This window comes from Nannocystis pusilla, from assembly GCF_026626665.1.
Classification (GTDB): Bacteria; Myxococcota_A; Polyangia; order Nannocystales; family Nannocystaceae; genus Nannocystis; species Nannocystis pusilla.
Genome location: NZ_JAPNKE010000002.1, coordinates 1,417,023 through 1,647,708, shown reverse-complemented (window position 1 = coordinate 1,647,708; position 230,686 = coordinate 1,417,023). Strand labels below are relative to the sequence as shown.

The 230,686-nt window shown below is 71.9% G+C and carries 200 protein-coding genes and 12 pseudogenes (1 of these 212 running past the window's edge); 132 read left to right on the top strand and 80 right to left on the bottom strand.

Annotation, left to right across the window (positions count from 1 at the left end):
• Positions 1-757: 757 nt before the first annotated feature.
• The gene (locus tag OV079_RS07335; RefSeq protein WP_267767057.1) at positions 758-1,864 is read left to right on the top strand and encodes a phosphatidylserine decarboxylase; all 1,107 of its coding nucleotides are present in this window, start codon (positions 758-760) and stop codon (positions 1,862-1,864) included.
• 103 nt (positions 1,865-1,967) lie between these two features.
• Here the strand turns inward: OV079_RS07335 and OV079_RS07330 are convergent, their stop codons facing one another.
• From OV079_RS07330 to OV079_RS07320, 3 genes are all read right to left on the bottom strand, one after another.
• Positions 1,968-2,750, bottom strand: coding sequence for a hypothetical protein (locus OV079_RS07330; protein ID WP_267767056.1), 783 nt, complete (start codon positions 2,748-2,750; stop codon positions 1,968-1,970).
• A gap of 735 nt (positions 2,751-3,485) precedes the next feature.
• On the bottom strand, positions 3,486-3,959 hold the full coding sequence (locus tag OV079_RS07325) for a nuclear transport factor 2 family protein (protein WP_267767055.1): 474 nt from the start codon (positions 3,957-3,959) through the stop codon (positions 3,486-3,488).
• A 97-nt stretch (positions 3,960-4,056) separates the two neighbouring features.
• Complete coding sequence (locus OV079_RS07320; protein WP_267767054.1) at positions 4,057-4,389, bottom strand: hypothetical protein; 333 nt, start codon at positions 4,387-4,389, stop codon at positions 4,057-4,059.
• 33 nt (positions 4,390-4,422) lie between these two features.
• Here OV079_RS07320 and OV079_RS07315 point away from each other — a divergent pair, with 33 nt between their 5' ends.
• The 7 genes from OV079_RS07315 (at position 4,423) to OV079_RS07285 (ending at position 14,703) form a co-directional block, all read left to right on the top strand.
• The gene (locus OV079_RS07315) at positions 4,423-5,814 is read left to right on the top strand and encodes a glycoside hydrolase family 71 protein (protein ID WP_267767053.1); all 1,392 of its coding nucleotides are present in this window, start codon (positions 4,423-4,425) and stop codon (positions 5,812-5,814) included.
• A gap of 142 nt (positions 5,815-5,956) precedes the next feature.
• Complete coding sequence (locus OV079_RS07310) at positions 5,957-6,655, top strand: hypothetical protein (protein ID WP_267767052.1); 699 nt, start codon at positions 5,957-5,959, stop codon at positions 6,653-6,655.
• Between the two features lie 543 nt (positions 6,656-7,198).
• Positions 7,199-8,920, top strand: coding sequence for a DUF1592 domain-containing protein (locus OV079_RS07305; protein WP_267767050.1), 1,722 nt, complete (start codon positions 7,199-7,201; stop codon positions 8,918-8,920).
• A complete protein-coding gene (locus tag OV079_RS07300) occupies positions 8,917-10,260 on the top strand; it encodes a DUF1552 domain-containing protein (protein WP_267767049.1) in 1,344 nt (447 codons plus the stop codon). The genes OV079_RS07305 and OV079_RS07300 overlap by 4 nt, the downstream gene beginning before the upstream one ends.
• 268 nt (positions 10,261-10,528) lie before the next feature.
• Complete coding sequence (locus OV079_RS07295) at positions 10,529-11,128, top strand: MerR family transcriptional regulator (RefSeq protein ID WP_267767047.1); 600 nt, start codon at positions 10,529-10,531, stop codon at positions 11,126-11,128.
• Entirely contained in the window at positions 11,125-13,509 is a 2,385-nt protein-coding gene (locus OV079_RS07290) for a VIT domain-containing protein (RefSeq protein ID WP_267767046.1), read from the top strand. Before OV079_RS07295 ends, OV079_RS07290 begins: the two co-directional genes overlap by 4 nt.
• Positions 13,510-14,046: 537 nt before the next feature.
• On the top strand, positions 14,047-14,703 hold the full coding sequence (locus OV079_RS07285) for a hypothetical protein (protein WP_267767045.1): 657 nt from the start codon (positions 14,047-14,049) through the stop codon (positions 14,701-14,703).
• Between the two features lie 73 nt (positions 14,704-14,776).
• Here OV079_RS07285 and OV079_RS07280 read toward each other — a convergent pair whose 3' ends face one another.
• The 4 genes from OV079_RS07280 to OV079_RS07265 all read right to left on the bottom strand — a co-directional run bounded on the left by OV079_RS07280 (position 14,777) and on the right by OV079_RS07265 (position 18,557).
• Entirely contained in the window at positions 14,777-15,319 is a 543-nt protein-coding gene (locus OV079_RS07280; RefSeq protein WP_267767044.1) for a hypothetical protein, read from the bottom strand.
• Positions 15,316-15,780, bottom strand: coding sequence for a hypothetical protein (locus tag OV079_RS07275; protein WP_267767043.1), 465 nt, complete (start codon positions 15,778-15,780; stop codon positions 15,316-15,318). The genes OV079_RS07280 and OV079_RS07275 overlap by 4 nt, the downstream gene beginning before the upstream one ends.
• A gap of 78 nt (positions 15,781-15,858) precedes the next feature.
• A complete protein-coding gene (locus OV079_RS07270) occupies positions 15,859-16,911 on the bottom strand; it encodes a hypothetical protein (protein ID WP_267767042.1) in 1,053 nt (350 codons plus the stop codon).
• 281 nt (positions 16,912-17,192) lie between these two features.
• Positions 17,193-18,557, bottom strand: coding sequence for a DUF4215 domain-containing protein (locus OV079_RS07265; RefSeq protein WP_267767041.1), 1,365 nt, complete (start codon positions 18,555-18,557; stop codon positions 17,193-17,195).
• Positions 18,558-18,673: 116 nt separating this feature from the next.
• On the opposite strand from OV079_RS07265, the gene OV079_RS07260 reads away from it, so the two are divergent.
• The 4 genes from OV079_RS07260 to OV079_RS07245 all read left to right on the top strand — a co-directional run bounded on the left by OV079_RS07260 (position 18,674) and on the right by OV079_RS07245 (position 24,210).
• Positions 18,674-19,168, top strand: coding sequence for a DUF6265 family protein (locus OV079_RS07260; protein ID WP_267767040.1), 495 nt, complete (start codon positions 18,674-18,676; stop codon positions 19,166-19,168).
• 101 nt (positions 19,169-19,269) lie between these two features.
• A complete protein-coding gene (locus OV079_RS07255; RefSeq protein ID WP_267767039.1) occupies positions 19,270-19,839 on the top strand; it encodes a superoxide dismutase family protein in 570 nt (189 codons plus the stop codon).
• Positions 19,840-20,236: 397 nt separating this feature from the next.
• Positions 20,237-21,934 (top strand): hypothetical protein, encoded by a 1,698-nt coding sequence (locus OV079_RS07250; RefSeq protein WP_267767037.1) that lies wholly within the window; start codon positions 20,237-20,239, stop codon positions 21,932-21,934.
• Between the two features lie 335 nt (positions 21,935-22,269).
• Entirely contained in the window at positions 22,270-24,210 is a 1,941-nt protein-coding gene (locus OV079_RS07245) for a membrane dipeptidase (protein WP_267767035.1), read from the top strand.
• A gap of 114 nt (positions 24,211-24,324) precedes the next feature.
• Here the strand turns inward: OV079_RS07245 and OV079_RS07240 are convergent, their stop codons facing one another.
• Together OV079_RS07240 and OV079_RS07235 are read right to left on the bottom strand one after the other, a co-directional pair.
• Positions 24,325-24,534, bottom strand: a complete 210-nt coding sequence (locus tag OV079_RS07240; protein WP_267767034.1) for a hypothetical protein — start codon at positions 24,532-24,534, stop codon at positions 24,325-24,327.
• 17 nt (positions 24,535-24,551) lie between these two features.
• Positions 24,552-24,920, bottom strand: a complete 369-nt coding sequence (locus OV079_RS07235; RefSeq protein WP_267767033.1) for a DUF3592 domain-containing protein — start codon at positions 24,918-24,920, stop codon at positions 24,552-24,554.
• A 194-nt stretch (positions 24,921-25,114) separates the two neighbouring features.
• On the opposite strand from OV079_RS07235, the gene zigA reads away from it, so the two are divergent.
• The 5 genes from zigA (at position 25,115) to OV079_RS07210 (ending at position 32,346) form a co-directional block, all read left to right on the top strand.
• Positions 25,115-26,335 carry a zinc metallochaperone GTPase ZigA gene (zigA, locus tag OV079_RS07230; protein WP_267767032.1) on the top strand — a complete coding sequence of 407 codons (1,221 nt, stop codon included), beginning with the start codon at positions 25,115-25,117 and terminating at the stop codon, positions 26,333-26,335.
• A 263-nt stretch (positions 26,336-26,598) separates the two neighbouring features.
• The gene (locus tag OV079_RS07225) at positions 26,599-27,378 is read left to right on the top strand and encodes a TetR/AcrR family transcriptional regulator (RefSeq protein ID WP_267767031.1); all 780 of its coding nucleotides are present in this window, start codon (positions 26,599-26,601) and stop codon (positions 27,376-27,378) included.
• 8 nt (positions 27,379-27,386) lie between these two features.
• The gene (locus OV079_RS07220; RefSeq protein ID WP_267767030.1) at positions 27,387-30,041 is read left to right on the top strand and encodes a phosphoenolpyruvate synthase; all 2,655 of its coding nucleotides are present in this window, start codon (positions 27,387-27,389) and stop codon (positions 30,039-30,041) included.
• The gene (locus OV079_RS07215; RefSeq protein ID WP_267767029.1) at positions 30,038-30,529 is read left to right on the top strand and encodes a hypothetical protein; all 492 of its coding nucleotides are present in this window, start codon (positions 30,038-30,040) and stop codon (positions 30,527-30,529) included. The genes OV079_RS07220 and OV079_RS07215 overlap by 4 nt, the downstream gene beginning before the upstream one ends.
• A 224-nt stretch (positions 30,530-30,753) precedes the next feature.
• Positions 30,754-32,346, top strand: coding sequence for a S8 family serine peptidase (locus OV079_RS07210; protein WP_267767028.1), 1,593 nt, complete (start codon positions 30,754-30,756; stop codon positions 32,344-32,346).
• 154 nt (positions 32,347-32,500) lie between these two features.
• On the opposite strand, the gene OV079_RS07205 is transcribed toward OV079_RS07210, so the two are convergent.
• Positions 32,501-32,632, bottom strand: coding sequence for a hypothetical protein (locus OV079_RS07205; protein ID WP_267767027.1), 132 nt, complete (start codon positions 32,630-32,632; stop codon positions 32,501-32,503).
• A 1,467-nt stretch (positions 32,633-34,099) separates the two neighbouring features.
• On the opposite strand from OV079_RS07205, the gene OV079_RS07200 reads away from it, so the two are divergent.
• From OV079_RS07200 to OV079_RS07180, 5 genes are all read left to right on the top strand, one after another.
• The gene (locus tag OV079_RS07200; RefSeq protein WP_267767025.1) at positions 34,100-34,291 is read left to right on the top strand and encodes a hypothetical protein; all 192 of its coding nucleotides are present in this window, start codon (positions 34,100-34,102) and stop codon (positions 34,289-34,291) included.
• A gap of 45 nt (positions 34,292-34,336) precedes the next feature.
• A complete protein-coding gene (locus OV079_RS07195) occupies positions 34,337-36,001 on the top strand; it encodes an RNA polymerase sigma factor (protein WP_267767023.1) in 1,665 nt (554 codons plus the stop codon).
• Positions 36,002-36,297: 296 nt separating this feature from the next.
• The gene (locus tag OV079_RS07190; RefSeq protein ID WP_267767021.1) at positions 36,298-36,981 is read left to right on the top strand and encodes a hypothetical protein; all 684 of its coding nucleotides are present in this window, start codon (positions 36,298-36,300) and stop codon (positions 36,979-36,981) included.
• Positions 36,982-37,106: 125 nt separating this feature from the next.
• Entirely contained in the window at positions 37,107-37,538 is a 432-nt protein-coding gene (locus tag OV079_RS07185) for a hypothetical protein (protein ID WP_267767019.1), read from the top strand.
• 196 nt (positions 37,539-37,734) lie between these two features.
• Positions 37,735-38,994, top strand: a complete 1,260-nt coding sequence (locus tag OV079_RS07180; protein WP_267767016.1) for a hypothetical protein — start codon at positions 37,735-37,737, stop codon at positions 38,992-38,994.
• Positions 38,995-39,073: 79 nt separating this feature from the next.
• Here OV079_RS07180 and OV079_RS07175 read toward each other — a convergent pair whose 3' ends face one another.
• A complete protein-coding gene (locus OV079_RS07175; protein WP_267767014.1) occupies positions 39,074-40,075 on the bottom strand; it encodes an MBL fold metallo-hydrolase in 1,002 nt (333 codons plus the stop codon).
• Positions 40,076-40,381: 306 nt separating this feature from the next.
• Between OV079_RS07175 and OV079_RS07170 the strand changes: the two genes are divergently transcribed.
• The 9 genes and pseudogenes from OV079_RS07170 to OV079_RS07125 all read left to right on the top strand — a co-directional run bounded on the left by OV079_RS07170 (position 40,382) and on the right by OV079_RS07125 (position 55,829).
• Entirely contained in the window at positions 40,382-41,344 is a 963-nt protein-coding gene (locus OV079_RS07170) for a fibro-slime domain-containing protein (protein WP_267767012.1), read from the top strand.
• Positions 41,345-41,573: 229 nt separating this feature from the next.
• Positions 41,574-42,272 (top strand): HAD family hydrolase, encoded by a 699-nt coding sequence (locus OV079_RS07165; protein ID WP_267767009.1) that lies wholly within the window; start codon positions 41,574-41,576, stop codon positions 42,270-42,272.
• A 362-nt stretch (positions 42,273-42,634) separates the two neighbouring features.
• A complete protein-coding gene (locus OV079_RS07160; RefSeq protein WP_267767007.1) occupies positions 42,635-44,299 on the top strand; it encodes a DUF4215 domain-containing protein in 1,665 nt (554 codons plus the stop codon).
• 1,005 nt (positions 44,300-45,304) lie between these two features.
• Positions 45,305-46,701: pseudogene (locus OV079_RS07155) on the top strand (family 2B encapsulin nanocompartment shell protein).
• Between the two features lie 80 nt (positions 46,702-46,781).
• Positions 46,782-48,185, top strand: coding sequence for a family 2B encapsulin nanocompartment shell protein (locus OV079_RS07150; RefSeq protein WP_267767006.1), 1,404 nt, complete (start codon positions 46,782-46,784; stop codon positions 48,183-48,185).
• A 68-nt stretch (positions 48,186-48,253) separates the two neighbouring features.
• Entirely contained in the window at positions 48,254-49,120 is an 867-nt protein-coding gene (locus OV079_RS07145) for a geranyl diphosphate 2-C-methyltransferase (RefSeq protein WP_267767005.1), read from the top strand.
• Positions 49,121-49,211: 91 nt separating this feature from the next.
• The gene (locus OV079_RS07140) at positions 49,212-50,360 is read left to right on the top strand and encodes a family 2 encapsulin nanocompartment cargo protein terpene cyclase (RefSeq protein ID WP_267767003.1); all 1,149 of its coding nucleotides are present in this window, start codon (positions 49,212-49,214) and stop codon (positions 50,358-50,360) included.
• A gap of 153 nt (positions 50,361-50,513) precedes the next feature.
• Positions 50,514-54,986: pseudogene (locus tag OV079_RS60590) on the top strand (Lhr family helicase).
• A gap of 3 nt (positions 54,987-54,989) precedes the next feature.
• The gene (locus OV079_RS07125; protein WP_267766999.1) at positions 54,990-55,829 is read left to right on the top strand and encodes an Fpg/Nei family DNA glycosylase; all 840 of its coding nucleotides are present in this window, start codon (positions 54,990-54,992) and stop codon (positions 55,827-55,829) included.
• 197 nt (positions 55,830-56,026) lie between these two features.
• Here OV079_RS07125 and OV079_RS07120 read toward each other — a convergent pair whose 3' ends face one another.
• The 3 genes and pseudogenes from OV079_RS07120 to OV079_RS07115 all read right to left on the bottom strand — a co-directional run bounded on the left by OV079_RS07120 (position 56,027) and on the right by OV079_RS07115 (position 57,107).
• Positions 56,027-56,212 carry a hypothetical protein gene (locus tag OV079_RS07120; protein WP_267766997.1) on the bottom strand — a complete coding sequence of 62 codons (186 nt, stop codon included), beginning with the start codon at positions 56,210-56,212 and terminating at the stop codon, positions 56,027-56,029.
• 437 nt (positions 56,213-56,649) lie between these two features.
• Positions 56,650-56,817: pseudogene (locus tag OV079_RS57375) on the bottom strand (alpha/beta fold hydrolase); the annotation flags it as partial.
• Positions 56,748-57,107: a hypothetical protein gene (locus OV079_RS07115; RefSeq protein WP_267766996.1), complete on the bottom strand. Its 360-nt coding sequence runs from the start codon at positions 57,105-57,107 to the stop codon at positions 56,748-56,750. The gene OV079_RS07115 and the pseudogene OV079_RS57375, both read right to left, overlap by 70 nt.
• A 300-nt stretch (positions 57,108-57,407) precedes the next feature.
• Here OV079_RS07115 and OV079_RS07110 point away from each other — a divergent pair, with 300 nt between their 5' ends.
• Positions 57,408-57,941, top strand: coding sequence for a TetR/AcrR family transcriptional regulator C-terminal domain-containing protein (locus OV079_RS07110; RefSeq protein ID WP_267766994.1), 534 nt, complete (start codon positions 57,408-57,410; stop codon positions 57,939-57,941).
• A 191-nt stretch (positions 57,942-58,132) separates the two neighbouring features.
• On the opposite strand, the gene OV079_RS53645 is transcribed toward OV079_RS07110, so the two are convergent.
• Entirely contained in the window at positions 58,133-58,351 is a 219-nt protein-coding gene (locus tag OV079_RS53645) for a glutathione S-transferase family protein (protein ID WP_276602623.1), read from the bottom strand.
• A 94-nt stretch (positions 58,352-58,445) separates the two neighbouring features.
• Positions 58,446-58,631 (bottom strand): annotated as a pseudogene (locus OV079_RS57370) (glutathione S-transferase N-terminal domain-containing protein); the annotation flags it as partial.
• Positions 58,632-58,915: 284 nt separating this feature from the next.
• Here OV079_RS57370 and OV079_RS07100 point away from each other — a divergent pair.
• A complete protein-coding gene (locus tag OV079_RS07100) occupies positions 58,916-59,413 on the top strand; it encodes a hypothetical protein (protein WP_267766993.1) in 498 nt (165 codons plus the stop codon).
• 120 nt (positions 59,414-59,533) lie between these two features.
• The gene (locus OV079_RS07095) at positions 59,534-61,210 is read left to right on the top strand and encodes a hypothetical protein (protein ID WP_267766992.1); all 1,677 of its coding nucleotides are present in this window, start codon (positions 59,534-59,536) and stop codon (positions 61,208-61,210) included.
• 271 nt (positions 61,211-61,481) lie between these two features.
• Here OV079_RS07095 and OV079_RS07090 read toward each other — a convergent pair whose 3' ends face one another.
• Positions 61,482-61,832, bottom strand: a complete 351-nt coding sequence (locus OV079_RS07090; RefSeq protein ID WP_267766991.1) for a hypothetical protein — start codon at positions 61,830-61,832, stop codon at positions 61,482-61,484.
• Between the two features lie 101 nt (positions 61,833-61,933).
• Between OV079_RS07090 and OV079_RS07085 the strand changes: the two genes are divergently transcribed.
• The 4 genes from OV079_RS07085 to OV079_RS07070 all read left to right on the top strand — a co-directional run bounded on the left by OV079_RS07085 (position 61,934) and on the right by OV079_RS07070 (position 65,040).
• Positions 61,934-62,317 (top strand): hypothetical protein, encoded by a 384-nt coding sequence (locus tag OV079_RS07085; protein WP_267766990.1) that lies wholly within the window; start codon positions 61,934-61,936, stop codon positions 62,315-62,317.
• Between the two features lie 95 nt (positions 62,318-62,412).
• Entirely contained in the window at positions 62,413-63,522 is a 1,110-nt protein-coding gene (locus tag OV079_RS07080) for an NHL repeat-containing protein (RefSeq protein WP_267766989.1), read from the top strand.
• A gap of 158 nt (positions 63,523-63,680) precedes the next feature.
• Positions 63,681-63,824, top strand: coding sequence for a hypothetical protein (locus tag OV079_RS07075; RefSeq protein WP_267766988.1), 144 nt, complete (start codon positions 63,681-63,683; stop codon positions 63,822-63,824).
• A gap of 412 nt (positions 63,825-64,236) precedes the next feature.
• Positions 64,237-65,040, top strand: coding sequence for an SDR family NAD(P)-dependent oxidoreductase (locus OV079_RS07070; protein WP_267766987.1), 804 nt, complete (start codon positions 64,237-64,239; stop codon positions 65,038-65,040).
• A 6-nt stretch (positions 65,041-65,046) separates the two neighbouring features.
• Here OV079_RS07070 and OV079_RS55620 read toward each other — a convergent pair whose 3' ends face one another.
• Positions 65,047-66,567: an alpha/beta hydrolase family protein gene (locus OV079_RS55620; protein WP_267766986.1), complete on the bottom strand. Its 1,521-nt coding sequence runs from the start codon at positions 66,565-66,567 to the stop codon at positions 65,047-65,049.
• A gap of 823 nt (positions 66,568-67,390) precedes the next feature.
• Positions 67,391-67,516, bottom strand: coding sequence for a hypothetical protein (locus tag OV079_RS07060; RefSeq protein WP_267766985.1), 126 nt, complete (start codon positions 67,514-67,516; stop codon positions 67,391-67,393).
• Between the two features lie 209 nt (positions 67,517-67,725).
• On the opposite strand from OV079_RS07060, the gene OV079_RS07055 reads away from it, so the two are divergent.
• Positions 67,726-68,181 (top strand): hypothetical protein, encoded by a 456-nt coding sequence (locus OV079_RS07055; protein ID WP_267766983.1) that lies wholly within the window; start codon positions 67,726-67,728, stop codon positions 68,179-68,181.
• A 44-nt stretch (positions 68,182-68,225) separates the two neighbouring features.
• On the opposite strand, the gene OV079_RS07050 is transcribed toward OV079_RS07055, so the two are convergent.
• Entirely contained in the window at positions 68,226-69,296 is a 1,071-nt protein-coding gene (locus OV079_RS07050; RefSeq protein WP_267766982.1) for a phosphatidylethanolamine N-methyltransferase family domain-containing protein, read from the bottom strand.
• Positions 69,297-69,377: 81 nt separating this feature from the next.
• Between OV079_RS07050 and OV079_RS07045 the strand changes: the two genes are divergently transcribed.
• The 8 genes and pseudogenes from OV079_RS07045 to OV079_RS07010 all read left to right on the top strand — a co-directional run bounded on the left by OV079_RS07045 (position 69,378) and on the right by OV079_RS07010 (position 75,597).
• A complete protein-coding gene (locus OV079_RS07045) occupies positions 69,378-69,890 on the top strand; it encodes a hypothetical protein (RefSeq protein ID WP_267766981.1) in 513 nt (170 codons plus the stop codon).
• A 53-nt stretch (positions 69,891-69,943) separates the two neighbouring features.
• Positions 69,944-70,360: pseudogene (locus OV079_RS07040) on the top strand (DNA methyltransferase); the annotation flags it as partial.
• A 166-nt stretch (positions 70,361-70,526) separates the two neighbouring features.
• Positions 70,527-71,216, top strand: a complete 690-nt coding sequence (locus OV079_RS07035) for a DNA methyltransferase (protein ID WP_267766980.1) — start codon at positions 70,527-70,529, stop codon at positions 71,214-71,216.
• A gap of 274 nt (positions 71,217-71,490) precedes the next feature.
• A complete protein-coding gene (locus OV079_RS07030) occupies positions 71,491-71,892 on the top strand; it encodes a hypothetical protein (RefSeq protein WP_267766979.1) in 402 nt (133 codons plus the stop codon).
• Positions 71,893-72,117: 225 nt separating this feature from the next.
• Entirely contained in the window at positions 72,118-73,992 is a 1,875-nt protein-coding gene (locus OV079_RS07025) for a PQQ-dependent sugar dehydrogenase (protein WP_267766977.1), read from the top strand.
• A complete protein-coding gene (locus tag OV079_RS07020) occupies positions 73,989-74,204 on the top strand; it encodes a hypothetical protein (RefSeq protein ID WP_267766975.1) in 216 nt (71 codons plus the stop codon). The genes OV079_RS07025 and OV079_RS07020 overlap by 4 nt, the downstream gene beginning before the upstream one ends.
• A 32-nt stretch (positions 74,205-74,236) precedes the next feature.
• On the top strand, positions 74,237-74,617 hold the full coding sequence (locus tag OV079_RS07015) for a GFA family protein (RefSeq protein WP_276602621.1): 381 nt from the start codon (positions 74,237-74,239) through the stop codon (positions 74,615-74,617).
• Between the two features lie 275 nt (positions 74,618-74,892).
• Positions 74,893-75,597: a hypothetical protein gene (locus OV079_RS07010; protein ID WP_267766972.1), complete on the top strand. Its 705-nt coding sequence runs from the start codon at positions 74,893-74,895 to the stop codon at positions 75,595-75,597.
• 58 nt (positions 75,598-75,655) lie between these two features.
• Here the strand turns inward: OV079_RS07010 and rpiA are convergent.
• The 4 genes and pseudogenes from rpiA to OV079_RS06990 form a co-directional block, all read right to left on the bottom strand.
• A pseudogene (gene rpiA / locus OV079_RS07005) lies at positions 75,656-76,299 on the bottom strand (ribose-5-phosphate isomerase RpiA).
• 4 nt (positions 76,300-76,303) lie between these two features.
• Entirely contained in the window at positions 76,304-76,543 is a 240-nt protein-coding gene (locus OV079_RS07000) for a hypothetical protein (protein WP_267766971.1), read from the bottom strand.
• Between the two features lie 175 nt (positions 76,544-76,718).
• The gene (locus OV079_RS06995) at positions 76,719-76,988 is read right to left on the bottom strand and encodes a hypothetical protein (protein ID WP_267766970.1); all 270 of its coding nucleotides are present in this window, start codon (positions 76,986-76,988) and stop codon (positions 76,719-76,721) included.
• Positions 76,961-77,506 carry a hypothetical protein gene (locus OV079_RS06990; RefSeq protein ID WP_267766969.1) on the bottom strand — a complete coding sequence of 182 codons (546 nt, stop codon included), beginning with the start codon at positions 77,504-77,506 and terminating at the stop codon, positions 76,961-76,963. Before OV079_RS06990 ends, OV079_RS06995 begins: the two co-directional genes overlap by 28 nt.
• Positions 77,507-77,694: 188 nt before the next feature.
• On the opposite strand from OV079_RS06990, the gene OV079_RS06985 reads away from it, so the two are divergent.
• Positions 77,695-78,567: an acyl-CoA desaturase gene (locus tag OV079_RS06985; protein WP_267766968.1), complete on the top strand. Its 873-nt coding sequence runs from the start codon at positions 77,695-77,697 to the stop codon at positions 78,565-78,567.
• 112 nt (positions 78,568-78,679) lie between these two features.
• Positions 78,680-80,779: a hypothetical protein gene (locus OV079_RS06980; RefSeq protein WP_267766967.1), complete on the top strand. Its 2,100-nt coding sequence runs from the start codon at positions 78,680-78,682 to the stop codon at positions 80,777-80,779.
• Between the two features lie 157 nt (positions 80,780-80,936).
• On the opposite strand, the gene OV079_RS06975 is transcribed toward OV079_RS06980, so the two are convergent.
• The 3 genes and pseudogenes from OV079_RS06975 to OV079_RS06970 form a co-directional block, all read right to left on the bottom strand.
• Entirely contained in the window at positions 80,937-81,650 is a 714-nt protein-coding gene (locus OV079_RS06975; RefSeq protein ID WP_267778476.1) for a tetratricopeptide repeat protein, read from the bottom strand.
• A gap of 57 nt (positions 81,651-81,707) precedes the next feature.
• Positions 81,708-81,764, bottom strand: a pseudogene (locus OV079_RS57365) (hypothetical protein); the annotation flags it as partial.
• Positions 81,765-82,006: 242 nt separating this feature from the next.
• Positions 82,007-84,031, bottom strand: a pseudogene (locus OV079_RS06970) (serine/threonine-protein kinase); the annotation flags it as partial.
• A gap of 330 nt (positions 84,032-84,361) precedes the next feature.
• Here OV079_RS06970 and OV079_RS06965 point away from each other — a divergent pair.
• The 3 genes from OV079_RS06965 to OV079_RS06955 all read left to right on the top strand — a co-directional run bounded on the left by OV079_RS06965 (position 84,362) and on the right by OV079_RS06955 (position 88,177).
• Positions 84,362-85,369, top strand: coding sequence for an ADYC domain-containing protein (locus OV079_RS06965; protein ID WP_267766965.1), 1,008 nt, complete (start codon positions 84,362-84,364; stop codon positions 85,367-85,369).
• A gap of 383 nt (positions 85,370-85,752) precedes the next feature.
• Positions 85,753-86,988: an MFS family transporter gene (locus OV079_RS06960; protein WP_420829394.1), complete on the top strand. Its 1,236-nt coding sequence runs from the start codon at positions 85,753-85,755 to the stop codon at positions 86,986-86,988.
• A 226-nt stretch (positions 86,989-87,214) separates the two neighbouring features.
• Positions 87,215-88,177 (top strand): hypothetical protein, encoded by a 963-nt coding sequence (locus OV079_RS06955; protein WP_267766964.1) that lies wholly within the window; start codon positions 87,215-87,217, stop codon positions 88,175-88,177.
• A 9-nt stretch (positions 88,178-88,186) separates the two neighbouring features.
• On the opposite strand, the gene OV079_RS06950 is transcribed toward OV079_RS06955, so the two are convergent.
• Positions 88,187-89,305, bottom strand: coding sequence for a M28 family metallopeptidase (locus OV079_RS06950; protein WP_267766962.1), 1,119 nt, complete (start codon positions 89,303-89,305; stop codon positions 88,187-88,189).
• Between the two features lie 65 nt (positions 89,306-89,370).
• Here OV079_RS06950 and OV079_RS06945 point away from each other — a divergent pair, with 65 nt between their 5' ends.
• A complete protein-coding gene (locus tag OV079_RS06945; protein ID WP_267766961.1) occupies positions 89,371-89,904 on the top strand; it encodes a DUF1579 family protein in 534 nt (177 codons plus the stop codon).
• Here the strand turns inward: OV079_RS06945 and OV079_RS06940 are convergent.
• The 5 genes from OV079_RS06940 to OV079_RS06920 form a co-directional block, all read right to left on the bottom strand.
• Positions 89,874-90,638, bottom strand: coding sequence for a CAP domain-containing protein (locus OV079_RS06940; protein ID WP_267766960.1), 765 nt, complete (start codon positions 90,636-90,638; stop codon positions 89,874-89,876). The genes OV079_RS06945 and OV079_RS06940 overlap by 31 nt on opposite strands.
• Complete coding sequence (locus OV079_RS06935) at positions 90,631-91,029, bottom strand: hypothetical protein (protein WP_267766959.1); 399 nt, start codon at positions 91,027-91,029, stop codon at positions 90,631-90,633. Before OV079_RS06935 ends, OV079_RS06940 begins: the two co-directional genes overlap by 8 nt.
• Before the next feature lie 257 nt (positions 91,030-91,286).
• Complete coding sequence (locus tag OV079_RS06930) at positions 91,287-92,069, bottom strand: hypothetical protein (RefSeq protein ID WP_267766957.1); 783 nt, start codon at positions 92,067-92,069, stop codon at positions 91,287-91,289.
• Positions 92,012-93,568: a TAXI family TRAP transporter solute-binding subunit gene (locus OV079_RS06925; RefSeq protein WP_267766956.1), complete on the bottom strand. Its 1,557-nt coding sequence runs from the start codon at positions 93,566-93,568 to the stop codon at positions 92,012-92,014. Before OV079_RS06925 ends, OV079_RS06930 begins: the two co-directional genes overlap by 58 nt.
• Before the next feature lie 149 nt (positions 93,569-93,717).
• Positions 93,718-94,506, bottom strand: a complete 789-nt coding sequence (locus OV079_RS06920) for a potassium channel family protein (RefSeq protein ID WP_267766955.1) — start codon at positions 94,504-94,506, stop codon at positions 93,718-93,720.
• Positions 94,507-94,711: 205 nt separating this feature from the next.
• On the opposite strand from OV079_RS06920, the gene OV079_RS06915 reads away from it, so the two are divergent.
• The 11 genes and pseudogenes from OV079_RS06915 to OV079_RS06870 all read left to right on the top strand — a co-directional run bounded on the left by OV079_RS06915 (position 94,712) and on the right by OV079_RS06870 (position 106,057).
• Entirely contained in the window at positions 94,712-95,503 is a 792-nt protein-coding gene (locus OV079_RS06915) for a sulfite exporter TauE/SafE family protein (protein ID WP_338089055.1), read from the top strand.
• 53 nt (positions 95,504-95,556) lie between these two features.
• On the top strand, positions 95,557-96,429 hold the full coding sequence (locus OV079_RS06910) for an AAA family ATPase (RefSeq protein ID WP_267766954.1): 873 nt from the start codon (positions 95,557-95,559) through the stop codon (positions 96,427-96,429).
• 284 nt (positions 96,430-96,713) lie between these two features.
• Positions 96,714-97,256: a hypothetical protein gene (locus tag OV079_RS06905; RefSeq protein ID WP_267766953.1), complete on the top strand. Its 543-nt coding sequence runs from the start codon at positions 96,714-96,716 to the stop codon at positions 97,254-97,256.
• Positions 97,253-97,882, top strand: a complete 630-nt coding sequence (locus OV079_RS06900) for a hypothetical protein (protein ID WP_267766952.1) — start codon at positions 97,253-97,255, stop codon at positions 97,880-97,882. The genes OV079_RS06905 and OV079_RS06900 overlap by 4 nt, the downstream gene beginning before the upstream one ends.
• On the top strand, positions 97,879-99,786 hold the full coding sequence (locus OV079_RS06895) for an IucA/IucC family protein (protein ID WP_267766951.1): 1,908 nt from the start codon (positions 97,879-97,881) through the stop codon (positions 99,784-99,786). Before OV079_RS06900 ends, OV079_RS06895 begins: the two co-directional genes overlap by 4 nt.
• A complete protein-coding gene (locus OV079_RS06890; protein WP_267766950.1) occupies positions 99,783-100,460 on the top strand; it encodes a ribose-phosphate pyrophosphokinase-like domain-containing protein in 678 nt (225 codons plus the stop codon). The genes OV079_RS06895 and OV079_RS06890 overlap by 4 nt, the downstream gene beginning before the upstream one ends.
• On the top strand, positions 100,367-100,726 hold the full coding sequence (locus tag OV079_RS06885; protein ID WP_267766949.1) for a ribose-phosphate diphosphokinase: 360 nt from the start codon (positions 100,367-100,369) through the stop codon (positions 100,724-100,726). Before OV079_RS06890 ends, OV079_RS06885 begins: the two co-directional genes overlap by 94 nt.
• A 22-nt stretch (positions 100,727-100,748) precedes the next feature.
• A pseudogene (locus OV079_RS57360) lies at positions 100,749-100,871 on the top strand (hypothetical protein); the annotation flags it as partial.
• Between the two features lie 71 nt (positions 100,872-100,942).
• Positions 100,943-102,727, top strand: a complete 1,785-nt coding sequence (gene nadE / locus OV079_RS06880) for an NAD(+) synthase (protein WP_267766948.1) — start codon at positions 100,943-100,945, stop codon at positions 102,725-102,727.
• Between the two features lie 202 nt (positions 102,728-102,929).
• On the top strand, positions 102,930-103,631 hold the full coding sequence (locus OV079_RS06875) for a protein-L-isoaspartate(D-aspartate) O-methyltransferase (RefSeq protein ID WP_267766946.1): 702 nt from the start codon (positions 102,930-102,932) through the stop codon (positions 103,629-103,631).
• A 482-nt stretch (positions 103,632-104,113) separates the two neighbouring features.
• A complete protein-coding gene (locus OV079_RS06870) occupies positions 104,114-106,057 on the top strand; it encodes an FG-GAP-like repeat-containing protein (protein WP_267766945.1) in 1,944 nt (647 codons plus the stop codon).
• On the opposite strand, the gene OV079_RS06865 is transcribed toward OV079_RS06870, so the two are convergent.
• From OV079_RS06865 to OV079_RS06855, 3 genes are all read right to left on the bottom strand, one after another.
• The gene (locus tag OV079_RS06865; protein ID WP_267766944.1) at positions 105,991-106,557 is read right to left on the bottom strand and encodes an SRPBCC family protein; all 567 of its coding nucleotides are present in this window, start codon (positions 106,555-106,557) and stop codon (positions 105,991-105,993) included. The two genes, OV079_RS06870 and OV079_RS06865, sit on opposite strands and share 67 nt — an antisense overlap.
• A gap of 10 nt (positions 106,558-106,567) precedes the next feature.
• A complete protein-coding gene (locus OV079_RS06860; protein ID WP_267766943.1) occupies positions 106,568-106,903 on the bottom strand; it encodes an ArsR/SmtB family transcription factor in 336 nt (111 codons plus the stop codon).
• A gap of 233 nt (positions 106,904-107,136) precedes the next feature.
• A complete protein-coding gene (locus OV079_RS06855; RefSeq protein WP_267766942.1) occupies positions 107,137-108,219 on the bottom strand; it encodes a hypothetical protein in 1,083 nt (360 codons plus the stop codon).
• A 131-nt stretch (positions 108,220-108,350) separates the two neighbouring features.
• Between OV079_RS06855 and gcvT the strand changes: the two genes are divergently transcribed.
• The 7 genes from gcvT (at position 108,351) to OV079_RS53635 (ending at position 115,485) form a co-directional block, all read left to right on the top strand.
• The gene (gene gcvT / locus OV079_RS06850) at positions 108,351-109,472 is read left to right on the top strand and encodes a glycine cleavage system aminomethyltransferase GcvT (protein WP_267766941.1); all 1,122 of its coding nucleotides are present in this window, start codon (positions 108,351-108,353) and stop codon (positions 109,470-109,472) included.
• A gap of 79 nt (positions 109,473-109,551) precedes the next feature.
• The gene (gene gcvH, locus OV079_RS06845) at positions 109,552-109,944 is read left to right on the top strand and encodes a glycine cleavage system protein GcvH (protein WP_267766940.1); all 393 of its coding nucleotides are present in this window, start codon (positions 109,552-109,554) and stop codon (positions 109,942-109,944) included.
• A 232-nt stretch (positions 109,945-110,176) separates the two neighbouring features.
• Positions 110,177-110,941 carry a hypothetical protein gene (locus OV079_RS06840; protein ID WP_267766939.1) on the top strand — a complete coding sequence of 255 codons (765 nt, stop codon included), beginning with the start codon at positions 110,177-110,179 and terminating at the stop codon, positions 110,939-110,941.
• Entirely contained in the window at positions 110,938-112,107 is a 1,170-nt protein-coding gene (locus tag OV079_RS06835; protein ID WP_267766938.1) for an aminotransferase class V-fold PLP-dependent enzyme, read from the top strand. The genes OV079_RS06840 and OV079_RS06835 overlap by 4 nt, the downstream gene beginning before the upstream one ends.
• Before the next feature lies 1 nt (position 112,108).
• Positions 112,109-112,429, top strand: a complete 321-nt coding sequence (locus OV079_RS06830; RefSeq protein WP_267766937.1) for an MGMT family protein — start codon at positions 112,109-112,111, stop codon at positions 112,427-112,429.
• A gap of 498 nt (positions 112,430-112,927) precedes the next feature.
• Positions 112,928-113,362 carry a cytochrome c peroxidase gene (locus OV079_RS06825; protein WP_267766936.1) on the top strand — a complete coding sequence of 145 codons (435 nt, stop codon included), beginning with the start codon at positions 112,928-112,930 and terminating at the stop codon, positions 113,360-113,362.
• Positions 113,359-115,485, top strand: a complete 2,127-nt coding sequence (locus tag OV079_RS53635; RefSeq protein ID WP_276602617.1) for a cytochrome c peroxidase — start codon at positions 113,359-113,361, stop codon at positions 115,483-115,485. Before OV079_RS06825 ends, OV079_RS53635 begins: the two co-directional genes overlap by 4 nt.
• 148 nt (positions 115,486-115,633) lie before the next feature.
• On the opposite strand, the gene OV079_RS06815 is transcribed toward OV079_RS53635, so the two are convergent.
• Positions 115,634-115,891, bottom strand: a complete 258-nt coding sequence (locus tag OV079_RS06815) for a hypothetical protein (protein ID WP_267766935.1) — start codon at positions 115,889-115,891, stop codon at positions 115,634-115,636.
• Positions 115,892-116,531: 640 nt separating this feature from the next.
• On the opposite strand from OV079_RS06815, the gene OV079_RS06810 reads away from it, so the two are divergent.
• The 3 genes from OV079_RS06810 to OV079_RS06800 all read left to right on the top strand — a co-directional run bounded on the left by OV079_RS06810 (position 116,532) and on the right by OV079_RS06800 (position 118,838).
• Positions 116,532-116,729 (top strand): hypothetical protein, encoded by a 198-nt coding sequence (locus OV079_RS06810; protein ID WP_267766934.1) that lies wholly within the window; start codon positions 116,532-116,534, stop codon positions 116,727-116,729.
• The gene (locus tag OV079_RS06805) at positions 116,726-118,132 is read left to right on the top strand and encodes an RNA polymerase sigma factor (protein ID WP_267766933.1); all 1,407 of its coding nucleotides are present in this window, start codon (positions 116,726-116,728) and stop codon (positions 118,130-118,132) included. Before OV079_RS06810 ends, OV079_RS06805 begins: the two co-directional genes overlap by 4 nt.
• 301 nt (positions 118,133-118,433) lie before the next feature.
• Positions 118,434-118,838, top strand: a complete 405-nt coding sequence (locus OV079_RS06800) for a hypothetical protein (RefSeq protein ID WP_267766932.1) — start codon at positions 118,434-118,436, stop codon at positions 118,836-118,838.
• A gap of 31 nt (positions 118,839-118,869) precedes the next feature.
• Here OV079_RS06800 and OV079_RS06795 read toward each other — a convergent pair whose 3' ends face one another.
• From OV079_RS06795 to OV079_RS06775, 5 genes are all read right to left on the bottom strand, one after another.
• Positions 118,870-119,358: a hypothetical protein gene (locus tag OV079_RS06795; protein ID WP_267766931.1), complete on the bottom strand. Its 489-nt coding sequence runs from the start codon at positions 119,356-119,358 to the stop codon at positions 118,870-118,872.
• Between the two features lie 59 nt (positions 119,359-119,417).
• Positions 119,418-119,612: a hypothetical protein gene (locus tag OV079_RS06790; protein ID WP_267766929.1), complete on the bottom strand. Its 195-nt coding sequence runs from the start codon at positions 119,610-119,612 to the stop codon at positions 119,418-119,420.
• 114 nt (positions 119,613-119,726) lie between these two features.
• Positions 119,727-121,076, bottom strand: a complete 1,350-nt coding sequence (locus OV079_RS06785; RefSeq protein WP_267766928.1) for a TldD/PmbA family protein — start codon at positions 121,074-121,076, stop codon at positions 119,727-119,729.
• Positions 121,073-121,216, bottom strand: a complete 144-nt coding sequence (locus tag OV079_RS06780) for a hypothetical protein (RefSeq protein ID WP_267766927.1) — start codon at positions 121,214-121,216, stop codon at positions 121,073-121,075. The genes OV079_RS06785 and OV079_RS06780 overlap by 4 nt, the downstream gene beginning before the upstream one ends.
• Positions 121,174-122,703 (bottom strand): TldD/PmbA family protein, encoded by a 1,530-nt coding sequence (locus OV079_RS06775; RefSeq protein WP_267766925.1) that lies wholly within the window; start codon positions 122,701-122,703, stop codon positions 121,174-121,176. Before OV079_RS06775 ends, OV079_RS06780 begins: the two co-directional genes overlap by 43 nt.
• 638 nt (positions 122,704-123,341) lie before the next feature.
• Between OV079_RS06775 and OV079_RS06770 the strand changes: the two genes are divergently transcribed.
• A complete protein-coding gene (locus OV079_RS06770) occupies positions 123,342-124,835 on the top strand; it encodes an NHL repeat-containing protein (protein ID WP_267766924.1) in 1,494 nt (497 codons plus the stop codon).
• Positions 124,836-126,328: 1,493 nt separating this feature from the next.
• Here OV079_RS06770 and OV079_RS06765 read toward each other — a convergent pair.
• Both OV079_RS06765 and OV079_RS06760 read right to left on the bottom strand, forming a co-directional pair.
• Positions 126,329-127,111: a serine/threonine-protein kinase gene (locus OV079_RS06765; RefSeq protein WP_267766923.1), complete on the bottom strand. Its 783-nt coding sequence runs from the start codon at positions 127,109-127,111 to the stop codon at positions 126,329-126,331.
• The gene (locus tag OV079_RS06760) at positions 127,054-127,461 is read right to left on the bottom strand and encodes a hypothetical protein (RefSeq protein ID WP_267766922.1); all 408 of its coding nucleotides are present in this window, start codon (positions 127,459-127,461) and stop codon (positions 127,054-127,056) included. Before OV079_RS06760 ends, OV079_RS06765 begins: the two co-directional genes overlap by 58 nt.
• A 421-nt stretch (positions 127,462-127,882) precedes the next feature.
• Between OV079_RS06760 and OV079_RS06755 the strand changes: the two genes are divergently transcribed.
• Positions 127,883-128,578, top strand: a complete 696-nt coding sequence (locus tag OV079_RS06755; RefSeq protein ID WP_267766921.1) for a hypothetical protein — start codon at positions 127,883-127,885, stop codon at positions 128,576-128,578.
• Here OV079_RS06755 and OV079_RS06750 read toward each other — a convergent pair.
• Together OV079_RS06750 and OV079_RS06745 are read right to left on the bottom strand one after the other, a co-directional pair.
• Positions 128,547-129,569: a hypothetical protein gene (locus tag OV079_RS06750; RefSeq protein WP_267766920.1), complete on the bottom strand. Its 1,023-nt coding sequence runs from the start codon at positions 129,567-129,569 to the stop codon at positions 128,547-128,549. The two genes, OV079_RS06755 and OV079_RS06750, sit on opposite strands and share 32 nt — an antisense overlap.
• 70 nt (positions 129,570-129,639) lie before the next feature.
• Positions 129,640-130,014 carry a hypothetical protein gene (locus OV079_RS06745; RefSeq protein WP_267766918.1) on the bottom strand — a complete coding sequence of 125 codons (375 nt, stop codon included), beginning with the start codon at positions 130,012-130,014 and terminating at the stop codon, positions 129,640-129,642.
• A 582-nt stretch (positions 130,015-130,596) separates the two neighbouring features.
• Between OV079_RS06745 and OV079_RS06740 the strand changes: the two genes are divergently transcribed.
• The gene (locus tag OV079_RS06740; RefSeq protein ID WP_267766917.1) at positions 130,597-133,659 is read left to right on the top strand and encodes an ATP-binding protein; all 3,063 of its coding nucleotides are present in this window, start codon (positions 130,597-130,599) and stop codon (positions 133,657-133,659) included.
• Positions 133,660-133,726: 67 nt separating this feature from the next.
• Complete coding sequence (locus OV079_RS06735) at positions 133,727-134,341, top strand: hypothetical protein (protein ID WP_267766916.1); 615 nt, start codon at positions 133,727-133,729, stop codon at positions 134,339-134,341.
• Positions 134,342-134,420: 79 nt separating this feature from the next.
• On the opposite strand, the gene OV079_RS06730 is transcribed toward OV079_RS06735, so the two are convergent.
• Positions 134,421-135,101: a hypothetical protein gene (locus tag OV079_RS06730; protein ID WP_267766915.1), complete on the bottom strand. Its 681-nt coding sequence runs from the start codon at positions 135,099-135,101 to the stop codon at positions 134,421-134,423.
• Here OV079_RS06730 and OV079_RS06725 point away from each other — a divergent pair.
• Entirely contained in the window at positions 135,100-136,302 is a 1,203-nt protein-coding gene (locus OV079_RS06725) for an OmpA family protein (protein WP_267766913.1), read from the top strand. The two genes, OV079_RS06730 and OV079_RS06725, sit on opposite strands and share 2 nt — an antisense overlap.
• Positions 136,303-136,519: 217 nt before the next feature.
• Positions 136,520-137,221: a hypothetical protein gene (locus OV079_RS06720; RefSeq protein ID WP_267766912.1), complete on the top strand. Its 702-nt coding sequence runs from the start codon at positions 136,520-136,522 to the stop codon at positions 137,219-137,221.
• A gap of 463 nt (positions 137,222-137,684) precedes the next feature.
• Here OV079_RS06720 and OV079_RS06715 read toward each other — a convergent pair whose 3' ends face one another.
• Complete coding sequence (locus OV079_RS06715; protein ID WP_267766911.1) at positions 137,685-138,488, bottom strand: YIP1 family protein; 804 nt, start codon at positions 138,486-138,488, stop codon at positions 137,685-137,687.
• Positions 138,489-138,576: 88 nt separating this feature from the next.
• Here OV079_RS06715 and OV079_RS06710 point away from each other — a divergent pair, with 88 nt between their 5' ends.
• The 4 genes from OV079_RS06710 (at position 138,577) to OV079_RS06695 (ending at position 141,612) form a co-directional block, all read left to right on the top strand.
• Positions 138,577-139,239, top strand: a complete 663-nt coding sequence (locus OV079_RS06710; RefSeq protein WP_267766910.1) for a class I SAM-dependent methyltransferase — start codon at positions 138,577-138,579, stop codon at positions 139,237-139,239.
• A 2-nt stretch (positions 139,240-139,241) separates the two neighbouring features.
• Positions 139,242-140,054 carry a TatD family hydrolase gene (locus tag OV079_RS06705; RefSeq protein ID WP_267766909.1) on the top strand — a complete coding sequence of 271 codons (813 nt, stop codon included), beginning with the start codon at positions 139,242-139,244 and terminating at the stop codon, positions 140,052-140,054.
• Positions 140,055-140,223: 169 nt separating this feature from the next.
• Positions 140,224-140,895, top strand: a complete 672-nt coding sequence (gene rplC, locus OV079_RS06700) for a 50S ribosomal protein L3 (RefSeq protein WP_267766908.1) — start codon at positions 140,224-140,226, stop codon at positions 140,893-140,895.
• 96 nt (positions 140,896-140,991) lie between these two features.
• The gene (locus OV079_RS06695; RefSeq protein WP_267766907.1) at positions 140,992-141,612 is read left to right on the top strand and encodes an RlmE family RNA methyltransferase; all 621 of its coding nucleotides are present in this window, start codon (positions 140,992-140,994) and stop codon (positions 141,610-141,612) included.
• 90 nt (positions 141,613-141,702) lie between these two features.
• On the opposite strand, the gene OV079_RS06690 is transcribed toward OV079_RS06695, so the two are convergent.
• A complete protein-coding gene (locus OV079_RS06690; RefSeq protein WP_267766905.1) occupies positions 141,703-143,205 on the bottom strand; it encodes an SMP-30/gluconolactonase/LRE family protein in 1,503 nt (500 codons plus the stop codon).
• A 377-nt stretch (positions 143,206-143,582) separates the two neighbouring features.
• On the opposite strand from OV079_RS06690, the gene OV079_RS06685 reads away from it, so the two are divergent.
• From OV079_RS06685 to OV079_RS06655, 7 genes are all read left to right on the top strand, one after another.
• The gene (locus tag OV079_RS06685; protein ID WP_267766904.1) at positions 143,583-143,900 is read left to right on the top strand and encodes a hypothetical protein; all 318 of its coding nucleotides are present in this window, start codon (positions 143,583-143,585) and stop codon (positions 143,898-143,900) included.
• A 102-nt stretch (positions 143,901-144,002) separates the two neighbouring features.
• On the top strand, positions 144,003-145,868 hold the full coding sequence (gene typA / locus OV079_RS06680; RefSeq protein ID WP_267766903.1) for a translational GTPase TypA: 1,866 nt from the start codon (positions 144,003-144,005) through the stop codon (positions 145,866-145,868).
• 194 nt (positions 145,869-146,062) lie between these two features.
• Entirely contained in the window at positions 146,063-147,613 is a 1,551-nt protein-coding gene (locus OV079_RS06675; protein ID WP_267766902.1) for a hypothetical protein, read from the top strand.
• A 142-nt stretch (positions 147,614-147,755) separates the two neighbouring features.
• Positions 147,756-148,559 carry a TetR/AcrR family transcriptional regulator gene (locus OV079_RS06670; protein WP_267766901.1) on the top strand — a complete coding sequence of 268 codons (804 nt, stop codon included), beginning with the start codon at positions 147,756-147,758 and terminating at the stop codon, positions 148,557-148,559.
• Positions 148,560-148,565: 6 nt separating this feature from the next.
• Positions 148,566-149,654: an aldo/keto reductase gene (locus tag OV079_RS06665; protein WP_267766900.1), complete on the top strand. Its 1,089-nt coding sequence runs from the start codon at positions 148,566-148,568 to the stop codon at positions 149,652-149,654.
• Positions 149,655-149,831: 177 nt separating this feature from the next.
• The gene (locus tag OV079_RS06660; RefSeq protein ID WP_267766899.1) at positions 149,832-150,332 is read left to right on the top strand and encodes a hypothetical protein; all 501 of its coding nucleotides are present in this window, start codon (positions 149,832-149,834) and stop codon (positions 150,330-150,332) included.
• Positions 150,333-150,440: 108 nt separating this feature from the next.
• Positions 150,441-151,016 carry a hypothetical protein gene (locus OV079_RS06655; protein ID WP_267766898.1) on the top strand — a complete coding sequence of 192 codons (576 nt, stop codon included), beginning with the start codon at positions 150,441-150,443 and terminating at the stop codon, positions 151,014-151,016.
• Positions 151,017-151,201: 185 nt separating this feature from the next.
• Here the strand turns inward: OV079_RS06655 and OV079_RS06650 are convergent, their stop codons facing one another.
• Complete coding sequence (locus OV079_RS06650) at positions 151,202-151,816, bottom strand: RNA polymerase sigma factor (RefSeq protein WP_267766897.1); 615 nt, start codon at positions 151,814-151,816, stop codon at positions 151,202-151,204.
• An 81-nt stretch (positions 151,817-151,897) separates the two neighbouring features.
• Entirely contained in the window at positions 151,898-152,611 is a 714-nt protein-coding gene (locus OV079_RS06645) for a hypothetical protein (protein WP_267766896.1), read from the bottom strand.
• 210 nt (positions 152,612-152,821) lie between these two features.
• On the opposite strand from OV079_RS06645, the gene OV079_RS06640 reads away from it, so the two are divergent.
• Together OV079_RS06640 and OV079_RS06635 are read left to right on the top strand one after the other, a co-directional pair.
• On the top strand, positions 152,822-154,120 hold the full coding sequence (locus OV079_RS06640; RefSeq protein WP_267766895.1) for a serine/threonine-protein kinase: 1,299 nt from the start codon (positions 152,822-152,824) through the stop codon (positions 154,118-154,120).
• On the top strand, positions 154,074-155,498 hold the full coding sequence (locus OV079_RS06635; protein ID WP_267766894.1) for a tetratricopeptide repeat protein: 1,425 nt from the start codon (positions 154,074-154,076) through the stop codon (positions 155,496-155,498). Before OV079_RS06640 ends, OV079_RS06635 begins: the two co-directional genes overlap by 47 nt.
• Positions 155,499-155,588: 90 nt before the next feature.
• Here the strand turns inward: OV079_RS06635 and OV079_RS06630 are convergent, their stop codons facing one another.
• From OV079_RS06630 to OV079_RS53630, 9 genes are all read right to left on the bottom strand, one after another.
• A complete protein-coding gene (locus OV079_RS06630) occupies positions 155,589-156,833 on the bottom strand; it encodes a Mur ligase family protein (protein ID WP_267766892.1) in 1,245 nt (414 codons plus the stop codon).
• Between the two features lie 330 nt (positions 156,834-157,163).
• Positions 157,164-157,796: a phosphoribosylanthranilate isomerase gene (locus OV079_RS06625; protein WP_267766891.1), complete on the bottom strand. Its 633-nt coding sequence runs from the start codon at positions 157,794-157,796 to the stop codon at positions 157,164-157,166.
• A gap of 103 nt (positions 157,797-157,899) precedes the next feature.
• Entirely contained in the window at positions 157,900-158,706 is an 807-nt protein-coding gene (locus tag OV079_RS06620) for an indole-3-glycerol phosphate synthase TrpC (protein ID WP_267701901.1), read from the bottom strand.
• A 9-nt stretch (positions 158,707-158,715) separates the two neighbouring features.
• The gene (gene trpD, locus OV079_RS06615) at positions 158,716-159,783 is read right to left on the bottom strand and encodes an anthranilate phosphoribosyltransferase (RefSeq protein ID WP_267766890.1); all 1,068 of its coding nucleotides are present in this window, start codon (positions 159,781-159,783) and stop codon (positions 158,716-158,718) included.
• Positions 159,780-160,382 carry an anthranilate synthase component II gene (locus OV079_RS06610; protein ID WP_420829507.1) on the bottom strand — a complete coding sequence of 201 codons (603 nt, stop codon included), beginning with the start codon at positions 160,380-160,382 and terminating at the stop codon, positions 159,780-159,782. Before OV079_RS06610 ends, trpD begins: the two co-directional genes overlap by 4 nt.
• 104 nt (positions 160,383-160,486) lie before the next feature.
• Positions 160,487-162,100, bottom strand: a complete 1,614-nt coding sequence (locus OV079_RS06605) for an anthranilate synthase component I family protein (RefSeq protein ID WP_267766889.1) — start codon at positions 162,098-162,100, stop codon at positions 160,487-160,489.
• 153 nt (positions 162,101-162,253) lie between these two features.
• Positions 162,254-162,874 carry a hypothetical protein gene (locus tag OV079_RS06600; RefSeq protein WP_267766888.1) on the bottom strand — a complete coding sequence of 207 codons (621 nt, stop codon included), beginning with the start codon at positions 162,872-162,874 and terminating at the stop codon, positions 162,254-162,256.
• 255 nt (positions 162,875-163,129) lie between these two features.
• Positions 163,130-165,082 carry a tetratricopeptide repeat protein gene (locus OV079_RS06595; protein ID WP_267766887.1) on the bottom strand — a complete coding sequence of 651 codons (1,953 nt, stop codon included), beginning with the start codon at positions 165,080-165,082 and terminating at the stop codon, positions 163,130-163,132.
• The gene (locus OV079_RS53630; protein ID WP_338088873.1) at positions 165,073-166,101 is read right to left on the bottom strand and encodes a serine/threonine-protein kinase; all 1,029 of its coding nucleotides are present in this window, start codon (positions 166,099-166,101) and stop codon (positions 165,073-165,075) included. Before OV079_RS53630 ends, OV079_RS06595 begins: the two co-directional genes overlap by 10 nt.
• 211 nt (positions 166,102-166,312) lie before the next feature.
• On the opposite strand from OV079_RS53630, the pseudogene OV079_RS06585 reads away from it, so the two are divergent.
• The 8 genes and pseudogenes from OV079_RS06585 (at position 166,313) to OV079_RS06550 (ending at position 173,458) form a co-directional block, all read left to right on the top strand.
• Positions 166,313-167,570, top strand: a pseudogene (locus tag OV079_RS06585) (serine hydroxymethyltransferase).
• Positions 167,571-167,594: 24 nt separating this feature from the next.
• Entirely contained in the window at positions 167,595-168,776 is a 1,182-nt protein-coding gene (locus OV079_RS06580; RefSeq protein WP_267766885.1) for a beta-ketoacyl-ACP synthase, read from the top strand.
• 145 nt (positions 168,777-168,921) lie between these two features.
• Entirely contained in the window at positions 168,922-169,725 is an 804-nt protein-coding gene (locus OV079_RS06575; RefSeq protein WP_267766884.1) for a beta-ketoacyl synthase chain length factor, read from the top strand.
• On the top strand, positions 169,722-170,171 hold the full coding sequence (locus OV079_RS06570) for a hotdog family protein (protein ID WP_267766883.1): 450 nt from the start codon (positions 169,722-169,724) through the stop codon (positions 170,169-170,171). The genes OV079_RS06575 and OV079_RS06570 overlap by 4 nt, the downstream gene beginning before the upstream one ends.
• Positions 170,168-170,890 carry a 3-oxoacyl-ACP reductase FabG gene (gene fabG / locus OV079_RS06565; protein WP_267701910.1) on the top strand — a complete coding sequence of 241 codons (723 nt, stop codon included), beginning with the start codon at positions 170,168-170,170 and terminating at the stop codon, positions 170,888-170,890. Before OV079_RS06570 ends, fabG begins: the two co-directional genes overlap by 4 nt.
• A 7-nt stretch (positions 170,891-170,897) precedes the next feature.
• Entirely contained in the window at positions 170,898-172,097 is a 1,200-nt protein-coding gene (locus OV079_RS06560; RefSeq protein ID WP_267766882.1) for an NAD(P)/FAD-dependent oxidoreductase, read from the top strand.
• 192 nt (positions 172,098-172,289) lie between these two features.
• Positions 172,290-172,892, top strand: coding sequence for a hypothetical protein (locus OV079_RS06555; protein ID WP_267766881.1), 603 nt, complete (start codon positions 172,290-172,292; stop codon positions 172,890-172,892).
• Positions 172,889-173,458 (top strand): hypothetical protein, encoded by a 570-nt coding sequence (locus tag OV079_RS06550; RefSeq protein ID WP_267766880.1) that lies wholly within the window; start codon positions 172,889-172,891, stop codon positions 173,456-173,458. Before OV079_RS06555 ends, OV079_RS06550 begins: the two co-directional genes overlap by 4 nt.
• 119 nt (positions 173,459-173,577) lie before the next feature.
• Here OV079_RS06550 and OV079_RS06545 read toward each other — a convergent pair whose 3' ends face one another.
• Positions 173,578-174,177: a Maf family protein gene (locus tag OV079_RS06545; protein WP_267766879.1), complete on the bottom strand. Its 600-nt coding sequence runs from the start codon at positions 174,175-174,177 to the stop codon at positions 173,578-173,580.
• Between the two features lie 311 nt (positions 174,178-174,488).
• Between OV079_RS06545 and OV079_RS06540 the strand changes: the two genes are divergently transcribed.
• The 7 genes from OV079_RS06540 to OV079_RS06510 all read left to right on the top strand — a co-directional run bounded on the left by OV079_RS06540 (position 174,489) and on the right by OV079_RS06510 (position 181,524).
• Entirely contained in the window at positions 174,489-175,496 is a 1,008-nt protein-coding gene (locus OV079_RS06540) for a hypothetical protein (RefSeq protein ID WP_267766878.1), read from the top strand.
• Between the two features lie 43 nt (positions 175,497-175,539).
• Positions 175,540-176,271, top strand: a complete 732-nt coding sequence (locus OV079_RS06535) for a YggS family pyridoxal phosphate-dependent enzyme (RefSeq protein WP_267766877.1) — start codon at positions 175,540-175,542, stop codon at positions 176,269-176,271.
• Positions 176,272-176,613: 342 nt separating this feature from the next.
• Positions 176,614-177,915, top strand: a complete 1,302-nt coding sequence (locus OV079_RS06530) for a 2Fe-2S iron-sulfur cluster-binding protein (protein WP_267766876.1) — start codon at positions 176,614-176,616, stop codon at positions 177,913-177,915.
• Between the two features lie 51 nt (positions 177,916-177,966).
• The gene (locus tag OV079_RS06525) at positions 177,967-178,260 is read left to right on the top strand and encodes a (2Fe-2S)-binding protein (RefSeq protein WP_267766875.1); all 294 of its coding nucleotides are present in this window, start codon (positions 177,967-177,969) and stop codon (positions 178,258-178,260) included.
• Entirely contained in the window at positions 178,257-179,468 is a 1,212-nt protein-coding gene (locus tag OV079_RS06520; protein WP_267766874.1) for an NAD(P)/FAD-dependent oxidoreductase, read from the top strand. Before OV079_RS06525 ends, OV079_RS06520 begins: the two co-directional genes overlap by 4 nt.
• Positions 179,469-179,855: 387 nt before the next feature.
• Complete coding sequence (locus OV079_RS06515) at positions 179,856-180,671, top strand: MBL fold metallo-hydrolase (protein WP_267701919.1); 816 nt, start codon at positions 179,856-179,858, stop codon at positions 180,669-180,671.
• A 67-nt stretch (positions 180,672-180,738) separates the two neighbouring features.
• Positions 180,739-181,524, top strand: a complete 786-nt coding sequence (locus OV079_RS06510) for a hypothetical protein (RefSeq protein ID WP_267766873.1) — start codon at positions 180,739-180,741, stop codon at positions 181,522-181,524.
• Between the two features lie 269 nt (positions 181,525-181,793).
• On the opposite strand, the gene mtaB is transcribed toward OV079_RS06510, so the two are convergent.
• The 3 genes from mtaB to OV079_RS06495 all read right to left on the bottom strand — a co-directional run bounded on the left by mtaB (position 181,794) and on the right by OV079_RS06495 (position 185,935).
• Positions 181,794-183,101 (bottom strand): tRNA (N(6)-L-threonylcarbamoyladenosine(37)-C(2))-methylthiotransferase MtaB, encoded by a 1,308-nt coding sequence (gene mtaB, locus OV079_RS06505; RefSeq protein WP_267766872.1) that lies wholly within the window; start codon positions 183,099-183,101, stop codon positions 181,794-181,796.
• Positions 183,101-185,104: a serine/threonine protein kinase gene (locus OV079_RS06500; RefSeq protein WP_267766871.1), complete on the bottom strand. Its 2,004-nt coding sequence runs from the start codon at positions 185,102-185,104 to the stop codon at positions 183,101-183,103. Before OV079_RS06500 ends, mtaB begins: the two co-directional genes overlap by 1 nt.
• A 69-nt stretch (positions 185,105-185,173) precedes the next feature.
• Entirely contained in the window at positions 185,174-185,935 is a 762-nt protein-coding gene (locus OV079_RS06495; RefSeq protein ID WP_420829506.1) for a pseudouridine synthase, read from the bottom strand.
• A 40-nt stretch (positions 185,936-185,975) separates the two neighbouring features.
• Between OV079_RS06495 and OV079_RS06490 the strand changes: the two genes are divergently transcribed.
• The gene (locus tag OV079_RS06490) at positions 185,976-187,784 is read left to right on the top strand and encodes an acyl-CoA dehydrogenase (protein ID WP_267766869.1); all 1,809 of its coding nucleotides are present in this window, start codon (positions 185,976-185,978) and stop codon (positions 187,782-187,784) included.
• Between the two features lie 326 nt (positions 187,785-188,110).
• Here OV079_RS06490 and OV079_RS06485 read toward each other — a convergent pair whose 3' ends face one another.
• The 4 genes from OV079_RS06485 to OV079_RS06470 all read right to left on the bottom strand — a co-directional run bounded on the left by OV079_RS06485 (position 188,111) and on the right by OV079_RS06470 (position 192,716).
• Positions 188,111-189,652 carry an ABC transporter substrate-binding protein gene (locus tag OV079_RS06485; RefSeq protein WP_267766868.1) on the bottom strand — a complete coding sequence of 514 codons (1,542 nt, stop codon included), beginning with the start codon at positions 189,650-189,652 and terminating at the stop codon, positions 188,111-188,113.
• 65 nt (positions 189,653-189,717) lie between these two features.
• Positions 189,718-190,584 carry a tetratricopeptide repeat protein gene (locus tag OV079_RS06480; RefSeq protein ID WP_267766867.1) on the bottom strand — a complete coding sequence of 289 codons (867 nt, stop codon included), beginning with the start codon at positions 190,582-190,584 and terminating at the stop codon, positions 189,718-189,720.
• A 51-nt stretch (positions 190,585-190,635) separates the two neighbouring features.
• Positions 190,636-191,544: a PEGA domain-containing protein gene (locus OV079_RS55615; protein WP_267766866.1), complete on the bottom strand. Its 909-nt coding sequence runs from the start codon at positions 191,542-191,544 to the stop codon at positions 190,636-190,638.
• Positions 191,466-192,716 carry a serine/threonine-protein kinase gene (locus OV079_RS06470; RefSeq protein ID WP_267766865.1) on the bottom strand — a complete coding sequence of 417 codons (1,251 nt, stop codon included), beginning with the start codon at positions 192,714-192,716 and terminating at the stop codon, positions 191,466-191,468. The genes OV079_RS55615 and OV079_RS06470 overlap by 79 nt, the downstream gene beginning before the upstream one ends.
• Positions 192,717-192,859: 143 nt before the next feature.
• Here OV079_RS06470 and OV079_RS06465 point away from each other — a divergent pair, with 143 nt between their 5' ends.
• Together OV079_RS06465 and ung are read left to right on the top strand one after the other, a co-directional pair.
• Positions 192,860-194,320, top strand: coding sequence for a leucyl aminopeptidase family protein (locus tag OV079_RS06465; protein WP_267766864.1), 1,461 nt, complete (start codon positions 192,860-192,862; stop codon positions 194,318-194,320).
• Positions 194,321-194,331: 11 nt separating this feature from the next.
• The gene (gene ung / locus OV079_RS06460; RefSeq protein WP_267766863.1) at positions 194,332-195,018 is read left to right on the top strand and encodes a uracil-DNA glycosylase; all 687 of its coding nucleotides are present in this window, start codon (positions 194,332-194,334) and stop codon (positions 195,016-195,018) included.
• Here the strand turns inward: ung and OV079_RS06455 are convergent.
• Complete coding sequence (locus OV079_RS06455) at positions 194,988-195,296, bottom strand: hypothetical protein (protein WP_267766861.1); 309 nt, start codon at positions 195,294-195,296, stop codon at positions 194,988-194,990. The two genes, ung and OV079_RS06455, sit on opposite strands and share 31 nt — an antisense overlap.
• Before the next feature lie 44 nt (positions 195,297-195,340).
• Here OV079_RS06455 and OV079_RS06450 point away from each other — a divergent pair, with 44 nt between their 5' ends.
• Positions 195,341-195,535, top strand: a complete 195-nt coding sequence (locus OV079_RS06450) for a hypothetical protein (protein WP_267766860.1) — start codon at positions 195,341-195,343, stop codon at positions 195,533-195,535.
• Between the two features lie 80 nt (positions 195,536-195,615).
• Complete coding sequence (locus OV079_RS06445; protein WP_267766859.1) at positions 195,616-195,999, top strand: hypothetical protein; 384 nt, start codon at positions 195,616-195,618, stop codon at positions 195,997-195,999.
• 290 nt (positions 196,000-196,289) lie between these two features.
• On the opposite strand, the gene OV079_RS06440 is transcribed toward OV079_RS06445, so the two are convergent.
• Entirely contained in the window at positions 196,290-196,949 is a 660-nt protein-coding gene (locus OV079_RS06440) for a ribulose phosphate epimerase (RefSeq protein WP_267766858.1), read from the bottom strand.
• 69 nt (positions 196,950-197,018) lie between these two features.
• Here OV079_RS06440 and OV079_RS06435 point away from each other — a divergent pair, with 69 nt between their 5' ends.
• From OV079_RS06435 to OV079_RS06415, 5 genes are all read left to right on the top strand, one after another.
• Positions 197,019-197,315: a hypothetical protein gene (locus tag OV079_RS06435; protein ID WP_267766857.1), complete on the top strand. Its 297-nt coding sequence runs from the start codon at positions 197,019-197,021 to the stop codon at positions 197,313-197,315.
• Between the two features lie 30 nt (positions 197,316-197,345).
• A complete protein-coding gene (locus tag OV079_RS06430) occupies positions 197,346-198,896 on the top strand; it encodes a sigma-54-dependent Fis family transcriptional regulator (RefSeq protein ID WP_267766856.1) in 1,551 nt (516 codons plus the stop codon).
• 184 nt (positions 198,897-199,080) lie between these two features.
• Positions 199,081-200,649 (top strand): SPFH domain-containing protein, encoded by a 1,569-nt coding sequence (locus OV079_RS06425; protein ID WP_267766854.1) that lies wholly within the window; start codon positions 199,081-199,083, stop codon positions 200,647-200,649.
• A gap of 618 nt (positions 200,650-201,267) precedes the next feature.
• Positions 201,268-201,897: a hypothetical protein gene (locus tag OV079_RS06420; RefSeq protein WP_267766853.1), complete on the top strand. Its 630-nt coding sequence runs from the start codon at positions 201,268-201,270 to the stop codon at positions 201,895-201,897.
• Between the two features lie 378 nt (positions 201,898-202,275).
• Positions 202,276-202,914 carry an amidohydrolase family protein gene (locus OV079_RS06415; protein WP_267766851.1) on the top strand — a complete coding sequence of 213 codons (639 nt, stop codon included), beginning with the start codon at positions 202,276-202,278 and terminating at the stop codon, positions 202,912-202,914.
• A gap of 78 nt (positions 202,915-202,992) precedes the next feature.
• On the opposite strand, the gene OV079_RS06410 is transcribed toward OV079_RS06415, so the two are convergent.
• Positions 202,993-204,267, bottom strand: a complete 1,275-nt coding sequence (locus OV079_RS06410; RefSeq protein WP_267766850.1) for an endonuclease/exonuclease/phosphatase family protein — start codon at positions 204,265-204,267, stop codon at positions 202,993-202,995.
• A gap of 157 nt (positions 204,268-204,424) precedes the next feature.
• Here OV079_RS06410 and OV079_RS06405 point away from each other — a divergent pair, with 157 nt between their 5' ends.
• Positions 204,425-205,342 carry a S1 family peptidase gene (locus tag OV079_RS06405; RefSeq protein WP_267766849.1) on the top strand — a complete coding sequence of 306 codons (918 nt, stop codon included), beginning with the start codon at positions 204,425-204,427 and terminating at the stop codon, positions 205,340-205,342.
• On the opposite strand, the gene OV079_RS57355 is transcribed toward OV079_RS06405, so the two are convergent.
• Positions 205,299-205,817, bottom strand: a complete 519-nt coding sequence (locus OV079_RS57355) for a hypothetical protein (RefSeq protein ID WP_267766848.1) — start codon at positions 205,815-205,817, stop codon at positions 205,299-205,301. The genes OV079_RS06405 and OV079_RS57355 overlap by 44 nt on opposite strands.
• A 374-nt stretch (positions 205,818-206,191) precedes the next feature.
• Positions 206,192-208,165, bottom strand: a pseudogene (locus tag OV079_RS06395) (YgiQ family radical SAM protein); the annotation flags it as partial.
• A gap of 107 nt (positions 208,166-208,272) precedes the next feature.
• Here OV079_RS06395 and OV079_RS06390 point away from each other — a divergent pair.
• Positions 208,273-209,046, top strand: a complete 774-nt coding sequence (locus OV079_RS06390) for an ABC transporter ATP-binding protein (RefSeq protein WP_267766847.1) — start codon at positions 208,273-208,275, stop codon at positions 209,044-209,046.
• 164 nt (positions 209,047-209,210) lie between these two features.
• Here the strand turns inward: OV079_RS06390 and OV079_RS06385 are convergent, their stop codons facing one another.
• The gene (locus OV079_RS06385; RefSeq protein WP_267766846.1) at positions 209,211-210,029 is read right to left on the bottom strand and encodes a 1,4-dihydroxy-6-naphtoate synthase; all 819 of its coding nucleotides are present in this window, start codon (positions 210,027-210,029) and stop codon (positions 209,211-209,213) included.
• Positions 210,026-210,655, bottom strand: a complete 630-nt coding sequence (gene mqnB / locus OV079_RS06380) for a futalosine hydrolase (protein ID WP_267766844.1) — start codon at positions 210,653-210,655, stop codon at positions 210,026-210,028. The genes OV079_RS06385 and mqnB overlap by 4 nt, the downstream gene beginning before the upstream one ends.
• A gap of 316 nt (positions 210,656-210,971) precedes the next feature.
• Here mqnB and OV079_RS06375 point away from each other — a divergent pair, with 316 nt between their 5' ends.
• From OV079_RS06375 to OV079_RS06320, 12 genes and pseudogenes are all read left to right on the top strand, one after another.
• Positions 210,972-211,649, top strand: coding sequence for an HAD family hydrolase (locus tag OV079_RS06375; RefSeq protein ID WP_267766843.1), 678 nt, complete (start codon positions 210,972-210,974; stop codon positions 211,647-211,649).
• 42 nt (positions 211,650-211,691) lie between these two features.
• On the top strand, positions 211,692-213,377 hold the full coding sequence (locus OV079_RS06370) for an SDR family oxidoreductase (RefSeq protein WP_267766841.1): 1,686 nt from the start codon (positions 211,692-211,694) through the stop codon (positions 213,375-213,377).
• Between the two features lie 4 nt (positions 213,378-213,381).
• Positions 213,382-214,525: pseudogene (locus OV079_RS06365) on the top strand (SDR family oxidoreductase).
• Positions 214,526-214,535: 10 nt separating this feature from the next.
• Positions 214,536-216,017: a polysaccharide pyruvyl transferase family protein gene (locus OV079_RS06360; RefSeq protein WP_267766840.1), complete on the top strand. Its 1,482-nt coding sequence runs from the start codon at positions 214,536-214,538 to the stop codon at positions 216,015-216,017.
• Entirely contained in the window at positions 216,014-217,648 is a 1,635-nt protein-coding gene (locus OV079_RS06355) for an AMP-dependent synthetase/ligase (RefSeq protein ID WP_267766838.1), read from the top strand. Before OV079_RS06360 ends, OV079_RS06355 begins: the two co-directional genes overlap by 4 nt.
• On the top strand, positions 217,645-218,646 hold the full coding sequence (locus OV079_RS06350; protein WP_267766837.1) for an enoyl-CoA hydratase-related protein: 1,002 nt from the start codon (positions 217,645-217,647) through the stop codon (positions 218,644-218,646). The genes OV079_RS06355 and OV079_RS06350 overlap by 4 nt, the downstream gene beginning before the upstream one ends.
• Complete coding sequence (locus OV079_RS06345; RefSeq protein ID WP_267766835.1) at positions 218,647-220,362, top strand: AMP-binding protein; 1,716 nt, start codon at positions 218,647-218,649, stop codon at positions 220,360-220,362. It abuts the gene before it with no gap.
• Positions 220,363-220,438: 76 nt separating this feature from the next.
• Complete coding sequence (locus OV079_RS06340; RefSeq protein ID WP_267766834.1) at positions 220,439-221,347, top strand: diacylglycerol/lipid kinase family protein; 909 nt, start codon at positions 220,439-220,441, stop codon at positions 221,345-221,347.
• Between the two features lie 4 nt (positions 221,348-221,351).
• Positions 221,352-222,146 (top strand): lysophospholipid acyltransferase family protein, encoded by a 795-nt coding sequence (locus OV079_RS06335; RefSeq protein ID WP_267766833.1) that lies wholly within the window; start codon positions 221,352-221,354, stop codon positions 222,144-222,146.
• A gap of 443 nt (positions 222,147-222,589) precedes the next feature.
• The gene (locus OV079_RS06330) at positions 222,590-223,495 is read left to right on the top strand and encodes an ADYC domain-containing protein (RefSeq protein ID WP_267766832.1); all 906 of its coding nucleotides are present in this window, start codon (positions 222,590-222,592) and stop codon (positions 223,493-223,495) included.
• A gap of 72 nt (positions 223,496-223,567) precedes the next feature.
• A complete protein-coding gene (locus OV079_RS06325) occupies positions 223,568-223,738 on the top strand; it encodes a hypothetical protein (RefSeq protein WP_267766831.1) in 171 nt (56 codons plus the stop codon).
• A gap of 11 nt (positions 223,739-223,749) precedes the next feature.
• Positions 223,750-224,007, top strand: a complete 258-nt coding sequence (locus tag OV079_RS06320) for a hypothetical protein (RefSeq protein WP_267766830.1) — start codon at positions 223,750-223,752, stop codon at positions 224,005-224,007.
• Between the two features lie 201 nt (positions 224,008-224,208).
• Here OV079_RS06320 and OV079_RS06315 read toward each other — a convergent pair whose 3' ends face one another.
• From OV079_RS06315 to OV079_RS06295, 5 genes are all read right to left on the bottom strand, one after another.
• Entirely contained in the window at positions 224,209-225,498 is a 1,290-nt protein-coding gene (locus OV079_RS06315; protein ID WP_267766829.1) for a DUF4388 domain-containing protein, read from the bottom strand.
• A 200-nt stretch (positions 225,499-225,698) separates the two neighbouring features.
• A complete protein-coding gene (locus OV079_RS06310) occupies positions 225,699-227,153 on the bottom strand; it encodes an SGNH/GDSL hydrolase family protein (RefSeq protein ID WP_267766828.1) in 1,455 nt (484 codons plus the stop codon).
• Between the two features lie 529 nt (positions 227,154-227,682).
• Positions 227,683-229,053, bottom strand: a complete 1,371-nt coding sequence (locus tag OV079_RS06305; protein WP_267766827.1) for a hypothetical protein — start codon at positions 229,051-229,053, stop codon at positions 227,683-227,685.
• 6 nt (positions 229,054-229,059) lie between these two features.
• The gene (locus tag OV079_RS06300) at positions 229,060-230,046 is read right to left on the bottom strand and encodes an NHL repeat-containing protein (RefSeq protein WP_267766826.1); all 987 of its coding nucleotides are present in this window, start codon (positions 230,044-230,046) and stop codon (positions 229,060-229,062) included.
• Positions 230,047-230,060: 14 nt separating this feature from the next.
• Positions 230,061-230,686: the 3' portion of a substrate-binding domain-containing protein gene (locus OV079_RS06295; RefSeq protein WP_267766825.1), read on the bottom strand. 484 nt of this gene lie beyond the right edge of the window; only the last 626 of its 1,110 coding nucleotides appear in the window; its start codon lies off the right edge, out of view; its stop codon occupies positions 230,061-230,063.

Genomic DNA, 230,686 nt, shown 5'->3' with positions numbered 1-230,686 from the left:
AGGAGGTCACCGGCTTCGTGCAGCCCGACGGCCCGCCTGCATTGCGCTGGGTTATCCGCGGGCTCGCACGGCGAGCGGGCACCGCAAGTGGGCGTACAATGAGCTCGCATACGCGCCCAGCGAGCTGCGCGAGGTCCGCTCTGCGACGGCCCTGCGCGTTCGTGACCGCGTGGGGTTGGGGCTTCACACGGCGGAACACGACTCCGATCCCTCCGTGCATTGTTCTCGGATTGCGGGGACCTCGTGACGGTGTGACCGTGTCATCGTGAAACGCGAGGCATGAACCTCGCTGTCCATGGCGCCGACGTGTGGCGCCAGGAATTCCACTGTCACGAGATCTCGAGGAGGGCCCCATGAGCAGTCGATCCCGCAGTGCGTCCGTACCCGGGTATACCCGCGTCGCTTCCCCCGTGGACCTTCTCCGCGCCCTCAAGCGATCTCGCCATGCGGCAGAGCCCCGCGCAGGCAGTCCGGGCGCCACCGGGGCGGCGCGGTCCCTGCCGCAGGGACCGCCCTTCCTGGGTAACCTGCCGCCCGAGGGGACGAAGTACGAGCCGCTGGAGCCCGTGACCAAGAGGCTCAAAGCGCTCATCGAGGAGCATTATTACGGTGCTGTCTTCGAGGAGGCGATCCGGAGCGTCAGCAAGGACAAGGTCCCGAGCTCGACCGGATCCGGACGCTCGACCAGTTCTACTATTACGTCGACGCGCTCGCTACCTGGATCCCGGAGATCCGCGTCTGGGATTGGAACGGCGAGGTGCTCCACGAACGCACCGTGTACCTGCGGCTCGCGCAGTTCTACTACTACTTCAACCATCCCACGCTCGCGGCGTTGCAGAGCCCGATCGCTCCGATGAAGGACGCCGAGCTCTCCCCGATCTCCCGCTGGTTGCGCGACTTCGCGGTAGAGTGGGGCTCGTTCCTCGACACGCCGGGGTCGACGGCCTACCTCGAGAGCTTCAAGTACGCCCCCGAATACGACTGGCAGGACTACGAGAAGCCGCCCGAGGCGTACGCGACCTTCAACGAGTTCTTCGCCCGCAAGTTCAAGGACATCGACGTCCTGCGGCCCGTCGCCGCGGCCGACGACGAGCGGGTGATCGTGTTCCCCGCCGAGTCGACGTTCGTGGGGCAATGGGCGATCAGCACCCCGGTCGGCGAGCCCCTCCCGGCGTCGCCCTCGATCGTCGTCAAGCACATCGAGTGGCCCATCCACGAGCTCCTGCAGGATTCCGAGCACGCGGATGCGTTCCAGGGCGGCATCCTGTGCCACAGTTTCCTGAACACCTACGATTACCACCGCCAGCACGCCCCCGTGGCGGGCAAGGTGCTCGCGGCCAAGTTCATCCCGGGTCAGGTCTACCTCGACGTGAAGCTTGAGGAGACGGGCGAGGCCGACGCCGACGGCGATCTCACCCGCGCCGTGGTCCCGCGGCGCCACCTCGACGCCAAGGACCCGACCGGCTACCAATTTGTACAGTGCCGCGGGCTCCTCGTCCTCGAGTCGGCGATCGGCAAGGTGGCGATCTTGCCGATGGGCATGGCGCAGGTCTCGTCCGTCGTCTTCGTGACTCCGAAAGCCGACGGCCACAAGCCGATCACCCTGACCGCCGGGGAGAAGCAAGGACGCGACTACCAGCAGCAGGTGAACCTCCTGAACAAAAAGATCCGCGCGGCCCTGGTCGGCAAGCACCTGGCGAAGGGCGAGATGTTCTCGTACTTCCAGTTCGGCGGCTCCGACTGCGTGATGGTGTTCGAGCGCAAGGCCAACGTCGACGTGACGGCGAAGGTCGGCCTCCACTACCCGATCCGCAGCCAGTACGCGGTCTCGAACATCAACCGCGATCGCCGCGGAGGCACCTGAATCGGGAGCGGCCAAACTTCTGGCGTTTTCAGCCCGGCAGCACTAGCACGAATCCCCCGCGCCTCGCCCCGCGCATTCCGGGCGCCCTGCCGCGATTCGCCGCTCACAGCGGGCAGCGCGGCGCCTCGAACGTACCGTCGAGCAGGATCTGCTCCTCCAGCACGAACGCGCGGACGTGGCAGAGCCGCCCGATGACGGACCCATCCTCCACCGCGTCGATCTCGAGCGTCCCCGACACCGCGCCCCCGCCCTTTTCGCACACGTCGCCGTCGCCGGTCGAGTTTGCGCTCGCGTCGATCGGGCCGTCCGCCAGGGCGTAGACGCCGGGCACCAGGAACTCCGCCGGGATCTGCAGCGACACCTCCCAATGCTGGCCGCACGCGAGGTCGTCGTGGGGGTCGGCGCAGGTGAAGCTCTGGCTGGAGAATCGCAGGTAGAGCCGCCCCGGCTCGCCGTCGGTCTCGCCATCGCCGATCTGCGACTCGAGATACGCGATGACCTCCGCCTTGACCGGCCCCGCCGCGCCCACGCACGGCTGCGGGTCGCTGCCCCCCGTCGTCTCCTCCGCGGGCTCCTCGGTGTCGCTCGCGGGCTCCGTCGCGCTCGCGGGATCGTCGGTGTCGCTCGCGACCGTCGTCGTGCTCGAACCCGCCGTATCGTCGGTGTCCTCGGCTTCGGCCTCGCCGGTCGTCGAAGTCTCCGCGCTGTTCGGCTCCACGCCCCCGCTGGTCGTGGGGCTCGTCGTGCTCGTCGTCTCGGCCGAGTCCGTCGTATTCGCCGGCGCCTCGCTCGCCGTCTCTTCGGACGTGTCCGTCTGCTGATGTGAGGATTCCTCCCCACATCCGACGGCCAACACGAGCAACAGATAGGAATAAATCAAACGCATTCCTCGCATGTAGCACGCGCCGAGCTCGCCTCCAATCGGACCTGCCACGGACATCCGCCAATCGCCCGTGACGGACCTGCCGGACAGCGGCGACGCGGCCGCGAAACCCCTCGCTTCGCCTCCGGGTCCCGCACAATCGCCGACGGATCGCGGTCGCGACGAAACGGCCGAGCGGGCGGCATTTCGCCGGGCGCAGCGCCCGCTCGTGTGGGTGTAAATGCGAGGATCGGGCTACCCACATTCTTTCACGGCATCCGCGAGCCGCCGAGGACCTGACCCGAGAGTCAGATCCTCGACCGACCGCCGCTTCCTCCGCGCGACCAAGCCAAGGGTCAAGCCAAGCCAATCGAAGATGGTCAGGACGCCGGTGTTCGCCTCCGCGCCGGCGCCGAGCGGACCCGTGAGGCCCCGCTCGTGCTCCTTCGTGACGCTGCGCCGGACATCTCTACCTGTCCCTTCTCCGGGCCCTCGGGCTTCCGTCACGCCCGCCAAGATTTTTCGCGACGCCCCACGACCCGGCCCGTACGCTGCCCGCGCATTGCGAGCACTGCGCCCGACCCATCGGAATACAGCGAGGCACCGCTCCACACTCGCAGGCAAGCGGTGAAGCTGGCGCGATCGAGAAAGTCCTGGCGCCTCCTCGCAATCGGGGGTCGCGGCCACCCGTCGGATCGCCACGACGCCCCGGGGCGCCATTCTGACTGTGAGCACCCCGAACCGCTGCGCCGATCGACCTCAGGTCGGCGGGACGAAGAAGCTGCTGAGCGACTCGCGGATCTTCCACCCCGTCGCTGTCTTCACGTACTTGTCGGTGTAGCCGCCCAGGATCTCGCTCACCCCGGCCCCGGGCGGGCTCTGCGGCACCGACTTGATGAGGAAGTACCACGAGCCGGTCGCCGCATGATCGCCGACCTCGAGGATCGGGCTGACGATGTAGTGCGTGGTCCACTTCGTCGCCTGCGGCAGGATGTTCTCGCAGGCGTTCAACAGCGCAGCGCGGCCCTCGTAGCGCCCGAACGGCCCGAGGTCGAGCACCCCGTCGTCGGTGAACAGGTCGGCCAGCGCCGTCGCGCTGGCCGCCCCCGGACTGTTGAACACGGCGTCGGCCTTGCGGGCGTACTCCGCCTTCAGCGTCTCGATCGCCGCGCGGCTCGCCAGTCGTCGCAGCCCTTGTTTCTGCTCGTCGTCATGCTCCTCGAACCCAGGCATCTCCCGCTCCCTCCACGTCGTCGAACGACCGCGGCACGATAGCACCGCGGCCTCGCCCCGTCGCAGACCTCGTCATGCTCACCCGCGAGAATGTCTCTTAGGACATATCGCTACACCCGCCGCCTCGCGCATCCGCGCCGCGCCTGCGCGCGCGTGGGGGCCGCCGCCCCTTGACACCTCGCGCCCTGTTCGCTTGGCTGGCGGCCAGCATGCCGACGCTCCGCGGACGCCACACCTTGCTCACCGCCCTGCTCGTCGCCGCCTGCGGCGACAGCACCGCCGACAGCACCTCGCTCACCGCCGGCACCGCCGACGCCACGACCGCCCAGACCACCGAGCCGGCCTCGACCTCCACCACGACCACGACCGCCGCGGACCCGACCACCGGCACCACCACCGACCCGACGCCGACCTCGACCGCGAGCGACACCGACGACACCGGCGCCGAGGGCGAGACCACCCCGTGCTGGCCTTCGACCAGCCGCCGCTCGCCGAGCTGCGCGCCTCCGACAAGAAGGTCTTCGCCCACTACTTCTCGCCCTACCCGCTCTCGCTCGACAACAAGGATCCCGCCGAGGACTACTACGCCAAGCACTACTTGCAGCCCTCCGGCGAGAACGGCAAGTTCGCCTACTGCGGCGGCTTCATCAAGGAGCGCCCGTTGCCGCAGCCGCCGCGGGAGGGCGGCCTCGACTACGAGCTGCTGAACTTCGAGCAGGAGGTGCGGCGGGCCGCGGCGCTCGGCCTCGACGGCTTCACCTACGACATCCTCAACACCGAGGGCACCCACTGGAATCGCCTGCTCAAGCTGCTCGACGCCGCCAGCAACGCCGACCCCGAGTTCCGGATCGTCCTCATGCCGGACATGACCTCGACCTATCAGGGCAGCGACCCCGAGGCTCAGACCCTCTTCGTCGACTCGATCGTCGCCGTCGCCGCGCACCCTGCGGTCCATCGCCTCGGCACCGGCGAGCTCGTGCTCGCGCCGTTCGCCGCCGACAAGCGCAGCCCCGCGTGGTGGGCCGGCGCCCTGCAGGCCCTCGCCGCCGAGGGCGTCGACGCCGTCCTGTGGCCCGTGTTCGTCTCGCCGTGGAGCGCCGCCACCATGAGCTTCCAGGCCGAGGTCCCGCTGATCGGCACCTCCTCGTGGGGCCCCGCCACGGTCCCGGGCGCCACCGGTTACGCCGACAACGCCGCGCAGGCCCACGCGCTCGGCGTGCAGTGGATGTCGCCGGTGCGCCCGCAGGACTCGCGGCCGAAGGACCTCATCTACAGCGAGGCCGGCAACACGCAGCTCCTGCGATTGCTGTGGGACGCCGCCGTCGCCGGCGACGCGGAGTGGGTTCAGCTCGTCACCTGGAACGATTACTCCGAGGCCTCCGAGGTCTCGCCGTCGAGCGGCATTCAGTGGGCGCTGTTCGACCTGACCGCCTACTACGTCGCGTGGTTCAAGACCGGCCAGCAGCCGCCGATCGTGCGCGACGCGATCTATTATTCGCACCGTCTGCACGCCACCACGGCCGAGCCCGACCTGACGCTGCAGGAGTCGCTCTACGAGCCCGTCAACGGCAGCAAGCCGGCCGACGAGATCGAGCTGCTCGCCTTCCTCACCGCCCCGGCGACGCTCGAGATCGAGGTCGGCGGGATCACCGAGTCCACCGACGCGCCCGCCGGGATCCAGTCGCTGCGCGTCCCGCTGCTCGCGGGCACGCCGAAGTTCCGCATCGTGCGCGACGGCGGCGCCGTCGCCGAGGTCGACAGCGCCTTCCCGATCAGCAACACCATCGTCTATCAGGACATGCTCTACCGCTCCGGCGGCAGCCTGCCCTGCGACCGCGGCCCGCTGCTGCAGTAGCGCTCGCCGCCGCGCCGCGCCGCGGGCGCCACGGCTCGCGCGCCCGCCGCTATCGACATAGATGTCCCGAGAGACATGTCGGTTCCGCGCGCGACGCACGGCTCCGGTTGCCCGCCCGGGGGCGGCCCGCTATCGTCCGCCCGTGCCTCTCGACCCCCCCACCCCGGCCCGCGCGCCCTCGCCCGAGCTGCTCCGCCTGGCCGCAGAAGGCGCCCGCAACATCGAGCGCGCCGATCAGCGGCAGCAAGAGCTGGGTGAGCAACACATGCGCGTCGCGCTCGGCGCCCACTACGGCAGCGCCCGCCAGCGCGGGCTCTACGTCCCCCTCGTCGTCGGCGCCGTCCTCGTCGCCGCCATGGCCTCCGGCTTCATCTCGGTCGACTACATGACCGCAGGCATGGCCGTCCTCCTGCTCGGCGCGCTCGGCGTCGCCTTCCTCGATCCGGTCGCCGGCGACGCCCGCGTCGCCAGCGAGCGCGCCTGGCTGGCCGCGCGCCCGTTCCCTGTCCGCGGCTACTTCGAGGCGCTGCAGCAGCGGCCCGTCGCCGGCGCCGTGCTGCTCGTCCACATCCGGTTCGCTGGCGAGACCCCGCCGCTCGACCTCGTGCAGGGCGTGCTCGGCCGCATCGACGCGAACCCCAGCGTCCGCTCCGCGGGCGGCCGCGGCCTCGTGCTGCAGAGCGGCCTCATCTCCGGCGCCACCGGCATCCGCGTCAACAAGGTCCCCGTCTACCGCAACCACCGGATCGTCCCGTACGTCCACCGCCTGGTCGACGAGGTGCTCGCGCCGCTGCACGCCACCTATCCCATCGACCAGGTCGAGCTGACGCGCCCGGTGTGATCCGCCTCGGCGACGAGCCGCGCGATCGGCACGTCCCTGGTCGACGAGGTGGACGCCGCGCGCCACCTGTCCCATCGACCAGGCCGATCCGACCCGTCCGGTAGACCCGCCTCAGCGACGGATCCGCGCGATCACCAGGTCCGACTCGCGCGAGGGCAGCAAAAACCCGCGGCCGCGGCGGTCGCGATCGCGCCCGACATTCCATGACATGTCTCTTCATACATGTCGTAAGAGACACCACGAGCGCCGCCCCGCGCGACCTCCCGGGGACGTCCTGGCCGCGCCGTCCGGCCCCGCGGCCGCAGCCTCGCGCCGGGCCGCGCCTGCGGGCCGCGGGCCCCCGCCTCGCGCACGTCCGGCCCTATCCCCGACCTCCTTTTGCGCGCCGCGTGATCGGAACCGTGCCCCGCGTCGCCCCGCTCGCGACCCGCATTGACGGCCGCGTTCGCCGGGGGCTACGGTACGACGGCGTCCGTCTTCGTCTGCGCGGAGCGGGGCGCCTGGAGGTCCATGAGACGCGGTGACTCGCAACCCCTCGGCGTCGTGCTCGCGGCGCTGCTCGGCGCCTCGGCCTGTTATTCGGGCGACAGCGCCAACGCCGACGGCAGCGCCGGCACCACCACCGCCGCCGCCACCGGTGACGAGCCCGGCACCACCGCGCCGACCACCACCAGTGACAGCGACGGCGACGAACCCGAAGCCCCGCAGATCGTCCCGGGCCCGACCCTGCGGCGGCTCACCGCCTCCGAGTTCGCCCACGCCATGCAGGACCTACTCGGCCCCGTCGATCTCGGCGCCGTCGAGGCCGACTCCTTGCAGGAAGGCTTCTTCGCCGTCGGTGCCGCCCGCGTCGCCCTCTCGCCCGCGGGCGTCGCCAAGTACGAGCAGGCGATCGGCGACGCCACCGCGCAGGCCTTCGCCGACCCCGCGCGCGTGGCTCAGATCCTCCGCTGCGTGCCGACCCAGCTCGCCGACACCGCTTGCATGCGCGACGCCCTCGCCACCTTCGGCCGCCGCGCCTGGCGTCGCCCGCTCACCGGCGTCGAGCTCGAGCGCTACCTCGGCGTCGCCACGGCCGTCGGCACGGAGACCGGCGACGTCGTCGTCGGCCTGCGCCACGCCGTGTGGGCGCTGCTGCAGGCCCCGCACTTCCTCTACCGCGTCGAGCTCGGCCAGCCCTCGCCCGACGACGGCGGCCGCCTCAGGTTCACCTCCTACGAGATGGCCTCGCGCCTCGCCTTCACCCTGTGGAACACCTTGCCCGACGAGGCCCTGCTCGACGCCGCCGAGGCCGACCTCCTGGTCGACGGCCCCGGCGTCGGCGAGCAGGCCGCGCGCATGCTCGCCGACCCGCGCGCGCGCCAGGGCGTCCACAACTTCATCGCCGAGCTCTACGGCCTGTGGGCGCTCGGCGAGAAGGTCAAGGACGACACCCTCTTCCCGCAGTGGACCCCGACCCTCAAGGCCGTCATGCGCGACGAGCTGCTGGCCCGCGTCGAGGACGTCGTGTTCGACCAGCCCGCCGACTTCTTCAGCCTCTACGACGGCCAGAAAGTGTTCGTCAACAACGAGCTCGCCGCGATCTACGGCCTCGATCCCGTCGAGCCCGACGTCTTCCGCGCCGCCACGCTGCCCGAGGACAGCCCGCGCCGCGGCCTCATCGGCAGCGCCCTCGTCCTGGCCATGAACTCGCTCCCGGCCCGCACCTCCGCCACCGAGCGCGGCCAGTTCATCGCCGAGTCGCTGCTGTGCCGCACCGTCCCGCCGCCGCCGCCGAACGTCGACACCAACCTCGACGACCCCGACGTCGAGGACCCCGGCCCGCAGACCCTGCGCGAGAAGTTGGAGCCGCACCGCGCCGACCCGTCCTGCTCCGGCTGTCACAACATCACCGATCCCCTCGGCCTCGCGCTCGAGCACTTCGACACCGTCGGCCGCTGGCGCGCCACCGATCAGGGCCTGACCATCGACGCCAGCGGCGAGCTCGACGGCGAGTACTTCGCCGACGGCGGCGAGCTGGCCCAGCTCCTGCGCGAGCACCCCGTGGTCGCCAACTGCCTCGTGCGCAAGCTCTACACCTACGCCGGCGGGCGCCTGCCGCTGTGGCCCGAGAACGACACGATCGCCGAGGTCGAGGACGAGCTCGCGCTCGCCGGCAACCGCTTCGACAAGCTGCTGCTCGCCCTCGTCACCCACGACGACTTCCGCTTCGCCCACCCCGCGGGCACCGTCGTCGGCGAAGACCCCGAAGGAGACAAGCCATGAGCCGCCCCCTCCCGCGTCGCACCGTCCTCCGGGGCATGCTCTGCGGCGTCGCCGTGGCCGTGCCGCTGCCGCGCCTCGCCGCCATGCTCGACGGCAACGGCACCGCCTGGGCCGACCAGACCCCGCTCCTGCCGCGCTACCTGACGTGGTTCTTCGGCAACGGCGCCGACCCGACGCAATGGGTCCCGCAGGCCGTCGGTCACGGCCCCGAGTGGAGCCTCAGCCCTTCGCTCATGCCGCTCGCCGAGTTCAAGCCGTGGCTGTCGGTGCTGTCCGGCTACGAGGTCAAGATCCCCGCGCTCTACGCCCACAAGTCGGCGCCCGCCGCCGTGCTCACCGGCGCCCAGGCGGCCATGAACGGCGACGTCACCGCGCCCTCGATCGACCAGAAGATCGCCGCCCTGATCAACAAGGACACCGCCTTCCCGAGCGGCGTCCACGTCGGCATCAGCAACGTCACCGGCGCCGGCGCGCTCGACTTCAACATCTCCTTCAACGGCCCCAACGCCCCCAACCCGCCCAACTACAGCCCCGCCGACCTGTTCGCCACCCTGCTCACCCTCTCGGGCGCGCAGGAGCCCGACCCCTCGCTGTTCCGCCGCAAGAACATCCTCGACGTCGTCGCCGAGGAGGCCAAGGCGCTGCAGCACCAGCTCGGCGCCGAGGATCGCGTCCGCCTCGATCGCCACCTCGAGGGCATCGCCGAGCTGCAGACCCAGATCGACGCCACCATCACCGCCGCCGACTGCGGCACCCCGATCGACCCCGACGTCGCCTACCCGAACCGCGGCGAGGACGGCTCGATCAGCCTCGACCGCTGCCGCGCCTTCGCCGACCTGCTCGCCTTCGCGTGCGCGTGCGAGCTCACCCGCGTGGCCTCGTTCGTGTTCTCGTGCGCCGCCTGCCACGCCCCCTACACCGAGGCCGGCCTCGGCAACGTCACCTTCCATGAGGACTTCGGCCACCGCCTCAGCCCGATGGGCATCGACTACGCGACCGGCGGCTTCCACACCGGCGTCGCCTACGCCATGTCCGGCCTCGCCGAGCTGCTGAAGCGCTTCCGCGACACCCCCGACGTCACCGGCAACCTGCTCGACAACGCCGTCATCTACACCACCTCGTGCGTCGGCCAGCCGTGGGACCACCGCATGGACGACTTCCCGCTGCTCGTCGCCGGCAAGGCCGGCGGCCTCTTGCGCGGCGACCTCCACCACCGCGCCCTCGGCGACAACGCCAGCAAGGTCCCCTTCAGCCTGCTCAAGCTGTTCGGCAGCCCCGAGACGTCGTTCGGCGCCGCCGAGGGCCTCGTCAGCGACACGATCCCCGAGCTGCTAGCCTGAGGTTTTAAAGAACATGTCCCGAGAGACATAAGAGCCTGCCTCTCGGGACATTATCCGCGATGACACAACCTGTCTCTCGAGCCATCTCGGTCGCCCGAATCGCGCCCGCGTTCTGAGCTGCCTCGAGAGACATCTCCGAGCGACCGAGCGGCCTCGACTGCGCGTTATCGCGCCACTCTCCTCGCCCATCTCTGAAATTTCCTTATTCTTTTCAAATACTTTCAAAAACATTCTCGACACTGTCATATAACAGTGTCATCCTGTCGTCGTGATCGCCGCCTGGACGATCCGCGAGCTCAGCCACGAGGTCGAGCAGCGCCTCGCCGCCGAGGAAGCGCCGGCCAACGGTCAGGTGCGGGCCGTGCCCGACGAGCGCAGCATCCGCTACTACACCACCCTCGGCCTCCTCGATCGCCCGCAGCTCCACGGCCGCACCGCCCTCTACGGCCCGCGGCACCTCGCCCAGCTGATCGCCATCAAGCGCCTGCAGGCTGACGGCAAGTCGCTCGCCGAGATCCAGCAGCTCCTGCCCACCTTCGACGACGCCGCCCTCGCGCGCACCTCGGGCGTCGCGCTGCGCCCTCCGCCGCGCGCCGCAGGCCGCCGCGACTTCTGGCGTTCCGAGACCACGCCCGAGCCAGCCCCCGAAGCCTCGCCCCCCGCACCGGCCCTCACGCCCACGCTCGAGCTCCTGCTCGCCCCCGGCGTCCGCCTCGCCTTCACCGCCGCGCGCTCCGCCAGCGACGCCGACGCGGCAGCCCTCCTCGCGGCAGCCGCCCCGCTGCTCGCCGAGCTCGCCCGCCGCTGCCTCGTCGAGCTCCCCGACCCTCTATCCGCTCACCCCGAACCGCAGGAGGACTCCCCATGATACCCACGGCGCTCACCATCGATCCCACGCTCGCGCCCCCGTCCGGCAGCGAGCACGCCTTCGGACGCCTCGAGACCTCCCGCGGCGCGCTGCCCCTCGCCGCGCTGGCGGTCACGGCCCACGTCCACGGCCTCGAGGTCGCCACCGAGATCCAGCAGACCTTCGTCAATCACACCGCCGCGCCGATCGAGGCCACGTACATCTTCCCGCTGCCCGATCGCGCCGCCGTCTTCGCTTTCCGCATGACGCTCCGCGATCGCGTCGTCGACGGCGTCATCGACGAGCGCGGCCGGGCCCGCGACGTCTACGAGCACGCGATCGCGGCTGGCCAGCGCGCCGCGATCGCCGAGGAGGACAGGCCCGGCGTCTTCACCCTGCGGGTCGGCAACCTCCTCCCCGGCGAGCACGCGATCATCACCCTGCGTTCCGTCGGCCCGCTGCCGATCGAGGACGGCGAGGTCACCTGGTCCTTCCCGCTGGTCGTCGCCCCGCGCTACAGCCCCGGCGCCCTGCTGCCCGGCGAGCAGGCCGGCACCGGCACCGCGAGCGACACCGATCGCGTCCCCGACGCCTCGCGGATCTCGCCGCCCGTCCTCCTGCCCGGCTTCGCCAGCCCCGTCCGCCTCTCGCTCGCGGTCAGCATCGACGGCGCCGGCCTCCCCGTGTCGGGCCTGCGCTCGAGCCTTCACGACGTCTGCGCCGCGTCCGAAGGCCACGGCTGGCGCGTCGAGCTGCGCCCCGGCGAGCGCCTCGACCGCGACTTCATCCTCCGCTGGACCCTCGGCGGCGCCGCCCTTTCCAGCGCCGCAGTGTGGGCCCTCGACGCCGACGGCGAGGGCGCCACCGCCATGATCACCCTCGTCCCCCCGGTCGGCGCCGCCACCGAGGCACGCCCGCGCGACGTCGTCCTCGTCCTCGATCGCTCCGGCTCGATGGGCGGATGGAAGATGATCGCCGCGCGGCGGGCCGCGGCCCGCATCGTCGACACTCTCGGCGAGCGCGACCGCTTCGCCGTGCTCGCCTTCGACGACCGCGTCGAGTCGCCGCCGAGCCTCGGCGCGCAGCTCGTCCCCGCCGGCGATCGCAACCGCTTCCGCGCCGTCGAGTACCTCGCCCAGGTCCAGGAGCGCGGCGGCACCGAGCTCACCCGCCCGCTCGAGCTGGCCACCCGCATGCTCGCCGGCGCCGACGAGCGCGACCGCGTCCTCGTGCTCGTCACCGACGGCCAGGTCGGCAACGAGGACGAGCTCCTGCGCCGCCACGGCGCCCACCTGCAGCACGTCCGCGTCTTCACTCTCGGCATCGATCAGGCCGTCAACGCCGGCTTCCTGCGCCGCCTCGCGGCCGTCGGCGGCGGCGCCTGCGAGCTCGTCGAGAGCGAGGAGCGCCTCGACGAAGTCATGGCCAAGATCCACCGCCGGATCGCCACCCCCGTCCTCGTCGACATCAACCTCGTCGCCGACGGCCTCGATCTCGCCACCCAGGCCCCGCGCCGCCTGCCCGCCGTGTTCGCCGGCGCCCCGCTGGTCATCCACGCCCGCTGGCACGGCCGCCCGCGCCCCGGCGCCGCCATCGAGCTGCGCGGCCGCCTGCCCGCCGGCACCGAATACACCCAGCGTCTCCACCTCGACGCCGCCCGCCCCGGCGCCGCCCTGGCCCAGTCGTGGGCCCGCGCGCACATCCGCGATCTCGAGGATCGCTACGCCGCCAGCCCGGCCGATCGCGCGTCGCTCGAGTCGTCGATCCTCGCAGTGTCTTTGCGTCATCAAGTCCTGTCGCGCTTCACCGCCTTTGTCGCGGTCGACCGCGAGGTCGCCAACCCCGGCGGCGCCCCGCGGACGATCACCCAGCCTGTCGAGCGCCCGGCCGGTTGGTCCGGGGGCACCTTCGACTTCATGCCTGCGGACCCCGGGTTCCGCGGCGCCCCGAAGGCCGTCGGCGCCATCAACCTCAAGCGAGCGAGCGCACCTACCCCGCCACAATCGCCGGCCCGGGCCCCGTCCGCGCCCGCTGCCCCTGCCCGCCCGTCCGTGCGCGCGAGCAAGCAGGAGTCGTCCGACAGCGCGAGCGTCGACGCCGGCCCGTACCTCGCGCGCTTGCTGGACGTCGCCGAGGACCTCCTGCGGGCCGCGAGCGGCTCGGCCCCGGCGAAGCAGCTGGCAGTGTCGCGCCTGCTCGAGCTGCTCGAGGACCTGCGCACCGTCGGCCTCGACGCCCTCGCCAGCCGCCTCGCCCCGATCGCCGAACGCCTGCGCGCGGCCCTGACGGCCACCGACCTGCTGCAGATCCTTCACGACGCCGTGGCCGCGCTGCGCGAGCTCGCCAGGGACAAGAGCACCCCGCCTCCCCCGCCCGCGAAGCGCAAGGGCTTCTGGCGCTGATGCGCGCTCCGAATAAAGCTGTCCCCAGGGACATCTCGCCCGATCCCACCATCACCTGTCCCCAGGGTCATCTCACCCGTTCCATCGTCACATGTCCCCAGGGGCATCTCGCCCGCTCTCACCATTACATGTCCCAAGGGACATCTCGCCCGCTCCCATCGTCACCTGCCCCCAGGGGCATTTCACGCGTTCCCACCATCACATGTCCCCAGGGACATCTCGCCCGCTCCGCCATCACCTGTCCCCCGGGACATCTCACGGTGCTCCCGCCATGACCGGCTCCGGCTCATCTCCCCCTCGGCCATCACCTGTCCCCACGGACATCTCACAGGCCTTCCCAGTCATCCGTCCTCGGGCCACATCCCTGCCGGCGCCTGTCCCGACGGTCATCTCACGACCCCTCCGCCATCCCGGCGTCCCATGCCGCTTGGGACATCGCATCCGTCCTTCTCGCCCCTCGGGACACCTCGGAGCGCCCGTCCTCTGCTTCGCTTGCAGCGGCCTGGCGCACCCGCCATCCTCTGACCTCGGGACACCATGACCACCCTCCTCGTCCGCCACCGCATCACCGACCTCGACGCCTGGCGCTCGCTCCCCCACGGCCTCGCCGCCCTGCGAAGCGCCCACGGATGCACCGGCGCGCGTTCCTTTCATCAGGCCGACGAGCCCGGCGCCGGCGCCATCGCCTTTGAATTCCCCACCTTGGCCCAGGCGCGAGCCTTCCTCGCCGACCCTGCCCTGCGCGCCGCCATCAGCGTGCCCGGGCTCGCCCCGACCGAGCTCGTGCTCCTCGATCCGGTCGACCCGCCGACCCCCGCCCGCAAGGCCGTCTTGCTGCTCGGCTTCGAGCCACGCGTCGTCGACTTCAGCAACTACCCCGGCCTCGACGAGGCCAAGCTCCGCGCCGGCCTCGCCGCCTCGCTCGCGGCCACCGAGGCGGCCGGCTTCGACGCCGAGTGGTGCCTCGTCACCACCGACTGGTCCGAGGTCGACGCGGCCGTGCGCGCCCGCCTCGTCGCCCGCGACTACGCCGCGGTCATGATCGGCGCCGGCATCCGCACCGCCCCTGCCCACCTCGTGCTGTTCGAGCGCCTCATCGACCTGATCCACACCCTCGCCCCGGGCGCCCGCCTGTGCTTCAGCACCTCGCCGGACTCCGCCGCCGCGGCCGTCCTGCGGTGGGTCCAGCCGTGATGCCTTTAAGGGCATGCCCCTGAAGACATGCCCCTAGAATCTTGCCGAAAGTGCATGTCCTGATGGACAGGCATCACCCGTCGCAGTCGAGCTCGTCCGCCTCGTTCTCGCAGTCCTCGCTCCCGTCGCAGACCCAGTCGCGCGGGATCACCTGATCGCCGCAGTCGAACCCGAGCCCGCACACCCCCACATCTTCGCGGCCCGGCTGCGCGTCGTCCTCGAAGTAATACGGGTGGCACAGCAGCGCCGCGTCCACGCCCGCGCACTCCGCCTTCGCGTCCGTCGCCGACCCGTCGCAGTAGTGCGTGCAGCAGCCGGGCGTCGTGCAGCCGGGCACCCAGTCCGGTCCCACGCACAGGAGCCCCGGCGCGCACGACTCGAAGTCGCACGGGTCGCCGTACTGGCCCGCCGCCACCGACGGCGTGCACACGAAGCGGCGGCCGTAGGGCGCGCACAGCTCCTCGGCCGCACAGGACCCCGCGTCGAGCGGATCGCAGTCGGCCTTGTCGCGGCGGATCCGCAGCACCTCGAGCTGCGCGCACGGCTGCTGCTTCGCCGCCGCCTGCACCTCCTCGGTGACGAAGCAGGAGCCCCGCTCGTCGATCGGGAAGCTCACCGCCGCGGCCATACGGCTGCGCAGCACCAGCCCCCGCTCTCGGCCGTCACGCTGACGTCGCGCAGCACCGCCTCGCAGTGATCGCCGACCTGTTCCGGCTCCTGCCACGACTTGCCGCGCCAGCCCTCCTCGTCGTCGCCTGCCAGCCAGTTCCACCCGTCCGGATAAATCGCGAAGATGTTCGCGTCGCACGCCTCCTGCTCGCACGCCTGCACGTCGTCGCACGGCTCGACGTGGAGCCCGTCGCCGGGGGTCATGCACGCCTGGACGAGCGCCAGCCGCTCGCTCCGCCCCTCCAGCACCGACGGCCCCTCGCCCGCGCAGCTGCCCTCGTTCACCGTCCACGCCTCGATCGTGTACAGCCCCAGCAGCGAGCTGTCGTACGGGCTGCTGTCCGGCTCCGACCGGCAACCCACGAACACGAGCACCAGGGCCAGCAACCTCTCGCCAGGTCCGCGCATCACGTCCTCCGCGGACGAAGTAACCTCGACCGCCGGAACAATTGCGACGCGACGATCTTTTTCTGCCGCGCTCCCGACCTACAGCGGCCCGAGCGGCCGCAGCCCCAGGTGCATCGCCGCCACCTGGTCGGGGCGGAAGGGCGTCCGGCGCAGCGACGCGTCGCGCTGGCGCGAGCGGAACAGGTCGACGATGAAGTTCATGCGGTCCGCCAGCGCCGCCCAGTCCGCCGCCGCGCTGCCCTGCGTCGTATCGGGCGTGCGGTCGACCTCGTCCAGCACCGCGCGCAGCTCCGGGTCCTCGATCTGCGTCAACGCGGCCGGGAACATCCGCCCGTCGCGCGTCGCCGGCACGTCGCGGCCCAGCGCCAGCGCCCCCTCCGGCAGCTCGATCGTCATCATCCAGCGCGTCAGCAGCGAGCGCGCGACGTCGCCGAGGCGCTCCCCCAGCATCCGCCGCAGCGGCGCCGCGTCGGCCGCCACCAGCACCGCCAGCGGGGCCGACAGCGCCGCCGCGATCGTCGGCTGCAGCCGGATCTGCTCGTGGTAGCCGACCAGCGTGTTCGCCAGCAGGATCTGCTCCGCCCGCGCCTTCGCCTCGCGCGTCGCCGCGGCCGTCACGTAGGCCGCGAACGCCCGCCGCAGCAGCGCCTGTCCCCCCGCCACCGTCGCCCCGTCGCCGAGCCCCGCGAACGCCGCCGCCGCCGCCGCGCCGCGCTGCGCCGGCGCCACCTCGAGGACATCGACCAGCGCGCGGAACAGCGGCGCCAGCTCGGCGAACACCATCAAGTTGCCGCCCGCGATCCGCTCGCGCACCTCGCCGTCGATGCGCCCCACCACCCGACCGACCGCCGCGGTGCGGGCCATCCACGGCCGCAGCGCCTCCAGCACCATCTCGCCGCGGATGAACCGCCCCGCGCTCTTCGACGCCCACGTCCCGTACGCGCACCAGCTGACGTCCTCGCCGCCGAGCCGACTCGCCAGCGCGACCTCGAGGCGGTGATACACGTACGTGATCCACAGGTTGCGCTGCACCGGATCCGTCATCGCGCAGGTCTCGGCGATCCGGCCCGCGTCGGGCAGCGGATCGTGCGAGGGCGCGAGCAGCGAGGGCGAACAGATCGACGACGACATGACGAGCCTCTCTCGCGGACAGTGCCCCCCGGCTTCCGATCAATTGCCGCCCGATTCCCACGAATTCCAGTGATCCGCCGCGCCTCGACGAACCCCACGCCCTCGCTCGCACACGTAGCGAATCGGCCGCGCACATCGGGCTCCCCGCATCACCAGCGCGGTTCTCCGTGATCCGTCACCCCGTCATCCGACCCCACGCCGGTGACGGTTCATGCACAGTCCTCGATCGGTCCCGCGCGGCGACGGTGACTCCGTTCACCGCGCCTCGATCGTAGCCCGCCTCACTCCGCGCGGAAGCGACGCACCCACACGTTCGCGCCCTCGCCCGGCACCTGCTCGTCGCCCGCCAGCACCACGAAGCCCGGGCCGAACGCCGCCGCCGCCCCGTGGTCCTCCAGGCCGACCCCGCGGTTCGCGTTCACATGCGTCCAGCGCAGCTCGCCGACGCCCGACAGCAGCGCCCCGAAGATCTCGAGGTCGCCGCTCACGCTCGTCACCGCTCCGGCCACGAACACCGCCTCGTTCGCGCCCACCGCCACCCCGCGACCGGCGTCGAAGCCTGCCACGTGATCGATCGTCTGCGCCCAGCGCGGCTCGTCGCGCCCCGAGATCCGGCGCACCGCCACGTCGAACCCCGCGCCCGGCACCGGCTCGATCCGCCCCGTCACCAGCACCTCGCCCTCGCCGCCGATCGGCGTCACGTCCGACCACGCTCCCGCGTGGGCCTCGTCGATCTGCGTCGTCACCAGCGAACCGTCGTGCTCGACCCGCACCAGCAGCGGGTGGAGCACGCCGTCGAGCTCCGCCGCCCCCGCCGCGAGCATCTGCGCCCCCGACTCCGCGATCCCGCCCGCGTACGCGTGGCTCGCCGACGCCGCGGTCGTCGTCTTCCACGCCGTCTCGCCGCTCGCGGGATCGTGGCGACGGATCGCCAGGCGCACCGGGTCCCCCGCCTCCGACCCCGTCGAATAGAGCGCCCCGTCGGCCAGCGCCAGCCCGTCGATGCCGCTCGCTCCGGCGGCGGCCATCGCCTCGCTGAACTTCCACAGGTCCGCGCCCTCGCCTGTGAACGCGCGGATCACCGGCGAGCGCACCCCGGGCGCCAGCTCCTCGTGCCCGGCCGCGAACACTCGACCTGCCGCGTCCACTGTCACATCGGCGAACGCGTCGTCGAGCCCCGCCGAGTCGATCGTCTTGCGCCACAGCTCGTGCCCCTCGGGCGCCAGCGCCACGATCCACGCGTCGCGCGACTGCACCACCTCCGCCCCGACCACGAACACCCGGCCCTCGCCGTCGATCGCCACCCCGCAGGCGACGTCGTCCTGCCCGGCCCCGCCGTTGTGCGTGTACGTCCAGTCGACCGCCGCGATCGGCGAGCAGCTCGCGTCGCAGCCGTCCTCGGCGTCGAGGTTGCCGTCGTCGCAGCCCTCGCCCGGATCGATCACCCCGTCGCCGCACACCGCGGCCGCGGTCGTCGACTCGGTGGCGTACGGCGGCACCAGCCCGTCCTGCGCGGCCCCGCTGCTGCTCGTCGCGTCCGCCCCCGTCTCGGCCGCGAACGTGTGCCCCGGCGGCGACGACTCGTTGCACGCGACCAGCGCCGAGAGACATGTCCCGAGAGTCATGCGAGCGAGGGCGCGCGCCACGACCCGAATGGTCGCACAGAGCGGCCCGTCGCCGGCCGCGCCGCGCCGTGAGCGGTCGCGGGGCGGTCCGCGGGCGCCCGGTGACGGAACGCCGCATGTCCGGCTATCGTCCGGCCATGCGCGTCGCTCGGCCCCTCCTCGTCCTCGTCCTCGCGGCCGGCAGCGGCTGCGGTCACACCGCGGTCGACGAGGCGCTGGCGCCGCTGTGCGGCACCTGGCGGCACGACGACGGTTACTCCGTCACCGAGCACTGGTGGCCGATGCCCGGCGGTCTCCAGGGCCGCAGCGCCCTCGCCGATCCGAACGGCAAGATCGTCGAGCTCGAGGACATGACCCTCACCGCGCTGCGCGGCGGCCTGACCCGCTATCACGCCGAGCCTTCCGGCCAGGCTCCCACCGACTTCACCGAGGTCCGCGATCCCGCCGTCGTCGCCGCGCCTGACGAGCGCGTGTGGATCTGGCAGAACCCCACCCACGACTTCCCGCGCCGGATCGTCTACCGGCTCGCCGGCGATCGCCTCACCGCCACCATTTCGAACCCCGACGGCGACCCGGCGCAGCGCACCGGCAAGACCTGGGAGTACCGCCGCACCGCCGCCTGCGCGCTCTGATCGGCCCCCGAGTTCGCCCGCACCCCGGGCCTGCGACCTCCGGACTCAGGCGTGCAACGTGCGCGTTTGCACCGGGCGCCGACCTCGATCAGTCTCCCGCCATGACCCGGCTCGCTCTCACCCTCGCCGCGCTCCCGCTCTTGCTGGGGGCGCCCGGCTGCACACCGGACGAAGATCCCTCGCCCGACGCCACGGCCACCCTCACCGCGCTGATGAGCAGCGGCGTCAACGGCACCGTGAACTTCACCCAGCTCACCGAGGGCAAGATCCGGGTCGAGGCCGAGATCACCGGCCTCTCGCCCGGCAAGCACGGCATGCACGTCCACGAGTGGGGCGACTGCACCTCGCCTGACGGCGAGTCGGCCGGCAGTCACTTCAACCCCGACATGACCGACCACGGCATGCCCGGGACCGGCACCCACCACCCGGGCGACTTCGGCAACCTCGACGCCGACGCCTCCGGCACCGCCAAGCTGTCGCTCACCATGGACCCGGCCCACTTCTCGATCGCCGGCGGCGACTACAGCGTCCTCGGCCGCGCGATCATCGTCCACGAGAAACCCGACGACTTCGGCCAGCCGACCGGCAACGCCGGCGCGCGCCTGGCCTGCGGCATCATCCTGTCGACCACCGGCGACACCGCGCCGATCAAGAACCCCGCGGGCGCGTGAGCCCGCGCGCGGCCGTCGGTGCACCACCGGCGCCGGCCCGCGCTCTCGCGCCTATCTCTTCGGACATGTCCTGAAGGCCCGCTCGTCACGAGCGCGGCCGCTCGCACGACATCGCCCCTCGCGTCGGCGTCTACGGCGGTCATCCGCCGCGGACGCCGACGTCTTCGCGTCCGGGCGGCGTCGCTCCTCGCGTTCCTCGAGCCGAACGCCGTCTCCGGCCGCATCGCCGGCGCGCTCGCTCCCCGCATGGCGATTCGGACATGTCCTGAAGCTCAGGTTTCGTACACCACGACGGCCAGCACGTACCGGGCCTCTCCAGGGCCCGCCCGAGGCCTCGACAATCGCGGACCGCGCTGGAGACCGTCCTTCCGGGGCGATATCCTCCGCCTCCCCCGCCATGGCCGTCCGGATCCAGTTCACCACCCTCCTGATTCGCATCGATCGACTCCTCGCCGTCGCCCCTGACGGAGTCGCCGCCATCACCGCCCGCTGGTCGCCCTCGTGGCGCGACGAGCACCTGCTCGCCGTCGCCTTCATGGACATGGGCGCCCGCGATCTGGCCGCCGAGCTCGAGGCCATGGGCCTCGTCCTGCGCGACACCTCGACCGGCCAGCGCGTCTGGCAGGACATCGCCGTCGTCGACTACTACGACGGTCCGACCTTGCCGTGCGCCTGGCTCGAATGCGACGTCGCCAGCCACGTCGCCTGGCTCGCGGGCACCGTCCCCGGCCCGGTCGCCGGCCCCGAGCACGAGCACGAGGAGGCGCCCGTGCGGATCTCCCCGGACAAGTTCCAGCAGCTCCTGCAGAGCCAGCACCCGCACCTGTTCGCCCCGCCGGCTGCCCCCGCCGAGCCCTCGCGTTCGGGCCGGACCCGGCCTGGCGAGCACGAGGCCGTCCTGCTCCCGCTGACCCAGCAGATCGCCGCCGAGCTGCTGAACATCATCCCGCTCAGCGCCAAGATCGACACCATCGTCTTCATCGCCCACTTTCCGCGCCCCGGCGAGGTCGTCAAGGCCGGCGTCGTCCTGCACGACATCGACGGCGAGCTGCGGTCCATGACCTTGCCGCCGCTCACCTCCGAGACGCGCCGCCTGCTCGAGCAGCTCTCGCGCTACGACAGCGGCAACCGCCTCACCTCGATCGAGATCAAGATCGCCGGCGACGGCCGCGTCACCACCGACTTCGGCATCGCCCCGCCGAAGTCCCCCGAGGAGCTCGAGGACCTCCTGCGTCGCCGCTTCGGCAGCATCCCCACGGCCCGGGCCCCGCGCCCGCCGGCGCCGACCGGCTTCTTCGGCAAGCTCAAGGCCATGTTCGGCGCCGGCCCCCGGGTCACCCTGCATCCCCAGCCGAGCCTCCGGCACATCCCGCCGCAGGAGCCCCTCTCGCTGTTCCTCGACCCGCTGAACGGCATCCAGGAGGGCTGGGACCACGAGCCGCCGCCCGCTGGCGCCGCCGCCAACGCCGCGAGCGCAGCCGGTGGCGCCCCTGCCTTCGACCTCGCCGCGCTCCACGGCCTCGAGGCCCAGCGCGTCGCCGGCACCCCCGCGCCGAGGCCTGCTGCCTTCACCCCGACCGGCCCGCAGCTCGTCGTCCCCGCGCAGGACGGCCTGCTGGCTGCCGAGGCCCGCGGCTTCCACCGCACCGCCCTCGCCGAGTTCCACCGCGAGCGGCCCGACCTGCGCTTCGACGCCGGCGAAGAGCGCCTCGTCCGCGACCTCGGCCCGCTCGGCGAGCTCCACTTCACCGCCTGGAACGGCCACCTCAACCGCGCCGACCTTTACGTCAAGGGCCTCCCCAGCCTCGACGACCTGCTCGCGCGCCTCCAGCCGGTCCTCGCGGCCCTCGGCGGCCTCGGCCCCGTCACCTGCGCCCTCGGCAGCCGCAGCCCCGCCGGCATCACCGACCCCCAGCCCGTCACCTACGACGAGCTGCGCCGCTACCTCGTCCCCGACTCCCCGTTCGGCACCAAGGTGTACCCGTGCTGGCTGCTCGGCGCCCCGCCCCACACCAAGGTCAGCCTCGACCTCGGCTGCGGCCTCCCCGACAACCGCCCCGCCTTCAGCTACCTCGTCACCATCGCGCACATCTGAACGATTGGACATGTCCTCGAGCGCATGCCCGATCGTACATGCGCTCGAGGACATGCCCGAGCCAGCCTGTCCTCTCCGACATCCCGACGAACCCGGCGTCGCCCGCTCCGCTCGCCTGGGGGCGACCTGCCGTCGATCGCGGCCCCGATGCCCGTCCGACTGCGAGCAACGGCCCGCCCGCGACTGCGCGCCCCGGCGCCGCCTCGAGCAGCCCCCGCGAGTTCCCGTCTTCGCCGCCTCGCTGCAGCGTCGTGAGCATCGCGCCCCGCTCGCCTCGCCGCGCCCTTCCACGCGCCTTGACCCGGACCGCCGCGCTCGCTAGCGTGCCTGGAACGATGATCCGGGGTCTTGCCTTCACCTTCACGAGCCTCGCCCTCCTGACCGCCTGCAAGGGCGACACCCCGGCCGCCACCGACGGCGCCTCGACGACCACCGGCACGACGAGCGCCACCGACACCCCCACCACCACCGACGCCCCGACCACCACCGGCGGGCCCGACCTCCCGCCGCTGCACGGCGTCGCCGACCTCCACCTTCACATGTTCGCCGAGGAGGCCTTCGGCGGCGGCTGGTTCCACGGCAGCCACGCCGGCCCCGGCGAGGACGCACTCGCTCCCTGCGACGGCGGCGAGCCCGGCGATCATGCCCGGCTCAAGGCCGACCTCGCCCCGCTGCTCGGCCAGTGCGAGGGCATGAGCCTCGAAGAGCTCGCCAAGCTCGTCTCTCTCGTCTCCGTCATCGCCGCGCCCGGCGGCGGCGAGGTCGTCAGCGAGTTCGTCAGCCAGATCCCCGGCTCCACCGGCGACACCGGCGAGCACAAGGCCCGCGTCGACGGCTGGCCCGGCTTCGCCGGCTGGCCGCGCTGGGACGCCATCGCTCACCAGCAGGTCTGGGAGGAGCACCTGCACGCCGCCTACATGGCCGGCTTGCGGCTCGAGGTCGTCTCTGCCGTCTCCAACGACTGGCTGTGCCGCGCGATCGCCGAGGAGAACCTCGCGCGTCCGCAGTGCGACGAGATGGAGGACGTGAAGATCCAGCTCGAGCTGGCCCACGACTTCGTCGCCACCCACGACTGGGCCGAGATCGCCCTGACCGCCGCCGACGCCCGGCGGATCGTCGGCGAGGATCGGCTCGCGCTCGTGCTCAGCGTCGAGGCCTCGCACCTCATGCAGCAGGGCGACTGGAAGCCGCAGCTCGACGAGCTCCACGCGCTCGGCGTGCGCACCCTCCAGCCCGTCCACCAGCTCGACAACCGCTTCGGCGGCGCCGCCCCGCACAACAACATCTTCCACATCGCCCAGTACGCCGAGAACTGTCACATCGACATGGACTGCGGCATCACCCAGGGCGCCGTCACCCTCGGCTTCGACGTCGACGCCGATTGCCGCAACACCCTCGGCCTCACCGCCGAGGGCAAGGAGCTCGCCCAGGCGATGATGGACCGCGGCATGCTCGTCGACGCCGCCCACCTCTCGGAGGCCGGCGTCCGCGACCTCCACGAGCTCTCCGTCGCCCGCGACTACTACCCCTATTACATCTCGCACGGCCACTTCCGCGAGATGTTGCCCGCCGAGAAGGCGCGCGAGGAGAAGACCACGCCCGCGTGGATCGTCGAGCAGCTGCGCCAGGTCGGCGGGGTCTTCGGGATCCGCACCGGCCACGAGGAGGTCAACACCTACGAGCCGTCCGAGGTCGCCAACACCTGCCACGGCTCCTCTCGCTCGTTCGCGCAGTCCTATGATTTCGGCCGGCTCGGCCTCAAGGTCGCCGTCGCCCTCGGCTCCGACCTCAACGGCTTCATCCAGCAGGTCCGCCCGCGCTTCGGCCCCGACGCCTGCTCCGCCTCCTTCCCGACCGAGGGCCGCTGCCAGGCCCGCGACGAGCTGGCCGGCGGCCCCGCCCCGCTCGGCACCGGCTTCGACGAGGCCGGCCTCGGCCACATCGGCCTCCTGCCCGACCTCCTCGCCGACCTCGACCAGCTCGGCACCGACACCACCCCGCTGCGCGACTCGGCCGACGCCTTCGTGCGCATGTGGGAGCGCGCCGAGGCCGAGCGCAGCGGCCCCGCCGATCCGGCCGACGACCTCGACGCGAGTGGCGTCGTCGTCCTGCCGCCGCACGGCCAGCGCGAGGCCGAGTTCCCCGCCGAATGCGGCGACTCCTACTGCGAGGCCTCGCTGCAGACCGGCGAGCCGTGCCGCTTCGACGGCGAGTGCGTCAGCGGCACCTGCGCCGACGCCGGCGAGTGCGGCACGCCCAAGGGCACCTGCGCCTGAGCGACGTACCCCGAGGCCGTCGCTACCGTCATCGCTGCGGCCGACGCGACCCGATCGCCTCGCGGCCTCAGCGGCCCACGAGCAGCGCCTGCCACGACGCCGTCAGGACCGACTTCACTTCCGCACGCGGGACAGCGACGTGCGCGTCGAAGTGAAGGCCCGCCACGCGGCATCGGAGCTCGCCCCGTACAAGCGCGCCGCGCCGCACGCCGAGCCCGCGAGGTCCCGCACCTCTCGCAGCGCGCTCAGCGTCGCGTCGTGGCCCAGCTCGACGCGGTCGTAGCCGCGCCCGCGTTCACCGTCGCACGGGACCTCTTCTTCCACGCGCCTCGTCGGCGGAGTCAGTCCAGCAAACGGAACACCTCCGGGTCGCGTGGCAGGTAGCGCACCTTGCGGAGCGAGCCGACCTGCAGCCGCGGCGCTTCCATGGCGGTCACCACCAGCGTCTTCTCGACCTGGACCGGCGCGCCCCCGTCCTCGGGCTGGATCTCGAAGCGGAACCGAAGCCGCGGCTTCCCGTTCTGCGCCGAGCCCGTCTCCTCGTACGAGATCACGCGCGCCGTGCCGATCGCCCCCTCCTGCTGCAGGAGCGCGACCTCCTGCCGATCGAGCTGGTCGACCACGCACCAGCCCACGCCGACCGCCAGGAACGCCGCGCCGACGATGGAGAACGCGAGCACGGGATTGTTGCGAGCCATGCCGGCGAGCATGCCACGCCGCGGCGGTGCGCGGGCCCCGAAACCTCCCCGCAGCGCCCCGGACTGCGCCCCGCGGGAGCGCGCCCGCGAGCACACGCGACCGCGAAGCCCCGAGCGACGCGGCCCGCGCGCGATCGTGGCCCGCCCCAGTTATCGCCTAACGATTGCTCTTGCAATCAACTTGCATCTGTAAAACAGTCTCGGCCATGGACACCCCGATCGATCCGCGCCTCCCCGTCACGGTGCTGTCCGGCTTCCTCGGCGCCGGCAAGACCACCCTCCTCAACGCCGTGCTGCGCAACCGCGCCGGCCTCCGCGTCGCCGTCATCGTCAACGACATGAGCGAGGTCAACATCGACGCCCGGCTCGTGCGCGACGGCGGCGCCGGGCTCAGCCGGGTCGACGAGCGCCTGGTCGAGATGAGCAACGGCTGCATCTGCTGCACCCTGCGCGAGGACCTGCTCGTCGAGGTCACCCGGCTCGCCCGCGAGGGCCGCTTCGACTACCTCCTCATCGAGTCGAGCGGCATCTCCGAGCCGCTCCCGATCGCCGAGACCTTCACCTTCCCCGACGAGCACGGCACGCGCCTCGCCGACGTCGCGCGCCTCGACACCATGGTCAGCGTCGTCGACGCCGTCAGCTTCCTCGCCGACTACGACGCCTCCGCCAGCCTGCGCGAGCGCGGCGCGGCCCTCGACGACGACGACGAGCGCACGATCACCGACCTCCTCGTCGACCAGGTCGAGTTCGCCGACGTGCTCGTCATCAGCAAGACCGACCTCGCCGCGCCGGCCGAAGTCGACCGCCTCGAGGCCGTCCTGCGCTCGCTCAACCCCGCGGCCCGGATCGTCCGCGCCGCCCACGGCGAGGTGCCGCTGACGGAGGTCCTGAACACCCGCCGCTTCGACTTCGACCGCGCCTCCCAGGCCGCCGGCTGGCTCGAAGAGGTCCGCGGCGAGCACCGCCCCGAGACCCTCGAGTACGGGATCTCGAGCTTCGTCTACCGCGCGGCGGTGCCGTTCCACCCGCGCCGCTTCTGGGCCCAGATCCAGCGCAAGTGGCCCGGCGTGCTGCGCTCGAAGGGCATCTTCTGGCTGGCCACGCGGATGGACGCGGCCCTGAGCTGGTCGCACGCGGGCCGCACCCTGCGGGTCGGTCAAGCCGGCCTGTGGTGGGCGACGCAGCCGCGCAGCGAGTGGCCGACCGAGCCGGACACGCGCGCGGAGATCGAGCGCCACTACCGTCCGCGCTGGGGCGACCGCCGCCAGGAGATCGTGGTCATCGGCAGCGGCATGGACCGCGAAGCCCTGACCGCCGCCTTCGACGCCTGCCTGCTGACCCCCGCCGAGATGCGCGGCGGCCCGAAGGCCTGGCGCTCGCTCGACGATCCGTTCCCGGCGATGCCCGCCGGACCGGCCCCGGCCTGACGCCGATGCCGCGATCGCGGCATCCCCGAATCACCGCAGGCGAAATCATCACGTGTCTCCGCGGACCTCTCGTCCTCGGAGACACGTGATTTCGCGACCCCACCCGCGGCTCCCTCGAATCCCTGCCATCGCGCAATCACCTGTCCCCTGGGACATCTCGCTGGCACATTCGTCGCGCGCGCTTCCGCCCTGCGCGAACAAAATTCGTCGCCCTCCCGTGACGCGCCCTTGACGGGACGGAACGATTGATTCACATATCTCTCGTGCCATCCCAAGGACCGGTCACCCTCCCCGAGCTGCTCGAAGTCGCGCGGCGGCTGCTCGACGAGGCTGGGCCTGAAGCGCTCACCATGGACCGTCTGGCCGAGGCTGCGGGCATCTCCCGCAGTTCGGCCTACCGCCTCGTCGGCAGCCGCGAGGCCCTCGTCCAGCAGCTCGCGGCGGCGGGGGTCGACGCCCCCATGCGCGGAGACGCGCGCGAGAAAGTGCTCGCCGCCGCGCGCGACGTCTTCTCGCGCCAGGGCCTCGAGGGCGCCACCGTCGAGGCCATCGCCGAGGCCGCCGGCGTCGGCACGGCCACCGTCTACCGCCAATTCGGCGACAAGAAGGGCCTCCTCCGCGCCTTCGCCCAGAGTATGAACATTCGTAAGGCCGTCTGGGGCACCGCGCGCGAGCCCTCCGGCGACCTCGCCCTCGATCTCGAGCGGCTCGCCGTCGCCGCGCTCACGCAGATGCGCGACGACGCCGACCTCATGCGCATCATCCTCGTCGAGCGCCTGCGCGGCAGCAGCGTCCTCGGCGAGCTGTCCGACGCCGCCGACCGATCGATCCACGGCCTCGCCGCGGTGATGCGCCGCTACGTCGAATCCGGCGAGCTCGTCGACGACGACCCCTACCGGCTCGCGCGCGCCTTCCAGGGCATGCTGCTCAGCTTCGGCGTGCTCGGCGGCCTGTGGGGATTGCCCGCCGACCCCGACCCCGAGCGCGACGCCAAGACAATCGTCCGCTTCTTCCTCCGCGGCGTGAAACGAGGTGCTCCGTGACCATGATCGTGCCATTCTCCGCAATCGCCCCCGACGACCTCGCGCGCGTCGGCGGCAAGGGACAGAACCTCGGCGCCTTGACCCGCGCCGGCTTCCCCGTCCCACCCGGCTTTTGCGTCACCACGGCCGCCTATCGCCATTTCGTCGCCGGCTGTCCCACCTTCTCGGCCTGGCTCGACAAGCTCGACGCCCTCGACCCCGACGACGTCGCCGGCGCGCGCGAGCTCGGGGCCGCGGTGCGCGACGCCCTGCTCGCCGTCCCGCCGCCGCCGGGGCTCATCGCCGAAGTCACCGCCGCGCACCACGAGCTCGGCCGCGAGCACGCCTACGCCGTGCGCTCCTCCGCCACCGCCGAGGACCTCCCCGGCGCCTCGTTCGCCGGCCAGCAGGACACCTATCTCAATATCCGCGGCGACGACGAATTGCTGGCCGCGGTCCGCCGCTGCTTCGCCAGCCTGTTCACCGACCGCGCGATCCTCTACCGCGCCCGCAACGGCTTCGGCCACCGCCACGTCGCCCTCGCCGTGGTCGTCCAGCGCATGGTGGTACCCGAGGCCAGCGGGATCCTCTTCACCGCCGACCCGGTGACCGGCCACCGCGGCACCCTCACCATCGACGCCGGCTACGGCCTCGGCGAGGCGCTCGTCAGCGGCCTCGTCACCGCCGACCTCTACCGCGTCGATCGCCGCACCGGCGCGCTCAAGGAGCTGCGCGTCGGCGACAAACAGGTCGCCATCCGCCCGGTGCCCGGCGGCGGCACCGTCACCGAAGATGTCCCCGAGGACAGGCGGCGCGCCCGCGTCCTCGACGACGCCGCCGTCGCCGCCCTGGCCGACCTCGGCGCCCGCGTCGAGGCCCACTACGGCGGCGTCCCCCAGGACCTCGAGTGGTGCCTCGCGGGCCAGCAGTTGTGGCTCGTGCAGGCGCGCCCGATCACCTCGCTCTATCCATTGCCCGCGCCCGGCCCCGACGACGGCAGCGTCCACCTCTACCTCAGCTTCGGCCACGCCCAGAACATGATCGACCCGATCACGCCGATGGGCCGCGACCTGTGGCGCGCGGTGTTCCCGTTCGGCAAGACCCGCCTCGAGGAGATCCCACGCGGCACGACGACGATGGTCGACGCCGGCAGCCGGCTCTACCTCGACATCACGCCGGTGCTTCGCCTCGCGCCGACGCGCCGGCTGATGTTCCGGATCTTGCGCGCGGTCTACCCCGACGTGGCGGCACGCCTGGCGACTCTGGTGGACCGCCCCGCGATCCAGGCCGCCGCCAAGCCCCGCCCCGCGGCCCTGCGCCTGGCCCTCGGGATGATGTGGAGCGTCCCGTTCGAGCTCGCCTGGCTGCTCCTCGGCGCCCGCCTCGACACCCAGACCGCCTGGGCCGACCGCATGGTCGCCGAGCGCGTCGCCGAATTCCGCGCCGCCGTCGAATCACAACACTCCGGCGTCGCCCGCCTGCGCGCCGCCCGGCACCAGCTCACCGGCGTCTTCCAGGTCATGCCGAAGATCGCCCCGCGCCTCGTGTCCGGCATGCTGAGCCTCGGCCGCCTGCGCCGTCGCTTCGCCGACACCCCGCACGCCGCCGACGTCGAGGCCCTCCAGCGCGGCCTCGTCGGCAACGTCACCACCGAGATGGACCTGCGCGTCGGCGACCTCGCCGACCTCGCGCGGCCTTACCCCGAGCTGCGCGCCGCCCTCGAGCACGTCCGCCCCGGCGAGCTCCAAAGCCTGCGCGAGCTCCCCGGCGGCCCCGCCTTCGTCGACGCCCTCGCCGCCTTCCTCGCCCGCTTCGGCATGCGCGGCCAGGCCGAGATCGACATCGGCCGCCCGCGCTGGGCCGACGACCCCGGCCTGCTGCTCACCAGCATCCGCGGCATGGCGGCCCACGGCGACGCCCCCGGCCAGCACCGCAGGCACTTCGCCAACCTGCAGGCCGAGGCCGAGGCCGCCGCTTCGCGCCTCGTCGCCGCCGCGCCCGCCCTCGCGCGCTGGATCGTCCGCCGTCAGGTCCAGTGCGTGCGCCACTGCCTCGGCGTCCGCGAGCACCCCAAGTTCCTCTTCATCCAGTGCTTCGAGCTCGTGCGCAGCAACGTCCTCGCCGCCGCCGACGCGCTCGTGCACGCCGGTCGCCTGGATGCGCGCGGCGACGTGTGGTTCCTGACCTACGACGAATTGCTCGAGCTCGCCGCCGACCCGGGCGCCTTCGATCCGCGCCCGCGGATCCTCGCACGCCGCGCCGACTATGATCATAGCCGCCACCTGAGCCCCCCGCTGGTCGTCACCAGCGAGGGCGAGGTCCCCGCGCGACCTGTCCCGAAGGACCTGCCCGAAGGTGCCATCGCCGGCCTCGGCGCCAGCGCCGGCGTCGTCGAGGGCATCGCCCACGTCGTCCTCGATCCCGCCGCCCAGGTCCTGCGCGCCGGCGAGATCCTCGTCGCCCCGTACACCGATCCCGGCTGGACCCCGCTGTTCGTCCACGCCGCCGGCCTCGTGTGCGACGTCGGTGGCATGATGACCCACGGCTCCGTCATCGCCCGCGAGTACGGCATCCCCGCGGTCGTCGGCGTCGGCGACGGCACCAAGCGGCTCAAGTCGGGCCAGCGCCTGCGCGTCGACGGCAGCCGCGGCATCGTCGAGGTCCTCGCGGAGGCCGCCCCGTGAAGCTCGCCCTCCTCCTGCTCGGCGCCGCCCTCGTCGTCCTCGGCGCCCTCGCGGCCGTCCAGGGCGTGTTCGTCGACGGCCTCCAGCGGTCCGGCCGGACCTTCCTGGCGATGATGCCGATCCTCGCCGTCGCCTTCCTGCTCGCCGGCATGGCCGAGGCCCTCCTCCCGACCGGCTTCGTCGAGCGCTGGCTCTCCGACGGCGCCGGCGTCCGCGGCCACCTCCTCGCGTGGGTGGCCGGCGCCCTCACCCCCGGCGGCGGCCTGCTCGGCATGCCCCTCGCGGCCGGCCTCCTCAAGGCCGGCGCCGGCGTCGGCGTCCTCGTCACCTACCTCACCAGCATGGCCCTCCTCCCGCTCCTGCGCCTGCCCATGGAGCTCGGCATCTACGGCGGCCGCCTCGCGCTCCTGCGGATCGCCGCCTCCTGCCTCCTCCCGTTCGCCGCCGGCGCCACCGCCCAGCTCATCGTCCGCCTGACGCGCCTGTGAATGTCCCACGGGACATGCTCCATGAAACATGTCTGACAGGACATCGCGCGCCTCGGCCCCGAACCCCGCTTCGCCCTGGCACGTGTCCTTCAGGGCGAGCATTACCCGAGCAGCCCCAGGAGGAACGAACCCGGCGAGTCCCGCAGGGTGGCCCCGCAACGCGACGCCTCCGCGCTTTCGATCGACGTCTGTCAGCCTTGCGCCGCTCCGGGCAACTCCCGGACATGCCCCTTCGCCCGCCTTCGCTTCGCGCCCTGCTCGGTTTCGCTTACGCGCCCGGCACTCCTGACCTTCCCGACATCCGGCTCTCCGCCGCGAGACCCCACGCGTCCTTCGCTTCGCCCCTGCGCGCGCGGTCGTTCCTGCTCCCGCTCCTGCTCGCCGGCGGCGCCGCCTGCGACGTCGAGCCCGAGGCCGACGTCGACGAGCTCGCAGATCCGTCCGACGACGAAATCGAGCCCCGCTCGCTGACCCTCGAGCCCAACGATCCGCTCTACCACTCGGGACAGAAGTGGCACTACGGCGCCATCTCCTTGCCCGAGGCCTGGTGGCTGACCACCGGCTCGCCCGCGGTCACCATCGCCATCGCCGACAGCGGCACGCTCCCTCACTCCGAGCTCACCTGGTCGAGCGGCTACGACTTCTTCGTCGGCGACGCCGACCCGACCGACCCGGGGACCTTCCACCATGGCATCCACGTCGCGGGCACCCTTGCTGCGGCCGCGAACAACGGCAGCGGCGGCGCGGGCATCTGCTGGAATTGCAAGCTCCGTCCGCTCCGCGTCGCGCAGTCCGGCGGCGGCGCCCAGGTCGGCGACCCCGGCATGAACGAGCCGACCACCACCCTGCTCGCGCGCGCGATCCGCTACGCCGCCGGCCTGCCGACCGACAACGGCCGGGGAGAGACGGTGCAGGCCAGCTCGCGCGCCGATGTCATCAACATCAGCATCGGCAACCTCGCACAGCCGTGCCCGGCCGACCTCAAGGACGCCATCGACAAGGCCTCGGAGGCCGGCACCGTGGTGGTGGTCGCCGCGGGCAACGGCGACTCCGGGACCACCTGGCCGCCGAGCCCCGACTTCAACGCCTCCAACTATCTGTGGCCGAGGTGTCACGCTCAGAACCCCGACCTGATCGTGGTCACCGCCGTCGACGAGTTCGGCAACGCCGAGCCCTACGCCCTGCAGTCCAACCCCCTCGCCAAGTACCCCGGCATCACGCTCGCCGCACCCGGCGGCTCGGCGGTGAACGGCCAGGCCGGCAACGGCGCCCTCATCGGCTGCCCGAGCGATCCGACCCAGACCGGCACCCACGGCGTCGTGTCGACCTGGATCCCCTACGAGCAGACCGGCCCGCAGTGCCACCGCCACTGGGCCGGCACCTCGATGGCGGCGCCGCACGTGAGCGGCGTGGTCGGCCTGATGCGCGCCCGCAACTCCGCGCTGACGGCGTCGCAGATCAAGCAGATCCTCGTGAAGACCGCCAAGCCCATCCCGTGCACCAACTGCGGCGCCGGTATGGTCAATGCCTTCGGCGCCGTGCAGGCCTCGACCTTCACCCTGTCGATCACGTGCGAGTCGACCGGCGGCGGCGGCTACACCTGCACCTCCTCGCCGACCGGCCTCGGGCCGTGGACCGCCACCTGGCAGGGCGTACTGAACGCCGCGGTCAACCCGGCCCACGCCAACAACCCCGCGACCACCCACGGCACCTGCACCGTGAACACCCAGGCGCGGGTGCGCGCGACCCTCACCGACGCCCTCGGTCGCACGATGATCGCCGAAGACGCCTTCCTCTGCAGCCAGCTCCCGCCGTGACCAGTCGCCAAAGACATGTCTATATCGACATGTCCTTGAAGCCATATCACGAGACTGCGCCCAAGCGGCAGGCGGTGTCATCCGTCTTCAAGAACAGCTCACGCCCGTTCCCCGTCCTCGACACCGTGGCTCACCGGCACGGGCCGGGCCGCTCTCACAGCTTGCTCCACTCCTCGGCGGGCGTCGGCGCGGGGGCCGTGGGCCCGATCGGGTAGCCGCCACGGGCCAGGCTCACCAGCGCCGCGACGCTCACGCTCAGCCACACCGCCACGGCGAACGGATGCACCGCTCGACGCCGCGGCGAGGCGTGCGCTGCGGCAGGATCACCGAGAGCGAGCCCGGGACGAGCCATGGTCCCCGGACCATACGCCGCCGCTCTGGCAATGTCGATACGTCCCTGCGTCGCGCCCCCGACATGCCTCATTCGGGGGCATGGGCGCCGCGCTCTCCGATGACATGTCCCGAGAGACAGCATGACGCAGCATGCGACCGCACGCTTCCGGCGCGACCGGGGAACACGGCAAGACCGCGCTCTCATTCAGCGCCGACCTCTCGCCCGCGAGCGCATCTCGCTGCAGTCGCCGGCGCGCCTCACCGCGGCCGCCGAGTGCATACACCTCGCCTACCGGGAGCAAGGCGGTCGGCGCGAGAGAATCCGCGTCCGGCCGCGCGCTCGCCGGGCGCACAATCGCCGGCGGACATGGTAGCGAGGGCCTCGCCATGCACCACCACGCTCTGACGCGTACGCCCGCGAACTCGGGCGCTCGGGGCGTGGACGCAGTCGCGGCGGGAGCGGAGTGAGCGTGAGCGGGCCGAGCGTGCTGCTCCTCCTCGGCGCGCTCGCGCAGGTCCCCGGGCCGCCCGCCGACGACGTGCTCTGGAGCGCTCCGCCAGGCTGTCCCGGGCGAGATGCCCTGCTCGCCGAGGTCGTCGCCCGTCGAGGCCGCGCGCTCGAGCCCGGACAGGCGCGCGTCGTCGGGCGCGCGACCGTCGTCGGACCGCGCCGCTACCGGCTCGACCTCGACCTCGAAGTCCGCGGACGGCGCGACCGCCGGACCCTCTTCGCGCACAGCTGCGAGGCGCTGGTCGACGCGGCCGTCCTGGTCATCACCCTCGCCCTCGACGCCGACCGCCGGCCCGCCCCGGGCTCACCCGAGTCACCGTCCCCGGGGCCGACCCCGGACGCGACCGTGCCGGAGCCCACCGCCCCGGTCGAACCCGCGCCGGCGCCTGGAGCTTCGCTGGAGCCCACGCCGCCCGTCGCCGGCCCTCCACAAAGCACCAGCACCCTCGCGCCCCTCGCTGGCCCTCCACAAAGCACCGGCCCCCCCGCGCCCGTCGCCAGCGCTCCACGAAGCACCGCCACCCCCGCGCCTCCCGAGCCCCTCGCACCCGAGCTCGCGCCGCCGGCCCCGCGGCGCCGTCCCGGCGGCTTCCTCCGCCTCCACGGGCTCGGGGAGCTCGGCGCCTTGCCCGGCCCGACCGGCGGCGTCGGGCTCGCCGGCGGCCTCCTCTGGCCGAGATTCCGCCTCGAGCTGCACGCCACCTACCTGGCCCCGAGGACCGCCGACCGCTCGGGGACCGACGTCCGCGCCTCGTTCCTCGCCGGCGCCGCGCTCGGCTGCGTCCGCCTGGGTGACCGGCGCGTCTTCGAGCTCCCGCTGTGTCTCGGGCTCGAGGCCGGCGGCATTCCGCTGGCCGCCGACGGCCCGTCGGGCACAAGACCGCGATCGGGCGCTGGCTCGCCGGCACCGTGGGCGTCGGCGCGGCCGTGCGCGTGCACCCGCGGGTCGCCCTGTTCGCCATGCTGCAGGGCCTCGCGGCGCTCCAGCGCGGGACCTTCGTCGTCCGCCGAGCCGGGACCGACGTCGTCCTCTTCGACCCCGGCGTCGCCTCGGCCCGGCTCGCCCTCGGCGTCGAGGTGCGCCTCGGCGAGCCGCGGTGAGACTATCGAGGGCATCCGGAGACAACATCGAGGCCGGCGACCGCCATGCACTCCGAACCCGAGGACGACGCGCGCAAACGCGCCTTTCGTGAGCTCTACCGCAGCGAATTCACGTTCGTCTGGACCGTCGCGCGCCGCCTCGGCGTCCCGCCGCCGCTGGTCGAGGACGCGGTCCAGGACGTGTTCCTCACCGCCTACCGCCGCCTCGACCAGGTCCGTTTCGAGGTCTCCGCGCGCGCCTGGCTCTACGGCGTGACCCGCAGGATCGCCTCGCGTTACCACCGCTCGGCCGAGCGCCGGTCGCGGCGGCTCGCCGCGGTCGCTGCCGTCTCGCACGGCCCCGCCGACCCGCCGCAGGAGCGCGTCGACTCCGCGGAGCAGCTCGAGCGGCTCCTCGCCCAGCTCGGCGCGAACACCCGCGCCGCCTTCGAGATGTCCGAGCTGTTCGGCATGAGCGGCCCCGAGATCGCCAGCGAGCTGGGGATCCCCGTCAAGACCGTCTACTCGCGGGTTCGCCTGGCGCGCGAGCAGCTCATCCGCGAGTTCGGCGAGGCGAGGCTCGAGCGCGAGTTCGCCGGCGCGCGCGAGCGCGACGCCCCGCCGCCCGCCGCCGCCCAGCGCTCGTGGGCCGCCCTGGCCCCGGGCCTGATGTCGACCCACGCCGGCACCGGCCTCGCCACCCTCGTCACCGCCCGCGCGGCGGTCATGACCACCCTCGTGCTCGCCGCGGGCGCCGTCGCCGTCGCCGGGTCGCGCCCGCCGGGGGCCGTTCGGCCCGGCGCTCCCCCGTCCGACGCCGCACCGGTCGCGATGAACATCGCCGAGCGACCTGCCGCGGCCGTCGTCGTCGAGGCGGTCTCGCCCTCGCCGACGCCGCCCGTCACTTCTCCGCCCGTCGCCTCGCCGCGGCTGGAGGATGCCGACCGCCTGGCCGCCGAGGTCGCGGTGCTGGAGCGCGCCCAGGCCGAGCTCGCGCGCGGCGACCTCGAGGCCGTGCGGGCCCGCCTCGCCGAGCACGCGCGCCGCTTCCCCGTCGGCGCCCTCGGCGACCTGCGCGGCGTCCTTGCGATCGAGCTCCTGTGCCGCGACGGCCGGCGGGACGAGGCCGCCGCGCGGGCAGCCGCGCTGGTCGTCGCGTACCCGCGCTCCGCCGCCGCGCAGCGGTTCGAAATTATTCGTGCCCCGAGTGAGACGAATCGTTCGAGGCGGAGACTGGCAGCAGTAGAGCCCCAGCCTGTTCATGCATTCCGGCATCCGCGTCGCATCTCCCTGCATTCGCGCTGCGCTCGCAGCTGCGCTCGCCGTGTCCGCCTGCACGTATCCGAAGTTCCTCGGCGAGGAGCCGACCGACGGCGGATCCACCACCGAAGACATCGTCACCGCGAGCGCGTCGAGCCAGGGCTCCGCCGCGAGCACCGGCGTGGTGACCGGCGAGCCGACCACGAGCACCGGCGTGGTGACCGGCGAGCCGACCACGAGCGATCCGACCACGTGCGCGGACGGCTGCCCCGGCGGCGCTCCGGGCGGCCCCGTCGAGAAGTGCCTCTCGGAGTTCAACGAGGCGTACTGGTGCGAGTGCACCGAGGGCGACGTCCAACCGTGCGGCGACGGCCGCGTCAGCGTCTGCCTCGCCCAGGACGCCGTCGTCTTCACCCACACCCGGTGGACGACCTGCGGCACCTGCGAGCCCGGGCAGCAGCGGGCCTGTGACGCCCCCGGCGGGCCGGGCCGGCAATCTGCAACCTCCACGACAAGTGGATCGACGACATCGAGGACCTGCCGACGCTCGAGTGGGGCGCCTGCCTCCGCGAGCAGGACATCGCCTGCGAGCCGGGTGAATCGAGGCAGTGCGAGGGCGGCATCGCCGTCGAGTCGTGCGACGTCGATCTGCAGGGCATCCCTCACTGGACCGGCTGCTAGCTCGCGCTGGCGGCCCCTACGTGCTTCTTCTTTTTTCGACCGATCGAGGTCCCATGCGATATCTGGAGCATCTCAGGAGCGCCCGCGTGAAGACAATCTGCCTCGGGTTCGCCGTCGCCCTGGCGTCGGCGGCCTGCGGCGACAGCGGCGGCGACGCCAGCACCGCGAGCCCGGGCACCGGCGGGGCCACGAACCCGGGCCCGGGCAGCGGCACTGGCGACGAGCCGATCCCGCAGGCCGACTGCACGTCGCGCTGCGAGGCGCACGCGACCGCGTGCGCCGTGCCCGAGGCCATGGTCTCGCAGCTCTGCGCCAACATCTGCGCCGATTCGCTCACCGAGGCCGCTATTCGATGCATCGAGGCGCTGCCCTGCACCGCCGGCGAGAACGAGCTCGACGCGTGCGTGAGCGAGAACCCGCCGGGCGGGTCCAGCGAATCGGACGGCCCCACCGACACCGGAGGCCCCGCCGCCGGCGGATTCGGCGACCCCTGCACCTGCGGCATGACGAGCGGCGAGTGGGAGTGCTCCGGCTCCGACATCTGCGCCGCGGGCCTCGTCTGCGTCGGCTCCGGCGACGACGCCGGCACCTGCCGGGGCCCGGTCTGCTGCGACAGCGAGGGCGACTGCGCCGACAAGCTCGGCAAGCAGGCGAACTGCGACGCCGGCCAGAAGTGCGCCTGCCAGGGCGGCGACCTCGAATGCGTCGGCGAGGCGTGCACCTGCGAAGGCGGCGCCCCGACGAGCCGCGGCCTCTGCTACCCCGATTGACCGGAGCGGCGGCCCGGCGCCGTGTGTGGACATTTCGACCTCCACCCGCGATCTGCCTCCTGCAGACTCGCATGTCTTGAAAGCGACGTATGAACCACGCAGCTTCACGCGGGCTCGGCCTTGTCTTGCCATTCGCTCTGACGATCGCGTCCGGGCCTGGTTGCTTCCTCCCGCCGCCGATCGTACGAGGGCCGGACGGTCGGCCGATCTTTCGCGGTGAGTACCTGATTCACCCGCAAGCGGGCCCGTACTTCTGTTTCGGCGGCGTCACGCCGCTCGGGACCGAGACCTCCCGCTGCCAGGGGACCCCGGACACCTGCGCCGGCCTGCTCGACACCTGGCAAGAGGCCGGTCAGGGCCTGCTTAGCGCTTGCCACCCGACCTCGAACATCTACTGCACCCAGGGCTTCAGTAACAACTGGATGTGCGCGGAGACCGTGGAGGCGTGCGAGGTCGAACGCGCGCGTCGCGTCCAGGAGTACGCGAGCGGGCAGGACCTCGGGTACGCGACATGCACCGAGGTCGACGCGTCCAAAGTGTTCCCGCCGCCGGCTTAGAGGCGGGCTCCCACGCAGCACCGCTCGTCGAAGCGAGGGGCATCGTCGCCGACATCAGGGCACCGCGCATCCTCGCCGCGCCCTTCACCTGTCCCATCGGCCATCTCATCAGGAACCTGACCATCCGCGATCGCCGGCCGTGGCGCGCAGCCTCGCGCGCGCTGCCGCGGTCCCTGTCATGCAGTACCATCGCGCGATGTCTCGCCTCGAAGCGCTCCTCCTGTGTGCCCCCTTGCTGGCAGCCTGCGGCGACAGCGGGCGGCCCCAGGACACCGCGAACGCCACCCTGACCACCAGCGGTCCCGGCCCGACCTCGACCGTCGACCCCACCGACGGCGCCGTCACCGACGGCACCACCACCGGCGAGCCGACCACCTCCACCACCTCCACCTCGGGCCTACCCAAGCTCGACCTCGGCGCTCAGCCGGATCAGGGCGAGATGGCCACCACCGGCGAGTGCGCCGCCCAGATGTTGGAGCCGCAGGTCCAGTCGATCGGCGTCGACATCGTCGTCGTCGTCGACACCTCCAATTCCATGCAGGCGGCGATCGCCGCCGTCGAGACCAGCATCAACAACGACTTTGCCGCCATCCTCGGCGCCAGCAACGTCGACTACCGCGTCATCGTCATGGGCGACTACCCGCCCGGCGAGCAGCTCGACATCTGCATCAGCGCCCCGCTGTCCGGCACCGACTGCAACCCGCCGCCCGCCGTCCCCGCGGTCACCGAGCGCTACAAGCACTACGACGGCATCACCGGCTCGGGCGGCTTCCTCGCCAGCATCCTCGCCTGGTACACCGCCCCCGATCCGCACGGCCTCGCCCCCAACGGCTACCGCGACTTCCTGCGCGACGGCACGCGCAAGGTCATCCTCGCCATGACCGACGGCACCAGCGCCTCGAACACCGACGCCGACGGCGACGCCTTCGACGCCGCCCTGCTCGCCCTCGACCCGCCGCACTTCGGCACCCCCGGCGCGCGCGACTACGTCTTCCACACCATCATCACCATGGGCGCCAACAACCCGCCCGACGCCCCGTGGTTGCCGGGCGACCCGCTGCAGGGCGAGGGCGACTCGATCCAGCGCGTCAGCGTCATCAGCGGTGGTTGGCGCTTCCCGCTGTCGCAGACCGACGCCTTCGACGTCCTCTTCCAGGAGATCGCCAAGGACGTCGTCATGACCACCCCGATCGCCTGCTCCTTCCCGATCCCCGAGCCGCCGATGGGCACCATCGATCCGAACACCATCGAGATCGACTACCAGGTCGGCGGCGTCCCGCCGGTCAAGGCATTCCATCAGGTCGTCGATCTCGCCGCCTGCGAAGCCGACGCCTTCTACATCGAGAACGCCACGGTCATCCTCTGCCCCGACGCCTGCGCCCAGGTGCAGGCCGACCCTGCCGCCAAGCTCGACGTCCGCTACGGCTGCGACGTCGGCTTCGACCCCGCCGGCTGAGCTGCCCGTGCTCGCCGTCCGCCACGGCTGCGACGTCGGCTTCGACCCGGCCGGTTGGACCTCCGAGCTTCGCCGTCCGCTACGGCTGCGACGTCGGGCCGGGCCCTGCCGATTGCTCCTCGCCCGGCACCTCCGGCGGCCCCTCCGGCGCGGCCTCCGTCGCGCTCCCCGACGCCATGCGGCGCCACACCGCCGGCAGCCCGATCTCGAGGAACACCGGGAAGCGATAGCCCTCGTAGCGGCGCTCGAGCGCCGCGCGGACCCGCAGCACCGCGGCCGGATCGGGCGGCAGCGTCGGCTTCTCGGCCGCCACCAGCGACAGCACCGTCTGCAGGTACTCGCGCTGATCCGCCACCAGCTCCGGCCCGCCCGAGCGGCCGCGGCCGGGGTGCACGTGCTTCGGCTGCATCGCCTCGATCTCCGCCAGCCGCTGCAGCCACGCCTCGGGCTCCCCGATCTCGAGCCACGCGTGGGCCTTGTTGGCCACCAGGTCGCCGACGAACACGTGGTCTTCCCACTGGATCACCACGTGGGCCGGGCTGCAGCCGGGCCCGAGCACGTGCGCCTTCAGCTCGAGGCCGGCCAGCTTCAGCGTCGTCGTCGCCGCGCCGAAGCTGCGCGGCTGCGGCACCGTCGTCGGCCAGTCGGGCGCGTAGCGCTCGACGAACGCCTCCGTGCGCTTCGCGAACACCTCGGGGATCCGCGCCAGCACCTGCTCCGCGGTCCACACCTCGATCCCGCGGGCCTGGAACGTCGCGGTGCCGTTGAACTTGTCCGGGTTCGCGTGCAGCACGATCGCCGCCACCACCTTCTTGCGGGTCACGCGCTCGGCCGCCGCGATGACCTCCGCCGCGACCGACGGCAGGAACTGCACATCGATCACCACCACTCCCTCGGGCCCTTCGATCCAGAAGCTCGACGTGTCGAACGACCACCCTGACGAGATGTACTGCCCGATCCGCCGCTCCGACAGCGGCACTTCCACCCGGCCCGTCATCGGCGTCGACGAGTGGCTCACGCAGGCGAGCCCCGAGGTGACGAGCGACGCGAGGGTGACGAGCTGAAGCGCGCGAGCGAACATCGGCTGCGAAGGCTAGTGCCCCTGCTGCGCCGTGTCCACCGGCGGCGCGCATGTCTCGAAGGACATCCGCACGCCCCGAAGCCTCCCACGGCCGCGCCCGGGCCCTTTTTCGGGCCGGCGCGCGCAGCACCGGGCGCAGCCCCCCCGATTTCCGGCTCACCGGTCGGCCCGACACCGCGCGCGTCGCGAGGGCGGCGCGTGGCTCTCGGGCCGACCGGGGCGAGCCCCGCCCGGGCATCCCCGGGCGCCGCGCGGGCCCTCGCGTGGTATGAGAACGTAGACCGGCCCAGCCCGCGCGGGAGTCCCATGCGACATGTCTTCAAGTACAGCTTCACCCTCTCCGCCCTCGTCCTCACCGCCTCCGCCTGCGGCGACTCCGGGGCCGTGCAAGGCAGCACTGCCACCGACGCGACCACCATCACCAGCCTGAGCGCCGGCACCACCGACCCGGGCACCACCGACCCCGGCACCACCGACCCCGGCACCACCGATCCGGGCACCGCGGCCACCACCGCCGAGCCCACCACCGCCGAGCCCACCACCGGCCCCGTCGATCCCTCGACCACCACCACCACCACCGAGCCCGGCACCACCACCACGACCACCACCACGGAGACCAGCACCACCACCACGACCGGCGAGCGGCCGCCGGAGTGCGTCTCCGTGCTCAAGGCCACCGTGCGCGACTTCAAGGAGAGCCACCCCGACTTCGAGAGCTACGGCGGCACCGTCGACGGCATCGTCCAGGTCGACCTCGGGCCCGACCACAAGCCCGTCTACGCCCACGCCGGCGGCACCTCGGTCACCACCGGCCCCGCGGAGTTCGCCCAGTGGTACAACGACGTCGCCGACGTCAATCAATCGTTCGAGATCGAGATCACGCTGACCGAGGTGTCGCCCGGGCAATACACCTACCAGAACAACGACTTCTTCCCGATCGACGATCAGGGCTGGGGCAACCAGGGCAACAACCACAACTTCCACTTTACCACCGAGATCCACACCGAGTTCACCTATTCGGGCGGCGAGGTCTTCACCTTCACCGGCGACGACGATCTGTGGCTGTTCATCAACGGCAAGCTCGCCATCGACCTCGGCGGCGTCCACGGCGCCCTCAGCGAGTCCATCGACCTCGACGGCAACGCCGGCTTCTTCGGCATCCAGCTGAACGGCACCTACTCGATGGACATCTTCCACGCCGAGCGCCACACCAGCCAGTCGAACTTCCGCATCGACACCAGCATCAATTGCTTCATCGTCCCCGGCTGAGCCGACGCCGCGGGGACCGCCGGGGCCGCCGCGCCGGCCCCGAGCGGAGCGCTTCTCGTGCCGCTCGGCAGCCCGCGACCACCCCCTCCTCGATGATGCGGCTGGAGACGCTGCCGAGCCGTGCAGAGCACGACGGCCGCGGATCGGAGCCGCGAAGGTGGACGCGCAGGAGCGCGGCGCCGGCGCGGGGCTTGTGCGATGGCGTCTGCGGGCGTACACCGCCATCGCCATGGCCGACGTGATCGCCTTCGACGCCGACGACACCCTCTGGCACAACGAGCCGCTGTTCGCCCAGGCACAGCTCAAGTACCGCCGGCTGCTGGCGAGTTATCACGACGAGGCATTCGTCGAGCGCCGGCTCCACGAGACGCATATCCGCAACCTCGAGCACTTCGGCTACGGCATCAAGGGTTTCGGTCTGTCGATGGTCGAGACCGCGGTCGAGCTCACCGAGGGCCGCATCACCGGCGCCGAGATCCGTCACGTCCTCGAGCTCGCCCGCGAGATGCTGCGCGCCCCGGTCGAGCTGCTCCCGCACGTCGACACCACCATCCCCCGCCTCGCGCAGTCGAACCGACTGATGTTGATCACCAAGGGCGATCTGTTCGATCAGGAGTCCAAGATCGCCCGCTCCGGCCTCGGCGACTACTTCTCTCGCATCGAGGTGGTCTCCGAGAAAGACCGCAGGACCTACGACCGCCTCCTCGCCCGCCATGGCGTCGAGCCGGCGCGGTTCGTGATGGTCGGCAATTCGCTCCGGTCCGACGTCCTGCCGGTGCTCGAGCTCGGCGGTCGGGCCGTGCACATCCCGTACGCGACCACCTGGTCGCATGAACATGTCCCCGAGGACCTCCTCCGCCAGCACGAGTTCACCCGGCTCGAGCACATCGGCCTCCTGCCCGAGTACCTGGCCGGCGTCGGCGAGTAGCGAGCGCGTCGGCCATCGCCCCACCATCCGGTCGAGAATCCGCAGCGACACCCGCATTCGGTGCTTCGCCATCCCGGCTGACGTGACGCGCGCCAGAGCGCGCGAGTCCGGACCCGCGCGCGAGCCCGCCGGCCGCGTCGCCGCCGTGGTGAACGACAGGACATGTCTCGTAGGACATGTCGCTATTCCGCGCCGCTGCTTCCCTGTGCGCCGCGTCCGGGTGGTCGTGCGGCCCACACCGCCGCGACGTCACCGTGCAGCCGCATGCACCACGTGGATCGACTCGCCGCCGCGTCGGGGCCGCCGGCCTCTGCGATCCCCGACGCTCGCCCGCCGGCGATCCGCTCGCGTACCATGCCGCCATGAAACTGTGTGTATGGGCGAGCAGGGGTGCATTCGCGGCGGCGATCGCCGCGGCGGGTTGTGGCGACAGCGGCGTCGCGGCCAGCGAGACGGACGCGACCGGCACGACGACGCAGGCGACGAGCAGCGGTGACAGCACGAGCGAACCGGCGCCGACGACCGGCGCGCCGACCACGAGCGGCACCTCGACGGTCGGCACCGACAGCGCGACCGCGGCGACCGACGACACCACCACCACCACCACCACGACCACGACCGACGGCGACACCACCACCACCACCGACGGCGACACCACCACCACCGCTACCGACGCCACCAGCACCGGCCCCGCCCCCTTCTGCGGCGACGGCGAGGTCGACGACGGCGAGGCCTGCGACGACGGCCCGGGCAACGCCGACGACGGCAACTGCACCCTCGCCTGCGCCGAGGCCGTGTGCGGCGACGGCCTCGTCCACGCCGGAGTCGAGGCCTGCGACGACGCCAACGACGTCGACGACGACGCTTGCAGCAACACCTGCGCCCTCGCCACCTGCGGCGACGGAGCGGTCGAGAACGGCGAGGCCTGCGACGACGCCAACGCCGACGACACCGACGCCTGCCTCTCCACCTGTCTCGCGGCCACCTGCGGCGACGGCCACGTCCAGGCCGGCGTCGAACCGTGCGACGACGGCAACCCCGACGACGGCGACGCTTGCCTCTCCACCTGCCAGGTCGCCAGCTGCGGCGACGGCCACGTCCAGGACGGCGTCGAGCAGTGCGACGACGGCAACGCCGACGACAGCGATGCCTGCCTCGCCACCTGCCAATCCGCCATTTGCGGCGACGGCGAGGTGCAGGCCGGCGTCGAGGAATGCGACGACGCCGACGCCGACGACAGTGACGCCTGCCTCGCCGATTGCAAGGCGGCCACCTGCGGCGACGGCGTCGTCCACACAGGCGTCGAGCAGTGCGACGACGGCAACGACATCGACGGCGACGGCTGCACCAGCGCCTGCACCGTCCCCACGACCTGCGAGGACTTGCAAGCGGCCGTGCCGATGCTCCCGAGCGGCGTCTACGTCATCGATCCCGACGGCGTCGGCGGTCAGGCCGGCTACCCCGTCTTCTGCGACATGGTCACCGCCGGCGGCGGCTGGACCCTGCTCGAGCGCAGCCCGCTCGGCGCCCAGACCATCGGCAAGGCGCTCTACAACGACCTCCCCGTCAACGCCGCCGACCCCGCCAACGCCCGCCATCGCCTGTCCAAGACGCAGATGACCGCCCTGCGCGACCTCTCGACCGACATGCGCATCGACTGCCGCGGCGAGGATTACCTGCTGACCGCTGCCGGCAACCTGTTCAATGGTCAAGGCGGACCGAACAGCTGCTTCAATTGGTCGCAGGTGCTCTACAAGGAGGCGCGCCTCAAGGGCAACTTCGTGCAGAACAAGACCATCTGCACCTGGCACGTCGGCACCTCCGAGGGCTGCGCCGGCGCCTGGCACATCGACGAGGTCGCCCAGAACCAGTACGGCTGCGGCCTCGTCAACTACCCGTGGAAGGGCGCCGCGGTCGTCAGCCCCTCCGCCGACACCTTCGCCACCGACCCCAACACCCTCGACGCGGTAGGCCCCGTCCACGACTGTCACAAGCCCGGCGCCGCCCGCTGGCTGATGGTCCGCTGATCGCCGGTCTTCCCGCCGAACGCCGTATCGTGCGGCGTTCGGCCGCTCCGCGCAAACGGCCTCGCGCCGCGCCCCATCGCAGCGATGACGCATTCCTCGCCGGCCGCGATCCGCCCATTGCCAATGGGGCATCGCGGTCGAGCTCGGCGGTCCTTGCCCGATTGCAATGATAGCCTGTCGACCTCGCCCTCCGGGTCCCTGCGCCCGCACTCGCCGCGCCGCAGCGGCCCTCGACCGCGCGCCGGCCCGCGGGCCCATCGGCGGGGCGCCCGTCGCGTCGGCCTCGCAAATGCGCACCCGGCCCTCCGGCCGACTCGCGGCGCCGCGCCCGGCTCGCCCGCGCCCGCGTCTCGTCGGACCTGGCCGCGACCTCATCAAGGAGATCGCGACCGCCGCGGGAACAGCGTACTGACCGCGCCTACGCGCCCTGGCGCGGCACCGCGCGTCGATACGAAAGGGCGGACCCGCGCCGTCGCATGCCACGCGCAGGGCATCGCCGCGCGACGACAATAGCCATTGCCTGCCCGCGGGCCGCGGGCGGGTCTGCGCGGCGCGGGAATCGGCATAGACCGCCGTCACGCCTTCGAACTCTCCCGCGGCGCCGCCGACCATGTGCATTTCGCCGGCGCCGCGAATCAGTCGCCGATCGGAATCGCCACTTTCCGCCGCTCGTCGGGCCCTCCGCGCACTCCGGGTTACATCGCAGCACCGGGCCGCGAATAGAACACGCATCATTTCCCGCATGGCAGTGCGGGACTCGCTCGAATCGCGCGACCCGGCGCAGCGCGGTTTTCCTGGCCCTGCACGCGCTGGGTCGCGCATTCCACAGCCACCAATGCATCGTTTAATTAATCTTCGTTCCCCGAAATTGTCTTGACGCCTCGCGATCACGGAGCGTAACCTCCGCCCGCGAGCTCGAACCGCGAAGGGCCGATTTTCGCCGACACGGCCCTCCGTCGAGCAGAGTCGGAAACGGCAGCAGAGCTGCCCGTGAAAAGGATAGTCATGTCGATCGCAGGAAAGCCGGGAAATGATCAGCAGACCAGCCTCTCGACGGCTGCAGCGCGCCAGCTCGCCACCACGACGAAGTCCCCGCCGCAGATGCAGGGAATCTCGTCCCGCTGGCTGCTCAAATTGTTGCCCTGGTGCACGTCAACGGCGTCTTCCGCCTCAATCGTCGCCTGAGCTACGCCGTCGGCGACGGCCGCGTCACCTTCTACAACACCGGCGCCAAGATCCAGGTCGTGCCGCTGGAGCTGACCGAGCTGCCGCTGTTCCGCGGCTACGAGGACCTCGAGGTGCTCAATGTGCTCGCCGGCCGCTTCGTGCAGAAGGAGTTCAAGGCGGGCGACATCCTGACCCAGAAGGGCAACGAGGCCAACGAGATGGTCCTCATCGCCCACGGCAAGGTCAACAAGATCGGCACCGGCAAGTACGGCGACGAGAGCGTCCTCGAGACCCTGGCCGACGGTGACCATTACTCGTACCAGGCGATCCTCGAGTCGCAGGACTACTGGGACTTCACCGCCAAGGCGGTGACCGCCGGCACCGTCCTGACGCTGTCGCAGGCGTCCTTCGAGGAGCTGGTCGCCCAGCACCCGTCGCTGCGCAAGCACGTCGACGAGTTCAAGGCGCGCTCGCAGAAGAAGCAGGACAACAGCGGCCAGGCCGCGATCGAGGTCGCCTCCGGCCACACGGGCGAGCCCGTGCTGCCCGGCACCTTCGTCGACTACGAGACCTCGCCGCGGGAGTTCGAGCTCAGCGTCGCCCAGACCGTCCTGCAGGTCCACACCCGCGTGGCCGACCTGTTCAACGACCCGATGAACCAGACGCAGGAGCAGCTGCGCCTGACCGTCGAGGCGCTGAAGGAGCGCCAGGAGCACGAGCTCATCAACAACCACGAGTTCGGCCTGCTTCACAACGCCGACCTCAAGCAGCGGATCCACACCCGCAGCGGCCCGCCGACGCCGGACGACATGGACAACCTGCTGGCGCTGGTGTGGAAGGAGCCGGCCTTCTTCCTCGCCCACCCGCGGACCATCGCGGCGTTCGGCCACGAGTGCAACCGCGCGGGCATCTACCCGACGCCGATCGACCTGGGCGGCCATCACGTGCCGTCGTGGCGCGGCGTCCCGATCTTCCCCTGCAACAAGATCCCGATCTCCGACACGCGCACCACCTCGATCCTGCTGATGCGCGTCGGCGCGAAGAACCAGGGCGTCATCGGCCTGCACCACAAGGGCATCCCGGACGAGATCGAGCCGAGCCTGTCGGTGCGCTTCATGGGCATCAACGAGAAGGCGGTCATCTCGTACCTGGTCAGCCTCTACTACTCTGCCGCCGTCCAGATCCCGGACGCGCTCGGCATCCTCGAGAGCGTCGAGATCGGCCGCGCCGACTGACGTCTCGTCGCACCCATCGGCGCTCCGGTCCTCGCGGCCCGGGGCGCCTCCGTCCGTGATGCCAGCCTGGAGACGATGACATGTCGATTTTCGAGAAGTCCGGCCGTGATGGCGACGGGCAGCAGCCGATGAGCCTCGGGACCCGGGCCGCGCGGCAGCTGGCGACCACCACCAAGACGCCGCCGCAGAACCAGGGGCGCACGCCTCGCTGGCTGCTCCGCTCGCTGCCCTGGGTCGACGTCACCGGTGGCACGTTCCGCGTCAATCGCCGCATGAACGTCGCGGTCGGGGACGGCCGGATCGAATCTACCAACATCGGCGCCAAGGCTCAGGTGATCCCGGCCGAGCTCGGCGAGCTGCCGCTCCTGCGCGGATTTGCCGACGACGAGGTGCTCTCGCACCTGGCCAGCCGGTTCGTGCAGAGCGAGTTCAAGCCGGGCCAGCTCATCGCCGAGCGCGGCAAGCCGGCCGACCACGTGTACCTGCTGGTCCACGGCAAGGCCGACAAGCTGGGCCAGGGCCCCTACGGCGAGGAGGCCAGGCTCGAGGTGCTCGCCGACGGCGCGCACTTCGGCGATCAGGCCCTCGTGCAGGACGACGACGCCTGGGACTACAGCGTCAAGGCGATCACCCCGTGCATCGTCCTCGCCCTGCCGCAGGCCGTGTTCGAGGAGCTGATCGGCCGCTCGGCCGCGCTGCGCGCCCACGTCGAGCGCTACAAGGAGCTGCTGAAGACCCCGCAGGACAAGCACGGCCAGGCCGCCATCCGCTTGACCGCGGGCCACCACGGCGAGGTCACCTTGCCGGGCACCTTCGTCGATTACGAGGCCTCGCCGCGCGAGTACGAATTGAGCCTCGCGCAGACCATCCTGCAGCTGCATTCACGGGTGTCGGACCTGTTCAACGATCCGATGGACCAGCTCGAGGAGCAGCTGCGCCTGACCATCGACGCCCTGCGCGAGCGGCAGGAGCACGAGCTCGTCAACAACCGCGACTTCGGCCTCCTCCACAACGCCGACTACAAGCAGCGGATCAGCACCCGCAGCGGCCCGCCGACGCCCGACGACATGGACGAGCTGCTGTGCCGGCGCCGCAAGACCCGGTTCTTCCTGGCCCACCCGCGGACCATCGCCGCCTTCCGCCGCGAGTGCACCCGCCGCCGGCTCGATCCGCCGAACGTCGAATACGAGGGGTCCATCGTCGCGGGCTGGCGCGGCGTGCCGATCCTGCCGTGCGACAAGATTCCGATCTCCGACACCCAGACCAGCTCGATCCTCGCCATGCGCGTCGGCCAGGAGGCCCAGGGCGTCATCGGCCTGTATCGCAGCGGCCTCCCGGACGAGCGCGAGCCCGGCCTGTCCGTCCGCAGGATGGGCACCAACGAGCGGGCCGTCGCCTCGTACCTCGTCAGCACGTACTACTCCGCAGCGGTCCTGATCCCGGACGCGCTCGGGATCCTGGAAAACATCGAGATCGGGCGCTGAGCGCCCCGCCGAGGCAGGCGCCACCTTGGGGCGCCTCGTCACAGTGCAACGAAAGAGAACAGACGATCATGAACACGCCCACCACGGCCAATAGCGTCCTGCGCAGCGAGTACCAGAAGTCGGTCGCCAACTACTGGAACACCAACCAGAACGACCCCGTCAATCTGCTGCTCGGGCACGTCGACGGCTACTACCACCACCACTACGGGATCGGCGCCGTCAATTGGTCGGTGCTGGAGCAGCCCGAGGCCGCGCGCGACGACGCGATCATCCGCGAGCTGCACCGCCTCGAGCACGCGCAGGCGGAGCACCTGCTGAAGAAGCTCGGGCCGATCAAGCCCGAGAGCCGCCTGCTCGACGCCGGCTCCGGCCGCGGCGGCACCAGCCTCATGGCCCACGAGCGCTTCAAGTGCCAGGTCGACGGCGTGTCGATCTCGGAGTACCAGGTCGGCTTCGCCAACGAGCAGGCCGCCAAGCGCGGGTACGGCGACAAGCTGAAGTACCACTTCCGCAACATGCTCGACACCGGCTTCGAGACCGGCTCGATCGACGCCATCTGGACCAACGAGACCACGATGTACGTCGACCTGTTCAAGCTGTACGGCGAGTTCTCGCGGCTGCTGAAGGACGGCGGGCGCTACGTCTGCATCACCGGCTGCTACAACGACATCACCGGCGGCCGCTCGCGCGCCGTCAGCGAGATCGACGCCAAGTACATCTGCAACATCCACCCGCGCAGCGAGTACTTCAAGGCGATGGCGGCCAACAACCTCGTGCCGATCGAGGTCACCGACCTGACCCCCGACACGATCCCGTACTGGGAGCTGCGGACCCGCTGCTCGGTCGCCACCGGCGTCGAGGATCCGTTCCTGCGGGCCTACAAGGAGGGCAGCTTCCACTACCTCCTCATCGTCGCGGACCGCATCGTCCGCTGAGCATGACGGCACCGGCGGGGGGTATGATCATACCTCCCGCCCTGCGCAATTTTCCGCCGGTTCTCGGCGGCCGCTGCAACAGAGGCGAGCGATGACTGAGGCCAAGCGCAAGACGGACCCGAACGATGTATCCGCCCTCCTCGCCGGACCGACCGGCCTGGGGACGCACGCCGCTCGCCTCGCGCAGCTGCTCAATCGGGCCCGCGCCGGCGACCTCGACCCGCCGCAGCCGGCGATCGATCCCGCCTACGCCTGGCGGTCGTGGGGCGACGGCAGCGGGTCGCCGCTGTACTGCCCGATCACCGAGCGCATCAACGAGCCGCTGGCCGACGAGGTCGACGATCGGCTCGCCGCCTGGGCGGGCGAGTGCGGCTTCGACGACGACGAGATCGTCAAGATCCGCAAGACCCGGTTCGGCCGGCTGGTGATGCTCACCCACGCCGATTGCGACGACCCCGATCGGCTGCTCATCGGCGCCAAGATGAACGCCGCGTGGTGGGCCGCCGACGACTACTACGCCGACGACAGCGCGCTCGGGGCGGTCCCGGAGCAGCTGCCGCCGCGCCTCGTCCTGGCGATGGCGGCCATGGATCCGCTGCCGCGCGCCGGCGAGTTCAGCGCCCCGCTCGAGCAGGCGATCGACGCCGAGCGCGTGCTCGTCGCCCTGCGCTCGGGCCTCGAGCACATGGGCCGCTACGCCACGCACGAGCAGGTCCAGCGCACCTGCTACGCGACCTTCGCCATGTTCGTGTCGTGGAGCGCCTACGCGGCGTGGCGGCACACCGGCGAGTACCCGCCCGCGTGGAAGTACCTGGCCGCGCGCCAGCACGACAGCTTTTACACCTCGATGACGCTGTGCGACGTCATCGGCGGCTATCGCCTGCCCGCCGAGCTCTTCTACGACGCGCGGATCCGCCGCGCCGCGTTCCTGGCCGGCACCGCGGTCGTCCTCGTCAACGACCTCTATTCGGTGGCCAAGGACCTCGAGGACGCGAAGCCGCCGTGCAACATGGTCCTGCAGGTCAAGGCCGATCGCGGCTGCTCGATCGACGAGGCGACCGAGGTCACCGTCCAGCTGCACAACGACCTCGTCCGCGACTTCGAAGCCAGCCACCGCGAGCTGCAGGCCGCCCCCAGCGTCGAGCTGCAGCGGTTCCTGCGCGCCCTGCGGGCGTGGATGGGCGGCGCGTTCGAGTGGCACGACAGCAACCCGCGCTACAAGACCGGCCGCAAGACTTAAGGTCGTCGCGCGTGCGTTGAATCGCCGCGCCGCGCGAGTGAGGAACACGGCGCCCCGCCCGCGGCTTCGCGCCGCGCCGTCGCTCGTGACATTCACGGCTGGGCTCGCTGGTGGCGCTGCTTGCATGTGCAGCCATCTCGGCCATCTTCAGACGTGACCGGCGATCCGCTCGCATTCCTCCACCCGGCCGCCCGCGCGTGGTTCGAGGCCTGCTTCGACGCGCCGACCTCGGCGCAGGTAGCAGGCTGGCCGGCGATCGAGGCCGGCGAATCGACGCTGCTGCTGGCGCCCACCGGCTCGGGCAAGACGCTGGCGGCGTTCCTCGGCGCCATCAACCGCGTCATGTTCGCGCCGGTGCCGCCGCCGGCGGAGCGCTGCCGCGTGGTCTACGTCTCGCCGATCAAGGCCCTCGGGGTCGACGTCGAGCAGAACCTGCGCTCGCCGCTGGCCGGCATCGCCGCCACCGCGGACCGGCTCGGCATGACCGTCCACACCCCGACCGTGGCGATCCGCAGCGGCGACACCCCGCAAAAGGCGCGCGCGCACATGCAGCGCCACCCGCCCGACATTCTCATCACCACGCCCGAATCGCTGTACATGCTGCTCACCAGCGAATCGCGGGCGATGCTGCGATTCGTCGACACCGTGATCGTCGACGAGATCCACAGCCTCGTCGCCAGCAAGCGCGGCAGCCACCTCGCGCTCTCGCTCGAGCGCCTCGAGTGGCTCCGCGCCGGCGCGCGCCCGCTGCAGCGGATCGGCCTGTCCGCGACCCAGCGCCCGCTCACCGAAGTGGCGCGCTTCCTCGGCGGTTCGGTCGTCGAAGGCGACGCGGTCGCGGCGCGGCCGGTGACGATCGTCGACGCCGGCCAGGTCAAGCAGCTCGACCTGCGCATCGAGCTGCCCGTCGAGGAGCCCGGCGCGAGCATCGAGGACGTCCCGCCGGCCGCGAACGAAGGGCCCACCGCGATCTCGGGGCTCCCGCGCTCCAACCTCACCGCCCTGCACCCGCGCCTCGTCGAGCTGATCCGCGCCCACCGCTCGACCATGCTGTTCGTCAACAGCCGCCGCCTCGCCGAGCGGCTCGCAGCGGCGCTCAACGAGGCCGCCGGCGAGCCGCTGGCGCTCGCGCATCACGGCTCGATGGCCAAGGACGTGCGCGCCGGCGTCGAGGAGCAGCTCAAGCGCGGCACCTTGCCGGCGATCGTCGCCACCTCCTCGCTCGAGCTCGGCATCGACATGGGCGCGGTCGACCTCGTGATCCAGCTGGCCTCGCCGCCGTCGATCGCCGCCGGCATGCAGCGCGTCGGCCGGGCCAATCACCACGTCGGCGGGCGCTCGCGCGGCGTCATCATCCCCAAGTTCCGCGGCGACCTGCTGCCGTGCGCCGCCGCGGCGCGGGCCATGCTCGCCGGCGAGGTCGAGTCGTCGCGTTACCCTCGCAACCCGCTCGACATCCTCGCCCAGCAGGTCGTCGCCGCGGTGGCGATGGACGACTGGGCCGCCGAGGCGCTGTACGACAAGCTGCGCGCCGCCGCCCCGTACGCCGAGCTGCCGCGCGACGCCTTCGAGGGCGTGCTCGACATGCTCAGCGGCCGCTACCCGAGCGAGGACTTCGCCGACCTGCGCCCGCGCGTCAACTACGACCGCGTCACCGGCCAGCTGTCGGCGCGTCACGGCGCGCGGCGGGTGGCGATCGGCAACGCCGGCAGCATCCCCGACCGCGGCCTGTTCGGCGTCTTCCTCGCCGGCAGCGGCGAGGGCGGCCGCCGCGTCGGCGAGCTCGACGAGGAGATGGTGTTCGAGTCGCGGATCGGCGACGTGTTCGTGCTCGGCGCCTCGTCGTGGCGCATCGAAGAGATCACCCACGACCGCGTGCTCGTCTCGCCGGCCCCGGGCGAGCCCGGCAAGCTGCCGTTCTGGCGCGGCGACGGCCCCGGGCGCCCGCTCGAGTTCGGCCAGGCGATCGGCGCCCTGATCCGCGAGCTCGGAGCGCTGTCCGACGCCGACGCCGAGGCCCGCCTCGTCCAGCAGCACTGCCTCGATCCGGCCGCGGCCCGCAGCCTCCTGCAGTACGTGCGCGAGGAGCAGGAGGCGGCCAAGACCTTGCCCACCGATCGCACCATCGTCGTCGAGCGCTTCCGCGACGAGATCGGCGACTGGCGCGTCTGCATCCTCTCGCCGTTCGGCGCCGCCGTGCACGCCCCGTGGGCCATGGCGGTGCGCAGCGCCCTGCTCGAGCGCTACGCCGCCGAGCTCGACGTCGTCTGGTCCGACGACGGCATCGTGTTCCGCCTGCCCGAGGCCGAGCGCGCGCCCGACCCCACGCAATTCTTCCCGCGCGCCGACGAGCTCGAGGATCGCGTGGTCGCGCGCCTCGCCGAGACCTCGCTGTTCGCCACCCGCTTTCGCGAGAACGCCGGGCGGGCGCTGCTGCTGGTCAAGCGAAGGCCCGGCCAGCGCACCCCGCTGTGGGCGATGCGGCGCAAGTCGGCCGACCTGCTGGCCGCCGCCTCGCGCTTCCGCGACTTCCCGGTCGTGCTCGAGACCTACCGCGAGTGCCTGAAGGACGTCTTCGACCTGCCCGGCTGCGTCGACCTGCTGCGCCGCGTCGAGCAGCGCGCGATCAAGGTCGTCGACGTCGAGACGCGCAGCCCGAGCCCGTTCGCCGCCGCCCTGCTGTTCTCCTACGTCGGCAACTTCATGTACGAGGGCGACGCTCCGCTGGCCGAGCGGCGCGCCCAGGCCCTGACGATCGACCACGCGCGCCTCAAGGCGCTGCTCGGCGAGGCCGCCCTGCGCGACCTGCTCGACGCCGACGCGATCGCCGAGCTCGAGGCGACCCTGCAGCGGCGCGCGCAAGCTGAACCATCCCGACGAGATCCACGACCTCCTGCTCGCGCTCGGCGATCAGGATCGCGACGACCTCGTCGCCCGCGCCGGCGTCGCCGAGGACGACATCGATCGCTGGCTGGCCGAGCTCACGCACACCCGCCGGATCGTCAAGGTCAAGCTCGGCGGTCGCTGGCGCTACATCGCCGCCGAGGACGCCGGCCGTTACCGCGACGCCCTCGGCGTCGTCTCGCCGCCGGGCCTCCCGGCGGTGTTCCTCGAGTCGGTGGAAGATCCGCTGGCCGACCTCGTCGCCCGTCACGCGCGCACCCACGGCCCGTTCCGCGCCGAGTGGTTGGCCCAGCGCTTCGCCGTCGGCACCGCGCTCGTCATCGGCGCCCTGCGTCGGCTCGCCGCCCGCGGCAAGGTCGTCGAGGGTGAGTTCATCCCCCGCGGCGCCGGCCTCGAATGGTGCGACGACGAGGTGCTGCGCCGGCTCAAGCGCATGTCGCTGGCGCGCCTGCGCGAGGAGGTCGAGCCGGTCGAGCAGGCGGTGCTCGGCCGCTTCTCGCTCGCGTGGCAGGGCATCGGCGGCGAGCGCGAGGGCCCCGAGGCGGTGCTGCAGGCGATCGAGCAATTGCACGAGTCGCGATCCCCGCCTCCGTGCTCGAGGGCGAGGTCTTGCCGGCGCGGGTCGCCAACTATCGCGCCACCGATCTCGACGTCCTGTGCGGCGCCGGCGACGTCGTCTGGCGCGGCGTCCGGCCGCTCGGCCAGGCCGACGGCTACGTCGCGCTCTACCTCGCCGACGACGCCGCCTGGCTCGCGCCCGATCCCACCCCGGCCGCCGGCGAGCTCGCCGCGCGCGTGCGCGAGGCCTTACAAGCCCGCGGCGCCTCCTTCTTCGCCGAGCTCGTCACCCAGGTGCGCGCTTCGGTCGACGAGCTGCTCGAGGCCCTGTGGGACCTCGTGTGGGCCGGCGAGGTCACCAACGACACCCTCACCTGTCTGCGCAGTCGGCTCGCCGGCGGCGATCGAGGCCCGCGTCCGCAGCTGCGCTTCGGCGTCGACGGCCGCGGCCGGCGCAGCGGCCCCCCGGGCAGCGAGGGTCGCTGGTCGCTCGTCACTCCGCGCCCCGTCGACGAGACCGAGCGCCGGGCCGCGCGCGCCCGCCAGCTGCTCGCGCGCCACGGCGTCCTCACCCGCGAGGCCGTCGCCGCCGAGGATCACGAGGGCGGCTTCGCGGCCGTCTATCCTGTCCTCAAGGCCATGGAGGAGGCCGGCCGGGTGCGCCGCGGCTACTTCGTCGCCGGCCTCGGCGCGACCCAGTTCGCCCTGCCCGGCGCCGAGGATCGCCTGCGCGACGTCCGGGACATCGACGAGGACGCGCCCTTCACGGTCCTGCTCGCCGCCACCGATCCCGCCAACCCGTACGGCGCCGCGCTGCCGTGGCCGGATGTCCCCGAGGCCAGGTTCGAACGGGCCGCCGGCGCGCGCGTGGTCCTGCGCGACGGCCGGCTGATCGGCTTCCTGAGCCGCGGCGCCCGCTCCCTCGTCACCCACCTCCCCGACGCCGAGCCCGAGCGCGGGCGCGCCACCGCGGCCCTCGCCGAGGCCCTCGCGCTGCTGCCCGAGGTCACCGGCCAGCGCTACGTCCTGCTCGAGCAGATCGACAATCAACCGGCCCCCGCCTGGCCGCAGGTCGCGGCTTTGACCGCCGCCGGCTTCCGCCCCACCCACGACGGCCTGATCCTGCGCCGCGACGAGCCGCGCCTGGGCGCGAGGAGGCGCTGAGCCATGCCCGAGGGCGACACCCTCCACAAAGTCGCCGCCCGCCTGCAGGTGATGGTCGGCCAGGCCGTCACCCGGTTCGAATCGGTGATCCCCGAGCTCGCCCTCGTCGGTCGCACGATCACCGCCGTCGAGGCCCGCGGCAAGAACCTCCTGATCTGGTTCGACGGCACCCACGCGCTCTACACCCATTTGCGCATGGAGGGCAGCTGGCACCTGTATCAGCCGAACAGCCCGTGGCGCAAACCCGCCACCGCCGCCCGCGCGGTGATCGCCACCGAATCGTGGCTCGCGGTCTGCTTCTACGCCCCCACCGTCGAGTGGCTCAGCGCCTGGGAGATCGAGCATCACCCGGTCCTCTCCGCCCTAGGCCCCGACCTGCTCGGCTCCGACGAATCGGACCAGCCCATCGCCGAGGCCCTGAAGCGCCTGCGCGTCGACCCGCGGCGGCCGCTCGGCGAGGCCATCCTCGATCAGCGCCTCGTCGCCGGCCTCGGCAACGTCTACAAGAGCGAGCTGTTATTCATGGAGCGCCTCGACCCGTTCAAGCCGGTCGGCGACTACGACGATTCGACCCTCCTGCGATTGCTGGAGGCCGGCCGCAAGTGGCTGCGCCGCAACCTCGTCGGCGCCGGGCCGCGCAAGACCCGGTGGGATGTCGGCCGCGCCAACACCTGGGTCTACAACCGCTCCGGCGAGCTGTGCCCGCGCTGCAACACCCCGATCGCCATGCGCCGCCAGGGCACCCTCGGCCGCACCACCTATTATTGTCCGCGCTGCCAGCAAGTGGGAGCCGGCGCCGAGCCCCCGCGCGGCCGCGTCCTCGTGCGCGGCCCGGCCCGCTGACGCCATTCGTCCCGCGTCGCCGGCAGCCCGCCGTCCAGCAGCAGCGCGGCCGGATCCGCGTACCCCTGACGCCATTCAGGCGCACCGCTGATTCGCCGCCGGCACCACCCGCGCCCGCTGACGCCATTCGTCCCGCGTCGCCGGCAGCCCGCCGTCCAGCAGCAGCGCGGCCGGATCCGCGTACCCCCTGACGCCATTCAGGCGCACCGCTGATTCGCCGCCGGCACCACCCGCGGCAGCACCCGCGCCCGCAGCTCCTTCGAAAATTCCTGCGGCCGGGTGAACGCCGCGAAGTGCCCCGCGTCGCCGATGGTCGCGAGCTCCTTGTGCGGCGCCTCCACCTCGGCGAAGAAAGCCTGCGCCGGCTCGAGCTGCGTGAACACGTCGTCCTCGCCCTGCAGCAGGAAGAACGGCAGTTCGAGCGCGTCCCCTCGCGTCGCACGTCGTAGCGGATGAACTCGGCGTACAGCTGCGCCGCCGAGAATGTCATCCCGCGCTGCAGGTCGATCACGTCGCGCAGCGTGTAGCCCGGCGCCGTCGAGATCGACGGCATCAGCAGCGTCCGCCCGACCTCGCGCATGCGCGGGTCCGTCTTCAGCAGCCATCGCTGCTTGCGCTGCCACGCTCGCAGGTCCCAGCGCCACGGCTCGGCCCCGATCGCCTCCAGCTCCGCCACCCCGCGACGGTTCCCCGCCTCGCGCAGGCGCGCCAGCGTCTGCGCGTACGAGGCGACCTCGTTGTCCCGCCCGACCCCGAAGTCGGTCGCCACGTAGGCCGCGAACAGGTCCGGCCGGCGCCGGGCCAGCGGCGCCCCGATCATGTTGCCCATCGAGCCTGCCAACAGCACCAGCGGCACCTGTAGACGGGCGCGCACGTGCTCCGCCACCCGGGCCGCGTCCTCGATCAGCCGCGCGAAGCTCAGCGGAGCGCAGCCTCCCGCCCCGTTGCGCCCGAACGTCTTGCCGGCCCCCGGCTGGTCCCACTGCACGATCGTGAAGTCGCGCTCCACGCCCGCATCACCGGCGTGAACATCGAGAACGGCGCCCCCGGCCCGCCGTGCAGCACCAGCAGCGCGGGGTTCGTGCGGTCCTCGCCGCGGATCCCGATCCACTGGTCGATGGACCCGATCCGCACGAACCCCTCCTCGACGATCCCCCCGGACCCGGCGATCGCCAGCCCCTCCGCCGCCCGCCGCTGCGCCCGTCGCCGCCAGCCCAGCCCTGCGACCAGCGACGCCGCGGTTACCCCCGCCGCGCCCGCCAAGATGCTCCCGATCATCGCGCCTCTCCTTCATTGTGTATCACGTACACAATTTTGTGTATGCTATACACAGTCCGCTCGTGTCCGTCAACAAGCCCGCCCGCAAGCCCGCCTCCGCCCCCGCCGCCCGCCCGAACCGTTCGGCGAGCAGGCGCGCAGCGTCGACCTCCTGTGGGGCGAGCGGCTGCGCCCGACCCGGGGCCCGCGGCCGGGCCTCAGCGCCGAGAGCATCGCCCGCGCCGCCATCGCCGTCGCCGACGCCGAGGGCCTCGACGCGGTCTCGATGCAGCGCGTCGCCTCGAGCTCGGCTTCACCACCATGGCGCTGTACCGCCACGTCCCGGGCAAGGACGAGCTCGTCGACCTCATGGTCGACACCGGCATCGGCCCCCCGCCCGACCTCGCCGCCCTGCCCGGCTGGCGCGAGCGCCTGGCCGCCTGGGCCCGCGCGCTGTGGGCCGTGTTTCACCGCCACCCCTGGTCGCTCGCCGCCACCAACCGCCTGCGCGTCATGGGCCCGCTCGAGCTCGCGTGGGCCGACGCCGCCCTCGCCGCCCTCGCCGACACCGGCCTGCCCCCCGCCGAACGCCACCGCGCCTTCCTCGTCGTCCTCGGCCACGTCCGCAGCGCCGCCCAGTTCAGCGTCCGCAGCAACCGCGCCCGCAGCCTGTCCGGCCCGCAGTGGGCGGCCGCCACCGCGACCCTCATCGCCCGCGACCCGGCCCGCTTCCCCGCGCTGCAGGCGGTCCTGAGCACGGGCACGGGCACGGGCGACGGCGACGGCCTCGAGTTCGGCCTCGGCGTCGTCCTCGACGGCATCGCCGCCCTCGTCGCCCGCCGCGCCCAGGCATGACCCTCGCGCCATGCCCGAATAAGCATGTCCCCGAGGACATGCCCCGTGGAACATGTCCATGATTACCGCGGCGCGTCCGGCTGCACGTCCGCGTGGCTCACTCTAGAATCGAGCTCGACGCAGTTGGCCTCGACGCGCAGCAGCGTCGGCAACCCCGTCACGTCGACGCCGAACCGGCGGGCGAACGCCAGCTAGGGCACCAGCGCCAAGTCGGCGAACGACAACGCGTCGCCCACGCTGAACCGCCCGGCCAGGGGCCGCGTCATCGCCTCGAGCGCCGCCAGCCCCGGGCCGACGAACCGGTGGATCCACGCCCTCGAATCGGCCCCGAGCGACTCCACGTGCCGCTGCACCCCCGTGTTCTGCAGCGGCTGGATCCCCGCGTTGATCACCTCCGTCAATTGCCGCACCCGCGCGCGCCAGCGGATCGCGCGGCAGCAGCGGCGGCGTCGGCCAGCGCTCCTCGAGGTATTCCAAAATGGCGACCGACTGCGTCAGATACAGCCCCTCCTCGATCTCCAGCACGGGCACCTGCGCCATCGGGTTGAGCCGGCGGTGCTCGGGCGAGTGCTGCGCCCCCGCCCCGGTCAGCAGGTCGACCGCCAGGTATTCGTAGGTCAGGCCTTTGTACGCCAGAGCGATCCGCACCCGCCAGGTGGCCGTGCTGCGCCAGAATCCGTGGAGCTTCATACGCGGCAAGATAGACCGAGTCCGCGGACGCGACCACTCGCCGCGCTTGCACGTGCTGTGGAGCTGAACGAGGCCGGTCGGCGCGAACGTCGAGGCAGGGGCCCTGAGCGCCAGCACGGTCGCCGCAGCCCCGCTCGACCGGCGGCGCAACGGCGGAAATACGCTTCACCGGCAATTGTTTGGCGCCTGCCGAGCACCTACCCAACAACGGCGCTCGTCATCATGGGGTCGGCGCGTGTCGCCGGTCCAGGCGCCCTGCACTCATCGATTTCAGGAGTTTACCCATGCAGCGACATCTACTTCTCATCGGATCTGCTCGGCGTGCCCGGGCTTCGACGCTCGCCGGGCTGTTCGCCGTGGCGATCGCCGGCTGTGACGACCCCGCGCTGGAGGCCGAGCTCGCGGCCGAGGACGCCGAGCTCGCCGAAGACGCTGAAGACGCCGACGACGCGCCCGCGGGGCCGGCCCACGAGGAGCTCGCCCTCGCCGCGGCCGACCAACCGTCGCTCGATCCGCCGGAATCGGTGTGCTGCTCGATCGACTGGCAGATCCTGTTCCAGCCGCGCGTCCGCCTGTCGACGATGAGCGCGGAGGGCTGCAGCGTGTACAACTGGCCCCCGTCGGTCACGGCGCGCGTGGCGTGGACGGTGTATCACACGGGAGGGTACGCGCCGCGCAATGGCCTGTCGGCGTGGATGGCGCCGAATACGGTCACCTTCGTGCCGCTGTCGGGCGAGAGCGCGCTGTACTCCTCGTATTGCACCGCCTATACGATCGATTAGCGCGCGCTCACGCGCACCTCCGCGCCGGGGGCCCATGGCCCCGCGCGCCCCGCCGCGTGATCGGCTACGGTGCCGCGCGGAGATTTTCGTTCAATGATGCCAGCGAATCGACTGCCCTCAATGGGGCCCCTCGCCGTCGCCGCGTGCCTCTGTGCCGCCTGTCCCGGCGATTCCGGCGACACCACCGACACGGCCGCCGGCACCGACCCGACCACCGATTCGGGCCCGACCACCGGCGCGCCCACCGGGGTCGCCACCGACGATCCAGCGCCGACCTCCTCGACCACGAGCGAGCCTCCGGACACCACCGACGGCCCGGTCCCGGATCCCACTGACGGCCCCGTCACCACCACGACCAACACCACCGACGAGACCGAGACCGGCGACACCACCACCGGCGGCCAGACCGTCAACGTCGTCGTCCACCTGATCCCGCAAGAAGGCGTCACCGGCGAGCAGCGGATCAACTTCGCGGTCCCCCTGGCGCCCGGCGTCCTCGCCGACGACACCCAGGTCCAGGTCCACCACGCCGGCACCGAGCTGGCCACCGCGCTCCGCGGCCTCGCGCGCCACCCCGACGGCAGCTGGCGCAGCGTCCAGATCCAGCTCGACCTGGCGATCGACGGCGAGACCGACCTCGACGTCGCCCTCAATGCCGCCCCTGCCGCCGGCTCGGTCAACCTCGTCCCGGTCGCCGACACCCTCGTCGACACCGGCCCGAACGTGTGGGCCCTGCTGCCGGCCGAGTGGCTCACGACCAGTAGGTTCGCCGGTCCCCTCGGCACCGCCGCCGCGGCCGAGGGCACGCCCGGGCAGGCCTGGTCCGACAAGTGCGACTACGATGAATGGAACGTCGAGGCCTTCCTCGGCGCCAACGACTCCGCCGACGTCTGGCTGTACGATCGCGGCACCACCCACTGGCGCGGCCACGCCCGCCGCGGCGACCTCTCGACCCTGCGCTCCGCCTACCTCGAGACCACCATCTACCGCGACGGCCTCAGCGGCCAGGGCCCCGACACCGCCATCGGCGTGCCCGGCAAGACCGGCGACGCCAAGTACTATTATACGCAGAACATGGCCCTGCATTACCTCATGACGGGCGACGACCGCTTCCGCGAGAGCGCCGAGGACGTCGCCGAGGCCTTCGCCGACCTGTGGGACCCCGTCTACGAGGGCGGCGCCAGCTTCTGGACCGAGCGCCACGCCGGCTTCGGCCTGCTCGCCTACGTGTGGGCGATGAACGTCTCCGACGATCAGGCCCAGCAATTCCGCGACCTCGCCGACGCGGCGGTCACCGCCTACCTCGACGTGCAGGCCAGCTACCCGCCCGGCTACGACGATCCCGACGCCCGCTGCTTCGCCCACACCGACGTCGCCGCCGACGAGGAGTTCGGCTTCTGGGGCTGCTCGCCGTGGCTCAGCGCCATCCTGGCCGACGGCCTCGACCAGTACGCCACCGAGTCGCCCGGCGCCCAGGCCGACGCCGCGCGCGCCTCGATCGTCAAGCTCGGCCGTGTCATCGCCCGCGACGGCCTCGACCCCGACGGCAAGCCCTTCTACTGGATGGGCGTCGGCGACGGCAACGGCGCCGTCGACGACTACGACGAGCACTGGGGCGAGAGCGCCTACGTCGTCGCCATGGCCTACTACCACGACGGCGCCGCCGACCCCGAGCTGCGCCAGACCGCCGAGGACCTGGTCGCCGGCTTCGGCGACCTCGGCGAGGTCCCGCACATGCGCAGCTTCAACTGGCAGTGCCGCTCGGCCGTCGCCACCCCGTGGTTCCTCGCGCAATGACATTCCATGTCCGAACGGACACTGTCCCTTCGGACATGCCACGAACGACCTCGAGCCGTGCGTCGCGCGGCGCTCGGTTACTAATGTCCATCAAGACATGTCCATTAAAACATGTCTCGTGGTTGCAATCACCGTGCTGACCGCCCCCCCGCGCGACGCCCGTGGCCTGACGCCGGCGCTTCATGGAATTCACACCGGAATAGCGACGGCGACCCGATGGACCGCTTGAGTGAACCCAGTCCTTGGACCGGTGACCATCGACTCCCTCGCCTCAGCCGAGGTACACCCCGCCGCCCTCGGCGCGCGCCAGGCGGACCGCCTCGAGGATGTTGAGCAGGCGGAAGCGCAGCTGGTCGAGCCCGATCTCCGGCCAGCGGACCGTGTTGCCCAGCAGCACCTGCACCTCGCGCTCGAGCACGTCGAGGTCCTCGTCCTCGGCGTGGATGTCGTACGTCGCCAGCGTCGGCAGCAGCGTCAGCCCCAGCGCCCGCGCGGCGGCCGAGCCGTACACCTTCACCCGCCAGCTCTCCGGCCCCGCGAGGTCGTTGCGCGGCGGCGCCGCGTCCAGCGTCCGCAGCTCGCCGTCGGCCGTGCGCGCATAGGCGTGCGTGATGAGCGTCATCGGACCTCCGACGCAGTGTCGCGCATTCGCCCGCCGCGCACCCCCGCGCCGACCGGCGGCGCGGCTCGAATTGCCGCGCCCTTATGCCCTACTCTCGGCGCATGCACGTCCTCGACCTCGTCGGCCCCGACTGGCAGCTCGTCCCCCTGCGGATCCCCGGCGGATGGGCCGTGCGACAGAACGGCCTGGACGCCCGTCGCCTGCCCGACGGCAGCCTCGACTTCAACGACAGCGAGGACCTGCTGTGGCTCGTCAAGCTGCCCCCGCCCGGCGGCGAGTACCGCCCGGGGCCGGACAGCCCGTGGCGCGAGCTCCACCTCGACGCCGGCTTTTACCGCACCGCCTTCCGCGTCGACCTTCTCGACCCCGACTGGGATCACGTGCTCGCCAGCTTCACCACCGAGAGCTTCGTCGAGCTGCTCGCCTGCATCGAAAAATGGCTCGTGAACGCCCCGCTCGGCGACCTCTCGCCGCCCGCGTCCTAGGCGCTTCCCAGGCGTCGCCTGCAGACGCGCAAGCCGCTGCGCAGACGCTGCCCGCCGCGATGCGGTACCCTGCGCGACCGCGGAGGAGGATGGCGATGGTGACGCGAAAGATCGGCATGTTCGTGTGGTTCGGCGTGGTGCTCGGCGGCTGCGGCGACGACGGCGGGCGCACCAGCGACGGCGGCTCGGCGACGCTGGCGACCACCACGACCACCAGCCCGACGACGACCACCACTGGCAGCACCACCGACGAGCCGACCACCACCGCCCCGACCGGCACCGCCGGCGAGACGATGACCGGCACCAGCGACGCGACGTCCACCACCGACGTCGCCACCGACACCAGCACCACCACCGGCCCGGGCGTCAATCAACCGCCGACGTGGAGTCCGAGCCCGGCACCGAGATCGTCATCGAGGAGCTGTTCAAGCAACTTCGCCCCCGGCCAGATCTTCCTCGCCTCCTCGCGCACCGACGAGATCCGCGTCTACGACGGCAACAGCCTCGCGTTCATCCAGGCCTTCACGCACCCGGTGTTCAGCGAGGTCGACTCGCCGCTCTACACCTACGGCCCCAACGGCGCCTCCTTCAATCTGCGCGGCAACCTCGTCGTCGCCGGTTACAGCAGCTTCGTCGAGTTCAGCGACTACGGCGTCGAATACGCGGTGTACCCCAAGATCGCCAGCGAGGCGACCGAGAACGTCATCTTCGACCCGCGCGGCAATCTCTACACCACGACCGCCACCGGCGGCACCGACAAGCTCAATCAGTACGACGCGATGGACTACGCGTTCGCGCAGCAGATCCCGCTGCCGGTCGGCGCGGGCCAGCTGACCGGCATCACCTTCGACGGCAAGGGTCGGCTCTACCTCGCCAGCCAGACCGACAACACCATCCACGTCGCCGACTTCGACGACTTCGCCCAGTTCCCGTGGATCGCCACCCTCAGCGGCGCCGGCAACCCGGGCAACTTCGAGGGCCTGCAGTTCAACGCCAACGGCGAGCTCGTCGCCGCCGCCGGCGACCTCGTGCGCTACGACGTCGGCACCGGCATGAAGCTCGGCACCTTCGATCAGCCGAACGACGCCTTCCCCGTGCCGCTGCGCGTCGACAACGAGGGCAACATCTACACCGCCGACTACGAGAACGGCCAGGGCACCGCGCCCGCCGACATCTTCAAGTTCGCGCCCGACGGCCAGCCCTGACCTCGGCCAACGACCCCGGCCTGTTCGGCCCGTTCGGCCTCGCCATCTCCGGCACCGTCCTTGCCGGCGACCCGCCCGTCGCGTGGTTCTACCAGCTCGTCGCCACCGACCCCGACGGCGACGCCCTCACCTACGCGATCGTCTCCGGCCCGCCCGACATGCTCCTCGACCCGGTCAGCAACGTCCTGTCGTGGTCGGTCACCAGCGAGGACATCGGCGAGCACCCCGTGGTCCTCAGCGTCGACGACGGCCACGGCGGCGTCACCGAGCAGATGTTCACCCTGGTCGTCATCTCCGGGTGAGGGCGGCGCGCACGCTCGAGCGCGCTTCAGGACATGCCTCTCAAGCATGTCCTGAGAGCCAGGCTGTCCGATCGGCCGCTCGACCGCCCCCGCTCCCCCGCGCTCGCGGCAGCGACCTGTCCCCCAGGACATCCGACTGCGACCTCTGCCCCGCCGTCGCCGATCCCGAGCAGACCCTCACTTCAGCTCGCGCGAGGTCGCTGAGCGCCGCGGGCGGTCGTGTCGGCGCTCGACTCCGTTCGCAACCCTTGGAGGTCGCCTGACGGTGACGCCCCCGGCCGTCTCCAGCCAATGACATGTCTCTCAAGACATGCCCTGAAAGACATCCTCTGCCGTCACCCCTGCGAGCCGTGCCGACCGCTTGCTCCGGCCCCCTTGCCCGCGGCGGCCCCGCGTGGTCTCCTCGGCGCGCGTGACCAGCACCTCCGATCGCACCGCCTTCGTCCACAAGTACGGCCCCTGGGCGGTCGTCGCCGGCGCCTCCGAGGGTCTCGGCGCCGCCTTCGCGCGCGGCCTCGCCGACCGCGGCCTCAACCTCCTTTTGCTCGCGCGCCGGGCCGACGCCCTCGAGGCCGTCGCCGCCCCGCTGCGCGCCCGCGTCGACGTCCGCACCGCCGCCCTCGACCTCGCCGCCCCCGACCTCGCCGAGCAGCTCGCGCGCGTCAGCGACGGCCTCGACGTCGGCCTCTGCGTCTACAACGCCGCGCTCTCGCGGATCGGCCCGTTCCTCGACGTCCCGCTGGCCGACAAGCTCAAGATCGTCGACGTCAATTGCCGCGGCCCGCTGATCGCCGCCCACGTGTTCGGCGAGCGCCTCGTGCGGCGCGGCCGCGGCGGCCTGCTTCTCATGTCCTCGCTCACCGCCTTCTGGGGCTCGCCGCTGGTCGCCACCTACGGCGCCACCAAGGCCTTCAACCTCTCGCTGGGCGAGGCGCTGTGGTACGAGCTCGGCCCGCGCGGCGTCGACGTCCTGGTCTGCTGCGCCGGCGCCACCAAGACACCCGGCTTCGAGCGCTCGAGCGGCCCCGACGGCCCGCGCGCCATGACGCCCGACGCCGTCGTCGCCGAGGCCCTGCAGGCGCTGGGCGGCCCGCCGAGCGCCGTCCCCGGCGGCCTCAACAAGCTGGCCGCGTTCGTCCTCGGGCGCCTGTTCCCGCGCCGGCGGGCGGTCGCCCTCATGGGCTCGCAGACCGCCCGCCTCCACGCCCGGGACTGACGCGAATCAGTACACCACGCCCCAGCCGAGCGCGTTGACGAAGTTGTTGTAGTCGGCCACGAACGCGTTCACCACCGCGACCGGCGTACCGTCGCCGGGCACCACCGCGTGGGGCAACGCGTCGTAGACGAACACGTAATGGTTGCCCGGCCAGCTCGTCGTCGGCTTGGCGGCGCTCTGCCACGACAGGCTCGCGTCGGTGGCCGTGCAGCCGACCGGCGCCGTCGCGGTGACCCCGGCGGCGTTGTTGAAGTGCCAGCTCTGGCTGCCGTAGGCGCCGAACGCCGCCTTCATGAGCTTGCACGCGTGGCCCGGCGGCACGATCGTGTCGGCCACGCCTTGCATGCGCAGGTACTTGACGTCGGTGCGCACCGCCAGGTCCTCGGCGACGAACTTGCTCGAGCGCCACTCGTACGCGTGCGGCACCGACGCCGGGTCGCCGACCCAATCCTCCATCAAGTCGGGGAACGGCGTGGTCGCCGGATCGGTCGGCAGCTCGCCGACCAGCCAGCCGCCGAGCAGCGCGTGCAGCGACGCCCACTCGCTCGGCCCGGCGACGTCGATCGCCGCCTGCACCGGCGCCCCGCGCTGCACCGCCCGCGTCGTGATGCAGCCGCCGTGCGACAGCCCGTGCATCAGCACCTTCGACGAGTCGGCGTACGACTTGGCCAGCACCAGATCGGTCAGTCGCAGCACGTCGGTCACCTCGCCGTTGCACAGCTCGACGCTGCCGCCCGAGACCCACTCATAACCTGGCCCGAGGTACAGCCGCTCGCCGCGGTAGGTCGACATCGCCACGACCCATCCCTTCGCCGCCGACGCCATGCACCCCTGCGGCTCGTTGCCCCAGCCGAGGCCGAACCACCCGCCGTGGTTGAAGATCTGCACCGGATGCGCCCCGGCCGCGCTCGGGCGACAGATGAGCCCGTAGATCGTGTTGCCCTGCACCGGATAGCTGACGACCTCCCACGTCACCGACGCGCCGTTGTAAGGGCCCGTGATCGGCCCCAGGACCGTCGTCAGCCCGCCCGTCTCGGCCGTCCCGCAGGTGCCGTTGTTGTCGAACAGGATCACCTCGTCGCCGTCCGAGCACGCGTTGCCGGCCGAGACCGGGTGCTCGCCGCCGAGGACGCGATCGAACGCGCACTGCCCGGCCGGCGTCGTGAACGTCTTGAGCGGATCGTCATCGATGGTCACGCGCAGCTCGGCGCGCCCCGCCGAGCAACCGGCCTGCGTCGGCCGCCAGTACTTCGCCAGCGGCGTCAGCGACTTGGCCCACGAGTAGAGCTCCGGGTCGGTGAACGACGCGGTGGTGCTCGCCGTCGTCGTCGTCAGCTCGTCGAACGCCCCGCTGTCCCAGTTCCTCGCCAGGATCCGCACCGTCGAGCCCGACCCGCCCGAATAGCCCTGCATCGAGATCGCGGCGCTGGATTCGTGCGACGTGCGGCTGTTCGGCGTCCACACGCAACCGCTCACCGACAAGAGCAGACAGAGCCGCGCGAAGCGGCCAAATGCAAAGTTCGTCACGATAGCTACCATCCCGTCGGCCACGCTATCCAGGCCCGATCGCGGGCGTCAAGCCGACGTGTTCGCGCCGCGCTGCCGCGATCGTTCGCTCCGCATGACGACCTGCCCGCGCCCGACGGCGAGCTGCGCATCGCCCCGTGACGAGGCCGCCGAACCTCGTCCCGACCCACGCTCTCCATGCGAGCACACGCCCCTCCGCGCGGGGTTCTCCGACCCGAGCCCCGCACAAAGGCCTTCAAGGCTCGGCCCCGCTCCACAGCAAACAGTCGATGTGTTCACGAAGTCGACCGGCCTTCTCCTCGAAAAATTGCCATGACACGCGCGAGACAGGGAGCCTCGCCGATTCCACCCTCATGCCAATCGTCCCTGCGAACATTGGGGCACCACCGCGACCTCGCGCGTCACACGGCGAAGCCCGAGGTGGAACATCCGTGGCCCCCTGACGAGCCTGCGATCGAGTGCCGCACCGACGCGGGTGTAAGCCCGGGCGCATCGCCGGCGTGCGGTCGGCGATGCGCCTGTTCGCTCTTTGCTTGTCCCTCTTCGCTTGCCACCCCGATACAGCAGGGCCGACGCCCGCCACGCCCGCCGCGCCCGCGCCCGCACCCGCGTCCGCGCCGGCTCCCGCACCCACGTCCGCCCCCGAGCCCGCCACGCAGCCCCCCGAATCGGCCGGATCGATCCCCGCTTTGCCGGAGCTTCGCGAGCCCAGCAACGCCTTCATGGAAGCCCTGCTCTCGGGCACCTTGATCGACCAGTCCGGTTGCCTGCGCGTCAGCCCCGACGGCAAGCAGCCGGGCCACCTGCTGATCTGGCAGCCGGGTTACGGCGCGCGCCGCACGGGCGACCGCCTCGAGATCGTCGACAGCACCGGCAAGGTGGTCGCCCGCGTCGGCGAGCCGCTGCGCACCGGCGGCGGCCAGGTCCAGCTGACCGACGCGCTGCGCAAGCAGTTGAAGGCGCCGCTCGACGCCGCCTGCGTCGGCCCTTACTGGCTCATGGGCCAGCTGCAGGCCCCTGAGCGCGCACGAGAGATTGCGGCTCCGAGGAGCCGTCGACTTCGGCGCACGACGAGCGCGCGCCGAGCGGTCGATCGCGGACGACCGTGCTCCCGCGACGCGGATGTAGGCCGGGCGCGTCGCAGGCGTTTGGTCGGCGATGCGCCCCGCCTTCATCGCCCTGCTGCTCCTCGCGTGCCGCCCCGACACCACCGAGCCGCCCGCGACCGCGAGCTCTCCACCGGCCGCCTCCCCGCCGAACGCCGCCCCCGAGCGTCCTGCGTCGCCGCTCCCGCCGAACACGATCCAGCCCGATCGCGTGTGCGTGGTCGCCACGTCGGAGCATCACCAGCTGAGGGCAGAGTTCGACTGCACCTGCGGCGAACCGTATGCCTGCCAGATCGCCCGCCGCGGTGACGCGCTCGAGCTCGCCTTCGAGCGAATACCCAGCCCGGCGATCTGCGACGATTGCGTCCCGAGCCGGACCACCTGCGCCCTCGATCGACTGGCGCCCGGCGAGCGCGTGCGCGTGACCCTCGGCGGCCGCGAGCTCGGCGACCTGACGGCGAACGCCGACGGCTGGCTACCGGCCGGCACCTGTCTGCCCATCCGCTGATGGCCGCGGCGCTCGGGCCGACGCCGCGCCGCGCCGCGGTCGATTCAATAGACCCCGGGCACGATCCGCCAGCGCACCCGTCGCTCGTATTGCTGCCACAGCGCCCCGTACTTCGCGCGGCAGCGGCGGTCGTCGTCGATCTGCCGCGGCACCAGCAGCACCAGGTAATACAGCGGGTACAGCCACGGCCCCAGCTCGCCCGGGTGGCCGAGCGACAGCGCCAGCGCCGTCGCCATCGCTATCTCGCCGAGATAGTTGATGTGCCGCGACAGCCCCCAGAAGCCGTTCACCAGGATCTGCTTCTCGCCGTCGCTCAGCACCTCCGGCTTGATGGTGCCGAACGCCAATTTCTCCGGCTGCGTCTTGAACCAGAACTTCTGCATGTTGGCCCCGCGGGCCAGCGTCCAGCCGGTGAAGAACAGCAGCGCGCACATTCCCAGCAGCGGCCCCGGCGTGTGCGGGTTCGGCAGCGCGGCCGTCGTCCACAGCCCGACCGCGTAGAAGAACGGGTAGAACGTCAGGCAGCCCCACCCGAGCTTGAAGCCGACGCGCTCGGCCACGAAGTCGTAGGTGTAGAGGTGGACCTCTTCGAAGTTGAGGTACTCCCACAGGAAGAACGAGAACAGCGCCACGTGCAGCAGCACCCCCGGCGACGGATCGTTCGGGTACAGCAGCAGGTGATGGGCCGCGAACGACAGCAGGTTCAGCTGCAGCATCACCGCCCCGATCAGATACAGGAACATCTTGGCGTCGATGTGGCCCTCCAACCATTGCGGATTGGCCAGCCGGCCGAGGTACAGATCGGCCAGGACCCCGCGCCGCGGCGCCGCCGGCAGCACGATCGCCAGGGTGAACAGGAGCCCCAGCCCACACGCAGTCGCCAGCGTCTCCGCGCGGTGGACGTACAACCAGTCCCACGGCACGAGGCCGGTCGCCCCCGCCACGAAGTACAGCGCCACCGTCAACGCCATCACCCGCACCCCGTTGAGGCGGTAGCGGAGCGGCGCACCGGTGGCCTCGTCGCGCACGTAGCCGGTCACGCGGCGGGCCGGCACGATCAGGTGGAGCACGAACACCAGCCCGTACAGGGCGATCAGCGCGAACACGGGCGACACGCCCGCAGGCTACGGGCCGGGCCGGCGGCTGTAAAGCCTCGGCCGGCGTGCGTGTCGCCGCGACTCGTGCCAAGCTCCGGCATGCTCTGGCTCCGCGCTCCTGTCCCCGTCCTCGTCGGCCTGCTCCTCAGCGCATGTTCCAAAGGCCAGGTGGAGCCCACCGGCCCCGGCGGCGGCGGTAAGGTGTGCACCGAGATGGGCTGCATCGGCGGCCTGCGGATCGAGCTGCAGCCGAACGCCGGCTGGCCGGCGGGCGACTACACGTTCGCCTTCGCGCTCGACGGCGTCCCCGTCACCTGCAAGGGCGCCCTGCCGCTCAAGGCCTGCGAGGCCGGCCCCTCGCTCACCTGCGACGTCCCCGACCGCGTGCAGATCGGCGAGTCCGGCTGCGCTCTTCCGCCCGAGCAGCACGGCTTCGCGGACATCCAGATCCCGAGCAGCCCCGCCGCGGTCGACCTGAAGATCCTGCGCGGCGAGGAGACCCTCTATTCCGGCAACATCAGCCCCACCTACGTCGAGTCGCGGCCCAACGGCCCCGGCTGCGAGCCGGTCTGCCGCGGCGCCTCCGCCCAGGTGGCGCTGACGTTCCCATGACCTGGCCCGAAGGCCAGCTTGTCGTCGCCGCCGGCCTGCGCTAGCGTCGGGCAGTGGACCCGCGCCCCCTCGTCGAGGCACCCGCGCTGTCCCACCGCGCGGCCGGCCCCGAGGTGGCGGGCGACCATTACGACAACCGCCTGATCCGCGGCGACAACCTCGCGGCCCTGCGCGCGCTCGGGCCCGAGTTCGCCGGCAAGATCCGCTGCGTCTACATCGACCCGCCGTACAACACCGGCCGCGCCTTCGCCCACTACGACGACGGCATCGAGCACGCGCGCTGGCTGGAAGACATGCGCGCGCGGCTGACGGTCCTGCGCGACCTGTTGGCCGCCGACGGCACCCTGTTCGTCCACATCGACGACAACGAGCTCGGCTACCTGATCGTATTGCTCGACGACATCTTCGGCCGGGCCAACCGCGCCTCGGTCGTCACCTTCAAGCAGGGCGCGCCGACCGGCCACAAGGCGATAAACCCCGGCTGCGTCACGACCTCCAACTTCGTCCTCGTGTACTGCAAGGACCGCGCGCTGGGCCCCGCAGCGGCTGTACACCGCCCGCGAGCGCGACCCGCGGTACGCCCAGTTCATCGTCGACCGCGCCGCGCCGCACGCCGAGTGGCGGCTCGTCACCCTGATGCGCGCCTTCGCCGACGCCTGCGGCCTGGGCGAGCGCGCGGCCCAGCGGCTCGCGCGGGCCGAGCCGGAGCGCCTCGACGCGTTCGTGCTCGCCCACGCCGACGCCGTCGTCCGCCTCGCGCGGCCCGACTACAACGCCGTCAGCGCGGCCGCGCGGGCCATGATCGACCGCTCGAAGGCGGAGCCCGACGTCGTGCTCCGCCTGGAGCGCGACGACCACGACGACTTCTACTTCGTCCGCGGCGAGCGGATCCTCTTCTACGCCGCCAAGCTCAAGCTCATCGACGGTCAGCGCGTCGCCGGCGAGCCGCTCACCACCATCTGGGACGACCTGCTGTCCAACAACCTGCACAACGAGGGCGGCGTCGCCTTCCCCAAGGGCAAGAAGCCCGAGGCGCTGCTGCGCCGCGTGCTCGAGCTGTCGACGCGCCCGGGCGACTGGGTCCTCGACGTCTACGCCGGCTCGGGCACCACCGGCGCCGTCGCCCACAAGCTGCGGCGGCGCTGGATCCTCGTCGAGCGCGGCGAGCACTGCGACACCCTGGTCGCCCCGCGCCTGCGCGCGGTCGTCGACGGCCGCGATCCCAGCGGCGTCACCGCGGCGGCCGGCTGGACCGGCGGCGGCGGCTTCCGCTACTTCCGGATCGAGGCTGACGCATCGGACATGTCCCCGGAGCCATGCCCTTGAGCACCGGTCTCGGGGGACATGTCCCTTCGGTCCGTCAGCAGGGCTCGGCCGACTGGACCCCGCTCCACTGCTCGGCGCACGGCGTGCTGCCCGGGTTGTAGGCGTCAGGTTCCACTCGCCGCAGTCGAGCTCCGACATGCAGGCGCCGAACTCGTCGAGCGCCGCCTTGCGCGACGGGCAGTCGCCCCAGTAGTCGTAGGTCGCGTCGAGGCACTCCTGCTGGTCGCCGTAGTAGGTCCCGCCGCACTCCTTGTAGCGGCGGCAGAACGCCTGCATGCCGTCCTCGCCGGGCAGCACGCCGGGACCGTCGGTCGGCGGCGGCTCGCTCGTGCTCGTCGTCTCGGCCGCGGTCGTCTCGGCCACCGTCGTGCCGGCCGTCGGCTCGCCCGTGGTCGGCCCGGTCGTCTCGTCGACGCCGGTGTCGGTCGCCGCGGTCGCGGCCGTGCCGTCGGTGCCGTCAGTGCCGTCAGAGTCGTCGGTGGCGTTGCTGGGGTTGGACGCGTTGGACGCGTTGCTCGCGTTCGAACCGTTGCTCGGGTCCGTCGTCGTCGCCGCCGTCGGGCTGGTCGCCGAGTCGAGCGGGTCCTTGTCGTCGGAGCAGGCCAGGCTCAGGCAAGCGGCCAGAGCGATGCATGGGGGGATGAGATCGCGGAGGGTCACGGGTCGCGGAACATAGAAAAACGAGGCCCGCATGACCAGCCGCGCAATCGACGCGACGAACGTCGCCCCATCTCCATCGGCATCATCGATGTCCGCGGCGTGGACAATGGTCCGCCGATACGACCGGCGATGCATCGACGCCCCTGCGACATGGACCCAGGACCGTCCTCACGCTGACTCACCGCCCTCGGCCCCTCACGGCCACCCCTGGGCCGCGCGCGAGCCCGGCGTATTCTGGGCCATGCTCCTTATTTTTGCCCATCGGTCCCGGCTGCCGCTGGGCCTCGCCGTCGCGCTGCTCGGTGGTTGCAGCGCGAGCGACGACCGCGGTCCCGAGTGCCTGAACCTCCCGCGTCCGCCCGCGCGGGACGTCGTCGAATACGTGCGGGTCTTCCCCTCCGTGGCGATCGAGGGGGGCGTCGATCTCCTGCTCGACCCGACCGGCGATCGCTGGTACCTCGCCACCCAGAGCGGACAAATCTACACCTTCCCCAACGTCGCCGAGCCGCCCGCGCCGACCCTGTTCGCCGACCTCGCGCCGCAGATCGTCGAGGGCGGCGAGGCCGGCCTGCTCGGCATGGCTTTCCACCCCGACTACGCCGACAACGGCGAGGTCTTCCTGTCGTACACCGGCCCGGGCGGCCCCGTGTTCGAGTCGCGCCTGTCTCGCTTCCACACGAGCGACGGCCTCACCCTCGACCTCGCCAGCGAGGAGCCGATCCTCGTCGTCGACCAGCCCTACACCAATCACAACGGCGGCGACCTCGGCTTCGGCCGCGACGGCTTCCTCTACTTCGGCCTCGGCGACGGCGGGTCCGGGGGCGACCCGCAGAACCGGGCCCAGGACCCGGACAGCCTGCTCGGCAAGCTGCTCCGCATCGACGTCGACGGCGGCGACCCCTACGCCATCCCGGCCGACAACCCCTACGCGGCCGGCGGCGGTCGCCCGGAGATCTTCGCCCTCGGCCTGCGCAACCCGTGGCGCTTCAACTTCGATCGCATGACCGGTGAGCTGTGGGCCGGCGACGTCGGCCAGAACGTGTGGGAGGAGATCGACAAGATCGTCCTCGGCGGCAACTACGGCTGGAACATCAAGGAGGGCCTCGACTGCTTCGGCCAGGACGCCTGCGCCGGCGCCGGCCTCGTCGATCCCGTGGCCCAGTACCGCAACACCGGCGGCGCCTCGGTGATCGCCGGCTTCGTCTACCGCGGCGCCGCCCTGCCCGACCTCGCCGGCCTGTTCCTCTACACCGACTTCTACGGCGAGACCCTGTGGGGCGTCGCCGAGGGCGCGGCCCCGGTCGTGCTCAGCGAGGCCGGCGTGCGCGGCACCGTCGCCTTCGCCGAGGATCAGGACGGTGAGCTGTACGCCCTCGCCTACGGCGGCGGGATCTACCGCCTGCGCGCCGCGGCCCCGCGAGCGGCCCTGTCCTCCCGGACATGCTCTCCGAGACAGGCTGCCTCGACGTCGCCGACCCGCGGCGCCCGCCCGCCGGCGCGGTCCCTTATGCGCTCAACGTCCCGTTCTGGTCCGACGGCGCCGACAAGACCCGCTGGATGTTCCTGCCGCCCAGCCGCCCCGCCGAGGTCGCGGCGGACGGTGACCTCGCGCTGCCTGTCGGCAGCGTCGTCGTCAAGACCTTCGAGCTGGCCGGCGCGCCGGTCGAGACCCGCCTCTTCGTCCACCACGGCGACGGCGACTGGGCCGGCTACAGCTACGCCTGGGACGCGGACGGCGGCGACGCGCGCCTGCTCGCCGGCGGCGAGACGCGCGTCGTCGGCGAGCAGACGTGGATCTTCCCCGACCGCGCCGATTGCATGTACTGCCATTCGCGCGCCGCCGGCCGCACCCTCGGCCTCGAGCTGGCCCAGCTCGCGCGCGAGGTCCCCGGCGACGCGGGCGAGCCGGTCGATCAGCTGCTCCTGCTCGCCTCGAAGGGCGTCCTCGCCGATCCGCCCGCCGCCATACCGCTGCCTCCGATCGCCGGCGACGCCCCGCTGGCCGAGCGCGCCCGCGCCTATCTGCACGCCAACTGCTCGCAGTGCCACCGCCCCGACGCCCCCAGCGGCCGCGCCCGCATCGACCTGCGCCGCGACGTCCCGGCCGCGGCGATGAACCTGTGCGAGGCCACGCCGCGCTCCGGCGACCTCGACCTCGCGGACGCCACCCTGCTCACCCCCGGCGACCCGGCGCGATCGATCCTCTCCGCGCGCATGCACACCCTCGGCAGCACGCGCATGCCCGCGGTCGGCTCCGCGGTGATCGACAGCGAGGGCGCCGCCCTCGTCGACGCCTGGATCGCGGCCCTGCCCGCCTGCCCCGATTGATCGCTGCTATCGTCGCCGCCAACAGGAGCGCCATGCCCCAGGGATCTTGCCTCTGCGGCGCCGTGACCTTCGAGGTCACCGGCCCGCTGCCCCCGCCGAACGCGTGCCATTGCTCGCAGTGCCGCAAACAGTCGGGCCATTACTGGGCCTCGACCGACGTCCCGCGCGAAGCGCTGACGATCCGCGGCGAGGACCGCCTGACCTGGTTCCGCTCCTCGGACAAGGTGCGCCGCGGCTTCTGCTCGACCTGCGGCTCGTGGCTGTTCTGGGACCCGATCTTCGCCCCGAAGATCGCCGTCGCCATGGGCGCCTTCGATCCGCCGACGCACGCTCGCCTGGCCATGCACATCCACGTGGCCGACAAGGGCGACTACTACGACATCGCCGACGACCTGCCGCAGCACCCGCATTGACGGCGCCACGAGCGTGGGCGGCGAGCCCCGTGCTACGTTGACTCGCGCATGCGCCGTCCGCTCCTGCTCCTCGCCCTCGCTTGCCTGCCCGCCTGCAAGACCGCCACGTCGGGCCGGGCCAAGGCCCCCGCGGCGACCGAGTCCGGCGCCTTCGGCACCCCGATCGCCGGGGCGGACGCCTCGCCGCTCGATCCGGCCACCACCTCGTCGGGCGCCTTCGCCAACCCGGGGGCCCGCGGCCCGGTCGAACCGGCGAGCGCGAGCGGATCGGCGACGTGCGCGCCCCCGAGAGCGGCGCGCCGCTCGGGCCGCCCGGCTCCGCCAAGGACCGCCCGCTCCTGGCCTGCGGCACCACCGGCTCCTACGTCGCCGTCGCCGACGCCGAGTGCGAGGACGGCACCCGCCCGTTCGACGGCGACATCCCCAGCGGCATGAAGGCCCGCCGCGGCAACGTCGGCGCCAACAAGGACGGCCACGTCATCGACCTGTACGAAGTGCCATGTCCCGAAGGCCCGCAGAAGATCTTCGTCGACATGTACGCCTGCGACCGCGCCCAGCCGTCGCGCTCCGAGTTCGAGCGCGACACCTACGTGCGCGACGCCTTCCTCGTCGGCGATCACGCCCGCTTCAGCGAGCGCTGCTTCGCCGAGCAGGCCCGCGGCCCCGACCGCGTGTCGCTGATGCTGCAGAGCTGCCTGCCGGCCATGCCCACGGCCCTGCGCGAGCAGGGCAAGGTCGAGGAGGCCCACGGCTGGCTGGCCCGCTACTGCGGCGGCACCCCGACGCCGACGGCCGAGCAGCCCAAGCGGTGGGTCTACTTCCGCAACGTGCTCGAGGCCCTCGACGCCCTGCGCGAGCAGCAGAACCGCGCCGCCAGCGACCGCGCCTACGAGCGCAAGACGGTCGCCGCCGAGTACGCCAAGGTCTGCGAGATCGACCTCAAGGCCTACGAGCGCTGGCTCAAGGACAACCCCGAGTGACGTGGCTCGCGGGACATGCCGCATGGAGCATGTCCGCGAGAGCATGTCCGATCGGGCATCACCACGACCACGGCGGATCGTCGCCGACGATCACGAGGTCGGCCGGGCGGCGGGCGAACAGGCCGACGCTGACGACCCCGGCGATCTGGTTCAGCGCCGCCTCGAGCGCCTCGGGCTCGTCGATCACGAGGCCGTGGACGTCGACGATCCAGCCGCCGTTGTCCGTCACCACGCCCTCGCGCCACACGGGGGCGCCGCCGGTCATCGCCGCGATCGTGCGGGTCACCAGCGCGCGCGCCATCGGGATGACCTCGACCGGCAGCGGGACCCCGCCGAGCCGCGGCACTCGCTTGCTCGCGTCGATGATGCACACGAACCGCTCCGCCGCCGCCGCCACGATCTTCTCGCGCGTCAGCGCCGCGCCGCCCCCTTGACCAGGCGGCGCTGCGGGTCGCAGGCGTCGGCGCCGTCGACGTAGAGCGGCAGCGGCCCGGTGGTGTTGAGGTCGAGCACCGCGATCCCGCGGGCCCGCAGGCGCGCGGCAGTCTGCTCCGAGCTGGCCACCGCCCCGGCGACGCGCCCCGGGTCGAGCGCGTCGATGAAGTGGGCCACGGTCGAGCCGGTGCCCACGCCGATGACCGTCCCCGCGGACACCAGCTCCAGCGCCGCCCGGGCCGCCCGCTGCTTCGAATCGTCGGTCATCGGCTCACATCGGCAGCACCGGCGCGCAGGTCGACACCCCGGCGCCGACCACCAGCAGCGGCGCGTCCTGGGTCAGCACGGTGAGGTCCTGCACCCCGTTCATGTCGCTGTCGTCGTAGTCGAGGTGCGTGACCTCGGAGTTGAACAGGTCGTTGTCGCTGTCCGTGAAGAAGTAAAAGTCGCCGGCGAAGAAGGCGAACGCGAACGCCCCGTTGTTGATCTCGAGCCCGTTGAGCGGCAGCACGTCCAGCGCCGCGCCGGTGGCCTTGTCGGCCTCGACCAGCTTCGACGGAACTGCCCGCCGAAGATGAACGCCCGCCCGTCGCCGGTGCCGGTCAGCTCGGCGCCGTCGAAGTTGGTCTTGCCGAGCTTCGACAGCGCGAAGTTGTTCGGATCGATGGTGAGGAAGTCGCCGACGTTCACGCCCTCGGAGTAGCCGCCGAAGCCGCTGTATGTGTTGCCGTAGATCCGGTCGCACTTGTCGCTGTCGCTGTTCGACACGAACGCCATGCCGAAGTCTTGACCCCGTTCTGGTTGGGCAGAAAGCCCGGGTCGCTGCAGTCGGCGACGTTGGTGACGTCGACCTTGCGCAGCTCGCCGGTGCCGTTGAACTGGACCCACGCGTAGCCGAGGCGGTCGACCGCCATCGAGAAGGTGTTGGTCATGCCGCAGCCGATCGCGCCCAGCATCGTGAAGCTGTTGCTCTCGGGAAGTACTTCCACAGCTCGGCGTCGTCGGACAGGACGAAGATGCCGTCGTCGAGCGGCACCTCGATGTCGTCGGGGCAGGCGCACGCCTCGGGCTCGCCGGTGGTCGAGTCGGTGGTCGTCTCGCCCGTCTCGCTCGTCGTGGTCGTCGAGGTCGACGTCGTCTCGGTGGTGGTCGTGTCGATCGGGTCCGTCGTGCCCGTGCTCGTGCTCGTCGTCGTGTCGGGCTCCGTGGTGGAGCTCGTGCTCGTGCTCGTGCTCGTGCTCGTGCTCGTGCTCGTCGGCGCGGTGGTCGTCGGCGTGCCCGACTCCGACTCGCCCGCCGTCCCGGTGTCCTCCGAGGTCGCACTCGTCGGACCGACGCTCGTGGAGGTGGACGTCGCGTCCGTCATAATTGTGTCACTGGCCGACACCGAGACCGTATCGGTCTGGGCCGCGCCGTCGTCGCCGCAAGCGAGCAGGCAGGAGAGGGCGATAGCGGGCAAGGGCGAAGTTCGCATGGACGGCAGAATAACCCGCCGGCGCGGCCCACCTGGCCCGATCGGCGGCGGGCCCGGCGGAGGTCCCTCATCGCCGGCGAGCCCGGGCCCGGGTGCCCGGGCGGCGGACCCGACGTGCGTCGGCGCGCACTGTCGCTCCCAGGCCGGCCGCTGTGACCTGCGCTCGCCGCTGGTAGCTTGCGGAGGCTTTGTCCACGGCAGTCGAAGTCGAAGATATCGTCCCTCCGCCGGCCACCAGCTCGCCCGCAGTCGGCGGACTCATGTGGAGTCACGTGATCGGCGCCGGGCTGATGCACCTGGTCTGCATCGCGGCCCCGTTCACCTTCTCGTGGAGCGGCCTCGGCGTCGCCGCCGCGCTCTGGTGGCTCGCCGGCGGCGTCGGCATCTGCCTCGGGTATCACCGCCTGCTGTGTCACCGCAGCTTCGCGGTCCCGCGGCTGCTGACGTACGTCATCGTCCTGCTCGGCACCTTGAGCTGGCAGGGCAGCCCGGTGCTGTGGGTCGGCAAGCATCGCCTGCACCACCGCTGGTCCGACCAGGAGCACGACCCGCACTCGCCGCGGCGCGGCCTGTTGTGGGCCCACATGTTGTGGGTCTTCATGCGCGCCGACGAGGACGCCGAGCGCGCGTTCGCCCGCGACCTCCTGCGCGACCCGGTGATGCGGTGGTTCGACCGCTGGCACTACGTCCCGCAGTTCGTCCTGGCCGTCCTGCTCTACGTCGTCGGCGAGGCGTGGCTCGGCCAGGGCTGGAGCTGGGTGGTGTGGGGCATCCCGGTGCGCCTGGTTTTCACGTATCACGCGACCTGGCTCGTCAACTCCGCCGCGCACCGCTGGGGCTACCGCAACTACGAGACCCGCGACGACTCGCGCAACAACTGGTGGGTGGCCCTTCTGACCTTCGGCGAGGGCTGGCACAACAACCACCACGCCCACCAGCGCGCCGCGGCCCACGGCCGGCGGTGGTTCGAGCTCGACGTCACCTACCTCATGATCCGCGGCCTCGCGCTCGTCGGCCTCGCGCGCGACATCGTCGCCCCGCGCGAGCCGCTGAAGTCCTGAGCAGCCGTCTGCGCGCCTGCAGACGGCGCCGGCCCCGGGCCTTGCGTGGGCTCGCGTCGCACCGGGGATCTACGGTGTAGCCGCGGCCGGCGATCTTCGCTGTAATCGCGGCATGCGTTGGAACTTTGTGGCGCTCCTCTCGGCCGCCGGCCTGCTCGCCTGCGGCAACCCCGATCGTCCGGCCGAAAGCGACAGCTTCGTCATCTCCGCCTCCACCTCGCTGAGCACCGGCAACACCGGCAACGGCAGCGACACCACCGACACCGCGACGCCGACAAGCACCGATCCGAGCGGCAGCGGCACCATGGGCGACCCGACCGAAGGGCCGGTCACGGGCACCACGAACGGCACCACGGTCGATCCGGCGACCACCGCGACCACGGGCGAGGACCCCGGCATGGTCGTGTCGATCGAGATCGATCCGCTCGACGCGATCATCACCGTCGTCGACGGCGTGATCCCGCCGAGCACCCAGTACAGCGCCGTCGGCATCACCGACAAGGGCATCAAGATCCCCGTCACCGGCACCTGGTCGTACGACAAGCTCGACCTCGCCGGCATCGGCGATCTCTCGGGCACCTTCACCGCGACTGGTTTCGCCGGCGGCGTCGGCACCGTCACCTTCGAGGGCGCCGGCGAGCTGCCCGCGGCCACCACCACCGCCACCGTCAAGCTGCTGTTCAACGCCGAGCCGAACCCGGTCCCGCCGGAGACCAAGGACCTGTTCCCGATGGCGGTCGACCCCGACCCGTCGATGGTCCTGCTCTACCCGTACGACAAGACCGTGTTCCCGCGCGGCCTCATCGGTCCCACCATTCAGTGGGACGGCGGCGGCGCCAACGACCTCTATTACATCCACGCGTACAGCGAGTTCTTCGAGTACAAGGGCTGGCATGGCGTGCCGCCGCCGTCGCGCTTCGACTTCCCGAAGCTGCCGACCGACATCTGGCTCAAGCTGACCGCCTCGACCGAGGGCGACGTCAAGGTCGACATCGCCCGCTTCGACGGTCAGAAGGCCTACCTCGCCAAGACCCAGACGTGGACGATCGCCCCGGCCAACCTGACCGGCACCGTCTATTACTGGGAGGTCAACAACGGCAACGTCGTGCGCCTCAACATCGGCGCCACCGCGCCCGAGCAGTTCATCCAGAAGCCGCCGGGCGTCACGTGCGTCGCCTGTCACAGCGTGTCGAAGGACGGCTCGCGGATCGCCGCCAGCTTCCACGGCGGCTACAGCCCGTGGAGCACCATCGACGCCGCGTCGGGCAACGTCCTGTACTTCCCCGACATCGCCTCCGGCTTCCAGGCGATCGCGCCCAACGGCTCGCACGTGGTGTGGGGCCAGTCCGACGAGACCGGCGCGCTCAAGCTGACCACCTTCGACAGCTCCACCGTGCTCGCGCAGCTCACGGTGCCCGGCGGCAAGCCGCAGCACCCGGTGTGGTCGAGCGACGGGACGAAGGTGGCGTTCGCGCGCAAGACCGACGGCAACTGGCTCGACTTCAACAACAGCGAGCTGTGGCTGGTCGACATCGACCTGATGACCAACTCGTTCGCCAATGCCCACCAGATCGTCGACAAGATCCCCGGGCTCACGACCACGACGTTCCCGACCTTCTCGCCCGACTCGCAGTGGATCGCGTTCAACCGCCTCAACCAGGCCCGCACCCGCGCCGCGGTCACCGAGGTCTGGCTGACCTCCCTCGACGGCTCCGCGGTGGTGCGCCTCGACAAGGCCAACGGCTTCGGCATCGTCGAGCCCGGCCAGGACCAGACCACCTACGAGCCGACCTTCCTGCCCGTCTCGGTCGGCGGCTACTCGTGGCTCATCATCGGCTCCGAGCGCAAGTACGGCAACACGCTCACCGACACGAACCCCAACACCCGGCGCAAGCAGCTGTGGGTGACCGCCATCGACGGCAACATCACCCCCGGCACCGACCCGAGCCACCCGGCCTTCTGGCTGCCCGGCCAGGAGCTGAACAACTCGAACATGCGCGGCGAGTGGGCGCTGTCGCCGTGCAAGCAGCTCGGCGAGGGCTGTAACGCCGGCTTCGACTGCTGCGACGGCTTCTGCTACGGCGACCCGGCCGTGTGCTCCGACAAGCCCGACACCTGCTCGCACATCGGCGACTCGTGCGAGGTCGACGCGGCCTGCTGCGAGGGCGAAGGCACCTGCATCGCCGGCTACTGCTCGATCCAGCCGGGTTGAGCCAGCGGCTCGTGCGCGCGACCGTCCCCGGCGGCGCCTCGACGAGGCTCGCCGGGGACGCATCCACGATCTACATGCGCTTCGGGACATGCCCTTGCGGGCATGTCCCTTCGAGCATGCGAAAAAGGGCATGTCCGCAGCGACATGCCCCAGATCGCTACTTCGCGTGGCCGGCCAGCCAGACGCGCACCGTCGCCTGCTCGGGCAGGTAGGCGGGGCCGAGGCTCTCCAGAGTGAGCAGGGCCTGGTCGACGAGGGCGCGGCCCTCCGGGGCGAGCGCGCCGGTCACCGCGGCGCGGGCGCGGGCGAGGCCGAAGCGGGCCAGCGCGAGCTCGAGGATGTCGCTGTCGCTCACCGCCGAGTAGATGGCGATGGCGCGCTCGTAGTGGCCGACGGCCGTCCTCGGGTCGCTCCGCGCGAGGGCGAGGTCGCCGAGGCGGAGGCGGATGAAGGCGGCCTCGCTGCTCTCGACCTTGGGGTCGCGCTCGCGCAGGCCCTGGGCCTGTTGCAGGTAGCTGGCCGCCTCCTCAAGGCGCCCGGCGACCCGGTGGGCCTCGGCGATCCGGCGCAGCGAGTCGGCCAGCAGCGGGACGTCGGGCCGCATGCGGGCCTTGCGGATCTCGAGGGCGCGCTGGTACTGCGCCAGCGCGCCCTCGGGGTCGCCGGCGCGCAGCAGCATGTCCCCGTGCTGGTCGTCGACGTCGGCGCTGCGCAGCGCGTCGGCGCCGAAGCTCTGCTCGGCGAGCAGGTGCGCGTGCCGGAAGTGGCGCTCGGCGGCGGCGAGGTCGCCCCGGCAGGTGGCCGCCTTGCCGAGGCCGAGCACGGGCATCAGGGCCGCGGAGTCGAGCGAGGTCTCGCTCGCGCCCAGCACCTGCAACGCGCGCCGGTAGCTGGCGTCCGCCTCGTCGCAGCGGCGCTGGTCCACCGCCAGATCGCCGATGCCCGACAGCACCCAGTGCAGGTCCGCGGCGTCGGGCCCGAGCAGCTCGCTCTGCAGGGCCAGGGCGCGCTGGAAGTAGCCGGCGGCCTCGCGGAAGCGGTGCAGCCCGGTGAAGCCGATGCCGAGGTTGATCGCCAGCAGGGCGACGTGCGGGTGCTTGGGCCCGAGGCTCGACTCGGCGGCCGTGAAGGCCGCGCGCAGTGGCGGACGCCCTCGAGGGCGTTGTCGCTGCCGACCAGGGCCAGGCCGAGGTTGCCGAGCGCGTAGACGACCTGCGGGTGGTCCTCGCCGAGGACGGCCCGGCGCGCGTCGATCGAGGCGACGAAGTACTCGCTCGCCCGCTGGATCTGGCCGAGCACCGCGTAGGCGATGCCGATGTTGTTGAGGTGGTCGCCGCGCAGCTCGCGGCCCTCGCGGGTCGTCTCGACGCGCGCGACCAGGCCGTCGATCAGCGGCGCGTCGCTCAGCACCTCGCGGCTCTGCTGCAGGCGGGCGGCGCGGACGAAGTCGCGGCGGGTGGCGAGCGCGGCGGCGACGACGTCGTGGCCGCTGGCGAGCGCGGTCTGCAAGGCACCGGTGAGCAGGTCGAGGGCCTCGGTGTGGCGCCCGGCCTCGCTGAGCAGGCTGCCGCGGCGCAGGCCGATCTCGGCCACCAGCGGCGGATAGGCGAGGTCGCCGAGCTCGATGCCGTCGACCAGCGCGAGGCCCTGGGTGAACTGGCCCGCGAGCTCGTGCGCCTGGGCCTCGGCCAGCACGCCGCGCAGGCCGGCGACGCGCGCGGCGCTGGCGGGATCGTCGGGCGGCGGGACGGCCTCGGTGAGGGCGCGCGTGTCGTCGCAGCCGACCAGCGCCGGCAGGTTCGCCGCCGCGGCGCCGGCGTTGCCGACCACCTCGGCGTCGGCGCGCTGGAGGATCGCCACGAACGCGGCCAGGCTCTTGTGCCGCTGGTCGAGGCACGCGGTCCGCAGGTCGAACAAATGCGTCGAGGCGCGGCCCTGCTGGTGGGCGCGACAGGCGTCGACGCGCATGCCGACGAGCTCGCCCGCGTAGGTGTCGAGGCGGGCCTTCACGCGCGTCCAGGTGTCCTCGGCGTACGGCACGCCGGTGGCCAGCAGGCCCGCGCGCGCGGCCGCAGCGGCGGGCTCGTCCCACAGCCCGGCGAGCTCGTCGTCGGCGCCCTCGCAGGCGTCGCTCGCCGGGTAGTACGTAGCAGCGGTGACGCCGGCGGCGGTGAGCAGACCGGCGAGGCCGAGGGTCGCTATCCACGGGACGCTCCGGCGCTCGAGCGTGCGCTCGAGCGCCGCCAGCAGCGCGGGCATCGACGGGAACCGCCGCTTCGGATCGACCGCGAGGCCGCGGGTGACGATCTGCAGCAGCGCCGCGGGCACGTGGCTGCCCGAGGGCGGCTCGCGGATGGCCCCGCGCGTCACGGTGTCGGTCAGCGCGAGGAGGCTGCTGGTGTCGAACGGCGAGACGTCGTAGAGCGCCTCGTAGAGGCTGACGCAGAAGCTGAACTGGTCGCTCTTCTCGGTCGCAGGCTGGCCGAGGAGCTGCTCGGGGGCCATGTACGCGGGAGTTCCGACGACCGCGCCGGTGTGCGTGAGGTGGTTATCGAGCGAGCTCGTCAGGGTGGTGTGCAGCGCCGGCGGCGGCTCCTCTTCGACCTCGCGGTCGACCGAGCGAGCCAGGCCGAAGTCGAGGACCTTGACCACGCCGTCGCTGCCGACGATCACGTTGGCCGGCTTGAAGTCGCGGTGGACCAGGCCGGCGGCGTGGGCCACCGCGAGGCCACGACCGGCCTGCAGCAGCGTCTCGACGCGCGCGCGCCAGGGCCGGGCCGCCTTCAACCAGTTGGCGAGGTTCTGCCCGCGCACGAACTCCATGGCGATGAACACCTCGCCGTCGTGGTAGCCGACCTCGTGGACCGCGACGATGTTGGGATGCGAGACGCGGGCCATCGCCTGGGCCTCGCGCAGCAGGCGTTCGCGCGCCTGCGGCTCGCGCTGGCTCGAGTCGTTGCGCAGGATCTTGACGGCGACCTTGCGATCGAGCCGGTCGTCGTACGCGGCGTAGACGATGCCCATCGCGCCCTCGCCGAGCCGCTCCAGGATGGTGAAGCGACCGATGTGGGCCAGCAGCGAGGGGATCGGGCCGGTGATGGGGCGCGCGGGTTGATCGCGGACCGGCGGCTCGGCGCGCTGCGTGACGACGAGGTCGGCGAGTTCGGAGGACCCGGGCGACCGAGGCGGCGCGACCTGAGTAGCCGCAGGCGCGATGATTGTTTGCTCGAGTGCGGTCTTCGACGTCGCCATGGAGGGCAGGCGCCGAGGGGCGCGTCCCGAGGATAGAGGACGTGGCAAGGTTCGCCAGGAACGTCTTGTCGTTCGCCTCCCCGATTGGTCGGCGGCTAATGCGGTAATTTTTCAGCGCATTTTCGCGCTGGGGTAAAAGTATTTTAGCTAACGTAATTTTCAGTAGCTAAACCGAAAATAGTCTTGAAAATAAAGTACCATTACAAGTTAATCTGTCTAAAAATGTTCGCTTAAGCAGCTTGAAAAAAGAGCCGTCGGACCTTCGATTTTCGCTGGCCGAGCTTCGGGGACGCCACATGCACAAGCCACGAGCCGGAGCTGAGAGCCGCCATGAACATCCGCAACCTTGTTCCCTTCGTGATCCTGAGCGTCGCCTGTGTCACCGCGTGTGACGATATGGACCAGTTCGACGCCGCCGATGAGGACCTCGGCGAGGTTGCCCTGCGCCCCGGCAGCGGGCCCGCGGGCGGCGTGTGGCTGAACACCAGCTCGATCGGCTCGACCCCCTTCTCCGAGCTCGACCTCTCGGGCCTGGTCCACAAGGGCGCCCAATCCACGGGCGCCAAGCTGCTGCGCCCGGGCAACGTGTGGGTGAACGTCACCAGCGGCTCGGTCAAGGACGGGACGCTCGAGGCGAAGGTCGGCACGACGATCTACAGGGGCGCCGACCTGGTCGGCTCGCGCTGGGAGCTCACGCTCTTCAACGCCGACACCGACGGCGACGGCGACCACGACGCCGACGACGAGCCCGAAGTGGACGTCGAGCTCCGGATCGCCTCGTTCCAGCAGATCTCGCCGAAGGAGGCCCACTACACCTTCGAGACCGTCGACGAGCTGGGCAACGTCGTCCCGGTGTGCGACGCCGACACCGACGGCGTCCACACGATGGTGCCGATCAAGGACCTCACCGTGAACGAGGTCACCGGGCGGATGGGCAAGCGCAGCAACACGCTCTACCTCGCGTGTACCTCGGGCGCGGTCGGCAAGGCGGTGCAGTGGGGCTACAAGCCGTGGGAGCGGCCGATCGACGAGTTCGAGGTGGCCACCCGCATGGTCCGCGCCGACTACTGCTTCGACGGCACCTCGTACACGCAGACCGGCACGCACCTGCAGATCAAGGACAAGTACCAGATCAACACCTTCCTGCGCGCGGACGACCCGACCGAGGCGGTGTGGTCCAAGTCCGGGGTCCGTTGCATCAACACGCCCCGCAACGCCACCCTCACCGCGCCGCAGGTGCAGTGCGGCGGTCAGACCCTGCCGACCTGCGCGACCAACACCAGCATGACGACCTACTCGGACGCTCTGTTCTGGACCAAGATCGACGCGTCGATCTGAGGTCGGATCGCGGCGGCGCGGGCCGCCCGCCGGGTGCGTCGCCTCGACGTGCCGCGCCCCCGGTGACGAGCGGCCGGCTTTGAAATGCGGACGCGGTCGCGCGGCGCGGACATTGGGTGGGCCGCGAGCGCGGTGCCGTCGCGCGACCCGGTGTTCCGCGCCACTCGCTCGCTCGCTTCGCCGACCGCGGCGCTGCCCGCGACGTGCATTGCGATGTGACCTGTCTATGGTTCGCGCGCCGTCGGCTGTGGCACCCTGAGCGGCCGCAGCGTCGCGCGCCCGAGCACCATGAACGCAGTCACGTCGACCTCCGGAGGCCCCCGGTCGCCTCGCCGCCGCCGCAGGACATCGCCGCCGAGCGACGCCACCGCATCTTCGCCATCATGGCGGCGTCGTCCGGCAACCTGGTCGAGTGGTTCGACTTCTACGTCTACGCCTTCGCCGCGCTGTACTTCGCGCCGGCGTTCTTCCCCCAGTCGGACCCGACCGCGCAGCTGCTCAACACCGCCGGCGTGTTCGCGGCCGGCTTCTTGATGCGGCCGATCGGCGGCTGGCTGTTCGGGCGGATCGCCGATCGCCTGGGTCGCAAGACCTCGATGCTGCTGTCGGTCATGATGATGTGCGCCGGCTCGCTGGTGATCGCCTGCCTGCCCACCTACGCGCAGATCGGCATGTGGGCCCCGTTCTTGCTGCTGGTGTGCCGGCTGTTCCAGGGCCTCTCGGTCGGCGGCGAGTACGGCACCACCGCCACGTACATGAGCGAGGTCGCGCTCAAGGGTCGGCGCGGCTTCTACTCCTCGTTCCAGTACGTCACGCTGATCGGCGGCCAGCTGCTCGCGGTGCTCACGCTCGTGGTGCTCGAGCACCTGCTCAGCGAGGCCGAGCTCAAGGCCTGGGGCTGGCGGATCCCCTTCGTCCTCGGCGCGGTGGCGGCGGTGGTCGCCCTGCTGCTCCGCCGCACCCTGCACGAGACGCAGAGCGCCGCGGCCAGGGCCGACGCCGAGGCCGGCAGCGTGATCGGCCTGCTCCGTCACCACCGCGCCGCGTTCCTGACCGTGCTCGGCTACACCGCCGGCGGCTCGCTGTTCTTCTACACGTTCACCACGTACATGCAGAAGTACCTGGTCAACACGGTCCACCTGCCGATCCGGACCGCCAGCTACGTGATGACCGGCGCGCTGTTCGTGTACATGTGCCTGCAGCCGGCCTTTGGCGCGCTCTCAGACCGGATCGGTCGGCGCACCTGCATGCTGCTGTTCGGCAGCCTCGGCGCGGTGGCCACGGTGCCGATCCTGACGGCCCTGCAGCGCACCACCAGCCCGGTGACGGCCTTCTTGCTGATCCTCGCCGCGCTGGCGATCGTGAGCCTCTACACCTCGATCAGCGGCATCGTCAAAGCCGAGATGTTCCCCCCGGAGGTGCGCGCGCTCGGGGTCGGCCTCGCCTACGCGGTGGCCAACGCGATCTTCGGCGGCTCGGCCGAGTACGTGGCCCTGGCCCTCAAGTCGCTCGGCCACGAGACGTCGTTCTTCTGGTACGTCAGCGCGATGATGGTGGTGACCGCCCTCGTCAGCCTGCGCCTGCCGCGGCAACCGAGCTATCTGCAGCACGACCCGTGACCGGCGCGCGCCGCCGACCGCGGCGAATCACATGTCTCTCGGGACATCCCGCGCGACCGCGTCCGCTTCGCTCGGCGACATGTCCCCGAGAACAGGTCGATCCTCGCGCGACATCGTCCGCATCGACCCGTCTCCAGGCGCAGGTCGACCCTTGCTCCATCCTCCCCCGCGACATCGTCGGACGCACCAGACCCATCGGCCCGGCACGTGCGTGCTCTACCGCTGCATGCACCGCCGAGATTTCGCCCTCGGGCTCGTCGCCGCCGGCGCCTGGGCTTGCGGCGAGCGCCCGACCTCCGCGCCGCCTCCTCCTCGCCTGCTCGCGCCCGACCCCGCGCCCGAGCTCCCCGCGCCCGGTCCGCCCCCGCCCCCGGTCGCAACTTCGACCCTCGGCCCGCCCCTCATCCCTCGCGCCGCCCTCGACGCCCGCGCCGACACATTGCGCGAGCGCCACGCCGACCGCGGCTTCACCGTCCTCGTCGAGCCGCCCTTCGTCGTCATCGGCGACGAGTCGCCCGCCGAGGTCCAGCGGCGGGCCGATCGCACGATTCATTGGTCGGTGCTGCGGCTCAAGCAGGACTACTTCGCCCGCGACCCGGCGCGCATCATCGACGTCTATCTGTTCGCCGACCGCGCCAGCTACGGCCGCAACACCCACGAGTTGTTCGGCGAGGAGCCCGACACCCCCTATGGCTATTACTCGCCGCGGCACGCCGCCCTGATCATGAACATCGGCACCGGCGGCGGCACCCTCGTCCACGAGATCGTCCATCCGTTCATGGCCGCCAACTTCCCCGCCTGCCCCGCCTGGTTCAACGAGGGCCTCGCCTCGCTCTACGAGCAGTGCGGCGAGCACGGCGGCCGGATCGTCGGCTACCCCAACTGGCGCCTGCCGCAGCTGCAGACCGCCATTCGGGCCCGGCGCCTGCGCTCGTTCGCCGAGCTGTGCGCCACCGACTCCGACGAGTTCTACGGCGCGCGCTCCGGCCTCAATTACGCCCAGGCCCGCTACCTCTGCTATTATTTACAGGAGCAGGGTCGCCTGCGCGACTACTATCATGCCTTCGTCGCCGGCGTCGACCTCGACCCCGGCGGCTACGCCACCCTGCAGAAGGTCCTCGGCCACCGCGACATGCCCCGCTTCGAGCGCGAGTGGCGGCGCTTCGTCCTCGACCTGCAGTGGAGCTGAGCCGCGCGGTCACAGCCCGGCCGCCGCCGCGACCGCCGCGGTCGTCGCCTTGAGCACGTCGGTCGCGAACGCGTGGTCGAGCGTGTCCGAAGTGTCGAGCCCGCCCGTGCAGTGATACGCCGGGTTGCGGAACACCCCGGTGTCGAACACGTGCAGCGCCGGCAGCCCTCGCTCCCAGAAGCTGCGGTGGTCCGACATGCTCAGCACCCCGAACGCGTCGTCGTCGAGCTTCTCCGCGTCCGTCAGGGTCATCACCCCCGTCAGCCGGCCGAGGCGCTCCGCCCGCCGCTCCAGCTCGAGCGCGAACGGCTCCGCGGACGCGTCGGCGACCACCGCGATGAAGTCGGCGCGCCCCTTGTTGGCGGTCAGCTCGTCGGCCAGCCCGGGGAACCGCTCCGCCAGCGGCCCCGGGAAGATCTGCGAGTGCTCCGCCGCGCTCGCGTAGCCGATCATGTCGAAGTTGAACGCCACCGCCAGCTTCGCGCCCGTGAACGTCTGCGCGAACGCCCGCGAGCCGCGCAGCCCCAGCTCCTCCTCGTCCCAGCAGGCCACCATCAGCGTGCGCGGCAGCCTCGCCTGCCCGAGCACGCGCGCCACCTCGAGCGCCCCGGCCACCCCGCTCGCGTTGTCGTCGGCGCCGGGGCAGCCGCTGACGTGATCGTAGTGGGCCGCCAGCAGCACCACTTCGGACGCCGCCGCGGCGCCCTCGCGCGTCCCGATCACGTTGATCCCGGTCCCGTAGTCCTGGCGCTGCACCGCGAAGCCCGCCTGCTCGAGCGCCGCCGCGCAGCGGTCCTGCACCTTCTGCCAGTGGATCGATCCCGGCGGCCGCGACTGGGCCATGAACGCGACGTCCTCGGCCCACCGCGCCGGATCGACGCAGTCCATCAGCGCCTCCGGGCTGTCGCTGCCGCAGCGGGACGCGATCCCGGCGTCGGGCGCCGGCTCCGGGGTCGTCGCCGCCGCCGTCGTCCCGCCCGAGCTGCTCGATCCGCTCGTCTCGGCGGGCGCGCCCGTCTCCGTCGAACTGCTCGACGTCGCCGCGTCGCTCTCGCCGCTCGTGACCGGCGACGGGCACGCGCCGAGCCCGAGCCACATCATCCCGACCGCACGGCGGACCGCTCGCATCGCCGTCACTGTAGCACTCCCCACACCGGTGGATCGCCCGCCGCCGATCGCTTATGACCGGCGTCATGGCCCACCCCCTCACCGAACTCACAGGCTCATGGACCGGCCCCGCGCGCACCTGGCTCGACCCCGCGGGAGGCGAGCCGGACGTCGGCGACTGGCGCGTCCAGATCGAGTCGCTGCTCGAGGGCCGCTACGCGCGCCTCCGCTACGACGGCGTGTGCACCGGCAAGCTGCACCACGGCGAGATGACCCTCGGCGTCGACGACCACGAGCACACCCTGTACTGGATCGACACCTTCCACACCGGCGCCTCCCCTGTGGTCGACCGGGCCCGCGGGCCCCGCCATCGCGGTCCTCGGCAGCTACCGCGCCGGCGACCAGCGCTGGGGCTGGCGCACCGCCTTCCGCCGCGACGGCGACGAGCTCGTGATCGAGGCCACCAACATCGAGCCGAGCGGCGAGGAGACGCGCGCCATCGAGGTCCGCCTGACCCGCGTCGTGGCTGCCTGATCGAGCATGCTCGTCGGGACATGCCCGCTCGGCCATGCCCGTTCGGACATGTCCCTCAGGGGCAGGCGACCACCTGCACGTCGTAGCTGAACGGCTGCGGCACCCCGTTCACCTCGACCGTGTAGGTCTTGCCGGCCTCCGAGGTCCAGCCCTGCGGCGTCATGGCGATCGCGCTGGCCGAGCCGAACCCGCCCATGAGCGCCGTCGTCTTCACCGGCAGGTCGACCCCGCCCTCGCGGATCGTCACCTGCGCCGCGCCGAGGTCGATCGCGTCGCTCTGGATCGTCCAGCCCGTCTCGTCGACGTTGGCCCACGGCACCTCGGGCACGTGGATCGCGTCGATCGGCACCACCCCGGGCGGCGGCCAGGCCGTCCACGCCGCGTCGCCGCCGCCCTGCCCGCCGATCACCCACATGCACGAGTTGACGGCCGTCGACCCGAGCCCGACCGGCCCGAACCCGTTCGAGAGGATCCACCGCCGATGGCCGAAGGTCGTCGGATTGCCGGGATCGACCATGTAGAGGTCGACCGCGACCACGCCCGGCGTCGACGAGATGTTGCTGTTCTTCGCCGCCTGCGCCCCGTCGGCGCTGTAACAGTCCCACTGCATGGGCGGGTCGTGCGACAGCTGCCCGTTGGCGTGCATCATCAGCGCGCACTGCTGGGCCTTGGCATTGAGCCCGGCGTCGTGGCCGACCGCCGGCAGCCCCGCCAGCCAGCGGTACAGGTTGATCAGCTTGAGCGCGTTGTCGCGGCCCGGCGCGCCCGTGTCGCCCGCCTGACAGCCGGCGACCGCCCCGCTCCATGTCCCTTCAGACATGTCCGTCCGGTCCGCCGTCCAGCGCGCACACCTCCGCCGCCGGATCGACCGGCTCGCCGGTGGTGGTGCCGACGTCGCCGGCGGTCGTCGAGGCCGCGCCGGACGTCCCGCTGTCGGTCGGACCTGGCCCCGAGGACACCTCGTCCGGCCCCGTGGTCGTCGTCTCCGCGACGCTCGTGCTCGTCGGCGCCTCCGCGGTCGACGCCTCGCCGGTGCCCGGCGCGCTCGCGTCGCTCGTCCCCGGTCCGGTGCTCGCCGCGCTCGCGCCGGTGCTCGTCGCCTCGCTCGCGGTCTCGGGCGCGCCGATACTCTCGGTCACCTCCGCGACGCCCGAGTAGCAGCCGACGACGAGCACGAAGGACCACGCGAGAACGACGCGAGACGGCAGCATCTCGTCCCGCATACGACCTGACCGCCGCCGCAGTCAACCGGCGCGCGCCAGGCGACTCGCGCCCGCTCGTGGGGTCGACGGCCCGCGCCGCGATCGCGCGACGTCCTCGCCTCAGTCGATCGCGCCCGCGCTCGCGCCCTGCAGCACGTATGACTCGCCTCTGCGGCCTGCAGACCCGCCGACGCCGGGAGCGAAGGCGTGGCCCGACGCCGCGCACCGCTCCGCGTCGCTCGAGCCCCGCGTCGCGCGCGGCGCCGTCAGCTCGGCGCCGCGGCCTTGCGGCTCTCGGCCACGATCCGCACCAGGTCGGCCTCGTCCTCGCACAGCGCCACGATCAGGTCGCCCGGCACCAGCGTCTCGTCCGGCCGCGGGTTGACGATCAGCCGCCGCCGCAACTCCGCGTGCGACGTCCCGCCGGCCGGCGCCTTGCCGCCCGGATCGGCCGCGCGATACAGCCCCAGGGGCACCGCGCCGCCGCGCCCCTGCACCTCGAGCAGGGCGCGTCGGACCTTGCGCCACGGCTGTCCGATGAGCCAGGTCGGAGCCGGCGCCGTGTAGACCTCGGCGTTGTCGTCGGCGAACGCCACCACGCGGTTGAACAGCTCCGCGAACGCGCGGTCGCGGCACGCCATCACCAGCCAGCGGTGCGCCAGCGCCTGGCAATCGACCGGCACCAGCCAGGCCGCGAACGGCGAGAACACCTCCTCGCGCTCCGCCTCTGACGTCTCCACCAGAGTCACCGGCAGCGCCGGCGCGGTGCGGGCGATCTCGACCGACGTCGCCGCCACCCCGAGCGTCCGCGCCCGCTGCCCGCCGCCGATCGGGTCGCGCGCGCACGCCTGATGGACCGCGCGGGCGATCCGCAGCGGATCGTAGCTGGCCCCCGACCCGTCGCCGTCGCCGAGCACGATCACCCGCGACGCCCGCGGCAGCCGCAGCCCCGCCAGGTCCTCCGGCACCTCCGGGTTCGAGTGGTGGATCGTCAGCGCCTTGACCCGCGCCAGCTGCAGCCGCACCCGCCGCGGCAGCGCGTCGGACACCACCACGTGCAGCGGCCGGTGCCGCGTCGGCCCCGGCTGCGCAGCAGCCGGATCAGCGGCAGCATGTCCTCGCGGAAGTTCAGCACCACCAGGTGCCGGTTGAGCCGCCGCCACAGCCGCGTCTGCTCCTGCGCGAAGATGTTCGTCAGCGTCGCGGTGAACCACGCCAAGAGGCCGAGCCCGAGGATCGTCGCCGCCGCCCCGACCAGCCGCGCCGTCGGCGTCTTCAGCGTCTCGGTCGTGAAGTTGCCGGTGGCGAACGTGTTCATCTCCCAGAACGAGTCGTTCAGCGTCCGCAGCCTGGCGTTCGAGTCATGTTCCAAGGACCAGACGATGAACGTCGACAGCGTCACCACGCAGGCGAACGCCGCGAACGGCACCAGCGGGTTCGACAGCTGGCTCTCGATCCCCGCGCCCGGGACCCGCCGCCGCCGCAGCGCCCGGCGCACCAGGTACAGCACCACCCCCAGCGCCGCCGCGAACGCCCCGCCCTGCAGCCACGCCTGCCGGCGCTCGCTGGTCTCGTGCAGCTCCGCCACCGGGTGGAGCGGGATCGGCTCGCGCTCGGCGAACCCGCGCCACTCCACGCGGACCTTGAGGCTCGCGTACTTCGGGTCGCGCGCGAGCTTCTTGAGCCCGTGGATCATCGCCTCGACCGCCAGCCGGCGGTCGGCGAGGAAGGCCTCGTCCTCGACCCGCTCGCGCGGCGTCGCCACCACCACCACCGAGCTCACGCACACCGTCGGCATGCTGTACTCGAGGCCCGGATAGGTCCCGGTCTCGATCGGGCAGATCCGGTAATACGGGTAGCCGTCGATCAGGCGGTTCAGCACCGCCTCGGGCAGCGGGTTGAGGGTCGCCAGGCCCGACGCCAGCACGTCGCGGATCTCCGAGTGCCCGGGCTCGGTGGTCCGCAGCATCGTCAGCAGCTCGCGCCGGCTCATCGCCGCCAGCGCCTCGTCGGCCGTGCCCGCGAACAGCGGCAGCTGCTCCGCGGTGTGGCCGGCCGCGCCGAGGATCACCTTCGCCGTCTCGTAGCTGCCCGAGCCGTCCTTGCCCATGAACAGCGGCTCGCGGCCGATCTCGGCGAAGTCGTCGAGGCGCACCGGCCGGCGCACCAGCACGTGCACCGCCGCGTCGGACACCGCCGCGATCACCCGCAGCTCGGCCTTGTCGGCCTCCTCGGGCGACAGCTTGCACATCCACCCGCCCTTCGGGATCGCGCTGCCGCCCGCGTCCGCGTCGGCCAGCCCGGCCTTGAACGCCTCCGCCGCCACGTCGTACTGCACCAGCGCCGCGTCGAGCTCGCCCGACAGCAGCTTGTGGACGTTCTCGCACGAGCCCCGGGTCGCCTCCGGCGCGATCGTCACGCGCCCCTCGCCCTGGACCGCCTCGGCCAGCGCGTGCGCCGTCACGTCGAACCCGCCCTTCTTGGCCCCCGAGCCGAAGCGGACCGCGATCGCCTCGCCCGCCCGCGCCACGCCTGTCTGCAGGAACATGCCCAGGAGGACAGGCGCGATCGGCCATGTCCGCGAGAACATGCCCCGACGGCCAGGCAGCGAGACGCCCCGCCGCGCCCGCGACGAGCTCGCTGCGGCCGCGCGCTCGCCTCGCGCGGACGCGCCGTCGGGCCGCCGCTCCCCGCGCCTCACTCGGCCTCTCCGGTCAGCACCAGCAGCGCGCTCGCGTCGCGCAGCGGGCGGGCGGGCGGCGGGCTCAGCAGCATCGCGTCCGGCCCGCCCTCGCCGGGCGCGAACAGCCCGATCAGCGTCACCGGGCGGCCGCGGCGGTCGACCTCCACGTTCAGGCAGGCCTCGCGGAACGTGCCCGCGCGCAGCTCCGGCGGCACCGGCCAGGTCTCGACGCGCAGGCGCCCGCCGAGCAGCGCCAGCATGAAGCGGAACGCCCCGAGGTCGACGCACGCGTGGGCCAGCAGGGCCGCGCGCAAGAAGCCCGGGTAGAAGATCGTCGCCACGCCCAGGCCCTCGAACTCGTGGGTCGCCTCCGGGTCCTCGACCGCCACCACCACGTGCGGCGGCTTGCCCTTGCAGGCGCGCAGGATCGCCGTGCACACCAGGCGCGAGAACGCGTCGGTCTCGCCGTGGCCGCGCAGCGGCAGCACGATGATCGCGTCGGCCGCCGGCAGCCCGGCGGTGTCGGCGAAGAAGCGCGCCAGCGCCTCGACCCCGCCGCTCGCCGATCCCTGCCAGTACTTTTGGACATGTCCCGCGGGCAACTCGGCCAGCGCCGCCGCGACCGCCTCGGCCGGCGCCGGCCCGATCAGCGTCAGCTCCGGCGCCGGCTCGGCCGCCGCGATCGCCCGCACCAGCCCGAGCGCCTCCGGCGTCCAGTGGATCACCACCCAGCGCGGCCTCGTCGGCCCCGGAAGCCCCGTTGCGAGCTCCTCCGCCGCCGCAGTGTCCCCGCGCTCCGTCACGCCGCCGCAGCGTCCGCCCCAGCGCGCCCGCCTGTCAAGCCGCCTCCCGGCTTTCACCGCCGACACGATCGCTCGCGCCGACGCCGATGCACGCGGCCTCGCAGCGCGCGAGACCTGAACGCTGCGATCATGAACGCCACCTCATACCGGCGCTCGCGTCGGCGCGGCTGCCCCGGACTCGCCGCGCGCATGCTAGCGTCGGCGCCTGCGCTCCACCGAGATCCTCGCGCTGGCGCTCATCGCGCTGGTCTCCTTCGGCCTCAGCTACATCGGCGCCACCGTCGGCCTCGTGCTCGGGCAGCTGCGGGTGGCCCTCCTCGTCTACGTCCTCGGCAGCCCCGTCGCCGGGGCCGCCACCAGCCTCGCCATCTCCACCGCCGGCACCCTCGTCGGCACCTGGCGCCACGCCCGCGACGGCCGCGTCAGCCTGTGGCTGCTCGCCAGCGTCGGCGCGCCCTCGGCCGTCGCCGCCTTCGCCACCGCGCGCTGGGCCGGCAGCGTCGACGCTCGCCTCCTCAAGGCCGCCATCGCCGGCGTCCTCCTGCTCACCGGCGCCGCCATGCTGCGCCGCCGGCCCGAGCCCGCCGGTCCTTCCGAACATGTCCCTTCGCGCACCTTCGCCGTCCTCGCCGAGGTCGTCGTCGGCGCGGTCCTCGGCGCGGTCTCGGGCCTCGTCGGCCTCCTCCTCGGCAGCCTGCGCCTGCCGGCCATGATCCGCTACGCCCGCGTCCCGCCGCCCGTGGCCGTCGGCACCAACATGGCGATCGGCGCCGTCACCGGGCTGTCGGCCGGGGTCGCCACCTTCCTCGAAGGACAGATCGACCTCACCGCCTTCGCGGTCGTCACCCCGCTCACCCTGCTCGGCGCCAACCTCGGCGCCCGCCGCACCGGCGACCTCGACCCCGACAGCCTGCGCCGCTGGATCGCCTGGATCCTGCTCCTGTCCGCCGCCCTCATGCTCGGCGAACTCGGCCTCGAGCTGCGCCGCACGGCCTGACCGGCGCGCGTTGACCGCCTCCGCTCGAGGCGGTAAGAACGAATAAGAACCACATGTCCCTGAACTGGAAGGCGCTGGCTCCTCACCGACCGCTCGACCCGGGTGAGGCCGGTTACGTCGTCTCGCCTTCGGGTTTTGCTGAGCGTATCGCCCGCCTCGTCACGACAGGTACTTCGACCGTACTCGTGGGTGGTCCGGTCGGCGTCGGCAAGAGCACCGAACTCGCGCGTATCACGGCGTTATTGCAAGGTCCACGCGCAGCCTGTCTCGTGCAGCTCGACCGCCACGAGAATATCCGTCGGCTCACCGCCGACCAACTACTGCTCCGTCTGGCCGGCCAACTGGTGGAATATGCGATCGAATCGCTGCGACTGAACGTCTCGTCGAGCCTCGCCGAACCGCTGCTCGCCTCGGGCGTGCTGTCACCGCGCATTGCACCGGCCATCGCTCCGGGCTTCCTGGCCTTCCAGTCCAGCCCCGAAGCGCTGGTTAATGCCGCGCTTGAGGAGGTGACACGCCGTTCTCGGCAGGGGCGAGTCACGCTGCTCATCGACGGTCTCGAAAAAATGCCTGAATCGACTCAAGCTCATGAGATTCTGGCAGCGCTCGGCGGACTTGATGAGTCCGTCGATCTCGTCATTGTTGTGCCATGGTTCGTCGCGTTCGGCAGTTCAGAGGACGCCATCCGACCTGGAGCTCTCTTCGCTCCCGTGCCGGCGCCGCCGGTCGAAGGCCCTGAAGGCCGTACGGGCCGGCAATTCCTCGCGGACGTATTGACGACACGGCTCGGCCTGCCCCGGGAAGTACTGGGAGCGGCGGAAAAGCAGCGCTTACGCAGACGAGTGGGGACGTGCGGCCCGGGCGAGCCATGGTCCTCGAAGCCGCGAGATGGAGCGGCGGTCTGCCGCGGACATTCCTGCAATTGATGGCGGACGCCGCGCAATATGACCGATCCGGCGAGGTTCCGGTTGGCCGAGCGACGTTGACCTGGCGGACGCGGTAGCTGACCAGAAGGACAGTTTTCGCCGCGCCCTCCTCCCTGGCGACAGTGACGCCCTCCGCGAAGTGGATGGCACGGACGGACGGGAAATGGAGCTGTCACGCAAGGTCCGGCTGTTGGCTCGTGGCGTGCTCCTCGAACGCCACCACGGTAACGGTTGGGTAATGGACATTCACCCCCTCGTCAGACCTTTGCTAGGGAAAACCGACCATGCGTGAACCGGGTGTCGCTCTCGCAGGGGCGCTGGCGCGGGATCAGGGAGGATTGGCGATCGTCACCTGCCCCGACCTCGACCTGCGCGACTGGCTCGTGCGGGAAGTCGAGAGTCTCGTGTCGATCGATGCAAACTCATTTCGCACGATCTCCGTCACCGGCGCTCTGAAACATCCCGACCGCATGGCCTTGCTCGTCCCGATCGACGAGGCCGAAGTCGTCCGCGACCTCGACGGCTCCCGCGATCAGGCGTTGAATCCGCCGCGTACCCAACCGATCGTGCTCTTTTTGTTGCGCCACGGCGACGGTCACCGCACCCTCGCCACCGAAGCCCCGAGCGCCTGGAGCTGGGCCAGCGGCAGCGACGTCGACCCCGAGAAGCTCGCCGAGCTCGACGTCGACGCCGAGCGTGCGAGCTTCACGACCGACACCGGCCAATCCCCTGAGGACTGGCTTATCCCGTGGCGCGCAGGTCAGCTCCCCCGCACGCAAGAGAACTACACCCGCGCCTTCTGGGCCATGACCCTGGAGCAGACATGAGGCCCTGGGTCGACCTCTACGTGCAGCACCAAGCGCTCCGCGCCATGAACGACCGCGAGGCCGCCAACGAGGTCCGACAGGTCCTACGCAAGCTGTCCGAAAAGCCCTACGCAGTGCTCCGACGAGACGCCCAGGCCCGTCTCGTGGAAGGACGCGTCCCGCAGAGTCCGTCCGTTCAGTACACCCTCGGCCGCGAGCGCGGCGGCGAGGAGCTCGAGCTGGCGGCCTTGCCTCCGCCGCTGCAAGAGGCAGTCGCGCTCCGCAACGCCCGACTGGCCGTCCTGTTGCGCTTCGATCGCCGCGCCGAACGCCTGCAAGAGCTCAACATCATGCTCAGCGGTCAGCGCCACGACGACTCCCCCTGGGCGGTAGCCGTGCATCTCCCCCACGATCGACAGACGGCCGACCGTCCGCAGGGCGACCGCGACGGCATCGGCGCTTGCGGCCACGCCGCGCTACACTGTCACGTCGGCCCGACCCTCGACCACGAGCCCAAGGTCCGCGTCCCCTTCCCCCCGCTGCGCCCCGCCCAGCTCGTCGAGTGGGCGGTGTCACAGGTCGTCCCGACCGCCGAGTTCGAGCCGGCCCCGTGGTCGGGCGTCGAGGCCATGCTTCGTCCATCGTGAGCACACTGACCCCCGAGCGCGACCGCTTCCTCGCCTTCGCCGCCCGGGCCGTGCCCGTCGCGTTCGGCGCCCGGCCGGCGCCCGGCGAGCTCGCCGCCCACTGGCGGGCCGCGACCTCGGCGATCGGCGCCCGCCTCGTCCTCGCCTGCGCGCGCGAGCGCCTCGTCGAGTTCGACCTTCAGGACATGTCCCTTCGCACATGTTCCTTGAGCCTCCCGCTGCACCGGCGCCGGGCCTTCGAGCTGCACGCCGTCGACCTCGACGGCGCCGACCTCCCCGACCTCCCCGACCTCCTCCCGCGCCTCCTGCCCGCGCTCGCCCCCGCCGCTCGCGCCCGGATCGCGGGCGAGCTCGCCGACAGCCGCTGGAACCTCGCCCTCGCCCGCCTCGCCGCCGACCTGCGCCATCGGACATGCTCCGAAGGCCAGGCCTGGCCCGCCCCGCTCGACCCCGAGAACCTGGTCGTCGACGGCCACCCGTGGCACCCGATGAGCAAGACCCGGCTCGGCCTGCGCGCCTGGGAGAACCTGCGCCACGGCCCCGACCTGCTGGCCCAGGCAGCGGTCCACGCCGTCGACGTCGCCGCCGAACACGCCCAGCTGGCCGAGCCGGCCCTCTACGCCGACCTCGCGCGCGCCCTCTTCCCCGCCCCGTCGCCCGGCCTGGTCCGGCTGCCCGTCCACGCCCTCCAGCTGCGCCGCCTCCCGCGCCTGCTCGGCCCGCTGTGGGGCCGCGAGGTCCGCCCCGCCGGCCTGCCCCCGCTCCCCGCCCGCGCCCTGCTCAGCCTGCGCACCGTCGCCCTCGCCGCGCCCGCGCTGCACCTCAAGCTCGCCGTCGACATCCACACCACCAGCGCGCGGCGCCAGGTCTCGCCCGCCTCGGTGCACAACGGCCCGGCGATCGCCGCCCTCCTGGCCGCGATCCAGGCCGCCGACCCGCAGACCCGCCGCGGCCTGCAGATCCAGCCCGACCTCGCCGCCGCCGGCCTGCACCCGCGCCACGGCGCCGCCGCCGGCCAGCTCGGCGCCGTCCTCCGCCCCGACCCCGCCACCCTCGCCCAGGAGCTCCACGCCGCCCTGCCCGCCATCCTCGGCGCAACCACCGACCCGTCCCGCGCGACGCCGAACTCGCCCCCCGCGCACCTGCCCCTTCCGACCTGTCCTTCGCGACATTCCCCCAGGAACATGCCCCCGAGGACCTGTCCCGCACGACATTTCTTTAAGCATGTACGATCGCGCACCCCGCAGCTCGTCGTCTGCGCCGCGCTCGGCGAGCATCGGCCCGGCGGCGATCTCTTGCTGCGCGAGCTCGCCGCCGACTACCCCGGCGATCTGCGCGCGCGCCTCGCGGCCTTCTTCCACGACTACCTCGACCTCCTCGTCCCCGCGGCCCTGCGCCTGCTCACCGCCCACGGCGTCGCCCTCGAGGCGCACCTGCAAAACACCCTCCTCGTCCACGCCGGGCGCCCCTGCGGCTTCGTCGTCCGCGACCTCGGCGGCGTGCGGCTCCACCGCGGGCGGCTGGCCGCGGCCGGCCACGCCCCCGCGCTCGCGCCCGACTCCTTCACCCTGACCTCCGACCTCGCCGAGGCGCAGGGCAAGCTGCTGCACACCCTCGTACACGCCCACCTCGCGGCTGTGATCGGTTGGGTCGACGACGCCGGCGGCCCCGATCCCGCCGTCCTGTGGCCCGCGGTGCGGCGGATCTGCCAGCGTGAGTGGGATCGCTGGGCGATCGATCCGGCGCTCGCGCGCGCGTGCGCCGACGATCGCGCGTTCTTCTTCGCGGCCACCTGCCGCAGCAAGGCGCTGCTGCGCATGCGCATCGACGAACGCGTCAGCGATTACGCCTATACCGAGGTCGCCAACGCGCTCGCCGAGGGGTACTCTTCCCCCGCCGCATGACGACCCGCCCGCTCGTGTTCGCCACCCCGGAGTACGGCTACTTGCAGGCCGCGCTGTGCGGCTCGGCCGCGCTGGAGGCCGGCGAGATCGACACCTTCGCCTTCCCCGACGGCGAGCGCTACCTCCGCCTCGTCACCCCGGTCGAGGGCCGCGACGTCGTCATGATCGGCGGCACCGTCGACGACGCCGCCGCGCTCACCCTGTTCGACCTCGCCTGCGGCGCCGTCCACTACGGCGCTCGCCGCCTCACCCTCGTCGTCCCCTACTACGGCTACGCGACGATGGAGCGCTCGACCAAGCCCGGCGAGGTCGTCACCGCCAAGACCCGCGCCGCCCTGTTCTCGGCCATCCCGCCGGCGTCCTACGGCAACCGCGTGCTCCTCCTCGACCTCCACGCCGAGGGCATCCCGCACTACTTCGAGGCCGGCCTGGTCGCCACCCACGTCTACGCCAAGCCGGTCATCCGCGACATCATCCTCGACATCGCCGGCGGCCGGCCGTTCGTGCTCGCCTGCACCGACGCCGGCCGCGCCAAGTGGTCGAGTCGCTCGCCAACGACCTCGGGGTCACCGCCGCCTTCGTGTTCAAGCGCCGCCACGACGGCGAGCGCACCGAGATCACCGCCATCGACGCCCAGGTCGCCGGCAAGCCGGTCATCCTCTACGACGACATGATCCGCACCGGCGGCTCGCTGATCGGCGCCGCCCGGGCCTACCAGCGCGCCGGCGCCGTCAGCCTGGCCGCCGTCGCCACCCACGGCATCTTCCCCGGCGACGCCCTGCACAAGCTGCAGGCCACCGGCCTGTTCTCCGCCATCGCCTGCACCGACAGCCACCCGCGCGCGCGCGCTCGCGGCCGCCGGCGCCGGCGACCCGACCCCGCTGCGGGTCGCCTCGATCGCCCCCTCCTCGCGCCTCACCTCGCAGGACATGTCCTTTAGACCCTGTCCCAGGAGACATTGAATGCACCTCGTCCGCGTCGCCGCCGCCGCCCTCAACCAGACGCCGCTCGACTGGGACGGCAACCAGGCCCGGATCGTCGAGGCGATCCGCATGGCCCGCGAGCAGGGCGTCGCCGTCCTGTGCCTGCCCGAGCTGTGCATCCCCGGCTACGGCTGCGAGGACGCGTTCTTCAGCCGCGGCACGATCCTCGAGTCGTGGCGGATCTTGCAGAGCTTCTGCCCGAGACGAAGGGCATGGTGGTCGCGCTCGGCCTGCCGATCATGCACCGCGCGGCCAACTACAACGCGGTGTGCCTGGTCGCCGACGGCCACATCGTCGGCCTGGTCGGCAAGCGCTTCCTCGCCGGCGACGGCATCCACTACGAGCCGCGGTGGTTCAAGGGCTGGCCGGCCGGCAAGTTCGTGCAGTGGGAGCACGACGGCCACAGCTACCCGCTGGGCGACCAGATCTTCGAGGTCGGCGGCCTGCGGATCGGCTTCGAGATCTGCGAGGACGCGTGGGTCCCGAACCGCCCCGGCGTCGAGCTCGCCAGCCAGGGCGTCGACGTGATCTGCAACCCCAGCGCCAGCCACTTCGCGTTCGGCAAGCACGAGGTGCGCAAGCAGATCGTCATCGGCGCCTCGCGCAGCTTCGGCGCCGCCTACGTCTACTCCAGCTTCATCGGCAACGAGGCTGGCCGCGTCATCTACGACGGCGAGTGCATGATCGCCGCCTCCGGCCACCTGATCGCCGAGGGCCCGCGGCTCGGCTACGACGACGTGTACCTGACCAGCGCCGTGATCGACGTCGACCTCGCGCGCATGATCCACGCCCGCAGGACCGCCGGCCCGGCCGTCGACGACAACCTGCGCCGGATCACCCGCTTCGACACGCAGCTGCCCGTCGCCGATCTGCCGCCGCAAGAGCCGCTGCCGGCCCCCGCGTGGCCCGACGACAAGCGCGAGGAGTTCTCGCGCGCCGTCGCGCTCGGCCTGTTCGACTACCTGCGCAAGAGCCGGTCGCGCGGCTTCGTCGTCTCGCTCAGCGGCGGCGCCGACTCGGCCGCGGTCGCCTACCTCGTCCACCTCATGGTCACGCTGGCCACGCAGGAGCTCGGCGTCGCGGCCACCTGCGCCCGCCTCGGCCTGCCCGAGGACTCGTGCACCACCCCGCGGGCGATCGTGCGGGCGCTGCTCACCTGCGTCTACCAGTCCACCGCCAACAGCTCCGACACCACCCGCAACGCCGCCCGCGCGGTCGCCGAGGCCGTCGGCGCCGAGTTCCTCGAGTTCGACGTCGACCCGCTCGTTCGCGCCTACGTGCGCACCGTCGAGGGCGCGATCGGCCGCGAGCTCGGCTGGAAGAGCGACGACATCGCCCTGCAGAACATCCAGGCCCGCGCCCGCGCCCCCGGCGTGTGGCTGCTGGCCAACCTGCGCGGCGCCCTCCTGCTGGCCACCAGCAACCGCAGCGAGGCCGCCGTCGGCTACGCCACCATGGACGGCGACACCTGCGGCGGTCTGTCGCCGATCGCCGGCATCGACAAGGCCTTCCTGCGCCAGTGGCTGCGGTGGGTCGAGCTCGAGGGCCCCGCCGGCGTCGGCCCCACGCCGGCCGTGCGCGCCGTCAACGTCCAGGCCCCGACCGCCGAGCTGCGGCCCGCCGGCGCCAAACAGACCGACGAGGACGACCTGATGCCGTACCCGATCCTCGACGTCATCGAGCGCGCCGCCATCCGCGACAAGCTCGCCCCCAAAGAGGTCTACCGGGTCCTCGCCAGCCGCTTCCCCGAGCACGGCCGCGACCAGCTGCTGCTGTGGATCAAGCGGTTCTTCCGCCTGTGGAGCCAGAACCAGTGGAAGCGCGAGCGCTACGCCCCGAGCTTCCACCTCGACGACGAGAACCTCGACCCGAAGACGTGGTGCCGCTTCCCGATCCTCTCGGGCGGCTTCGCCCACGAGCTCGCCGAGCTCGACCACGCCGTGGCGCAGGGCGGCTGAGCCTGGCTCTCGGGGCATGTTCTCAGGGACATCCCCGACCCGCGCGCCCCCCGCGGCCACGGCTGAGTCCGCCTGGCGTTTGCGACATGTCCGGAGAGACAGCCGTCTCGCCGCCGGGAGAAACCCCTGGCTCTCGCGCCTGAGGCCGCCGCCGCGCAGCACCTGCGCGGGCGTGCAGCCGATCGCGCGCTAGCCTGCCCGTATGCGCCGCTCGAGCCTCTCGCTGTGCCTGCTCGTCGCGTGCGCCGCCGCCATGGACGAACCGTCACAAGCCCGCAGCCGGATGGTCGCGCAGCAGCTCGTCGCGCGCGACATCACCGACGAGGCCGTCCTGGCCGCCATGCGCCGGGTCCCGCGCGAGCGGTTCGTCCCGCCGGACGAGCAGCGCTACGCCTTCGGCGATCACCCGCTGCCGATCGGCCACGGGGCCACGATCAGTCAGCCGTACGTCGTCGCGCTCATGACCCAGCTGGCGCACGTCAAGCGGGGCGACCGCGTCCTCGACGTCGGCACCGGCTCCGGCTATCAGGCCGCCGTCCTCGCCGAGATGGGCGCCGAGGTCTACAGCATCGAGGTGGTCACCGACCTCGCGGAGCGAGCCGCGGCGCTGCTCGAAGAGCTCGGCTACGACAAGGTCCACGTGCGCGCCGGCGACGGCTACCGCGGCTGGCCCGAGGCCGCGCCGTTCTCCGCCATCATCGTCGCCGCCGCCGCGCCGACCCTCCCGCGCCCGCTCACCGAACAGCTGGCCGTCGGCGGCCGCCTGGTGATCCCCGTCGGCGAATTCGTGCAGGACCTGCAGGTCCTCGAAAAACGCCCGCGCGGCGACCTGCACGTCGAGACCGTCCTGCCGGTCCGCTTCGTGCCGATGGTCGGCGAGGTCGAATCGCAGCCGCGCCACTGACGGCAGTCGGCGAACACCCCCGCCGCGCTCAGCCGCAGCCGCATCTCGCACTGCGACAGCGCGAGGAACTGATCCTTGGCCGCCGGGTGCTGCTCCATGCAGCCGGCCCAGCACGGCAGCGCGCACTGCGGGTCGTCCGGCGGGCACTCTGCGGAGCGCCCTCGTGCTGGCCTCCAGAAGTCGGGAGCGAGCTCGAGCCGCGCGATGTTCACCGCGTTCGAGTCCCTCGCGCGAGTCCTCGACAGCTCGCGGGAAATGCCCCTGCGGCCGCAGATCTCGAAGCGGCCGCACGACCGGGCGATGATCAAGGTCACGTGTTTTTCCCAGCGTGCAGCAGCACCGCGGAGCACCTTCTCGCGTGCGTCGTCCATGCCAGGGACCCGAGCCGGGACGGACCGGCCCGCGCGTCGGGACGTCACTCCGTCGGTCGCGCGGGATTGCCCGTATCCTCCGCAGTCCTCGGGTGTGACCCTGCCGAGCTCATGCGTCGCATCGAAGCTAAGAGCCATGTCTTCGACAAAAACCTGCACCTCCTGCTCGGCCTGTGGTGTGCAGCCTGCGGAGCCGACACCCCAGCCACCTCGCTGACCGATACCGAAACGGGGGCCACGACCACCACCTCGGGTGACGCGCCGACCACCGATGGTTCGTCCACGGCGCCGAGCACCTGTGGCACCGCCGACTGCGGCGGCCCGACGACGTCCAGCAGCGACGACACATCTTCGAGTGAAGGCACCGGCACGACCATGCCCGCGGACCCGACGACCGGGACGACCCTGGTCACCGACTCGAGCGACACCAGCACGACCGGCACCGACGTCTGCACGCCGAACCCCTGCCTCAACGACGGCGCCTGCGTCGCGGACGGCGACGGTTACACCTGCGAGTGCGCCCCTGGATTCACCGGACCGACCTGCGAGACCGACATCGACGATTGCGCCCCGAACCCGTGCCAGAACGGCGGCACCTGCACCGACGCCGTCAATGGCTACACCTGCGAGTGCGCCCCTGGATTCACCGGACCGACCTGCGAGACCGACATCGACGATTGCGCCCCGAACCCGTGCCAGAACGGCGGCACCTGCACCGACGCCGTCAATGGCTACACCTGCGCGTGCGCCCCCACCTACACGGGCGAAAACTGCGACGCCTGCACCGGCACCCTCGCGGACTGCAACGCGGACCCGGTCGACGGCTGCGAGATCAACCTCCAGAGCAGCGCCGACCACTGCAACGCCTGCGGCAACGCGTGCACGGACAACGACATCTGCAGCAACGGCGACTGCCAGCCGCCGCCCGCCGGCCAGGTCCCCGGCGAGCCGATCGACGTGCCCGCGACGCACACCCCGCTGGCTCCCACGATCGCCGACGTCGACAAGGACGGCAAGCTCGACATCCTGGTCGCCAACGCCGAGTCCGGCTCCGCGATGACCCCCTCCGGCTCGCTCTCCGTCTTTCTCGGCAACGGCGACGCCACCGTGCAAGCGGAGGTCAACTACCCCGGCGCGCCGCTGTCGAGCAACGCGGTCGTCGCGGCGGACGTGGACGGCGACGGCTGGCTCGACGCCGTCACCGTCGACGGCCAGACCAACCTGCCCGCCAACCACGGCAACCTCAGCGTCTACCGCAACCTCGGCCCGGACGCGCCCGGCACCTTCGGGGCGCCGGCGCCGTTTTCCACCGGCGCCCCGGGCTCCGTCCACCTCTGCGCCGGCGACTTCGACAAGGACGGCGCGATCGACGTCGCCACCACCAGCGTGACCTCGAATCAGGTGAGCGTGATCGCAGGCACCGGCACCGGCGCCTTCGACCCGCCCGTGCTCGTCGCCATCCTCGCGACCGGCGGCGTGCAGTCGACGATCGCCTGCCGCGACCTCGACGGCGACGCCGACATCGACCTCGTGGTGACCAGCCCCAGCTCGGCGCGCCTGTCGATCCTCGTCAATCAAGGCGATGGCACGTTTGCGGCCCCGATCGCCTACGCCAACGCCCTCAACGGCCAGACCGCGGGCCTCGCCTTCGGCGACGCCAACGGCGACGGCAAGCTCGACATCCTCGCCAACGGGGCCGCCGGCGCCTACCTGTTCTTCTTCAAGGGCAACGGCGACGGCACCTTCGCCAACGGCGTGCAATCGGCCACCGGCGCCGGTCAGGTCGCCAACTCGGCGCTGGGGGTCGTGGCCAGCGACTTCAACGGCGACGGCGAGCTCGACGCCTACATCCTGTACACCACCGCCGCCGGCGGCGTGTTCCCCATGACCGGCACCGGCACCGGCACCTTCACCGCGGCGCCCCTCGTCGCCACCGGCGTCTCGCCCGGCCTCAACGCCATCGCCGTCGCCGACCTCGACGTCGACGGTTACGACGACCTCATCCTGACCAACAAGGGCTCCGCGACCCTCACCGTGATCCCCAACGGCCTCTGACGGCCCGCATTCGAACAGCGCACGCCGCCGCGCCGGGCGTGCGCGATTCGCCTGGCGGGCTCAGGTCGCGGTCGCCTTGTCCCAATCCCGAACGGCATCGGCTTGCCGGTCTCGAGGAACGTCTTGAGGTTCGAGAGGATGCCCGGCCATCCGCGCGACACGCCCGCCAGCACCTTGCTGTCGGGGATGAACTGGTCGTGCGTCAGCGTCAGGCGCACCATCGGCCCGAGCGGCTTGAGCTCGAACGTCACGCGCGAGGCCGGCTCGGTCGCCGCGCCGTGGTCGACCCCGAACGTATAAGAGCACCGTCGGCGGCTCGCAGCGCAGCACCTCGCCGGTGATGTCGGTCTTGCGGCCCTCGTCGTAGCGGTACACGATCGGCGCCCCCGGCTCCACGTCGATTCGACCCGGCGCCCGCCCCAGTACTTCTCGGTGAATTCGCCCTGCGTCAGCGCCTCCCACAGCTTCTCCGCCGTGGTGGTGATGTACGTGACATACACAAAGCTCGGTCTATCGGTCGTCGTCGTCGTCATGATCGCGTCTCTCCTCGAGGCTCGTCTTGAGGGCGGACAGGGCCGCCAGGTGATGCTGTTGGTACTTGCCGATCCACCGCTGGTAGATCTCGTGGATCGGCACCGGGTTGAGGTAATGCAGCTTCTCCCGCCCGCTGCGGACCACGACCACGAGGTTGGCCGCCTCGAGCACCGCGAGGTGCTTGGCCACCGCCTGGCGCGTCATGTCCAGCTGCTCGCACAGCGCGTGCAACGTCTGCCCGTTCGCGCAGAACAGCCGGTCGAGCAGTTGCCGCCGCGTCGCGTCGGCCAGCGCCTTGAACACCTCGTCCATGGTGCGGATGGGACGGTCCCATCATGCAACTTTTGGTTGCATGTCAAGACCAGGTGACGACTCCGCGCATCGCGCGACCCGCCCGTATCGCGCGACGCCCGCGACGATTCGGCGAATCGCAACCCCGAATGCCCGCATCCTTTCAAAGACGGCCCCGACGGTGAAGCCGCGGGCGTGCCGTCACCGAGGCACGCCAACCCTCGCCCGCGAGCTCGCAGCCGGCGCCCCGGCGCTCACTTCGGCGCTTCGGAGCGCCGGTGCCCGCCGAGCTTGAGCTTCATCCCCGCCTGCCCCGGGTCCTGCGCCGGCTCGCTCGCGGGCGGCGGCGTCGCCTCCTCGCCCGCGCTCGCCGAAGCCTCGACGGTCTCGCTCGGCGTCGCCGCGGGTTCTTCGCTCGCGCGCGGCTCGGCGATCCCGAGCCCGCGGTCGACCTCTGCCAGGCGGTCTTCGCGGGCCGCCTTCTCTTCCATCAGGATCAGGCTGATCCAGCGCTCGTCGGCGAACGACACCGTGCCGTCGGTCGCCACCGTGTACTCGACCTGCGGCGAGATCGGGCGGACGAACGAGTTCGGCGCGCGCGGCATCTGAATGTCGCGGAGCACCACCGACAGGCACTCCTGGACCTTCTGCGGCAGCGAGTTGGGCTCGACGCGGCTGACCAGGGTGTTGCCGTCGCGGTCGACCAGGTTGAGGCCCTCGACCGGGTACGTCCCGGCGCCGACGCGGCGCTCGAGGCAGCCCTTGCCGCGGATCGCCGCGATCGCCTGTTGCCGGCGCAGCTCCGCCTTGGCTTGCGGCGACTTGTCCTCCGAGCCGTCGCCGAGGCTGACCCAGTAGATCACGTCGAGGTACTGCACCACCCCGCTGCGGTTCTTGATCCACTTGCGGCCCTGGATCGCCTCCATGATGCACGGCTCGATCTCCGGGTCCTTGAAGCCCGTGTCGAGCACCTCCGTGCGCAGCACCTCGCCGTCGGGCGACAGGCGGGTGCGGATCTTGACCTGACCCTCGGGCACGTCGACGTACGCCTCTTCGCCGTCGCGCTTGCCTCGCTTCATCGTCTCGATCGCCCGGTTGACGAAGCACGCCGCGGCGGGCGGCCGCAGGGCCTGGGCGATCTCGTTCAGGCGCTGCAGGTCGAACAGGTTCTCGGCGCGCTTCGACGGCAGGATGATCACGCCCTCGCTGCTGCTGCGCACCGCCTTTTGGATGTAGCGCGTGCCCTGGCCGAACGAGTTGAGGCCGGTCGGCGGCGCGCTCTTGCGGGCCGCGCACGCGGGGGCCAAAAGGGCGAGGCACGACGCCAGCGCGGCCATCGGCGCGAAATGCGCCGCACGCCCTCGCGGTTTGCTTCCGGGTTCCCTCTCGGAGCGCATCGCCCCGGGGTGTAGCACGCCGCGGCCCTTCCCGCGGCGGCCGAAGTTGGCTATGGGAACGGGGCAGCACCATGGCCGAAACGTCTTCGCTCCAGCACACACCGCTTCACGACGCCCACGTCGCCCGTGGGGCCAAGATGGTCGACTTCGGGGGCTGGCACATGCCCTTGCAGTACGAGGGCATCTTGGCCGAGCACCGCGCCGTGCGCACCGCGGTCGGGATCTTCGACGTCTCTCACATGGGCGAGGTCGACTTCACGGGCCCGGGCGCTCTGGCCGCCGTCCAGCGGCTCATCACCAACGACGCCGCCAAGCTGACCGACGGCAAGGCCATGTACACCGCCGTCTGTTACCCCGACGGCGGCATCGTCGACGACTGCATCGTCTATCGGCACGGCCCCGAGAACTTCCGGATCGTCGTCAACGCCGCCAACATCGCCAAGGACTTCGCCCACTTTCAGGAGCACGCGGGCAGCCTGTGCAAGATCGAGAACCACTCCGACGACGTCGCCCTGATCGCCGTCCAGGGCCCGCAGGCCCGCGGCCTGGTCGCGCGCCTCGCCGGCGATGACGCCCTGCTGCAGGTCCCCTCGTTCGGCTTCGCCGCGGCCACCCTCGCCGGCGCCCCCATCGTCGCCGCGCGCACCGGCTACACCGGCGAGGACGGCTTCGAGCTGTTCGTCGAGCCGGCCCGCGCCGTCGCGGTGTGGGACGCCCTGCTGGCCAGCGGCGCCGCCTCGATCGGCCTCGGCGCGCGCGACACCCTGCGGCTCGAGGCCAAGCTGTGCCTCTACGGCAACGACATCGACGCCACCACCAACCCGCTCGAGGCCGGGCTCGGGTGGGTCGTCAAGCTCGACAAGCGGGCCCGCGGCGACGACTTCGTCGGCGGCGAGGCGCTGGCGCAGATCAAGGCCCGCGGCAACACGCGCTCGCTCGTCGGCTTCCGCGTCACCGAGGGCAAGAACATCGCCCGGGCCGGCGCCGACATCGTCGACGCCGGCGGCGCCGTGGTCGGCAAGGTCACCAGCGGCGCCCCGGCGCTCACCGTGGGCGGCGCCGTCGGCATCGCCTACGTCCCCGTCGCCTTGTCGGCCCCCGGCACCGCCCTCACGATCTCCCAGCGCGGCAAGACCTTCGCCGCCGAGGTCGTCAAGGGCCCGTTCTACCGCCGCGCCGAGCCGGCCGCCTGAGCCCGCCGTCGCTTCGCACCTGTCCTCGCGTACCTGTCCCCGAGCACCTGTCCCCGACAACCTGCCCCGAAGTTCCACCATGTCCAACATCCCGAGCAACCTCCGCTACACCAAAGACCACGAGTGGGCCCGCCTCGAGAGCGACGGCACCGTCGTCGTCGGCATCACCGACCACGCGGCCAACACCCTCGGCGACATCACCTTCGTCGACGTGCGCGTCGCCTCCGGCGCCCAGGTGACCGCCGGCGCCCTGTTCGGCACGGTCGACTCGGTCAAGGCCGTGAGCGACCTGTACGCCCCGGTCGACGGCGAGGTGGTCGAGGTCAACGGCGAGCTCGACGCTTCGCCCGAGGACGTCAACACCGACTGCTACGGCGACGGCTGGATGCTCCGGATCCGCCCCTCCGACGCGGCCTCGTTCGAGCGGCTGCTGACCGCCGCGCAGTACGAGGCTTTCCTCAAGGAAGACTAGCCGCCGTGGCCGCCTGGCTCGCGCTCGTCGCTGTGCTCGGCCTCGCGCCGCCCGCGACCTCGACGCCGGCCCCGCAGGGCCCGGCGCCCGCGAGCCCGTCGGCTGCGCCGGCCGCGACGAGCGGCCAGCCGGAGGTCCGAGGCCGGCGCCCGCGAGCCCGGCCATCCCCGCCGCGCCCGCGCCCGAGACCGTCGAGGCCGAGGGCAACGCGCGCGCCGAGCCGCCCGGCGGGGTGCCGAAGATCCCCTCGCCGCGGTCCCTGCGGACCTACGGGACAGGTGCTTTCAAACCTGTCTCGGAGGACAGCCTCGGATCGCTCGGCCTCAAGCGCCAGCGCGACGGCACGATGATGTACGTCGACGCCGGCAAGCGGTTCACCGCCGTGTTCAACGCCGACGGCAGCGTGCGCTTCGGCGACCGCTGGAACCGCGACCAGCACGGCGACAAGGTCAAGGGCTCCCGGGCCGCGCTGCGCCAGATCAACATGGCCGGCCTCGGCGTCACGGGCCCGTCGGAGTGGCTGGTCAAGCTGCAGGACCTGCTCGGCGGCCCCGAGACCGACGCGGCCGCCAAGCGCGAGTTCCTCGACCGCACGCGCGAGCTCCGGACGCAGATGGCGATCGAGTTCACCCTGCGGACCCTGACCTACCGCCTCGGCACGCTCGAGCGCGAGCTGTTCGAGCTGTGGAACGCCGCCGGCGACCCGGCGAAGAAGCGCGAGCTGCTGTTTCAGCGCTGGGACGAGTGCGACGAGACCTACCGCGTCGAGTTCGCCGGCGAGGTCCCCGAAGAGGCGATGTCGGAGATCGATCGCACCCGCGCCGACGTCGCCGAGCAGGCGCGCCGGATCATCGAGACGTTCGTGCGCCGCCAGCTGCCGCGGTCCGGCCCCAACGGCTTCAGCAAGCGCGAGCTCGCCGACATGAACGGCCGCCGCACCAGCCGGCAAGAGTTCCGCCCCTACGACATCCACGCGACCCAGAGGACCGCCCAGTGACCCCGATCCTTCCCGAACTCCAGCCGCAGCTGGCCCGCTACCGCGACGACTACCCGATCCTCGCCCACTCGACCTACATGAACAGCAACAGCATGGGCGCCATGCCGCGGCAGGCCGCCGAGATGCTGCAGAAGTACGCCGACGACTGGGCCAGCGAGGGCGTCGAGGTGTGGCCGCACTGGCTCGACGTCATGCGCGACACCGCCGACAGCGCGGCGCGCTTCCTGAAGGCGCCGCCGGGGCAGACGATCCTCAACCAGAACGTCGCCTACTTCCAGGCCGCCGTCGCCTCCTGTTTGGACTATGCGCGCGGCAAGAACCGCGTCGTCGTCGAGTCGCTGCAGTTCCCCAACGTCCTCTACGTGTGGGAGCGCTTCGGCGACCTCGGGGCCGAGCTCGTGCAGGTGCCCTCGGACGACGGCATGACGATCCCGACCGAGCGCATGCTCGAGGCGATCGACGAGCGGACCGCGATCGTCCCGCTGTCGCACGGCATCTACGTCTCGGGCGCGCTGCAGGACATCACCGCGATCACGCGCCGGGCCCACGAGGTCGGCGCGCTCGTCATGGTCGACGTCTATCAGACCGCCGGCGCCGTCCCGATCGACGTCGCCGAGTGGGACGCCGACATCGTCGTCGGCGGCAGCCACAAGTGGCTGTGCGGCGGCCCGGGCACCGCCTTCATGTGGATGAAGCCCGAGCTGCGCGAGCGCCTGCGGCCGCGCCTCACCGGCTGGATGGGCCACCAGGACCCGTTCGCCTTCGAGCCGCCGCCGATCCGCTTCGCCAGCGACCACCGCCACTTCCTCGCCGGCACCCCCTCGATCCCCGCCTATTACGTCGCCCTCGCCGCCTACAAGAACCTGCACGAGATCGGCGTCGAGCGGATCCGGGCCCACAACCTCGCCCTGTGCCAGCGCATCATCGACCGGGCGCAGGGCGCCGGCCTCGTCGTCCACTCTCCGCTCGACCACGAGCGCCGCACCGGCTTCGTCGCCGTCGACTTCGAGGGCAGCGAGGACGCCAGCAAGCGGCTCATCGAGGAGCGCTACAAGCTCGACTGGCGGCCCAACTGCGGCCTCCGGCTCGGCCCGCACTTCTACAACACCGAGGCCGAGGTCGAGCGCCTGATGGACCGCGTGGTCGCCCTCGCCGGCCGCCGCTGACATGCACCCCGACTACGCCCGGATCTACGCCACCATCCAGCGGATCCCTCGCGGCCGCGTCGCCACCTACGGGCAGATCGCCGAGCTCGCCGGCCTGCCCGGGCGCGCCCGCCAGATCGGCTACGCCCTCCACGCCTTGCCCGGCGGCAGCCCCGTGCCGTGGCAGCGGGTCCTCAACGCCCGCGGCGAGATCAGCCTGTCCGGCCCCTCCGGCGACCGCCAGCGCGCCCTGCTCGTCGCCGAGGGCGTCGAGTTCGGCGACGACGGCCGCATCGACCTCGGCGCCTATCAATGGCGTCCGCGCGCCGCCCGGCGCCGCTGACCTCGCAACGCCATCGGCTGGCCGGCCTGGACCTGTCCCGAAAAACCCGCCCGTCGAGACGTAACATTCGCGCGAGCACGCCGCGAATTGTCTGCGCCGACGGGCGTACCACCATTGCCGATGGCCCCCGAACGGCGCTGGGACGATTGCTCGCACCCGCGACCGTGCGGCGTGTGCAGCGAGCCACGTTCTCATACGATAGGGTTTCCCCCGAATCCACGCCCAAAGACGCGCCCGGGCACTGCCCTCTCCCTTGCGCCCGGATCGGCCCGGATCGCCTGATTTCCCGCGAATTCACCGTTCCCTTCCGGCGCCGGAGCCGCAGTCTCAATTGACCCTCTGTCAGGCGGGCGCGAGGGCACTCGATACGTCGTTCTTGCGGCGGCACCCGCGGCGACCCGAGCCGACATCGCCGCGATCACAGCTTTCGCCGCGGTCGCCGCGAATGAACGGAGCATGCGTAATCGTCTGTGTGGATGGTTCTCCACGCTCGCATGCATGGGCATAGGGTTCGGCGCTCTGGCGACGACGGCATGCGATTTCGTCTTCACCTGGAACGGCGACGGGGCCCCCGGCCCGGGCTCGCCGCCGGACGAGCCGGACACCCCGGACGACGGCATACCCGGCTCTCTGGCCAAGGAGAAGCTCCCGCCGCTGTTCGACAGGATCACCGGCAAGCCCGTCGAGCCCGACCTTATCGTCGACAACGACGCCGCGATCGCGCTCGGCAAGGCCCTGTTTTGGGACATGCAGAGCGGCAGCGACGGCCAGGCTTGTGCCAGCTGTCACTTCGCCGCCGGCGCCGACAACCGCTCGCGCAATCAGCTGTCGCCGGGCCTGCTCGGCGGCAACGGCGAGTTCGATCCGACCCGGACCGGCGGCCAGGGGCCCAATTGCAGCTCGTCGCCGGCGACTATCCATTCCACGTCTTGAAGGACCCCAAGGACCGCGATTCGAAGGTCCTCTTCGACACCGACGACGTCACCTCCTCCCAGGGCGTCCGGCGCGCCGACTTCGAGGCGGTCAAGCCGGGCGCGCTCGACGACAAGTGTGAGACCGTCCCCGACCCGCCGTTTCAGGTCGACGGCATCAACGTGCGCCGGGTCGAGCCGCGCAACGCCCCGACCGTGATCAACGCCGCCTTCAACTTCCGCAACTTCTGGGACGGCCGGGCCAACCGCTGGTTCAACGGCGTCGACCCGTTCGGCCGCCGCAACAAGGACGCCTTCATCCTCGAGGTCAAGGGCGGCAAGCCGGTCGAGCGCAAGCTCGAGATCGTCAACGGCTCCCTCGCCTCGCAGGCGGTCGGTCCGGTGCTCAGCCCGTTCGAGGCATCGTGCCAGGGGCGGACGCTGCCCGACGTCGGCCGCAAGCTGGTGCGCGCGCCCACGGTCCCGCTCGCGTTCCAGAAGGTCCACCCCGACGATTCCGTGCTCGGCCCGCTGGCGGCGCCGAACAAGGGCCTGGAGACCACTTACAAGCAGCTGATCGAGACCGCCTTCGCCGCCAAGCTGTGGCAGTCGGACCTATGGTTCGACGCCGGCAAGAACCTGCTCAAGAACCCGAACTCCGTCCCGGCCGACCAGCGCTTCAGCCTCATGGAGATCAACTTCAGCCTGTTCTGGGGCCTCGCCATCCAGGCCTACGAGCGCACCCTCGTCTCCGACGACAGCCCGTTCGACAAGTACCGCGACGGCCGCGACCCCAAGGCGCTCGGCAAGCGCGAGCTCGCCGGCTTCGACGTCTTCCTCAACCAGGGCAAGTGCGTCAACTGCCACAAGACCGCCATGTTCACCGGCGCCTCGACCCTGCACCTCATCGACGAGGAGGAGGAGGACGGCCTGGTCGAGCGCATGCTGATGACCGAGGAGCACTACCACTACGGCGTGCGCACAGGCCCGCCCTTCAAGGTCCTGCCGTTCTCGCAGTGGAAGCCCGGCAAGGGCCAGCGCAGCCTCTCGATCGACGTCGAGGCCACCCCCACCGCCAAGAAGGACGACATCGTCCCCGGCAAGGCCGTCGGCCAGATCGTCCTCAGCAAGGTCGACGACGACGCCAGCTGCACCTACAAGCCCGAGACCATGACCTTCGGCGCCGACGACTCCGCCACCCGCGACGCCCGCATCGACGTCAAGCGGATCGACGGCAAGGGTTGCCCCTCGGCGCTGCGGATCTCCGTGCTCGACGACGTCAAGGTCGCCAACGCCTGGCTCGACTTCGTCCTCGTCTACGACGACGAGGGCACCCTCGCCTTCGTCGGCCAGGGCCCCAGCACCCTCGTCGAGCTGCGCCAGCCGGCCCTCTACGACAACGGCTTCTACAACATCGGCGTGCGGCCGACCGCCGAGGACATCGGCGTCGGCGGCGAGGACCCGTTCGGCTTCCCGCTGTCGTTCACCGAGCAGTACGTGCAGATGCTGCTCGGCAAGGACGCGCCCGACCCGTTCAAGGTCGACCCGTGCAGCTTCGACGTCCCGTGGAACATCGTCGTCGACGGCCCGCTGTTCCCCGGCGGCTTCAGGGACAAGACCGACTGCAAGGACAAGCTCAAGACCCCGACCGGCGAGCCGAAGAACAACGCCGCCAACAAGCGCTTCATCCAGAACCTGCGCACCGCCGTGAACGGCGCCTTCAAGACCCCGACCCTGCGCAACGTCCAGCTCACGGCCCCGTACATGCACAACGGCGGCATGTCGACCCTCGAGCAGGTCGTCGAGTTCTACAACCGCGGCGGCGACTTCCACCGCAACCGCGAGCTCGACCCCGACATCACCTTCCTCGACCTCGACGAGCAGCAGCGCAAGGACCTCGTGCTGTTCCTGCAGTCGCTCACCGACCCGAACGTCGTCTATCAGCGGGCCCCGTTCGACCACCCGCAGCTGTTCGTCCCCAACGGCCTCGACTACGTCGACGACGACAAGCCCGACGACGGCCGCAGCGACGAGGATCTGCTCGCGGGAGACGGCCTCGAGATCCCCGCCGTCGGCGCCGCCGGCAGCCCGAAGCCGATCCGCACCTTCCTCAACCTCGAGGGCAACGACCTGCCCCCGCCCTGACCCGCGACCCGGCTCATGCATGGCTGCGAGGACATGTCTCTCACGACATGTCCTCGCAGTCATATGATGTCCCGGCGCCGGGCGACCGCGCGCGGCGGCGGGCCCGAGCGCACCGTGCGCGGACGGCTCCGACCCGCGCCGGTCTGCGCTAGGATGGATCGGTCCGACGATGCCGTCCGCGCTCCTCGCCGCAGTGCTCGCGTTCCAGGTGCCCCAGCCCCCGTCTGCCGGCGCGATCGAGTGGCAGGCGCCGGCGGGCTGCCCCGATCGCCGCGCGCTGGCCGTGGCGATCGCCGGCCGCCTCGGCCGTGAGCCCGCAGCCGACGAGCTCTCTCTGGTCGGGCGGGTCGAGCGGGACGGCGCTGCGCAGTACCACCTCGACCTGCGCCTCGCCGTCGGCGGCCACGCCCAGACCCGGCGCCTCAGCGCTCGCCGCTGCGCCGCCCTGGTCGACGCTGCCGCGCTCCTGACCGCCCTCGCGCTCGATCCCACCGCCGCCGAGCGGTCGACCGATCAGGTCGAGCCGGAGCTCGAGCCCCTGCCGACCGACCCGGAGCCGCCGACCGAGCCGAGCCCCGGCCCCGAACCCGCCCCGCCCCTCGCGCTCGCCCCCGAGTCCGTCGTCGACGACCCCGTCGCCCCGGTCCAGTCGCCCGCGCCCGCGCCCGAGCCCGCCGTTCTCACCGCCGACGAGCCGCTCGCCCCGGCCCCGCCCCCGCGCAAGCGAGGCCCTGGCGCGCTGCTGCGTCTCGGCCGGCTTCGAGGTCGGCACCGTCCCCGCGCCGACCGCCGCGCTCGAGCTCGTCGCCGGCGTCCTCTGGCGCCGCGCTCGCCTCGAGTTCCACGGCGTCCACCTCGTCCCGCAGACCGAGGCGCGCCTGCCCAACCAGGTCCGCGTCTACCTGCTCGGCGGCGGCGCTCGCGGCTGCGCTCGCCTGGCCCGCGGCCGCTTCGAGTTCCCGCTGTGCGGCGGCGCCGAGCTCGGCGGCCTGCGCGGCCAGGGTCGCGGTCCGGGCGCGCGGGCGGCCACCGGGCTGTGGGCGGCGGTGCTCGTCTCGGCCGGCGCCACCTGGCGGTTTCACCGGCTCCTCGGCCTCAGCCTGGCCGCCCAGGGCCTCGTCCGCCTGGCCGCCCCGAGCTTCGACCTCGCGGACACCCCGGAGCCGGTCAACCTGTTCACCAGCGCGCCTGCGAGCCTGCGCCTGCTCCTCGGCCTCGAATTGCGCCTCGGAGACCCGCGGTGACGGAAACCGTCTCGGTCGGGGACAGCCCCCACGGCCCCATGCTGCTCGCCTCCGACCGCGAAGCGCGCTTTCGCGCCATCTACGACCGAGAGTTCCAATTCGTGTGGTCGGCCGCGAAGCACTTCGGCGTCCCCGCGGCCGCCCGCGACGACGTGGTCCAGGACGTCTTCCTCACCGCCTACCGCCGCTTCGACCAGGTCCACTACCAGGTCTCGGCGCGCGCCTGGCTGTACGGCGTCACCCGCCGCGTCGCCTCGCACTGGCACCGCGGCGTCGCCCGCCGGACCCGCCGGATCGCCGCCCTCGGCGACCTCACCGGCCACGTCGGCGAGGCCCCGCAGGAGCGCCACGACGCCGCCCGCCTGCTCGAGCGCCTGCTCGCCGGCCTGCCTCGCGGCACCCGCGAGGTGTGGGAGCTGACCGAGCTGCTCGGCATGAGCGGCCCCGAGATCGCCGCCGAGCTCGAGCTGCCGCTCAACACCGTCTACTCGCGGCTCCGCCTCGCGCGCGCCCGCCTGCTCGAGCTGGCCGCCAGCCCCGAGCTGCTGGCCGCCGAGGTCGCCGAAACTCGCCGCCGCGAGGCACCCCCGGCCGACGCCGCCTCGCGCACCTGGGCCGTGATGGTCCCGCTGTTCGGCCACGGCAAGCTCGCCACGGTGGCCGCCGCCTGGACCACCGCGCGCGCCGGCGTCATGACCACCCTCGTCGTCGCCGGCGCGACCACCGTCGTCGCGGTCGCCCCCCGCCAGGCCCCGGGCCGGGCCGCCGCGCAGGTCGAGGACCTGTCCGCGAGGACAGCCAGCGCCCGCGCGGCCGGAGGCCTGTCCCGAGAGACAGCCACGCTCCCGCCCGCCGACATCTCGCGGGAGACGGCCTCGCCTCCGCTTTCCGACATGTCTCGCGAGACAGCCGCGCTCCCGCCCGCCCGCGACGACCTCGCACGCGAGGTCGGCCTCCTCGACCGCGCCCGCGCCCGCCTCGACGCCCGCGACCCGGCGGGCGCCGCCCGTCCTCGACGCCCACGCGCGCCAGTTCCCGCGCGGCGCCCTCCTCGACGCCCGCGAGGCCGCCGGGGTCGAGCTCCTGTGCCTGCAAGGCCGCCTCGCCGACGCCGCGGCCGCCGCCCAGCGCCTGGCCGCGCGCCTGCCCGACTCGGTGCTCGCCCGCCGCTTCGAGCGCTTCGTCTGCCCCGACGACGCGCCGCGCTGAGCTCCGAACGCGCGCGATCCGGGCCGCAAGATCGCCGCAGACCGCCGCGCGCGCCCGCTGGCTCTACGCGCCGCGCTCCGGCTGCCGAGCCCCTCGCGGGACCGCTCCACTCAAGCGGCCCATCGGTGACTTCCATGAAGCGACGCGAAGCGTCGGAACACCTCGCGCGCACCATCGCCGTGCGTGACCCATGAGAGCGCGTACGAGTCTGCTGTCCGTGCCCTCGCAGCCGCACCTCGAGCGCAGCCGAACTCACCTGTCCTTCAGGACATCGTTGAAATCTCGCGGATCGCCCCGGCGGCCGCGGCCGCTGGCGGTCAACTGTCCGCAGCGCCCGATGCCGCCCCCAAGCCCCTGCGCCGCGCTCGCCGGGCCGGTCGCGCCTCTTGCGCTCAGCGCCGCGAAACCCGCTCCTCGGGCCCCGACCGCCGCTCTCGCCGGCGTGCGAGCCAGCGGCCGCTTGCCCGGTCCGGCGGCCCACTCAATGCCTCGAGCATGACGGCACCGACGAACCCCGAGCGTGACCGCGAGGTCGACGCGTTCTTGCACCTCCTCGGGCGCGCGCTGGTGGAAGGCGACGCCCTCACGGTGGCGACGCTGTACGAGACCCCGGCCTTCGTGCTGGCGGACTCCGGGGCGCAGGCCGTCGCCCGGCGCGAGGAGATCGAGCGCTTCTTCGCCGGCGCGCGGGCGCAGTACCTCGAGCGCGGCGTGACGATGACGCGCCCCGAGGTCGAGTCGCGCGAGTGGGTCGGCGACCGCGTGGTCCTCGTCCGCGTGGCCTGGCCCTACATCGACCGCGACGGCCGCGAGGTCGGCCTCGAGCGCTCGACCTACGCCCTCCGCCGCGACGACTCCGGGGCCCTGCGGATCCGCGTCGTCATGCCCCACCGCGTCTGACCTGTCCCCGGGGACATCCCCGCGCCCGCTTTCACGCGCCGGGCCCGTCGGGCGTGAACTTCCCCCACGAATAATCCGGGTGGTCCACCGCGATCATGGTCCACGCCTCCACCCCGGTGTCCTCGTCGACCTCGAACAGCAGGCGGGCGCCGCCCGGGATCGCCAGCATGCGACGCCCCTCGCGGTCCCGTCCGGCGACGAAGGCCACCTGCTCGGCGGTGAGTCGCGCGACGACCTGGTCGTAATCGGGCGCCTCCGCGCCGCCGAGGATCCACGCCTCGACCTCGCGCTCCCCGTCGGCCTCGAGCTGGATCAGATAGTCGTGATAGAGCGTGTAGACGAGGTCCTGGTCGAAAAACAGCTCGAAGTTGCCGTAGCGCCAGACCTCGGTGCCGCCGCCGCTGGCCATGCGCTCGCTGGGCGGGCCGAGCCGCTCGAGGACGGTGCCCCGGTCGTCGCCCGGTCGCACGCCGCCGAGCTGACCTTCGACCACCAGGCTGCGCATCGAGAACGCGATCATGGTCCTTCGACGCTACCACGGAGCCGCGAGCGCCCCCGCGAGCCCGACGCGACCAACCCTCAGAACCGCAGCGCGCAGCCGCCCGGATCGCACTGCACCCGCTTCCGCTTGAGCCGCATCGCCGCGATCGACGCCGTGAGGAACAGCGCGCTCGAGACCAGCAGCAGCGACACGATCACCCCGAGGCCCTGCCGGTCCAGGCCCGCCGGCGGCTGCAGCAGCAGGGCGACCGAGACCAGCGCGGCGACGACCATCCCGCCCAGAGTACCTCACCGGCGCCCGCCCGTCACCGGTCCCTGGGAACATGCCCGCTCGGCCATGCCCCAGAAGACATGTCCCCGACGACATGTCGCCGGGGACATCCAATATCACACGGCGTCGCTGACGCTGGCGAAGTGGAAGTCCTTCGCCACCAGCGGCGGCACCACTGCGACCATCCCGTCGCCGGCCGTGCGCTCCGGCTTGCCGATCGCCACCAGGTTCTTCAGCAGCGCCGCCGGGCTCTCGTTGTAGCGCATGTTCTTGACCGGCCGCGCGATCTTCCCCTGCTCGATGAGGAACGTGCCGTCGCGGGTCAGCCCGGTCGCCAGGATCTGCCGCGGGTCGAGCATGCGGTTGTAGAAGAAGCGCGTCACCAGCACCCCGCGCTCGACCCCGCGGACCAGCTCGAGCAGGTCCTTGCCCTCGGCCGGGTCCGCGGGCGCGAGGAAGATCGAGCGCGGCCCCGGCAGCGGCGGCTTGCTCTGCTTGTGGGCCCAGAACCGGCTGTACGCCAGCGCCTTCAGCGTCCCGCGCTCGATCCACGTCGTCGCCGGCAGCGGCAGCCCGTCGCCCGCGAACGGGATCGACGGCCAGCGCGGGTCGGCCGGGTCGGAGCGCAGCGTCACCCGCGGGTCGAACAGCGCCTCGCCGATCGCGTTGCCGCCCGGGCGGCTGAAGAAGCTGCGGCCCTCGTCGGCCGCGCGGGCCTGCAGCGCCGACACCAGGAAGCCGAGCAGGTCGGCCACCGCCTGCGCCTCGAGCACCACGGTGTACGCCCCCGGCGCCAGCGCGTCCGCGCCCTGGCTCGACATCGTCGCCTTGTCGGCCGCCCGCCGCGCCAGCGCCTGCGCGTCGAGCTCGGCCAGGCGGTGCGACGCCCCGCCGGCCCAGCCGCTGCCCTTGCCGTCGGGCGTGCGCATCGTCGTCGTCAGCGACGCCTCGGTCGCCGCGTGGAGCGCGAACAGACCTGTCCGATTGGCCAGGACCGTCACCCCGTCCTCGTGCTCGACGATCCCCGACGCCACCAGCTTGGCCTCGCGCGCCACCTTCAGCACCCGCGCCACCACCTCGGTGCGCCCCTCGGGCCCGACCTCCGCCGTCTTCGCGTCGCGGGCCGCCACCTTCGCGTACTGCTGCGGCCCCAGCGGCGGCTCGTGCTCCGGGTCCTTCGGCGCCAGCTTGGCCAGCGCCTCCGCCTCGCGCACCAGCGCCTGCAGCGACGCCGCGTCGCGCCCGGTGCCGGACACCGTCGCCACCCGCCCGTCCTTCGCCGCCGTCACCGACACCTCGAAGCGGGCCGCCTCGCCCGACGTCGTCGGCGCCCCCGCGGCGAACCGCAGGTACGCCGTGCGCCGCGCCGTCACTCGCAGGCTCACGTCCTCGAAGCTCGCGGCGGCCAGCGCCGACTTGACCAACGCCCGCGCCTCGGTCGGGCTCAACGGCGACTGCGCGCTCACTTGTCACCCCCGGTGTTGAGGATGTTGACGACGAAGCGCGCCGGCGGGCACCCGTGGCTCACCGCGTTGCTCTGCGACGGCTCGCCCTTGCCGTCGCTCATGCTGCCGCCGAGGCGGTACGTGTCTGTCCCTCCGAGCATGTCACACGAGCTCCAGATTCGACCGTGTTGGCCTGATACGCCACGTCTCGCAGCGGCCGCGTCAACCGCCCGTGCTTGATCTCCCAGAAGAACTGGCCCGAGAACTGGAAGTTGTAGCGCTGCTGATCGATCGACCAGCTGCCGCGGCCCGTGATCAGCACCCCGTCGTCGGTCGCCGCGATCAGATCCTCCGTCGTGTAGCCCTCGGTGCCCGGCTGCAGGCTCACGTTGGGCATGCGCTGGAACGGCACGCTCGCGTAGCTGTCGGCGTAGCTGCAGCCGCGGCTCGCCGGCTCGCCGGCCGCCGCCGCCAGGTCGCGCGTCGTCTGCCAGCCGACGAACGTCCCCTTCTTCACCAGGTCCCAGCGCTGCGACGCCACCGCCTCGTCGTCCCACGCGGTCGTCGCCAGACCGCCCGGCTGCGTGCGGTCGGCCGCCAGGTTCACGATCTCGCTGCCGATCTTGACCTTGCCCGCCTTGTCGGGCCCGAGGAAGCTCGTCCCGGCGTAGTTCGCCTCGTAGCCGAGCGCCCGGTCGAGCTCCGTCGAGTGGCCGATGCTCTCGTGGATCGTCAGCCACAGGTTCGACGGCGCCAGGATCGCGTGCTTCTTGCCCGGCACCGCCGGCGCCGCGTGCAGCTTCTGCAGCGCCTCCTCGGCGATCTTCGGCGCGCTGCCGACCAGGTCGGCCGCGGTCACGTGCTCCCAGCCCGCCAGCATCGGCGCCACCTCGTGGTCGCGCCCCGCGAAGCGACCGCGCCGGCGATCGATCGCCGTCGTGGTCAGCCCCGGAATCACGCGGAAGAAGATCTGGTGGACCCGCGAGCCCTCGCTCGTCATCACCAGCTTCTCCTCGCGCACGCACGCCACGCTCGCGTCCACGTGCGCCACCCCGGGCACCGCCAGCGCCGCGCGGGCCGCCGCCAGCAGCAGCTCCGCCTTCTCGGCCGGCGCGATCGAGAACGGGTCGACCTGGAACGGCGACACCCAGCCGCCCTGCAGCACCGGCGCCGGCGCCAGGGTCACCGGCTGCGGCATCAGCAGCGCGCTCTGGCGGGCCATCGCCACCGCCGCCCTGGCGATCCCCTCGACCGCCTTCGCGCTGCGCTCGGCCGTCGCCGCGAAGCCCCAGCCGCCGTCCGCGATCACCCGCAGACCGACCCCGTAGTCCTCGCTGCGACCGATCCCGCTCACGTGGTCGTCGCGCACCCCGACCCGCTCGCGGCGCATCAGCACCAGGCGCGCGTCGGCGTAGCTCGCCCCGGCCTTCGTCGCCGCCGCGAGCGCCGTGCGCAGCAGCGACTCGTCGGCCAGCAAGCGGCTCGCCGCCAGCAGGGCCATGCCCGCGTCTGCGCTCGCGGGCGCCGACTTCGGCGCCGGGATCCGGCTCGGCTGCTGTCCGGCCGATGCCGCGCGCGGGCCGTGGAGCAGCGCCTCGGCCCCACAGAGCCCCGTGAGCGCGAGGAAGGAGCGGCGAGAGCTCGACATCGGCGCGATGATACCCATCCCGCCCGCGGCGCCGCGCCCGAAATGCACGCCCCTGCAGCCGCCCGCGGACCCGGGCCGCGCGGACGATCCCCTGCCCCGCGGCGGCTCCCGGGTCGTCCGGCCCCGACGGCCCCGCGATCGACCCCGGGATTTTCGCCCTGGGCGCGACCCACGCCGGCGGGCAGCCCCTGCGGAGATCCCCGCGCCCGACCGCGCTCCCGACGCCGACCCACCGTCCCGGCCCGCAATGCGTCGACCGTGCGCCCTCGCTGCAATCACTCTGCCGCCGGGACCGCGCCACCCTCTCCTCGAACCTCGCCAGACGCCCTCCTGAACCCCTCTCACGGCCTCTTTCGCCGCCTCCCCGCATTCGCCCGGCCCTCGCCTCTCTGCGCATTCGCATGGCGCCCGTCGCCGCGCGACCCCGCCTCTCGTCTCGTATCGCTCGCCGGACACTTGTTCGTCGCTAGCGCGTCGCCGACGCGACCCCGGGACCCCCGCATGCGAGGCCCCTCGGCGCTCCCCCGACGATGGATCCGAACCTCCCCGTCTCGATCGGCTCGGTCGGGTACTTGCCCTCATGAGGGTGATCGTGCGTTCATCGCCCCATGGTCTCCCCTCGTTTTTCGGTCGCATCCATGGCCGTCGCCGGTCTCCTCGTCGCCTGCGGTGACAGCGGGCGCGCCGACTCGGCCAGCGCCACGGCTCCGACCACGGTGGCGACCAGCATCGGCAGCCTCACCCTGCCGCCCGAGACCACCATGACGGACCCCACGCAGGGGGGTTCGATGAGCGCCAGCGAGGGCACCGACGGCACCGTCGGTCAGACCGAGAGCGCCAGCGGCGACCCGCCGACCACCAGCAACGGTTCGATGTCGGGCATGACCATGACCACCAACGGCGGCCCCAAGTTCGACCTCGGCGTCACGCCTGACGGCGGCATGGGCTGCGCGGGCGACATGGACATCGACGAGAGCTTCATCTGGATCCCCGCCACCAGCGACGGCCTCGTCTCCAAGATCAACACGCGCACCCTCGTCGAGGAGGCGCGCTACCTCACCGGTCCGAGCGGCGGCGCCGAGAGCGTCTCGCGCACCGCCGTCTCGGGCGACGGACGGTTCGTCGTCGTCAACGCGCGCGGCACCGGGCGTTCCACCGCCGTCGCCGCCAACATCGCCGATTGCATCGACTTCAACGGCGACGGCCAGATCACCACCTCCACCAGCGTCGCCGACATCAAGCCGTGGGGCACCGACGAGTGCGTCGTGTGGACCCTCGTCCACGCCAACTGGTCGGGCCAGTACATCGAGGGTCCGCGCGGCATCACCTGGACCATCGGCGACTACGACAAGGCCACCTGCACCTACAAGAACCAGAAGGTCTGGCTCGGCTTCGGCGCCCTCCAGGCCGGCTCTGCCAACATGGTCCGGCTCGACGGCGCCACCGGCGTGATGGAGCAGTCGCTCGAGGCCGTCGCGTGGAACGGCAGCGGCTACGCCCCTTACGGCGGCGCCCTCGATCCGCTGGGCAACGCCTGGTTCACCGGTTTGCGCGGCAAGCTCGCGCGCGTCAACGCCAACGAGAACCCGATCACGCTCACGCGGATCCCCCAGCCCTCCAACATCCAGACCTACGGCATGACCGTCGATCGCAACGGCAACCCGTGGCTCGCCGGCTGCTCCGGTCCCGTCTCGACCTACGACGTCGCCACCAGCCAGTGGATCTCGGTCGCCGGCACCAACGCCTGTCACCGCGGCATGGCCATCGACCACGACGACCACGCCTGGGTCGCCTCCAACAGCCCGTGCGGCCTCGTCGAGATCGACGTCCCCACCCGCACCCTCGTCGCCCAGCACACCCTCGCCCAGTGCTCGACCCCGATCGGCGTCAGCGTCGACGTCGACGGCTTCGTGTGGCTGGTCGACCAGCAGGGCTGGGCCTGGAAGATCGACCCGCTCAACGTCCCGGCGATGCAGAACATCCCCGTCGCCGGCGACCACTACGTCTACTCCGACATGACCGGCGGCCAGCTCAAGAGCGTCACCCCCGCCGGGCTGATCGCTCGCGCCGCATCGACGAGAGCCACTTCCCTTCCGCCCGTCGGCTACGATGGAACAACTCGCTGGAGGTGAATCCAGCCGACGAATCCATCAGGCTCCATCGCGGCGTGAGCTTCGCATGCGCCGGGTATGTTGAGAAACATCAAAAAGGAAGTCAGGCTGTCGAGCAAGTCGAGGAACGAGATTTCCCCGGCTGCCGGTACCATGAGGGGATTTGTAGTGCCGCAATGACCCGGTACATGTCCTCGATCGTGTACCTTTTCCGTAGAACGTCGAAAATTCCTCGACTTTTCTCCTTCGCTGTCTCGCCCGTGAGAGCTCGGAGCGGATCTCCCAAGCCACAAGATCCTACGAATTCCTGGCGCAGCATAATATAACTCCTTTGCGGCCGGTCCACGTCGAAAGCCCGGATGTCCTTTAGTATTTCCTTCCAAGATTTACTCTCATCCCACTGCCGATCGCAATACATAATCAATCTCGTTGGAATATTCCCTCAAGCTCGTCAATAAGTGCGTCAATCTCAGACGGATGCAGTTCAGATCTAATCAGGGGCAACTCGTAAGCAGAGTTCTTTTAAGGCGCCCATACAGAGCATCGCAACTTACAGAAACAACTTGCGACATAAAAACCTGTACTTCCACGGCCCTACAGGCGAAGTCCGGACTCGCGCTTACTATAACGAATTCGGAACGCACCCTCTCCCATTCGTCCGCCTCGAGACGGCAGAGAGTGCGGTACATCTCGGCGTGCCGGAAAAGAGAGTGGCGGCACTCCCGGCGAAGACCTCGCCGAAGAGCCTTTGGCACTTCCATGAGCAGGCTGTGAACGCGGCCGATCCATTGCGCAGCCTGCAACGGGTAAGTTCGCCACCTCTGCAGATTTCGCAATAATTGTTCAAGATCTCCGTACTCTCTGGACGAGATCGCATGTCTCATCTGCCAACAGGCCTCACTAGCATCTGGAATGGCAGCATCCAGTTCGTCGACGGCACTGCGCAAACGCGCTCGCGCCCAGAATTCCTGAGCCATCGGATGTTGGGCTACGATCCGGTCCGGAAAGAGCTCAAATCGTTGCCTGAACTCCCGTACGAGTCCATAGAGCACGCTTGGGCCGGAAGACCTCGCCAGTTGTAAGATTTGCTTTACTCGGTGAATCCTCGCTGCACCAGGATCACTCACTTCGTTTCCGCGAGGGAAAACAAACAGGAAAGCCTGAAAGTCTCCAGGCGCTAATTCGCATAGAATCTCAAACATGCGCTCCCAATCCAAATCGCTCGATTTCTCTAATCTCCTCGTAGCCGAAAAAACAGGGTCAGTTTCGCGGCCTTCGAATTCTACGTTTGTACCATAAGTACGGGCAGCCGAGAGCAAGTCCACGACACGAAGGCTACGAGGGCCACGCCGCGCCTGCCACTGCCGTCCGGCCGGAGAACCATTGATGTCTGCCTCCACCCGCGCAACCTGGGCGTCAAATTCCTTGTCTGAGAGCCGCATCAAGCGGTCCAACGAGACAAAACTGTGACCCCCTCCAACTCGACCTCGATAGCCGGGAGCGCCAGGTCCAAGTCACTGCAGAAGTCCGAGACCGACGCGTAGAACCGGTCGCGCGGGCGCAGAGAGAGCTCGAGCCAACAGTTGCTTGACTTCTAGGGGACAGTTGAGATGTTCAATAAAGAGGTAACGATCACGCTGAAAGGCGGCAAGATCTGGGTCCTCGCGAAGGATCGCGTAAACGGCCAACATAGCCAGCGAGTAGATGTCGGAGCGCTCGGTGGCGTCGCGCGGATCCTTCAGCTGCTCAGGAGCAGAATACACTATATTTCCCATCAAGCCGATTTGCGTATATCGAGTCTCATGCAGAGAGAGCGCGATATCAAAGTCCGTCAAGTACGGCTTTCTGTCGCCGCCCATCAAGATATTGTCCGGTCGGATGTCCCGGTGGATGATGCCCCGGGCATGGGCTGCCTCGAGCGTTTTTCCGACTTGCCTGACCAAGTCTAGGCGGTTTCGCAAGCTCAGGACCTCATTTTCGATCACGGTGCGAAAGCGTCCGTGGAGCAGTTCCATCGCAAAATAGTGATACCCTCGGTCCGATCCGCCTCGATCCGTCACGCGGACAACCCCATGGCCCGCTAGTTCATCCATACTTCGCGCACCTCGGAAAAACCGATCCCGGATCTCCCCGTTATCTCCGAGAGCTGGGCGCAAGACTTTGACCGCAACCGTCTTCTTTTCATGCCAATCGAAGGCTTCGAATACAACGGCCCCACCGCCACTCCCAAGGATCTTTTTCAGTTTGTAGCGGTGACCGAGAACGGTACCCACTTGGACCTGAGGACCGGCACGCATCGCGCGATTCGCTTCTTCGATTCGCCGAGGACGTCTTGCAGACTCGTTTCGTCGCCACCGTCTTCCAACTCTCGGGCCCGCTCGACCAGCAATGCGGCATGTCGCTGAGAAAGATGTCGTCGGTTCGTTTCGACCTCGTCAGCAGGTAGTTTGGTGACCGTCTTGAGCGCTTCGGCCTCGGGCGGCGAAGGCGTTATTTGTTGTTCAGCGCGCTTGAGCACGATCCCCCATTCTTGCGCCACATTGGAGATGTCATTACCTCGCCTCGAAAAATCAGCCAAAAGTCGATCGAAGAGATGCAAATCTATCAGATTGTGTCGGAAAAGAACGTCTATCGCCGAATAAGCCAATTGTCGAGGGTAGTTTCAGGTCCCGGCAGCAATTGAGAGTTGCGTCCCGCTGGGACCGTAAGCCACGAATCTTCTCAGCTCGTCTTCGGAGAACAAGGAGACGAACAGTTGGTGAAGATGTTTAAGGCACTCCTGGGACTCGGACATGCTCGCCCGAGCGTACAGATTGCCCCTCTGTTTGTCACCTGCGTGCCGCTTTGATCCCGAAGGCTCCCGCTTCAGACATCAGCGTGCGAGCTAGACGGGGTATAGACACCGGCCCGACTGAACACCGCTCAGCGGTTCTACAATTATGGTTCTTATCGTCGAAGCTCTTACCGCCAAAATCATGCCCAGTTCACCACCCGGAACACCGTTTATCGCCGTCATGAGCCACCCGAAAGGCTCCCCAACGTCGAACCTTGCTATCCTCGCCCGCGCGATGCCCCCGCGACCCGAGGACCTCACCACCGACCTCCCCGTCGCCGCCCTCCGCCGCCTCCTCGTCCTCCTCGCTCTCGGCTTCAGCCTCGCCGGCCTCCTCGCCGAGCTCTTGCGCCACCTCGGCGGCCTCGATCATCCCGCCCTCACCCTCCTCTCGCTGAGCTGGGAGGGCAACCTCCCCTCCTGGTACGCCAGCGTCCTCCCGCTCGTGTGCGCCGCCCTCCTGCGCTGGACCGCCCTGACCGCGACCTCCGATCGCTTCCACTGGGATTTTCTCGCGCTCGGCTTCCTCGCCATATCGATCGACGAGACCATCGCCTTGCACGAGCGGTTGACCGGCCGGTTCGACCTCGGCGGCCTCCTCTACTTCGACTGGGTCATCCCCGCCGGCCTCCTCGTCCTCGGCCTCGGCCTCGCCTTCCTCGGCTTCCTGCGCCGCCTGTCCTCCGGGACAGCTCGCCGCTTCGTCCTCGCCGGCGCCCTCTACGTCGGCGGCGCCGTCCTCTTCGAGCTCCCGCTCGGCTGGTGGGTCGAGCGTCACGGCGACGACGACCTCGGCTACGCCCTCATCGACTGGTGCGAGGAGACCCTCGAGTTCGTCGGCCTCACCCTGTTCGCCTCCACCCTCCTCGACCACCTCGGCGGCCGTCGGCTCCGGCTCGTCACACCTCCCGCCGGCGCACCGACCAGATGAAGCCGTCGTACCAGAAGTGCATCAGCGACACGACCAGCGTCACGCACAGCGCCACCCGTTGCTCGCGCGAGTCGACCAGCTCCGCCCACACGCCGTACGACCCCGCCACCGCCACCATCGCCGCCAGCGCCGCCGCCCCGCCCCAGCGCGCGCCCGAGAGCCCCAGCCGCGCGCGCAGGTTGTCGCGCTCGCTCCACCACACCAGGCCGAAGTACTGCCACGCGTGGAAGAAGTTCATGATGAAGAACGCCTCGCCGAAGCTGTTGAAGCCCCACGTGTAGATCGAGCACGCCCCCGTGAAGCCCAGCAGCGCCACCTTCTGCGGCGACACGCGATAGCCGCGCCGGTGCAGCCGCGCGTACGCCAGCGCGTAGAACAGCAGGTACAGCGCCCCGCCGATCAGCAGCGCCGGCGCCCACGCGGCCTGGTGCGCCTCCGCGAAGATCGGGATCTCCCGCACCGCCACCGCGCCCACCCGCTCGAACGCCGCGAACGCGGCCAGGTGATCGAGCAGCGTCGCTCCGGCGAGGATCGGCCCCACGTACAGCAGCAGGTTGAGCCCGAGATCGAGGCGCCGGCCCGCCTCGGGCGCGTTGCCGCGGCGCGCGTCGTAGATCCGCCCGAGCCCGAACGTCTGCAGGCTCGAGTGGACCACGTCCCACCACACCGTCAGCACCACCGCCGTCGCCAGCAACCAGTCGGACGCGCACAGCAGCAGGAGCAGCACCACCGGCACCATCACGAAGCGCAGCGGATGGCGCGCGAAGATCCGCCGGTTCAGGTGGCTGCGCACGAACACCAGGCCGAGGTGCGCCATGATGAAGCTGCCGATGAAGAAGCTGGTGATCGTCCCCTCGCGGCCCCACAGCTCGACCGCGTCGTCGGCCAGCGGCGTGCCCGAGATCGCGACCCCGAGCCCCAGCGCCAGCAGCGGCGCGCCGATGAACATCACCGCGTCGTAGATCGGCCCGGCGATGTACGGCGAGCGCACCGGCGCATGGTACCCGCCGGCGTCGCGCGCAACCAGGCCACCCGCCCCTGCGCGGACGCCTCCGCGCGGATCAGCCCCACACCACCATCGAGCGCTGCGCGCCGAGGCTGCACGTGATGCGGTCCGAGCCCGGACCGGACCGCCACGGCCCCAGACGCTCGCCGTGCCACCAGCAGCGCACCTTCAGGCGCCACTTCACCCCGGGCGTGCCGGCGCAATTCGTGGCCCCCCAATCCTCGGCCCAGCGGTTGCTGCACGTCAGGCCGTGCTGCGATTGCATCGAGCTCCCGCCGCGCGCGGCCGCCGGCTCCGCCTCGCTCGTCGCGGTCCCGTCCCATTCGTCCGCGTCGTCGCCGAATGTCTGCACCTCCTCGCAGCCCGGCGAGACCATCAATGGCAGCAGTCCCACGAACGCGAACCCGCGACGACAGCGACGAATCTCCATGGCGTGTCCTCTCCCCGGCCGCCCCGCGCTCGCGCCTCGCCCCGCGACGTCGCCAGCGCCTCGGCGAAGGCTATCGAGGCACCCCGCACCTGCCAGTCCGCCCCCGCCGCCTCGCGGTCGGCGGACGGCCCGCCGGCGCCTCGGCCCCGACATCGACCCACTTCTCCCCGCCTCGCGCGCCCGCGCGAGCCCGCCTCGCCCCGGCGCTCACGCCCACGCCGCCCTGAGCAGCCCGCGCCGCTCCGACATCGAGCGACCCCGCGCCCGCCGCCTCGCCGCATGACCTCCAGGACATGTCCCAGTCAACATGTCCATTCAAGCATGTCTTAAAAACCATACAACCGTCTTCCGCCCCGCGGCCGCCGGCCTCGCCGCCCCCACGCGATCGAGCTCGCCGACCGCAGCCAAGAGCGGCCGCGACGGCCTCGTTCGACCTCGCCGAGCGTGGTTCCGTGCGCGCCGGGCGGGGGCGGCGGGCCCGCCCGCCGGTCGGCGTCGCGGCCGCGAGGACCCGGGCGCGGCCGACCTCCTCCCTCGTCGTCCGCTCGAACAACCTGCCCGCATCACGTATTCTTGGCGGGCGTGCTGCCTGGGGCCGAGTTCACCGAGTTGATGGACGACGCGCTCCTCGTCGTCTCGCCGGCCGGCGCCGTCGAGGCCGCCAACGCCGCCGCCGAGCGCTTGCTCGGGGCCGAGCGCGCCGCCCTGATCGGCCGCGACCTCGCCAGCCTGCTGCCGCACTCCGCGCTCGACCAGGCCTGTCGAGGCATCGACGAGGTCCGCTTATGCACCGACGACGGCCGCGGCACCCGGCTCTCCGTGCGCGTCGTCCCGCGTCCCGAGGGCGCCTGGATCGTCCTCCGCCCCGAGCCCGCGCCGCTCGTCGCCCCCGACCTGAAGTCCGACCAGCACCTCCGCGCGCTCCTCAGCCACGCCCCGGTCGTGCTGTTCGCCTGCGACGCCCGCGGCGTCCTCACCTTGAACGAGCCCCACGGCCTCAGCCCGCTGCGCCCGCACCCCGGCGACGACGTCGGCCGCTCGATCTTCGAGACCTACGGCGACATCCCATGGGTGGTCGACGCCGCCCACCGGGCGCTCGCCGGCGAATCGTTGACGGCGGTCGGCGCCCTGCGCGGCGTGCTCTACGAGGCTCACTACAGCCCGATCCGCGTCGACGGCGTGGTGCAGGGCTTCATCGGCGTCGCCCTCGACGTCACCGAGCGCGAGCAGACGATCGCGCGCTACGCCAGCCAGCAGGCGGTCTTCAAGTACGTGCTGGCCAACGTCCCGCAGGCGATCTTCTGGAAGGACCGCGACTCGCGCTACCTCGGCTGCAACCAGCACTTCCTCCAGAGCACCCGCTTCACCAGCCTCGAGGAGGTGATCGGCAAGACCGACTACGAAGTCGTCGCCTCGCGCGAGGAGGCCGATTTCTTCCGCATGATGGACGACAAGGTCATGCGCAGCGGCGTCCCGATCCTCAACATCGAGGAGCCGCTGCGCTTGTCCGACGGCACCGACTCGTACCTCTTGACCAGCAAGGTCCCGATCCGCGACGACAGCGGCGAGGTCACCGGCCTCCTCGGCATCCACGTCGACATCACCGAGCGCAAGCGCATGGAGCTCGAGCTGCAGCGGGCCAAGGAGGCCGCCGACGCCGCGCTGCGGGCCAAGAGCGAGTTCCTCACCACCATCAGCCACGAGCTGCGGACCCCGCTCGCGCTGATCCTCGGCCCGCTCGAGTCGCTGCTCGCCGGCGCCGACGATCTGCGCGGCGAGCAGGCGCGGTCCGCCTTGACTCGCATGTGGCGCAACGCCTCGCGGCTCGGCCGGCTCGTCGACGACATCCTCGACTATCAAAAGCTCGAGGCCGGCAAGCTGCGGCCGACCTGGGAGCCGGTCGACGTCCGCGGCCTCGTGCTCGACATCGTCCTCGACGCCGAGCCGGCCGCCCAGGCCGCGGGCATCGACCTGCGGCACGCGCTGGCGGACGACCTCGGGGTCGTCCCGCTCGACCGGCGCATGTTCGAGAAGATCCTGCTCAACCTCCTCGGCAACGCCCTCAAGTTCACCCCCGCCGGCGGCGCCGTCACCGTCGCGCTCGCCGGCGATCGCGGGCGGCTGCACCTCACCGTCCGCGACACCGGCCCCGGCATCGCCCCCGACGAGCACGAGCGGGTGTTCCAGCGCTTCGAGCAGCTCGACAGCTCGATCAGCCGCAAGCACGAGGGCACCGGCCTCGGGCTGGCGATCGTGCGCGAGTTCGCCGCGGAGCTCGGCGGCGCCGTCGAGCTCCACAGCGCCCTCGGCCAGGGCGCCTGCTTCGTCGTCGACCTGCCGATCGACGCCGATCGCCTCGTCGACCTCGCCGCCGCGCCCGCGCCCGCCGTCGCCCCGCGCGGCCGCTTCGACGTCGTCGTCGACGACGTCCGCCCCGAGCCCGCGCCCGACCTCCCGCGCCTCCTCGTCGCCGACGACAACCCCGACATGCGCGCCTACATCGCCGCGGTCCTCGGCCCCGACTACGCCGTCGAGCTGACCGCCAACGGCCTCGACGCCCTGCAGGCCGCCCGCGCTCGCCCGCCCGACGTCATCCTCGCCGACGTCATGATGCCGGAGATGGACGGCTACGAGCTCGTCACCCGGCTCAAGCGCGACGACGACCTGCGCCACGTCCCCGTCGTCCTGCTCAGCGCCAAGGCCAGCCGCGAGGAGACCGCGCGCGGCCTCGACGTCGGCGCCGACGACTACTTGCCCAAGCCGTTCGCCGCCGTCGAGCTGCGCTCGCGCGTCCGCGCCGCGCTCCGCCTGCACCGCACCCACCTCGAGGTCGTGCGCCAGAAGCAGGCGCTCGAGCAGGCCCTGGGCGCCCTCCAGGACGCCCAGGAGCAGCTCGTGCAGTCGAGCAAGATGGCGGCCGTCGGCGCCCTCGTGGCCGGCCTCTCGCACGAGCTCAACAACCCGGTCGCGGTCATCCGCATGAGCGCGCAGATGCTGCTGCGCCGCAGCCCCCGCGATCCGTTCGTGCGCCGCGCCCTCGAGCGGATCGAGCGTCACTCGCAGCGCTGCGCCGCCCTCGTCGACGCCCTCCTCGCCTACACCCGCCGGCGCCCGCCCGGCGCCGAGCGCTGCGAGCTCGCCCAGGTGCTCCACTGGTTGGTGGAGCTCGTCCGCCCCGAGGCCGACGAGCGCGGCGTCCGCCTGATCGCCGGGTTCACCGGCGCCTCGCTGCCCGCGCTGGTGGTCCACCGCCCCTCGCTCGAGTCCGCCCTCCTCAACATCTTCGGCAACGCCGCCGACGCCACCGGCCCCGGCGGCGCGATCGAGATCGAGGCCCGCGGCGCGCCCGGCGGCGACGGCCGCGACGGCGCCGAGATCGTCATCCGCGACAGCGGCGTCGGCATCGCCGCCCACGACCTGCCGCACGTGTTCGAGCCGTTTTACACCACCAAGCCGCCCGGCAAGGGCACCGGCCTCGGCCTGTCGATGGCGCAGAAGTTCGTCCGCGCCCACGGCGGCACCATCCGCATCGACAGCGAGCTCGGTCGCGGCACCGCCGTGCGCCTCTGGCTGCCCCTGCTCCCGCCCGACGCGGCCGCGGCCGACGACCTCGCCCCCGTCCAGGCCACCGAGCAGGCCCGATGAACCGCCTCGCGCTCGTGTCGCCGGCCCGGACCGCCTATCCTCGGAGCCAGCGCCACGACCGTCCGCAATGAGGAAGACCGTCCCCCTGCTGCCGAGCCCGGGCAGCGCCCTCGTCAAGCCTGCAGCGACCGTGCTCGCTACGGCCGAACCCGTCCGTCCCGCCGCGCCCGCGCCCGGCGACTCCGACTGCGAGTGGCGGCCCTGCGACGCCGAGCTCCCCGTGGTGATGGACGCCCTCGAATCGCTGGCCAGGAGCCTCGAGCTGCACGACCGTTCGTCGGCCGCCGGCCTGCACTGGCACCTCGACGCCAGCGACATCGGCCTCTGGGTCGACATCACCGCCGAGGCGAGCGACAGCGGCACCACCGTGGGCCTGCGGATCCGCCCGGCGGCCGGCTCCTTCGCCGACAGCCCGTGGTGGCACCACGACTCCTACCTCTGGGGCGAGATCGTGTTCGGCGCCGCCATGCTGCTCGCCATGTTCGTCGTCACCGGCGACCTGTGGGTGCTCGCCTTCATCGGCCTCATGACCAGCGCCTTCTTCGTCGGCGTCCTGCTGCTCCTGGTCGTGATCCCCGAGCACCGGCGCGCGCTCGCCCAGCGGGCCTGGACCGACCGCTGGCGCCGCGACTTCTGGCCGGCCCTCGAAGCCCGCCTCCAGCAGCGCGCGCTCTACCGCTGATCCGACATGTCCTCGTGGACATGCCCGTCAGCGCATGCCCTCACGGACATGCCCCCGAGGACATGTCCCGAGAACCACCTCACAGCACGCACCCGAGCTGCACCAGCTCGGGCGGCGCCGACAGCGTCACCAGGGCGTCGACCGCCAGCGGGCCGTCCGGCGTCTCGACCTCGACGTGCACCTGCGCCGCCAGCCCGTCGACCTCCGACAGCTCGGCCAGCTCGTCGGGCGGGAACACCGGCACCACCCCGGACACCCCGCCGTCGAGCTGCTCGCAGCCGATGTAATACGACTCGCCGTCGCGCTGGTAGAAGTGTCCGGTCGGCCCGATGTCGTAGCCCTCGACGTCGACCACCACCGACACGTGCGGGTAGTACCCGCCCGGGTCGAAGCCGCCGAGCGACGGGTACAGGCCGAACATCCACAGCCCCTGCCCGCCGCACTCGAGCGGCAGCACCGCCCCGTCGACCAGCGGCGCCCCGCCCATCACCGCCAGCTCGAAGAACGGCGCCGGCGCGTCGCGCTCGAACCCCTGGCAGTACGCCACCGGCTCCGACGTCGTCGACGACGCCTCCGTCGACGTCACCCCGCTCGACGTCGTCGGCGCCTCCGTCGTGGAGTCCCCGCTCGTCGTCGAACTCGACCCGGTCCCCGCCGTCTCGCCGGTGCCGGCCGTCGCCTCGGAGGTCGCCTCGCTCGCCCCCGGCCCGCCCGAACATCCCACCACCACCACGAACCCCACGACCTGCCACCGGCGCATGCGTCCACCCTATCCGTCGCCCGGCCTCCCGACCACCCGCGCGGACGCGAGCGCGACGAGAACTCGGGTTCGTCCGTCGTCCTCGCGCTATCCTGATCGCCGAGCGTGCGACGATCCTCCGCCATCGCCTCGCTGGCCGCGCTGCTCGCCTGCAGCGGCCCGCAAGTGCCCGAGCGGCCGCAGCCGCCCCCGATCTCGGAGTGCGCCGCGATCCTGGCCACCATCCCCTACGCCGCCACCGCGATGCCCCTGCAGCTCGACCGCGACGGCGCCGCCGAGCTCGACGAGTGGATCGCCCGCGTGCGCGCCGACCCGCAGGTGCGCGTCGAGCTCGGCGTCCACATGGCCGCGGCCGCGCGCGCCGGCGCCGATCCGGCGCAGGTCTCCGCGCAGATGCGGGCCCTCGGCGCCGACCTGCTCGCGCGCGCGCGCCGAGGTCCGGCCCGCCGCGCGCGTCGGCCTGGTCGTCCACGGCGTCCCGGGCGGTCCCGCCGACGATCTGTGGGCCGGCAGCTGGGTCCAGCTGCGGCGCGTCTGTCCGCCCTTCGCCCCCGACCGCGACGCCGACGGCGTCGCCGATGCCGTCGATCGCTGCCGCGACGATCCCGAGGATCACGACCGCTTCGCCGACGACGATGGTTGTCCCGACCGCGACAACGACGGCGACGGCGTCCTCGACGCCGCGCGCTGGACCGGCAGCGAGTGGGTCAACTGCGACGGCAAGTTGGAGCGCGGCAGCCACCGCCGCGACTGCCGCGACCAGCCCGAGACCATCAACGGCGAGCAGGACGACGACGGCTGCCCCGAGGCCTTCGTCGCCGATTGCGGGCGTCTCGTCGTCCGGATCGCCTACGACCCGGTCACCCGCGAGCTCGACCCCGAGGGCTTCCTCGAGCTCGACGCCCGGCGCAAGCAGCTCGGCCAGCGCCTCTCCACCCGCGGCGTGTTCGTCCTCGAGGGCCACACCGCCGCCGGCATGCCGCCCGCCGAGGCGCGCCAGCTCGGCCTCGACATGGCCGACAAGGCGCGCGCCGCCTTGATCGATCGCGGCTTCGTCCATCACACCCTCGAGGTGCGCAGCAGCGGCGCCGACCAGCCGATCGCCGACAACGACAGCGAGGAGGGTCGGCGCGCCAACCATCGCGTCGAGATCGTCGCCGGCCTCGCCTGCCTCGAGCCGTCGAGCCCGCTGTGCCCGTGAACCCGGGCAGCGCCGCGATCGCCAGGGGAACTCACCGGGTACGGACAGCGAGGCCCTCGCTCGCCCCGGTCGAACCACGAAGCGCCGTGCGCCGGCGCCTCGTCAGCGAGGCCCCCAGACCCCGCGCGTGCCCAGCGCCAGGCGACGAATTGCCGTAGATCGGCTGGCGCCGCGCGGCCCGCCCGGCCAAAATGGCCGCCACTCGGAGGAAGAACCCATGCTCACCACTCGTTCGAGCCTCGCCCTCGCCGTGATCCTCGCTGCTGCTTGCGGCGGCGAGGCGGCCACCAAGCCTGCCCCCGTCGAGGCCGCCAAGCCGGCCGCGCCCGCGCCCGCCGACAAGCCCGTCGAGGCCGCCCCGGCCAAGCCCGCCGAGGCGCCCGTCCTCGCCGACAGCGGCCTCGGGGTCGGCGGCAAGTTCAAGCCGTTCGAGATCGTCAACTGCGACAGCGGCGAGAAGTACTGCCAGGTCTGCAAGTTCGGCGGCAGCCCGAAGATCATGGCCGTCGGCACCCTCGAGGACGAGGCCTTCCGCAACGACATCAAGAACCTCGACGCCCTCGTCCAGAAGTACGGCGAGGACAAGATCAAGGCGTTCGCCGTCATCACCGACATCAAGGACGGCAAGGCCACCACGCCCACCGGCGACCGCGCGGCGCTCGAGGCCAAGGTCAAGGCCCTGCGCACCGAGCTCGGCGTCACCATCCCGGTGGTCGTCCCGGCCGACGAGGGCGGCAAGAACGACGCCTTCGACGGCTGGTACAACATCACCAAGAGCCGCACCGTCATGTTCGCCGACGGCCGCAACGCCGTGAAGTACTCCGGCGTCGCCCCGGCCGACCTCTCCGGCCTCAACACCGCCATCCAGGAGGTCCTCGGCGTCCCCGCCGACGCCGCCGAGCCCCCCAAGGCCGGCTGAGCGCCCGCACCTGTTGCCCTGAAAGACATGTCGCCCGGGCCATGCCCCCGGCGACATGTCTCTTTTCGTGCGCCCGGGACTCCAACACGCACGGCCCCGATTGGGCCGTGCCCCATCGGTTCTTCGCCTTCACCCGTTCGCGTCGCCTCGCGCCGCCCACGTCGCTTCGTCGCCCGCGCTCGCACGCCCCGCCCCATGTCGGTTTCGTCGCCCGCGCTCGCTCGCCCCAGGCGGTCCGTCGCCCGCGCTCGCACGCCCCGCCCCGCGTCGGTTTCTTCGCCCGCGCTCGCTCGCCCCCAGTCGGTCCGTCGCCCGCGCTCGCTCGCCCCGCCCCAGTCGGTCCGTCGCCCGCGCTCTCTCGCGTCGCCCGACCCCATGTCCCTCAGAACATGTCCCTCAGAACATGCCCCTCTGGCCATGCCCCTCCCGACATGTCTGTCCCGACATGTCCCTCCCGCCAGCCTCAGGGCACCAGGTACGGCAGCCCCGGCGGCGGCGCGTAGCCGGGCAGCTCGCCGAGCGTGAGCACGGCGCGGAGCGCCTGCGTCGCCGCGAACATGGCAGCCGGCACCAGCGCGACCACGAACCCGCGGATCGCCGGGATCTGGTGCGTCCCCGTGAGCGCGTTGCCGGCGACCACGAACGTCATCAGGGTCAGCGCCCCCAGCCCGCCGAGGTAGACCGGCAGCGTCAGCTGCCCCAGGTACAGCGGCAGGTCGAGCAGCGCGACCCCCAGCAGCGCGGGCGCCAGGGCGTAGCCGGTGGCCCGCAGGGTCGCCGCGATCGAGCGCGGCGCCCCGCCGGTCAGCGCCAGGGCCACGTGGGTGGCGATCCCCAGGCTCGCGTACAGGAGCGGCACCCCGACCGGCGCCATCAGCAGCAACCAGAGCGACAGCGCCTCGACCAGGTGCGCGTCGAACAGCGGGATCCCCTCGTGGACCGCGGCTGTCGGGCCTGCAATGCCCAGCGTCACCAGCAGCGCCGCCCACAGCGGCAATCTCACCGTCAGCAGCAGCCGCAGCGCCGCTCCGTGGTCGACTGGTTCATGGACGTGTTGAAAGCTCCGGCGCGGCCGCAGCAGCAGCGCCGCCAGCGAGCGACGCACCCGCCAGCCCCAGCCCGGCAGCGCCGCGGCCGACCCGCCTTCGGCCTCGCGCGGCCACTCCACCGGCAGCGCGCTCCAGAGCACGCCCGAGTCGGCCAGCAGCTCGCGACCCTTCGCTTCCTGGCGGACGCGCGCCGCGCTCGCTGTTCCGGGCTCAGCCATCGGCCGCGGAGTGTAGCCGACTCGGGCCGTCCTCGAACTGGACTCGGGCACTTCCCGCGGGGCCGGGCTCGCGCGTAAGCTGACGGACATGTACCGCCCCCTCCTCGCCGCCGTGCTCGTGGTCGCTGCCGTCGGGTGTCGCAAGCGCGAGGTCGTCGCCGACATGGACTACGACGACCCCAAGGCGGCGATCGCCACCATGGAGAGCGAGGGGCGCGAGTCGTGGGAGATGCCCGACCGGATCGTCCGCGCCCTCCCGATCCCCGACAAGGGCGCGGTGATCGCCGACATCGGCGCCGGCTCCGGCTACTTCTCGCGCCGCCTGGCCCAGCAGGTCCCGACCGGCACCGTCTACGCCGTCGACATCGACGACGAGTTCCGCTCCCACATCGAGTCGCAGCGCGAGAGCTGGGGCACCCCCAACATCCAGCCGCACCTCGCCTTCTACGACGACCCGGCGCTGCCCGAGAAGGCCATCGACCTGGTCTTCGTCGCCAACACCTACGCCTATCTGCGCGACCGCGTGCGTTACTTCAAGAAGGTCCACCAGGCGCTCAAGCCCGGCGGTCACCTGGCGATCGTCGACTTTCGGCCCGACGCGCAGCCGCCGGAGAAGTTCGCACCTGACCCGAAGTACAGGCTCTCGCGCGACGCCATCGTCGCCGAGCTCGCCCAGGCCGGCTTCGCCCTCGAGCGCGAAGAGGACTTCCTCCCGCACCAGTACTTCCTCATCTTCGCCATGAACCCTTGATCATGCCCGCGCAGCGTCCGCCCCGTTTCCCTGGCCTCGTCGACACCCACTGCCACCTCGACTACCCGCCGATGATCGACGACCTCGCCGCCACCTTGCAGCGGGCCGCCGACGCCGGCGTCGTGCAGATGATCCACGTCGGCTGCTCGCGCGCCAGCGCCCCGCGGGCCGTCGCCCTGGTCGCCCCGCACGCCCACCTCTTCGCCGCCGTCGGCATCCACCCGCACGACGCCAAGGAGGCCGACGAGGCCGCCCTGGCCGAGATCGCCGCCCTCGCCCGCGACGCCAAGGTCGTCGCCGTCGGCGAGACCGGCCTCGACTACCACTACGACAACAGCACGCCCGACGCGCAAAAACGCGCCCTGGCCGCCCACCGCGAGATCGCCCGCGAGCTCGACAAGCCGCTCGTCCTGCACATCCGCGACGCCCACGCCGACGCCCTCGCCATCCTCGACGACGCCCCGGCCCTCCCGCGCGGCGGCGTCGTCCACTGCTTCACCGGCACCCCCGCCGAGGCCGAGCAGTGGCTGGCCCGCGGCTACCTCCTGTCCTTCTCCGGCATCGCCACCTTCCCGCAGGCCGAGGGCCTGCGCGACGCGGCCCGCCTGTGCCCCGCCGATCGCCTGCTGCTCGAGACCGACGCCCCGTACCTGGCCCCTGTGCCCGTGCGCGGCCGCAAGAACGAGCCGGCCAACGTCGCCTTCACCTGCGCGCACCTCGCCGGCGTCCGCCGCGAGGATCCGGCCGCCCTGGCGGTGCAGGCCGGGGCCAACGCCCGCGCCTTCTTCCGCTTGCCGGCCCCCGCCAGCGCGTGAGGCAAATCCGCCGCCGCCCCGGTCCCGGCGCGCCCGCAGGTTGACGCCCGGCGCGATCGCGGGCACCTTCCCCGTCCCTGCGGCGCCTCGCTCTTCGCTGATTCCAACGTGAAGGAAGCCGCGCGCGCAGTTCCTCGTACGGCCCTTCGGGCCTGAGTTCCGGAGCCAAATGAACTTCCAGATCGGTCTCATCGCCAAAAAGCTTGGAATGACGCAGGTGTTCAAGGACGAGGGCGACCGCGTCCCCGTCACCGTCCTGCACGTCACCGGCAACACCGTCACCGCCCACCGCACCGCCGAGCGCGACACGTACACGGCCCTGCAGGTCGGCTTCGCCGAGAAGAAGGCCAACCGCGCCAGCAAGCCCGAGAAGGGCGCCGCCGAGGCCGCCAAGGTCGGCACCTTCTACGTCCACAAGGAGTTCCGCGTCCCCGCCGCGGCGCTCGCCGCCCACCCGGTCGGCAGCCAGCTCGGCGCCGACCTGTTCAAGGAGGGCGCCCGCGTCGACATCACCGGCACCTCCAAGGGCAAGGGCTACCAGGGCGTCATCAAGCGCCACAACATGGAGGGCGAGAAGAACAGCCACGGCCAGCACGAGTTCTTCCGCCACGGCGGCTCGATCGGCTGCCGCAAGACCCCCGGCCGCGTCCACCGCGGCAAGCGCATGACCGGCCACATGGGCCACGAGCGCGTCACCCTGCAGAACCTCGAGGTCGTCAAGATCGACGCCGAGCGCGGCCTGGTCCTCGTGCGCGGCCCGATCCCCGGCCCCAACAACGGCTTCGTGACCATCCGCGCCGCCGTCAAGCCCGCCATCAAGGCCGGCAACAACAAGGGCTGAGACCCCTGCTCCGAAGGCCCTGTCCTTCGAGACATGTCCTTGGAGCCACCTCCCTCGAGCCGGCCACGCGCCGGCTCGGCTGCTTAGCCGCACGCCATGACCCGCCACCGCCTCAGCGACAAGGCCCACCGCAACGACGCCGCCTACCTGCGCGCCAAGCAAGAGAACTACGCCGCGCGCGCGGTCTACAAGCTCGAGGAGATCGACAAGCGGTTCCACATCCTGCGCCAGGGCGCGCGGGTGCTCGACCTCGGCTGCTGGCCCGGCTCGTGGATCCAGTACGCCGGCGACCGCGTGACCGAGACCGGCTACGTCCTCGGCATCGACCTCAAGCCGGTGGTGCTCAGCTTCCCGGCCCACGTCGAGCACCGCGTCGCCGACGTGTTCGAGTGGACCCCCGGCCCCGATCTGCAGCCGTTCGACGTCGTCCTCAGCGACATGGCTCCGCACACCACCGGCGACCGCCACACCGACGTCGTCCGCAGCGAGGGCCTGGCCGAGCGCGCCCTCGACATCGCCTGCATGGTCCTGCGGCCCGGCGGCCACTGCGTCGCCAAGGTGTTCCAGGGCGGCGGCTTCGGCGAGCTGCTCAAGCGCTTCCGCGCCACCTTCCAGGAGGCGCGCCCCTACCACGCCAAGAACTCGCGCACCACCAGCACCGAGCAGTACCTGGTCGGCCGCGGCCTCAAGGCCAACGCCACCGTCCGCCGGCCCTGACGGGCGCACAGGACATGTCCTTCGAGACATGTCCCGACGCACCGCGCCGCCGGGACATGTCCTCCGCGACATGCCCCGAGCGCCCGCCCGTCACAGCCCGGTCGGCAGCGGCCACGACTGCAGCGCCCCGGCGTTCAAATACTTCACCGGCGTGAACCACAGCGCCCCGCTCGGGCTGACCGCCACCCGGCCCTTCGCCGGCATGGTCGCGAACGGCAGGGCCGCGCCGGTGAACGGGTGGACGCGCACCACCTCGAGCGTCGACAGGCTGGCGTACACGTGGCCGTCGAACGCGTCGTGGCTGAGGCCCGTGACGTCCGCCATCACGTCGACCACGAACTCGGCCTCGTGCGTGACCACGTTGAAGCGGTACAGCTCGCCCTCGAGCAGCGCCACGAGGTTGTGCACCGGGCTGACCGGCGCGCTCGCGCTGACCCGGGCGTCGAAGGTGTAGAGCGAGTCGACCGTGCCGGCCTCCAGGTCGGCGCTGCTGTAGTCGCCGTCGCCGACGGCGTTGCCGACATACAGCACCCGGTTCTCGCCCCAGGTCAGCCCCTGCGGCCCGCCGTCGAGGTGCATCTGTCCGAACGGACCTGTCCCTTGGGTCGGCTCGGCGTAGATCACGATCGGCAGCGGCATCACCGGATCGTCCTCGACCAGGCGGGCCACCCCGCGCGCGCTCGGGTTGTTGGCGCACGAGCCGCACGACGGGCAGCAGATGTACGTCAGCGCCACCTCGCCGTTGCCCTCGACCGGGCTGGGCGGCGTCGCCGCGGCCGTCAGCGCCGGTGAGCCCGCCGCCCGCGGGATCACCAGGTTTCGCAGCACCCGCACCTCGCCGAGGTCGTAGTCCCCGATCGCCCCGAACGCCTCCATCTCGCCCGCCGACGACATCCGGCGCACGAACTCCTGCCCGCCGCTGACCGTCACCGCCCACGCGGTGCAGTCGTCGGCGAAGTCGAGCGCCGAGATGTCGGCCGAGAACGGCCCGTTGAGCAGGTCGGCCGGCGGATCGCCGCAGCTCGGCGTGCGCTCGCAGCTGCACTGGGTGCCCCAGCAGCGCCCGTCGTCCGTGCACGCCACGTCGAGGCACGGCGCCACCGCGATGCACCCGCCCTGGCCGTCGCATGCGCTCCCGGGCCCGCACTCGGCCGAGTCACACGCCGCGCTCGGCCCGGCCAGAGTGCAACCGTCGCCGCCGTCCTTGCACTCGCCGCTGATCACGTCGCACACCTGCCCCGGCCCGCACGCGTCCGCCTGCCCCTGGCAGCCGCTCACGCACTCGCCCGCGATGCACTGCTGATGCGGCTGCGTGCAGTCCTGGCAGCCCACCGCGCTCGTGGTCGTCGGCGCAGTCGTCCCCGCCGTCGTCGCCTCGCCGGTCGACTCGCTGTCCCCGCCCGCGGTCGTCGGCGCGGTCGTCCCCGCCGTCGTCGTCGTCGGCTCCGTCGCGGTGCTCGCCTCGGTCGCCGTCGTGATCGGGCTGCTCGCCGATCCACTCGCCGCGGAGTCCCCCCGCCCGTCGTCGCCGCAGCCCAGCACCGCCCAGGCCGCCGCCGTCGCCACCCCTGTCCGAACCCTGCGCATCGCCATCGAGCCATGCTACCGGGCCCTGCGCTCGCGGCGCTCTTCGTTTCGCCGACCACCACGGTCGCGCCCGGCGGGGTCCGGCGATCTGCGCTTCCATGTCGGGTAACCGCGCGCTCTTGTTTCGGCGTCCGCGACGCCTGCCGAGGCGATCTCCCTGTCCCGAAGACCAGCTCGGCGCGCTGCCGCTCCCCGCCCTTCGCGCCGTTCCAGGCGCGTCTCCGCCCCGACCCTGAAACGGCCCGCGGGCCGCTACAGGGGCTTATCTGCTCGTCCGCGCAGTTTTGCGCGGCGCGAGTGGTTTGTCTGCCTCTGATCAAGAGTTCAGGGCAGCCTCGGTGATCGCTGGACACTGATTGGGTGTTCAGTACAGATCCGATCCCATGCAACGCCGACGCCGACTGCGGATCACCCCCACGCCGGTCCGTGGATCACCGTCTCCGGACGACCCAGGTCTGCCGGACGTCGCGCCGCGGCCCGAGCCCGAGCCGGAGCGCGCGCCGCCCGAGCCGAACGGGCCGGATCTGCCCGCCCCGGTGCCTCCGCGCGATCCCCGCGACTGCCTGGGTTCTTCCCTGGCCGAGCCGCACCTGTGGGCCGTCATGCGGGCCCAGATCGACGCCGATCGCCGGAGGACGGCCGCTTTCGCGGCTGCGCGCCGACCGAGCCGACCCCTGTTCGCCCCCGATTCACTCCTGTGACCGTCCTGTCGCCGGAGAATAAGCCCGTGCCGCTCACATCGGGCCGACTTGCCAGCGCAGCGCCGCCGGGTTTACTTCCCGCCGCCGCCCAAAACGGCGTCTATGGCCGCCCCGCAGCAGATTCGTAACCTCGCGATCATCGCCCACGTCGACCACGGCAAGACCACGCTGGTCGACGCACTACTCACTTCAGCAGGCGCGCTCGACCGCGGAGAAGGTCAGATCGAGCGCGCGATGGACAGCGGCGATCTCGAGAAAGAGCGCGGCATCACCATCACCAGCAAGCCGACCAGCGTCACCTACGGCGACGTGCGGATCAACCTCGTCGACACGCCCGGGCACGCCGACTTCGGCGGCGAGGTCGAGCGCGTGCTCAACATGGTCGACGCCGTCCTCGTGGTCGTCGACGCCTTCGAGGGGCCGATGCCGCAGACGCGGTTCGTCACCGAGAAGGCCGTCGCGCTGGGCCTCAAGATCCTCCTCGTCGTCAACAAGATCGACCGGCCCGGCGCCGAGCCGCACAAGACCGTCGACGCCACCTTCGACCTGCTCGCCGGCATCGGTGCGAGCGAAGAGCAGCTCGACTTCCCGGTCATCTTCTGCAGCGCGCGCGAGCGCTACGCGATGAGCGACCCCGCCGACGAGAAGGGTCCGATGTCGCGGATCCTCGACTTCATCGTCCAGTACGCCCCGCCGCCGGTGGTGCACGAGGGCGGCGCGGCGCTGTGGGTCTCCACCCTCGACTACGATCCGTTCCTCGGCTTCGTCGCCATCGGCCGCATTCGCAGCGGCCGGATCTCCGTCGGCGATCGTCTGGCCCAGCTGCGTCACCCGCCGCGGCCCGCCCACGGCGAGACCGCCGGTCCGCCCGTCGTCGCCGAGGTGTTCCGCGTGCGCCGCCTGCTCGGCTTCCAGGGCCTGCGTCGGTTCGAGCGCGAGTACGCCGAGGCGGGCGACCTGATCGCCATCGCCGGCATGGAGACCTTGCAGGTCGGCGACACGCTGACCACCGAGGAGCCCACCACGCGTCACGTGTTCCCGCGGCTCGACGTCGACCCGCCGACCATGACGATGCGCTTCCGCGTCAACGACGGCCCGTTCGCCGGGCGCGAGGGCAAGTGGGTCACCTCGCGCAAGCTCGCCGAGCGGCTCGAGCGCGAGGTCCGTTCCAACGTCGCCCTGCGCGTCAGCCCCGGCGAGACCGCCGAGGAGTTCGAGGTCGCCGGTCGCGGCGAGCTCCACCTCGGCGTCCTCATCGAGACCATGCGGCGCGAGGGCTACGAGCTGTGCGTCTCGCGGCCCAAGGTCATCCTCCGCCGCAACGAGAACGACGAGCTCGAGGAGCCCTACGAGAACCTGATCATCCAGTGCGATCAGGACTACAGCGGCTCGATCATCGAGAAGCTGAGCCAGCGCGGCGGCGAGCTGCGGGCCATGGACAGCGCCGGTCCCGGCCGCACCCGCCTCGAGATGCGCACCCCGACGCGCAGCCTGATCGGCTACCGCAGCGAGATGCTCACCGACACCCGCGGCACCGGCATCATGGCCGCCACCTTCGCCGGCTACGGCCCCTACCTCGGCCCCCGGAAGACCCGCCCGCGCGGCGTCCTCATCGTCATGGAGCCCGGCGAGACCTTCGCCTACTCCCTCGGTCGCCTGCAGGACCGCGGCGTGCTCTTCATCGGCGATCACGTCCAGGTCTACGCCGGCCAGATCCTCGGCGAGCACAGCCGCGAGAACGACCTCGTCGTCAATCCGTGCATCGCCAAGAAGTTCACCAACATCCGCAGCGCCGGCGCCGACGAGAAGATCTTCCTGACCCCTCCGCTCGAGCGCAGCCTCGAGCAGGCGCTCGCGTACATCGAGGATGACGAGCTGCTCGAGGTCACCCCGAAGAGCCTGCGCCTGCGCAAGCGCGACCTCGACCACAACCGCCGCAAGCGCGAGGCCAAGGCCGCCGCGGGCTGAGCCGACCTCGACCCCGCGCACGCGACGAAGCGCGACCCTCTTCCCACAGAGGGTCGCGCTTTTTCTTCGCCCCGCGAGCGACGAAGTCACCGCAGCGCAGCGCATGACAGAGTCCTTCCTTCGGAAGGCCGCTTTTTCCCGGACTGCGAGCGACGCCCGCAACGCCGGCCCGGCCGTTGTATCGTCCAGCGCAGATGTTCGCTTCGATCCCGGTCACGCCGCGCCGTCGCTCGCAAGGCGCGGGTCGAAGCCTGGTGCTCCTCCTCGTCCTGCTCGCGGCCTGCCGGCGCAGCGCCGAGACCGCGGCTCCCGCCAGCGTCGACGCCCCCCAGGACAAGCCGACGAGCGAGCTACGGCGGACCTACGACCTCCCGGCCGCCGACGCCCCCTGGACCGCGCAGGACTATCAAAGAGCCCGCGACGGCCTCGTCCGCCTCGAGCGCGAGCGCCCCGATCTGCTTCCGCGCCTCGACGGGCCCGACGCCGGATGGCTCCGAAAGCTCGTCGCCCTCGACGCCATCGACGCCGCCGTCCGCAATACCGCCAGCCCCGACGAGCTCACCGCGCTGCACCTGGCCCTCGCCGACATCCTGCAGCTCTACGCCGCCCGGGCGCTCACGCGCGGCGAATTCGGACCCGAGTACCTCGCCGTCGTCGCGGCCTTTTTTGAAGAGTCCGCCCTTCGCGTCGACCGACTCGCGAGCGACGACGCCTCTCGCCGCAGCTTCGTCGAGGCCCGCTTTCACCTCGCGCGGGGCGTCCACGACGTCCTCGCCAGCGCCCTCTCCCTCCCGGATACCATCGCTCCTGCCGCCGCGGTCGCCACCTTCGCTCCGCTCGGCGACCTCGTCGCTCCGTGGTTCCTCCCCGAGGAGCGCGACCGGATCCTCGACCTCGCCGATCGCCTCGCAGCCGTCGACGTCCCCGCCACCGAGCTCGCCGCGTTGCGCACCGCCTTCGCCCCCGATCGCGAGCCGCACCCGCGCGTCGACGCCCTCGCCGAGGAGCTCCGCGAGCACCTCGAGCAGCAGGAGGCCGTGCTCGCCGCGGTCGCGGCCGGGGCTCTCCAGCCGGTCGAGGTCGGGCGCGAGGGCTCGCAGGTCCGCTGGGCCTTCCCCGACGTGGGCTTCTCCGCCGTCTTCCCCCGGCGGCCCAACGCGCAGCGCCAGAGCTTCATCACTGTCGACGGCGTCGCCATGACCACCCGCATGCTCGCGCTCAAGCAGCCCGGCGACGTCTCGCGGCTCGTCACGTGCAGCGCGAGGGCCAGGCCTGTCGCCGGCCGCACGCCCGCCGACGAGCTGCGCGGCATCGCCGACACCATGCGCCTCCAGGACGTGCGTGCGATCGAGGTCGAGGGCACCGCCGGCCTCGAGGGCACGCTCACCACCGACAAGGCCCACGGCCTCGTCCGCGCGGTCACCGTCGCCGACGCCACCTGCGTGATCGTCGGCGAGGTCCCGCGCGCAGGCCCGCGAGCGCGCCGAAGAGCTGCGCCGCTTCGTCGACTCGTTCCGCCCCGGTCCCGCCAGCGGCCGCTGACCGGCCGCCCCGCGAGCGCGCCGAAGAGCCGCGCCGCTTCGTCGACTCGTTCCGCCCCGGCCCTGCCAGCGGTCGCTGAACGATCCCGCCCGCTCCTTCGCGGATCTTCCTGGAAGACATGCCCGATGGAGCATGTCCATGAGACCATGTTCGATAGCACATGCTCGCCGTCGCGGCGCTGCCACGGTCGAGCCATGCGATGAAGCGTCACCGTCTCTCGTTCGAGCCTCACCGCGGGCCTCGCGTGGGACGCCTGCGTATGGCGGCCCTCCAGAGCCCTGCGCCATTCGCGCCGTTTCACATTTAATTTTGACAGCACAGTCAAGAACGCTTAGCTTTCCATGCATGCCCCGGCCACGCGAGTTCGACCGAGACGAGGCCATCGAGCGGGCCATGTCCGTGTTCTGGGAGCACGGCTACGACGGCACCTCGACCGAGCAGCTCCTGCAGGCCATGGGGATCGGGCGTCAGAGCATGTACGCCGCCTTCGGCGACAAGCACGGCCTCTACCTCGCCGCGCTGGAGCGCTACCAGGCGCGTCAGGGCGCCGACCTGCTGGAGCGGCTGCGGGCCGTCGCCTCGCCGCTGGGCGCCATCGAGGACATCCTGCTCGGCGTGGCCGGAGACACCGCCGAGGGCCGCGCGCGCGGCTGCTTCGGCATCCAGTCGATCATCGAGATGGCCCGGCGCGACCCCGAGGTCGTGACCCTGGCGCGCAGCGCCACTGCCCTGTGCGAGGCCGCCTTCGAGCGCATGGTCGCCGAGGCCAAGCGCCGCGGCGAGGTCGGCGCGCACGTCGACGAGCGCAGCGCCGGCCGCTTCCTCCTCTCCACCCTGCAGGGCCTGCGGGTCAGCGCCCGCACCGGCGCCGCCCCGAGGCTCTGCGGGCCGTCGCCGGCTTCGCCATCGCCGCTCTCCGGACCGCACCGCCCTCCATCAGTTCTTGACTCCATAGTCCATAACATCTCGCTCGTGACAGCCCGCGACGCACCGCATCAGCGGCCGTCGTCGACTGCATCGCCCACAACCCACCTGCTCGTGACGGCTCGCGACGCACCGCATCAGCGGCCGCCGTCGACTGCATCGTCCACAACCGTTCGTGACAGTCGGCGACGCACCGCCCGGGGCGGCCCTCGTCGACAGGAGTGATTCGTCATGTCTCTCGATCAGTACTACCTGCTCGGCCGCTCCGGCCTGCGCGTCAGCCCGTTCGCCCTCGGCACCTTGACCTTCGGCACCGACGGCCCGTACGGCGCCTGGGGCTCGAGCAAGCAGGCCGCGCGCGCCGTGTTCGATCGCTACGTCGCCGCCGGCGGCAACTTCATCGACACCGCCGACCTCTACACCCGCGGCACCAGCGAGTCGCTGCTCGGCGAGTTCATCGCCGACGGCCACCGCGATCGCCTCGTGCTCACCAGCAAGTACAGCTACAACCTCGCCGAGCGCGACCCCAACGCCGGCGGCAACGGGCGCAAGAACATGATCCGCGCCCTCGAGGCCTCGCTCAAGCGCCTGCGGACCGACTACCTCGATCTCTACTTGCTTCACACCTGGGACCGGATCACCCCCGCCGAGGAGGTCGTGCGCGCCTTCGACGACCTCGTGCGCGCCGGCAAGATCCGCTACGCCGGCCTGTCCGACGTCCCGGCCTGGTACGCCGCGCGAGCCCAGACCTACGCCGAGGCCCACGCCCTCGCGCCGATCGTCAACTTGCAGCTGCAGTACTCGCTGGTCGAGCGCGGCATCGAGGCCGAGTTCACCTCGCTCGCCACCAACCTCGGCATGGGCATCACCGCCTGGAGTCCGCTCGCCAGCGGCCTCCTGTCGGGCAAGTACCGCCCCAACAGCGACGGCGGCGGCGGCGGCCGGCTCGACACCGGCACCGGCAAGTCGCTCAGCCTGTTCACCGAGCGCAACTGGCAGATCGTCGGCGCGCTCGAGGCCGTCGCCGGCGAGCTCGGGCGCAGCATGGCCCAGGTCGCGCTGCAGTGGGTGCTCACGCGTCCGGGCGTCACTTCCGTGATCCTCGGCGCCACGCGGCCGGAGCAGCTCGAGGACAACCTCGGCGCGCTCGACCTCCAGATCCCGCCCGAGCTCCTGCGCCGTCTCGACGAGGCCAGCGCGCCGCCCGTCACCACCCCGTACGCCATGTTCGGCGACCGCTACCAGGCCGCAGTGCACGGCGCCGCAGTCAGCGATCGCCCGCCCGCCTTCGCCCCGCTCGTCCGCGTCAGCCTCGGCTGAATCATGCATGTCGGACGAAGTGGGCGGATCGCCGCGGAAGTCGATTTCCGCGGCGCACGGCCCTCGTCAGCGACCCGTGCGAGTCGCCCGACCACCACCAATCGCACCGCCTCGCGGCGCTTCCAATCGACGCGCGGATTCGTCGCGCCCCGCGGCGACGTGGTACCTCTCGTCGCCATGGGATTCTTCGACAAGGCCAAGCAGTTCCTCGGCGGCAAGAACATGGCGAGCGTCGCCATCACGGTCATCGAGCGTCAACCGGCGGAGACCGCCACCTTCCCGGTCACCGACTCCGTCCTCAAGGGCACCATGGTGATCACCGCGCAGCAGGAGTGCACCTTGCTGGCGACCAAGTACGAGGTGTGGCTGTACATCAAGAAGGACGACATCGACTCGCCGAACCTGGCCCGCGCCGAGAAGGATCCCGATCCGAACGTCAGCTACTCGGACAGCTGCCTCAAGATGCCTTGCGACCTCAAGCCCGGGCAGGTCATCACCCAGCCGTGGATGGTGAGCGAGGTCGACCTCGCCGGCATCCTCGCGCGCAACGGCTTCCCCGACCCGAACGCCGCCACCCGTGATCCGCGGGTGCGGCTCGTCGTCAAATGCATCGCCGACGTCAAGGGCTCGCCCTTCGATCCGAGCGCAGAGGTCACCGTCCGCCTCGCGCCGACCTGAATCGCGCGCGCCGGGAAAGCGGCCGTGCGCGCCCCTGCGCGCCGGCCCGTGGCACATTCGCCGGCACGATGAACATCGACCTCGCCAATCTTGTCCGTCGCCGCGCTCATGAGTCAGGGCGTCGCCACAGCCGGCTGCACGATCAACCTCGGCGGTCTCTCCGACACCAACATCGGCCCCGAGACGACCACGACCGAGAGCACCGCCGGCACCACGGACGACACGACCAGCACCGGCACGGCAGGCGAGACCACCGACGCCACCGGCACCGGCACCGACACCGGCACCAGCGCGCCGACGACCACCGAGGCCCCCACCAGCACGACCGAGGCCACCGCGGGCACCACCGAGGCCACCGCGAGCACCACCGGCGACGGCTTCGTCTGCAGCGACGGCACCGCGCTCGAGAACCCCGCGTGGGTCTGCGACGAGAACCCCGACTGTCCCGACGGCTCCGACGAGGTCAGCGGCTGCGGCCTCGAGGCCTTCACCTGCACCGACAAGAAGGAGATCCCCGCGACCTGGGCCTGCGACGAGGTCCCCGACTGCCTCGACAACTCGGACGAGGTCACCGGCTGCGGCCTCGAGGCCTTCGTCTGCACCAACGGCACCGAGATCCCGGCGACCTGGAAGTGCGACATGGCCGAGGACTGCCCCGACGGCGCCGACGAGGCCGACTGCTGAGATGACCGCAGGGACATGTGCCATCGCGCATGTTCTGCGGTACATGTTCGACGGTACAGGTCACCGGTGCGTCGACGAGCGGCGAGCGCGAGCCACGGGGCCGCGGCCGCGCCCGCCGCTCGGCCGCGGCCGCGAGATCGGCCCGCCGGCCTCGCCGGCCGATCGCGCCGACGTCGCCGCGCCGATCACGATCGACCGGGGCGCGCCACGTCGCGGATCGATCGCGCCCACGCCTCGAGCTCGCCGAGCGTGGCCTCGACGCCCGCGCCGGCGTCGCGCCGCAGGCGGGCCTCGAGCTGCTCGCGGGCGCGGCGGAGCATGCTCTTCGCGGTCCCCTGCGGCACCCCGAGCACGTTCGCCAGCTCTGCGGTCGTCAGGCCCTCCCAGTAGTGCAGCTCGAGCGCGACCTGCAGCTCGACGGGGATCGCCCGCAGGCCCCGCAGCAGCGCCGCCTGCTCCTTGCGACGCGCGAACGCTCCGCTCGGCGACGTGCCCAGATCGGCCACCGACACGCTGCCGAAGTCGAGCGCCTCGCGGGTGCGCCGGCGGGCGCCGAGGTAGTGGTACAGCTCGTTGCGCGCCACCGTGAACACGTAAGCGCGGAAGCTGGCCGCCTCGCGGATCGCCTGCCTGCTGCGGACCAGCGCGAGGAAGGTGCGCTGGATCAGATCGTCGACCTCGTCGTCGACCTTGTGGGCGAAGAAGCGGTGCAGCGCCTCGAAGTAGCGGCGCAGCAGCGCGTCGCCGGCCCGCACGTCGCCCGCGCGCCACGCCTCCAACAGCTCGATGTCGGCCTCCACTCGACGAACCTACCACTGCCTCGCGCCCCGCCGCTGGCAGGGCGCCCGACCTCCGAGCGCGCCCCCTCGCCGTCCGACCGCTCAGCGGTTCGGCGCGATTTTGCCGGGAGCGGGCGTCAGCGTGCCCCCGATCTTCGTCTTCGACGCGCTCGCGGTCTGGCGCGCCTTCACCAGCTTCGCCGGCTCGCCGCTCGCCTCCGCCCGCAGCGTGTACTGGTGCGCGTTCGTGCCCCACTTCTCGTTGTTGAGGTGGATCAGCGGGTACGTCCCCTCCATCCCGGTGAAGGTCTTCTTGAAGGACGTGGGCCCGTCCTTGTTGAGCCGCACCTGCTGATAGTGGACGTCGTCGCCGTTCTCGTCGACGAAGCAGATCTTCACGATCAGGTCGTTCTTCGCCTTGCCGTCGGTGCGGCGGAGGTCGATCTCGTAGCTGCCCGTGATCACCGGCTCGCCGACGAACTGCCGCTCGGTCGAGACCGCGCCCGTCTGCGTGCGGTCGTTGGGCAAGGCGCGCGGGCCGATGGTCCAGCTGCTCTCGCCGGCGTTCCACTCGCCATGGATCTGCTCGGCCCTGTCGGCATACGCGAGCACGTCCTCGATGCATTGATTGGCGGCGGCGAGGTCGTCGGTGTTGAGCTGCTTGCACACCAGCTTGGCCACCGGCGCGAAGAAAGTCTGCAGCTTGCCGGTCGCCTTGACCCATGTCGACTGGCAGCTGCTGGCCGCGTGCGAGGTGGCCGGGAGGGCGGCGAACACGGAGGCGGTGGCGACGACGACGAACATCTTGCGGAACATGACGGTGCTCTCTCTTTCAGGTCTCGGAGGGTGACGGGCGCTCGCGGCGGAGCGACGGCGTCGGTCGTCCCAGGAGAGTCGGCGCCCGCGAGTTCGGATCACGAAATCTGCACGCGCACCTCCGCTCGGCCCGCCGCGCGAGGATGCGCGGCGCCTCGCCGCCTCGACGCGGCCCGCGGGCATCGGGCACAGTCGAGTCGTTTTCTGCCGATGTCGCCGCCCGATCCATCGAGTCACTCGCAGCTCGCGGCCCGCTTCGACGCCGCCCGCGAGGGGCCGCCGCCCGTCGAGGCCGAGCGCATGCTCGCCGACCTCGGCGCGCGCCTGTTCGGCCTCACCGCCGCCCCGCCGCGCCTCGGTCGCTTCGTCATCGAGCGTCGCCTCGGCGCCGGCGGCATGGGCATCGTCTACGTCGCGCACGACGCCGAGCTCGAGCGCAAGGTCGCGGTCAAGCTGCTGCGCCTGCACGGGCCCGATCGCGACGGGCGCGGCGCAGCGCGGCTGCTCCGCGAGGCGCGAGCCCTGGCCCGCGTCGATCATCCGCACGTCGTCGCGGTCCACGAGGTCGGCGATCACGACGGCGCCGTGTTCCTCGCCATGGAGCTGATCGAGGGCGTCACGTTCGCCGAGTGGCAGCGCGGCCGCGGCTGGCGGGAGGTCGTCGAGGTCTATCTGCAGGCCGGCCGCGGCCTCGCGGCGGCCCACGCGGCCGGCGTCGTCCACCGCGACTTCAAGCCGACCAACGTGATCGTGGGCGCCGACGATCGCGGGCGGCCGCGGGCGCGCGTCGTCGACTTCGGCCTCGCGCGCGCCGGCGACGAGGACGGCGTCGACCTCGACGTCACCGACGCCGCTCCACCCACGGAGGGCACCACCCTCGACGAGGCGCCGAACGACCGCCTCACGGCCACCGGGACGCTGCTGGGGACGCCGGCCTACATGGCCCCGGAGCAGCTGGCGGGGCGCCGCGCCGACGCCCGCAGCGATCAATTCAGCTTCGCGCTCGCGCTGTACGAGGGGGTGTTCGGCCAGCGAGCGTTCGCTGGCGACGACCTCGACGACCTGCGCGCGGCCGTGCTGGCCGGGCGTCGGCGGCCGCTCGCGGGCGCCCGCAGCGGCCCGCGCTGGCTCCTCCGCGTCCTCGACCGTGCGCTGGCCCTCGCGCCGGCGCGCCGCTACCCGTCGATGCCGGCCCTGCTCGCGGAACTCGAGCGCGGGCTGTCGCGGCGCCGTCGCGTCGGCTTGACCTTCGGCGCGCTGGCGCTGGGGATCGGCGGCGCGTTCGCGGGCACCTGGGCCGCCAGCCCCTCGCTGTGCTCGCGCGGGGGCGACGTGATGGCGGAGGTCTGGCACGACGACGCGCGCCGCGGCCCGCGACGCCTTCGCCCAGGTCGATCGCCCGTACGCCGCCCACGCATGGGCCCAGGCCGAGGCCCGGCTCGCGGCCCACGTCGACGCGTGGGTGGCCGCCTACTCCGAGATCTGCGCCGCCACTCACGTCCGCGGTGAGCAGTCGAGCGAGGCCCTCGATCACCGCATGCGCTGCCTCGAGCGGCGGCGCGACGAGCTCGCCGCACTGCTCGCCGTGTTCGCCGACGCCGACGAGCGCACCGTGCTGCACGCGCTCGAGGCGAGCGAAGCGCTGACGCCGGCGGCCGCCTGTGTCGACCTCGACGCCGCCCGGGATGCGCACGGCGAGCCCGACGAGCCGCGCCTGCGCGAGCCGGTCGCCCGCCTCCGCGCCGACCTCGATCGCGCCCGCGCCCTGCGCCTGGCCGGCCACTACGACGACGCCCTGGCGCTCGCGCGCGTCGCCCACGACGAGGCCGTGCGCCTCGGCCATGTGCCCGCGCGCGCCGAGACCGGCCTGCTGCTCGGCTCGCTCCTCGGCCTGCGCGGCGGCGTCGACGAGGCGACCGCCGCCCTCGAGCAGGCCTTCCTCGACGGGCTCGCCGGCGACCAAGCCGAGGTCGCCGCGTGGGCGGCCATCTCGGCCGCGCACGTGGTCGGCTTCCTCGCCCACCGCGGCGCCGAAGGCCGGCGCTGGGGCGCGCTCGCCGAAGCCCTGCTCCCCCGCATCGACGGCGACCCGCGGGCCGCAGCCTCGCTCTACGCCAATCTCGGCAACATCGCCGTCGCCGAGGGCGCGCTCGACGAGGCCCGCGCCCGCTTCGAGGCCGCCCTCGACATCGCCGAGTCGAGCCTCGGCCGCGATCACGTGCTCGTCGCCAACACCGCCGCCAACCTCGCCGCGGTGCTGCGCCGCAGCGGCGACTACCCGGGAGCCCTCGCGCTCTACGCCCGCGTCCGCGAGACGCTCGCCGCCCGCCTCGGCACCAGCCACCCGGGCTTCGCCACCCTCGTCAACAACCACGGCGCGCTGCTGCAGGTCATGGGCGACCTCGAGGGCGCCGCCCGCAGCTACCGCGAGGTGCTCGCCCTCGCCGACGGCGCGCTGTCGCCGACCAGCCCGACCCTCGGCCACGCCCATAACAACCTCGCCGAGGTCCTGCTCGCGCGCGGCGACCCGGCCGCCGCCGTCCCCCACGTGCGCGCGGCGATCGACACCTGGTCGGCCGCGCACGGCCCGCGCCACCCGCTGGTCGGCCAGGCCCAGCTGGCGCTGGGTCGGCTGCACGTCGAGCTCGCCGAGCCCGACGCCGCCCTACAGGCGCTCCAGACGGCGCTCGAGCTCCTGCGGGACGCCGGGGCCGCGCCCGCCACGATCGCCGCGGCCCAGTTCGAACTGGCGCGGGCGCTCGCGCTGGCTCACCCCGACGACCTCGGCGAGGCGATCGCCGCCGCCCAGGCCGCCGCCGCCGCGCTCGACCCCGGCGAGACCCGCGACGCCGTGCTCGCGTGGCTGAGCCAGCGCGCGGGCCCGTGAGACATGTGTATGTCCCATGGAACATGCTCTCCAGGGCATGTTCTTTCCAGACTTCCCAAAAGACATGCCCTTTTCGACATGCCCTATCGATCACTCCGTGTCCGGCGCGCCGACGAGCCGCCGCACCTCGGCGACGTCGGAGAACGGCCGCGTCTGCCCGCGCGCCGTCTGCCCCTCCTCGTGCCCCTTGCCCGCGACCACCACCACGTCGCCGGCCTTGGCCGCCGCGATCGCCTCCGCGATCGCCTGCCCGCGGTCGAGCACGATCGACCAGCCCGCGCGGCCGCCCTGCAGCCCTTCCACCACTGCGGCCGCGATCGCCTCCGGCGCCTCGTCGCGCGGGTTGTCGCTCGTCACCAGGGCCACGTCGGCCAGCGCGCCGACGGCCGCGCCCATCGGCGCGCGCTTCTCCGGCGTCGCGTTGCCGCCCGCGCCGAACACCACGAACACCCGGCCCCGCGGCCCCGCGAGCCGCCGCGCCGTCGCGCACGTGTGCGTCAGCGCGTCGGGCGAGTGCGCATAGTCGACCGCGATCGTCGGCCGGCCGGATCCGTGGGCCAGCACTTCGAAGCGCCCCGGCACGATCGGGCACCCGGCGATCCCGCGCGCCACCGCCTCGCCCGACAGCCCGGCCGCGAGCCCCGCGAGCGCGGCCGCCAGCGCGTTCTCGGCGAACACCTCGCCCACCATCCTGGTGAAGAGCGCCCCGCCGAGCGCCTCCGCGGCCGGTGACGGGCGCAGCACCACCCGCGTCCCCGTCGCCTCGACCTCGATCGCCTCGGCCTCGAGATCCGCCGCGCGCAGCCGCGGCCCGCGACCCGGCGCCGCGAACCACCGCCGCTCCACGTCGGCGGGGATCGCCTGGTCGACGAACAGCGCGTGCTTGTCGGCCGCGTTGAGCACCGCCACGCGCCCGGGTCCCAGGTGCATGAACAGCTGGGCCTTGGCCGCCAGGTAGTGCTCCCAGCTGCCGTGCGTGCCGAAGTGATCGACCGACAGGTTGGTGAACACCCCGAGGTCGAACCGCCAGCTGCGCGCGTAGCCCTGCGCCAGCGCGTGGCTGGTCGTCTCGATCACCGCGTGCCTGGCCCCGCGCTCGTGCGCCCGCGCCAGAGTGGCCACGAAGTCGGTGAACCGCTTGCCGCGCGGCCACGCCTCGTCGTCGAACGCGACCCCGAGCGTCGACACCCGCAGCACCGACAGCCCGGCCGCTCGCACCGCCGCCGCCAGCATCCACGTCGTCGACGTCTTGCCGTTGGTGCCGGTGACGCCGAACGAGAACATCGACTCCGCCCACGGAGCCGCCGCCGGCACTGGCCGCGAGACGCTCGTCACCCGGCGAGCATAACCTGCCCCGCCGACGCTCGTCTCGCGCGCGACGCTGCGAGCGCGCACTGCGGTGGCTCCGCGGTCCACGCTCGCCGCAACCGCGCCCCGCTCCCGCCCGCGCCTCTCGTTCCGCTCGCCACGCTCTTCTGGCTCGCGCGAGCCCGTCCGCGAGCAGGTCCTCGCCTCGAACGCCCGCGCCCGCCCGCGGGCACCGGCGCCGGCGCCGTCACGGCCTCGCGCCGGCGCGCTGCGGCGAAAAGACATGCCCCTTCACACATGACCTTTCGCGCACGTCCTTTCGCACATGTCCCGGCGGACATGCCCACCCGAACATGCTCAATCAGGCAGGCCGCGACAGGCCGCCAGCAGCGCCACGATCGCCGCGCGGTCCTTCTCCCCGCGGCGCGCCCCGGGCAGCTCCGTCCCGCTGGCGACGTCGAGCCCCGCCGGGCGAACCTGCGCGATCGCCTCGGCCGCGTTGGCCGGCGTGATCCCGCCGGCCAGCCACACCTCGAGCCCCGCGAGCTGCTGCACCGCCGTCGCCGCCCACGCCCAGTCGGTCGTCTGGCCCGCCCCGCCGTAGCCGGGCACCGCCGCGTCGAGCAGCGCCCGGGCCGGCCGGGGCGTCGGCGGCAGCAGCTCGGCCAGGGCAGGCGTGCCGCGGACCACCCACAGATACGGCAGCCCGTAGCCCGTCACCTCTTCGGCCCCGACGATCTGCACGAGGTCGAGCGCCAGCGTCTCGGCCGCGCGGCGGACCTCCTCGGCCGACGGCTCGACGAACACCCCCACGCGCTCGAGCGAGCGCGGCGGGTCGACCGCGCGCAGCAGCGCCCCCGCCTCGGTCAGCGACAGCCCGCGTCGCGACCCGCTCCACAGGTTGATCCCCACTGCGTCGACCCCCAGCTCGACGCAGGCCGCCAGGTCCTCGGCGCGGGTCACCCCGCACACCTTGAGCTTCACCGCCATGCGGACCTGTCCTTCTCACCCTGTCCGGAAGAACATGCCCCCGAAGCCAGGCGCCACGCGACCCCGCCGTCGGTCGCCGGGGCACCGGATCTGGACGCCAGCCTCACAGCGCCATCACCAGGTCGCGCAGCGCCTCGCCCGGTTGGTCGGCCGTCATGAAGTAGCTGCCGATCAGCAGCGCGTCGGCCCCCGAGTCGCGCAGGCGGAGCGCGTCGTCGATCGTCCGGACCCCGCTCTCGGCCACGTACGTAAAGCTCTTGGGCACGTACTTGCGCAGCTTGGCCGCGCGGTCGGGGTCGAGCTCGAACGTCTGCAGGTCGCGCGAGTTGACCCCGATGAGCTTCGCCCCGGCTGCCATGGCGCGATCGATCTCCGCCTCGTCGCGGGTCTCGCACAGCACCTGCATCTCGAGCGTGTGGGAGAACTCGATCAGGTTGCGCAGCTGCGGCGCCGGCAGGGCCGCGACGATCAGCAGCACGCAGTCGGCCCCGACCCGCTTGGCCTCGACGATCTGCGTCTTCTCGAGGATGAAGTCCTTGGCCAGGAGCGGCAGCGCCACGCTCTGGCGCACGGTCCGGAGGTCTTCGAGCGAGCCCTGGAAGTGCCGGTCGCACAGCACGCTCATGCAGGTCGCGCCGCCGGCCGCGTAGAGCATCGCGATCTGGCGCGCATCGGCGCCTTCGCGCAGCACGCCGGCGCTGGGCGACGCGCGCTTGAACTCGGCGATGATCCCCGGGCGCGGGCCCTCGCGCAGCGCGCCGATGAAGTCGCGCGGGCGCGGCAGGCGGGCGCCGAGCTCGATCAGCTCGCGGTCGGTCAGCGCTCCCGAGCGGGTCGCCCGGGGGGCGGCGAGCTCGGCCCGCTTGGCGGCCAGGATCTTGTCGAGGTACGTGCTGCCTTTGTCGCTCATGTCCTGCCCTCAGGGTAGCGCAGCGCGGCTGGCGGCGACGAGCCGGTCGAGCACCGCCGCGGCCCGGCCGTCTTCGAGCGCGGCGCCGATCGCCCGCGCCTTGGCCGGCAGCGTCTCGATGCCGTCGTCGCCGGCCGCCAGCAGGGCCAGCGCCCCGCTGTACTGTACACTTGTACGGTAGGCCCCCGGCTCGCCGGCCAGGAGGGCCCGCAGCGCGCTCGCGTTGCCGGCCGCGTCGTCGCCGGCGATCGCCGCGATCGGCACCTCCGGCAGCTCGGCGTCGCCCGGGCGCAGCGTGTACGTGCGCAGCGCGCCGCGGTGCCACTCGGCCACCGTGCTCGGCCCCTCGGGGCTGAGGTCGTCGATCCCGGGCCGGTCCGCGCCGGCGAAGAAGCCGTGAACCACGAACACGCGCTCGCTGCCGAGGGCGCCCAGGGCCGCCGCCATCGCCTCGACCTTGCCCGGGTCGAACACGCCGATCACCTGCCGGCGCACCCCCGCCGGGTTGCACATCGGCCCGACCAGGTTGAACAGGGTGCGCAGCCCCAGCGCCTTGCGCGGGGCGGCCGCGTGGCGCATCGCCGGGTGCAGGCTGGGCGCGAACATGAAGCCGACGCCGACCTCGTCGACGCACTGGCCGACGCGCTCGGGCGGCGCGGTGATGTCGACCCCGAGCGCGGCCAGCACGTCGGCCGAGCCGCACGGGCTCGAGATCCCGCGGTTGCCGTGCTTGGCCACCCGCGCCCCGCAGGCCGCCGCCGCGATCGCCACCGCCGTCGACACGTTGCGCCGGGCCACCCCGCTGCCGCCGGTCCCGCAGGTGTCGATCGCCCCGCTCTCGCGCAGCGGCACCGGCACCACCGCCTCTCGCATCGCCCGCACCGCGCCCGCGATAACCGGCGCCGTCTCGCCGCGGATCGCCAGCGCCACCAGGAGCCCGCCGATCTGCGCCGGGTCGGCCGCGCCGGCCACGATCTCGCGGAAGATCGCCAGCGCCTCGCCCTCCTCGATCGCCTCGCCGCGGACCAGCCGGCCCAGCCCGCGCCGCAGCGCCTCGTCGGCTGTCCCTTCGGTCATGTCGTCACCGCCATGTTCGAAGAGACATGCATCTCGAGGAAGGTGCGCAGCATCGCGTGGCCGTGCTCGCTGAGCACCGACTCCGGGTGGAACTGGACCCCGTGCAGCGGCCGCGTCGCGTGGCGCACGCCCATCAGCTCGCCGGCGTCGGTGCGCGCGTTGGGGATCAGCGAGGCCGGCAGCGTGCTCTCGACCGCGATCAGGCTGTGGTAGCGCGTGGCCATGAACGGCGACGGCAGCCCGGCGAACACCCCGGTGGCGTCGTGCAGCATCGGCGACAGCTTGCCGTGCATGATGCGCCCGGCCCGCTCGACCCGCGCGCCCAGCACCTCGCACAGCGTCTGGTGGCCGAGGCACACCCCGAGCACCGGGATCGCCGGCGCGTCGGCCTCGGCCAGCCGGCGGCACAGGTCCTGGCACACCCCGCTGTCCGCCGGCGTACCTGGCCCCGGGGACAGGACGATGTGGCTCGGCGCGTCGGCCAGCACCTGCTCGAGCTTGACGGCGTCGTTGCGGTGGACGTCGACCACCGCGCCGAGCTGCAGCAGGTACTGCACCAGGTTGAAGGTGAACGAGTCGTAGTTGTCGATCACCAGCACGCGGCAGCCCGGCCGCGCCGCGCCGGCGGGCCGCAGGCGCTGGCCGCCCGGCAGCGGCGGGGCGGCCGCGTCGACGGCCGTGACCGCGGGGTTGTCGTTCGCGCTCACGCTGCACCTCCTTCGGCCGCCGCCGCGATCGCGCGCAGCACCGCGCTCGCCTTGACGTGGCACTCGTTGTCCTCGCCCTCCGGCGACGAGTCGTACACGACCCCCGCGCCGGCCTGGACCCGGAACTCGTCGCCCACAGCGACCAGCGAGCGGATGCAGATGGCGAAGTCGGCCCCGCCGTCGTAGCCGAGGTAGCCGACCGCGCCGCCGTACCAGCCGCGCGGGGCCGGCTCGAGCGCGTCGATGATCTGCAGCGCGCGGATCTTCGGCGCCCCGCTCAGCGTCCCGGCCGGGAACGTCGCGCGCAGGGCGTCGAGCGCCGTCAGCTCCGGCCGCAGCTCGCCCTGCACCTCGCTGACGATGTGCATCACCCGGCTGTAGCGCTCGATCGAGAACGACTCCGACACCCGCACGCTGCCGGCCACGCTGACGCGGCCGAGGTCGTTGCGCCCGAGGTCGACCAACATGAGGTGCTCGGCGCGCTCCTTCGGATCCGCCAACAGCTCGCTGGCCAGCGCCTCGTCCTCGACCGCATCGACGCCGCGCCGCCGCGTGCCCGCGATCGGCCGCACCGTCACGCGCAGGCCGGACTGCGGGGCCACCTCGCTGCTCGAGGCCCCCGTCACCGCCGGCGCCAGCGCGTCGCGGTCGCAGCGGACCAGCACCTCGGGCGACGCGCCCGTCAGCGCCGCCGCCGGCAGGTCGAACAGGTACATGTAGGGCGCCGGGTTGCCGACCCGCAGCATGCGATAGACGTCGAGCAGGTCGACCCCGTCGCGCCGGCTCACGAACCGCTGCGACAGCACGACCTGGAAGATGTCGCCGGCCATGATGTGCTCGCGCGCGGCCGCGATCGACGCCCGATACTTCTCGCGCGACCACGGCGCCGCCACCTCGGTCGCCGGCGGCGCGACGTCGGGCACGCGCCGCGGCCCCAGCACCGAGGGCCCGTGCAGCGCCCGCGCCACCGCGTCGACGCGGGCCCGCGCGGCCGCCTCCGCCGCCTCCGCCCCGCCCTCGCTCTCGGCGCACGCGGTCGCCAGCACGCGCACGCGGTTCGAGAAGTTGTCGAACACCACCAGCGTGTCGCTCGCCACCAGCTCGACCGCCGGCAGATCGCTCGACATGACCGAAAGGCCAGGTACGGCCGGGATCGGGTCGAACACCCGCGCCGCGTCGTGGCCCCACACGCCGACCAGGCCGCCCCAGAAGCGCGGCAGATCGGGCCGCGGAGGGCTCTCGTAGGCCCGCTGCAGCGCGGCGATCCCCGCCAGCCCGCGGCTCTTGTTCTCGACCCCGGGCGGCAACGAGAAGCCCGGCCCCGGGGTGATCGTCACGTCGAGGTCGTAGCCGTTCCACACCCCGCGCACGTGGGCCCGCGCGCCGACGCCGACCACGCTGTAGCGGGCCCACCGCTCGCCGGCCCCGCCCGCGCTCTCGAGCAGGAAGCTGACGCCGGGCAGGTCGGGCGGCCCCGAGCCGCCGCCGCGCGCGTAGGCCCGCAAGCGGGCGTAGACCTCGACGGGGGTGATGCCGTCGCACAGCAGCTCGCGCCACACCGGCACCAGCCGCGGCGACGCCGGCTCAATCAAAGGCGGGCCCGCGATCATGCCGTCAAGGATACACCGCGTCGGCCGACGCGATCGACGGCGCAGATCGAGCTCCGAGGTAGGACACGCGTCCGCCCCGGCGGGGACGCGCCGCGCGGCCGCGCATCGGAGCCTGTCCGATCGCGCAGCCGCCGAGGTCCGCCCGCGCCGACGCTAGCGGCGCCGGCGGCCCGCGCCGGAGTCGGTGTCGACCACCCGGACGTCGCCGAGCGTGTACCCCGCGGACACCGTCGTCGCGGTGTCGAAGCGGACGCTGCCCGACACCACCGCGGTGCCGGTGGCGTCGACGAAGGCGTAGTTGACGATCAGGCTGTTGTCGGTCGCCGTGCCGACGGCCTGATTCACGACGTAGCCGGCCTCGGCCTTGGCGCGGATGTCGACCTTGGCCACGTTGTCGACCACCTGGACCCGCGAGTTGTTGACCGCCTGCCGCCACACCCGCTCGAAGGTGTCGTCGGCCGGGTCGAGCAGGGTCACGGTGCCGGTGCTGGCCGTCGGATCGGTGATCTGGCGGGCCGTCTTGGTCACCGTCGCCGGCACGTCGGGGCTCGGGTTGCCGACCAGCTTGATGGTGAGGGCGCCGACGTTCGCGCCGCCGACGTTGAGGAAGGACATCTTGAACTTGGTCTGCTCCTCGGGATCGCTCGAGCTCTCGTCCTCCCACACGATCGTCGTCCCGGTCAGCGCGGTCGTGAACGACGCGTTCAGGTCGATGTCGAGGTTGGCCACGGGCCCCGCCGCGACCCCCGTCTTCAGGACCAGATCTCGCTTCATCTTCGGTGTCGGCATTGCCTTCTGTCCCCGGGCCCATCACGCCCGGTCCCCAGCCGAATGAGCGTAGCCCGACCCCCTCATGGATCAGTCACAGGTACATACGAACACGTTACATCGCACGCGCGCGTCGGCGCGCCGGCCAGGATCGCTCGCGCGGGTGCGCCCGCCGGCGACGATGTAAGGAGACTCTTCGGACATGTCTGCATGAGCATGTCCAAACAATCATCGAGAGGACCCGGGCGCGGCCGCGTCGGCTCAGCGCTCGACGTGGGCCAGCAGCCAGGCGTCGACCCGCGAGACCTCCGCGTCGGCGTGATCGCCGGCGTAGTCGGTCCGCGCCTCCGACGCCAGCTTCAGCGCCCGCGGACGGTCGCGGGCCACCACCGCGCGCGCGAGCGCGAACCGCAGCTCGCCCAGGTCGACGGGTCGCACGTCCTTGCGGGTGCGGATCGCCAGCGCCCGCTCGAGCAGCGGCCGCGCCTCGTCGAGGCGCCCGAGCTCGACCAGCGCCACGCCGAGGCCGTGCAACGGGTACGCGAGCTCGGCGTCGTCCGGCCCGAAGATCGCCTGGCCGCGGCGCAGCGCCTCCTCGAAGATCGGCGCCGCCGCGGCGAAGTCCTCGCGCATGTGGTGGCAGATCGCCAGGTTGTAGAGCGTGTCGATCAGGTCGCGGTCGGACCCGGGCAAGCGCCGCAGCGCCGCGACCGCCTGCTCGTAGAACCCGCTCGCCCGCTCGTACTGCTCCACGTCGAGCAGCGCGTTGCCGAGGTTCATCCGCGAGGTCGCGCTCTCCGGGTGGTCCGGCCCGAGCGTGCGCACCCGGATGTCGAGCGCCCGCTCGAGCGCCGCGATCGCCTGCTCGGCGCGGCCGGCTCGCCACTCCAGCACGCCGATGTTGTTGAGCACCGACGCGACGTCCGGGTGGTCGGGCCCGAGGCGGTCCTCGGCCAGCGCCAGCGCGTCGCCGAAGTACCGGCGCGCCGCCTCGGCGCGCCCGCGCTTGTCCTCGAGCGAGCCGAGCGCGTTGAAGGCCGCGATCAGCAGCAGCCGCGACGACGCTGGCGCCGCGCGCAGCACCTCGACCGCGGCCAGCAGCGTCTGGCGGGCGCCCTCGTGCTCGCCGCGGGCCGTCCGCACGATGCCGAGCGAGATGTCCCTTCGCGCCTGTTCGATGGGACCTGCCCCTACGCGCAGGTCGGTGGCCGCCGCCAGCTGCAGCAGCCGCTCGCCCTCGGCGTGGCGCTGCTGCAGCCCGCCGAGCACCAGCCCGAGCTCGGCCATCGCCTGCCCGCGCAGCGGGTCGACCCCGCCGGCCTCCGCCGCCGCGATGGCCCGCGTGTGCAGCTCGACCGCCTGCTCGAAGCGGCCCTGGTCGGCCGCGATCTGCCCGAGGGTGATGAGCGCCCGCGCCTCGATCGCCGGCGCCCCGCTCGCCCGCCCCTCCTGCAGCGCGCGCTCGGCCAGCCCCTGCGCCGCCGCGTACTTGGCCGCGTGGCGCTTGGCCACCGCGTGGGCCAGGATGCCCTCCAGCCGCGCCACCTCCTCGCGGCTGGCCAGCGAGCGCCCGTTCCCTTGCATCAATTGCTCGGCGTCGGCGCAGGCCTTCAGGTCGGGCAGCCCCTCGACCGCGACCGCGGCCCGCTGCACCACCTCGCGGTCGGCCTCGGAGAACAGCGCCGCGGTCGCCTGCAGCTGATCGAGGTGGCGATCGAGGCAGGCCATGCGGCGGTCGAGCAGCAGCGGCGACTGTTCGTGGTGGACCAGCGACGCCTCGCAGACCTCGCGGCGCATCGCCACCCACGTGGCTGCGTACTCGTCGAGGGCCGCCGTCGCGGTCTCGGCCGCGCGCGCCGCGTACGGCTGCCCGGTCTCGAGGAACGCCTGCCGCGCCCGCTCCTTCGTCGCCTCGTCCCACACCCCGACGAGGTGACGGTCCGCGCCCTCGCAGCCCGGCGGCTTGACCTGCGCCCACACGATCCCGCCGGCCACCGTCGCCGCCACGCCGGCCACCGCCAGCGCGCCGAAGATCGTGCGCCGCCGCCGGTCCGTCGGCGCCAGCGCGGCCAGCATCGCGTCCATCGACTCGAACCGCTGGCTCGGCTCGACCGCCAGCGCGCGGAGGATCGCCCGCCGCACGTGCAGCGGCACCGACGTGCGCACCGGCGTGGCGTCGATCTTGCCGCCGAGCACGCTCGTCGTCAGCTGCACGTAGTCTTGGCCGGGAACGGGTGGGCCTTGAACAGCGCCTCGAACAGCGCCACCGCGAACGCGAACTGATCGGCGCGCGCGTCGACGCGCTGCCCCATGTGCTGCTCGGGCGCCATGTAGGCCGGCGTCCCGACCAGCGCGCCGGTCCGCGTCAACCGCATCGACGACAGCCCCGCGATCGCCGAGTCGAGCCCCGTCTGCGGCGTCTGCGAGGCCAGGGCGGCCGCCTGCAGCTTGGCCGCCGCCGGGTCGGTGTCGGCCAGCGGCGCCGAGTTGCCCCTGTCGGTGGTGGCGAACGGCGACAGGCTCGCCGACATCGACGCGCTCGGCGGCGTCGAGATGTTTTCGGACATGTCCCGAGGGACAGCCGTGAACTCGGGCCCCTCCGCGCCGCGGGCGATGCCGAAGTCGACCACGCGCACCCGCCCGTCGCGGCCGACCAGCACGTTGTCGGGCTTGAAGTCGCGGTGGACGATCCCGGCCTTGTGCGCGGCCGCCAGCCCGCGGCCGGCGGCGACGAAGGTGTCGAGGATCTCCTGGCTGGTCCGCTTGCCGTCCTTGAGCCAGCGCGACAGGTTGTGCCCGTCGACCAGCTCCATCGTCAGGTACACCAGCTCGCCGATGCGGTTGGCGTCGTAGATGGCGACCACGTTCGGGTGCTGCAGCCTGGCCAGCGCCTGGGCCTCGCGCAGCAGCCGGCCGACGATCTCGTCGGCGCGGTGGCCGGGGCGGGCGTGCATGATCTTCAGCGCCACCCGGCGGTCGAGCCGCGGGTCGTAGGCGGTGTAGACCACGCCCATCGCCCCCGCGCCGATGCGGTCGAGCACCGTGTAGCGCTCGATCGCCGCCCCGCGCTCGAACTTGAGCGCCTGCACCTCGTCGATCGACGGCGACTCGGCCAGCGTCTCGACCCCGGTCAGGTGCGACTGATCGAGGTCGGACAGGGCCCCGGAGGTGCTGCGCGCGCTCGGCGGGCTCTCCGCGAAAGGCCCCTCGCCCGTCCTCGCCGCCTCGCCCACGCCTGCATGGTATCAAGGGCCGGCGGCGTTGTGGGCCTGGAGGCGCGCGGCGCCCCTGTTTGCAGGGGAGCGGCCGCAGCGCCGCCGCGCCGGGCCGCGAAACGGCATTCGCCGTCCGGGCCTGCGGCGAACTCGGGGCCGCGTCGGGACCTTCGCCGACGCGGCCCGCCGGGCTTGACTCCGCGACCCTTCGAGCAGGAAAACCTCGGGCGTGCACGCCCGCGATCCCGAGCTCTCCGCCGCCGACCCCGAGATCTTCGCGCTGATCGAGCAGGAGGACGCGCGCCAGCGCGACAGCCTGCGCCTCATCGCCAGCGAGATACGTGTCGAAGGCCGTGCTCGCCGCGACCGGCACCAGCCTCACCAACAAGTACGCCGAGGGCTACCCGGGCAAGCGCTACTACGAGGGCATGGACTTCGTCGACCCGATCGAGTCCCTCGCCATCGCCCGCGCGCGCGAGCTGTTCGGGGCCGATCACGCCAACGTCCAGCCCTACAGCGGATCGCCGGCCAACCTCGCCGCGCTGCTCGCCCTGTGCCAGACCGGCGACACCATCATGGGGCTGGCCCTCCCCGCGGGCGGTCACCTCACCCACGGCTGGAAGGTCAGCGCCACCGGCATCTACTACAAGGCCGTCCAGTACGGCGTCCGCCGCGACGACCACCGCATCGACCTCGACGAGGTCCGCAGCCTCGCGCTCGCCAACCGCCCCAAGCTCATCTGGGTCGGTCACTCGGCCTACCCGCGCCAGCTCGACTTCGCCGGCTTCGCCGCGATCGCGCGCGAGGTCGGGGCCTGGCTCGCGGCCGACATCGCGCACATCGCCGGCCTCGTCGCCGGCGGCGCGCACCCGAGCCCCGTGCCGCACGCCGACGTCGTCACCACCACCACGCACAAGACGCTCCGCGGCCCGCGCGGCGGCCTCATCCTCAGCAAGGCCGAGCACGCGGCCGCGATCGACAAGGCCGTGTTCCCCGGCCTGCAGGGCGGCCCGCACTGCCACACCACCGCCGCCAAGGCCGTCGCCTTCCGCGAGGCGCTGCAGCCGAGCTTCCGCGACTATGCGCATCAGATCGTCGCCAACGCCCAGGCCCTCGCGGAGGCCCTGATCGCCCGCGGCCACGTCCTCGTGTCGGGCGGCACCGACAACCACTTGTTGCTCCTCGATCTGACGCCCACCGGCCAGGGCGGCCGCCACGTCGCGCGCGTGCTCAACCGCTGCGGCATCGAGCTCAACGCCAACGCCATCCCGTTCGACCCGCGCAAGCCGTTCGACCCCTCGGGCCTGCGCATCGGCCTGGCCGCCATCACCTCGCGCGGCATCGAGGTCCATCACATGCCGGTCGTCGCCGACCTGATCGCCGACGGCGTCGCCCTCGCCGTCGAGAACGCTGACGACGCCCGCTGCGAGGTCCACCGCGGCCGCGTGCGCGAGTTCCTGCGCGCCTTCCCGGCCCCCGGCCTCTGATCGGCCGCGCCCGCCCTCGCCGTCATGCAGCCGTACCCCATCACCGCCATGGCCCTGTGCAACGGCATGGGCGACAGCACCGCCGCGGTGCTCGCGGCCTTGCGTGCCGGTCGCTCCGGCCTCGGCCCGTGCCCCGCCGAGTTCGAGCTCGACGCGGTCGTCGGCGCCATCCCGACCCCGCTGCCGCCGCTGCCCGGCTTCCTCGGCCCGGTCCGCGACACCCGGCAGACGCGGATCGCCGCCGTCGCGCTGGCCGAGCTGCAGGCCCCGCTGGATCGCGCGCGCGCCCGCTGGGGCTCGGACCGCGTCGCCGTCGTCCTCGGCACCAGCACCGGCGGCATCGAGGCCAGCGAGACGGCCTACGCCCACGCGCAGGCCCACGGCGGCGCCCTCCCGGCCGACTACGACGTCGAGACCTCGCACGCCCTCGACGCCGTCCTGCACGTCGCTCGCGTCCTCGGCGGCGGCCTCGGCGGCCCGGCCTACGTCGTCTCGACCGCCTGCTCCTCGTCCGCCAAGGTGTTCGCCTCGGCCCAGCGATTGCTCGCCGCCGGCCTGTGCGACGCGGTGTTGGTCGGCGGCGTCGACAGCCTGTGCCGCCTCACCGTGCGCGGCTTCGCCGGGCTCGAGGTCCTGTCCTCGCGGCCATGTCGCCCGTTCTCGAGCGAGCGCGCCGGCATCAACATCGGCGAGGGCGCCGCGCTGCTCCTGGTCGAACGGACAGGTGAAGGCCCGGCCCGCCTGCTCGGCGTCGGCGAGAGCTCCGACGCCTACCACATGACGAGCCCGCACCCCGAGGGCCTCGGCGCGCGCCTGGCGATGGAGCGCGCGCTCCGGCACGCGGGCCTCTCCGCCGCCGACGTCGACCACGTCAACGCCCACGGCACCGGCACCAAGCAGAACGACAGCATGGAGAGCGCGGCGATCCGGGCCGTGTTCGCCGGCGCCACCGCGCCCGCGGTCGTCGCCACCAAGGGCTACACCGGGCACATGCTCGGGGCCGCCGGCGCCACCGAGGTCGCCTTCGTGATCGACGCCATCGCTGGCCGCTACCTGCCCGCCAGCGTCGGCGCCGACCCGCTCGACGACACCCTCGCGGTCGACGTGGTCACCGCCCGCCGCGACGTCCCCACCCGCGCCGCGCTCAGCAACTCGTTCGCGTTCGGCGGCAGCAACTGCAGCGTCCTCGTCGGAGGCCCCGCATGAGCACCTTCCGACAGGTCTCCCGGGACATGTCCCCGACGACACCTCCCCGGCGGCGCCTCTGTCCGTGCGGCTGCTCTTTCGTACAGGTCTTCCGGGCCATGTCCCGAAGTTCAGCTCTGACCCCACGCCTCGTCCGAGGCCCGGCATGAGCGCGCTCGCCTTCACCGTCCGCGGCCTCGGCTTCTGGACCCCAGGCTACCCCGACCTCGCCGCCTGGCGGGCCCGGCCCGACACCTGGCCCGAAGGACAGGCGCCGCCGACCGAGCCCTCCGCCCCGAAGGCCGAGCTGCTGCCGCCGATGATGCGCCGGCGCACCAGCCTGCTCACCCGCATGGCCGCCGAGGTCGCGGCCCAGGCGCTGCAGGACGGCGGCGTCGACCGGGCCGCGGCCACCCTCGTCTACGGCTCCGTCTACGGCGAGATCCGCACCACCCTCGACCTGCTCGCCGCCCTGCTCGTCGCCGGCGAGCCGCTGTCGCCGACCAAGTTCCACAACAGCGTCCACAACACGGCCGCCGGCTACGTCTCGATCGCCACCGGCAACCGGGCCGGCAACGCCGCGCTGTCGGCCGGCCGCAGCACCCTCGCCATGGGCCTCGTCGAGTGCGCCGCCCTCGTGGCCGCCGGCGAGGGCGACGTGGTGCTCGTGATCGCCGAGGAGCCGCTGCCCGAGCCGCTGGCCGCCGGCCGCCGCTGGGACCCGTTCGCCGCCGCCTTCGCCCTGTCGGCGCCTGTCCCCGGCGACATGCCCGCGAGGACATGTCGCCTCGAACATGGCCCCAGCGACATGCTCCCGGCGCCACGTCCGGTCCCGGCCGCCCTGGCCGAAAACCCGTGCGCCGCCGCGCTCGCCCTGGTCGAGGCGCTGGCCGCCGGCGCCCCGGCGCGGATCGCCCTCGAGCCGCACCTCGCGGTCGGCTGGCAGTGCACACTCGGAGCCGGGGCATGACCGCCGCCTTCCCGCCGGTGGCCGAGCTGGTCCCGCAGCGCCCGCCGATGCTGCTGCTCGACGAGGTCGTGGCCGCCGGCGCCGACGACATCACCTGCGCGGCGCAGGTCCGCCCCGACAACCTGTTCGTCATCGACGGCCGGGTCCACGCCTCGGTCTTGCTCGAGTACATGGCCCAGGCGATCGCCGCGTTCGCCGGCCTGCGCGCGCGCGCCGACCATCAGCCGCCGGCGCTCGGCCTCATCGCCGCCTGCCGCAACTTCGACCTGCACGCCGAGCACCTCGCCGTCGGCGACCCGCTGCAGATCGTCGCCACCCGCGTGTTCGCCGGCGCCATGGCCGAGTACCGCGCCGCCGTCACGCGCCGCGGCCAGCCGCTGGCCGAGGCCGTGCTATCCGTCGTCTCCACCGCCCCATCCAGCACCTCCGCAGGGAGCCCCGCATGAAGCCACGCGCGCTCGTCACCGGCGCCAGTCGAGGGATCGGCGCCGCGATCGCCGAGGCCCTCGCGGCCGCCGGCCACCCCATCATCCTCAACTACCGCAGCGACGACGCCGCCGCCGAGGCCGTCGCCGCCCGGATCCGCGCCGCCGGCGGCGAGGTCGTCCTCAGCCGCTTCGACGTCGGCGACGACGCGGCCGCCGACGCGGCGATGAACGCCATCCTCGCCGACCCGCGGCCGCTCGGGGTCCTCGTCAACAACGCCGGGATCGCCCGCGACGCCCCGTTCCCCGCGCTCGAGCGGGCCGACTGGGAAGCTGTCCTTCGGACCAGCCTGGGCGGCTTCTACAACGTGACCCGCCCGGTGATCATGCCGATGGTGCGGCGCAAGTGGGGCCGGATCATCACCATGAGCTCCGTCTCGGCCCAGCTCGGCAACCGCGGGCAGGTCGCCTACGCCGCGGCCAAGGCCGGCGTCATCGGCGCGACCAAATCGCTGGCGCTCGAGCTCGCCCGCAAGGGCGTCACCGTCAACGCGGTGTCGCCGGGCCTCGTCGACACCGACATGATCAAAGACGTCCCGCTCGACCACGTGATGCCGCGGATCCCCGCGCAGCGGCTCGGCACCGCCCCCGAGGTCGCCGCGCTGGTCGCCTTCCTCGCCAGCGACGCCGCCGCGTACATCACCGGTCAGGTGATCGGCATCAACGGCGGCATGGTATGACCCGGTCATGCACGACGTCCTGATCGTCGGGGCCGGCCCGGCCGGATCGACCGCCGCCAACTTGCTCGCGCAGGCGGGCGTCCGGGCCGTCACGCTCGACAAGGACGTGTTCCCGCGCTTCCACATCGGCGAGTCGCTGCTGCCGATCGACCTGCCGATCTTCGCCCGCCTCGGCGTCGCCATGGATCGCACGCGCTGGCAGTTCAAGCAGGGCGCCGAGTTCATCGACGAGCGCACCGGCGAGTTCGCCTTCTTCAGCTTCGCCGACGGCCTCGAGGGCACGCCCTCGCACGCCTGGCAGGTCGACCGCGCCAGCTTCGACACCATGCTGTGCGACGTCGCCAGGAGCCACGGCGCCGACATCCGCTTCGCCGAGCGCGTGCGCGACATCGAGTTCGCCGCCGATCACGTCCGCGTCGTCACCGAGCGCGAGGAGCACAAGGCCCGCTTCCTCCTCGACTGCACCGGCCAGGACGCCATGCTCGGCCGCGGCGCCCGCACGATCGCCCCGCTGCACGAGCTCGGGCGCGCCGCCGTCTTCTGCCACTTCGACGACCTCTCGCCCGAGGTCCGCGCCGAGCTCGGCGAGCAGGGCAACATCAAGGTGCTGATCGTCGAGGACGGCTGGCACTGGCTCATCCCCATGCACGGCGGTCGGCTCAGCGTCGGCCTCGTGAAGTGGCGGGGCAAGCTCGACGACGACGCCTTCGAGGCCGCCCTGGCTGCCTCGCCGCTGTGCCGTCGGCTCACCGCCGGGGCCACGCGCAGCGCCACGCGGACGATCCGCAACTGGAGCTACAAGAACACCCGCCCCTCCGGCCCGCGCTGGGCCTGCGTCGGCGACGCCTGCGCATTCCTCGACCCCGTGTTCTCGTCGGGCGTCTCGCTGGCGATGCTGGGCGCCGAGCGCACCGTCGACCTCCTCGTCCCGGCGCTCGCCGAGGGCCGCGAGGCCGCGGCCGATCTCATGGCCCCGGTCCACGCCACCATGCAGGTCGCCTACGACAGCTTCGAGCAGCTGATCCGCCGCTTTTACCACACGCGGCTCGTGTCGCACCTGTTCTTCGCCCGCACGCCCGACCCCCAGCTGCGGCGCGGCCTCATCAGCATGCTCGCGGGCGACGTCTGGCGCGACGACAACCCGTTCCAGGACATGCTGCGGAGCTCTCGCGTGCAGCCGCAGCGGGTCACCGCGCCGAGCGAGTGACTGCAAGCTTTGTAATCCAGCTTGCACTTTAGTCAGTCGCACGGCCGGGGCCGGCGCCGGGTGGTTGCGTGTGCAACGTTGCAATTGCCCGCTCCCGTTGTTCCCTCAGCGGCAGCGGGAACGAGTCGCATGCACGCACGCATCCCTCTTCGCGTCCGGGTGGGCGTCGACTGGCGCATCGCTGTGGCTCTGATGCTGGCGGGCTGTCTCGATCGCAACGGCGGGCAGATCGATCCGACCGCGGCCGAGGCGTCTGCCGGCGGCAGCAGCAGCAGCGGCACCACGTTTCCCGGCATCATGACCACCACCGTCGATCCGGGCGGCAGCGACGGCGACAGCGGCTCGACCGGCGACCCGACGCCCGCGCCGTGCGGCAACGGCAAGATCGACGTGCCCGAGCAGTGCGACGAGGGCGACGCCAACGGCGACGATCGCACGTGCACCGCTTCGTGCCGCTGGAACATCTGCGGCGACGGCCTGATCGAGACCGGCGACGAGGTCTGCGACGACGGCAAGGGCAAGAACGGCACCTACGGCCACTGCGGCAAGTACTGCAAGGACTTCTCCCCCCACTGCGGCGACGGCACGTTGCAGGCGGCCGACGGCGAGGTCTGCGACGACCCCGAGCTGATGTACGGATGCCTCCCCGACTGCACGCAGGCGACCTCGTGCCTCGACATCCGGACCGGCTGGGGCGACGCGGCCGAGACCGGCCTCTACTCGATCCGGCGTCTGGACAGGCAGCTGACCGTCTGGTGCGACATGCAGGCCGACGGCGGCGGCTACACTTTTTGAAGTACGCCTCGGGCACGCTGGTCCCGAACCCGCCGGATCCGGACAAGTTCATCGGCGAGCCGCTCACCGCGGCGCAAGCCGAGGAGAAGTGCGCCTCGTGGGGCCTGCGCCTGTTCTCCCCGCGCACCCAAGAGCACCTGCGAGCCGCGGTCACCGCCGCGAGCGCCGCCGAGTTCGCCCCGGTCCACACCAACGGCGACTATCCCCCGACCGTCGCCGTCGACAGCGACGCCGCCGGCTACCTCTCGATCATGGGCATCTATCCCGTCACCCCGGGCCTCAGCTGCGAGAGCAAGCCGCTCAACAGCGAGGACTGCCCGCAGTGGGCCGCCAAGCCCGATCCGCAGGCCCCCGACGTCGTGATGCCCTACTGGGTCACCGACAAGATCTTTAAAGAGCCAGGCACCACCAACTGCGCCGGCTGCTCGCTCTACTTCAACTGGAACCTCGACGTGCAGCCGCCCGTCCTCACCGGCTACGAGGCGATCAACCTGAACGGCAAGGGTTGGTCGAGCCCGCACTTCCTGTGCGAGGTCGGCGACAAGCTCGGCGCGCCCGAGGGCTGACGCCTGACCCATCGGGCATGTCCCATGGGCCCTGTCCTCAAAGACACCCGTCGCGTCTGCCTGAGCCTGAACCGACCGCCGCGCCTCGGCCCCGATCGCGTCCCGTCCGCGCGCCTCGCTCAGGCCACCCCGAGCGACTCCAGCAGCTCCACCACCTCCGCGAGCGGCAGACCGACCACGTTCGTGTAGCTGCCCTCGATCTTGCGCACCAGCCCGGCCGCCGCGCCCTGGATCCCGTAGGCCCCCGCCTTGTCGCGCCACTCCTCCGTGTCGAGGTAGCGATCGATCTGCGCCGGCGTCAGCGGCCGGAACCACACCGTCGTCGTCACCGCGAACGGGTGCCAGCGGACCTCGGGCCCGCGGAGGTCCGCGATCGCCACCGCCGTCGTCGTGAAGTGGGAGCGGCCCGCCAGCCGCGTCAGCATCGCCGCCGCCTCCGCGCGGTCGGCCGCCTTCGCCAGCGGTTCGACCTGTCCTTCGAGCCAGACCGTGGTGTCGGCCGCCAGCACCACCACATCTGGCTGCAAGGCCAGGTCGGCCTTGGCCCGCGCCACCCGCTCGACGTACACCGGCGGCGGCTCGCCGGGCAGCCACGTCTCGTCGGCGTCGACCGGCGCGCGCGTACACGCGATCCCCGCCGAGCGCAGCAGTTCGGCCCGCCGCGGCGACGCCGACGCGAGGACGAGGACAGGCGGGGTCTGCGGGGCGGGCTCGGTCATGGCCGGCTTTTGCCGGAAAGCGACCGCGCGTGCAACCTCGCCGCCGCCCCCTCGCGCGGGTGCGACGAGGCTCTGCCCGGTCGCAGACGTGCGCGTCTCGAGGCCCCCTTCGGACACCGACGCGAACGCCCGCGCGACGGCCCCGAGGTCGCCGCGGCCTCCCTTGCGAGCCCGAGAGTTCGTGCGCTTCACCTCGCTCGCGCAGCCCTCGCGCCCGACGCCCGGCGCCCGGTCCGACGCCCCCCCGGCCGCGACGGCGAGCCCGGCCCCGGCCCGGCGGGCCCGGCGGCGGTGCGTGCTACCATCTCGCCATGCGGCGCCCCTTCTGCCTCTCGAGCGTCTACCTCCTCGCGGTCCTCGCGCTGTCGGCCCCGTTCATCGCCGCCTGGGCGCCCGACGCCGGCGAGCCTGTCCCCGAGGACACCTGCGACGCCGACGCCGTCGACCCCGACCTGCTGGGCGTCTGGCACCGCTGGGACGCCCTCGCCGAGGGCGACCGCATGCGCTTCTACTTCTTCCACGAGGGCGGCTTCGGCCTCTACCGCTACGGCAAGGTCGGCCTCACCAACACCCACAGCTTCGACTACCGCGCCGAAGGCGGCCACCTCGAGCTCACCTTCCGCAAGACCGGCGAGCGGCGCCGCGTCCCCTATCGCCTCGAGGAGCAGGGCGGTCGCACCTGGCTGGTCCTCGACGACGACCCGCGCGAGCCCGGCGGCGCCCGCTACTTCAAGGCCCCGGCGGCCGCCACCGGCGCGCCCTGCTTCGACCCCGCCGGCGACCTGCCCCAAAAGCCAGGAGCCTCCACCCCCGGGTCCCTCGCCGGCGACTCGTCGCGGGTGACGGGTGCCCTCGCCGCCGCCGCCGACCTGCCCCGAGAGCCAGGTGCGCCCGAGCCCCTCGCCACCGACCTGCCCCGAGAGCCAGGTACCCCCGCGCCCCTCGCCGCCGCCGAGCGGATCGGCGGGCGCCTGTGGGGCGAGGAGGTCCGTTACGCCACCGGCGGCATGGGCTTCTCGATCTACCAATTCCAGCCCCAGGCGATCGACGGCCGCGGCGTCGGCTGGCACCACCGCGGCGACTACGACGAGTGGACCACCGAGACCCTGACCTACCGCCAGCGCGGCGATCGCCTGGCCCTGTCGTTCCCGCTGCGCCACGACGGACTCGAGACCGCGATCCTCGTCAGCGGCAGCGGCGACGACCGCACCCTCCAGCTCGCCGAGGACCCGCGCGACTTCTGGCGCGCCCACACCTACCGCGACATGGGCCCGACCTTCGCCGGCGCCGCCGCCCCGAGCGCCTGCCTGCCGCAGTGACCCCGCCGACTCTGCCTGTCTCTTCGCGCAGGCCCTTTAAGACATGTCCTTGACGCCAGACGACATCGCCGCCAACCTCGCCGCCGTCCGCGCCCGGATCGCCGCCGCCGTCGCCCGCCGCGGCCCCGGTCCCGTGCCCACCCTCATCGGCGTCAGCAAGAAGCAGCCCGCCGAGGCCGTGATCGCCGCCTGCCGGGCCGGCCTCGGCGACCTCGGCGAGAACTACGCCCAGGAGCTGGTGGCCAAGGCCGAGCTCGTCGCGGCGGAGGTCACCCCGCCGCGCTGGCACTTCATCGGCCCGCTGCAGACCAACAAGGTGCGCAAGGTCGTCGCCGTCGGCGCCCTCGTCCACACCGTCGATCGCCCGGGGCTCGTCGACGAGCTCGCCCGCGAGGTCGAGCGCCTGCGCGCGGGTCGAGGCGCCACTACCCCGCTCGAGCTGCTCGTCGAGGTCAACGTCGGCGACGAGGCCCAGAAGGCCGGCGTCGCCACCACCGAACTGCCCGCGCTGCTCGACCAGATCGCCGCCCGTCCCCAGTTGCGCTGCGTCGGCCTCATGGCGATTCCCCCCGAAGGCGAGCCGGAGCAGACTCGCCCGTACTTCGCCCGCCTGCGCGAGCTGCTGCGCCGTGAAGCCGCGATCGCGCGCCCCGGCGTCGACCTGGTCCACCTCTCCATGGGCATGAGCGCCGACTTCGAGGTTGCGATCGAAGAGGGCGCGACCATGGTCCGCGTCGGCACCGCCATCTTCGGCGCCCGACCGCCGCGCGCCTGACGAGCGCGACGAGAGCCTCGCGCGGTCGCACGAGGTTCCTCGCCGTCCGCGAGCCGCCGGGCCCGCGTCGCCGCGACCGTTCAGCCCGCCCCCGTGCTCCTCGCCGCCAGGCCATCCGCGACGGTTCAGCCCGCCGTGAAGTGATTTCGCCCCCGCGTCGCTCGAGCCGCGCCGCACCCGATCGCTGGCCGCCTCCCGCCCCGACTTCGACCACGCACCACTCGGTGATGAAGTTCGGCCGCGTCGGGAATCTCGCGCCCCGCCAGGGCTCGTGACCGAGGGCAAGCGGCGCGCCCGCGGGCGCCCATGTCCCCGCGCGGCGCGGCGTGCTATCGCAGGCGCGTGCCCAAGGCACCCCTGCTCGCACCGCCCGGGCCTCCGACGATCTCCTTCCGCTGGGACGGCGCCCCGGTCGCCGCCTGCCCCGGCGACACCGTCGCCTCCGCGTTGATCGCCGCCGGCGAGCTCGCCACCAGCCGCAGCGCCAAGTACCGCCGGCTGCGCGGCCCCGCCTGCCTGCACGGCGGCTGCGGCACCTGCCTCGTGCGCGTCGACGGCCGGCCCAACCAGCGGGCCTGCCTCACGCCTGTCCGCGAGGACATGTGCGTCGAGCCGCAGAACACCTACGGCGGCCTCGACCCGACCGCCCTCGTCGACCAGGTGTTCCGCCGCGGCATCGATCACCACCACCTCGTCGTCTACCCGCGGATCGCCAACCAGATGATGCAGGGCGTCGCCCGCGAGCTGGCCGGCTTCGGCGAGCTGCCCGACGCGCCGCCCGAAGACGTCGCCGCCGTCGTCGACCATGCCCCCGAGGTCCTGGTCATCGGGGCAGGTCGCTCCGGCCGCGCGCTCGCGGCCGCCCTGACCGCCGCCGGCCACCCGCCGCTGGTCGTCGAGCGCCGCGCCGCCACCGCCCTCGGCGGCAGCGACCTCCCGGCGCGGCTCCTCGCCGGCGTCGGCGTGTTCGCCTGCTACCCGCAGGAGCGGCTGTGGGCCGCCGCCTCCGAGCAGCCGCCGGTGCTCCACCGCCTGCGCCCGCGCCACGTCGTCCTGGCCGTCGGCGCCCACGAGCCGACCATCCCGCTGGCCAACAACGACCTCCCCGGGGTCGTGTCCGCACGTGGCCTCGCGGACATGCTCGAACAGACAGGTCGCAAGTCGAGCGCGCGCGTCGTCGTCATCGGCGAGGGCGCCCGCGCCGAGCTGCTCGCTAGCACCCTCGCCGCCGAGCGGGTCCCGCCGGCGCGCGTGCGCAAGCTGATCGGCGCGCGCCGGGTCAAGGGCGTCCAGCTCGAGGACGGCAAGATCCTCCGCTGCGACCTCGTCGCCCTCGCCCCCGACCCCGCCCCCGCCTTCGAGCTGGCCGCCCAGGCCGGCGCCCCGATCCACTTCACCGGGGCCGGCTTCGCCCCCGTCGTCGACGCCGACGGCCGGATCGCCGCCGGCCCGGCCGCGCACCCGCTCGAGGCCGAAGGCGCCCAGACCGCTCCGCCTCCGCCGTGGACGCTGTGGGCCGTCGGCGAGCTGGCCGGCGCCACCACGCCCGCCGAGATCCGCGGCACCGTCGACCGCTGCGCCGCCGCCCTGGTGCGCGCGCTCGCCGAGTCACCTGACCCGAAGGACAGCCATGCCCGCGCCTGACCTGTCCCTGCGGTCGCCGTCGCCCTCTCTCCTGCCCCCGCGAGGCCTGCCATGACCGCGCGCACCTTCGTCTGTCGCTGCGAGGACGTCACTCTGACGGAGATCGAGCGGGCCATCGCCGCCGGTCTGATCGACGTCGAGGAGATCAAGCGCTACACCGGCCTCGGCACCGGGCCGTGCCAGGGCAAGGAGTGCCTGTCGGCGCTGGGGCGGCTGCTCGTCGCCCGCAACCTGATCGCGCCCGCCGCCCTGCGCCCGTTCACCGCCCGCCCGCCGGTCGAGCCCGTCACCTTCGCCGCCCTCGCGGCCGGCGCGACCGAGCACCCGGAGGAGCCGTCGCCATGACCGTAGCGATGGGCCGCGCCGACACCCCGCTGCCGGCCGACGTCGACGTCGCGGTGATCGGCGGCGGCATCATGGGCCTGGGGCTCGCCTACCACCTGGCTCTGCTGTCGGGCGGCAAGGGCAAGCCGCCGCTGTCGATCGCCGTCATCGAGCGCAGCTACCTCGTCAGCGGCGCCTCCGGCCGCAACGGCGGCGGCGTGCGCATGCAGTGGGGCGACGCCGGCAACGTCCGCCTGATGATGGACAGCATCGAGCTGTGCAAGGACCTCGCGCAGCAGCTCGGCATCAACTTGTGGTTCCGCCAGGGCGGCTACCTGTTCCTCGCCCGCACCGAGGCCGGCGAGCGTCGGCTCGAGCGCAACGTCCAGCTGCACGGCGAGGTCGGGGCGCCGACCCGCCTGCTCACCGCCGCCGAGGCGCAGGCGATCGTCCCCCAGCTCGACGTCGCCGAGGTCCGGCTCGCCACCTTCAACCCCGAAGACGGCGTCGTGTTCCCGTGGGCCTTCGTGTGGGGCTACGCCGCCAAGGCCGTCGAGCGCGGCGTCGTCCTGCGCACGCACACCAGCGTCGTCCGCGTCGAGCCGCTGGCCCAGGGCTTCGCGCTGCACCTGCACACCGGCGAGGTCGTGCGCGCGCGCCGGGTCGTCAACGCCACCGGCGCGTGGTCGGGCGCGCTCAACCGCCAGCTCGGCATCGACCTGCCCAACCGCCCGCACCGCCACGAGATCCTCTCGAGCGAGCCGCTCAAGCCCTTCCTCGATCCGCTGGTCGTCGACCTCTCGAGCGGCCTCTACTTCTCCCAGAGCACCCGCGGCGAGCTCGTCACCGGCATCAGCCTGCCCGACGCACCCGACGGCAGCGACGAGAGCCTCACCCTCCACTCCAGCCTCCGCTTCCTCACCCACCTCAGCGCCACGCTCACGCGCCTGATGCCGATCACCGCGGCGATGAAGGTCCTGCGGCAGTGGGTCGGTCCTTACGACGTCTCGCCCGACGGCGACGCGATCGTCGGCCCGAGCCCCGGCCACCCCGACTTCATCCAGGTGTGCGGCTTCACCGGGCACGGCTTCATGATGGCGCCCGCGGTGGGTCGGCTGCTCGCGCGCTGGCTCGCCCTCGGCGAGGCCCACCCGATGCTGGCGCGCTGGTCCCCGGGTCGCTTCGCCGCCGGGGGCGTCGCCCGCCGCGAGGACATGATCATCGGCTGACTCGCCGGGATCGGCCCCGCAAATAAACCCGTGCGCCTCGCCATGAACCGGTAGCCACGCGCGAATTCGGCGGCGCCGCCTCACGCGCCCTGCGCCATGTGGGCCCGGGTCGCCCCCGCCAGGGTCGGCTCCGCGACGGGTCTGATGCCGCTCCGCCGCTGCTTCGGGGCGATTGGCGGCGAAAAACCCCGGCGATTCCCGACTCCCCGCCGGCCGTCCAGCGCCCCACGAACCGGGTTGCGACCGCCTGGTGCGCGTGCCCCTCGGCGGCCGGACTGCGATATCATCTCCGTCCGACCTCCGAGGTGCCATGGGCCCGTGCTTGCCAGCCGAATTTGTTCTGCCCTATCATCGGCGAAACATGCAGCCAGCGAAGGATAGCGCCCCATGGAAGTGACTTTCTGGGGCACCCGGGGCAGCATTCCAGTTTCCGGGCCGCGGTACGCAGAGTTCGGCGGCAACACGCCCTGCCTTCAGATTTCGCTCGAGAGCACGACGGACACCGTCATCCTCGACTCGGGCTCGGGCATCCGTGAGCTCGGCATCCGCCTCGTGCAGACTCGAGCCGCGCACTCGCGGGTCATCCACCTGTTTCTGACCCACGCTCACTGGGATCACATCCAGGGCTTCCCGTTCTTCCCGCCGGCCTTCATGCCGGACTTCCGCCTCCACATCTACTGCACGAAGGACGCGCGCGCCGTCCTCGACCGGCAGATGTCGACGCCGTTCTTCCCGGTCGGCCTCGACGTGATGGGCTCCACCAAGCTCTTCCATCACCTGCTGCCGCAGGAGGTCACGACGATCGCCGAGGCGACGCTGCGGCACATCCCGCTGCCGCACCCGCAGGAGAGCACCGCGTTCCGCGTCGACGAGCGCGGCAAGTCGGTCGTGTTCGCCACCGACACCGAGCACGCGCCCGACCACATCAACGAGACCCTGCGGGACCTGGCCGAAGGGGCAGACGTCCTGATCTACGACGCCCAGTACACCTCCGAGGAGTACAGCGCCGGCAAGCAGGGCTGGGGCCACAGCACCTTCGCCGAGGCCGTCAAGCTGGCCCGCGCCGCCCGCGTCGGCAAGCTCGTCCTCTACAGCCACGACCCGGCCCACGACGACGAGATGCTGCGCAAGATCGAGGCGGCCGCCCAGGAAGCCTACCCCGGCACCGTCGCCGCCCGCGACGGCATGAAGCTGAAGCTCTGAGCCGACTGGCCGCCAGGACATGTCCTCGCGGCCAGCTCGGCGCCGACGTCCGTCCGGCTGATCTCGCATGTCCCAGCACGAGATCGAAGACACCGTCGCCGACTCGGTGCGCGTCCTTCACGAGCACCACCGCGGCGACGACCATCGCGACCTGTTCTTCGCGCTCCACGCCTTCCAGGCCGGCTTCGACTGCGGCTTCACCCACGGGCGCGTGCTCGACATCCTGATCGCGCGGCGCTTCACCTACCGCCTGCCGATCACCGCGCACCCGCAGTTCGCCGCCAACAACCGCGCCTTCAAGGGCGCGCCGCCGAAGGAGTGGCGCTTCGTCGACTCGGAGGTCCTCGGCCGCGAGCCGCCCGAAGACCGGCCCTCCGTCGGTCACGAGAACGGTTACCTCCTCGCGGGCGCCCTGTACTGCGACGCCGGCACGCCGCTGTGGCACGACCTCGTCGCCGCCGGGGTGCTGCGAGGCGCCGACGCCGAGCCGCCGCGGCCGCTGCCGCTCGGCAACGTCGCGCTGCAGGTGACGCGAGCGGCCGAACAGATCGACGACCGCGACCTGATCGCCATGTGGATCAACTTCGGCCCGCGGATGCTGTTCCCGAAGACCCGGCACGTGCGCGAGGGCGAGGTCGTGGCCACGAACCCCTTCACCGGCAAAGCGATCGTCGCCCCCGAAGACTGCGACATCCCGACCGAACCGACGGTCGCAGAGCTCGCCGCCATCCCCGACGCGGTCGCGCTGCGCGAGCTGGCCCGCCGCGTCGACGCCATCCACGTGCCGGTCCACTACGACTACCGCCCGCCGCGCGAGCTCTGGTGCGAGGCCGAAGCCTGGTTCTGGGGCTGACCGGCGAGGCGCATCACCTGTCCCGAAGTTCAGACCGACTCGAACGCTCGTGAACGGCCGCGCCTTGCCTGTCCCGGAACAGGGATCGGCGGACAAAACGCGGCTCGTGGCGCATCACCTGTCCCGCGCCCTGCCTGTCCGGAACAGGGATCGGCGGGCAAACGCGGCTCGTGGCGCATCACCTGTCCGGAAGTTCGAACCGAACCGGCGCGTGAGCGTCGGTACTCGCCCGAGGCTCCTCCGCAGCGAAGTCACGCATCGCGCCGCACTCACGCGAGCAGTCGACCGAGCGCGAGCGGCCCCTCGGCGCGCTCGACCTCGATCTGGGTCGCCCGGCCCAGCAGCGCGTCGTCGCCGGCCGCCAGCACCGTCAAGCCGTTGCCGGCCCGACCCACCAGCAGCCCTGTACGCCGGTGTCGCGACCGGTGCATCACCACCGGCAGGGTTCGCCCGATCTGCGCCGCCGCGAACGCCTCCTGCTTCGCCGCCGACAGCGCCCGCAACGCCATCCCGCGCCGCTGCTTGACCGCCGCGTCGACCTGACCCGAGAGACAGGCGGCGTCGGTGCCCGCGCGCGGCGAGTAGGCGAACACGTGCAGGTACGCCAGCGGCAGCGCGGCCAGCAGCGCGTGCGTGGCCGCGAACGCCTCCTCCGACTCGCCCGGGAAGCCGACGATCACGTCGGTGCCCACGCCGATCCCCGGCACCGCCGCGGCCAGGCGAGGCACCAGCGCCTGCAGGTCGGCGGCGGTGTGCGCCCGCCGCATGCGCCGCAGCGTGTCGTCGTCGCCGCTCTGCACCGGCAAGTGGAGGTACGGACACAGCCGCGGGTCGCTCGCCAACAGCGTCACCAGGTCATCGTCGACCTCGTGCGGATCGACCGAGCCGAGGCGCAGCCGCGCCGACCCGAGCTGCGGCAGCAGCTCCGCGACGAGCGACGACAACGAGCTGCGCGGCCGCAGGTCGCGGCCGTAGATCCCGAGGTGGACCCCGGTGAGCACCACCTCGGGCACCCCCGCGGCGACCAGCTCGTCCAGCTGCGCCCGCGCCTCCGCGGGCGCCACGCTCACGCTGCGCCCGCGCACCTGCGGCACGATGCAGAAGCTGCAGCGGTAGTCGCAGCCGTCCTGGATCTTCAGGTACGCCCGGCTGCGCCGCGGGTCGGCGGCCGGGCGCAAGCGGGCCGCGCGGACGCGCCGCAGCAGGTCGACCGGGGCCACGTGGATCTCCGGGACATGTCCTTCCGAACATGTCTCTCCGAGCACCTCGAACAGCCGCTCCTTCTCGCGGTTGCCGACCACCAGCGTCACCCCGGGCAGCGCCGCCGCCTCGGCGGGGGCGGCCGTCGCCCAGCAGCCGGTGACCACCACCTTCGCCCCGGCGCGCGCGGCCCGGCGCACGTGCTGGCGCGCGTCGGCGTCGGCCTCGTGGGTGATCGTGCAGGTGTTGACGATCACGACCTCGGGCGCGGCCTCGGCGTCGACCACGGTGTGGCCGGCCGCGCGGGCCATCTGCTCGAGGGCGTCGGACTCGAACTGGTTGAGGCGACAGCCGAGCGTGCTGAACGCGACGCGCATCAGAGCGGCACGACGATCGTGAACTCTTGCGGCGTCTTGCGGGTGTTGACGAACCGGACCTTGGTCTTGAAGGCCCGCGCCAGGCACTTCGCCTCCGCGCTCGTGTCGTCGGACGTCGCCTCGGTCACGCGCCCCTTCGGGCCGTCGACCTTGAGCCGCAGCTTGTAGGTCTTGCCCTTCGGCGTGCTGATCGTCCGGCAGGTCTCGAACTCGGCGCGGTAGCTCTTCAGCGCCTGCGAGCGCTCCATCGGCCCCAGCACCTCGGGCCAGTTGGCCGACACCTCTTCGCCCTTCGGCGCGGACGGCTCGCTCTTCTTGACCGTGGTCGTCTTCTTGGGCTCGGTGGCCTTCTTGCCCGCGTCCTTCTTCGCCTCGTCGTCGACCACGATCGGCTCGTCGTCGGCCTTCTTCGGCTCCGGCGTCGGCTCGACCTTCGTCTCCGGCGGCGCCTCGATCTTCGTCTCCGGCGTCTCGACCGGCTTCGGCGCCTCGGGCGAGCCGGCCGTGACCGCCGCGACCTCGCTGGGCTTGTCGACCGGCTGCGGCTTCGGATCGTCGCTGCGGCTGAGCGCGCACACCAGGCCGACCACCAGCACCAGCACCGCCGCGCCGAGGCCGATCACCAGGCGCGACAACATCTGCGCGTCCATCGTCCCGCCGCGCCACGGCAGCGACAGCGACGTCGGCCGCAGCCCCGACGCGCTGCTGAGTCCTTGCGTCAGCAACGAGTCGTCCGGCGTGACCGGGTTGGGCACGGCCACGCCCGCCGGCATGCTGACCCCGACGGCCAGGCGCGCCGCCTGGGCCGCCGCCTCGAGGTTGGTCGTGGTGGTCCGCCCGACGTCCCCGGCGGCCCCGCGCGGCGTCGCGACGATGGCTTCGATCAGCTCGCCCATCGTCTGGTAACGCTGCGTCTTGTCCTTCTCCATCGCCTTCAGGATGACCGCCTCGACCTCGACCGGGATGTCGGCCTCGGGCGCCAGCTGCCGCGGCGGCACCGGCTTGGCGTTCACCTGCTGCGACAGCACCCCGTACATCGTCTTGTCGGTGAACGGGAGGTTGCCGGTGAGCAGCTGATAGAGGATGCAGCCGACCGCATAGATGTCCATGCGCTGGTCGGCCGGGTCGCCGTGGATCTGCTCCGGCGCCATGTACTCGGGCGTGCCGATCAGCGCGCCCACCTGCGTCAGCGGGTTCGTGCCGCCGTCGCGGTTCTCCTCGAGGAACTTGGCGATCCCGAAGTCGAGCACCTTGACGAAGTCGCGGATCCCGTTGCGCTGGATCAGGAAGACGTTCTCCGGCTTCATGTCCCGGTGGATGATCCCGTGCGCGTGGGCGGCCTGCAGCGCGCGGCAGATCTGCAGCAGCACCCGGCGGGCCCGCGCCCACGACATCGGCCCCTTCTTGAGGATCTTGCCGAGGTCCTCGCCCTGCAGGTGCTCCATGGCGAAGAACACCTGGCCGTTGGGCATCGCGCCGAAGTCGGTGATGTCGATGACGTTCTCGTGGCCGATCGTCGACGCCGCCCGGGCCTCGCGGAGGAACCGCTTCACCTGGTCGGGGCGGTTGGTGTAGGCCGGGTTCAGGACCTTGACGGCCACCTTCTTGCCGAGCGCCACGTGCTCGGCGAGGTAGACCTTGCCCATCCCGCCCTTGCCGATGAGGTCGAGGATCCGGTAGCGGTCGGCCAGCACCTGGCCGAACAGCGCGTCGCGCTTGGCCGCCGTCGCCTTGGCCTTGAGGCTCTTGGCGGCGGTGCGCTCGACGGTGTCCTCGTCTTCGGCCTGGGGCTCGCCGTCCACGCTCGTCGGCTGCCCGTCGAGCTCGACCTCGCCGGACGGGCGTCCGAGCTCGATCGAGAAGTGGGCCGCCGAGACCTGGTTCTCGAGCGCTGCCTCATACTCCTCTGCGAGGTCGTCGTCGGCGCCCAGCTCGTGCGAGACCACGGGCGTCGGCGGGAGCGAGTCCGGAGGATCCACGATGACCGCGGTCAACCGCGGCACCGATCGATCCTCGCCAGCCTGGCCGGAGTCGCGGCTCCCTTCGTTCGTCGCCATCGCGCTCGTTGGACGCTAGCACGGCCGCCGCGGGCGGAAAAGCTGGCGCTGACCCCGGGGCCGCGCTTCGTCGGCCGTCAGCGCCCGCCATTGTCCGGGCGCGATGCCCTCGAGGGTCCAGGGTCCGATCGCCCAGCGGACCAGACGCAGCGTCGGCAACCCGACCGCGGCCGTCATGCGCCGCACCTGGCGGTTTCGGCCCTCGCGCAGGACGAGCTCCAACCAGCAGGTCGGGATCGACAGGCGCGTGCGAATCGGCGGCGTTCGCTCCCACAGCGGCGGTGGGTCGACGAGCCTCACCTCGGCGGGTGCGGTCGGGCCGTCACGGAGGACCAAACCGGCCCGCAGGCGCTCCAGCGCCGCTTCCTGGGCCGTCCCCTCGACTTGCACCCAATACGTCTTGGCCAGCTTGTGGCGCGGATCGCTGAGTTGGTGCTGCAGGGCCCCATCGTCGGTCAGCACCACCAGGCCCTCGCTGTCGAAGTCGAGGCGTCCGGCGGCGTACACGCCGGGGACGTCGATGAAGTTCGCCAGCGTCGGCCGGCCCTCCCGGTCGGTGAATTGCGTCAGCACCCCGTAGGGCTTGTTGAACAGGAGCACCTGCGCCACGCCGGCCAAGTGTGGCCGCCTCGTCGCTCGCGGGGGCGCGTGGCCGACGATTGCATCCTCACGAACCGGCAGAAGCGACGCCGGCGCCCGCTGGGGGCGCGATCCCCGGACTTCGGCGCGAGCCCGTGCCTGTGGCCTGGACGCCCTCGGTTCGAGGAAGTACCACAGTGCGACGGCGCCTGCGCGCCGCGGCCCAAAGCGAGGAATCGTGAGCACCACCAGCTTCTCCGTCGACCTCCGCGATCTCCACTTCGTCCTCTTCGACCAGCTCGCCGCGCACGAGCAGCTCGCCGCGATCCCGCGCTTCGCCGAGCTCGACCGCGAGGTCTACGAGGCCACGCTCGCGGAGGGCGAGCGCCTGGCGCGGGAGGTCCTGGCCCCGATCAATGCGCCCGGCGATCTCGCGGGCTGCCGCTTCGACGGCCAGGGCAACGTCACGACCCCGAAGGGCTATCGCGAGGCCTGGGAGCTCCTGCGCGAGGGCGGCTGGCTCGCGCCCTCGGCGCCCAGCGAGCTCGGCGGCAGCGGCCTGCCCTTCACGATCCACGTCAGCCTGAGCGAGATGCTGTGTGGCGCCTGCATGGCGTTCATGATGTACGCCGGCCTGACCGTCGGCGCCGCGCGCGTGATCCTCGGCCACGGCCCGGAGGCCACGCGGGAGATGATCGCCCGCAAGATGTTCACCGGCGAGTGGGGCGGCACCATGTGCCTCACCGAGGCCGGCGCCGGCAGCTCGGTCGGCGACAACCGCTGCCGCGCCACCCCCACGGATGAGCCCGGCGTCTATCTGCTCGAGGGCGAGAAGATCTTCATCAGCGGCGGCGACCAGGACCTGACCGCCAACATCGTCCACCTGGTGCTCGCCCGCACCCCGAACGCCGGCAAGGGCACCAAGGGCCTGTCGCTGTTCATGGTCCCGAAGTACGAGTTCGACGCCGGCGGCGCGCTCGGGGCCCGCAACGGCGCCAAGGTGCTGCGCATCGAGGAGAAGATGGGCATCCACGGCTCCTCGACCTGCGTCCTCGGCCTCGGCGGCGACCTCCCGTGTCGCGGCGTCCTCATCGGCCAGGAGAACCAGGGCATCGAGCTGATGTTCCTGATGATGAACGAGGCGCGGATCGGCGTCGCCGTGCAGGGCCACGCGATGGCGGCCGCGGCCTTCAACTACGCCCGCGGCTACGCGCAGGAGCGGATCCAGGGCCAGTCGATCCGCGAGGCCCGCAGCCAGGACGCGCCCAGCGTGGCGATCGTCCAGCACCCCGACGTCCGCCGCATGCTGATGACGCAGAAGGTCTACGCCGAGGCCATGCGGTCGCTGCTGCTGCGCACGGCGCTGGTCGTCGACCGCGAGCACGCCACCGAGGACCCGGCCGAGCGCGAGCGCCTGCGCGGCCGCGTCGACCTGCTCACGCCGATCCTCAAGGCCACCTGCACCGACCTCGGCTTCGAGGTCGCCGTCGGCGCGGTCCAGGTCTACGGCGGCTACGGCTACATCGGCGAGTACCCCGTCGAGCAGCTCGTCCGCGACGTCAAGATCTGCTCGATCTACGAGGGCACCAACGGCATCCAGGCCATGGACCTGGTCGGCCGCAAGCTGCGGGTCGGCGGCGGCGCGCTGTTCATCGAGTGGATGCAGGAGGCCCAGAGCCGGCTCGCCGCCGCCGCGGAGGCCGGGCTCGGCGGCCCCGCCGAGGCGATCGGCAAGGCGGTGCAGCTGCTCGCCGCCAGCGCGATGCACCTCGCGGGCCTCGGCAAGGCGCGCAAGGTCGAGGCGGCGATGATCCAGGCCGTCCCCTTCACGCGCATGTTCGGCCTGGTCCTGCTCGCCATCGAGTGCGTCGAGCAGGCGATAGTCGCCGCCCGCCTCCGCCAGACCCGCGGCGACGAGCCGCTGCTCGTCGGCAAGCAGCGCAACCTCGAGTTCTTCGTCGCCGCGATCCTCCCGCAGGCGATCGCCCTCGGCAAGAGCATCCAGTCGAACGACGAGAGCGCCCTCGACCCCGCGCTGTTCGTCTGACCTTTACGGCATGTCCCGATGGACATGCCCGCTCACGCAGGGCCGTTCGGACATGTCCGAACGGCCCTGTTGATTGAGAGACGCGCCGCGGGACGTCCACGAGCGAGCTCGAGTGTCCGGCTCTTCACCATCCCGCGCTGCCGTGTGGGCGCTCGGGTCGCGCTCGCCTCGCCGGCGGGTGCGCATCCACGACCGCGCTCGCGTGCGCGGAGCGACCGTCGACCGCGGCGCTTCAGGGCCGCCGTTCGAGCTCGGCGCGCGCCCCGAAAGCAGCATGACCGCCAGGACATGTCCTGGCGGTCACGCCTCTCACGCACGGGCGCGGCTCAGGGGACGGGCGCCCAGGTGCCGGTCGCGCTCGGGCAGGCGGGCGTGTACACGGCGGTCTTCGTCCACCCGCCCTTGTCGTCGAGCGTGTAGGCGGCGATCGGGCTGCACACCTCGCCGCTGGCGTCGAAGTCGAGCGGGCCGGTGATGCCGACGAGGTCGATGGTCTTGCTCGACTGGAAGGCGGTGAGCGCGGCGGGCACGAACATCTTCGGGCCGACGCCGAAGTCGATCGGCGTGCCGGCCTTGTCGGACAGCTTCTTGAACGCGTCGGCGACGCGCAGGCCGACCACGATGTCGCCCGACTTCACGGCCGCCATGCCGAACAGCGACGCCATCGTCGCGTCGTAGGCGAGCGCGCCCTCGGGCGCGAGGTTCGCCTCGCCGAGGCGCGTGCGCAGCTTGGCGAGCTGCGGCGTCTCGAGGTCGGGCGTGACGGCGACGACGATGCCCGCGAGATCGGGGTCCTCGAGCGCCGAGACCGCCGGCATCGCCCGCTTGGGCACGTAGATCTTCTGCGGCAGCGGGGCGCCGGTGGTCTTGTAGTGCTTGATGATCTCGGCGACCTCGGACCGCCCGAGCAGGATCAGCATCGGCGGCTCCGCGAAGGTCTTGAGCGCCGTGTCGAGCTTGGCCTTGGCGCCCTTGGTGGCGTCGTCGAGCCCGCGGTACGAGGCGATGAACTGACTGCCCGGGACCTGCGGGATCTGGCTCGGCCCGCCCGTCTCCTCGGTCGCCACCGCGTTGTAAAGGCTGAGCCCGTACGCGTCCTCCGACAGCAGGAGGATCGCGTTGGCCGTCGGGTCGCCGGTGAAGTCGGCCCCGATGCGCTCGCCCAGCGCCGGGCCCTGGAACTTCGCGCCGGCCATCGCCTGGAACACCAGGCCGCTGCCGGTCGAGGTGTCGAGCTCGCTCATGTCGGCCGTGATCATCGGCCCCATCGTGAACGCGTTGACGCCCTGGGCGAACGTCACCTGGTCGACCACCGCCGTGAACTCGACGTCGTCGGCCGGACCGATGAGCACCGGGATCGTCAGCGTGTCGCCGAGGTGGCGCGCGGCCGACGTCGCCGACGCGACCTCGCTCTTGGTGTCGCACACCACCAGCGCGATCTTGTCGCCGTTCGGCAGCTCGCCGCTGGCGTTGAACTCCTCGACCGCCGCGAGCACGCCCTTCTCCATCTCGAGCCCGAGGTCGGCGTCGGCGCCGGTCTTCGGCAGCATCACGCCGATGAACGCGACGTCGTCGCTGATCTCGCCCCCGGGGTAGATGGGCGCGCCGCACTCGTCGGACTCGGTCGAGGCGCACTCGCGCGGGGCACTCGAGGTCGCGCAGATGTACGACTCGCCGAGGCCCGCGCACTGCGAGTTGGCGTCACAGCCCTTCTCGCGGATCTTGCAGACGTTGGCCGCGCAGTACATCGGCTTGTTGTCGTCGAAGAACGCCGCGCAGTCGGCGTCTTCGTAGCACTCGGTGAAGTCGAGGGTCGCCGAGCACGCGCCCAAGATCACCCCGAGAGTCACCCCGAGAGCGCCGCACACAGAGAACCGGACAAGCAGATGCGAGAAGACTGACGACATGGTCGCAAAGCTCCAGCGTTCGCGGCTCAGAAGCGGTAGACGTAACCGAGGCCGAGCTGGCTCGGCGAGACCTTGGGCTGCATCGCCTGCACGGCCTTCGACTTGCGGGCCTTCGGCACCAGCAAGAGCACCATGCCGACCACCGCGAGCACGCCGCCGGCGATGAACAGGCCGTCGGCGGTGGCCGCCAGCGACTTGCCCTTCTGACCGGCCTCGCGCTGGTCGTCGAGCGTCTCCGCGGCCTCGAACTTGTTCTCCTGGCCCTTGGCCAGCCCGCCCGCGATGCCGCCGCTGACCAGCAGCGCCGCGCCGACGCCGAACATGGTGTAGCCGATCGGCCGCATGATCTTGGCCTTGTTCTGCCCCGACTTGTCGTCGCCGGGCGGCGGCTGCGGCCCCGGCTGCGGCCCGACCTGCTGGCCCGCCTCCGGCTGCTTGTTCGGCTCGGGCTGCTTCGGCTTCGACTTGGCCTCTTCCTTCTCGCGGATCTCGACGATCTTCTCGAGCGTGGCGAGCCGCTGCAGCGCCGTGTCGCGCAGGCCGATGTCGACCGACTCGTCGGCGATGAACTTCTGGTAGTAGGCGATCGCCGCGTCGACGTTGTTGGCCTGCTCTTGAATGCGGCCGATGTTGAACAAGATCGCCGGGTCGGGCTGCAGCGCGTAGGCCCGCTCGAACAGCGCCACCGCGCCCGCGTAGTCCTTCTCGCGGTACTTGGCGCGCGCCTGCTCGGCCAGGGTCTCGAAGGTCTCGCCGTTCGCGTCGGTGGGCGGCGGCTGGGCCAGCGCCGCGCGCACGGCGATCGGAACGTACACCGCGGCCGCCGCCGAGCGGGCGGGCATGCTCGAGGCGAGAAACGCAGCGGCCACGAGAGTGACGATCGGCTTCTTCATGGGGGGGCCTTCAGGGCGGGGTCGTCACGCGCGACCCGCACGAACCGAGAGCTAGAGACTAACGCTTTTTGCTCGGACCGACCGGCAACAAATCGTCTTCCGGCGCGGGGTTGGGCTTCGGCTTGACCTGCCCGTCGGGCGGTTTTTGGTCCCGCCGCCGGGCGGCCGCTTGGTGCCCCCGCCCGTCGGCGTCTTCGGCTGCTCGACCGGCGGCTGCGGGTTCGCCGGCGCCCCCGTCCGGGTCAGCAGATAGTCGTAGGGCTGGTCCTTGGCGGCGCTGACGCTCAGCGCGGTCTGCATCGACCCGTAGCCGGGCGCGGTCAGCGAGATGTTGTATTTGCCGGCGTGCAGCGGCACGTCGATCGGGGTCGAACCGAGCGGTCCGCCGTCCAGCGTGACCTCCGCGGTCACCGGGGCCGAGCGGATCGTGATGATCGCAAACCCCATGTCCGGGTTGAGGTTGGGGTAAAGCCCCTTGATGCGCTGCTTGGCCTCCTCGTTGCCGGCGTCGAGCGCCAGCACGTCGCGGTAGCCCTTGACCGCGCTGATGCGGTCGCCGTCGCGCTCGTGCTTGCGCGCGCTGGCCAGCGCCTTCATGACCTCGAGGCGGGACCGCAGCTCGTCGGCGCGGTCGGACAGCTTCGGGTCGCGGGCGAACTCCTCCTCGGCGCTCTCGAGCTTGCGCTCCGCCTGCGGCAGCTTGCCCTCGTCGATGAGCTGCGCGATCTTGTCGAGGTTGCCCTCGAGCTGCTCGCGCCCGCCCTCCTCGCGGGTCGCCACCTCGGGCCGCTCGGTCTCCGCCTCGGCCGGACCGCTCCCGCTCAGCGCGTAGAACAGCAGCGCGATCACCGTGAGCGCCGCGACCCCGCCGTAGACCAGGTTCAGCGTGCGCTGCCGGGCCGCGGCCTCCTGGGCCTGCGGGCCGACCACCAGGAGCGTGCGCCCGTCCTGGCTCTGCACCAGGCTCCCCCCTCCAGCGGGATGCCCTGCGCCTTGAGCTGGTCGAGCGTCGCCTGCGGGAACTGAGCCGTGATGGGCATCACCGACGGCGGCATCGTCTGCGACCCGCCGGGCGCGCCCGGCATGCCCTGCGCAAGCGGCGCGGCGGCAACCGCCGGTGCCGACCGCGGCCGGCCGAAGGTGCCGACCACGATGTTCTCCGGCGACGGGATCGGCTTGCTGTGCTCGGTGCTGCTCTGCGGCTCCTCCGGCTCGAGCGGCTCGGTCCGCGGCTGCGCTCGCGGCAGGCGGAACATCGAGAACGGCACCTGATCGATGAGCCCCTCGACGACCTCGTTGGCGTCGCGTGGGCGCCGCTCGCGGCTCTTCTCGAGGCACCGGCTGATGAGCTCCAGCACCCCCTCCGGCGCCCCGCTGTCGGCCGGCAGCAGCTCCTGGATCGGCTGCGGCTTCTCGTGGACGTGCTTGTACAGGACCGACGCGTCGTTGTCGGCCTGGAACGGCATCACCCCGGTCAGCATGAAGTAGAACAGGATGCCGACCGCGTAAACATCGACGCGCTGGTCGATCTTCTCGCCCAGGATCTGCTCGGGAGACAGGCAGGTGGGCGTGCCGAGGACGTTCTGCTTGGTGATGTCGGACGAGCCGGAGACCAGCTTGGCGAGCCCGAAATCGAGGATCTTGACGTAGTTGGCCCGCCCCTGCCGCTCGCACAGCATGATGTTGGCGGGCTTGATGTCGCGGTGGATGATCCCGCGCGAATGGGCCTCGCCGAGGCCTTTGAGCACCTGCGCCGCGATCGGCACGAAGTCGGCCAGCGTGAGGTGGTTGCGGCGGCGGACGAAGCGGTCGAGCGTCTCGCCCTGCACGTACTCCATGACGATGAACGCCCGGCCGTCGACCTTGCCGAAGTCGTGGATGGTCACGATGTTCGGGTGCTGCAGGCTGGACAGCCCGCGGGCCTCGCGTTCGAAGCGGGCCAGGGCCTCCGAGTCGCCGACCCAATCGGGCGCCAGCACCTTGAGGACCACCGGGCGATTCAAGTCGATCTGCGTCGCCTGGTACACGACGCCCATCCCACCGCGGCCGAGCCGGCGCTCGATCAAGTAGCGCCGAGCGAAAGTCGTCCCCAGCAGGGGGTCTGCTTGTGCTTGGTCTTCCGGTTTGCTCATGGCTTCTCGGGGGACCCTGTGACGTTAACACACCTTCCCCCGGTGTTGCGCGTCTTCGGCAAAACCCGGCGGCAGTCGCCGCAATGGCGCGCGCGTAGAGGCGCAGGACGACGCGGTCGACGGCTTGTGGCATGCTCCCGGCCGTGCCCACGACCCTGAGCTTCGCCCCGACCATTCCCGCTCTGCTCCACGGCAGCCGCGCCGTCCTCGTCGTCGCGGCGGCAAACGTCCTCACCGGTGAGTTGCCGGTGTTCTTGCCGGCGCCGGCGCAGGCGCTGCTCGCCGAACTCGCGCGTGACACCAAGCCCGGCGAGCTCGGAGCCGTCTCGGGCACGCTCACCGGGCTGCCGGAGCCGCGACGCCTGCTCCTCGGCGTGCTCCCCGACCACGGTTCTCGCTACAATTCGCCGAGCCGCGCCGAGAGCGTGCGCCGCGTCGTGGCGGCCGCGGACCTCGGCGGCAGCAAGGCCGGAATCGTCGTCATCCTGCCGGATCCCGCGCACCTGCTCGCCACCATCAACGCCGTGGGCCGCGCTCTCCCGCTCTATTCGAGCAAGAGCGGCGCGTCCGGCGGCGCCGAGGTCCAGATCCTCGCGCTCGACCCCGCCGGGCACCCGATCCCGATCCCGCCGGAAGTCGAGTCGACGATGCACGCGACGCGGGTCGCCGCGCTCCACGTCGACACGCCGCCGACCGAGCTCAATCCCGAGGAGTTCGCAGCTCGCGCGCGTGAGCTGTTGACCGCGATTCCCCGCGTCGAGCTGCGCGAGATCGTCGGCGACGCCCTGCTCCAGGAGGGCCTGGCCGGCATCCACGCCGTGGGCCGCTGCGCGGTCAAGCCGCCGCGCATGCTCATCGCCCAGTACACGCCGGCCGCCGGCGGCGGCCGCTCGATCGCCCTGGTCGGCAAGGGCATCACCTACGACACCGGCGGCCTCAGTCTCAAGATCAGCGGCGCCATGAACACCATGAAGGGCGACCTCGGCGGCGCGGCCGCCGTGCTCGGGGCCTTCTGCGTGCTGGCCGCCAATCATTGCAAGCACAAGCTCTCGCTGCTCCTCTGCATCGCCGAGAACGCGGTCGGCCCCGGCGCCTACAAGCCCGACGACATCCTCCGCCTGCACTCCGGCAAGACGGTCGAGATCAACAACACCGACGCCGAGGGCCGCCTCCTGCTCGCCGACGGCGTCAGCTACGCCGCGCGGGCCCTCGGCGCCGAGATCGTGTTCGACGCCGCCACCCTGACCGGCGCCCAGCTGATCTCGACCGGCCTGCTGCACGCCGCCATCGTCAGCAACGACGAGTCGCTCGAGCAGACCATCATCGCCGCCGGCAAGCACTGCGGCGACCTCGTCCACCCGCTGCCGTTCGCGCCCGAATTCTACAAGCAAGAATTCGAGAGTAATATCGCAGATATGGTCAATTCTGTAAAGAATCGCATGAACGCCCAGTCGGCCTGCGCGGCGCAGTTCGTCTACTGGCACATGGACGATACCAAAGCGCAGTGGTGCCACATCGACCTGGCCGGCCCGAGCTTCCCCAAGAACCGCGGGACCGGCTTCGGCGTGGCCCTGCTGTCCGAAACCATCCGCCGGATCGCCTGAGGAGGTGCAGCATGTACGGCTACGGCAACTGGACCCTGCCCGGCAGCTGGCACGCGGCGCTGGCTGAAGAGATGGCCAAGCCATACTTCAAGGACCTCGTCGACTTCGTCGGCTATGAGCGCGAAAACAATACGGTTTATCCACCCGAAGAGGACGTGTTTCGCGCCTTCGAGCTGACCCCGTTCGAGCAGGTCAAGGTCGTGATCCTCGGCCAAGATCCGTACCACGACGAGGGTCAGGCCCACGGCCTGTGCTTCTCGGTGCTGCCCGGGGTCAAGCCGCCCGCCTCGCTGGCCAACATCTTCAAGGAGCTCGCGGCCGACCTCGGGTGCGGCATCCCCCCGCACGGCAACCTGCAGTCGTGGGCCGAGCAGGGGGTCCTGCTGCTCAACACCGTCCTCACCGTCCGCGCCCACACCCCCGGCTCGCACAAGAACAAGGGCTGGGAGAAGTTCACCGACGCCGTCATCCGCGCCCTGAGCAGCCGCAACGAGCCGGTGGTGTTCGCGCTGTGGGGTGACTTCGCCAGGAAGAAGGCCGCCCTCATCGACGAGCGCCGCCACCGCATCCTGGTCGCCCCCCACCCCTCGCCGATCCTCGGCAAGGGCCCGAAGTTCCTCGGCAGCCGGCCGTTCTCGGCCATCAACGCGGCCCTCGAGGACCTCGGCTACCCGGCGATCGACTGGCAAATCTTCTGACAGCCGCCGCCGCCACAGCCCCGGCCGTTGCCGGTGATGGCAAGCGCCACCACCTCGACCCGCCGCCGCTTGCGGTACACGAAGAAGTACGGCAGCCCGGCGAGAAAACACCGCCGGGTGCCGAACAGATACGGCGGCCAGGCGCTGGGGAAATAAAGCATCCCGATCAGCGACCGTTTGAACTCGGCCTCGAGTCGGCGGACATGGATGGGTCCGAGTCGCGCGGCGAAGGCGCGGGCCTCTCGCATCTCCCGTTCGGCCTCGGGGTGGAACCCCAAACTTTTCCCCTGCTCTCTTTCGCTCGTCATGCTACGGAATCGGCATGACGACCCCTCCTTTTGCACGACGGCCTCCGCGGATCCTCACGGACGCGGATGGGGTGACTCTCCAAAAGGAGCTCAAGCACCGGCTGGCGGAGCTGGACCGCGGCGAGGTGGAGCTCGTGTCGGTCGAAGAAGTCTGGCGGAACGTGTTCGGCCGCGAGGCTCCGCCCGAGCTGAAGTCCCGCGCTCGCTGAGCACCCCGGCGATCCGCCGAATTTTGTCCCCGTCGAAGTCGGCGGTTATCCTACATCACCCACACCGGAGTTTTTGTCGGATGACGCACGAACGACGCCAAGATCGCAGCGAAAACCCCTGGACCGCCGGGGATCTCTACCTTCGGGCCGTTGCCCAGCGGACCGGCCTGGAGCACCTCACGCTCGCCACCCGCGAGGGCCTGCGCCTCTCCGGCACGGGTGACGAGGACCTCGGCAGCCGCGTCGCCGCGGTCGCTCCCCTCTTCGTCGAGGAGCCCGCGACCCTGCGCGCCGGGATGATCGACGAGCTGACCGACGGCCAGCCGATGCAGGTCTGGCGCGTCACCGTCCGCGACCGTCCCTTCTACCTCATCGGCTTCGGCGCCCTCACCGACATGTCCGAGGAGGTCCAGCACGCCTTCGACCGGATCTTCGCTCGTCCGGCCGCGCGCACCTCGAACTGAGATCGTCACCGCGTCACGACGCGCGCTCCGAGAGCCGCGACGATCTTCGTCGCGGCTCTTTGCGTGGGTCGCTCGACCTTCTCGCCTCGAGCTCGAGAGCGGCTCGCCCACCTCGCAAAAAACTCGAGCCGTCTCGTCACCGCAAGCGAGCGCTCGGCCTCGACCCCACGAGGTCTCCGCGCCGCTCGAGTCATCCCGCGAATGCGCGCAGGCTCGCGAGGCAGTCCGTCGACGCGGAGCCCCGCGAGGTGCACCTTCGAGGACGCCGCGTCGCCGCCCTCACCGCGCGCTCACGCCGGGATCACGCACACCCCGACGTCCGCGGTACCCGGCGGTGGGTCGGCGAAGAACGGCACGCAGTCTTCCGACGGGGCGCAGTCGGCGTCGCCGCCGGACACCGAGCAGTAGGGCGTGCAGCAGCCCATCGCGCCCATGCAGCCTTCGACCGTCTCGGCGGCCTGGCAGCTGAAGCCGGCCAGGCACGCGTTGGTGTACTCGCACGGCGAGTTGTCGTCGCCGACGTTCGCCCCCGGGTCCGGCGTGAAGCAGATGAAGCCGCCGAACGACGGGTCGCCGTAGCAGCCCTGCATGTCCTCGCAGTCTTGCAGCAGTGGGTCGCACGACTGCAGGCACACCGGCAGCACGCCCTCGTTCGCCGACTCGAGGCAGAGCTCGCCCTCCCCGCACGTGTTGCCTTCGCCGCAGTACGCCGTGCAGGTCCCGCCCTGCCCGGTGGCGAAGTCGAAGTTCAGGCAGATCGTCCCCTTCGAGCAGTTGTCGAGCCCCGAGAACACCGACTCGCCCATGTTGATGTTGCACGGGTCCCCGGCGGCGCCGGCGTTCATCGGCTCGTCGACGCACTTGTTGGCGTCCCAGTAGTTCGTCCCCATCGAGTCGTAGGCCACGCACTTCTGGCCTTCGGGACAGTCCTGGATCTTCGGGTTGCACATGCTCTCGCCGCCCTCGGTCGTGGTCGGCGTACCGGTGCTCGCCTCGCTGTCGGTCCCGGAGTGGTCCCGGTGCTCGTCTCGCTGTCGGTCCCGGTGGCGGTCCCGGTGCTGGTGGTCGGCTCCGTGGTCGGAGCGGTCTCGGTCTCTTTCCCCATCCCGTCGTCGCCGCAGCCTGCGATCAGCAGCGCGCCGACGAGCGCAGTCCTTCCCAGCACCTTCGCGCGTCCCAACTTCTTCATGGCGATTTTATCGCGAACGGCCCGCTCGGGCGTCAACGCCTGCATCCGCGCCGAGCTGCTCCGTGGCCGCCGCGCGCGGCTCCAGCGCTGTCTTCACCGCAGCGCGGGAACGCACGCCTCGGTTTGAGCCACCGTCTCATTCTGATACACTGGCCGAATGGAGCCAGCAGCGCGCAAGAGAGCGGCGAAGCCGAGCATCGGGGAGGCGACGCCGCGGCGCACGCGGGTCGATCGCGACAGCGTGCTGTTCGCGCTCGGCGAGCTGGTGCGCCGCGAGGTCGACCTCGACGCCTTGCTGGCGCAGGTCATCGACACCGTCACGAAGGCCATGGACGCCGACCGCGGCACCTTCTACCTGGTCGACCGGGCCCGCGGCGAGCTGTTCAGCAAGGCCGCGCACTTGCCGGAGCTGCGCGAGATCCGTCTCAAGGTCGGCCAGGGCATCGCCGGCCACGTCGCGCGCACCGGCGAGGCCATCAACCTCTCGCACACCGAGGGCGACCCGCGGTTTTACGGCGCCATCGATCGCGCCACCAACTACGCCACGCGCTCGATGCTGTGCGTCCCGGTCCTCGATCGCGCCGGCGAGATCCTCGGCGTCCTCCAGCTGCTCAACAAGAAGGGCGCCGCCTTCGACGACGACGACGAGGCCTTGCTGCGCGCGCTCGCCAGCCAGGTCGCCATGCTGGTCGAGAGCACCAGTCTTTACGGCCAGCTGCGGGCCCCCACCGGCGGACCGCTGCGCTACCGCTTCAACGGCGTGGTCGGCGGCGGCGCGCGGATGAGACGCGTCTACGATCTCGTGACACGGGCGGCCGGCACCGACGCGACCGTCCTCATCACCGGCGAGACCGGCACCGGCAAGGGGCTGATCGCGCGGGCGATCCACTACAACAGCCCGCGCGCCGGGCGGCCGTTCGTCGCCGTCGACTGCGCCTCGCTGCCGGCCACCTTGATCGAAAACGAGCTCTTCGGCCACGAGCGCGGCGCGTACACCGGGGCCGACCAGCGCAGCGTCGGCAAGTTCGAGGCCGCCGACGGCGGCACCGTCTTCCTCGACGAGCTCGGCGAGGTCCCGCTCACGCTCCAGAGCAAGCTGCTGCGCGTCCTGCAGGACCGCGAGTTCGAGCGGGTCGGCGGGCGCAAGACCCTCAAGGTCGACGTCCGGATCCTCGCCGCCACCAACCGCAACCTCGAGGACATGGTCGCCCGCCAGCGCTTCCGCGAGGACCTCTACTACCGCCTGCGCGTGCTCTCGCTGGCCATGCCGCCGCTGCGCGAGCGCGGCCCCGAGGACCTCGAGCAGCTCGCCTACCACTTCCTGGCCGGCTTCGCCCAGCGCCACAACAAGCCCGTCGTGCGCTTCTCCCCGCCCGCGCTCGCGCGGCTGCACGCGCACAGCTGGCCCGGCAACATCCGCGAGCTCGAGAACTGCATCGAGGGCGCGGTCGTCCTCAGCGTCGGCGACGCCATCGAGGTCGCCGATCTACCGTTGCCCGCCGACCCGCGCGAGCTGCCGGCCGCGGGCCGCAAGGCCGGTCGCGGCGGGGCGGACCTCGCCCGGCTGTCGTGGAACGAGATGGAGAAGCTCTACATCGAGGCCGTGCTGGCCGCCCACGACGGCAACCGCAGCGGCGCCGCCCGGGCCATGGGCATCGGCCGCGCCACCCTCCTGCGCAAGATCAAGACCCTCAAAATCCGCGCCTGACCTCGGCCCGCGCCGCGCCGTTCGCTGCAGGTGCATCGTAACGATCCACCTGCCTCACTTTGAGGCATGCCCGCTCGGGTCGCGAACGCGTCGTCCGCCGTTCACCCGCGTGACGCCTGAGCGGCGGGCCCGCCACGGCGCCTGGCACGCCGGCTGCTAAGGCCTCTCGCGCAGGAGTCGAACGATGACAGCCAAGCCCGCCCCCACCACGCCCGCCCCCACCGACAACGCCTGGCGCCAGGGCAAGCCCGTGGAGGATCCCGAGAAGATGAAGCGCTGGGGCTTCATCACCGCCAAGCCCAGCGAGTACCTGATCCACGTCCGCCGCGGGCGGATCCGCCGCGCCAGCACCGGTCAGGGCGCGAGCTGCTTCAAGTGGCCGTGGGACAGCGTCGCGGTCATCCCGACCACCATCAACCGTCTGCAGTTCACCGCCGACCAGGTCACCCTGGAGAAAGTCGGCGTGCAGATCACCGGCCTCGCCGTCTACCGGATCGCCGAGCCCGAGCTGACCTTCCGCATGCTCAACTTCTCGTACAGCGAGCGGGCGCAGGAGAAGCTCGGCGAGATCCTCACCGAGATGTTCGTCGGCGCCACCCGCCGCCTCGTCGCCAACCTGCGCGTCGAGGACGTCATGACCCGGCGCAAGGAGTCGATCGCGCGCGAGCTCATGGCCGAACTGGTCCCGATCGTCGAGGGCCGCGGCCGCACCGACGACACCAGCGCCACCGGCTGGGGCGTCATCATCGACACCGTCGAGATCCAGAACGTCCAGATCCTGTCGGACACCGTGTTCCAGGACATGCAGGCCAAGTTCCGCGCCGAGCTGGCGCTGCGGGCCCGCATGGCCGAGATGGAGAGCGCCCGCGAGATCGCCACGCTCGAGGCGACCTCGGCCCGCCAGATCGAGGAGGCCAAGATCGCCAGCGAGACCGCTACGCGCGAGCTCAAGGCCCAGGCCGAGAGCCGCACCATGCAGATCGAGCTGGCCGAGCACGCCAAGCGCGAGGAGCTGGCCGCGCGCGCCGCCGAGGAGCAGCGCGTGCGCGACCAGATGCGGGCGATCGCCGAGCTCAAGGCCACCACCGAGCTCGCCGAGGAGACGGCCGCCCGCCAGCAGGCGCGGGCGATCTCCGAGCTCAAGGCCGCCACCGAGCTCGCCGACGAGCGAGGCGCGCGCGAGCAGGCTCGCCTGCTCGGTGAGCTGCGCGCCAAGACCCAGCTCGAGCAAGAGAAGGCCGCCCAGGCCGAGGCCGTGCGGATCGCCCAGCTCGCGCGCGAGCGCAAGTACGCCGAGGCCGAGCGCCAGCTGCTCGAGGTCAAGCACGCCACCCAGCAGAAGGAGGTCGAGCTCGGCGCGCAGCTGGCCATGCAGCGCAACAAGGCCAACACCGAGCTCAAGGACCTCGAGAGCGCCGCGGCCGCGCGGCTCAAGGAGCGCGAGCTGCAGGTCGAGCGCCTGGCCGGCGAGGTGCGAGCGGCCGTCGCCCGGGCCGCGCGCGAGGTCGACAACCTCGTCTCGGACGACCGGATCCGCATGGCCCTGGTCGAGACCGGCCTGCCCGCGATCGCCGGCGCGTTCGCGCAGAAGTTCGGCGAGGTCAAGATCACCGCGTTCGGCGAAGGCGCCGATCCGTCGGCCATGGTCGCCCGCGGGATGGGCGAGGTCCTCGCCCTCGCCCGCAAGGTCGGCGCCGACCTGCTCACCCCGCCCGCCCCGCCTGTCCCCTCGGACAGCCAGGCCGAGCGCTGAGCGACGGCCCGGCCGCGGCCCGCGAGGGGCCTCGCTCGGCCGACGCCCCTCGCGCCGTTCCTGGCTCCGAGCGAGACGGCGCGGGCCGACGCTCCTCGCGCCCTTCCTCGCAGTCACCCCCACCGGCCTGTCTCTCCGGACATCCCGCGCGCGCTCCGGCCGCGGCCGCCTGTCTCTCCGGACATCTCGCGCGCTCCGGCCGCGTCCGCCTGTCTCTCCGGACATCTCGCGCGCACTCCGGCCGCGGCCGCCTGTCTCTCCGAACATCCCGCGCGCGCTCCGTCCGCGGCCCCCTGTCTCTCCGGACATCCTCGCGCGCGCTCCGGCCGCGGCCGCCTGTCTCTCCGGACATCTCGATCTCGCAGATCCGCCCCTCGTCGTCCGCGTGGATCGCCTGCCCCTTCGGACATCCGGGAAGCGCGGCGCGCCGGCTCTCTGCCTGGCCTTTGGGACATCCCGTCTCCGCGCCCCGCGGGGCGGCGCCTGCGCCGGTGTTCGCGGCTCGCTCGGTCCCTTCGTCGCCGGATCTGCGACTGTCCCCTCGCCTCGGTCTGCGCGACCCGACTCGATTGCCGGCCGCGATCGCGGGCCCACGTTTGCGTGACCTCCGGATCACCGATGACGACGCCAGTCCCGACCTCGGCCGCCGCGCGCTCGACCTGTCTCTTGCGACATGTCGCCATCCTCTCCGCGCTCGCCGCCTGCGACCTCGCGTCGCGGGACGGCGACGACCCCGGCACCTCCACCGCCGCCTCGACCACCGGCGCCGCCGCCTGCCCGCTCAACGACGCCTGGGAGCCCAACGACGAGCCCGACGATCCGACCGACGTCGCCTGGAGCGGCGTCAGCGAGTGGTCCGCCTACCACGAGGTCACCGACGCTTACCTCTGCCCTGGCGAGGATGACTGGTACCGCTTCGACGTCGCTGACCTCGGTTATGCCGTCCACTACCTCTACGTGCGCGGTCTGGTGGATGACGCCGGCCTGTGCGGAGCCGCGTGCGGGGAGCCGGTGCTCGCGCCCGGTCCCGAGCACGCCATGACCATCGAGGTCTACCGCGCCGACACGCACGAGCCGTTGACCGCGCAGACGGCCGACGGCGGCGTGCTCGCGCTCGGTGGATACGGCGACGACTATGCCGGCACCCTCCTGGTCCGCGTCCACAGCGACACCGCGACCGCCGAGTACCCGTATCGCCTGAGCGTCGAGATCCGCAACTACGAAGGCGAGGACGAGTGTGAGTGCTGAAGCCTCTGCGGGGCGCCTCGCGGCCCTCCTGCTCGCCGGCCTGGCGCTCGCCTGCGGCGTCCCGACGCCGACCGGCACCACCGGCATCGACGACGAACCTGCCGCGCGCGACCGCGTCGACGTCCACGTCCACCTCGTCGGCGGCGCGGTCGACGACCTGCTCGCCGCGCTCGATCGCAACGCCATCGCCGCCGCCGTCGTGATCGCCTCGCCGCACCTCGATCCCGCGCTCGGCCTCGCTCCCGGCCCCGATGCGCGCATGCACGGCTGGCGCGAGGCCAACGACGCCCTGCTCGCCGCCACCGCGGCCCACCGCGCGCGCCTGTTCCCGTTCATCGCCGTCGAGCCGGCCGAGGTCGACATCCCCGCGCTCGAGCGGTGGTTTCAGCGGGGGCTCGCGGCGTCAAGCTGTACTTCGGCCACCAGAAGCTGCACGCCCGCCCGCTCGACGATCCGGCCCACGCCTCCCTGTTCGAGTGGCTCGAGCAGCGCTCGGTGCCCGTGCTCGTCCACGTCAACACCGTGCGCTACCGCGACGAGCTCGCCCGCGTGCTGCGGGCCCACCCGCGCCTCGAGCTGGTCTGCGCCCACCTGTGCGGCAGTCGCACCGACCTCGATCGCCTCGCCGGCCTGCTGCGCGAGTTCCCGCGGCTGCGCGTCGACACCAGCCACGGCGCCGGCCTGCCCGGCGTCGACGGCTTCACCGCCATCGAGGAGGATCGGGACCGGCTGCGCGCCCTCATCGAGATCCAGCCCGAGCGGTTCCTGTTCGGCTCCGACCTCGTCACCGCGCGCGGGGCCCCCGGCGACCTCGACGCCGCGCGCGCCTGGGACCTGCAGCTCGCCGCCAACCTCGGCCTGCTCGAGCGCGAGCGGTTCGAGTTCTGGCGCCACGCCGCCCGGATCGGCGCGCTCACCCCCGGCGTCTATTTCGGCCTCGCGCTCCCCGAGCCCGCCGTCTCCCGCTTGCTCGGCGGCAACGCCCGCGCCTGGCTCGGCGCCTACCGCCCACCATGAACCTCAGGGCATGTCTCGAAGCACATGCCCCATCAGCCATGCCCTGGCAGACATGCCCGATCGGGCATGCCCGCGAACTCACTCGTCGGTCTCTTCGCCCGGGTCCGGCGCCTCGGTCCCGAGCTCGAGGTCGACGAGGATCGGGTTGTGGTCGGACACCAGCTTGCCCTCGGCGACCGGGCGCTCGATCACCTGCGGCTCGCGCGGGCGCAGGCCCTTGCCGGCGAACCAGTCGACGCGCAGCGGCACGCGCCCGCCCCACGGCGCCAGCCGGCGCTCGAGGTACGTCCACATCACCCGGCGCATCGCCTTGGGCATGTAGTCGAGCGCCTTGCGGAAGATCTCGGGGTCGTAGATGTCGTAGTAGATGGTCCCGCGGGTGAAGTCGTTGAAGCCGTCGATCTCGAACCCGCCGTCGCGCATCGCCGCGAACACCGCCCGCTCGAAGTGCTCCTCCGGCTTCATGTACTGGGCCGCCATGCCCTCGATGCCGAAGCGCGTCAGCTTGTAGAAGAAGTTGTAGGCCAGGCCGCGGCCGCTGCTGAGGTCGTACGTGTTGGTGTTGAGGTCGCCGCCGAGGAGCATGCGTTCGCCGCCGAACTCGCGCAGGCGGGTCACGATCTCGCGGATGTCGCGGGCGCGGTCGCGGGGCCCGGCGAACGGGTCGAGGTGGACCAGCGCGACCGTCAGCGGCCCGTCGGGCAGCAGCAGCTCGCACAGCAGCGCGCGCTTGTTGCCGATCCGCTTCTCGGTCGCGTGGAACTTGTCGCGCCGCTCCTGCAGCTCGACCGCCTCGAAGCGGAGCACCGGGAAGCGGGTCAGCAGGGCGCAGCCGTGCATCGCCTTGGTGTTGGGCACGCCGTGGCCGCGCTCGCCGCGGTCGCCCTCGGCCAGCACGAGGTGGTAGTTGGCGAACACGTAGCCCATGCCGAGCGCGTGGGCGAGCTCCTTCGGCACGTTGCGGTTGCCCGAGCGGCCCATGCCGATGTCGACCTCGGTCAGCAGCAGCAGGTCGGCCGCCGACAGCTCGGGGTCCGACGTCAGCAGCGTGTGGAGGCCCTCGAAGCGCTTGCCGCGCTCTACGTTCCAGGCGACCGCGCGGACGATCCCCGGGCGTCGCGGCGCCAGCGAGTGGCCGAGCGTCGGCTCGAGGTCCCATTCGAAGCCGCGGAGGACCCGCTCCAGCTGCGGACGGATCGTGCGGAACACCGGGTCTCGCTCCAGGCGCCGGCGCGTGCGGATCCGGGCGATGTGGGCCAGCGCGTCGGTGAAGTCGTGGTCGAGCTGCGAGCGGAGCGGGAGCGGACCTGGCTCCGAGACCAGGTTAGGATAGGCGAAGGTATTCGTCGGCACGCGCCTCCCCGGGTCGGACCCCGTGCGATCGGTACCAACCAGGGGCGCTGTCCCGGGTCCGCGGGCGCGCCCTCGGGCATTTCGATCCGCGCCCCGTGTGCGCGGGACGCGGGTCGGATCGCCGTGGATCGCCGGCGATCGGGGTTATTCTAGTCGCATGTTGCAGCTCGGCCTCGTCGCCCTCCTCGCCTCGCCGCTCCCGTGGACCGCGCCCGCGCCCGCGCCCGCGCCGATCTACGGCGGCGAGTTGGTCGAGCCGGGCGCGTGGCCGACCGCCGTGGCGATCCTCATCGGCGACACGATGTGCACCGGCACGCTCGTCAGTCCGAAGGTCGTGCTGACCGCCGCGCACTGCCTCGACAACAACCCCTCGCCCGCGCTCATGCACGTCGTCGTCGGCGACGACGTGTGGACCGAGTTCAGGACCATCGCCTCCGTCGCCTCGCACGGCTCGCACCCCGACTTTTGCGGCACCGACACCGAGGTGTGCAAGGTCGACATCTGGGACTACGGCTACGTCATGCTCGAGGAGCCGCTCGTCGGCGTCGAGCCGACGCGGCCGCTCAGCGACCAGGCCGAGTGGGACGCCGCCATGTACATCGGCGCCCCGATCACCGTGGTCGGCTTCGGCGACGACGAGAAGAGCCTCAACGGCTTCAAGCGCCAGGTCGACGTCGAGATCGTCCGCTTCAGCCCGAGCGGCCTCGAGTTCCAGGCCGGCGGCGAGGGCCACGACTCGTGCCAGGGCGACTCCGGCGGCCCTGCGTTCGTCACCCTCTCCTCTGGCGAGGTCGTGCTCGCCGGCGTCACCTCGCGCGGCTACACGTGCGGCAAGGGCGGCTTCTACGCCATCCCCTACGCCGCCCTGTGCTGGCTGAACCAAGAGACAGGTGTCGACCTGCGCACCGACGCGTGCGAGGCGTGCGACTGCCTGGTGACCGAGCCGAACCGCGACGACGGCTGCGGCTGTGCTGCCGGGGGCGACGCGGGCGGCTCGCTCGGGCTGATCGTGTTGACGGCGCTGGCCGGGTTCAGAAGATCTGGGCGCCGACCCGCACGTACGTCTCGGCGCTGAGGACCTCGAGCAGGCGGTCGTTGATCGCCTCGGGGTCGTAGTTCGAGAAGTCGATGCCGCGGAAGAACGCGTCGTAGGTCTTGGCGACCGTCAGCGCCTTGCCGCCCGGCTCCTTGCCGGTGATCGTGAGCGGGCGTCCGTCATCGGCCGCGCTGAGGTCGAGCTCGACGATGGTGGTCTGATTGGTCTGGAACTTCCAGTTGGCGCCCTCGTGGGCGCCGGACGGGTCGACCGCCGTGCCAGCGAGGTAGACCGTCAGCCCCTCGACCGACGCGTGGCCGTGGAGCTGGTACGGCGTGTCGAACGCCTGCTCGGCCAGCGACGACTGGTAGCGGCCGTACTCGACGCGCAGCTTGCAATATGTCCCTTCGGGCAGCTCGACCGAAGCGAAGTCGACGAGGTCCTGATCCTGCGCCGCTGGTACTCGGGGAACGGGCCGTACGGCAGCTCGAAGTCGAAGCTCTCGCCGGCGCACGACTCGACCTGCGCCGCGGTCATCACGATCACGCCCTCGGCCAGGTTGATCTGCCAGCCCTTGTCGTTGACGAACACGCGGGCGGCGTCGGCCTCGCCGAGGTTCGGCAGGACCCCCTTCTCGTCGCGCGTACCGTGGTGCGAGATGGCCAGCGAGAGCTTCGTCTTCGGCTCGAGCAGCGCCTCACAGCCCGCCAGGCTCGACATCACAGTGACAGCCGCCAACACTCGCGTCGCGCTCCGCATCATCGTCATAAAGCTGGGGCATCTTATCCATAGATGGCTGTGACGCGGAACTACCGTCCGCGCCCGAGCTCGTGCGCTAGCATGGTGGCAGGGCGAACCTGCACCGGCGACGCGAGCGCGACCATCGGCGCGGCTGCCGGAGCTCGGCGGCGCTACCGGTTCACGGTCCGGCGGCCCCGAGCCCGCGCCGTGCCCGCCTGGCGCCCGGGACAGGCGACGCTCCAGGTGTGCGCGTCGCTCCTCCTCCCCCGGCGGCACCAGACACGACGGCCCGTGACCGATCAGCGCAGCGCGCCCGGCTCGGCGCAGCGCCTCGCGAGCGAGGTGGTGCTGCGCCGGATCCCAGTAAAGAAGGAGCGACTTCTGCAGCTTCTTCTCGCGCAGCTCCTTCGCCGTGTAGACCGGCTCGCGCGTGAACGGATCGCGACCCGTGTAGTACATGCAGGTCGCCATGCTCATCGGCGTGGGGATGAAGTCCTGCACCTGCCTGGGCCGCACGCCTCGCGCCTTCAGCCACAGCGCGAGATCGACCATGTCGTCCAGCGTGCTGCCCGGGTGCCCCGAAATGAAGTAGGGCACCAGATGCTGATCTTTGCCCGCGGCCTCGCTCGCGCACGTGAACTGCTCGGCGAAGCGCTCGTAGCTGGCGACCCCGGGCTTCTTCATCTTGGCGAGCACGTCGTCCTTCACGTGCTCGGGCGCCACGGACAATTGTCCGCCGGTGTGATGCGTCGCCAGCTCGCGGATGAACGCCGGAGATCGTTCTGCCAGGTCGTAGCGGACGCCCGAAGCGATGAACACGCGCCGCACGCCCTCGGCCTTGCGCACCTTCTTCAGCAGGTCGACGAGCGGCCCGTGGTCGGTGTCGAGGTTCTCGCACACGCCCGGGTGGACGCACGACAGCTTGCGGCACGCGCTCTCGATCTGCTCGCTCTTGCAGCGCATGCGGTACATGTTGGCCGTCGGCCCGCCGACGTCCGAGATCACGCCGCGGAAGTCGTCCATGCGGCGCAGCGCCCGGATCTCCCGCAGCACGCTCTCGGCCGAGCGCGACTGGATGATGCGGCCCTCGTGCTCGGTGATCGAGCAGAACGTGCAGCCGCCGAAGCAGCCGCGCATCGTCACGATCGAGTGCTTGACCGTCTCGAACGCCGGGATCTTGCTGCCCGCGTACGTCCAGTGCGGCCGGCGCACGAACGGCAGGTCGTACAGCGCGTCCATGTCGCGCATGTCGAGCGGGTGCGCCGGCGGGTTGCAGTAGAGCGCCCGGTCGCCGTGCGGCTGGACCAGCGGCCGCCCGTTGCCCGGGTTCGTCTCGTGCTGGAACGCCCGCGACATCTCGAGGAACGCGTCCTTGTCGGCGCTCGCCTCCTCGTAGCTGGGCAGGTGCAGCGGCAGCCCGTCGCGCACGTAGCGGCTCTTCGGCAGGTGCTCCCACTGGCCCTTGGGCAGCATCACCGCGGTGCCGCGGACGTCGCGGATCGTGCTGATGTCTTCGCCGGCCTTGAGCCGCCGCGCGACCTCCCACACCGGCCGCTCGCCCATGCCGAAGATCAGCAGGTCCGCCTTGCTGTCGACCAGCACGCTGCGGCGCACCTGGTCGCTCCAGTAGTCGTAGTGGGCGATCCGCCGCAGGCTCGCCTCGATGCCGCCGAGCACCACCGGCAGCCCCGGGAACGCCTGCCGGGCCAGGTTCGAGTAGACGATGCTGGCGCGGTTCGGCCGCTGCTCGAGCGCGCCGTCGGGCGAGTATTGATCCTCGCCGCGGATCTTCTTCTGCGCCGTCAGCTTGTTGAGCATCGAGTCGAGGTTGCCGGCGGTGATGCCGACGAACAGCCGCGGCCGACCCAGCCGCGAGATGTCCTTCGGGTCATCCCAGCGCGGCTGCGCGATCATCCCGACCCGCAGCCCGCGGCCCTCGAGGAACCGGCCGATCAGCGCCCCGCCGAACGCCGGGTGGTCGACGTACGCGTCGCCGTTGATGAGGAGCACGTCGAGCTCGTCCCACCCGCGCGCCTCCATCTCCTCGCGGGTCATCGGCAGGAACGCCCGCAGGTCCCGCGGCGGCGCCGTCTTGCTGGCCCTGAGCTGGACGAGCGACATGCGGCGAACACTAGTCGATCCGGCGCCCGCGCGCCCGCGCCTGCGCGTGCGCCACCTCTTGCCCGCGGGCTTGCGGGGCCCCCGCCTCTCTCCTATTAATGCCGGACATGACCGAGGCGCCCGCCCTCGCCGCTCGCGGCCTGACCTGCCGGCTCGCCGAGCGGGTCCTCTACGAGGCCCTCGACCTCGACCTCCGGCGCGGCCGGATCTGCGTCGTCGCCGGCCCCAACGGCGCCGGCAAGTCGACCCTCCTGCGCACCCTCGCCGGGCTCGACCGTCCGCAGGCCGGCCACGTCGAGCTGCTCGGCGACCGCCTCGCCGCCCTCTCGCCGGCCGCGCGCGCCCGCCGGCTGGCCTATTTGCCGCAGCACTGCCCCGTCGAGCCCGACCTCCACGTGCGGGAGGTCGTCCTCCTCGGCCGGCTGCCCAACCTCCCGCGCTTCGGTCCGCCGCGCGCCGCCGACGCCGACGCCGCCGAAGCCGCCCTCGCCCGCCTCGGCCTCGCCGCCTTCGCCGAGCGCCCGATCGGCCGGCTCAGCGGCGGCGAGCGCCAGCGCGTCATGCTCGCGCGCATGCTCGCGGCCGAGGCCGCCGTCGTCATCCTCGACGAGCCGGCCGCCGGCCTCGACATCGGCCACGCCCTCGGCCTCTACCGCCACCTGCGGGCCCTCGCGCGCGAGGGCGTGGCGGTCCTCGTCGCCGAGCACGACCTCGACCTCGCCCGCCGCCACGCCGACGACGCGGTCCTGCTCGCCGCCGGCCGCGCCCGCGTCGGCGCCTGCCCCGACGTCTTCAGCCCGCAGCACCTCGGCGCGGCCTTCGGCGTGGTCGCCCACGAGCGAGACGGCCGCCTGTTCTTCGAGGCCCTGCCCGTGGGCTGACGTCCGCCCGTCGCCATCGCTACAGGCACTCGAGAGCATGTCCTCATGAACAGGCTCTCGAGTGCATGTCCTCCGAGCATATCCTCACGGACATGTCCTCGCGGCCATCGACCGCCGGGCCGCGCGTCCGCTCGGGGCACGCGGGGAGCGTCGCCCTCGCCCGCTCAGCGCGGCAACAGCCCCGCCGCCTGCCCGCGCGCCCGCAGCTCGGCCAGCGCCGCCGCCCCCTCCGCGCCCATCTCGCGCGAGAACTCGTTGACGTACAGCGCGATGTGCTGCCGGCACACCTCGTCGCTCAGCTCCTGCGAGTGCGCCTTCACGAACGGCCACGCCGCCGCCGGGTCGACCTCCGCCGCCGCGATCGACCGCGCGATCCCCTCCTCCACCGCCCGCACCTGCCCCGCGGGCAGCGAGCGGTGGGCCGCGATCACCCCGAGCGGCAGCGGCAGCCCCGTCGCCGCCTCCCACACCTCGCCGAGGTCCGCCACCTGCTCGAGCCCGTGGTCGCGGAACACGAACCGCGCCTCGTGGATCACCAGCCCCGCGTCGACCTCGCCCGCGGCCACCGCCGGCATGATGCGATCGAAGCGCATCGGCACCACCGTCACCGAGGCCGGCGCGAAGCAGCGGAGCAGCAGGTGCGCCGTCGTGTACGCGCCGGGGATGGCGATCTTCCGCCCCGCCAGCGCCGCGAGCTCCGTCGCCTCGCGCGCGACCACCAAGGGCCCGCAGCCGCGGCCCAGCGCCGCACCTGTCCGCAAGACCAGGTAATCGCGCTCGACCCAGTAAAGCCCGTGCGCGCTCAGCTTCGTCACCGGCAGCGGCGCCTCGCCGGCCAGCGCGCGCTCGTTGAGCGCCTCGATGTCGGCCAGCCACGGCAGCGGCCGCAGCCCCGGCACGAACTCCGGCACGCGCACCAGCGCGTCGAACATCCACGTGTCGTTCGGACACGGCGAGAACCCGATCGGCAGCGGCTCGCTCATTCGTTCCCCCAGTCCGCGGCCTGCAGTCGCAGCAGCGCCGCCTGCACCCCGGCCACCGCGCGCGGCAGGTCCCACCCGCCCGCGGCGCGTCGGCCGGTTCGATTGCTCACGCAGCGCAGCTGCACCCACGGCACCCCGAGCGCCCGACAGGCCCACGCCACCGCTGCCCCCTCCATCGTCTCCACCGTGGCCCCCGTGCCGCTGGCCAGCGCACGCGAGCGCGCGTCCGTCCCGCTGCAGGTGCTGACCGTCGCCCCGCGCACCACCGGCACCGCGAGCACCCGCGCCGCCGCGGCGGTGCGCCCCGCGTCGGCTTCGAACGGCCCGACCGACCCGAGCCCCAGCTGCGCCAGCGGCAGGAAGCCGTCGTCGACCGCCACCCCCTCGTCGCCCAGCCAGTCCTCGCCGACCAGGCACACGTCGCCGACGTCGAGCCTGCCTCCCGGGCCATGTCCTTCGGGATAGGCGCCGCAGACCCCGAACAGCAGCACCCACGCCGGCCGGCGCTCGATCAGCGCCTGCGTCATGCTCACCGCCGACGCCACCTTGCCGACGCCGAGGCGCAGCGCCGAGGGCAGCCCGCGGCCCTCGACATCGGCGGCGCAGACGAGCAGCGGCGCGGTCACGTCCGCAACGATAGCGCACCTCGCCGCGCGTCCCACCGGTGACGCCCCGACCGGTCTCACGCGGGAGCAATTTCTTAAACGCACGACCAATCGTCCGCGCCAACTACTTACTCGCGCGAGTAAACATCTCGTCCGCTCGCTACGCATCGCACCAAAGCCCCGCGGAGCGGCGCCAGGCCCCCTCTGCGCCCCGTCCTGCGAAGCCCCCTGCACGCGTAAAACGGCGTGCGCAGCGGCCTTCGCAGGCATTCGAGACGCCACGCGAATGCTTGTAACGCCGGCCTCGGGTGCGCTAACTAGGCCGCGAGCCTGGTCGATGACACAAACCAACACGGCAGCATTCGTCCGCGTCGAAGGCATCCTGCTCGCCCGCGGCGTGCTCAGCGCGGCGGCCTATCTGGCCGGCAACGCCAAGAAGTTCGGTGAGCGGGCCGTCCGCCTCGGCCTGGTCGGCCTCGCCGCCCCGGTCCACCGCCTGCTCGGTCAGACCGACCGCGCGCTGGCCCACCGCCTCGCCCACCTCGCCATCCGCGGCATGAGCCAGGACCGCGTCGAGGTCCTCTGCGAGGAGTACGCCGAGGATGTCCTGAAGGACACGATCCTCGATCAGGGCCTCGAGCTGCTCAAGCGCCTGCAGGCCGAGGGCCGGCGGGTCGTGCTGCTGTCGGACAGCATCGAGCCGATCATGAAGCCGCTCGCGCGTCACCTCAAGCACTACGACGAGCTCGTCTACAACAAGATCGAGTTCGAGGACGGCGAGGCCACCGGCAAGCTGCTCGACCCGGTCATCGGCTCGAACGTCGGCGGCCGCTGGCTCGACGACTACGCCGCCGCGCACGACCTCCAGCTCGCGCGCTGCGCCGCCTACGGCGCCCACGGCCCGGACATGCTGCTGCTCTCCCGCGTCGGCAAGCCGTGCGCCGTCAACCCCGACTTCGTCCTGCGCCGCAGCGCCAAGGACGCCGACTGGCCGATCATCGACTACCGCGACTGAGACTACGCGACTGACCTTGGGGACAGGAACCGGAGGACACCCGTGAACACGCCGATCTCGATCAAGCACAGCTACGCCGGCCGCCACGTCCTGCTCACCGGGGTCACCGGCTTCCTCGGCAAGGTCTGGCTGGCGATGGTCCTGCAGCACGTCCCGGACGTCGGCAAGATCTACGTGCTCACCCGCAAGAAGGCGCTGCGCCCCGCCGCCGACCGGTTCGAGCGCCAGGTCCAGACCTCGCCGTGCTTCCGCCCGCTGCACGAGAAGTACGGCGCCGAGATGAGCCGCTTCATCAGCGAGCGGATCGAGGTCGTCTCCGGCGACGTCTCGCTGCCCGACATGGGCGTCGAGGACCCGGCGGTGCTGGCCCGCCTGCGCCGCGACATCGACCTCGTGATCAACTGCGCCGGCCTCGTCGACTTCGACCCCGACCTGCGCGACGCCATGACGACCAACGTCGAGGGCGCCCGCAACGCCGCCAACTTCGTCGCCGCCTGCGACAAGGCGGTGCTGCTGCACATCTCGACCTGCTACGTCACCGGCAAGAAGAACGGCCTCATCCCCGAGGACATCCGCCCCGACCTCTCGCCCGCCGGCGATCCGTTCGACGTCGAGGTCGAGTGCGCCGAGGTCCAGGCCAGCATCGACGCCATCCTCGCCGAGCACGAGTCGCCGGAGATGGACAGGCGCGCCCACGACGACGCGGTCAAGCAGATCCGCGACAAGGGCGGCGACGAGACCAACGCGATGCTGGTGCGCAACACCGCCCGCCGGATCAAGCGCAACCTCTTGAAGGACGCGATGGTCGCCGAGGGCCAGCGCCGCGCCGGCCGCTGGGGCTTCACCAACATCTACACGTACACCAAGAACATGGCCGAGGCGTGGATCGCCCGCCGCCTCGATCCCGGCCGGTGGAGCATGTTCCGCCCCGCGATCGTCGAGAGCGCCATGAGCTACCCGTTCCCCGGGTGGAACCAGGGCTTCAACACCTGCGGCCCGCTGAGCTACGCGCTCGGCAGCTGGTTCCGCCACCTGCCGTGCAAGCGGGGCAACCCGTTCGACATCATCCCGGTCGACTACGTCTGCCGCGGCATGACCGTCGCCGGCGCCGCGCTGATGCGGGGCGCGCACGCGCCGGTCTACCAGTGCGGCAGCTCGGACCTCAACCTCCTCACCATCGACCGCGCCGTCGAGCTGGTCGCGCTGGCCCACCGCAAGCACCTGCGCACCCGCGGCGACACCACCCTCGACCGCGTCGTCAAGTCGCGCTGGGACGCGATCGCCGTCACGCCCGACCACCCGATGCGGATCGAGAACGTGCGCAAGATGACCGAGTCGGTCGACGAGTGGCTGCGCGACCCACCGAAGGGCTGGCCGGAGTTCATCCGCCGCCGGCTCGGCGACCTCGTCGAGCACACCGAGGACGCGCTCGAGGCGATCGACAAGATCGAGCGCATGTGCGAGCTCTACCTGCCGTTCATCCACGACAACTACTTCGCGTTCGTCACCCGCAACCTGCTGCGGCACCCCGTCGTCGAGCCCGAGTGGGACTGCGACCCGCGCAGCATCGACTGGCGCCACTACTGGATCGACGTCCACATCCCCGGGCTTCGCAAGTGGTGCTTCCCGCTGTTCGAGAACAAGACCCCCGAGAGCTACGCCCCGCGCCACCCCTTCCGCTTGCGCTCGCCCGAGGCCGCGCCCGCGCCCCACGCCGAGGTCGTCTGACACCATGGCCATCTTCCTCACCGGAGCCACCGGATACATCGGCTCGTACGTCGCCGCCGGGCTGCTCGACGAGCACCCCAGTGAGCGTCTCGCCCTCCTCGTCCGCGCCAAGGACCCGGCCGAGGCCGAGCAGCGGCTGTGGAAGTCCATGCAGCTGCACATGGACTTCCCGCGCTTCATCGACCTCGTCCGCACCCGCTGCGACCTGTACCTCGGCGACCTGACCTTCCCGGGCCTCGGCCTCGAGGCCGACGCGCGCGAGGCTGGTCCGCACCATGGACTCGGTCATCCACTGCGCCGCCTCGCTCAACCGCAAGTCGTCGAAGGCGTGCTTCAACGTCAACCTGCGCGGCACCCTGTCCGTCCTCAAGCTCGCGCGCGACGCCCGGGACCTGCACGGCCTGCGCCGCTTCACCGACATCAGCACGGTCGCGGTCGCCGGCGAGCGCAAGCACGAGGTCGTCACCGAGGACAACACCATCGACTGGGACAAGTCCGACTACGACCCGTACGCGCGGACCAAGAAGTTCTGCGAGCACATGCTGCACGAGCTGCTGCCCGACGTGCAGCAGCTGGTGCTGCGCCCGTCGATCGTGCTCGGCGACAGCCGCTTCCCCGAGACCACCCAGTTCGACATGGTGCGGGCCTTCGTCATGCTCGCCAAGCTGCCGGTGCTGCCGTTCCACCCCGACTGGCGGCTCGACATCGTCCCCGTCGACTACGTCTCCAAGGCGATCGTCACCCTGCACCAGCGCGACAAGCTGGCCCACGACGCCTACAGCCTGAGCTCGGGCACCGCCTCGCTGACCTACCGCCAGGTCGTCGACGCCATGCGCCGCGCCGGCCACCCGGTCAAGCACCGCTTCGTCCCCGGCCTCAACGGCGCCTTCAACCGCGTCGTCGAGACCGCCTCCAACACCCCGCGCGGCTGGGGCCTGTCGCTGCCGGCCTCGCTGCTCAAGGTGTTCCTGCCCTACCTCACCTTCGACACCGTGTTCGACAACCGCCGGGTCGTCGACGCCCTCGGCGAAGCGCCGGCGCCGTTCGACCGCTACGCCTACGGCCTCTACCGCTTCGCGGTCGACCACAACTTCAGCTACCCGTACCAGCCCTGGCCCGGCGGCGCCCAGGTGCGGCAGGTAGCCTAGCCCTTCGAACATGTCCAAGAGCGCACCCGTCAAGAAGACCACCAGCAAGATCTGGGACAAGGTCAAGGACGTCGTCGACCCCGACCGCGCCCTCCAGGCCACCGTCGCCGCCGCCATCGAGGGCGTCGCCGTCCGCAACGTCCTCGGCATGGCGCCCGAGACGTGGAAGCCGGGCAAGCCGCTCAAGCTGCTGCTGGCCGGCTACGTCGGCACGCGCAACACCGGCGCCGACGTCCGCGTCGAGGAGATGATCCGCCAGCTGCGCCACGTCGTCGGCGACGACCAGCTCGAGCTGACGATCATGACCGTCGATCCCAAGTTGACGCGCGGCTACTTCCGCGCCGTCCACCAGATCGAGCTGCCGGCGGTGTTCCCCAAGTTCATCGCCACCGAGTGCCCGAAGCACCACGGCGTCATCGCCTGCGAGGGCTCGATGTTCAAGTCGAAGTTCTCGAGCGCGCTGACCTGCTTCATGGCCGGCGCGCTCGGCCTCGCCAACGCCGAGAACAAGGTCAGCGTCGGCTACGGCGCCGAGGCCGGCAACATGACCCCGGCGCTCCGCGACTTCGTGCGCGACGCCTGCAAGAAGTCGCTGGTCATCTGCCGCAACGAGCCCTCGCGCAAGGTCCTCGGCGAGCTCGGCATCCGCACCACCAGCGGGGCCGACACCGCCTGGACCTTCGATCCCGCGCCGCTGTCCAGGGGTGCCCAGCTGCTGCGCGACGCCGGCTGGGACGGCCGCCAGAAGGTCCTCGTCGTCTGCCCGATCAACCCGTTCTGGTGGCCGGTCAAGCCCGACCTGCTCAAGTATGCCGCCTACAAGCTCGGCGGGCAGTACAAGCACGAGCACTACAGCGCCTTCTACTTCCACCACCACAGCGAAGCGGCCGACAAGAAGTACAACGCGTACATCCAGGCCCTGGCCGACGGCGTCAACGCCTTCGCGGCGGAGCGCGAGTTCTTCACCATCCTCGTCGGCATGGAGCAGCTCGACCGCCACGCTTGCGAGGACCTGCAGCCGCGGCTCGACCGCGGCGGCGCGCTGTTCGTCAGCGACGAGCACGACATGTACGACCTCGTCAGCGTGCTGCGTAACTGCAGCATGATGGTGAGCTCGCGCTTCCACGCGATCGTCACCTCGATGCCCGGCCTCGTGCCCTCCGCCGGCGTCACCATGGACGAGCGGATCCGCAACCTCATGAACGACCGCGGCCACCCGGACATGTTCTTCGAGGTCGACGAAGAGGGCCTCGGCGACAAGCTGCTGCACACCCTGCGCCGCCTGTGGCGCGACGCCGAGGGCATCAGCGCCGACATCGCCCGCGCCGTCCCGGCCCAGCTGAAGCTCATGGGTCAGATGGGCATCGACTTCATGGACGAGGTCGTCCGCGTCTACCCCGAGTTCCCGCGGCGCGACCTCCCGCGCACCTGGGAAGCCCACCTGCCGCCGCTGCCGCCGGGCGTGCAGCGCCTGCTGGAGCGCCACGCATGAGCGACAACTTCCTCGAAGTCATCCACGCCGCGGTCCAGAAGACCCGCGAGGATCAGCTCCTCATCGAGCTGCACGGCAAGGACCGCCGGCCGACCTCGGCCGCGCAACTGCTGCACCTCGTGGCCCACGCGCGCGGCTTTCTGCGCAGCCACGGCGTCAAGCCGGGCGACCGCGTCGCCCTGCTCGCGCCCAACTCGGCCCGCTGGGTCGCCGCCGACCTCGCCATCCTGTTCGAGGGCGCGATCGTCGTCCCGCTCTACAGCCGCCAGGATCCCAAAGAGCTGGCGGTCATGGTCAAGGACTGCACGCCGGTGCTCGTGATCGCCGACGGCTCCGAGCTCGCCGCCGGCCTGCGCGACGCCTGGCCCGAGCACTGCCCGATCGAGGACATGCTCGACGTCCTCGCCGGCGAGCCCGTGCACGAGCCGCCGCGACCGGTCGCGCCGACCGACCCGGTCACCATCATCTACACCTCCGGCACCAGCGGCGAGCCCAAGGGCGTCGTCCTCACCCGCGCCAACGTCGACTACATGCTGCCGCAGACCCGCGGCAGCGTCGACCGCATCACCGGCGGCAAGCGGGCCGACAAGGTGTTCCACTTCCTGCCGTTCTGCTTCGCCGGCTCGCGCGTCATGCTGTGGACGCAGCTGTACCGCGGCAACCCGCTGCTGCTGTCGACCGACCTGCAGAACCTCGTCGCCGAGATGGGCGCCGCCGATCCGCACTACTACCTCAACGTGCCGGCGGTGCTCGAGCGGATCAAGAACGGCGTCGGCAAGAAGATCGCCGAGCGCGGCGGCCTCGCCCTCGCCCTGTACGACCGCGGCCAGGCGGCCTTCCGCGCCGAGCGCGAGGGCAAGGCTGGCCTCTTGGACAGGCTCACTCTGGCCGCCGCCAAGAAGCTGGTCTTCAGCAAGATCAAGCAGCAGATCGGCCCCAGCCTCGAGTTCCTGATCTGCGGCTCGGCGGCGCTGGCCGAGGAGACGCAGTGGTGGTTCGAGCTGGTCGGCGTGCAGGTCTACCAGGTCTACGGCCTGACCGAGACCACCGCGATCGTCACCATGGACATCCCCGGCGGCGTGCGCCCCGGCTACGTCGGTCACGCCATCCAGGGCTGCGAGATCAAGATCTCCGACGAGGGTGAGCTGCTGGTGCGCGGCCCGGGCATCTTCGCCGGCTACTGGGGCCGCGAGCAGGCCACCGCCGAGGCGATAAGGGACGGCTGGTTCCACACCGGCGACCAGGGCGACCTCGACGCCACCGGCAACGTCCGCATCATCGGCCGCGTCAAGAACATCCTCGTCCCCGAGTCGGGCCACAACATCGCCCCCGAGCCGATCGAGGAGAAGTTCCTCGCCGCCTGCCCCAAGGCCGAGCAGTGCATGCTGGTCGGCCACGCGCGGCCGTTCCTCGGCATCATCGTCCCCGGCGACGTGCCCAAGGACGCCATCGACGCCGCGCTCGAGGTCGTCAACGCCAGCGTCCCGCACTACAAGAAGGTCCGCGCCTTCATCCGCGTGGCCGAGCCGTTCACGATCGAGAACGGCCTCCTCACCGCCAACCAGAAGCTGCGCCGCCGCGCCGTCGAGCAGCGCTACCGCGCCGAGATCGACAAGGCCTACGCGTCATGATCGACTGGACCTACAGCGAAGGCGTGTACGAGCTGACCCTCGCCAGGCCGCCGTGCAACGAGATCGGCACGGCCATGCTCGCCGATCTGCGCCGCTTCCTCGACCAGGTCGATCGCGACGCGCACACCCTGATCCTGCGCAGCGGCCTGCGCCAGGGCTTCTGCGCCGGCGCCGACCTGCGCGAGCTCTACCGCGGCCTCTCCGACGCGCCGAAGGATCAGCACGGGCCGCAGATCCGCCAGTTCATCGACGCCATCCACGGCGTCATGGACGACCTCGACATGCTGCCGCTGACCACCGTCGGCGTCGTCCACGGCGTCTGCTTCGGCGGCGGCTTCGAGCTCGCGCTCACCTGCGACGTCCTGATCGCCGAGAAGACCGCGCGCTTCTGCTTCCCCGAGCTGCGCCTCGGCATCATCCCCGGCTTCGGCGGCATCCCGCGGCTGCGCCGCGACGTCGGCAACGGCCTCATCCGCGACCTCCTGCTGAGCGGCCGCAGCATCAACGCCAAGAAGGCGCTGGCGGCCGGCCTCGTCAGCCAGGTCCTCGCCAGCGGCGAGGGCATCACCGCCGCGCGCGCTCGCGGCCCAGACCGCCAAGTTCGACAAGACCGCGCGCGAGGCCGCCAAGGCCTTCATCAAGAAGCTCCCGAAGGACGAGCTGCTCGCCGAGCGCGAGCTGTTCGTCCGCCTCGCCGAGGGCCCGGCGCTGCTGGCCGCCCTCAAGCGCTTCGTCGAGTCCACCGACCTGAGACCGTACCTGCCATGAGCACCTCCCTCGACACCCTCATCCGTCTCGCCGCCAAGCGCTTCGGCGCCGACCCGGCCCAGCTCCGCGCCGAGGACGACCTGTTCGAGCGCCTCGGCATCGACAGCTTCCAGGCCGTCGAGCTCATCTCGGACGTCGAGGACGAGTTCGACGTCGAGCTGCCCGACTACGAGCTCCAGGGGATCAAGACCTTCGCCGCGCTGGCGCAGAAGATCGACGCGAGGCGCTAGATGCTCGACCTGGGAAAGCTGTCCTGCCTCGGCGAGGCGCTGCGTGACGCCACCATCACGTACAAGAGCCGGACCGCGCTGATCGAGGCCGATCGCCACCGCGAGAACTCGCGCCACACCTTCGCCGAGCTGCGGGCCGCGGCCGAGCGGTTCGCCGGCGCGATTCAGGCCCACGGCTTCGGCCCCGGCGATCGCTGCGCGATCGTCATGCAGAACCAGTCGAAGTGGCTGATCGGCGCCACCGGGGCGCTGTGGGCCGGCGCCGTGCTGGTCCCGATCGACTACAAGCTGACCGCGCCCGAGCAGCACGCCCTGCTGGCCCACTGCCGCCCGCGCGTCGTCCTGGCCGAGTGGCCGGCGTGGGACAAGCTGCAGCGCGAAGATCCCTCGATCTTCGAGCGCACCCTCGTCATCGTCACCGAGGCCCCCGAGGGCGCCGGCATCGGCCGCGCCGTGCGCTGGGAGGACCTGCCCCAAGGAGCAGGTTTCACCTACCACGCCCGCGCCCGCGAGGACGTCGCCTGCATCGTCTACTCCTCGGGCACCGGCGGGACCGCCAAGGGCTGCCAGCTCACCCACGGCAACTACCTCGCCCAGGCCGAGACCCTCGGCAACCTCTACCCGCTGAGCGAGGGCGACCGCTACTTCTCGATCCTCCCCACCAACCACGCCATCGACTTCATGTGCGGCTTCCTGCTCGCGCTGATGATGGGCGGCGCGGTCGTCCACCAGCGCACCCTGCGGCCGGCCTACCTGGCCAGCACCATGAAGCGCTACGGCGTCACCCACATGGCGCTGGTGCCGACGATCCTCAAGACCCTCGAGAAGAAGATCAAAGAGAAGATCGCCGAGCTGCCGAAGTGGCAGCGGCTCGTGCTCGATGGTTTGATGGACCTCAACGAGTACGCCACCCGCCAGGCGCCCGACCACCGGCTCAGCAAGACCCTGCTCGCCCCGATCCACGAGTACTTCGGCGGCAAGCTGCGGCTCATGTTCTGCGGCGGCGCCTTCGTCGACCGCACCAGCGCCGAGTACTTCAACCGCCTCGGCCTCCCGGTCGCCATCGGCTACGGCCTCACCGAGGCCGGCACCGTCCTCACCGTCAACGACCTCAAGCCGTTCCGCGGCGACAGCGTCGGCAAGGCGGTCGAGGGCACCGAGATCGAGCTGCGCGACGTCAACGACGCCGGCGTCGGCGAGGTGTGGGTGCGCGGGCCCACGGTCATGCTCGGCTACCTCGACGCGCCCGAGCTGACGCGCGAGGCGATCGTCGACGGCTGGCTGCGCACCGGCGACCTCGGCAGCATCGACGCCGCCGGGCACCTCAAGCTGCTGGGCCGCACCAAGAACATGATCGTCACCGAGGGCGGCAAGAACGTCTACCCCGAGGACATCGAGGCCGCCTTCGGCGACATCGACGACTGCGAGGAGTTCTGCGTGTTCGCGGCCAACTTCATCTGGCCGACCGGCAAGATGACCGACGAGCAGCTCATCGTCGTCGTGCGGCCCAAGTCGGGCCTCGACGAGGCCGGCCGCGCCGACCTCGTCGACGCCTTCCGCAAGCGCAACCTCCGGCTCGCCGACTACAAGCGGATCTCCGCCTACGTGCTGTGGGACCGCGAGTTCCCGCGCACCGCCTCGCAGAAGATCAAGCGCGACCCGCTCGCCCGCGAGCTCAAGCCGCTCGGCCGCGACGTCGCCCTGCGCGAGCTGTGAACCGCCGCGGCCGCGCCGCCCCGTCCCGCGGCCACCCGCCCCTCCACGGCCCTCCGGGGCCTGATAGCATGCCCGCATGCACGATCCGGCCACCCTCCTCGCAGTCGTCAACCCAGCCGCCGGCGGCGGCGTGTGCGGCAAGCGGGCGCCCGCGGTCGTCGACCGGCTGCGGCAGTCGGGCATCAAGGTCGACGTCGTCGAGACGCGGGCCGCCGGTCAGGCCACCGAGCTCGCGCGCGAGGCCGTCGCGGCCGGCCGGCGCCACTTTGTCGCCGTCGGCGGCGACGGCACCAGCTACGAGCTGATCAACGGCATCTTCTCCGGCGCCCTGCCGGAGGGCGAGCGCCCGTCGCTCGGCATGCTGCCTCTCGGGACAGGTAACTCCTTCCTGCGCGACTTCACCGATCAGGGGGCCGAGTACGCGATCGAGGCGATCATCGCCGGCAAGACCCGGCCGTGCGACCTCGTTCGTTGCACGCACACCCGCGGCGCGCTGCACTTCATCAACATCTTCAGCATCGGCTTTGTCGCCGACGTCGGCGCCACCCGCAACCGCAACTTCTCGGCGCTGGGCGAGTTCGGCTACACGCTCAGCACCGTGCTGCGGGTGGCCGCGCTGCGGCCCTACACCTTCCCGATGCAGATCGACGGTCACCCCGAGGACCGCGAGCCGCTGACCTTCCTGTCGTTCAACAACAGCCGCTTCACCGGCGGCAAGATGATGATGGCGCCCGACGCCAACACGCGCGACGGCCTGCTCGACATCATCCGGGTCGGTCGCCTCGGCCGCGTCGGCCTGCTGCGCACCTTCCCCAAGATCTTCAGCGGCACGCACGTGCAGCACCCGGCCGTGCGCTGCTACCAGGCCCCCGGCCTCGACCTCCGCCTCGCCGAGGACATCGACGTCATGGTCGACGGCGAGATGATCAAGATAAACCCGCGCCGGCTGGAGGTCGTCCCCGGCGCCCTCGACGTCCGGACGTGATGTAATGGTGTTCAAGATCCTCAAGAAGGCAGCTCAGGTCGTCTACTCGGCCGCGGTGTGGACCGCCTCGTTCGCGTGGATGGGTGCCGTCGCCGTCACGTGGGCCGCGGTGTCGACGGTGGTCCCGTCGCGCAAGACCCACAACTACATCGGCGGGCCCGGCATGGGCGCGGTCCTCAAGATCACCCTGTCGAAGGTCGAGATCATCTACGACCCCGACTTCGACCCCGAGCGGCGCGGCGTGTTCATGATGAATCACGTCAACCTGCTCGACGCCCACGCCGCCTGCGCCTCGATCCCGCACGCCTTCTGCGGCCTGATGAACGCCTGGCAGTTCAAGATCCCGATGTACGGCTGGATCATGAAGCTGGCCGACGGCATCCCGGTGCCCGACGGCAAGAACCGCTACCGCGCCATCGCCGAGGCCGCGCGCGACCGGGCCAAGAAGGGCATCTCGATCCTCGCCTTCCCGGAGGCCCACCGCACGCTCGACGGCAAGGTCGCCGAGTTCAAGCGCGGCGTGTTCTGGATGGCCCGCATCGCCGGCCTCCCCGTCATTCCGCTGGCCACGCACGGCATGTACGATCTGATGCAGAAGGGCTCGTACCTGCTCACGCCGACCAAGATCACGATCTACGTCGGCGCCCCGATCGAGACGAAGGGCCTGTCCGACGCCGAACTGGCCGAGGTCATGGAGCGCGCCCACAAGATCATCGCCGACTTCGCGGAGCGCGGCATCGTGCCCGGTCGCGCCGCGCCGATCCCCTCCGATGCCACGCCGATCGCCTCCGGCGCCTGAATCGCCCGAGTCGGCGATCGGGGTCGGTGATTCCTCCGTCTGCAAGTCGCGGCGGCGGAGATGTGGGACCCGGGTCATCGCGGCAGTGTGACGGCCATCGCCCGCGTCACACTGCCGCGATTTCCTTTCGAGATTCCGGCCACGCGCGCGACGGCGCCGCGTGGCATTGCTCGTTCGGTCCCGGGTGTGTGTGACGGACGCACGAACCGTGGAGCCATCGAACGGGCCGCACACGGAGACGGCTGGGTCCGCCCGTGCGCACGGATTTCGGTCACCTTGCGCGCCCGAAGGACCTCGATCATGCCGAGAGGTCAGGAGAAGATGGGACCATGACTCGAGGGATTTGGCTGGCACTGGTCGGTTCGGTTGTGGCCTGTGATGTCGTCGATAACGACGTTCAAACGGCGGTTACGCTGCGAAGCGACGTCGGTAACGGACTCGAGTTGAACTCCGCTCAGATGAACGGGACGCAGTTCAACGGCATGCGCATGAACGGGATCAACCTCAACGGGATGCGCATGAACGGTTGGACCATGAACGGGATCAACCTCAACGGCATCAACCTCAACGGCAGCAGCTTCTCGGCCACCATGGTCGTCGACGGCACTCCGGTTCAGGTGAGCGGCGACGACCTCATCGGCTCGCTGCTCAACCTCGAGGCCGGCACCGACACCTACGTCCTGCGCTTCGACGACATCTTCCTCGACCCGGCCGACCCCGACGGCGACGTGTGGTTCTATGACATCGCGGTGCAGGACGTGGAGGCCGGCACCTGGTCCAGCCTCTGCTACGACCACCTCGGTCAGCCGACCCAGGCGATCGCCATCGCCAACTGGTGGGACGGCGCCACCGGCGACCGCAACGACGACGCCAGCGTCGTCACCTTCGCCTGCCGCGACGCCGTGCTCGCCAAGTGCGTCGAGTGGGGTTATCGCCCCTGGGCCACCGTCGGCGGCGTCTCCCTCGCCGACCACCACCAGGCGTGCACGCGGCTGGCCCGCGCCGACTACTGCGGCGACGGCACCCCGCACACCTTCACCGGCACGCCGATCGACGTGTTCGACGGCCTCAGCCCGGCGATCCAGAGCCCCGCGACCCTGACCCTGCAGAACTGGGGTATCGAGGCCGAGTGGGGCCCGGACGGCGCGGTCTGTGTCGGCGATCAGCGGCGCCTCAAGATGCTCGACGACGCCGGCGTCCCCTACGAGTACCCGCTCTGCTTCGACGCCCTCGACGACATCCCGACCTGCGGCGACTTCGACAGCGGCCGCGGCGGCCTCCTGGCCGATCGCTACTGCGACCTGTGGCAGTCCGACCCGGGCGCCTGCGACGGCTCCCAGCCGGAGTGAGCCGCACGACGCCGTGAACCTGGCCCCTCGGCCAGGTTCCGCACTTGACCGCCTCCCGTGGTATGGAGGCGCATGAGCCGGATCCGGATCGGCGACACCACCTGGACCTTCCGCAGCGCCTCGCTCGAGCTGTACCACTGCCTCGCCCCCGAGGCCGACTGGAACCTCGCGCTGGACCACGCCGGCGCCACGCTGTGGCTGGCCGGCACCGTCATCCGGGGCCGCGCTCGCCCGAGGCGCTGATCGGCGCCGAGGTGTCGGTCGACCTGCGCTCGCTCGACGAGGTCGCCGGCGCCCTGCTCGGCCGCGCCGTCACCCTCTACCCTGGCGGCCAGGACGTGTGCGCGCTCGGCTTCCGCATCGCCGCCGCGCCCGGCGGCGTGCGCCTGGCGGCCTCCGCCCGCTGCGACTGGGACGGCTACCTCCAGACCTTCGACCACGGCCAGCCGGTCGACCTCGAGCTCGACATCGACGCCGCCGTCGTCGCCCTGCACCCCGACAACCTGCCCTGAGAGGCATGCTCGAGCGGCCAGGTCTGCTTGAACATGTCCGCATGGACATGCTAGGCCGGTCCGCGCCGAGGTGAGCGCGCTTCGCCCGCGGCGACGGCCCGTGGACCCTCGACGACCCCGGCCCGATCATCGAGGGCAACGTCTACGACCCGCCGCTCCCGTGATCGGCGGGGTGTGCACATTTGCTGTCGACGCCGCGGCTCACTTGTTGAGGCGGAACATCCCCGACTGGCTCGCGGGGCGCAGCTTGGCCAGCAGCGGCTCGACCTCGCGGCTCAGGGCCTGCTCGTCGGCCTTGCCGATCGAGGCGCCGCACGACAGCAGGGCGAACGCCACGTAGTCGTACATCATCTCGCGGACCAGCACCTCGGGCTCGCCGCCGAGGGCGCGGCAGGTCTGGCTGGCGTTGCGGTCGATCATCTGCCCGTTGAAGCCGCCGTGCTCGAACGGACCTGCCCCGCGGAACAGGTCGTCGTAGGAGCCGCGGGCGAACCCGGCCATCGCGTTGCGGAACACGGTGCCGCGGCCGGCCATGTCGGCGCGCTGGTGGATCGCCCGCAGCGCCGTGTTGGCCAGCTCGACCGCCTCGGCCGCCCCGCCGCGCAGCCGCGGCGGCAGGATGATCACGTGCTGCGACTGCGTCAGCTGGAACAGCATCTCCGTGACCTGGAACTCGCCGAGCCCGGTCGAGCGGCCGAGCGCCTCGACGCTCTGGGTCCCGTCGATCGCGTTCCACAGCGGCATCACCTCGTTGCCCGGGGCCAGCGCGCCCGGCCGCTTCTTCGGGATGTACTGCGACGACGGGATCCACGGGCGGAAGTAGCGGATGCCGTCGAGGCGCACGATCAGGTGCATCAGCAACGACGTCGCGCTGTGGACCTGGCGGAACGGCAGGCGCGAGTCCTCGTAGCCGTCGAGGAACGCGTAGAGGCCGTCGTCGGCCATCAGCACCGAGAACACGACCTCCTCGACCTGGCGCCCGAGCAGGCTCAGCACCTGCTCTTCGGTGAGGGCGCCCATCGCCACCGCGGCCACGCCGAAACGCTCGCCGGTCTTGCGGGCCCGGATCAGCACGTCGCCGAGGACCTCCTCGTGGACCACGCCGAAGCGGTAGGCGATGTTGCCGAGCAGCTCGTCGCCCGCGTCCGACTGCACGCCGACGATCGAGCCGTGCTCGAAGAACAGGCTGCGCGAGTGCTCCGAGTCCTGCACCACCAGCTCGCCGCGCCAGCCGACCTGCGCCAGCAGGGCGATCACGTCGGCCATCGCCCCGGGCCCCGTGATCTCGCCGGCGATCCGGACCACCGCGCCGTCCTCCCGGTCGCGCCGGCCGTCGGCGCCGACGTAGCGCATGAACACGAGGTGCCGCGGGGACGGCATGACCCGGAACGCGCCTTCGCGGGTGCGCATCCGCTGCGTGGCGACCTCGCCCAGCGGATGCGCCGCCCCCGTCCCGTCGATCCAGACCAGCTCGTCCTGCGCGTGCTTCATGGGGTTCGGGGCCGCACTGTAACACCTGTCCGTCCCGTTCTCACCCTGGCGCACGCGGCCCCCGGCCCGGGCGGCCTCGCCCGAGCGCGCGGGCCGTGCCGCTGCGCATGGATTTTGCCGCCTGCTCTTTGGGTCAGCCGACCCCAGTCCTGCACTAGCGCCCTCGGGCGGCCACGCAGGCGCCCGGAGCGGGATCGCGCTCAGGCCTCGGGCAGCACCACGAGCCCGAACTCGCCGGGCGTCGCGGTCCCGAGCGTGTCGACCACGATGTAGTACGTGCCCGGCTGCAGCGGCCCCTCGAGCTCGCGGTCGGCTCGCTTCACGCAGGTGCCCGCGTCGGCCAGCGTCATCAAGTGGAGGTCGACGTCGACGTTGCCCTGGTCGAACACCAGCGCGCGGATCTTGGTCGCCTCGGCGATTTCCAGCTCGTAGACGAACTCGGGCCCGTCCTCGCCCATCGACATGCAGGCGCCGGCGTAGGCGTCGATCTCGTCGCTGGGGCTGTCGGCGGTGCTGCGCATGTCGGCGAACGGCAGGCCCGGGATCACGATCGGCTCGGCGAGCGTGCCGGCGCCCAGCAGCGTCGGCGCCGACGCGTCGGGCGGCGCGGCGCCGTCGACCACCACCGGCTTGACGCGCGCGAGCGCCTCGAGGGTCACGAGGTTACGGCGGTTGTAGCCGCTGGTGATGCCGGCGAAGCCGAACGCGCACGGGGTCGGCGTGACCATGTCGCCGCCGAGCGCGACGCTGAGGTCGATGCCGTCGGCCGCGAGCCCGGAGCCCGGCAGACCGGCCAGGACCAGGTTGAGGTCGATCAGCGGGATCTTGCGGCCCTGCGCGAGCGCGCGGACGAAGGCGTTGTAGCGCGGCACGTAGACGTCGATGCCGGCCGGCATCGTCCGCGTCGGCATGGTCGACAGGACCGGGATGGTGCCGCCGGCGATCAGCGCGTCGACCACCGCGGTGAGGTTGTCGGCGAACGTGAACACGCCCTCGGGCGGCGGCACCTCGAGCTCGGCGGTGCCGAGCAGCACCAGCGCGAAGCGAGGGCTGATCGCGGTGACCTCGTTGGCGAGCGGCGACGGCATCCCGGCCAGCACGTCGGCCCCGCCCCACCCGGCCATCGCCGCCGCGCTGACGCGGCTGAACGACGTCGCGCCCATGCCCGCCGCCGTCGCGTTGAAGAAGTCGACGGTCGGCTGCAGCTCCGCCGGCAGCTCCATGACCTGCATGGCGTCGGCGAGGCAGTGCATGAAGTTGGTGCTGGCGGTGCTCGAGCCGCCGACCTTGGCGAACACGCCGTCGGTCTTCGCCCCCTTGGCCTTGATCGCGGCCAGCGACGCGGCGACGTCGGCGGTGATCGGCGAGTGGATCTCGTCGAACGGGTAGTACTCGCCGAGCACGGTGGGCTCGCCGGTGGTGGTGGTCGCGGTGTCGTCGGTCTCCGAGCTCAGGGTCTCGCCGTCGCTCGTGCTGGTGGTCGTCGTCCCGCCCGTCTCGGTCGTCGTCCCCGAGGTGGTGGTCGGCTCGGTCGAGGTCGGCATCGCCGTGGCCGCGGTCGTGCCGAGGGTCCCGCTGGTGTCGCCGTCGAGCGGCGCTCCCTGTGCGCACCCGACCGCCAGCGCGGCGACCGGTCCGATAATCCATCGCGTCATGGCCCGGCAGGGTACACCATGTCGGCCGCGTAACACGCCGCGCCGGCCGCCCCGAAAGGCCCGGGAGCGCGCCTGGGCGAGTCCCGCGGGCTGTTCGGCGAACGCAGGTGCGCGCCCGCGGGCGGCCCGAAGCGCCCTTCAGCGCCCACTCGGGCGTCCCCGCGCGTCTTCGCAACCGCGGCACAACCTGTCCTCCCGGACATCCCCGCATCGGGGCCGCACGGACGCCGCGCATGCAGGCGGAGGCCCGCGGAGCGCCGCCCGATCTCAGGGTCCGTGGCGCGACAATTGCCTCACGCATGCACTTCCGGACATGCTTTGAAGACCATGTCCCCCCGATCTCCGGGAGAGGAGCGACATGGCCTCACGGACAGGTCGACCTCGCACCACGCGTCGCCCCGCCGTGACGCCCGCGCGACGCCGACGAATTCGCCCGCGACGCCCAATCCTGTCCTGATGAACATGCCCCTTCGGACACGTCAATCGCCGCGCCCGGCGCGGCCGAGGAAGAAGCCGGCGATACCGCCGGTCACGCCCCACGAGGTGGCGCGGGGATCTCGGGGATCGCGGTCTCCAGGCGCTGCCAGTTCACCGCCGCGAACACCCGCAGGTGCTGCAGCAGCACCCAGTTCACGCCGGCCGACGTCGCGGTGATGCCGTTGCCGACCACGTCGCGGGCGCCGACGCGGAAGCGCTCGAAGCGGGCCGACAGCTCGACCGCGCTGTCGCGCACGCGGCGGCTCGCCAGCCGCGGCAGCAGCGTCGCCGGGTCCTTGTCCTGGCCCGTCACCACCGCGCCGACCTGGGCGTAACCGCCGGCGCCGATCAGCTGGGGCAGCGGGTCGCCGGGCGTGAAGGGGTCGCCGTCGGTGTCGCGCTCGCGCGAGTCGTAGGTGTAGAAGAACTCGCCGCGGGCCGAGAGGAAGCGCCAGAACAGCCCGCCGCCGGCGGTGAAGCGGCGCGACGCGCCCGTGCTCGGCAGGCCGTGGAAGAAGTCGAAGGCGAACGCGGTGGTCACCGTCGGCGTGAAGCCGTTGGTCTTGTGGTAGGCGAACACCGACGCGACCAGCAGGAGCTGCGGGCCGCGCCGCAGGAACGCCAGCGGACTCAGCTGCACCTTGCCGGCGAACGCGATCTTGGTGTTGTTGGCCTCGCGGTTCTGGCCGATGCCGGAGAACACCGCGGCGGTGACCTCGGCCCAGCGCCAGAAGTCGTAGGCCACCTCGAGCCCGACCTGTCGCCCGGGCGTGGCCGCCAGCATCGACAGCGGCGCGCGCGGCAGCTCGTCGACCAGGTCGGGCGCGTTGAAGCGCAGGCCGAACGGCGCCTTGAACTGGCCGGCGCGCAGCCGCAGCCGCGGCGCCGCGGCCCAGGCGATGAACGCGTCGAACAGCTGCGGCCCCTTGGCCTGCGCCGCCTCGATCGTCACGAACGCGGTGACCGGCCCGATCTGGACCCCGCCGCCGATCCGCGCCCCCGCCAGGCTGATGTTGCTGTAGCCCTCGCGCGGCGCCGAGTACCCGGTCGCGTCGGTGCGGATCCACCCGTACGGGAAGAACTGCAGCCGCTCGCGCAGCGGCGGCCTGGCTGTCCCCGAGGGCATGTCCTTCGAGGCATCCCGGGCGGGAGCGCCCGTCGGCGCGACAGGGCCCGCCGGGACGGGACCCGCCGGGACGGCGCCGCCAGGTTCGCCCGTCCCCTGCACGGCGGTCGAGGTGGTCTCGACGACAGGCCCCCGAGGACCTGTCGCTTCAGACATGTCCTCCGGGGCACTGCCGCCGCCGGCCGCCGCCGGCACCCGCGGCGCCGCCTCGCGGCTCTCGGGCACCGGGACGCTGGTGATCTCGTCGGCCGGGGCGGCCCCCAGCGCCGCGGCGAGGATGAAGGTCGTCGCGTCCACGGGCGCTCAACAGGCCGGCATGACCACGATCTGCTGGGTGTCGCGGGCGGACACGAAGATCCGGCTGACCCCGTCGAAGGCGATCCCGCGCGGCTCCCAGTCGCCCTCCGCGACCGTCGAGATCGTCCCGTCCCCGGTCACGCGATAGACGCGGCCGGTGCTGTTGGCGGTGTCGTACGACAGCACCAGCAGTGCCCCGTCGGGCGTCGTCTCCATCAGGTCGAGCGACTCGAACTCGTCCGACACCAGCGTCAACGCCGGCGCCGCGGCCTTCAGATCGAGTTTGAACAATTGCCGCTGTGACTGGTCGCCGACGAACAGGGTGTCGCCGAGCACCGCGATCCCGACCGGCTTGCTGAGGCCGCCGACGATCATCGTCTCGACGCCGGCGACCGGATCGACGCTGGCGATCCAGCCGGTGTACACGTCGTCGGCGTCGCGCGAATACGTGGCCACGTAGAGCAGCCCGCGCGCGTCGTCGTAGTCGAGGCCGACGCGGCGCCACTCGTCGTCGACGCCCGCGAGCGCCTCTGCCTCGCCGTCGGGCCCGAGGCGGAAGATCGCCCCCAGCCCGGGCATCCCGAAGCCGAAGCGCGGCAGGTAGAGCGTGCCGTCGGCGGCGAAGTCGAGGTCGCCGAGGCCGTCGGAGCCGGGATCGCCGGAGGGGTTCGGGATCTCCGCGAACACCTCCGTCGCCCCGTCCTCGTCGCGCACCAGCACGCGGTTGTTGTCGTCGTCGGCGATGTACAGCTTCTGCTCGTCGACACGGTAGTAGAGCCCGTTGGGCTCGGCCTGCACGTCGATGCGGTACGTCGGGAACGTCTCGCACTGCGCCGGCGCCCCGGTCGTCGCGTCCGTCGTCGGCGCGTCGGCGGTCGCCTCGCTCGCGGCCCGCGTGGCGTCCGTACCCGCCTCGCTCTCGGTCGCGGTCGTCGCGGCCTGCGGCACACAGGCCGCCAGCGCCGCAGTCATCGTCCACACGCGTGTCTTCATGATCTGCTCCAAGGTCAGGCGGCGTCGAGCTCCGCCACGCGGTCGCCGCAGCCGCGCACGTCGTAGCCGAGCGACGACAGCTCGCGGCGGAACGCCGCCGAGGTCATCGCGTCGAGGAATCGTTCCAGCCGCGGGTCGGCCAGCAGGGCCCGCGGGATCGCCAGGTCGTAGCGCTCCTCGGCCAGCGGCACGAACTCGAGGCCGAACGCGATCGCGGCGTCGCGCGTGGCCACGCCGACCTCGCCCGCCCCGCTGGCGATCGCCTGCGCCACCTCGAGGTGACCGCTCGCCCGCACCGGCGCCGCCCCGGCCAGCGCCGCCGACAGGCCCGCGCGCAAGAGCTCGCGCTCGAGCAGCCGCCGCGAGCCCGAGCCGGTCTCGCGCGCGACCAGCCGCAATCCCCGGCGCCCGAGGTCGGCCGCGCCGCGGATCTTCCGCGGATTACCGGGCGCCAGCAGCAGCCCCGCCTCCCACCGCGCCAGAGTGATCAGCACGATCGCCCCGGCCGCGTGCTTGCGGACGTCGGGCACGTTGGCCTCGCCGGTGCGCCCGTCGATCAGGTGCACCCCGGCCACGTGCGTGTGCTCGGCCGCCAACGCCGCCAGCGCCTGCGTGCTCGAGCGCGGCAGCCACATCACCC

Coding starts and splice junctions, on each gene's coding strand:
- OV079_RS07330 (WP_267767056.1), bottom strand. CDS start 2,750: ATGCGTTTGATTTATTCCTATCTGTTGCTCGTGTTGGCCGTCGGATGT.
- OV079_RS07325 (WP_267767055.1), bottom strand. CDS start 3,959: ATGCCTGGGTTCGAGGAGCATGACGACGAGCAGAAACAAGGGCTGCGA.
- OV079_RS07300 (WP_267767049.1), top strand. CDS start 8,917: ATGAGCCGCCCCCTCCCGCGTCGCACCGTCCTCCGGGGCATGCTCTGC.
- OV079_RS07290 (WP_267767046.1), top strand. CDS start 11,125: ATGATACCCACGGCGCTCACCATCGATCCCACGCTCGCGCCCCCGTCC.
- OV079_RS07285 (WP_267767045.1), top strand. CDS start 14,047: ATGACCACCCTCCTCGTCCGCCACCGCATCACCGACCTCGACGCCTGG.
- OV079_RS07275 (WP_267767043.1), bottom strand. CDS start 15,780: ATGCGCGGACCTGGCGAGAGGTTGCTGGCCCTGGTGCTCGTGTTCGTG.
- OV079_RS07270 (WP_267767042.1), bottom strand. CDS start 16,911: ATGTCGTCGTCGATCTGTTCGCCCTCGCTGCTCGCGCCCTCGCACGAT.
- OV079_RS07260 (WP_267767040.1), top strand. CDS start 18,674: ATGCGCGTCGCTCGGCCCCTCCTCGTCCTCGTCCTCGCGGCCGGCAGC.
- OV079_RS07255 (WP_267767039.1), top strand. CDS start 19,270: ATGACCCGGCTCGCTCTCACCCTCGCCGCGCTCCCGCTCTTGCTGGGG.
- OV079_RS07250 (WP_267767037.1), top strand. CDS start 20,237: ATGGCCGTCCGGATCCAGTTCACCACCCTCCTGATTCGCATCGATCGA.
- OV079_RS07245 (WP_267767035.1), top strand. CDS start 22,270: ATGATCCGGGGTCTTGCCTTCACCTTCACGAGCCTCGCCCTCCTGACC.
- OV079_RS07235 (WP_267767033.1), bottom strand. CDS start 24,920: ATGCTCGCCGGCATGGCTCGCAACAATCCCGTGCTCGCGTTCTCCATC.
- zigA (WP_267767032.1), top strand. CDS start 25,115: ATGGACACCCCGATCGATCCGCGCCTCCCCGTCACGGTGCTGTCCGGC.
- OV079_RS07210 (WP_267767028.1), top strand. CDS start 30,754: ATGCCCCTTCGCCCGCCTTCGCTTCGCGCCCTGCTCGGTTTCGCTTAC.
- OV079_RS07195 (WP_267767023.1), top strand. CDS start 34,337: ATGCACTCCGAACCCGAGGACGACGCGCGCAAACGCGCCTTTCGTGAG.
- OV079_RS07180 (WP_267767016.1), top strand. CDS start 37,735: ATGTCTCGCCTCGAAGCGCTCCTCCTGTGTGCCCCCTTGCTGGCAGCC.
- OV079_RS07175 (WP_267767014.1), bottom strand. CDS start 40,075: ATGTTCGCTCGCGCGCTTCAGCTCGTCACCCTCGCGTCGCTCGTCACC.
- OV079_RS07170 (WP_267767012.1), top strand. CDS start 40,382: ATGCGACATGTCTTCAAGTACAGCTTCACCCTCTCCGCCCTCGTCCTC.
- OV079_RS07165 (WP_267767009.1), top strand. CDS start 41,574: ATGGCCGACGTGATCGCCTTCGACGCCGACGACACCCTCTGGCACAAC.
- OV079_RS07160 (WP_267767007.1), top strand. CDS start 42,635: ATGAAACTGTGTGTATGGGCGAGCAGGGGTGCATTCGCGGCGGCGATC.
- OV079_RS07150 (WP_267767006.1), top strand. CDS start 46,782: ATGTCGATTTTCGAGAAGTCCGGCCGTGATGGCGACGGGCAGCAGCCG.
- OV079_RS07145 (WP_267767005.1), top strand. CDS start 48,254: ATGAACACGCCCACCACGGCCAATAGCGTCCTGCGCAGCGAGTACCAG.
- OV079_RS07140 (WP_267767003.1), top strand. CDS start 49,212: ATGACTGAGGCCAAGCGCAAGACGGACCCGAACGATGTATCCGCCCTC.
- OV079_RS07125 (WP_267766999.1), top strand. CDS start 54,990: ATGCCCGAGGGCGACACCCTCCACAAAGTCGCCGCCCGCCTGCAGGTG.
- OV079_RS07115 (WP_267766996.1), bottom strand. CDS start 57,107: ATGATCGGGAGCATCTTGGCGGGCGCGGCGGGGGTAACCGCGGCGTCG.
- OV079_RS07110 (WP_267766994.1), top strand. CDS start 57,408: ATGGCGCTGTACCGCCACGTCCCGGGCAAGGACGAGCTCGTCGACCTC.
- OV079_RS07100 (WP_267766993.1), top strand. CDS start 58,916: ATGCAGCGACATCTACTTCTCATCGGATCTGCTCGGCGTGCCCGGGCT.
- OV079_RS07095 (WP_267766992.1), top strand. CDS start 59,534: ATGGGGCCCCTCGCCGTCGCCGCGTGCCTCTGTGCCGCCTGTCCCGGC.
- OV079_RS07090 (WP_267766991.1), bottom strand. CDS start 61,832: ATGACGCTCATCACGCACGCCTATGCGCGCACGGCCGACGGCGAGCTG.
- OV079_RS07085 (WP_267766990.1), top strand. CDS start 61,934: ATGCACGTCCTCGACCTCGTCGGCCCCGACTGGCAGCTCGTCCCCCTG.
- OV079_RS07080 (WP_267766989.1), top strand. CDS start 62,413: ATGGTGACGCGAAAGATCGGCATGTTCGTGTGGTTCGGCGTGGTGCTC.
- OV079_RS07075 (WP_267766988.1), top strand. CDS start 63,681: ATGCTCCTCGACCCGGTCAGCAACGTCCTGTCGTGGTCGGTCACCAGC.
- OV079_RS07055 (WP_267766983.1), top strand. CDS start 67,726: ATGCGCCCCGCCTTCATCGCCCTGCTGCTCCTCGCGTGCCGCCCCGAC.
- OV079_RS07045 (WP_267766981.1), top strand. CDS start 69,378: ATGCTCTGGCTCCGCGCTCCTGTCCCCGTCCTCGTCGGCCTGCTCCTC.
- OV079_RS07035 (WP_267766980.1), top strand. CDS start 70,527: ATGCGCGCCTTCGCCGACGCCTGCGGCCTGGGCGAGCGCGCGGCCCAG.
- OV079_RS07030 (WP_267766979.1), top strand. CDS start 71,491: ATGCCGTCCTCGCCGGGCAGCACGCCGGGACCGTCGGTCGGCGGCGGC.
- OV079_RS07025 (WP_267766977.1), top strand. CDS start 72,118: ATGCTCCTTATTTTTGCCCATCGGTCCCGGCTGCCGCTGGGCCTCGCC.
- OV079_RS07020 (WP_267766975.1), top strand. CDS start 73,989: ATGAACCTGTGCGAGGCCACGCCGCGCTCCGGCGACCTCGACCTCGCG.
- OV079_RS07015 (WP_276602621.1), top strand. CDS start 74,237: ATGCCCCAGGGATCTTGCCTCTGCGGCGCCGTGACCTTCGAGGTCACC.
- OV079_RS06995 (WP_267766970.1), bottom strand. CDS start 76,988: ATGCTGGGCGCGATCGGCTGCGGCATGACCAACACCTTCTCGATGGCG.
- OV079_RS06990 (WP_267766969.1), bottom strand. CDS start 77,506: ATGCGAACTTCGCCCTTGCCCGCTATCGCCCTCTCCTGCCTGCTCGCT.
- OV079_RS06980 (WP_267766967.1), top strand. CDS start 78,680: ATGCGTTGGAACTTTGTGGCGCTCCTCTCGGCCGCCGGCCTGCTCGCC.
- OV079_RS06965 (WP_267766965.1), top strand. CDS start 84,362: ATGAACATCCGCAACCTTGTTCCCTTCGTGATCCTGAGCGTCGCCTGT.
- OV079_RS06960 (WP_420829394.1), top strand. CDS start 85,753: ATGGCGGCGTCGTCCGGCAACCTGGTCGAGTGGTTCGACTTCTACGTC.
- OV079_RS06955 (WP_267766964.1), top strand. CDS start 87,215: ATGCACCGCCGAGATTTCGCCCTCGGGCTCGTCGCCGCCGGCGCCTGG.
- OV079_RS06950 (WP_267766962.1), bottom strand. CDS start 89,305: ATGCGAGCGGTCCGCCGTGCGGTCGGGATGATGTGGCTCGGGCTCGGC.
- OV079_RS06945 (WP_267766961.1), top strand. CDS start 89,371: ATGGCCCACCCCCTCACCGAACTCACAGGCTCATGGACCGGCCCCGCG.
- OV079_RS06940 (WP_267766960.1), bottom strand. CDS start 90,638: ATGTCTGAAGGGACATGGAGCGGGGCGGTCGCCGGCTGTCAGGCGGGC.
- OV079_RS06935 (WP_267766959.1), bottom strand. CDS start 91,029: ATGCTGCCGTCTCGCGTCGTTCTCGCGTGGTCCTTCGTGCTCGTCGTC.
- OV079_RS06925 (WP_267766956.1), bottom strand. CDS start 93,568: ATGTTCCTGCAGACAGGCGTGGCGCGGGCGGGCGAGGCGATCGCGGTC.
- OV079_RS06910 (WP_267766954.1), top strand. CDS start 95,557: ATGTCCCTGAACTGGAAGGCGCTGGCTCCTCACCGACCGCTCGACCCG.
- OV079_RS06905 (WP_267766953.1), top strand. CDS start 96,714: ATGCGTGAACCGGGTGTCGCTCTCGCAGGGGCGCTGGCGCGGGATCAG.
- OV079_RS06900 (WP_267766952.1), top strand. CDS start 97,253: ATGAGGCCCTGGGTCGACCTCTACGTGCAGCACCAAGCGCTCCGCGCC.
- OV079_RS06890 (WP_267766950.1), top strand. CDS start 99,783: ATGACGACCCGCCCGCTCGTGTTCGCCACCCCGGAGTACGGCTACTTG.
- OV079_RS06875 (WP_267766946.1), top strand. CDS start 102,930: ATGCGCCGCTCGAGCCTCTCGCTGTGCCTGCTCGTCGCGTGCGCCGCC.
- OV079_RS06870 (WP_267766945.1), top strand. CDS start 104,114: ATGCGTCGCATCGAAGCTAAGAGCCATGTCTTCGACAAAAACCTGCAC.
- OV079_RS06860 (WP_267766943.1), bottom strand. CDS start 106,903: ATGGACGAGGTGTTCAAGGCGCTGGCCGACGCGACGCGGCGGCAACTG.
- OV079_RS06855 (WP_267766942.1), bottom strand. CDS start 108,219: ATGGCCGCGCTGGCGTCGTGCCTCGCCCTTTTGGCCCCCGCGTGCGCG.
- gcvT (WP_267766941.1), top strand. CDS start 108,351: ATGGCCGAAACGTCTTCGCTCCAGCACACACCGCTTCACGACGCCCAC.
- gcvH (WP_267766940.1), top strand. CDS start 109,552: ATGTCCAACATCCCGAGCAACCTCCGCTACACCAAAGACCACGAGTGG.
- OV079_RS06830 (WP_267766937.1), top strand. CDS start 112,109: ATGCACCCCGACTACGCCCGGATCTACGCCACCATCCAGCGGATCCCT.
- OV079_RS06825 (WP_267766936.1), top strand. CDS start 112,928: ATGGGCATAGGGTTCGGCGCTCTGGCGACGACGGCATGCGATTTCGTC.
- OV079_RS06800 (WP_267766932.1), top strand. CDS start 118,434: ATGACGGCACCGACGAACCCCGAGCGTGACCGCGAGGTCGACGCGTTC.
- OV079_RS06795 (WP_267766931.1), bottom strand. CDS start 119,358: ATGATCGCGTTCTCGATGCGCAGCCTGGTGGTCGAAGGTCAGCTCGGC.
- OV079_RS06790 (WP_267766929.1), bottom strand. CDS start 119,612: ATGGTCGTCGCCGCGCTGGTCTCGGTCGCCCTGCTGCTGCAGCCGCCG.
- OV079_RS06780 (WP_267766927.1), bottom strand. CDS start 121,216: ATGCTCGGAGGGACAGACACGTACCGCCTCGGCGGCAGCATGAGCGAC.
- OV079_RS06775 (WP_267766925.1), bottom strand. CDS start 122,703: ATGTCGAGCTCTCGCCGCTCCTTCCTCGCGCTCACGGGGCTCTGTGGG.
- OV079_RS06770 (WP_267766924.1), top strand. CDS start 123,342: ATGGCCGTCGCCGGTCTCCTCGTCGCCTGCGGTGACAGCGGGCGCGCC.
- OV079_RS06765 (WP_267766923.1), bottom strand. CDS start 127,111: ATGCGTGCCGGTCCTCAGGTCCAAGTGGGTACCGTTCTCGGTCACCGC.
- OV079_RS06755 (WP_267766921.1), top strand. CDS start 127,883: ATGCCCCCGCGACCCGAGGACCTCACCACCGACCTCCCCGTCGCCGCC.
- OV079_RS06745 (WP_267766918.1), bottom strand. CDS start 130,014: ATGGAGATTCGTCGCTGTCGTCGCGGGTTCGCGTTCGTGGGACTGCTG.
- OV079_RS06735 (WP_267766916.1), top strand. CDS start 133,727: ATGAGGAAGACCGTCCCCCTGCTGCCGAGCCCGGGCAGCGCCCTCGTC.
- OV079_RS06725 (WP_267766913.1), top strand. CDS start 135,100: ATGCGTCCACCCTATCCGTCGCCCGGCCTCCCGACCACCCGCGCGGAC.
- OV079_RS06730 (WP_267766915.1), bottom strand. CDS start 135,101: ATGCGCCGGTGGCAGGTCGTGGGGTTCGTGGTGGTGGTGGGATGTTCG.
- OV079_RS06720 (WP_267766912.1), top strand. CDS start 136,520: ATGCTCACCACTCGTTCGAGCCTCGCCCTCGCCGTGATCCTCGCTGCT.
- OV079_RS06715 (WP_267766911.1), bottom strand. CDS start 138,488: ATGGCTGAGCCCGGAACAGCGAGCGCGGCGCGCGTCCGCCAGGAAGCG.
- OV079_RS06710 (WP_267766910.1), top strand. CDS start 138,577: ATGTACCGCCCCCTCCTCGCCGCCGTGCTCGTGGTCGCTGCCGTCGGG.
- OV079_RS06705 (WP_267766909.1), top strand. CDS start 139,242: ATGCCCGCGCAGCGTCCGCCCCGTTTCCCTGGCCTCGTCGACACCCAC.
- rplC (WP_267766908.1), top strand. CDS start 140,224: ATGAACTTCCAGATCGGTCTCATCGCCAAAAAGCTTGGAATGACGCAG.
- OV079_RS06695 (WP_267766907.1), top strand. CDS start 140,992: ATGACCCGCCACCGCCTCAGCGACAAGGCCCACCGCAACGACGCCGCC.
- OV079_RS06690 (WP_267766905.1), bottom strand. CDS start 143,205: ATGGCGATGCGCAGGGTTCGGACAGGGGTGGCGACGGCGGCGGCCTGG.
- OV079_RS06685 (WP_267766904.1), top strand. CDS start 143,583: ATGCAACGCCGACGCCGACTGCGGATCACCCCCACGCCGGTCCGTGGA.
- typA (WP_267766903.1), top strand. CDS start 144,003: ATGGCCGCCCCGCAGCAGATTCGTAACCTCGCGATCATCGCCCACGTC.
- OV079_RS06675 (WP_267766902.1), top strand. CDS start 146,063: ATGTTCGCTTCGATCCCGGTCACGCCGCGCCGTCGCTCGCAAGGCGCG.
- OV079_RS06670 (WP_267766901.1), top strand. CDS start 147,756: ATGCCCCGGCCACGCGAGTTCGACCGAGACGAGGCCATCGAGCGGGCC.
- OV079_RS06665 (WP_267766900.1), top strand. CDS start 148,566: ATGTCTCTCGATCAGTACTACCTGCTCGGCCGCTCCGGCCTGCGCGTC.
- OV079_RS06660 (WP_267766899.1), top strand. CDS start 149,832: ATGGGATTCTTCGACAAGGCCAAGCAGTTCCTCGGCGGCAAGAACATG.
- OV079_RS06655 (WP_267766898.1), top strand. CDS start 150,441: ATGAGTCAGGGCGTCGCCACAGCCGGCTGCACGATCAACCTCGGCGGT.
- OV079_RS06645 (WP_267766896.1), bottom strand. CDS start 152,611: ATGTTCCGCAAGATGTTCGTCGTCGTCGCCACCGCCTCCGTGTTCGCC.
- OV079_RS06640 (WP_267766895.1), top strand. CDS start 152,822: ATGTCGCCGCCCGATCCATCGAGTCACTCGCAGCTCGCGGCCCGCTTC.
- OV079_RS06625 (WP_267766891.1), bottom strand. CDS start 157,796: ATGGCGGTGAAGCTCAAGGTGTGCGGGGTGACCCGCGCCGAGGACCTG.
- OV079_RS06620 (WP_267701901.1), bottom strand. CDS start 158,706: ATGAGCGACAAAGGCAGCACGTACCTCGACAAGATCCTGGCCGCCAAG.
- trpD (WP_267766890.1), bottom strand. CDS start 159,783: ATGACCGAAGGGACAGCCGACGAGGCGCTGCGGCGCGGGCTGGGCCGG.
- OV079_RS06605 (WP_267766889.1), bottom strand. CDS start 162,100: ATGATCGCGGGCCCGCCTTTGATTGAGCCGGCGTCGCCGCGGCTGGTG.
- OV079_RS06600 (WP_267766888.1), bottom strand. CDS start 162,874: ATGAAGCGAGATCTGGTCCTGAAGACGGGGGTCGCGGCGGGGCCCGTG.
- OV079_RS06580 (WP_267766885.1), top strand. CDS start 167,595: ATGCAGCCGTACCCCATCACCGCCATGGCCCTGTGCAACGGCATGGGC.
- OV079_RS06575 (WP_267766884.1), top strand. CDS start 168,922: ATGAGCGCGCTCGCCTTCACCGTCCGCGGCCTCGGCTTCTGGACCCCA.
- OV079_RS06570 (WP_267766883.1), top strand. CDS start 169,722: ATGACCGCCGCCTTCCCGCCGGTGGCCGAGCTGGTCCCGCAGCGCCCG.
- fabG (WP_267701910.1), top strand. CDS start 170,168: ATGAAGCCACGCGCGCTCGTCACCGGCGCCAGTCGAGGGATCGGCGCC.
- OV079_RS06560 (WP_267766882.1), top strand. CDS start 170,898: ATGCACGACGTCCTGATCGTCGGGGCCGGCCCGGCCGGATCGACCGCC.
- OV079_RS06555 (WP_267766881.1), top strand. CDS start 172,290: ATGCTGGCGGGCTGTCTCGATCGCAACGGCGGGCAGATCGATCCGACC.
- OV079_RS06545 (WP_267766879.1), bottom strand. CDS start 174,177: ATGACCGAGCCCGCCCCGCAGACCCCGCCTGTCCTCGTCCTCGCGTCG.
- OV079_RS06540 (WP_267766878.1), top strand. CDS start 174,489: ATGCGGCGCCCCTTCTGCCTCTCGAGCGTCTACCTCCTCGCGGTCCTC.
- OV079_RS06535 (WP_267766877.1), top strand. CDS start 175,540: ATGTCCTTGACGCCAGACGACATCGCCGCCAACCTCGCCGCCGTCCGC.
- OV079_RS06525 (WP_267766875.1), top strand. CDS start 177,967: ATGACCGCGCGCACCTTCGTCTGTCGCTGCGAGGACGTCACTCTGACG.
- OV079_RS06520 (WP_267766874.1), top strand. CDS start 178,257: ATGACCGTAGCGATGGGCCGCGCCGACACCCCGCTGCCGGCCGACGTC.
- OV079_RS06515 (WP_267701919.1), top strand. CDS start 179,856: ATGGAAGTGACTTTCTGGGGCACCCGGGGCAGCATTCCAGTTTCCGGG.
- OV079_RS06510 (WP_267766873.1), top strand. CDS start 180,739: ATGTCCCAGCACGAGATCGAAGACACCGTCGCCGACTCGGTGCGCGTC.
- mtaB (WP_267766872.1), bottom strand. CDS start 183,101: ATGCGCGTCGCGTTCAGCACGCTCGGCTGTCGCCTCAACCAGTTCGAG.
- OV079_RS06480 (WP_267766867.1), bottom strand. CDS start 190,584: ATGAAGAAGCCGATCGTCACTCTCGTGGCCGCTGCGTTTCTCGCCTCG.
- OV079_RS06470 (WP_267766865.1), bottom strand. CDS start 192,716: ATGAGCAAACCGGAAGACCAAGCACAAGCAGACCCCCTGCTGGGGACG.
- ung (WP_267766863.1), top strand. CDS start 194,332: ATGTACGGCTACGGCAACTGGACCCTGCCCGGCAGCTGGCACGCGGCG.
- OV079_RS06450 (WP_267766860.1), top strand. CDS start 195,341: ATGACGACCCCTCCTTTTGCACGACGGCCTCCGCGGATCCTCACGGAC.
- OV079_RS06445 (WP_267766859.1), top strand. CDS start 195,616: ATGACGCACGAACGACGCCAAGATCGCAGCGAAAACCCCTGGACCGCC.
- OV079_RS06440 (WP_267766858.1), bottom strand. CDS start 196,949: ATGTGCAACCCGAAGATCCAGGACTGTCCCGAAGGCCAGAAGTGCGTG.
- OV079_RS06430 (WP_267766856.1), top strand. CDS start 197,346: ATGGAGCCAGCAGCGCGCAAGAGAGCGGCGAAGCCGAGCATCGGGGAG.
- OV079_RS06425 (WP_267766854.1), top strand. CDS start 199,081: ATGACAGCCAAGCCCGCCCCCACCACGCCCGCCCCCACCGACAACGCC.
- OV079_RS06420 (WP_267766853.1), top strand. CDS start 201,268: ATGACGACGCCAGTCCCGACCTCGGCCGCCGCGCGCTCGACCTGTCTC.
- OV079_RS06405 (WP_267766849.1), top strand. CDS start 204,425: ATGTTGCAGCTCGGCCTCGTCGCCCTCCTCGCCTCGCCGCTCCCGTGG.
- OV079_RS06390 (WP_267766847.1), top strand. CDS start 208,273: ATGACCGAGGCGCCCGCCCTCGCCGCTCGCGGCCTGACCTGCCGGCTC.
- OV079_RS06385 (WP_267766846.1), bottom strand. CDS start 210,029: ATGAGCGAGCCGCTGCCGATCGGGTTCTCGCCGTGTCCGAACGACACG.
- OV079_RS06375 (WP_267766843.1), top strand. CDS start 210,972: ATGACACAAACCAACACGGCAGCATTCGTCCGCGTCGAAGGCATCCTG.
- OV079_RS06360 (WP_267766840.1), top strand. CDS start 214,536: ATGTCCAAGAGCGCACCCGTCAAGAAGACCACCAGCAAGATCTGGGAC.
- OV079_RS06355 (WP_267766838.1), top strand. CDS start 216,014: ATGAGCGACAACTTCCTCGAAGTCATCCACGCCGCGGTCCAGAAGACC.
- OV079_RS06350 (WP_267766837.1), top strand. CDS start 217,645: ATGATCGACTGGACCTACAGCGAAGGCGTGTACGAGCTGACCCTCGCC.
- OV079_RS06345 (WP_267766835.1), top strand. CDS start 218,647: ATGCTCGACCTGGGAAAGCTGTCCTGCCTCGGCGAGGCGCTGCGTGAC.
- OV079_RS06340 (WP_267766834.1), top strand. CDS start 220,439: ATGCACGATCCGGCCACCCTCCTCGCAGTCGTCAACCCAGCCGCCGGC.
- OV079_RS06335 (WP_267766833.1), top strand. CDS start 221,352: ATGGTGTTCAAGATCCTCAAGAAGGCAGCTCAGGTCGTCTACTCGGCC.
- OV079_RS06325 (WP_267766831.1), top strand. CDS start 223,568: ATGAGCCGGATCCGGATCGGCGACACCACCTGGACCTTCCGCAGCGCC.
- OV079_RS06315 (WP_267766829.1), bottom strand. CDS start 225,498: ATGAAGCACGCGCAGGACGAGCTGGTCTGGATCGACGGGACGGGGGCG.
- OV079_RS06310 (WP_267766828.1), bottom strand. CDS start 227,153: ATGACGCGATGGATTATCGGACCGGTCGCCGCGCTGGCGGTCGGGTGC.
- OV079_RS06300 (WP_267766826.1), bottom strand. CDS start 230,046: ATGAAGACACGCGTGTGGACGATGACTGCGGCGCTGGCGGCCTGTGTG.